Raw genomic sequence first — 230,686 nt, 5'->3', positions numbered from 1 at the left:
GGCGATGCCATGCGTGGCGAGTTGCCGCAGAATATTGTGTTAGATCTCTCTGCTAGCATTGCCGCCGCCATTGAGCTTGAGCCAGCGATAGTTGCGCCTAAGCATCATGCGTCTAAGGTTGCTGCACCTGTAACCCCGCAAATTGCCGCCAATGCGCAGCAAAACCGCGTCGTACCTTTGTTTAAGCAATTTGGCCAATATGCCATTGCTGCGACGGTTGCTATGTTTGCGATTGTTGGTGTGCAGAATTACAATCAGAGCGCCGATGATGCCGCGTCACCATCGCCCGTATTGATTACCAGACCGCTAATTGGTAGCGCATCACCTGTGAGCCTACAAACGGGTCCAGTTCAACAGAATCAAGGTTATACCAATGATCAGGTGAACGAGCAGCGTCGCCGAATTAATACTTATATTCAAGATCATATGTTGCAACAACGATTGAATACCGGTGCGGTTGTAGAGGACAATACCGAGGTCGTACCCGTTCCGGTCAATCAATAACGAGGAGTTAGCTTGCGTCTAATCCTGTTGGCTTTATTAGCCTTGGTCTTTCCTGCGATGGCGCAGGAAGATATGCCTGCCAAAGTCTGGCTCGAGAAAATGAGTCAGGCCTTACGAGAGAAAGAGTTTAAAGCATCGATTATTCAACTTCAGGCCGATCATATTCGGCCTTTGGTTTACCTGCACGGTAAGGTGAATAATCAAGAAGTTGCCTTTCTAGAATACCTTAACGGTCCACCTAAAAATGCTGTGCGTGTCGGCAATCGTGTCACCTTTATTGAGCACGACGAGCCTGCATACAGTATTGTTTCTAATCATATCCAAGGTGTTTGGCCTGCCGCTTTTTCTGCCAATATGGCGGATTTAGAAGTGGGTTATCAGTTTGTGCTTGGTGGTCGCACCCGTATTGCTGGGCGCCCGGGGCAAATGATCCGCCTGTTGCCCAATGATGAATTCCGTTATGGCTTTCAAATTTGGCTTGATATGGAAACTTATCTGCCGCTGCGATACGACATGCTGACTCAAGATAAGCAATTGCTTGAGCAGATCATGGTGATTGAACTCATCGAATTCAGCGAGCCGCCAGCCATTTTGCAAGAAGCCTATAAGCAAGAATGGCCTGCAGTTATCGATCAAGCCGAGCGCCAAGACGGTCAAAACTGGCAATTTGCTTGGTTACCCGCAGGTTTTACTGTGGTCGTGCGTGATCACCATAGATTGATTGGTAGCCATGAGGCGGTGGAATACATAGCACTAACTGATGGGCTAGCGAGTATCTCCGTTTATGTTGCGAGAGCAAGTACAAGTCCATTGCCTGAGGAGTTAATCACCCGTAATGGTTTGTCGTTAGTCTCAGAAAAAGTGGGTAATGCCGAAGTGGTTGCTGTGGGTAAAGTGCCGACAGAAACTCTAACGCGCATTGCTAAAAGTCTGACGCTAGAATAGGACGCCGATTATGATGGAAGAAATTGCCCGAGTCGTCGCCAGTGATAGCCAAGGCTGGTTGACGGTTGAAGTCGAACTTAAGAGTACCTGCAAGAGCTGCAGTAACAGTGAGTCTTGCGGGACTTCTGCTGTTGCTCAGGCTTTTTCCTCGAAAACCCAGCAATTTTCGATTCAGAGTGAGCGCCGCTGCGAGGCGGGTGAGTTACTCAAACTAGGACTTCCCGAGAGCGTAATCCTCAAAGCTGCGGCATTAATCTATTTAATGCCGCTGTTTGGTTTGTTTGTTGGCGCTGCGTTAGGCCAATTTTTAGGCCAGTTGCTTGAGTTTAATCCTAACCTAGGTGCCATGGGCTTTGCGGCCGTTGGTGCCTTGCTTGCGTGGTCTTTTGGTAAGCAACAGGCCAAACGCTTAGAAGTCGATGCTCAACCTGTGATTTTGGCCTATTTGGGCATGAGCATCAATTTACAAGAATTAGCTCAATAATTTCAATGTGTTATTTTTTATCAAATAACAGCTAACTGCGGTTTTGGGCGTTGTTTTATCGGTCTGTCCTAAGTAGGAGTGAATGTGATTGGTATTGAAACCGCAATCAGGTACAATTTCGCTCCTTTGAACCGTATCCATTTTCAGTATTAGTCATTGCAGCATAATGAAACAAATTAGAAACTTCTCAATTATTGCCCATATCGACCATGGTAAATCGACGCTATCAGATCGTCTTATTCAGGTTTGTGGCGGTTTAACCGACCGTGAAATGGATGCTCAAGTTTTAGATTCTATGGATCTAGAACGTGAGCGTGGTATTACGATTAAGGCACAAAGTGTCACTTTGGATTACAAAGCTAAAGATGGCCTTGTCTATCAACTCAACTTTATTGATACCCCAGGTCACGTTGACTTCTCCTATGAGGTCTCGCGATCATTAGCAGCCTGTGAAGGCGCTTTGCTGGTGGTTGATGCGGGTCAGGGCGTTGAAGCTCAGACACTGGCAAACTGTTACACCGCGCTGGATATGAATCTAGATGTGGTACCTATTTTAAACAAGATTGACTTACCACAAGCCGATCCAGAACGTGTTGCTGCCGAGATTGAAGATATCGTCGGTATCGATGCCATGGATGCTGTGCGTTGCTCGGCTAAAACCGGTGTCGGTGTCGACGAGGTTTTAGAAGTCATTGTTGCCAAAATTCCACCGCCAGAAGGCGATCCTAACGCACCATTGCAAGCCTTGATCATCGATTCTTGGTTTGATAACTACCTAGGCGTAGTGTCTTTAGTGCGAATTAAACACGGTAGCCTGAAAAAAGGTGACAAGTTTAAGGTGATGTCTACAGGACAAAACCACACTGCAGATCGCGTCGGTATTTTCACCCCAAAACAAACTGATAAAACCGAACTTAAAACCGGTGAAGTAGGCTTTGTGATTGCGGGTCTGAAAGAAATTCACGGCGCGCCTGTGGGCGATACATTAACTTTAGCCAAAAACGGTGCTGAAAAGCCGTTACCTGGTTTTAAGAAAGTGAAGCCACAGGTATACGCTGGCGTATTCCCGATTTCTACCGACGAATATGAAAACTTCCGTGATGCGCTGAATAAGCTCAGCCTGAACGATGCGTCATTATTCTTCGAACCAGAAAGTTCATCGGCACTCGGTTTTGGTTTCCGCATTGGCTATTTAGGCCTGCTGCACATGGAAATCGTCCAAGAGCGTTTAGAGCGTGAATACAACCTAGAGTTGATCACTACAGCGCCAACCGTAGTGTACGAAGTGGTGATGACCAGCGGTGAAACGATTTACGTTGATAACCCGTCTGATCTACCAGCGATTAACAACATCGAAGAAATGCGTGAGCCGATTGTTGAGGCCAACATTTTAGTGCCAAAAGAATACTTAGGTAACGTGATTACCTTGTGTATTGAAAAACGTGGCACGCAAGTGAACATGGTTTACCACGGTAACCAGGTGGCTGTGACGTATCATCTGCCAATGGCGGAAGTGGTCATGGACTTCTTCGACCGTTTGAAATCCACTAGCCGTGGTTATGCATCACTCGAATATAACTTTATTCGTTTCGATCCTGCAGACATGGTGCGTTTAGATATTCTCATCAACGGCGACAGAGTTGATGCCTTGGCTATGGTTATCCATAGATCCAACATTCGTCACCGTGGTTTAGCCTTAGTCGATAAGATGAAAGAGCTGATCCCGCGTCAGATGTTTGATATCGCGATTCAAGCGGCTGTGGGCAGTCAAATTATTGCTCGTTCAACCGTGAAAGCCCTGCGTAAAGACGTAACGGCTAAATGTTATGGCGGCGACGTTTCTCGTAAGAAAAAACTCTTAAATAAACAAAAAGAGGGTAAGAAACGGATGAAGCAAGTGGGTAACGTTGAGGTGCCACAGGAGGCATTCTTAGCGGTACTTAAGCTAAACGAGTAATCGTTAGCATAGAAATGACCATTTAGTTGACTATTGCGCCGCTGTTTGCGGCGCTTTAGTTAGGTTATCGTATTGGTTTATCACTTTGGTTTACCAAGGTCGAATACGGTAAGTTAACTAAAGTATGATATTCGCTGAGTTAGGCACCTTTAAATGATTTTAAAGCAGGAGTTCAATAAGCAATGGCAGCGTATTTTTCCATTATTCTAGTGCTAATCACCCTGATCTCGGGACTTATTTGGTTAGTCGACGTGCTCGCATTCGCCCCTAAGCGTCGTGAGAGTTTAGCGTTAGCCAAGGCCTCGCAAGCGACGTTAACCGAAGAAGCCGAGTACCAAATCATTCGTGAGTCGACCATAGTCGAAACCGCGCACTCTATTTTCCCTGTGATTGCCTTTGTGTTGATCCTGCGTTCATTCATTTATGAACCATTTCAAATCCCATCGGGTTCTATGATGCCAACCCTCTTAGTAGGTGACTTCATTCTGGTGGAAAAATTCAGTTATGGGCTTAAAGATCCCGTATGGCGCACTAAACTGGTTGAAACCGGCGAGCCCAAACGCGGTGATGTGATCGTGTTTAAATACCCTGAAAACCCGACAATTGACTACATCAAACGTGTTGTCGGTTTACCGGGTGATAGAATTATTTACCGTAATAAGCAGTTGATGATCCAGAAGGCCTGTGGCGTTGAGCAAACAGATTGCCCAGAACCACAAGTTATCGCCCGCACTGAAATCAGTCGTGGTGATTACAGCCAAGATGGCGTGCCATTACTGCGTTACACGGAGCAACTGGGCGAAGTCGCCCACGATATTTTGATCAACCCAAGTCGTCCCGACATGCTGGGATATTTTAAGCGCGAAGGTAATTTACCCGCGGGTGAGTTTTTAGTGCCTGAAGGCCATTACTTTGCCATGGGTGATAACCGCGATAACAGCACCGACAGTCGTTTCTGGGGCTTTGTGCCAGAAGAAAACCTAGTCGGTAAAGCGGTAGCGATTTGGATTAGTTTTGAATTTGACCGCTCAAAAGCCGACTTCCTCCCAACTTGGGTACCGAGCGGCGTGCGTTTTGAGCGTGTAGGTGGAATTAAATAGCATGGAACCGATTAAAAATTTGCCACGTTTGTGTCGTACTTTAGGTTATGAGTTCAAGAATATTGAGCTGTTGACTCAAGCGCTGACCCACAGAAGTGCGGCAAATAAACACAATGAACGCTTAGAGTTTTTAGGTGATTCAATTTTATCTATTGTGATTTCTGATGCCTTATATCATCAGTTTCCGAAGGCAACCGAAGGCGATTTAAGCCGGATGCGCGCTACCTTAGTGCGCGGTGATACCTTAACGATCATCGCCCAAGAATTTAAGCTCGGCGATTATTTATATCTTGGTCCTGGTGAATTAAAAAGTGGCGGATTTAGACGCGAGTCGATTCTTGCCGATGCGGTTGAAGCCATTATTGGCGCCGTTTATCTTGATTCCGATCTCGAAGTGTGCCGTGCATTACTGCTGAAATGGTATGCCGAGCGTTTGGCCGACATCCAACCCGGGATCAGCCAGAAAGACGCGAAAACCTTACTGCAAGAACATTTACAAGGGTTTAAAAAGCCGCTGCCTGATTACCAAGTAATCAACATAGAAGGCGATGCCCACGATCAGACATTTACCGTTGAATGTCGTATTGAAGACTTGAGCCAAAGCGTCATTGGTGTGGCGAGTTCACGCCGTAAAGCCGAGCAAATCGCGGCCGCTCAAGTATTGGAGTTACTAAAGAAATGACCAAAAAAACAGACTTGTCAGGTATCGATGCTGCAAAAGCGGCAACTGAGCCGAGTTTAGATGAATTACTGGCAAGGATGAATGCGGCCGCGCCAACGCCGTCGGCCCAATACGATGTCACTTATTGCGGCATGGTGGCGATCATTGGTCGCCCTAACGTCGGTAAATCGACGTTAATCAACCGTTTGCTTGGGCAGAAGGTGAGTATTACTTCTAAAAAGCCGCAAACGACGCGCCACCGTATTATGGGTATTCATACCGATGGTCCTAAGCAAATTGTGTTTATCGATACACCGGGTTTGCACATTGAAGAGCAGCGGGCGATTAACCGCCTGATGAACCGCGCTGCGGCCAGTTCACTTGCCGATGTCGCTATGGTCATTTTCGTGGTTGATGGCATGACGTGGACCGCTGATGATGAGATGGTGCTCAGCAAGTTACGCCGTGGCGGCGAAGAGCGTCAGACGATTCTGGCGATCAACAAAGTCGACAATATTAAAGACAAAGAATCACTATTCCCGTATTTGGAAGAAGTCGCCAAAAAATATCCTTTCGATGAAATTTTGCCGATTTCAGCCAGCAAGGGCACTAACGTCCAGCGAATTTTAGAGCTGGCAGCAGCGTCGATTCCTGAGGGACCTTTCTTCTTCCCTGAAGATTATGTTACTGACCGTTCGCAACGTTTTATGGCGTCGGAAATCGTGCGTGAAAAACTGATGCGCTTCCTAGGTGATGAATTACCCTATGATGCGACGGTTGAGATCGAACAGTTTAAGATGATGGAAAATGGCGTTTATCAAATCAATGCCCTGATCCTCGTTGAGCGTGAAGGCCAGAAACGTATGGTGATCGGTAGCAAGGGCGAACGTATTCGTACTATTGCGACTCAAGCCCGCTTAGACATGGAAACCTTGTTTGATAATAAAGTCTTCCTTGAAGTGTGGGTGAAAGTGAAATCTGGTTGGGCCGATGATGAACGCGCCCTGCGTAGCTTAGGTTACGGCGACGATTAAGCATTAATTCCAGCGAGCGCGCTTACCGATGAAACGTGGTTATGTTCTGCATCATCGTCCGTATCGAGAGTCCAGTGTCTTAGTTAACCTCTTAGTTGACTGCATTGGACGGGTCGATGTCGTTGCCCGAACCGGTAGCGGTAAGCGCTCTATCAAGAGTATTCTCCAGCCCTTTCAACCGCTGATCTTCGAATTTAGCGGTAAGTCTGAATTAAAAACCTTAACTCAAGTCGAAGCCGCTGCGCCTGCTGTGCCTCTATCTGGCCAAAGTTTGTTTGCTGGCATGTATATCAATGAGTTATTGGTTCGCACTTTGTCTGTGCAGCACAACGCCGAAGAGTTGTTCCTCATTTATCATCAAGCCTTAGTCGGCCTTGCCGCGAAGTTTTGCCAATCCCAACTGCGTTATATTGAGCTCGCCTTGCTGAGAGAATTAGGTTTTATGCCTTCGCTTAGCCGCGATACTCAGGGCGAACCACTCGTTGCTGAAGATTATTACCAGCTCGTGCCTGAGTTAGGCTTTCAATTTGTGCTCAACTCCCGTGCTCGCAACGCCTATCAAGGTGCCATGTTGACGGCGCTTAACGATAACCAACTCACCGATGTGCATTTTTTGAGCGCTAAGTTATTGATGCGCTCCCTGTTAAAGCCATTACTTGGGACTAAACCTTTGCTGAGTCGACAATTGTTCGTCAGCGCTGCCACGCCAACCAAGATTGATGGGAATAATTCGCCCTAGCTCCTGTTTTTTTATGTAAGCCTAAGTACAATAAGCCGCAATATCAGCGTTCAACATTAAGGAGTTCCCGATGAGCCGTATCTTATTGGGCGTGAATATCGACCATATTGCTACTCTGCGTCAGGCGCGTGGCACCAGTTATCCTGATCCCGTGCATGCTGCCGCCGTTGCTGAGCATGCTGGCGCCGATGGCATCACTATCCATTTGCGTGAAGACAGACGCCATATCATAGACCGCGATGTGTATTTGTTGGCAAAAACCTTGAAAACCCGCATGAATTTCGAATGTGCGGTGACCGAAGAAATGCTTAACATCGCCTGTGAAATTAAGCCGACCTATGTCTGTTTAGTGCCAGAAAAACGTCAAGAAGTCACTACTGAAGGCGGTTTAGATGTGGCGGGGCAGTTAGATAAAATCACTGCTGCGGTTACTCGTTTAGCCGCTGAGGGCATTCAAGTTTCCTTATTTATTGATGCCGATAAAACCCAAATCGATGCCGCTGTTGCCTCTGGCGCACCGCTTATCGAAATCCACACTGGCTGTTATGCCGATGCGAAAACGGAAGCACAAGAAGCCACTGAGTTAGCGCGTATTAGCGAAATGGCCAAATACGCCCATGGCAAAGGTTTAGTGGTTAATGCGGGTCATGGTTTGCATTATCACAATGTGAAACCGATTGCGGCGATTCCTGAGTTATATGAACTCAATATCGGCCATGCGATTGTCGCACGTGCCGCCATTGACGGTTTAGCGACAGCAGTGAAAGACATGAAAGTGTTAATGCTTGAAGGTCGTCGAGGCGAATAATGGCGATTGTCGGCCTAGGCACAGATATCGTCGAGATTGAGCGTATTCAGGCGCATGTGGCGCGCGCAGGCAACAAGCTGGCTAAACGTGTGCTGACCGAGGCTGAGTTGGCCATTTATACTGCCCATAGTCAGCCAAGCCGTTATCTTGCCAAGCGTTTTGCCGCCAAAGAAGCTGCAGCCAAAGCGCTCGGTACGGGCATTGGCCGCGGCGTGTCGTTTCAGCATATTCACATTGGCAACAATGAGGATGGTGCGCCAACGATTCACTTTACCGAGGGGGCGCTTACGCGCTTACAGCAGCTTAAAGCGACGGTTGGGCATATCTCTATTGCCGATGAAAAATCCTATGCGATTGCGACGGTAATCATAGAGTCTCAATAAACCCGAGTTGGTGTCTGTCGGCGGTAAAAAAGGAACCTTAGGGTTCCTTTTTTCATTTCTGGATGGGTATCAAAATAAGTACCAAACAATAAAGTGCAACAATTCGTTTACTTTTACTGTTCAGCTTAATTGTTTTGCGCTAGTTTATGGCTTGCGCGTCGCTCAATTTGGCGCAGTTAAAAGCAGGGGCAAATGAAGAGGAACCCAAAATGAAATCCGCCGCAGAGCAGTTATCGACCTACAAAAGTGTGCATTTAAATCATCGTAATATTCAGACCCATTTTATTGGTATCCCACTGATTATTTGGTCTGCTTTCTTGTTGCTGGCCACTGTACGTATTCCGCTGGGCAGTCTGGATGAGACCAGTTTAGCCGTGATTGTCGGCGTGTTAGTGTCGGCCTACTATGTCCGTTTACACTTAAGGCTCTCAATGGGGCTGATCTTATTTATGGTTCCTGTACTGCTCACAACTGAATGGGCGGCGCATATTGCCGGTGCCACTTGGCTTGCCCTAGGGGTATTTGTGGTGGGCTGGGTGTTCCAGTTAATTGGCCATAAATATGAAAAAGCCAAGCCTGCCTTTGTAGATGATTTGAATCAGTTATTAATTGGGCCATTCTTCTTGATGGCGGAAGTGTATTTTATGTTGGGCTTAGAAAAGACGCTCAATGATCAGATAACGCCGATGGCGATTGAAAAGCGCCGGGCACTTGAGGCTAAAAAGATTTAACTCGTTACATCACTTGGGAAAAGTATTGCTCGGGGGAGCAGTCGGCCGAACGACATATTAGTATGTGGTTCGGCCGATTTTTTATGGGGAAAATCGAAAGCTAAGCTCTAGGCGGGTGATAATGCAGCGGTATGATACGCACGGTTTTAATCATATTTTCCGCCACATCGATAATCTCTAAGGGATAACCGGCTAAACGTAAACTGGTGTTAGCTGAGGGGATTTCCTCTAGGTATTCTAGGATCAGACCGTTGAGGGTTTTAGGGCCGTCGGTCGGGAAGTTCCACTTCATTTCTTTATTCAAATCGCGAATGGTAATGCTGGCATCGACTAAGTAACTGCCATCTTGCTGCACTTTGATATCTTCACTCGGCGTGGTTAACATTGAAGTAGTAAAGTCGCCGACAATCTCTTCGAGAATATCTTCGAGCGTCACTAGACCTTGAATGTCACCATATTCATCAACCACTAAGCCGATACGCTCTTTGTTCTGTTGGAAGTTAGCCAGCTGTACATTGAGCGGCGTACCTTCTGGCACAAAGTAGAGTTCTTTCACTGCGCGCAGCAGAGATGACTTGCTGAATTGCTCTTTAGATTGTAATCGCAGGGCATCGCGCAAATGAATAAAGCCCACCGCATCGTCAACTGTGTCGCGATACACTAACACTCTGGTATGTGGACTTTGGATCACCTGACGATTGATGACTTTAAATTCGTCATTAACGTTAATCCCGTAGATATCCGAGCGCGGCACCATAATGTCTTCAACGGTGACTTTCTCTAAATCTAGGATGGATAACAGCATTTCTTGGTGACGTTGGGGGATAAGTGCCCCAGCTTCATGTACGACAGTGCGCAACTCTTCTTGGCTTAACGCATCGCTGCTATTGACGGTTTTAATTCCCATCAAACGTAAAAAGCCTGACGTGATGAGGTTAACGCCTTTCACGAAGGGCGCTAATAGGATCAACAACCAGCGCAGCAGTATGCTGGAGGGGAAGGCAATACGTTCGGGATTTAGTGCGGCGATGGTTTTGGGGGTGACTTCAGCAAATACCAATACAACGAGTGTCAGCACACCGGTAGCGATGGCGACACCTAAGTCCCCCCAGAGGCGCATACCAATAATAGTGGCGATAGCCGATGCTAAAATATTGACTAAGTTATTGCCGATTAAGATCAAACCAATCAAACGGTCAGGACGCTCAAGCAACTTCAAAGCTCTAATCGCTCCTTTATGGCCATTGCTGGCTAAGTGGCGTAGACGGTAACGGTTGAGTGTCATCATGGCGGTTTCTGAGCCTGAGAAATAGGCAGAGAATAGGATAAGCACTAGTAAAACGATCAGGAGTGCGCTTGTCGATATAGCGTCCAAAAAAGGCTCCAATATGGCCAGTAAACTTAAGTAAATACCGACATTTAAAAAAAGTGTCAAGTCGGCAGCGGCATTAACTGCCTTTGCCGACTTAAATGTTTAGTTGAGGATTAACTCTTTGACAATGCGCGCGCCAAAATAAGCGAGCGAAAGTAAGGTGGCGCCAGTCAAAGTGTAAATGACTGCGGTACGAATTTTACAGCCGACCCAATACTGTTGCCACAACATAGTAATGTATACAAACCAAGCCATTATCGACAGGATTGCCTTATGACCTTTGCCATCTGCAAACATGTCTTCAAGGAAGATAAAGCCGGTTGCGAGTGACAAACTGAGCAAGATAACGCCGATAATCACTAAATGATAAAGTTGTTTCTCAACTGTCATCAGTGGCGGAATGCCTGGGCTCAGCATAAATTGTTTTTTCTTCAGCTTATTTTGGATCATCGCCAGTTGTATCGCATACAGGGCGGCAATCATCAGGGCACTGTAGGCCATGAGTGACAATACGACGTGGGCTAATACTTCAGGATAAAGCTCAAAATGCGTGATGAACTTAGGCGGCAATAACCAGAGCAGGGCCACCGAGAGCACAGAGCAGGCGTAAACCACGGGCACTACGACGATCACCTTCAGCCTGAACATCAACACAGTAAAAGTAAAGGCGATAATCCAGTTCACTAAGGAAATCACGTTCGTCAGGCTAAAGTTTTGCCCATCTGTGGTGAAAATCACTTGGGATAATGCAGCAGCATGCAGAATGACCGCAATGGCCGCTATGCCTGCGACGGCGCGGCGATTCGGACCGTCGGGGTGGAACAATCGACTCGTCACTAGTACCAATGCAATGCAATAAAAAAACATGGCTGAGGCAGAAAAGATGACCATGGGTAATTAACCTATTTGTGTAGTTAAAGGTGCCTTATAAACGGGGCATACAGATCAATATTTTCCCTAGAATAACATGAGCTGTCGGCAAATGGGCAGTGACATGAGTTGCAAAATTTAGCAGATTCTTATTGTTAGGGTTAAATAGTGTGTTAACGACAATAAAACATGACTCAGCGCAAGTAAAACACTTAACCACAATCAAGATGGGTGCAGCAGTAGCATAATGCGCATGCATCGTTATAATACAGCCCATCAATCGAGATTCTTAAAGGTATAGAACAGGACGATGTTTGAGAACCTAACCGACAGACTGTCACGCACACTGAAAAATATCAGTGGCCGTGGTCGCTTAACTGAAGAAAACGTTAAGGAAACCCTGCGCGAAGTGCGTATGGCACTGCTGGAGGCCGATGTTGCCCTGCCTGTGGTGCGCGAATTCGTTAATAATGTAAAAGAACGTGCCGTTGGCCAAGAAGTATCTAAAAGCTTAAGCCCAGGTCAAGCCTTCATTAAGATAGTTCAAAGTGAACTTGAAAAATCCATGGGCGAGGCGAATGAAGCCTTAGATTTAGCCACTCAGCCGCCAGCCGTGATCATGATGGCGGGTCTGCAAGGTGCGGGTAAAACTACCAGTGTGGCCAAACTGGGTAAATTTTTACGCGAACGCCATAAAAAATCGGTATTGGTGGTCAGTGCCGACGTTTACCGCCCTGCGGCGATCAAACAGCTTGAGACGTTAGCGCAAGAAGTCGCGGTGGAGTTTTTCCCATCGGACGTCAGCCAAAAGCCAATCGACATTGCGAAAGCGGCGATTGCCCACGCTAAATTAAAGTTCATCGATGTGGTGATCCTCGATACCGCGGGTCGTCTGCACGTCGACGAAGCCATGATGGACGAGATCAAAGGCTTACACGCTGCGGTCAAGCCTATCGAGACCTTGTTCGTTGTGGATGCTATGACAGGTCAAGATGCGGCGAACACGGCTAAGGCGTTTAACGAAGCTTTGCCACTGACAGGGGTTATCTTAACCAAAGTCGATGGTGATGCACGTGGTGGTGCAGCGTTATCGATTCGCCATATTACTGGCAAGCCAATTAAATTCCTCGGTGTCGGTGAAAAAACCGATGCGTTAGAACCGTTCCATCCCGATCGTATTGCTTCGCGTATTTTGGGTATGGGCGATGTGTTATCGCTGATCGAAGAAGTTGAGCGCGGCGTCGATAAAGAAAAGGCCATGAAACTGGCTTCGAAAGTGAAGCAGGGTGGCAGTTTCGATTTAGAAGATTTCCGTGAGCAGTTACAGCAAATGAAAAACATGGGCGGCATGATGAATATGCTGGAAAAACTGCCCGGTGTGGGTCAATTGCCACCAGAAGCATTAGCGCAAATCCAAGATGGCAAGATGACAGGCCAAATGGAGGCCATCATTAATTCGATGACGTCCAAAGAGCGTAAGAACCCTGATTTAATCAAGGGCTCACGCAAGCGTCGTATTGCTGCGGGTTCTGGCACGCAAATCCAAGACGTAAACCGTTTATTGAAACAGTTTACGCAAATGCAAAAGATGATGAAAAAAATGTCTGCTAAGGGCGGCATGCAAAAAATGATGCGCGGAATGCGTGGCATGATGCCGCCTGGAATGAAATTTCCAGGCCGTTAATCGGACATTTTTAGTTAAACCTAGCACTTTATCAGTCGGTTGACTCTGGTAACAATGAACCGCTAACGAAGGACGCAGGCGTAATAATCGCCATCTTTGGTTGCATTAGTTGGAAACTCAGGTAAAATCTTCCGGCTTTCTATCTGGGACTCTTCGCGAACACGGGGTTCCAGTTTTTATTTTTGCTTCAAAGCAAATCATTAGAGGATTGAAAACGCATGGTTACCATTCGTTTAGCTCGTGGCGGCGCAAAAAAGCGTCCATTTTACAACATCGTTGTTGCTGATAGCCGTAACGCTCGTGACGGTCGTTTCATTGAGCGTGTAGGTTTCTTCAACCCATTGGCCCGTGGCCAAGAAGAAACATTACGTTTAGACCTAGCTCGCGTTGAGCACTGGGTTTCTAACGGTGCAGCTGCTACAGAACGCGTAGCAAAATTGATCAAAGACGCTCGTAAAGCAACTGCTTAATAGCGTTAAGGTATAGATTGATGAGCAGTAACCAACAGCCAGTCGTACTGGGGAAATTAGGCTCCTGTCATGGCATTAAAGGTTGGCTGAAAATCACCGCCTATACCGATTCTGTTGAAGGTATCTTTGACTACTCGCCTTGGCTTATTAAAGAAAATGGTGAGTGGCGCGAAATAAAGGTCACCCAGTGGCGTTATCAAGGCAAGGCCGTTGTTGCCTTACTTGATGGCGTAGAAACACGGGAGCAAGCGCAAATGCTCACAAATTGTGAGATTGCGATTTTGCCGGAACAGATGAACGATTTGCCAGCAGATGAATTCTACTGGCGTGATCTCATCGGTTGCGAAGTGGTCAATACAACTGGCTATAACATGGGAATTGTCGATCAGATCGTGGAAACAGGATCGAACGATGTATTACTCGTTAAAGCCAACGCTAAAGATAGTTTCGGCAAAGTGGAACGTATGATCCCCTTTGTCCCTGAGCAGTTCATCAAAACGGTGGACCTGCAAGGTAAACAGATTTTAGTGGATTGGGATCCTGACTTCTAAGTCGAGGTACAACAGATGTGGTTAGGGGTAATAACCCTGTTCCCAGAGATGTTCCGTGCCGTGACAGACTTTGGAGTTACGGGTCGAGCCGTGAAAAACGGCCTGCTTGAGTTGCACACGTGGAATCCCCGTGATTTCACCCATGATAGACATAATACGGTAGATGACAGGCCTTACGGCGGTGGTCCCGGAATGTTGATGATGGTGCAACCCTTGCGCGATGCCATTCATGCAGCGAAAGCCGCAGCGGGTGAAGGTGCGAAGGTGATTTACTTGTCACCTCAAGGACGCAAGCTGGATCAGCAAGGCGTCACTGAGTTGGCTCAATCATCACGTTTGATTTTGGTCTGTGGTCGATACGAAGGTATTGATGAACGCATCATTCAAACGGAAGTGGATGAAGAGTGGTCGATAGGAGATTACGTGCTTTCGGGCGGCGAATTACCGGCGATGACCCTGATAGATTCAGTATCGAGATTGGTTCCTGGCGTACTAGGAAAACAAGCTTCGGCGGAGCAAGATTCTTTCTCCGACGGTTTACTGGATTGTCCACATTACACTCGCCCTGAAAGCCTTGATGGTGTTGACGTACCGGCAGTGCTGCTAAGTGGCAACCACGAACAAATTAGACTCTGGCGTTTACAGCAAAGCCTTGGTAGGACTTTACTGAGACGGCCAGAATTATTGCAAAATCTAGCTCTGACTGACGAACAAACGACTCTATTAGCGCAGTTCGTTGAAGCAATGAACAAGCATGCTTAGTCGTAGCTCAGTTAATTCTAGAACGGAGTAAGTTATGAACAACATCATTAAAATGCTCAACGATGAGCAAATGAAACAAGACGTACCTGCGTTTGGTGCTGGTGATACAGTAGTAGTTCAGGTTCGTGTTAAAGAAGGCGATAAAGAGCGTTTACAGGCTTTTGAAGGCGTTGTAATTGCTAAGCGTAACCGTGGTCTGCACTCTGCATTCACAGTACGTAAAATCTCTAATGGCGAAGGTGTTGAGCGTGCTTTCCAAACGCACAGCCCACTGATCGCTAGCATTGAAGTTAAGCGTCGTGGTCGCGTTCGTCGCGCCAAACTGTACTATCTGCGTGATCGTTCAGGTAAATCTGCACGTATCCGTGAGAAGCTGGCAACTAAGTAATAGTTACCGCTACAGAAAACAAGACGTAGTGTTCGCACAGAAAACCGCCCTAGTGGCGGTTTTTTGTTGCTGTTTTTTGAGTATTTATACTTGATCTAAAGAGAATGAACAGGCATAGTGGTCGCCTAGTTGTAATGGTGTAGCATTACAAAAGTACATTACGATAGATTTACGCTATTTTTCTTCCGAAATGAATGCCCAAGCTGACTTGAAGTCCTGCTTCGACAACTGGGTTAAACACTAAGTCTTAGGTGGTAAGCATGCAACAAGATACGATTAACAACGTACACATCAGTTCAGAAAAAGTCTTAATCACACCGCAAGAGCTTAAAAATGCCTTGCCACTCTCTGAGCATGCTTATCGTTATATCCTCAATGCCCGCAAAACCGTGGCTGATATTGTCCATAAGCGCGACAATCGAGTATTGATCGTCACCGGGCCTTGCTCCATCCATGATATCGCCGCCGCTAAGGAATACGCTTTAAGGCTTAAAACCTTGCACGATGAACTCAGTGATGAGTTTTACATCTTAATGCGAGTGTACTTTGAAAAGCCGCGTACTACGGTCGGTTGGAAAGGCATGATCAACGATCCCGATATGGATGAATCCTTCGATGTCGAAAAAGGTCTGAAAATGGCCCGTGAGCTGATGATTTGGTTGGCCGAATTAGGGCTACCAGTCGCCACTGAAGCGCTTGATCCTATCAGCCCTCAGTACATTTCTGAGCTAGTGACTTGGTCGGCCATCGGTGCCCGCACCACTGAATCGCAAACCCATAGGGAAATGGCATCGGGTCTTTCTATGCCAGTTGGCTTTAAAAATGGCACCGATGGTAAGCTCGATGTGGCGATTAATGCGCTAAAGTCAGCGGCCAGCAGTCACAGATTTATGGGCATTAACCAACAGGGCCAAGTCGCCTTATTACAAACTGCGGGCAATCCCGATGGTCATGTGATTTTACGTGGCGGTGCATCACCAAACTACGATGCCGCAAGCGTGGCAGAATGTGAGGCACAGCTTCACAAAGCCAAACTCAATGCACGTTTGATCATCGATTGCAGCCATGGCAATTCATCCAAAGACTACAGCCGCCAAAAGCCTGTGTGTGAAGATGTGTTCGAGCAGATTTATAACGGCAATAAATCGATCATCGGCGTTATGCTTGAAAGCCACTTAAATGAAGGCAATCAAAGCTGCGATAAGCCATTAAGCGAGCTAGCTTACGGTGTATCTGTGACAGATTCCTGTATTAACTGGGAAAAAACAGAAACCATTTTACGTGACGGCGCGGTGAAGTTATCTTCAATACTCCCGGCACGCTTCGATATGCTTAAAGTTGCTAACGCTTAAATTGGCGACAGCTTAATGGACTCAGGTATGAATGAAAAAACAACGGCCGAATTAGAACATCTTCGCGGCCTGATTGATGGTGTCGATCAGCAATTATTGCATTTACTGCGTAAGCGCTTAGATCTCGTGGCGCAAGTGGGCACAGTGAAACACGGCGCCGGTTTACCGATTTATGCACCGCAGCGTGAAGCCGCCATGCTCGCTAAACGCCGCGAAGAAGCGAAAAGCATGGGGATTGCACCGCAATTAATTGAGGATATTTTACGCCGCTTGATGCGCGAGTCTTATCTCAATGAAAAAGATGTAGGCTTTAAGCAAGTTAAAAAAGATCTCGGCTCAGTGGTGATTGTCGGCGGTAAAGGGCAACTCGGTGGACTGTTTTCACAAATGCTGACCTTATCTGGCTACCAAGTGAATCTGCTCGATAAAGATGATTGGCAGCAAGCAGATAGCCTATTTGCCGATGCGGGCATGGTGTTAGTGACTGTGCCGATTGCGATTACTTGCGAGCTTATTCGCGAAAAGCTGACCCAATTACCAGCCGACTGTATTCTGGCGGATTTGACCTCCATCAAGACAGAGCCGGTTAAAGCCATGCTTGAGGCGCATTCTGGTCCTGTCGTCGGTTTCCATCCTATGTTTGGTCCCGATGTGGGCAGTCTGGCGAAACAAGTCGTGGTGGTGTGCCACGGTCGTGAGCCTGATAAATACCAATGGTTACTCGAGCAGATCGCAATATGGGGCGCGCGGATTGTCGAAGCAGAGCCTGAACGTCACGACAGTGCGATGCAGTTAGTGCAGGCAATGCGTCACTTTTCGACCTTTGTGTATGGTTTGAATCTGTGCAAGGAAGAGGCAGATATTGATACTTTACTGCAATTTAGCTCGCCGATTTACCGCTTAGAATTGGCTATGGTAGGGCGATTATTCGCTCAAAGCCCAGAGCTTTACGCCGATATTATTTTTGCCCAGCAAGATAGCCAACATGCAATCGGCGATTACTTAGATAACTACCGTGAAGCGTTGGAGCTGCTAAAACGCGGTGACAGGGACGAGTTTATTAAGCAGTTCCAAACCGTCGCTAAATGGTTTGGGGATTTTGCTCCCCAATTTCAGCGTGAAAGTCGTATTATGCTGCAATCGGTAAATGATATGAAAACCAATTAATAAATAACAAGTTATTCTTTAAAACGCCCATCATTGATGGGCGTTTTTTTATGAAATTTTGGCAGGTTTGATTGCTTATATTCGCGATCACTTAAAGTGATCTTTCTCTAATATTTAGCATCTCATTCTAAAAATGACTGTCGCTTATGGTGTGTTTAGGTAGACTAGTTTTAAACATGCAAAAATAAAGCATGAATTTAAATTAGGAGTCTATCCATGTTCTGTATTCAGTGTGAGCAAACCATTCGTACACCCGCTGGCAATGGTTGTAGTTATTCCCAAGGTATGTGCGGCAAGTTGGCGGCAACGTCTGATCTGCAAGATTTGTTGATTTATATGCTGCAAGGCGTGTCTGTGTATGCGGTTAAAGCCCGCGAGCTGGGCATTATCGATGCTGAAATTGATAGTTTTGTGCCTAAAGCCTTTTTCGCGACCCTCACCAACGTAAATTTCGATGACGAGCGCATTATTGCCTATACCCAGCAGGCGGCTCATTATCGTGCTCAGTTAAAAGCTTCTTACGAAGCGGCTTGTGAACAAGCGGGTATTGCCGTTGAGCAAGTGCCGCAAGTCGCTCAGTTAATGCTGGGGACCAGTAAGATTGAAATGCTAGCGCAGGCGCCGATTGCACTGCTGAATAAAGATAAGCATGACGTTCATGAAGACATCATGGGGCTAAGACTATTGTGTTTATATGGCCTTAAGGGCGCGGCTGCTTATATGGAACATGCTCGCGTGCTGGGACAGACTGATGCCGATGTTGCAGGGCGCTTCCATGAAATCATGTCTTTCTTAGGTGAGCCGAGTGTCGATGGCGATAAACTATTTACCACGGCGATGGATATTGGTCAGTTGAACTACCGCATAATGGCCATGTTGGATGCGGGTGAAACTCAGGCCTTTGGTCATCCAGAGCCAACGGTGGTGAATACTAAGCCCGTTAAGGGCAAGGCAATTTTAGTTTCTGGTCATGATATGAAGGATTTAGAGCTTATCCTTGAGCAGACAGTCGGTAAGGGCATCAATGTGTTTACCCACGGCGAAATGTTGCCCGCACTGGCGTATCCTGCCTTTAAAAAATACCCGCACCTTGTCGGTAATTACGGCAGTGCTTGGCAGAATCAACAGCAAGAATTTGCCAATTTCCCTGGCGCTGTGGTGATGACGTCCAATTGTATTATCGACCCCAATGTTGGCAGTTATAGCGATCGTATCTTTACTCGTAGCATAGTGGGTTGGCCTGGTGTGGTGCATATCGAAGGCGATGATTTCTCGGCTGTGATTGATAAAGCGTTAGCATTAGAGGGTTTTATCTACGATGAAATCCCCCACACTATCACCATTGGTTTTGCCCATAATGCCTTGATGGCGGCAGCGCCAGCTGTGGTTGAAAACGTAAAAAGTGGTGCGATTAAGCATTTCTTCCTCGTCGGCGGCTGCGATGGTGACAAGGCCGACAGAAGCTACTTTACTGAACTTGCTAAATCCACACCTAAGGATTCAATAATCCTGACGCTAGGCTGCGGTAAGTACAAATTCAATAAGCTCGAATTTGGTGATATTAACGGTATCCCACGCTTGCTCGATGTGGGCCAGTGTAACGATGCCTATTCTGCGATTCAGTTAGCGATTGCGTTAGCTGAAGTATTCGAATGTGATATCAATGAATTACCATTGAGTTTAGTGCTCTCTTGGTTCGAACAAAAAGCCATTGTGGTGTTACTGACACTGTTGTCACTCGGTGTGAAAAACATTCGCACGGGCCCGACACCACCTGCATTTTTAACCGCCAATCTCGCCAAAATTTTGGAAGAGAAGTTTGGCTTACGCAATACCACCACAGTTGAGGCCGATTTAAAGACCATGTTGAACGTGGCGTAAATCAGTCGGTGCTCATTGCTGAAGTCCGCTGAGTATTGTGGCTTAAATCAGCAATGAGTGGTTGCTTAACTGCGGTTTTAATTTCGGATTTTCCGAGGGTTAAAACCGCAGTGTGTTGCAGGTAAAAATGTAATGAATGCGATAAATTTGAGTGTGATGGCAGGGGCGAAAGCGCTCCATAAACCCAAAAGTGTTAACCCAGTAGACGGTGGGCCAGCGCAAATCGGAGCAGGGCTAAGTGAGCTGGTGTGCGTTGAACGCTGGAATGAAACTATCGATGTGGTGAGTTTTCGTTTTCAGGCGGGCGAGCCGATGAAGTTTGACTATAAGCCCGGCCAGTTTATGACCTTTGTGCTCGATATTAACGGCGAGCAAGTGTGCCGCAGTTATACCTTGTCGTCATCACCATCGAGACCCTATTCCTTGATGGTGACGATTAAGCGTGTGGCGGGTGGACTGGTGTCTAATTATCTTATTGACCACTTGCAGCCAGGCCAGCGTGTGCGAGTGCTGCCACCTATGGGTCAATTTAACTTAGTTGATATCCCCGCGACGAAATACTTGTTTTTGAGTGCCGGTTGCGGCATTACGCCCATGTATTCGATGTCGCGTTATTTAACTGATACTCAAATTGATGCCGATATTGCCTTTGTGCACAGTGCGCGTTCAGACGCTGATATTATTTTTAAATCGTCATTGGAGACGATGGCGAGCCGCTTTAATACGTTTAAGCTCAGTTATGCGCTGGAGTCGGCGGCAGCATCACTTTTATTCTCCCCAAAGATAAGTTTTGATATAGGGCGATTAACTGCACAGATGCTGCAAACTTTAGTGCCTGATGTTACTGAGCGAACGGTTTATCTCTGCGGGCCCGAGACTTATATGCAGGCGGTAAAAGCGTTATTGGCCGAACTCAACTTTGATATGAATCGGTTGCACCATGAGAGTTTTGCCACGGCCGAGAAAGCCGCACGTAATCAGCTCATGCAAGCAAAGTCGCCTACAGAAGCAGATGAAAATCCGCAAGAAGGGGCCTTTATCTTGCCTACTTTTAACTTAGCTATTGGCGATCGCAGCACAAGGCTAATGCAAGGGCAGAGTCTACTTGAGGGAATAGAGTCCGAAGGATTACCGATTATTGCTGCCTGTCGTTCAGGCGTGTGCGGCGCCTGTAAATGCCAAGTATTGGCGGGAGAAACGGTATCGACGAGTGTGATGACGCTCAGCGCCGCGGAAATTGACGCGGGTTTTGTACTGGCGTGCTCTACAACGTTAACATCCGATGTGACACTTAAACTCTAGCGCGCTGATTAAATTAATTAGTGACAGTTACACAGGGCTTATCAGGCTTATTCTTAAATGGATGGAAATATTTCTAATCCTTAGTTGCGCTTATCTCAGTGAGAACGTAAGGTTAATGACAAGGGCGTATGATGTTTGCGCCCAGTCCATTAGTCTGGCTGGAGTCTCTCAATGACAATGACAACCACTTATGCCGCAAAAATTGAAGACCGTTCTCTTGGGCATTTGTTGTACGCCTTGATGTCGGGTTTTCCCTTATTATTACTTCCCGTGCTGCTAAGTTTGTTCATTAATGTTTCCCAACGTCAATCCCATGGTAATCCATTATTGGCGTCGCATTTGCGTTGGCAACGGCATTCTAATGTCGCCTTTCTTGGCTTGTTAGTGCTCGGCTATTGCGTGCCGTTAACTTGGCTCAGTCTTTCGATTTATCTCTTTGGGATCATTTGGTTTTGCCACAGGATCATTAAAGGGTGGTTAAGTCTATTGGATGGTTTGGAAATCTAAACTTGTGCTAGAGTCTCTAAATTGATGATTTTTAGAGGCTCTTATGTCCAGTTACCAAATTCTGTGTATCCTCTGCGCCTTGGCGCTAGTCACTTCAGTTGTCTCTTCACGCGTCCATAAACTGCAGGAAACTGTGGCCATTACGGCTATCGCCCTAGGCATGAGTTTGTTATTACTCCTAGGGGGAAAGGCCTTAGGCGGGCATGTCTATTTGTATTTTGTCTCAGGCTTAGAGAAGCTCGATTTTCAAGCCTTGCTGCTCAATGGCATGTTAGGTTTTTTACTCTTTGCGGGCGCATTGCAGATCCGTTTAAAAATACTGAGGCATCAGAAGTGGGAGATTTTAATCCTCGCCTTTGTCAGCACTTTATTATCGACCTTTATCATAGGAGTACTGTTATTTTGGGTCGCGCCTATGTTGGGTCTACCGCTACAACTCAGCCACTGCTTGTTGTTTGGCGCCTTAATTTCGCCAACCGACCCCATTGCCGTTTTGGCTATTTTAAAGAAAATGGGCGCACCGGAAGATATTGCTATCCAAGTGGAAGGTGAATCTTTATTTAACGATGGCATAGGGTTAGTGATTTTTGTGGCAATATCGCAATTAGCCTTCTCTACTGAACCGCTGACGTTTATCCATATCTCTGAGTTATTTATTCGTGAGGCGGTAGGCGGGGTTATTTATGGTGGCGTTCTTGGTTTTCTGCTGCATCATTTTTTCCGCTATTGCGAGGAAGAAACGCAATTGATGTTGGTCACTTTGCTGATCCCAACCGCGGGATACGTGATGGCGGAAGTGTTTGGGGTTTCTGGGCCTTTAGCTATGGTGAGTGCAGGTATCATCATAGGTAATTTCAGTGTGCCTAAGTTTTTTGCCCGCCACGAGCGAGTGAAACTACTGACATTTTGGTCGCTGATTGAATCTTTCTTCAATGCATTACTTTTCCTACTACTCGGCTTACTGCTTTTGTTAGTCACTTTTAAAGCGCCATTGTGGTGGTTTATGTTTGTGGCTATTCCATTGGTGTTATTGGCGCGTGCCGTGAGTGTGTTATTGCCTTATTTGGGCTTTAGGTTGTTTAAGTCTTACAACCCCTATGCAGAGACGATTCTGATTTGGGGTGGTTTAAGGGGAGGATTAGCACTCGCGATGGCGATGAGTTTACCTGAGGGGATTGTCATAGATGCCATTGGTGGTGTGGAGCTGCGGGAGTTATTGTTAGTGATGACCTATGCCGTCGTCGTATTTTCGATTCTAGTGCAGGGCTCTACTATGACTGGGCTTATCCGCAGGAGTAATGCTGTTACCGAACCATCGAGGGCTGTCGGCGCTTCTGAAAAAGCATAAAGGATGATTGCGCTACGATAGTAAACAATATTAAGCCTGTTAGTCATCACGCTGACTAGCAGGCTTATTTCAGTCAATCAGGGATAAAATAAGTGCCTTTTATCCCTGAATATACTTCGAACTAACCCCATTTCACTTTAAATTAAATCACTCAAGATCAAAGTTTAGACCGCCCGATATAATTCCCGCACTACAGCGCTAATTAAGTTAAGCGACTCAGAGTCATTATTGCTGTCAAGTGGGCAATTGAGTATCAATCCATCCACTTTAAGCTGCTTAATACCTTGGGTTTGAACCAGCAGGGCATCATCCGAAACGGCATAGCTAGGGTTGATCAAAATGGGCAAATGACTCGTGGCTTTAATCTGGATCAGGCTTGCCAAATCGAGTGAGGGTAGATTGGCGTTATTTAAGGTTCTAATGCCAGAGTCACACAGAATAAGTTGCTGATTGCCTTGGCTTAAGATAATTTCTGTTGCCGTGAGTAATTCTTCAAAACTTGCCATATCGTTACGTTCAAGTATTAAAGGTACTGGTAAGGTGCCCGCTTGAGTGAGTAAGGTTTGATTAAACATCTGCTTACCCGCCAAGAACAGCATATCGGCGTGCTGAACGGCTAATGGCATATCGGCTTCTTGCTCTATGGCAATAATGCACACCAGACCATATTGATGCAGGATTTGGCGCAGTTTAGCTAGGGTCACTTCCGCCATAGCCACTTGATTAACGCTATTGAGCAGAACCGCTTGGAATCCCACTTCTTTAAGCTGTTTCACTTGCTGCTCGAAAGCCGATAACGCTAAGTGTGAAATGTCATTATTCAGCGTGATTTGCGCTATGGCACCGACATGCCCTGCACCGATTGTCATTGCACCGCAGTTGATCTCACTAGCTTGCTCTTTATAGGCTTTGCTATATCGAACAGGGCTGGTATTTGCTCCATTCTCACTGATGACTTGATCCTTAGAGGTGCTAGGTTCAATCAGTAACTGGCTGTTGCTCAGTTGCGTGGGCTTAACTGTTTCGCAAGGATAACAGCCTAATACTTTGATAAAACGGGTGATCCGCTCGAGTTGCTTTAAACCGGCCTGCATAGATTCACTGGAGATATTCGCGTCGATATCCAAATAGAACATCTCTTCCCAAGGTGTTCCTGGAATCGGGCGTGACTCTAATTTGCTCATGTTTAACTGATGCGCTTTCAGAACCAACAGGGCTTCTACTAATGCACCGGCTTTTTGGCCCGTCGCCATAATCAATGTGGTCTTAGCGGGTAACTGCTCTGGCACGGCAACGGCTTTGCGAGCAACAACGATAAAGCGACTTTGGTTGATCTTCTGATTAGCTAAACCTGCTTCTATCGACTCTAGCTGATAGAGTGCACCACCTTCGGCGCTGCCAATCGCTGCAGCACTGTTATCTGGACTTTGGTTTACCTTTTCCATTGCTTCTGCGCTGCTTGAGCAGTATTCCAGTCTCAAGTCTTTGTGTTGAGTTAAATATCTGCTGCATTGGCTAATAGGCTGAGGGTGGGCATAGACAGTTTTGATATCAGCTAATTTACTGCCAGCTTTTCCTAGAAGGCAATGGCTGACTTCAATCGTCGTTTCACCAACGATCGATAAACTGGTGTGCTGCAGTACATCGTAGACTTCATTGATTGAACCTGAAGAAGTGTTCTCAATCGGTAGGAAACCATAATCAGCATGCCCAGACTCAACGGCTTGCACTATTTCATCGAAACTTTGGCAACCTAAGTCTAGCATTTCAACTTGGCGGCGTTGGCAATAGCGGGTCGCTGCGAGATAAGAGTAAGAGCCTCGTGCACCGAGGTAGGCGATACAATACTGCTGTTTTTGTGTTTCTGGGTTGGCACGGCCGTGAAGGTAAGCTTGTTGATTCAATACAGAATCTTCAATGATGCTTTGGTAAAGGGAGATAACATAGTGGGCATCTAATCCCTTTTCTCTGCCTTCTTTCACTAGTCTAGCGAGCAGTTCTTTTTCCCTTTGAGTATCTCTGATGGGTCTGACATCCACTTCTTTACTACGGGCCACTTCTAGACTTAAGCGACGGCGCTCAGCGAGTAATGCCAGCAGTTCATTATCCAGATTGGTGATCTGCTCTCGGGTTTGATTTAAAGGCTGTGGTGTATGCATTCTGACCTCAATTGCCGCCATGTATTTTATCAATCGTTTAAGACAAAAAAGCCTCCCAGTTGGGAGGCTTTGGATTTTTACTTTCGTTTTTACACAGTAAATCCGCCTCCTAGAGTGGGGGTGTAAAAAAGAAAGTAAAAAAAGCTGCTGTTATCATTTTCATGGGCTTAAAACTAAAGGGCTAGGGCTTAGCTGTCAATCAAAACTTTCTCACAGACAGCCTAAAAAGAAAGCGCACCCGAGGGTGCGCTGGTTTGAGTATGAATATATGGTCAAGCGAGTTTATCCTCCTTATGGTCAGTGTGGGACAAGGTAAAACACTCGTTTATCTTACATTTACGTGTAACAGTAAAACGTTAACAACTCACTAGATAACGACTTGCATTTACAATGAACATTAACAAGTACTTTATGCGGCATAGCGTATAACATTGAAACTATGCTTTTTTGCAGTACCAGCGAACTTACGTTGACATGTCTTGCACTTATATTTTAACAATTAACACTTACATGGTTCTATAACATTAAAAACTAAAACTAACATTTAAAATAAACGATTTACGGCTCATTAGTTGTACTAGGTACATATTGCTGTAAAAACAGCTTAGCCTTGTCATGCGTTTATGTCTTGCTACTTACGTTATTACTTTTTACTTTAAAACCTAACGTGTTAATACTTGGAGCGTATAACAAACTCTCATTTACTGTTATTGCATTTTTCGTCAAGTCTAGATGCCCTCCTTTTTAGTTGATAATTAAACATTATTTAAGGTGTCTATAAAATATCAAAACTCAACTAACGGTAAAAGTTAACACATTACATAAAAATATTTATACGATTTACAGTTTTTACTATACAAATAACACTAAGTAAACTAATAACTTTTAATGAAACCAACGTATTGCACTTGCATTAAACACTTACATTAAATCTCACGCTAAAAACGCTAACTTACATATCAGTGTAAATATGACTCACTTCAAATCACTAATCTACATCTAACTAAATGTGACAGTTGTTACCTCATTTATCTCGATGTTTAGCACGAATTGGTGCCGACCCGTTTTACAATAAGCACTTTTGGTAATGTAGCTTATGTTAATGTGACTTTTGTTTATTTTTACCTGGGCCTCCATTGTGGATATAAAAAATTGGATAGTTAAAGGTTTCGCTAATGTACTCGTTGCGCTGTACTCGGCTCCTTATGTTTACTCTGGTATTGAGCAATGCCGCCTGTTTCTGGTGGTCATCCTGTTATTCGGTCAAAATTGAGCACTACTTTAGTGAATGCCAACATACTTGATTGTAACTAATATCAACAATATCAATATTATCAAATTGTTCGCTTTGCGTTGCCTCCTTTCCTAACTTACTATTGAAAGTGGAACCTAGTTGAAAGTATAACGTTGAGCTTTTGAACGTGGAAATTATAAGTAAAATTAATCATTAACAGTAAATCTTAGAACTTAAAACCCTTAGTACTTAAAACGATATAGCTTAGATTGGTCGTTCTCCTTAGTTATATCCAGTAACGTTATTTATAACTTAATATCTGTTAACCAATATATGTAAATCAAAATTTAAAGTAAATCAACATTTGAAACGATTTAAATTCGCACCACTTCGATTCTTGCTGTCACTTTGTAAAGTGTAGTAGGTATTTAGTCAAACGAACTGTTTTTTTCATCATTAAAATGATTGCACTAAGCTTTTGTAAAAACTGTGATCTGATTAAATATTTCTACTTTATTGCTCTCAAAGTGATGCGTTTCTCGCACTCACTAAACTTAAATTATGCCGCATCTTCCTCCTCGTACTCGTCGTCAACTTCAACAATATTATTAGTCGGTGTTAATGATGTGGAACGTTGTGCTTCCGGTTTGTGTATTATGCGATTGAGCTGCTTCTCTAATTTTTGGCCCATAGCGTTAATCGCAGTATATAAATTTTCATGTTTTGCTTGAGCGAAGAGTTCTCCATTTGGGATGCCAACCGATGCTTCAATTTTGAAACCAGGTTTCTCCTCCGTAATGATTACATGGGGATTTATCAGTTGCACATCATGCCTTGAAAGTTTTTCGAAACGGCTTTCAATACGTTCGCGAATAGGAGATGTGACTTCAAGTTGCTTGCTAGTAATCTTTAGCATATTTCGAACCTTCTGTTGTTTCCTTGGATTTCAGATTACCAAGGTCTGCACTATAAAACGAGATCTAGATCACATTTTTGTGCCAGTTAGTTACTGTTCGTTGGATATTTGATCACTTAGACAAATATCAATAATTCCTGGCCAAAAAGCCTTGTATTGCCTGCTAAATCGGGTCATATTCGATGGGATAACTCCGCAGTCTTTGCCCTTATTTACTTATATTTACTTTAAGTTTCATCCCAAATCCCGATAAAATACCTCAACTTATTTCATTCGTTCACTTTGAGTTTGCCCATTTTATGAATATTGAACACGTTAAGATTAAGGTCTGGGATTTACCCACGCGAATTTTCCATTGGGGCATGGTGTGTCTGTTGGCACTTTTATGGTGGAGTGCTGACGCTGGCGAAATGCAGTGGCATCAAATTTTTGCTTATAGTTTGCTGATCCTCATTGGATTTAGGATCCTTTGGGGGATCATTGGTAGCGATACGGCAAGGTTTAGCCATTTTGTTCATCACCCTAAGGTTGTGCTCGACTACTTGAAAGCAATCAAAACTAAGGGAATGTCCGTTGTGCTGGGGCATAATCCTATTGGTGGCTACATGGTTGTCGCACTGATTGGGATCATTAGCCTGCAATTAGTCACAGGCCTTTTTGCGACTGATGATATTTTTACCGAAGGTCCGCTCTATAGTTATGTCAGTTCAGATACCAGTGGATTTTTGACTTGGCTACATAAGATGAACTTTAACCTTATCCTAGCGCTGAGTGCCATTCATGTGCTGGCAGTGGTTATCCATGCCATCAAGGGCGATAAGTTAGTTGGTGCTATGCTCAGTGGCTACAAGAAGGTCTCTAAGGTGACACTGTCATCAAGCGTGAATCGTGATCTTACATTCAAGTCAGAGTGGCTTGCCTTAGTGCTGCTGGCTGTATTAGCGGCTGTGGTCTTTGTGTATTTAATGTGGCCGATAGTGCAAGTGCTATAGTTTTACGCAGAGTGTTTGAGTAACAAAAAGCCTGCTAATTAGCAGGCTTTTTGATGGACGAAAAACTAAATAGAACTAGGGTCTGTTGATCTTTGCTGTACAAATGGTGTTCAGCAATACATCGGCAGCCACATTAACATAAACGCCAGTGACACCATACTGGCGTAATTTCTTGCTAGCTTGTCATACCTTGTTGATATTGCTCGATAATGTTTAATTCTTCCAAAAGCATTCTCCACTAAATGTCGATACCGATATAAGCACCAATCGACTCTTTCTTGAGGTGTATTCTTATAGCGGCGCCTTGGAATAACAGATTTCCCGCCTTTATTTGCGATAAGTTCACGAAATGCATCGCTGTCATAACCTTTATCTGCAATGACGGTATCAACCTGCTTCAGGTGTTCAATTAAGCTGGGGGCGTGTGTAATATCGTGTTTTTGGCCTTCTGATAATTCGAAATAAATCGGTAATCCTCCGCTGTCGACGGCTAAGTGAATTTTGGTTGAATTACCGCCTCGACTTTTACCAATACTCTCATTATTTAGCGTCGCTGCACCTGCACTGTGCTGGTGAGCCCGCACTATCGAGCCATCAATAAAGACCCATTCTATATCAGCAAGGTTGGCTAAGGCCTTGAATAAATGTGCTAGAACGCCTTTCTTAGACCATAAATGAAACCGTCTAAAGACCGTGCTCCAATGACCGAACTCTTTAGGTAAATCTCGCCAAGGGATACCTGTTCTAAGCCGGTAAAGAATACCTTCGAATGTTTGTCTATGTTCAGGTTTGTCATAAACACGGCCTGTGCTTTTCATTAAATGAAATAGCTTTTCCCAGCGTGCATCGGTTAGCATAAGTCTTGGCATGGCTTGAGGTTATGGTTACTTTTGGCGAAGCAAATTATAACGTCTTGCCATGCTGTCTAAAAATCACTCTCGAAAGATCAACAGACCCTAGTCTTTCTTATAAACGTCGTGACAACCTTTACAGCTTTTTCCTGTGTTCATAAAGGCTTGCTTGATTTCAGCTTGATCACCTTTTTGAGCAACAGTAGCAAGAATGGCTGCATTCTCTTGGAAAGTTTTCATTTTTGCATCGAAATCAGCTCTGTCTTGCCAAACTTTGGCTAAGGCTTCAGTGTCGCCTTTGTCTGAGCCATCAATAAAACCTTCGAAAGGAATTTTTGATAATGCAGCAACATTCGTTGCGCGCATTGCGAAGGTTTCCGCTTCGAAAGGTTTTTTGCCTTTCATCATGGCAGCCATATCGCCGAAGTTATAAGCAATAAGACCAAATGCAGATTGGCGGTATTCAATCGCATCTTTAGAATCTTCGAAATTGTGTGCCTGTGCAGCTGAAGCCAATAGAGTACTGGCAACGAGAGTAAGTAGTAATTTTTTCATCGTATTCTCACAAATTAGCGTCGAAGTGTGACATTGCGCTTCTATTGTACACAAATTAACTTGATGTACTAGAAGCATTTTTGTCAGTTTTTGTTTGGATAAGATGACTAAACGTAACAAGTTATTTGTATGTAGAGTAAATCTGTTAGACTGCCAATGTAATGCTTGAACAGTACTTATGAGGGTTATTATGCGAGCGAACTGGGATCTAGTATTAGAAAAAATTTTGAGCCACAGCAATTATGAAGATCTTTCTGTGTTGTTTCATTTACTGTTAACCGAAGAAGAGCGTAGTGCGGTTGCCGGACGCTTAAAGGTATTTCAGTTGTTATTGGATGGGGATATGAGCCAAAGGCACATAGCTGCAGAATATGAAGTGAGTATTGCGACGATCACGCGTTGTTCTAATTACTTGAAAAATATGTCTCCTGAGCATAGAGCGAAAGTTCAAAAGTTGATTGGTTAATGCTCACATGGAAACAAGCCCTGTGGACATTATTTTGAGCTTGTTTTGGTGAATAGAACTCTGCCTTAAGGCGTGATGGGCAGCTTATGGCGACGATAGAGTGAACGACGCACCAGAATATATAAGCCGTAGCTGAGTAAGCAGATAGCCACAATAGGGTAAAGGTCCTTGGGAAGGAATTTAAAGATAGCCAATGCCGCTATGAGATAGATAAAAGGTAAGAAGTTATAAATAATTTCGGGAAGATAGCCTGACTTACGTCGCCTTGCCGAGTCAGTTCGACGGTTTTGAGAACGCATAACGTAGATCCTCGCACCTAAGACGAACACTACTGTTGCCGCGACTAGGGCATAGTTGATGTCGAGTGCAATAAAACTCGAACTACCGAGCGCCATGTAGCCAAAAGGCAAAATTTCGTAAAGGGGTTTGGTTAACATAAGCACTCCGTCGCTTAACTCAGGTTGATATCAATATCTAATTGAAAATATTCATATAAAACTTGAATGTTTTCAATTTACCAGTCAGTTATTTATCTATTACGAATAGTATAAACGCTTGTGTATAAAAAATGCACGACCTTAAATTAAGGGCGTGCATCTTAAAAGGTTAAACTATGGCAGTTCAACCGCTTAGGGATAAACTATTTCTAGCTCATCTTGAGCATCAATCTGTATCTAGCCGCGGCAACCACAGCCGCCATTGCCGTCACAACCTGTTTTAGGTGTGTCACAGGCTTCATGCTCTTCATGGTGATGTCCATGATCGTGGTCTGAACCACCACAACAGCCGCCAGCTTCTTCTTTACCTGAACCGCCACAGCATCCACCGCCATGGTCGTGATCATGTCCATGACTTCCACAACCGCCTTGGGCATGAACGTGGCCATGGGCAATTTCTTCGGCAGAGGCTTCGCGAACGTCAACGATTTCGACGCTGAAGTTGAGTGATTGACCCGCTAAAGGATGGTTGCCATCGACGATAACAACATCGTCTTTTACTTCCATAACTTGGACTGGGCGTTGACCCATTTCAGTTTCGGCGATGAAGCGCATGCCTGGGACGATATCTTCGATATCACCAAAGGCTTCTAATGGCACGGCTTGACGTAGGCCATCGTGGTAAGGGCCATAGGCTTCTTCGGCACTAATAGTGACATCGAGTTTTTCGCCTTTGGTTTTACCATCTAATGCGGCTTCTAAACCTGGGATCAGGTTTTCAGTGCCGTGTAGATATAGCATAGGTTCAGAGTCGAAAGAGTCTTCTAATAGTCTGCCTTCTTGATCTGATAAACGGTAATGAATGGTTACCGCGCTGTGTTGAGTGATCTTCATATCGCCTCCGGTTCGGAATGTGCGCGCATAATAACGTGCTTTTTTAGTGCTGGCGATAATTTGAAGTGGCTTATGTTAGATATCGCACAGCTTTTTTTTCGGCAGATTAAAGCCAGTTTTACGCGGTACAGCATGTGTAATGTGATTTTTGCTCATTAGCCTGTCAATTTGGCCTGAGTGATGAGGTAGAACAAATAACGCATTAGTTAAAAGTGAACTATAAATAATTATCTGAAAAATAAGTGATTATCTAATAGCTTTCTCGCTTTGTTACGTTAACGTCAACAGTTATCTATTGCATAAATCGCATTTTTACCCCTAGAAAACTTTATATTAACTAATCTTGATGCAGTATTTTATCGAGTGTGAAGATTTGCTGATAAATAATCCATTTTAGGGGTTGACAAGCGCGGGTAAAAAAAGCAATTCTGTTTATCAAGAAATTAACATGGATTAGCCCAAACACATGCATAGCCTAGGTTTCGTAGTAACTACCATTATTACAACCACCACTACAACAATAGTGGGGGCGGGCTGATACACCCTAAAGAATTTTAACAATGAGCCCGCTTCCCACAAAGAAGCGGGCTTTTTTGTTTCTAGCTCTTATTTCTAAGTCGGGCGCGGTACAGGAGAACAAGATGAAAGTAATGAAATTTGGTGGTACCTCGCTTGCAAATTGGCAGCGATTCTCGATGGCAGCGGATATCGTTGCTCAGTCATCTAAGCTTGAACCCATAGCCACTGTGCTATCGGCCCCTGCAACTGTGACGAATGCTTTATTAGAAATGGTCGACGTAGCCGTTAAAGGTGAAGATTATTTACCTGTGCTGCAGCACGTTGAGCGGGTATTTACTTCGCTGTACCAAGACGCCGTTAACTCAGTGTTGTCGAGTGAGCAAAGCGAACAGCTTTTTTCTGGACTCAATGCCCAGCTGGTGATCTGGCAGGATAGATTACGTGGTATCGGATTACTGCAAGAATGTCCCGATGGTATCCGCGCCGAAATCGTGGTTGCTGGTGAGCGTTTATCTGCAGCCTTGATGGAACAAGTGATGATTTCTAAGGGGATCACTTCGGCTCAGCTCGACCCACGCGCCTTATTTTTAGGTCGTGGTCGTCCGTTAGAATCTGTCGTTGATATCGCTGTGAGTAAGCCAAGGTTTCGCGCGTTGGCGCTAGGTGAAAAACGTGTATGGGTAATGCCGGGATTCACCGCCGCCGATGAACAGGGCAAAGTGGTGACGTTAGGCCGTAATGGTTCTGACTATTCTGCTGCCGTGCTCGCCGCCTGTTTGGATGCTTCAAGTTGTGAAATCTGGACCGATGTTGACGGTGTTTATAATACCGACCCACGGGTGGTTGTCGATGCTAAGTTGTTGTCACAACTGAGCTATCAAGAGGCAATGGAGCTTTCCTATTTTGGTGCTAAGGTATTGCATCCTAAGACGATTGCACCTATCGCCCAGTTCCATATTCCCTGTTACATCAAAAACAGTTTTAACCCTGATGCGCCCGGCACTCTGGTATCAAACCAAGCCGATGAAACCGGCTTACAGGTTAAAGCTATCTCCAATTTAGATAACCAGACCATGTTCGATATTTCAGGCCCAGGCATGAAAGGCATGGTTGGCATGGCGAGCCGCACTTTAGCGGCGATTTCCCGCAGCGGCGTATCTGTGTCTTTAATCACCCAAAGCTCCTCTGAATACAGCATTAGCTTCTGTGTGGCCACGTCTGATTCGGCCAAGGTGAAGTGGGCTTTAGAGCAAGAGTTTGAATTAGAAATAAAAAGTGATTTGCTTGAGCCTATCGCTATGCGCCATGAGCTGGCAATTGTGTCCTTGATTGGTGATGGAATGCGCACCCACAAAGGGGTTGCGGCGCGTTTCTTCCAAGCGTTAGCACAGGCAAGCGTGAACATTATCGCCATCGCCCAAGGATCGTCCGAGCGCTCGATTTCGACTGTGATCGAGCAGCGTAAGACTAAGCATGCGGTGGCGGCTTGTCATCAAGGCTTTTTCGATGTGCAGCAATATTTAGATGTGTTCTTAGTAGGATGCGGCAACGTGGGTGCTGGTCTGCTCGAGCAGATAAAACAACAATCCGCCATGCTCAAAGAGCAGCACATCAGTATCCGTGTTTGTGGCATAGTAAATTCCAACAAGATGTTACTCGACAGCGCAGGCATCGATTTAAGCAATTGGTCTAGTTTGCTTGCCGATAGTCAGCAAGCCTGTGATATCCCAGCGTTACTGTCATGGGCGAAAGAGCAACAATTACTAAACCCTGTGCTGGTGGATTGTACTTCGAGCGAGCAAGTGTCGGATCTGTATTTGGATGTGATGAACTCAGGTTTGCATGTGGTCACGCCGAACAAAAAGTCGAACACTCGCGATTATGCTTATTACCAAGCACTTCGCCAAACAGCCTTAAAACAGCGTCGCCAATTTTTATACGAAACCACAGTCGGCGCGGGTTTACCTGTTATCGATAACTTGAAAAAACTGTTATTTGCGGGTGATAAGCTGCATAAGTTTAATGGTATTTTATCGGGCTCTTTATCCTTTATCTTCGGCATGCTCGATGACGGCATGACACTGTCTGAAGCAACAGGTCTGGCGCGGGAAAAATGTTTTACTGAGCCAGATCCCCGTGATGATTTGAGCGGTATGGATGTGGCGCGTAAGGTGCTCATTCTTGCCCGTGAAGTGGGACTAAAGCTAGAACTCAGTGATGTGCAGGTTGAATCTGTATTGCCAGCCGAGTTTGATGATTCAGGTGATGTTGAGAGCTTTATGGCGCGTTTGCCGCAGGTTGATGCGGCGATTGCCGCTAAAGTGGCGCAGGCCAAAGCCCAAGGTAAAGTGCTGCGTTATGTGGGGCAAATTGAAGATGGCGTCTGCCGAGTGCGTATCGCCGAAGTCGATGCACAGGATCCCCTTTATAGTGTTAAAGGCGGCGAAAATGCCTTGGCATTCTACAGCCGTTATTATCAGCCCATTCCGTTTGTGCTGCGCGGTTATGGCGCGGGAACGGAAGTGACCGCCGCTGGCGCCTTTGCCGATGTATTAAGAACCTTGAATTGGACTCGTGAGGTGAGTGTATGAGTTTGACCGTTTACGCTCCAGCCTCTATGGGTAACGTGGGAGTCGGATTTGATTTACTGGGCGCCGCTTTGGCGCCTATCGATGGCAGTTTACTGGGCGACAGAGTGACTATCGCGGCGGCAGAATCGGGTGTGAGTCTGGCGCAAACCGGTGCTTGGGCCCATAAACTGCCTGAAAATCCGCAAGACAATATAGTGTACCAATGTGCCGAATTCTTCTTAACCGCCCTGAGTAAGGAGTATTTAGAAGCGATTGGTAAAGCAGATGAAGGCGTAGCGCTGACACTGGAAAAGAACCTGCCCGTTGGCAGTGGTTTAGGTTCGAGTGCAAGTTCAGTCGTAGCGGCGTTATATGCCTTGAATGAACATTTTGACAGACCTTACAACGAGCAAGCCCTGCTGGAACTGATGGGCGAATTTGAAGGCAAGATCAGCGGCAGTGTGCACTATGACAACGTCGCCCCCTGTTATTTGGGCGGCATGCAATTGATGCTCAATGTGCCGGGCACAGTTTGCGAAGCGATACCGAGTTTTAAAGAATGGTATTGGGTTGTGGCCTATCCTGGGATTTCACTTTCGACGGCGATGATGCGTAAACTCATGCCTGATCAATACGATAAAAGTGTCACTATCGATTTTGGGCGTTATTTAAGTACCTTTGTACATGCCTCTTATCAGCAGAATGCCAAGCTTGCGATCAGCGTATTAAAAGATGTGTTAGCCGAGCCTTATCGCGCAGCTGCGATTCCGGGTTACGACAATGCCAGAGTTGCTTTAGCCGATTTAGACATGTTGACTACGGGGATTTCCGGCAGTGGCCCAACGCTGTTTTCGATTACCGATGATTTAGCCACGGCAAATGCGGCTAAAACCTGGTTAGAACAGCATTATTTAACCGAGGTGGGTGGCTTTGCCCACGTGTGTCGCCTCGATGAGCAAGGCACGCGTAGAGTCGATTAATTCTTATTTTTAGTATCAAGACTAAGCATTAAGGCTAAATATCCATTTTATGCATAAAGAGCATGCATCAAGAATTAGCATTTAAGGCTTAGCATCAACAGGTCGAGTGAGCATGGAACTATATAATTTAAAACACCCTTCGCAGAAAGTGAGCTTTAAAGAGGCAGTGCAATTAGGTTTAGGTCAGGACAGAGGTTTGTTCTTTCCCACCCAAATTCCGGTCTTAGACGATATTGAAGGGCTGCTGGCGCTGCCATTTGTTGAGCGCAGTAAAAAAGTGCTCGGTGCATGGCTTGCCTCTGAATTAGGCCAAGATGCGGTTGATGATCTGGTTGAGCGTGCCTTTAACTTCGATTTACCTTTGGTTGCCGTCGATGAGCAGCGCGCTTGCCTCGAATTGTTCCACGGTCCTACTCTGGCATTTAAAGATTTTGGAGCGCGTTTTATGGCGCAATGCGTCAATACCTTTGTCGGCGACACACGCTTAACCATTCTGACTGCGACTTCGGGTGACACAGGCGCCGCGGTTGCCGATGCCTTTTATGGACTTGAGAAAGTCAATGTGGTGGTGCTCTATCCTAAGGGTAAGATCAGTGAGCTACAGGAAAAGATGTTCACGACTTTGGGCAAAAACATCCATACAGTTGCCGTATCGTCCGATTTCGATGCCTGCCAAGATCTGGTTAAACGCGCCTTTGATGATCCAGAAGTCCGCGAGGGTTTGAGCTTAAACTCGGCGAACTCTATTAATATCAGCCGCTTACTTGCGCAAATTTGTTATTACTTTGAAGCCGTTGCCCAGTCTAAACAACGCCACGACGCCGATCCTGTGATTTCAGTGCCAAGTGGGAATTTTGGTAACCTGACGGCGGGTTTATTCGCCAAAGCCATGGGGTTACCGGTTAAACGCTTTATCGCCGCAACCAATGCGAATGATACTGTGCCGCGCTATTTAGAAAACGGCCAATGGCAGCCCAATCAAACCCAAGCGACTATGTCTAATGCGATGGATGTGAGTGAGCCAAGTAACTGGCCGCGAGTGGAAGCCATTTGTGAGAAATTAGCTTGGCCGCTGAGTAACTTAGTGGGTATCCGTTTATCTGAAGAGCAAACTTCACTGGCATTAGCTGAGTTGCATGCACAAGGTTATGTGTCTGAGCCCCATGCGGCGATTGCAGCTAAAGCCTTGTCTTTAACCTTAGTGCCCGATGAAGTGGGTATATTCTTAGGTACAGCGCATCCCGCTAAATTTAAGGATGTGGTCGATAGAGAGCTAAATCTTAACTTACCACTGCCGGTTGAACTTGAGGCCGTTGCCCACAAACCTATCTTGTCGGCTGACTTACCCGCTGATTTTGCGGCACTGAAAGCGCACTTATTCAAGATCTTAACCTAAGCTGCTTGTACTTAAAGTATTGACCTAGCGGTGAGATAACATAGCTTTACAGAAGAGAAGGGAGCTTAGCTCCCTTTTTTATCAGCACAATTTTGGACAAGTACACTTTTTACAAATGCATTTTTTTATAAGCGCACTTTTTACAGATGTAAGCAAAATAACGATAAATTGATGAAACTGTGTTGCAGGTAAGCATAAAAGAACTTTTATTTAACTACATGATATTTAATTAATATTTGTAACTTATTGTATTGTCTTTGGTAATAAAAATGTGATCAAGTTCACAATTTTATTGGTTTTAATTGTTTATGTTCACCCGCGTGTTTACTCAGTGGGTTGATTGATTTGTCTAGATTTTTTCTATTAAGTGTCTGTTTTTGCGTCTTAGCCTCAGGGTGTGCAACCGATCAACGTGAGTTATATCGGCGCATAAATGTGGCCTACGATTTTGAAGTGACCCATTGCGACAGTTTTGCCATCGTCACTGGGGTGAGCCGCCGCGAGAATAATTTAGATGAAGCTAAAGAGTCTGCCATTGCTCAGGGAGAGCAATTGGGTGGCACGCACATCGTTTGGTTACAGACTGATATGGGCGATCCCACTAAGGTTGTTGCTGTTATTTATAAGTGTCAGATTTAGTGAGCTTAACCTTCAACTTGATTTCAGTTACTCAGGCGGAGTCTTTATGGCAAGTGCATTAAGTCGGCTACACTAAACGCGTTAAACTAGCTACTGTCCTTTTTTGTTGTTATTCTCCGCGCCCTATTTCGGTTAATTACTATGATCTGACTGGTGTTTATGGCGCACTGTCTAAGTGCCAACTACGCTTATTTAGGTATTAAAACACCGCGGAAGCCTGACGTTGAACCGTTTTGCTTCATCTTCATCAGGAGAGGATCGCCAACTTAAGGGGCAAGTAATTTAGCCTATGTCATTGTTTAAATACGTTCCTGTCTTATTGCTGCTTTTTTTAGCCTTGCCCGCCAAAAGTGCGTTGCAGGTTAATAGTCCTTTACCCTGTCATAAAACCATTAAAGTCGGTTATAACGACTGGCCTCCCTATGCTTGGCAAGATCCCCAAGGAGAAGCTCAAGGTTTAGATGTGGATCTGATGCGGGCATTTGCCGTGTATCTCGGCTGCGAAATCAATTTTATCAATGTGCCCGCGAAGCGATCGCATCAGATGCTGAAAGCTGGACAGTTAGATGTGTTGATGGGAGCGACAATGACGGATGAACGTCAGGCTTATGCGCATTTTTCCAGTTATTATCGAGACGAAGAGCTGCGCTTATTCGTGCTCGATGAGCAAAAAGATCAGATTAATGTCGATAAGTGGGAGGACATTTTTACCAAAAAGTTACGCCTGCTTGTGCCTTCAAGCGGTTGGTATGGCGCCGATTATCAAGAGTCTCAATATCGATTAGAGCAGGAGCATTTATTGGTGTTAAGCCCTGACTCAGATAAGTCGGTACAAATGCTCACCTATGGTCGCGGGGATATGATCGTCGGCGATACTATGGCCATGCCCTATATTGCCAGTCAGCATCAACACATCAAGCTAGTGCCACTCAAGTTAGTGTTAGATCAAAACCATATCCATTTAATGCTCAGTAAAGCGAGTATGACGCCAAACCAGTTAGAGCAGTTTAATCAGGCGATTAAGACCTTGATGGATAACGGTGAAATTGCACGCGTGATCAATAAATGGCAACAAATGTCACTGGCGAAACAATCCAACATGAGCCGCCTAAACAGTCCACTAAAGACGCTGTACGTCAGCCCGTAATCAGTCCTTAACGTTAGCCCTTAACATTAGTTCTTAATATTAGTCTTAAACACTAGCCCTCACGTTAGCCCTCACGTTAGCTAATTCTGTCTTACTCCTGATGATTTTTATCGTGATGCAACAGGGTAACGCTATGATCTTTGGTGTTTTCCGCTAAAGAAGATTGTTTTTTACTCAGTTGTTTTCCCGCGATTTAAGATGTGACACATTTGCTAAAACTTCTCTGGCTCGAAGTTACTGAACTCTCTATTAAATTCTGCTAGCTTGGTGGGCTAAATTGTCATGCTTTGGGCTTGATTGCGTTTTTTCGCAAAAGTCTATGGCAAGAATTTCTTCGCTAAATCTGCTAGCAAAATCTCGTAGTCAAAGAGTCCATTGCTAAAAATAACAATAGGATAGAGGTCATACATGAAACTTCGCCATTCTGTCGCCTGCTGCATGCTTGCCCTAGGCACGTTTACTGCGGCCCAAGCCATCGCTGCCGATGCGGTGAGCAATCAAGGATATTACCGCGCGCCAGCCCTGCACGATCAAACCTTAGTCTTTACCGCTGAAGGGGATTTATGGACTCAGACCTTAGGTCAAAAGGCGGCGACCCGCTTAACGAGTTTACCCGCAGAGGAGCTAGGTGCGACCATTTCAGCCGATGGCAAGTGGGTTGCTTATGTGGCCAATTATGAAGGCGCGAGCGAAGTGTATGTGATCCCGGTTGCCGGCGGTGTGGCCAAGCGGGTGAGTTTTGAGAATAGCCGTGTGCGGGTTCAAGGTTGGACCCCAAAAGGCGAGATTTTATATTCCACAGACAGTGGTTTTGGCCCCGCGAATAATTGGATGCTACGCAGCGTCGATCCTAAAACCCTCACGACCACAGATTTACCCTTAGCCGATGCGGTCGAAGGTGTGATTGATGATCGCAACGAATACGTGTACTTCACCCGCTTTGGCCTGCAAGTCACTGGCGATAACGCCAAAGTGTACCGTGGCGGCGCAAAGGGCGAATTATGGCGCTTTAAACTTGGTAGCAAAACCGAAGCCCAGTTGCTCAGCGGCCAGCACGACGGCTCAGTGCGTCAACCTATGCTATGGCAAGACAGACTCTATTTTATCAGCGACAGCGATGGTAACGACAACCTCTGGTCGATGGCGCTCGATGGTTCAGACGCAAAACAGTTGACCCAATTTAAAGATTGGCAAGTCCGCGGCGCGCAGATGGATCAAGGCAAAGTGGTCTTCCAGCAGGGCGCAGATATCCATGTATTTGATATCGCCGCCGCGAAAGACGCATTACTCAATATTGAACTCACGTCCGATTTTGCCCAGCGCCGTGAGCACTGGGTGAAAGATCCTATGGATTATGCCTCCTCCACCGATTTAGCCCTTGCTGGCGATAAAGTGGTGATCACCGCCCGCAGCCATGTAGCAATTGCGGGTGTTGATGGCTCACGCTTAATCCAAGTTGCGCTGCCAGGGACTTATCGCGTGAGAGAAGCGATATTGAGCCAAGATGGCAAGTCGGTTTATGCGATTAGCGACATGACGGGTCAGCAAGAAATTTGGCAATTCCCCGCCGATGGCAGCAGTGGTGCTAAGCAGCTGACAAAAGACGGTCATACCTTAAGAATGAGCCTGAATCTGTCCAATGACGGTCGATTTATCGCCCACGACGATAACGATGGCAACGTTTGGCTGCTCGACTTAAAGAAAAATACCAATCAAAAAATCATCACTAACGGTGAAGGACTTGGGCCTTACGCTGATATTCGCTGGTCCGGAGACAGCCGTTTCATTGCATTAACTAAGTCGGAAATCGGTAAACAAAGACCACAAATTGTCCTTTACTCTGTGGATGAAAATAAGGCCGAGACGCTCACCAGCGATAAGTACGAGTCCTATTCGCCAACCTTTAGCAGTGACGGCCAGTGGTTATATTTCCTGTCAAATCGCCAATTCAGCGCCACGCCAAGTTCACCTTGGGGCGATAGAAACATGGGCCCAGTGTTTGATAAACGCAGCCAAATTTTTGCCATCGCCTTAGTTAACAATGCCAAATTCCCCTTTAGTAAACCCAATGAACTCAGCGTTAACCAAGCTGACAAAACGGATGCCAAGGATAAACCGAATCCGGTGAAAATTGATTGGTCTGGTATTTCGCAGCGCCTATGGCAAGTGCCTATCGATTCAGGCAATTACAGTGAACTGCGCGCCGTCGATGGTAGGCTTTATGTGCTCGACCAAGCGATGGGTGATGACGCCGAACCGAGTCTGATGACCATCAAGTTTGATCCATTAAGTCCGAAAGCCGAGGTTTTTGCCGAGGATATTGGTCATTATGCGGTTTCTGCCGATGGCAAAAAGCTGATGCTGCGTAAGTTCAGCAATGACAAGGCGCTGATGATTGTTGACGGTGGCGATAAGCTAGGCGATACGGATAATGCCAAAGTGCAAACGGATCAATGGCAATTAGCGATTTATCCCCAGCTTGAATGGCAACAAATGTTTGAAGATGCTTGGTTGATGCACAGAGAATCTTTCTTCGATAAGAAGATGCGCGGCCTCGATTGGCAAGCGACCAAAGCTAAGTATCAACCTTTGCTTGACCGCCTGACTGACCGTAACGAACTGAACGATATCTTCATGCAAATGATGGGCGAATTGGATTCTTTGCACTCACAGGTTCGCGGCGGTGATTTACCCAAAGATCCCGATGCGGCTAAAGCAGCTAGCCTTGGTGCGCGTCTACAGCAAACCGCCGATGGCGTTAAAATTGCGCATATTTACAGTAACGATCCTGAGTTGCCAGCTAACGCTTCACCGTTAAATCGTATCGAAGTCGATGCCAAAGAAGGCGATGTGCTGCTGGCCATCAATGGCACGCCAGTGGCGAACGTGGCTGATGTCACACGGCTGTTGCGCAATCAACAGGACAAGCAAGTATTACTGCAACTTAAGCGTGGCAGCCAAACCCATAAAACCATCGTTATGCCCGTCAGCGCTATGGTGGACGGCCAATTACGTTATTTAGATTGGGTGAGCCATAACGCGACTGTGGTCGAGGATGCGAGTAAGGGCAAGATTGGTTATTTGCACTTATATGCCATGGGCGGCGGCGATATTGAAAGTTTCGCCCGTGAGTTTTATACCAATTACGATAAAGACGGTTTGATTATCGACGTTCGCCGTAATCGCGGCGGCAATATCGACAGTTGGATTATCGAGAAGTTATTGCGCCGCGCTTGGGCTTTCTGGCAACCGACCCACGGCACGCCAAACACCAATATGCAGCAAACCTTCCGTGGCCATTTAGTCGTGTTAACCGATGAACTAACCTATTCCGACGGTGAAACCTTCTCAGCGGGAATTAAAGCGCTGGGTATTGCGCCGCTAATTGGTAAACAAACGGCAGGCGCGGGCGTGTGGTTATCTGGGCGAAATTCGCTGACCGATAAAGGTATGGCGCGAGTGGCCGAGTATCCACAGTATGCAATGGATGGTCGCTGGGTGCTGGAAGGACATGGCGTAACGCCGGATATTGAAGTCGATAACTTACCTTTCGCCACCTTTAACGGTAAAGATGCACAGCTTGAGACTGCGATAAGCTATTTGAAAGATGAGTTGGTTAAGCAGCCCGTTCCAGCCTTAAAAGCGCAACCTCTGCCTGCAAAAGGAATGGCACAGGATATAAAAGCTAAGTAATTGATATTTAAATTCAGTATTTAACTAAAATTTAAGGTATCTCAGTTAGCATAGTCGCGTACAAAGTTAGGGTGTTGTCTCTTAGTTCCCGAGACAACACCCATTTTTATGCCCATTCATTAATATTCTTACTCGTTTCTGCGTAGATCTGCATAGTGTTCACTTGCTGTTGTTGGGCAAGGTGATTAACTGTTATCGCTCTCGCGTCTTCGTTATGGCTTAGGTAATAGGCCGTTGGCGCCGAAATCCCTTGGCTTGTTCCTGTCGCTATATTGGTCATGTCGGCGATTACTTGGTATTTCATCTTCGCGTGTTTCAATTCGACTAAGGTTTCTATGTTATCCCTCAGTGCTGGCATTTCTGCTGGTTTTTCAGCTGGTTTTTGCGCATTCGCCGCCAATTGTTTTGCATCGCGAGAAAGCGTTACTGTATCCGTTGATGTTGGTGCGCTGGTTTGAACGGCATTGTTAACCTGTGCAAATTCAGCGGTGGAGACATTTTTTTGTGGGCTGACAGACGGGGAATGTCGCAGTGGTTGAATGTGCATCGTTTAACTCCAGCAGTTGGCACTAAGTTAGCCATCCTACTGTTTAAAAGCTGGACATGAGCTGAACCATAGAAAAGGTTTCGGGGATGCGGATGGTAAGACTCTGTGTGGGGGCGGCGACGGTGATTCGGTGATGACAATGAGTCAGACTGGTAATAATCTGCGGTGCGGCAATAAAAAAGCCCGCTTAGGAAACCATTAGCGGGCCGTAGATATCAGCACAAATCTTAAAACTTGATGTGAATATCTGTCGCTAAACTATTGGCGATAAAGCAATTTACATGTGCTTTTTCGTGAATTTTCTCAAGGGTTTCTTGGCTGACTTCAATCCCTTCTGCAAACATGACCTTAGGATTCAGCACCATCTTAGTGACGGCCAACTTGCCCGTTTCGTTTTTACCCAGCTCTGCAGTGGCATTGTCCACATAGGACGTCACAGGTAAGCGCTTAAGATGTGCAATCGCGAGAAAGGTCAACATATGACATGAGGATAACGCCGCTAGGAGGCTTTCCTCAGGGTTTACATTCTGCCCATTGCCTTTGTATTCCGGTGCCGACGAGGCTTGAATCGTCTGGCCGCTGCCAAATGTAATACTGTGGTCTCGACAAAATTCGCCTTCTTCGGCGGGCGAGGTTTGCCAGTTAACCGTTAAGTTAAAGCCCATTATTTTCTCCTATCTGAAGGACATCAGGGCACTATAGCCTAGCGGTGCGCACTTAGCCATGACCTGTGGCTCAGTGCGGCAGGAAGTTATAGATTAGTGCGGAGAAGTTATAGCCCAGCACTCAGTAATAGACTGCTTGTGAGTACGCTACCAGCGACGATACCAATCGGTAAATGGCGTGGACTGTAGCTTAACGTCAGTATGACCAGCATGGCCGCGAGGGAAATGATCCCCATAAACAAAATGCTACCGTAGGCCCAGCCTTGATCGCTCGCGCAGGCACTTAAGCTAAATGCCAGTAATAACCAAGCAAACAAGGTGAGTAAATGGCTTTGCCATTGTGCTGGTGGACGGTTAAACACATCCTTAAAATGGCCAAACTTAGCTAAGGCGAACAGAGCAAGTGAGAGATAACTCAAGCCTAAGATCCCAAGTACGGGGATAAATTCTGGCATCATGATTTGGCTTCCTCCAATGAAGACGGCGAGGTAAGTTCGTTGGCTAGGGATGTTTGTGGCTCGCTGCGGCGTGCTTTATTCGCCTTGGTATTCGGCGCATTGAATGCGGGTCTTGCTGGGCGCTTGGCTGGGGCTTTAGCAATCAAAGTTAATCTTTTGCTGGCAAATAGCATAGCGCCGCCAAGTAGAATGGCGAGCATATCAAACCCGACTAAAGGCCATTGATGGGATTGAATATTGTCGATGAGATTGCTCGGCGATGTGAAGGCATTGAGCACGGGCAGTGCACAGCACAAACTGCCTGTGAGTATAAATGCTGCTTGCCACTGGCGACGTGAACGGCCAAAGAAAGCCCACACTCCCATTGCCGCTAACGCGATAAAGAAGCTGTGAACTTCCCATTCGGAGCGGCCTGCAAAACTTGTCGATAGCAGACGATTTGCGTAAAAGAAGCTCACAGCGCCTAAGGGTAATCCTAAGATAAACATGAAGTTTAACCCTTCGACGAGACGTAATCCCAAGCTTGGTTTCTCTCCTTTATCTATAGCTTTCTGTTGTTTTTGACGTAGACGAATGGCCCACATCAAAGTGCCTGTTGCGACCATAGCGCAACCCAATAAGCCGCAGAAAAAGAATAATATTCGTAATAGTGGGGCGGCAAAACGCGCCGTGTGTAGCGACATCATAGTGTCGTAGGTGACTGACGCCCCCGAGGCTTCATGCGGGCTGGCATACTTAAGCTCACCATTGACCCCGTTAAATATCAAGATGTTGGCCTCATCGGTCACATCTTTGCCTGTATTTTGGTAAAAGGTCACTTGGCTATTTTGATCGTTAGGGTATGACACTATCACTTGCTTAATTGGTGCATCGCCCCAAGCTGCTTGCACCTGCGGCAGTAATTGACTCAGTTGCACCTGTGGCGCGCTAATCCCCGTGGCTTTCTCGGTTTGTCTGGCGGGGTTCAGCTCTTTTAAAAAGGCTTGGTTGTCACCCGAATAGGCGGTATCCACCGTCCACGGAATATAGATCAACATCAGGGTGATAAGCCCAGTATAAGTGATCATCAGATGGTAGGGCAGGGCGATGACAGAGCTCACATTGTGCGCATCTAACCAAGAGCGGGCGCCCTTGTCGCGTCTAAAGCTGAACATATCCTTGAAGATCCGCTTGTGGATCACTATGCCGCTGATAAGGGCAATTAGCATAAACATAGTGCAAACACCGACGATATATCGGGCCGTAATCGCGGACATATAATGCAAGTCAAAGTGCAGACGATAGAAGAAATCGCCGCCGCGACTTGCGCGCACTTCTGAGATCATGCCGCTGCCATCGGCTAGGGCGACATGTTCTTCAGTCTTGCCGCGACGTTGACCTTTTTCTGGCGGTAGTTGCCAACTCACACTTTGAAAGGGTTTACGTTCGGTCGGAAAACCTATCATCCAGCGCTGCGCCGATTCGGGCGAATGCGCTGCGATATAATCTTGGCCTTTATCCAGCTGGTTTGCGAGCGTATCGGCTTGATAGTTTTGATAAACCCCTTGGTGTAATTCGGGTTCGTTCCAAAGGCTGATCTCATGGCGGAAATAGCTCAAGCTACCCGCAAAAAAGATCAACAATAACACCCAGCATACGAGCAAACCTGCCCAAGTATGTAGCCAAGATAAGGTTCTAAAAAATGTCTCTTTCATCTTACTGTCCACACACCTGAAGCAAACCAAAACATAACAAACTCACTAGGCCTAGATCTCGCCATGCATGCCAGGTTTTACGTACACAAAAGGCGTAAATAATGGCGATGGCATAAAACAGAAAAGCCAACATATTGGCCGTTATTGTGCTTTCGAAGCGGGGCATAGGTAGCACGACTGTCAGCAGGCAAGCCAAGGTGGCCGCCGCAATATAACCCGCCAGCAGTGCGGCGCTCGCGCGGGCAAAGACTTTGAAGGCAAACTGCGATTGCTCTTGCTTAAACCATCGCGCAATTTGCACAATCCCCCGTGAAATCAGTGAGAAAGAGCGCATTTGCACTGCAGATGATTGCGTTGACGTTTCAAACGCGGGTGTATTAGACATAAGTGCCACTTCTCATTTCGAGCTAATATGGGTCCGTTATGGCTATCCGTTACGGTTAATTCTGCAACATGTGCTTAAGCTTTCTGGTTTAACGGCAGAAGACTCGGCTTAACGGCGAATACATTTCTATTAACAGGGGATAGCTAACCGCGAGAAGTATAACTTAGTTAATTCAAATGATAAACAATATCATTTAGATTCGAATGTAAATATGTGATCTTGGGCTAACGGAGGTGCAGATTGTTACTAGGTTGTGTTTTTGTATTTTTTTAGCTTTGAATATAAATCTTTTAAATCAAAGGCTAAAAATTTATGGTTAATATATTGTGAACGATAAGTTATGAATACGTATGCATCCCATTGAGGCGAAAAACGCTACACCGTTAGTATGACACTTTGATTGCCCTATGTTTCTTGGATTGATGTGGTGAATAGAACATCGGGTTAAAACAAGTCGTTATGACATAGGGGAATGCCAAATGCGTCATTGTAAACTCAGCGTCTTGACCATGGCTCTCGCGACAGCAGGCTTTAGTGTGGTGTATACACCGCAGTTAGCCTTTGCAGCAGAGACTACGCCAACTCAACAGGAGGCCAAACAAGCTCAAGACGACAATATAAAAAACGATACCAACACGAATACCAAGAGTGTCGAAACCAACAAAAAAGCCAGCGATGAAGCGGCAAATATCGAACGTATTGAGGTTAAAGGTTACAGCAAAAGTCTGATTGATTCCCTCGATGCTAAGCGTTACGGCGACACAGTATCAGAGCAATTATCGGCAGATGATCTTGGCGCCTTACCCGATGTATCAATGGCGGATGCGCTGACCCGCTTACCCGGTATTTCAGCGGTACGTACCGGTGGACAAGCGGCGGAAATTAACATTCGCGGTATGTCTGGCGGTTTTGTTTTTTCAACCTTAAATGGCCGTGAACAGGTATCGACGAGTGGTACTCGCAGTATCGAGTTCGATCAATACCCGTCTGAACTGATTTCATCCGCCGCTGTGTACAAATCCCCTAAAGCCTCACTCATTGAAGGGGGCGTTGCAGGCACAGTTGAACTGCAAACAGTCAGCCCACTGCAATCCGATAAAGACCATAGTTTTCTGGTCAATGCCCGTGGTATGTACAACGACAGAGCCAGTGAAGTGTATGGTGCTGACGAGTATGGCCACAGATTGAGTATGTCTTATCAGGGGAAGTTCTTCGACGATACATTAGGCGTGGCGTTAGGTTATGCTCGTCTAAAACAACCCAGTGTTGCGACCCAATTTATCGGTTTGGCTTATAACGACAGCAAAGAAGTTGATGGACTGGCTAATGATACCAACGGTCCTATTGATGCCCCTGCGAATGAGTACATCAGCGAGGGTTTTGAGCTACAGCACCTTGGTGGCGTTGAAATTCGTAACGGTTATATGGGCGCGATTGAGTGGGCACCTAGGGATAATTTTAAGCTCAAGGCCGATGCATTTTTATCGCGTTTCGATAGCGAATCGTTTGCCCGAGGATTCAGGGTTAAGTTTGGTGGCTCAGGCGCTGCGATTGCCAATCCTGTACTCGATGGTAATTCTGTTATTGGCGGAACTTTTAATCGCACCTCAAAGAGCTACACCCGAGTTGAGACTGTAAACGACGATAACCAAGATTTTGATGAAGTGAATAGCTTTGGTTTAAATGCTGACTGGCAAGTGACAGACAGACTGAATGTCGCCGCCGATATTTCCTATTCCTCAGCCAAAAGTAACTTTAGGAATGGCCTGTTATGGGCGAACGTTGCTGTCGATGCTAATGCTGACACCCCAGTTTTCGATGATAATGTCTCGATTAGTTATCAACTTAACGGGCTTAATCTGCCCGATGTGGGCTTTAATCAAGCCGATGCTTTCACCGATCTGGATCGGGTGATGGTGAGTAAGTACGGCATCTATCCCTATGAGAATGAAGATGCGGTAAAGGCTTATCGCCTTGATTTTAAATATGACCTTGAGAATGATTACATCAGCTCAGTAGAGTTTGGTGTACGTTACTCTGATCGCAATTACTCCAATCGCCGCTCGGTATTTGAATATGGCAATGATGGCGCTTTCTCTAGCGCTGAGCCACCACTCAAGCTGACGTCTGATATGGCCTCGGTCGTCGATTGGCAGGGTGAGTTCAGTTATTTCCCCTCTTATCTCGCCATTGATCTCGACGCAGCGCTGGCGGCTTGGTTTCCTGAGGGTATCCCACAGCCAGTACAAACCTGGGGTAATGCCGATGGTGTACTCGATGCTAAGGGCTATACCACTAACTATTCTTGGACCGTATTGCAAAGTGGGGAGGTGTTCGAAAAGGTGTTTGCGGCTTATGCCATGGTTAATTTTGATACCGAGATTGGTGGTATTCCAGTCACAGGAAATCTCGGTTTACGCCGTGTTGAAACAGACCAATCTGCAACTGTCTTAGAGAATGTTGGTGCACATCCAGAGCTTGGCGCTCAGTACATTGTCGATGATTTAGGCATAGTAAATAACTACTATGCACCTAAAATCAAAGGGATAGATTATGTTGATTATCTACCGTCCCTTAACCTTAGTTTTAAGATCACTGAAGATTCTCAAATCCGTTTAGCAGCCGCTAAAGTGATGTCGCGTCCGCCAATTAACCGCTTGGCGGGAGATGCGAGCGCAACGGCTAATAGCGATGGGGTCATCAATGGTTCCAGTACTAATAACCCTTATTTAAAACCTTTCTATGCGGATCAATATGATATTTCCTACGAGAAATACTTTGATGAAGGCGCCTTTGTCGCAGCGCTATTCTACAAAAATATTGATTCTTTTATTGATACTGTGGCTATCACCAATTTCGATTTTAAGGGGAATGGCTTCAACGTGCCGGATTACATCGTCGATCCTGTTACTGGGGTGCAAACCTCAACAAGTAATGGCACTTACACTACTGCAATGAATAATGCTGAGGGTGGATACATTCGCGGTTTAGAGTTGGCTTATACCCAAGTGTTTGCTTCCTTGCCCGATTTATTTTCCGGTTTAGGTTTTAATGCCAGTTATTCTTATACCGAGAGTGAGGTGCAGTCCATTACCAGCCTAGGCGGTGATAGTGCGACTCAATCTTTACCTGGGTTATCGAATAATGTGTTCAGTGCCACCTTGTTTTATGGCTATGAGGGCTTTGAAACCCGTATCAGCGCTCGTTACCGTGATGCTTTTGTCTCTGAACAGGTGGCTATTAACGATCAAGTGGTGAACTTCGATTCCGAAACCGTGATGGACTATCAAGCCTCCTACCAAGTAACGGACGGTTTAAACGTACTGTTCCAAGTCAATAACCTCACAGATGAACCGACTAAGAGTTACTTTGGCACCGAGCAGAAAACCGGCACCTTACAGTACTTTGGCCGCGAATTTTTCTTGGGGTTCACCTATGCCATGTAATCCATTGCATCAGTTAGTGTGCTTAAACGCACAGAGCCTAAATCCATTACATGTTGCGCCATTTAGCTTCACGGCGTCTTATTCGCAAATTGGGAGAAACCACTCATGTTGAGTATCTCTAATCTTATTAAACTGTCGGCCTTAGCTCTGAGTATGAGCTTACTCTCGGCCTGTGGCGGCAGTGATTCATCTGAACCGGGTAAAGTGCTATTAACTTGCGATGTGCCTATGGTGCCCGATGCCACGGGCACAAACTGCGTTGCACCAACGCCTATCAGTTGTAAGGCGCCTAAATTCCCTGATCCTAAAAACGAGAGTTGTATAAACGGTTTAGATCCCTCGTTACCCGCGCCAAGCGTATTCCCGCAAGCCAATCAAGCAGTGCTTTACTACAATCGCATTAAAGATAAAAACAATACTGCGAGTAACGCTGAATATCCTAAGTACAAATTACATACTTGGAACGATGAAAAGTGTGATGCCTATGCCGCTCCTTTTGATACCAGCGACTGGAGCAACGGCCATCCCTTCGATGGTATTGACCCTAATTATGGCGCCTATTGGATCCTTAATCTGAAGGAAGGTTATGGTGCCTGCGGCAACTTTATTGTGCATGCCGGTACGGATGATGCGGGTAAAGCCTTAGGTAAAAACAACTTAACCATGTCCCTGGTACAGGACGATGCGACGTATGTTCGCGTGAATTTCACCATTCACGGTGAGTCGGATGTGTATGAGTATCCGATTCTAGAGACAGGTTTCTCTATTTCAGGTATGAGTGCCCACTGGTTAGATCGCAATACCTTTGTGTGGAATCAAGATCCACAGGGGGTGACAAGTGTGAAATTGCATTATTCAGCTAAGGCTGATATCGCCGCCGATGATAATAATGTGATCAGTGGCACTCAAGTGACCTTAACGCCCGCGACCTTAAGCGATGCACAAAAAGCGTTATCGCCAGTGCTGGCAGATTGGCCTGCTTATACTGCTAATTTTACTGCGGATGAAGCCAAAGCCATTGCAAAAGATCAATTAGTATTAGTCGCTTACGATGCCGATGACAAACCTGTTGGCGCAACCTATGTGCAAGCGGCCAAGGTGCTTGATGATCTTTACACACAGGGTGACCAAGATGCTGATGAGGCTACGCTCGGTGTGGTTTACGATGGGGCGAACATTATTGCTTCTGTGTGGGCACCGACTGCCCAAGACGTAAAACTGAAAGTCTATGATGCCAATAAAACACTTAAAAGCACAGAGAATATGACCTTAGATAGCCTCACTGGTATCTGGTCCTATCGCGGTGATGCTAGCCTTAATCGCCTCTATTATCGTTATGCGCTCAGTGTGTACCATCCAACGACTAAAAAACTTGAGTCGTTAGAAAGCACTGACCCTTATTCTTTGAATGTGTCGAGTAACGGCCGTTTTAGCCAGTTTATTAATTTGGACGATGCAGACCTTAAACCTGACGGCTGGGATAACCAAACCGTTGCTGCGATTGCTCACCCTGAAGATGCGGTGATCTATGAGGGGCATATTCGAGACTTTAGTATTCGAGATCAGAGCACCAGTGCCGCCCACCGTGGTAAATATTTGGCCTTTACCGAGCAAGGCTCTGCGCCAGTCGAACATCTTAAAAAGCTGGTTGATAATGGCTTAACTCACTTCCATGTGTTGCCCGCCACCGATATGGCAACAGTCAATGAAAATGCCAGTGAACGCATCGAAATGACCGACACATTGGCCAAGTTATGCAGCAAAATCAATGATGCGGCCGATGCCTGTAAAACCCAAAACAAGTCAGCAACTATAGAGAGTATTCTGGCAAATAGCTTACCCGGCTCAAGTGATGCGCAGGCATTAGTGGATGCTATGCGTGGTTTAGATGGCTTTAACTGGGGTTACGATCCGCAGCATTTTTTTGCACCTGAAGGCAGTTATGCCACAGTGGCTGAGGGTACGGCGCGAGTGCTTGAACTGCGCGAAATGAACCAAGCCTTGCATAATATTGGTCTCAGAGTCGTATTAGATGTTGTGTATAACCACACGAGCGCTTCTGGCGTGAATGCTAACGCTGTGCTTGATAAGGTCGTTCCTGGTTATTACCACAGATATGACCCTGTATCTGGCGCGATGGAACAGTCAACCTGTTGTGAAAATACCGCCACTGAACATCGAATGATGGGCAAACTCGTCACTGATTCTTTAGTTTTGCTTGCCAAAGAATATGGCTATGACGGCTTCCGTTTTGATGTGATGGGGCACATGCCTAAGCAAGGTATTCTCGATGCGAGAACCGCTGTTCAGGCCGTCGATCCAGACACTTACTTCTACGGTGAAGGATGGAACTTTGGTGAAGTTGCCGATAATCGTTTATTCGAACAGGCAACCCAAGCCAATATGGCAGGCTCCGAAGTGGGCACCTTTAATGACAGAATACGCGAGGCGGTGCGTGGTGGCGCATTGTTTGCGACTGAGTCAAAGGATGACTACCTGCGGGATCAAGATACCTTACGCTTATCATTGGCGGGTAACTTACAAAACTATGTACTAAAAGACTTTAATGGCAATTCGGCTAAGGGCAGTAGCTTTAGCTGGAACTCACAACCGAGTGCTTACGCTCTCGATCCTGCCGACAGTATTAACTATGTTTCTAAGCACGATAACGAAACCCTGTGGGATATCCTGCAATATAAACATGCCATTGGTTTGAGTATTGAAAATCGTGTGCGAGTCCAAAACATGGCCGCCAGTATTCCACTCTTGAGCCAAGGGGTGCCGTTCCTGCAAATGGGCGGTGATTTACTGCGCTCAAAATCGATGGACAGAAACAGCTATGACTCGGGTGACTGGTTTAACTATGTCGACTTTACCTACAACACCAATAACTGGAATGTAGGTTTACCACTCGCGCAGGATAACAGCAGCAAATGGACGCAGATTTCGGGTATTTCTGCTAACCCAAATGCGGCGGCTTCCATGTCGGATATCGAATTGGCTTCGGGGGTATTTAACGAGTTTTTACGTATACGCCATCAGAGTCCATTATTCCGCTTGACCGATGAGCAGACCATTATTGATCGTGTGGGATTCCATAACGTCGGTAAGCGTCAGCAACAGGGTGTCATCGTCATGAGTCTGGACGACGGCGTTGGTCTTAGCGATCTCGACCCGGCAGTCGATGCCATCGTCGTGATGATCAACGGCAGCGCAACGGAGCAGTCTCACACAGTGCCGACTGCTGCAGGCTTTAACTTACACGAAGTACAAGCAAACTCTGTTGATGCCAAAATCCGCGGTGCAAGTTTTAGTGAGGGTGCGAATGAAGGCACATTTACGGTTCCTGCCTACAGCACGGCTGTATTTGTAAAAAAACAAAGCGGTGCGCAGGGCTTGGGTCTCTCGGCAAACGCTACCGTTGGTGCGCCCGATGTTGTGCCCTATGGCAGTACCGATGTATTTGTCCGTGGCGGCATGAATGGCTGGGGTGAAGTCGATAAATTCGCCTACGTCGGCGCTGGCGAATACCGTATTGCCATCAAACTGAATGCCGGTGACTATGATTTCAAAATTGCCTCGGCAGACTGGAATACCGTTGATTTTGGTGCCATAAGTGCTGATGTCGCGCAAGTTGATGAAGGCGTGGCCGAAGCGCTAGCAGCGAAGGGCGGGAATCTGCATTTTTCCGCGGGGATAACGGCAACCTATGTGTTCTCCCTTGATGCATCGGATAAGGACCATCCCGTATTAAGCGTTTATAACGAAGAGCCATTTGTAGGAACGCCAGTGTATCTGCGTGGTGATATGAATGGTTGGGGGACTGATAACGAAGTCAAGTATATGGGCGGTGGGATATATCGCGTTGATCTCGCCATCACGGCTGGTACTAAGGGCTTTAAACTCGCGTCCAGTGATTGGTCTACCGTAGATTATGGTACCGGTGAGGCCGATGGTGTCGTCGTGCTCAATCAAGAGAAATTGCTGGCGGTCAAAGGCGGCAATATGAGCATCACCTTCGACAGCGATGATACCTACAGCTTTGTGTTTGATGCGTCAAATCGTAATGAACCTAAACTCAGCGTGTATAAAACGGCGATGTTTGGTGCGAACACGGTTTACATTCGTGGCGGCATGAATGGTTGGGGCACAGTGGACACGTTAGCCTATCAAGGCGCTTCGGTTTACAGTGTCGATATCGCGTTAATCGCAGGTGATAACGAGTTCAAAATTGCTTCATCAGATTGGTCTAGTGTCGATTTTGGTGCTGTGGTGGGGGATGAGGCTGTGACGCTTGATGGGTTAAAAGTCTTGGCTTCAAAGGGGGCAAATATGCATTTTAATGCGCCAGTGGATGCAACTTATCGCTTTACTGTGACAGGTCCCGATCCTAAATCGCCAACCTTAACTGTGACTCAAGTTAATTAGGCTAACGCAGCGAGCCGCGGTTAACTCACCATGGATTCGCTGTGAATTTAAAACCACTTTAAGTGCGAACTTAAGGTGGTTTTTTTATTCCCCTGAGCGAGAGAGGTACAGATATTTAACCGATACGGAGGCAAGGCTTAAAACTGTGAGCGAAACAAGATATGGATTTTCTGACTTGCTGGCTTTGTCACAATTGTTTGTTTTTATTTGCTTAGGTGTATCTAGTGGTTACTGCTTGTTTAGCGTTAGGTTAATTTTTATGCTGCCAATGTGAGCTTTATCAATTTTGATGTACTGAGGTTTTGGCAGAATGCTCGTTATCTTTTTTACCGAGACCTAGCCTGATAACCCTATGCATAAAAATTCTAAGAATGGTGAAACACACCTGTCAGATAATGCGATTCTACTATCCACGACGGATTTGAAGGGAAACATTAAATATGTGAATCAGACTTTTTCGCAGATCAGCGAGTTTAGCGCTGCTGAGTTACAAGGGAATCCCCATAACATAGTGCGTCATCAAGATATGCCAGCGGCTGCGTTTAAGATCCTTTGGGAGCGAATTAAGCTGGGTAAACCTTGGATGGGTATCGTTAAAAATCGCACTAAAAATGGCGGTTATTACTGGGTAAATGCCTATGTTGCCCCTGTGTATGAAGACGGTAAAATTCACGAATATCAATCTGTTCGCCGCCAAGCCACTCCAGAGCAGATCAAAGCCGCCGAGAGTATTTACAGCGATATTAATCAGGGTAAGCAACCTAAGGTATTGCGCAAAGACAGGTTAGGTTTCAGTGGCAAGATACTGCTGGCCATGCTGATGTCGATTATGACTACGGCAATGATTGCCAGTTATTCTCCCATTGTTGCCGCGATTGCGGGGATGACGGTAGCGTGCCTAGCATGGTATTACCTGATGCAGCCGCTGCAAAAGCTCGTGTCTATGGCAACAAACATTATTGACGATCCTGTGGCGACGGGCGTGTATACCGGCCGCCAAGATGAGATTGGAAAATTGGATCTTGCCTTGCGCTTTTTGATCACCGAAATCGGTGGCGTTGTTGGCCGTATGGCGGATTCGGCCAGTGAAATCCAATCTCAGAGTGTCAGCCTTAAACAAACCATTACCAACACTTGGGAACATGCCGATAGTCAGAGCGAGCAAACGACGCAGGCTGCAACTGCGATGGAGCAGATGAGCGCCAGTTTTGCCGAAGTGACGGGCAACATTCATCGCACGGCCTCTGAAATGGTGTCGAACCATGAGGCGGCGCAACGCGGTCATTCACGCTTAGAAACAGTGATAGAGGCGATACATCAGCTGAGTGTGCAAGTGAGCCACTTTTCCGATGTAGTTCAAACGATTGAAGAAGATAGCCGTGCTATTCATCAAGTGCTTGAAGTGATACGTGCCATCGCTGACCAAACCAACTTGTTAGCTTTAAATGCGGCAATCGAAGCGGCGCGGGCAGGGGATAGTGGTCGCGGTTTTGCAGTGGTGGCCGATGAGGTCAGACAATTATCGAGTCGTACTAGCCAATCCACCTCGCAAATCGAGTTAATCGTTAGCCGCTTTAGGGAAAGTACCCAAAGGGCGACTTCGACTATGGTGGCGGGACAAGAGCAGGTTAAACGTTCAGTAGGCTTAGCGCAGGAAGCCAGTGTCGCTTTTGGCGAGTTGCTTTCATCTATAACAAGAATTAACTCCTTAAGTGATGATAATGCCGCGGCGATGACCCAGCAGACTTCTGTGGCCGCTGAAATTAGCCGTGCCATCCATGTGATCAGCGATTTGGCTCAACAGAGTTTAGAGCAGACGCTCGATGCGGCGGCGCGGGGCGATCAAGTGTCGCGGTTATCGACCAAGACGCATCATCTGTCCCAGCAGTTTTGGCAGCAGAGCGTGCAACGTAAATATTAAGCGTATTTACCTTATGTCGTATTGGATTTTGTGATTGATTTATTATTAATGCCTGTTTATAAATCAATCACTTAATCGCATTTTTCTGGCGGTTTTATTTTCAACTTCTTGATGGCGGTCACATTTAGGAGATGCTAATACCTGAGTTGATCGAAATATTTGCCAATTCCCCTTGTGTTTTATCCTGCATGCCCCAAGCTCTATTAGTGAAGCGAAAATAAAAGTAATGACATTAAAAGGGACAACCTATGAAAATAAATATTTCTGGTCACCACGTCGATGTTACTGATTCTATTAGAGAACATGTTAACGAAAAGTTTGCAAAAATCGCCACCCATTTCCCCTCTCTGATCGCGCTGGACATCATTATTGCGAAAGAGCATGGCGAGTATCAGGTTGAACTTCGTACCAATTATGAAGGCAGCCGCATTTCCGCTTCGGGTACCGATGAGGTTATGTACCCAGCTATCAAGGCCGCATCGAAAAAATTAGATGCTGCACTTAAGCACCGTAAAGGTCAACTAAAAGCAGATTTACATGAAACTCCGAGCTGCACAACGCCAGCCATTGCCCATGAAATTATCCAAGAGATGGAGCTTCGTTAGGTTTTAGCCATTACTCATCGCCTTAGATGAGTACAAAAAGGGCCTTAACTGGCCCTTTTTGTTGGCTGCAATTTGAGTAAGTGTTAGCGCACTAGTGCGCCGAATAGCCGTTAATTTGAGCATGATGCGCGCCAGTGAGTATGCGAACTGCTCTTAGGATAAAGATGCCACTGAGCAGGCCATAGGTAGCGCTAGTGATGGCGATGAAAAGGTGGTTTTCTAAGATATTTGCCTGTGTCGCGAGTGTGTAAGCCACGGCATATTTAATGATAAAAATCCCTAAAATCAGCAGCAGCGGCAGCCAACTGCCTTTGATATGGTACAGACCCGCTTGGTAACTGACAGGCGTTTTAGGCAGCAGAGACCAAGCTAAACCCACCGTCAGTAGTAAACTGACTCCCCATAGCATAAGCGCTAATGGGCTGTGTAGACTCGAATTGAGTGATATCACAGACCATATCGTCATCACTGCTGGCATCAGTAATACGCGGCCTAAGCTGAGTTGACGATTCTTTGTCTGGCTCAGCCCCAAATAAATCAGTCCAGCGAGTAAAGCAAAGACCCACATTGGCGTGTGGCTAACTATCGTGCTTATGGCATTGATAAGATTTTGCATCAGTGTTCCTTTCCTATAAGTTCATGCTGTTAGAGCAAGGCTGATTTCATTTTTGAGCATGGCTTTGCTGCGCTCATGGCAATTGGCTTTTGCTGAATACTATTGGGTTAGATCAATGCCAGTTGTAAGCCCTTGAGTACAGCTTGGGTGCGGTCTCGGCAATCGAGTTTAGTGAGTATGTTAGAGACATGATTTTTCACTGTGCCCTCGGCTAAAAATACCGCATTGGCGATTTCCTTGTTGGAGAATCCGCCCGCCATAAAACTGAGGATTTCCCGCTCCCGTTCCGACAATAATTCATTTCTAGTTACCCCAACGCTAGGTGCAGGTTTAGGCTCACTCATCTGTTTGAGTACCGAAGGCTCTATCAAGTAGCCGCCTTTGGCGACGGTTTCGATGGCGTGCAGTAACTTGTCGAGTGACACGTCCTTGAGTAAAAAGCCGTTTGCTCCCGCCTGTAAACTATTGAGGAATAACTCACTGTCGTCGAAGGTGGTTAACATGATGACAGGTAAGCGATTGGCACTCTGACGTATCTGTTTGAGCATGGCGATGCCATCAAGATTTGGCATGCGAATATCACTGAGCAGCACATCGACAGGATTATTGGCGAGTTGGCTGAGTGCATCTTGGCCGTCTTCGGCCTGCCATAACACGCGAATGTTGTCGGAAATGGCGAGCAGGCTAGCGATACCTTGGCGAACCAATTGTTGATCTTCTACTAAGCCGACACAGATGATGTTGTTTTGCGTATCCATAGCGATTCCAAAGAGTTTTCAATAAAAAGTTAAGCGAGTGCTGGGAGGGTGAGGGTGAGTTGGCAGCCGGGCGCCGAGTCATTCGCCCTTAGCTGCACCTTGCCATTAAAGGGCTGTAGTCTTTCCTGCATGCCGCTAAGCCCTGTGCCATAAAGTCCTGTACCGCTTTTAGCTGATGCGTTTCGCGCGGCTACCCGTGTTAGCCCCACGCCGTTGTCGCTCAGTTGCAATACCAGTGCGCTGTGGGAGTCTTCCATGCTCAGTTGCAGTTGATTCGCCTTGCCGTGGCGCACGGCGTTGCTGATGCCTTCTTGCAGGACTAACAGCAGGGCTTGAGTCAGTTCGGCTGATTGCAGTGGTTTCATCGCCTTGCAGGTGAGAGTGACGCTGGGTAAGCGGGTCATCAGCGCCTCTAAAGGTGGGACTAAATCCAATCCCACTTGCACTCTTTGAGCCCTGACGACGGCGCGAATACTTTCAAGTAGCTCTTTGGCTAAGGATTTACTTTGGTTAACTTGAGGTTTGAGGCCTTCGGGCGCTTTATGGCTCAGTACTTCTAATTGCAGAGAGAGTGCTGTGAGCTGGTGGCCGAGAATATCGTGTAAATCGCGGGAGATCCTTAATCTTTCTTGCTGTTCGCTGGCTTGGCTAAGTAGGGCGCGAGTGGCGATAAGCTGTTGGTTTAGCTGTTCTTGTATCAAACGTGATTTACGCTCGGAAAGCCTTGCTTGGCTGCTGCTGTAGGCAAAGAATTGAAAGCCAAGATAGATCAAAATATTGAACACATTGCTTTGTTCATGCAAATGCCATTGCAGCAGCGCGTAATAAACAAGGTTGGCTAACAGTAACTGCGAAATGGCTTGGCGGCGATTAAAGAACTCAGGCAAAAGTGACGCCCAAATAACGAAGAGGATCGGCAGCAATGCATGGTTTGCCGTGAGCAATAAGCTCAACACGATCAACGGCATTGCTAGTGTGGCAAGGCGACGAAACAGAATATTGTTCTGCGCAACTTTATCGGTAGCTATCAGTATAAATTGCACTAAATACAGCCCATAAAGCGTGGCATTGAGCATGCCTTGCCATGTATGCAATGCGGCTTGGTTTATCCCAACCCAAGCCACTAATGCCCAAGTGAGCACTCCTGCGGCAATTAACATGCTCTCTTCTTTTGCTAATCGATTTTCTAGCACGAATGATGATTCCTTAATCCAATTATGCCGACCATTCTAAGGTATCAGCGTCAGATGTCACTATGCCAAAAGTCATCTTGTTAAATTCTTGTTTCATGACTTTTGGCACCTGTTTTTAGTCCTGTGATTTTTTAAGCTAACTCCATCGCAGTTACTTATCAGCGCAAATAACAGGAGTAAGACATGAAACACGTGAACTTAACGATGACAACAACTCAGATTCGCCGAGCTAATATGACCAAAAGGACGTTATCGGCGATTTGGGGCGCAGGCTTAGCTTGCTTGCTCTTGTCGGCAGGAACCATGTCCGCAGAGATCCAGGCACATACCCTGACTGTGGATATCGATAATATTCAAGTACAAACCGGCGCCTTGATGGTTGAGCTTTATGCCAATGCCGAGGATTACGCCGCAGGCCACAATCCCAGCGCATCTATGATAAAGCCCGTCACTAAGACTGAGCATAGGCTGGTATTTAGCGATCTAGCCGATGGTCAATATGCGGTCAAGGTCTTTCACGATGAAAACGGTAATCATAGCTTAGATACCAATATGTTAGGTGTGCCGAGTGAAGGCTATGGTTTTAGCAATAACGCCGGCAGTTTTGGACCTGCGAGCTTTAAAGACGCCAGCTTTAGTTTGCAGGCCGATGCGCAAATCACGATACATATTCGCTAAGGGAGGGCAGCACCATGGATAGACGTCAATTTCTAGCAGGCTCAGCCGCCCTAATGACGACTGCTGTTTGGGCAAGTTCAGTAGATAAATTACTGGCACTGGATAACGCACAAGCGGTCGCCCGTGAGCCATGGGCTATCGGTTTTAACGGGGCGGAAGGCGACTATCTGCCGCTCACTATGCAGGTTTCGGGCGAGTGGCCAGCGCAATTGAGCGGCAATCTATACCGAAATGGGCCTGCAAAAATGTCTCGGGCAGGTAAGGCATATCAACATTGGTTCGATGGCGATGGCATGGTGCAGCAGTTTAGTGTGGCAAATGGGCAAATTCAGCATCAAGCTAAGTTTATCCAAACAAAGAAGTTTAAAGTGGAGGAGGCCGTTGGCGCGTTTAAGTACACCACCGCAGGCACAGTGATCCCCAATGCTTTACCCATTCGCAATAACGATGACTTGAATGTGGCTAACACCAGTTTATTACCGCGCCACGGCGAGTTGCTTGCCTTGTGGGAAGCGGGTTCACCCTATCGACTCGATGCGCAGACCTTAACTACGCTCGGCGTTAAAAGCTTTGGCGACAAGTTTAAGGGTTTACCCTTTTCCGCCCATCCACTCGATGATGGACAAGGTGGATTGTGGAATTTTGGCGTCTGGTATGTCGGCGGCGAGAAGCTATTACTTGTGTATCAAGTGGCAGCCGATGACAGCATTGCCAGAATGGAAGTGATTGAATTACCACAGGCGAGTTATTTACATGCCTTTGCGCAGAGTGAGAATAAGCTAGTGTTTTATATTTCATCTTGCGTGTATGAAGAGGGCGAAACTTATATCGATGCCTTTAAATGGCGACCCGAATTGCCATCGCAATTACTGGTTATCGACAAAGCCGACTTTAAAGCGCGCCAGTTACACCCGCTGCCTGCTGGATTTGTGTTTCACTTTGGTCAAGCCATTGAGAAGAATGACGAACTGTCAGTCCAGCTTTGCCTCTATCCCAATTCGGCGATTTTAACTCAAGGGATGAAAGGGTTACTGACGGGCGCCCGTAAAGCAAAAACACCCCATGCCGAGTTAGTGACGATCACAGTACCGCTGACGGCACCACTTACAGCAGCTAGCAAAACGCAGTTTGCGGGGACGTTATCTCCCTCTGCACGTATTAACCGCAGCGGCGTGATGATGGAGTTTCCCCAGTTTGCGCAGCACACTATGAGTAACAAAGAGTCTGCACAGCAAACGAGCAATGCCGAAAAGCTTGCAGAGAGAACGGGTGGAGCTTCGGAGTTTGTCCCGTTATTTGGCGTTGGAGCAAGATCAGATTCTGCTGCTAACTCTGGCTCCAGCTCTAACTTTAAATATAAAGCAGAAGCCGAATCTGAATCAGGACTGAGTAATACTCTGTATTGTATTCATAACGCAAAAGACAGCAGCCAGCACGGTACGGATGAACTTGGCGACGCGAGCTATAGCGCGTTTTATCTTGGCGAAGGCAAGATTGCCGAAGAGCCGCTCTATATCCCCGCCACTGAGCAGCATGAAGCCTATTTGTTGATGACTTGGCTCGATTACCACAATGCACAATCTGGCTTATCTTTATTTCGTGCCAGTGACATCAGTGCGGGCCCCATAGCTTCGGCTCAGATGAACAGGGTATTGCCATTAGGGTTTCACGGTTGTTTCATTAACGCTTAATATATTGACCTATAAACAAAAAACGCAGCCAAGGGCTGCGTTTTATTTCAGGCGAAAGCAGTGTTTAGTCTTCAATTTCCGCATTGTGATAGACGTTTTGTACGTCGTCACAATCTTCTAAAGCGGCGATAAACTTTTCAAACATGGCCACATCTTCACCTTCAACCTTAGTCATGTCCTGCGGTACGAAGGTAATGTTATCGAATTCGAAGTTAACTTCTGGCATTGCTTCGGTCAGTGCAGTTTTAACTTTAAAGTATTCAGTGTGCGGCGCGTAAACTGTGATTAAGCCATCTTCCAGCTCAACATCGCTCACATCAACGTCAGCCATCATCAGTAGTTCTAAAATCGCATCTTCGTCATCACCGGCAAACACGAACACGGCTTGATGATCAAACATGTGGCCAACAGTACCTGGACCGCCGAGTTTGGCATCGTTTTTTACGAAGGCTTGACGCACTTCGGTGAAGGTACGTTTTACGTTATCGGTTAAGCAGTCAACAATGACCATGCAGTTGCCAGGACCAAAACCTTCGTAACGGGCGGTATCGTAATCTTCACCACCGCCGCCTTTGGCTTTTTCAATTGCGCGTTCAATAACATGCGCAGGCACTTGGTCTTTCTTAGCGCGTTCAATCAAGCGACGCAGTGATAAGTTTCCATCGGGCTCAACGCCGCCTTGTTTAGCGACAACGTAAATCTCTTTACCGTAGCGTGAATAAATGCGGGTTTTTTGACCGGCTGTTTTCGCCATGGATTCTTTCTTGTTTTGATATGCTCTGCCCATCTTGATCTCGTTAGCTCAAAAAAATTGCGCCGATATTAGCAGTTTTCTTGGCATAAGTGCAGTCGTCCATGTGGGATTTATTACCTAGAAGGCGACGGGGCACGCATTTCAGGGCAAAGTTGGCTTTTTCAGGTGGGGTTATCTTGAGAATGGACTAAGACTAAATCACGCGAGATTAATACTAATGTCTAATGCCATACACACGTGAGACTGTTGATGATAGTTAACTGCTACTTTGTTTATCTAGCTGGATAAATTATCTAGCTTATTCAGAGAAATAGACTAAAACTATAAATCTTGAGCGCTATCATAGTTAGCCCTTCTTAGTCAGCTGTAATTGATTGCAGCAGGACGAGGGCAAATGATTCGACTCTTAGCATTTCCCTTTCATTTTTACCTTGCTCAGTTACGGGAAGTATATGGAAATACAGCACAAAGTTTTAATTTTCATCAGTTTCACGCTGGTCACTCTAGGGAGTTTATTACTTGCGGGGCTTCATCTTCCGAGCATTGTGCAGGCGCTGATCTTGGGTGCAATCACCTCTGGCTTAGTGGTGTGGGTGTGTTTGCGCGCAACTAAGGCTAAGCTCGACACCGATGAGGCAAATACTAAGGCATTAAAAGATCACAGCCTTCCCGCCCATGATATCAGTGTGCAAACCAGTAAAATTGCTATCGGTTCGGCTGAAGTGTCGCATTTTATTGATTTACTGAATAAATCCATTGAATCAAATGGCGAGCATGCCAGCGCTATTGCCGTTGCCGCGGGGCAATTGAGTCATACCACGGCCCAACTTGGCGATAATGCCGCCGATATTTTAGGTCAGGCACAAGAGGCCGAGCGCGTTAGTGTGCAGGGGCGTAGCCAAGCCCAAAAAGGTGTGGCGGCTATTCGCTCCCTGAGTACGGATATTGATACCGCCGCCGAGCAAGTACAGGCGCTTAAGTCGCGAGCCGAAGAAATCCAAAAAATCACTGAAGTGATTAACTCCGTTGCCGAACAAACGAATCTGTTGGCGTTAAATGCGGCCATCGAAGCGGCTCGTGCGGGAGAGCAGGGCCGAGGTTTTGCGGTTGTCGCAGACGAAGTTCGCAGCCTTGCGGGTAAAACCGCAGGTGCGACCCAAGATATCGGCAAGATGCTATTAGAAATCCGCAGCGAAACCGATAAAACCTCTGGGCTGATGGAAAGGGTCGTAACGCAAACCGCCGATGTGGTCGCGGCTATGGGCGAGTTAGACGCGCATTTCACTGAGATTTCGGCCTCTGTGACTCAATCGGCTCATGCGTTAGGTGATATGGAAGATTCCCTCAAACAATATAACAACACCACTAATGACATTAGCCGCTCGGTGACTCAAATCCGTGATTCGTTAAATTCGACGGGTAAACAGAGTCATAGCGTATCTGAGCAGGCCTTTACTCTATCCTTGACCACCGAGGGCATTTTTAAAGCGCTGTCTAAATGGGATACACAAACCTTCGATCAGCAGGTTTTGCAATTGGCCAATGTGGCCGCTAAAGCGTGCGGTGACAAGTTGGCACAAGGTTTAGCTAGCGGCAGTTTTAGCGAGGCAGATTTGTTTAATCCTAAATATCAACCGATTGCTAATACTCAGCCGCAGAAATACAGCACAGCTTTCGATCGTTATACCGATCAGCATTTTCCAATGATTCAAGAACCCATTCTTGCAAAACATAGCGAAATCATTTATGCGGGAGCTGTTGATAAAAAAGGTTATTTTCCGACCCATAATAAACGTTTCAGCCAAGCGCTGACGGGCAAGGTCGAAGTCGATATGGTGCATAATCGAACCAAACGCTTGTTTAATGATCCGACAGGGATCCGCTGCGGCGCCCATACTGAGCCTGTATTACTGCAAACCTACAAAAGGGATACGGGCGAAGTGATGCACGACTTGTCAGTGCCCATTTTTGTGAATGGCAAACATTGGGGCGGATTTAGGGTGGGATTTAAGGCTAAGTGAATAATAGATAATCAAATTTAGGTTATTTACTCTAAAAAATGCATAAAAACGCATCTTGCTATGTGTTGTACTTGTGAATTGTAGTGGGTAATTGATTAACATAATAGAAATAGATTGGCATCTTTTTGCTGAAGTGCTTAAATAGCTCAAGGTGTACAGTTTGATGCAGTTCTGTACGCCATAATAAAAATATAAAAATTGAATAAGACCTTAATTAGTTGATTTAAAAATGGTTAAAATATCTTTGGGGATATTTTAAGATGTAGAGGACAGGGAGCTCTCTTGCGACGTAAATATAACGCAGCAGACGCTGCTTAATGTGAGTTAAATGTGATGCAAGCAAATCAAGCGACTGTTACTGTTTTATATTATGACGCGCCCGTAGGGTTAATTATGCACAATTCTGTGCTAGCTAATTTGCCTGTGAGTGAAGCTGGGCGTGTGATGATACCGGCAAGTTTTCGTAAGGGAAAATCGATCATTGCCGTACTTGAAGGTGAATGTAAGATACTGAACTCATTGGGCGAGCGGGTATTTGCTCAGGCTAACATAGGTTAAAATTAGCTTATAATTTCAAAAGGTTATAATTAAAAAATTAACATTCAATAGATTAACATGTCAAAAAATACTCACCTTTGGGACGCATAATCGCCTTGTTGAATTAGCGTCTCGACTTTCTCTGCAATACTTCTTTTAATCTTATTTAATAATGTACAGAACGTATTTACTGCGCTTTATCGGCTTGAATTCAAGGAGATAGTGACGCTTATATCGACTTGAATAACATCACCTTCCATAACGTCAAACTTAATTTCCGATCCTCAATAACTCAACACTCAACAACATCTGAGCGATTACCAGCCATACATCTGCATTCATTAGCCACTGTCGATTTTGTCGCCCAGAGATTCGTCACTGAACAGATTAAAATGCCTTTAATGGCATACCTCAGTCAGCAATCGATCGGCAAGATGCTGCAGGGTTTCGGCATTTGGATGGGTGTGGGCGAAGGTTCTTAAACCATAAATTCCCATCATAAAATATTGGGCTCTTTGCTCGTCGCTGCGATGACCTTCTAGCAGTCCTTGCTCGGCTGCGCTGGTAAACTGCTGCGTTAGCGCTTGCTGCCAAGATTGCAGATACTGATTGATGATATCTCTAATCTCAACATCTTGCTCAGCCACTTCATTTAATGCCTTCGTCAATAAACAAGCTTGGGCGCTATCACAACTTAGGCATTCTGCAACAATATGATCTAAATAAGTTTTTAAGTTAGTTAGTACATTTTCGCTATTAACGAACAGGCTGTTGAACTGCGTATTTCTGTCGAGTTGATATTGCTCAATGGCCGCGATTAGTAATCCGCGTTTATTGGTAAAAGCGCAGTAAATCGACCCCGGATGTAATCCCGTGGCTTGAGTTAGATCTTGCATGCTTGTTTTGGTGTAACCCTTGTGCATGAAGGCGGCCATCGCGCCGCGAAGTACCTGTTCTCGGTCGAACTCAGCATTACGCATCGAATTTAATTCACTTGTATAGAAACGCTTAGGCCGAATTCTACCTAATTTTGAACGAACATTCAAAAATTAACTTGAATGATCGTTCAAATAATAATATCTTGAATGCATATTCAAGAATGGGACTGAGAAAATGACCACACAAACCACGCCAAATTCCTTGGCAAATCTGTTCGAAACCTACTCGCTTAATGACACTATTACCTTAAACAATCGTTTCTTAATGGCGCCTTTGACCCGTTGTATGGCCGATGCCGACTTAGTGCCAACCGATGACATGGTTGCCTATTATGCACGCCGCGCCGAAGCGGGTTTGATCATCACAGAGGCGACGATTATTCGTCCCGATGCCCAAGGTTACCCAAATACCCCAGGTATTTTTACTCAAGCGCAAATTGCTGGCTGGCGTAAAGTGACCGATGCAGTACATGCCAAAGGCGGTAAGATTTTTGTGCAGTTATGGCATACGGGCCGTGTTGCTCATCCACACTTTTTCGGTGGTGGCGATGTGCTTGCAGCATCAGCCCAGAAGATTGAAGGCAGCGTGCCAAGAATGCGTGAGCTAACTTATGTTACGCCAAAACCCGCCACACTCGAGGATATTCAAGGCCTAGTGCGTGATTACGCCAAAGCGGCGGAAAATGCCATTGAAGCTGGCTTTGATGGTGTTGAAATCCACGGTGCAAATGGTTATTTAATTGATACTTTCTTACATCATGACAGCAATCGCCGCACCGATGAATATGGTGGCACTCCTGCCAATATGTCCCGTTTTGCGCTTGAAGTTGTCGACGCTGTTGTGGCTCGTATCGGCAAAGACAGAACCGGTCTGCGGATTTCACCTGGGGCTTATTTCAATATGGCGGCCGATAGCCGTGACCGCGAAGTGTTCGATTACTTCTTGCCGGAACTAGAGTCGCGCGATATCGCCTTTGTGCATATTGGGATTTTCGATGACAGTATGGAATTTGACTATCTTGGCGGCAGAGCTTCAAGCTATGTGCGCGCACACTATGGCAAAACCTTAGTGGGAGTGGGAAGCTACAGCGCTGAAACGGCCAGTGAAGCGATTGCAGCGAATAAGTTCGATTTGATTGCTATCGGTCGTCCATTCATTGCTAACCCTGACTATGTCGCTCGTGTGCGTGATGGCGTTGAACTTGTGCCTTACAGCGACGAAATGCTAGCAAGCTTAGTGTAATTTCACTTAATAGCTGAATAAAGAAAGGGTTAGCATTGGATAACCCTTTTTGTTTGTCTCTCTCGTCCTAGACTTAATCCGCTTTAATTAATGACCTGAGTGCGGTGAGCTTTTGCTGGGCGATGCCGAAAATGCTCTCGGGAGAATATTGCCCTTGGCTAGGTGCGGCCGTTTGCGACAAGCTACCTGCGGTTTTACCAAGCAGTAACTCCATGGCTTGCGTTACATGGGTAATGGCCCAAATATGGAACTCACCTTGCGCCACGGCATCGACAATGTCTTTACGTAGCATAAGGTTAGCCATGTTCGAAGCAGGAATAATCACCCCTTGATCTGACGTACGGCCTTTGATTTTGCAGACATCAAAGAAGCCTTCAATTTTCTCATTCACACCGCCAATGGGCTGAGCCTCACCAAACTGGTTCATCGAACCTGTAATGGCAATATCTTGCCTTAGTGCTTGCTCGCTAATGGCCGAGATAATGGCGCAACATTCGGCCATTGAGGCGCTATCGCCGTCCACGCCGCTGTAAGATTGCTCGAAGGTGAGGTAAGTGGTGAGCGGGATTTGCGCTGTTTTACCTAACACTGAGGCTAAATAAGCGGTTAAGATCAACACGCCCTTAGAGTGAATTCGCCCCCCTAGTTTGACTCTGTGTTCGATATCCATCACTTCACCTTTACCAAAGGCAGTGGTTGCTGTGATGCGATTGGGCATACCAAACTGATGATCAGAGGTCGAGATGACGGATAAGGCATTGATTTGCCCAACCACTTTGCCCTGAGTGCTAATCAAGGTGGTGCCGTTGGTAAAGCTCTGCATTATGTTGTCATGCAGACGCGAGACCCTTTGTTCTTGATTTCGCAGTGCTTGCTCAACGTGCGGCACTAAAATTTGCTGACTGCCTGCCGATTTAGCGCAGTAGTTTGATTCCCGCAGTAGATTGGCAATATTGGCCGAGTGTAGCGACAGTTTTTGCTGATCTTCGGCTTCCCGCGAGCTGTATTCGATGATGCGCGCTATGGCGGCGCGATCGCAGTGCAGCATGTTGTTGTCGTGGACTATGCTCGAAATAAAGCGGGCATAGTGCGCCTCAGAGGCGGCGGTTCTGTCCATCACATCTTCAAAATCGGCGGTAACGCGAAATAGCTCGCTAAAGTCAGGATCATAGTGCTGCAGCAGCTGATAGGTTTCATGATCGCCAAACAGGATGATTTTCACATCTAAGGGGATAGGCTCGGGCGCCAAGGAAATCGTACCCGATAGAGACACTTCCCGTTCGAGTGAGCTTAAATCCAGTTTTCGTGAACGCAGGGCGCGCTTTAGTCCGTCCCACACGTAAGGGCGCTCTAATACTTTAACGGCATCCATCAATAACACGCCGCCATTCGCCTTGTGCAGGCTGCCGGGCCGGATAAGCGAGAAGTCGGTGAACACTGTGCCTCTAAATGTGGCGTTCTCCACATAGCCAAATAGGCTGTGATAACTCGGGCTTTCTTCGACGACTATGGGGAATTTTTGAGTGCCTTGGCCGACCAAAACGTTAACTTGATAGCGACGGGGCATTTTCTTTTCTAGGGAAGCGTAGGCTAGGCCCAATTGCTCTTCGCTTTCTTCTAAGAAAATATCCAGATTATCTAAGATATCCGCCTGCATACCAGTTAAGAAAGTGCGCGCTTCTGGCTGATGCTTGAACTTATCTTTAAGTGGCTTAATAAAATGGATTAACACTTCTTTGGCGACTTGCTCGTCATGCTCTTGCTGCTTGTCGCTAAATTCTTCTTCCCATTCTGTGATTTGGCGAATAATCCCGCGCAGTTTGACTTCTAGGCCATTGATATTGCTTTCAAATTGGCTGCGTTCAGCATCGGTCAAGGCTTCGAATGAGGCTTCGTCGTGGGGCTCTTCACCATTGAGGGCTAACATTTGATAGTCGCCCTGCATAGTCAAGCTGAGGCTGATACCTTTTTGTTTTGCTTCTTCGGTTAATTCTGTGAGTGCGACTTCTTGTTTCTGTGATAGCTGGCTTTTGAGCTTTTCGGTGCGGGCATAATACATTTCATTATCAAAGGCTAAAGGCAAAGCTTTGACAAGTTTTAGCATTAATTTTTCGACGGCTTTTTTAAATTCAAGCCCAGTCCCCGCGCTCAGTTTGAGCACTTTAGGGCAACGGGTATCATCGAAATTAACCACGTAACACCAGTCGTACAGCGTATGATCGCTTGGCTCGTGACGGCTTAAATAGCGCAGCATCATAGTGCGTTTGCCAAGGCCGTTCTGGCCGATGGCGTAGATGTTATAACCCTTTTCTTTAATCCCCATCGCAAACTCTACCGCTTGCTGGGCACGTTCTTGGCCGACAATATCATCAAGTGGAGTGAGCTCGGCTGTGGACTGGCAATCTGTGCTTAATTGGTCGAGTTCGCAAATGCGATACAGTTGTTTACTGTCGAGTAGGGTGGCTTGGCTTGATACGACGTCAGTGGGCATAAATATCCTTGGTTTTTCAGCCTTATTATTTCCATTGTAGACAATAAGATAGCATTTTTGTCAATCAAAACTCTGTTATTGCTGATTTATGTCTTTAGGGAGAGTTATCTGCTGCTCACAAAGTGCTTTAGCACTGCGGTAAGGCTTAATCGGTTAAGTCTAACTAATTGTTACGCAATAAACTTATCCCAATACTGACTCGAAAATTTTGTGCTAAAGTAGCAAAGGCTATGTCAGCAGTGCTTAACTGTGTAAGGACACGTTGAGTCGGCGAGAAAGAGTCGGCTAGAAACATCCCTCTAACCTTGATGGTTTGACCTCTCCAGCCTTAAAAGGTGGTTATGATGAGGACGGTTTGCGATCTAAGATTAGCGCCAATTGATATGTAGTGGATTGATGTTAAAAGTAAAAATTTATGAAGTTTTACCCCTTGGTTAACGCTTTCCCTCTGGGGCTAATGTGAGCATGCGTTTGGGGTCTTACGGTATTCTCGCCGTGGGTCGATTGAGTAGTAACTAAGTATTAGTTGGCAAGATGATGATAGATTTACCTATTTCGCAGCAAGAGCTGGATAACTGGTTGAGGGACGTAAACTTAGTCGCCGAGATATCAAACAGTAAAGCAATATTAATAGCATGGAATGCTGCGGGAGAACTTAGCAGTATGTTAAGTTCAGACTCTGCGGCTGAAAGCGAAATACAGGCAATATTCTGTCAGTTAAGTGGCAATCATTCGGCGAAAACCCTACCTATCGCAACATTATCAGCTACTACGTCATCAACCGCTACACAGTCCAAAGCCACTCCATCAACAACCACTCCATCAAAAGCGACGACATCAGAACTCACTTCCAGTCCTTCAGATGCTGTTGAAACTTCCGTTGATGCCCAATTAGCCCAAGAACAGTTGGTCAGCCCAACCGAGCCGATTTCGCTATTGCCGCGATTAGGTCACCATCAAATCACCTCGTTATTATCTGTGTCAGAGTTAACTGAGCTGGTCAGTCAGTCTCAATTGATCATAGATACTCGGCAGCACTCAGATTGGCGCACTTGTAGCGCAATCGGCAGCGTGATTTGTTTATCCCTCGCTTGGCCATCTGGGGCAAATTTTGGCTTTTTATGTTTTTATCACAACGAGGCGCTCGGCGTAGATTCGAAAACGCTGCAGCTGGCAAAGCTTATCAGCGATAGCATTCAACGCCAGTTAGGCGAGATATTGAGCCAACACAGTGCGGCTGAAGCATTAAGCCGAGGTACGCCAAGGTGTGTCGATACGGTCGATTTACAAACATTTATTGATAGTTTTGAAGAACATATTTGGATGAAAAACGCCGCTGGCATTTACACACTCTGTAATCGCAGCGTCGAGAAAGCATGGGAAATGCCCCGAAGTGAGATTGTCGGTAAATCCGATGTCGAACTCTTTGGTGCTGAAATTGCGAATATTTTTCTAGAGGGTGATAGGCTCGCTATCGAGTCTGGTATGCCAATTATTGTCGCTGAGTGTTTAGACGGCAATGAAGCTAAAAATCATCTTTGGTTAGAAACGCTCAAACTCCCAACCTTAAATACCCAAGGTGAGTTTGTGGGCGTTATCGGTATGACTCGCAATATTTCCAAGCATAAAGCGGTTGAAGAACAACTGACACTGGCGACCAATGTATTTAAAAACTCGGTCGAAGGCGTGGTTGTGACCGACAGACACGGCAATATCACCGACGTAAATGGCGCATTTTTTGAGATCACAGGTTATGTGAGGGAAGAGCTGCTCGGTCAGAATCCACGGATTTTTAGCTCGGGTCGCCATGATAAAGCATTCTTCGACAAACTGTGGAATGCCCTGTTGGCTAACGGTAAGTGGAATGGTGAAATCTGGAATCGGCGTAAAAACGGTACTATTTTCCCGCAAAATATCACCATAAGTACGATTTATGATGAAGTCGGTGATGTGCGTTATTTTGTCGCTGTGTTTGCCGATATTTCTGCCCAAAAAGAGAATGAAGCGCAACTCACGCACTTAGCGTATTTCGACCCGCTAACGCATTTGCCTAATCGCATGAAGTTTATGATGCAGCTCAAACAAGAAGTACGGCAAGCTAAGCGGCTGAATTTGCAGTTAGCGACTGTGATGATAGATGTCGATTTGTTTAAGCATATCAACGACAGTTTTGGCCATAGCATAGGTGATGAAATGCTGGTCGAGCTTGCCAAGCGTTTACGCAGCCAAGTGGGCGATCAGGATGTGTTATCGCGGATTGGTGGCGATGAGTTTGTGGCGTTAATTTCGGGGATCGATAATAACGAAGATGCCACGGTTGCCATTAATCAATTACGCCAAGTGTTTGAACAACCGTTTATTGTGAGCACAGGCGATCACTTACGTTTGACCGCGAGCATGGGCGTGTCTTTGTATCCAAATGATGGAACCGATGCGGACACTTTACTGCGTAACGCCGATGCGGCCATGTATCGCGCTAAAAATGATGGCCGCAATAATTATGCTTTTTATACTGAGTCCTTAACGCAACAGTCTTTTGAACATCTTAAGCTGCAAAGTGCCCTCTATGGCGCGATTGAGCAAAATGCCTTGTACTTGATGTACCAGCCAAAACTCGACTTAGTGTCTCGAAAAACCGTAGGATTTGAAGCGCTGCTGCGATGGCACGATCCTCAACTGGGTTTAATTTCGCCCGCGGTATTTATACCCGTGGCTGAAAAAATTGGTCTTATCCATGAGATAGGTTTATGGGTGCTAGAAACCGCCTGTCGTCAGGGCATGCGTTGGCTTAGTGAAGGCAAACACTTTGGCCGCATTGCGGTGAACGTGGCCGGACAACAGTTACAGCGCAGCTCCTTTGTGGATGATGTAAAACGTGTCTTAGCTGAAACTGGCTTGCCCGCCAAACACTTAGAGCTTGAAGTGACCGAAAGTGTGATGATGCAAAATCCCGATCTTGCTATCCGTGACTTAAAGTTACTTGGCGATCTGGGCATCGAATTATCGGTCGATGACTTTGGAACCGGTTATTCATCGCTGAATTATTTGAAAAAACTACCTATTCATAAGCTGAAGATTGACCAATCCTTCGTGCGGGATATTCCCTTCGACACTAACAATACCGCGATTGCTAAAGCTGTGATTGCGCTTGGACATGCGTTGAAGCTCGACATTATCGCCGAAGGAGTGGAAACCAAAGAACAAGCCGATTTTCTGCAACAAAATCAGTGTGATCAAGCCCAAGGTTATCTCTTTAGTCGTCCGCAACTACCAGAAGATCTCGACGCATTTCTATCGTGATGCTGGCGTATTGCGAGACTGACTTATGGTAAGGCTGACTATCGTGAAATTGATTTAGTTTCATCCGATAGAACCACAGGGCTAGCGCTATGGCGCTAGTCGCTTGGAGTTGTGTCTGCTAAAATTCTGGCCATTATTTTCAGTGGTTAACCGCAATGTCCTTTAGTGCCTTATCCTTAAACTCCACCTTAGTGAATACCTTAGCGAGTCTTGGCTATGAGTCGCCAACGCCTATCCAGCTAGAAGCGATCCCTGCCATCTTGGCGAAACGGGATGTGATGGCTGGCGCCCAAACGGGCACAGGCAAAACCGCGGCGTTCGCCTTGCCAATCTTGCATCATTTGTTGGCACTCAGCCCTTTGCAAGAGTTAACGGCGGTGAGACCTGTACGTGCATTAGTCTTAGTGCCGACACGTGAACTGGCGGTGCAGGTACAGCAGAGTTTTGTTAAGTACGCTAAAGGGACAGATATCCGTGTCGGTATCGCCTACGGCGGCGTGAGTATCGATGCGCAGGTCGCTGTGTTTAATGCTGGGATAGATGTGTTAATCGCAACACCGGGTCGCTTACTCGATCACCTCAGGCAAGGCGCATTGAGTCTTAAGCAATTGAGCGTGCTTGTGTTTGATGAAGCCGACCGTATGCTCGACATGGGCTTTATGGATGAAATTCAAGCCGTGCTCAAGCAAGTGCCGAGTGACAGACAAACACTGTTATTTTCTGCCACCTTAGATGCCGCCATCTTCAGCTTAAGTAAAACTTTACTGCGCGATCCCAAGTTGATTGAAGTTGCCAAGCGCAATACGACCGCTGCCGAAATTGAGCAAGTGGTTTATGCCGTCGACGCCGACCGTAAAACCGAACTCGTCAGCCATCTAGTGCGCAGTAAAAACTGGCACCAAGTGCTGATTTTTAGCCGCACTAAGCAAGGCGTCGACAAACTGGTTCAGCAACTCAATAAAGCCGATATTATCACTCAGGCGTTTCACGGTGACTTGTCCCAAGGTGCGCGCGAGAAAGTCTTGCAGGAATTTAAACAAGGCAAAATTCAAGTGCTAGTGGCTACGGATGTTGCCGCCCGAGGCCTAGATATCGTCGAGCTCAAGTACGTGATTAATTTTGAGCTGCCTTTTATCGCCGAAGATTATATTCATCGTATTGGCCGCACAGGTCGAGCGGGCAGTGCAGGGCTTGCGATCACCCTTTTTAGCCAAGAGGACGCCCTATTACTGGAAGAAGTCGAAGTCGTATTAGACAAGCGTTTACCACAGCAATGGTTACCCGGCTTTGAACCCGACTTTAATAAAATGGACACCGAACCAAGACGTAACGGCAAAGCGGCCCAAAAACAACGTGCTAAAAAGCGCGCTCTGGGCGGTAAGAAACGTTAATTTGTTTTATAGGAGTTTGTGTCACGGTGTTAAGTTAATCATGTTTATCGTTTTATCGTCAGTTAGCGTTTTAGCATGTAGAAATAAGTCTTTTATATTTATATTAAGTCTTTATTTTAAAGGCACTTAATATGATCTGCTCTTTCTATTTTTAGTATGGTTTGACCTTTTTGAATTGTTTTTTGGGTGTTGTATGAAGAGATTGATGTTGTTTTTTGTTTTTATCTTGTCTATTCCTTCCGTGATCATCGCTGCATTTGTCTTTGAGGATATAGGAGGACATATTTTATTCTCTTGGTTCTCATTCACCCTTGGTCTCATCGGGATTGGTGGAATATTGAGATTTAAAGAAGATCAATTTTTAACATACGATATCGTTGAAGGGACTATTATTTCACTGGATGAAAATACCAGATACAGCCCAGATCATGAGCACTTCAGGTACCAACAAATTTTCATTAATCCGGTTGTAGAGTATTTTTGGAAAGGAAAGCGTTATACAAGAGGAACTCTGATTAATTATGACGAACAAGCTTACACTCGGTTTGGACCTCAAATCGGTGACAAGATCAGTTTATGTGTTCCAATCAATTGCCCTGAAGAAGCCATTGAAAACAAATTCCTATCTAGATATATACATTTAATCATTGGTTTAATTTCTATTGCGATTTCAATCGCACTCGCTGTATTACTCTTCTCGTACTGATTTTTGCCGTTTTTCATAGGTTTTAGTGGTTATGTTGTATTGGCGGAGCCAATCGCTAGCAGCAATGCGTATCTCTTAGATGCTCAAGTCCAAGACCAAGCTGCCGACCAGAGTTATATATCTCATTCTCAAACTACCCAAGCTAGAAAATCTCAAACCATCCGAGCTAGCAAAGCTTAATTGTGAAAATAAAATCTCAAACTGCGTTCTATGAGCAGAGCAAACAAAAAGGGCTTAACCTTGCGGTTAAGCCCTTCTGGTAAAATTGGTGGAGGCGGCGGGACTTGAACCCGCGTCCAGAACACCTACATCCAAGGCACTACATGCTTAGTCTCTCTTTTAATTAACCCGAATAAACTCCGAAAGACAGGATTTCATCGGGCGAGTCCGGTACTATTTCGCGGTTCACCCCCGGACGGAGTTCCCTCGCTATCAAATGTAGGATGACCATCTGTATACACTGCCCATTTGAGAGACCTGTGTCAGATGGCTAGCTAGCCTAAGCTGCTAGAGAGTAGTTAGAGTCGTTTGCAACTATAACGGTGCGGCTTTTTACGAGGCCAACCGCCCCTCGGCATGCTCCCAGGGTTTCGTGAATCCTGTCGAATCCAGAATCGCCCCCAAGAATTTGATTGTAACCCGTAGCACAATGATCACCTAGCATCATTTGCTTCAAGTTCAATCGTTTGTTCATTATCCGTGCGTTTTTTCTTTTTTCATCACGCGGGCTTTTTCAACTTCCCATTCACGCGCTTTAGTATCTTCGCGCTTATCGTGATCTTTCTTACCTTTACCTAGGCCAATCTCCACTTTCACCCATGCACCTTTACGCCAGTACATAGAAATAGGAATGATGGAGTAGCCTTGACGCTCGACTAAGCCTGCCAGCTTATCGAGCTCTTTACGGCTGAGTAGCAGCTTTTTCAAGCGCAGGGGATCGCAGACAACGTGTGTCGATGCCGTATTCAAGGGAATAATGGTGCAGCCATGCATAAAGGCTTCGCCATTTTTCAGGAATACGTAACAGTCGGACAAGTTGACCTTACCCATACGGATAGATTTAACTTCCCATCCCATTAGGGATAGGCCGGCTTCCATTTTCTCTTCGAAACGGTATTCGAAGGTTGCGCGCTTATTACGTGCGATAGTCGCAGGCGCGGCTTTGCTTGAATTTTTCTTTACCATAGTGGCGCCATTATACGCACGGTGATTCAATTTGGTATTGATATAAGGTTTTATTTAGTTAATTTCAAGCCTCTATCGTGTTGTTGCTGGTTTTTTGAACGCCATTAAGGGGTTGAGTATCAGCTTAAGTGCACAAGGGGTGCGTTTTTTACGTATCGTGATAAAATCCGTGCAAATTTTGATTGCTTGCCTAAGTTGTTCATCGCGTGTGCGTTCTTTTCGTGCGTTTGAGTTTGCTAAGGTCGCTGTGAAGTCGTTAGTTAAGAGTGCTAAGTCCTATGCCGCAAATTTCTCGAAGTGTGTTAGTCCGTTTTAGTGCGATGCAAATGTATGACTTAGTGAATGATGTCGAGTCGTATAAGGAATTTTTACCCGGTTGTGTGGGTGGCAAAGTCTTAGAATTTGATGGTAAGACTATGCTGGCATCTGTGGATGTGAGTAAAGCGGGGATCCGTAAGACATTTACGACTCGCAACCAAGTGGTTCCCGGGAAGAGTATTGATTTAACATTGGAAAATGGGCCCTTTAAGCATTTATTGGGGCAGTGGCGTTTTACTGAGCTGACTGAAGAAGCTTGCAAGGTAGAATTCGAACTGAGTTTTGAGTTTTCAAACTCGTTAGCCGATATGGCCTTTGGTAAAGTGTTTAATGATCTTATGGTATCAATGGTGACGGCGTTTACGAGTCGCGCTAAGGTGATTTACAGTGACAAATGAGACAGATAAGTTTGTAGTTGATGTGGTTTACGCCTTGCCTACTCAGCAAAAAGTAATTTCGGTGAATGTGAATCCCGGCACGTCGGCGATTGAGGTAGTGCGTTTAAGTAACATAGTGAGCTTTTTCCCTGAGATCGATTTAGACACGGTCAAGCTCGGTGTGTTTAGTAATGTGGTTAAACATGACCAAGTGATTTTACCGGGCCAAAGGGTCGAGATTTACCGTCCTTTGATTGCCGATCCTAAGGATGTTCGCCGCCGCCGCGCAGATAAAGCCAAAGATGAAGGCCGCGCGAATAAAGTCACTGGCGGACGGGCTTAATACGGTTGGTATAACTACTTGACGTCAGTTTGACATCATTACTCAATGAAAAAGCGCCCTTGGGCGCTTTTTTGTATTTCATCGACTGAGAAGAGCATAAGCAAAGTTTAGGATATTACTTAATTGGTTTTTGAACTTGCGCTTCTGTTTGGTTTTCTTTTACTAAAGGTTTGGCATCTGGACGCTGTGCAGGAATTTGTGGCACTAGCTCAGTTTTATTACCCGTAGGTAAACTGCTCTGCTCGAGCGGCGTATCAAATTCTTTGCTTAGCTCATAATCGCCATTCACTGCGGTGAGTTTATCACCCGTAAAGTGCAAAATGAGTTCTTTATGCGTAATGCTGGCATCGCGTCCACTCTTGTAGTGATAGACGTAGTACCAAGTATCGTCGGCGAAACTATCACGTAATACCGGACGGCCGAGAATGTATTCGGCTTGTTCTTTGGTCATGTCAATGCGCAACTTTTCAACTTGTTGCGGTTCCATGTAGTTACCCTGTGGGATGTCGGGCTTATAAATCAACCAATCGAACACACTACAAGCACTGAGCGAAACAGAGAGCGCCACAGCGCTCAGCAGGGTAAGACTTTGCTTTTTATTGATCATTGTATGCGCTACTTCTGAAAATCTGGCGGCCATAATACCCAAGCATTCACCCTCATGACAAGGGCAATCGGGTTTTGCTGCCGTCATAGATCGAATTGTGTGACTTTTCGACCCGCGATGTTGGCTTTAGTTCTCAATCTGTAAGGATATTTATTACTGTAAGTCTCGTGGCTGCTGTGGGTGTGATTTTTCAGCCTCTGAACCGTACTGGTTTACTGCTGACAGGATTTGACAAAAGGAAATGGGAGCCAGATTTCTTCTTTAAAGCCAAGCAATTAGTCAGTAAGTCGATAAACGGTTTATGTGGCGATAACCATAGTAATCTTGCTTAAATCAGATTAAAGTTACCGATATGTTTTTATTATGTTCTTGTGCTGTGGCTTTAGTTATGAGTTCGCAGTGTTTAAAATAAAATATTGGGATAGATGCTTTGGGTTCTTTAGTTTGCGTAGGCACGGGTTTACAGCTGGCCGGACAAATCAGTGTGATGAGTCGCAGTTATATTGAGCACGCCGATGTGGTGTTTTCACTCCTGCCAGATGGTTTTTCGCAGCGTTGGATCCAGAAAATTAATCCTAATGTCATCAATTTGCAGCCGTTTTATGCTCAAGATGGCGAAGTGAAAAATCGCCGTGAGACCTATGAGCAAATGGTGAGTGCAATTTTGGGCGCTGTGAGAGCCGGTAAAAAAACAGTTTGTGCGCTTTATGGTCACCCCGGTGTGTTTGCTTGCGTGTCCCACTTAGCGATTAAGCAGGCGAGGGCTGAAGGATTTGCTGCAAAGATGGAGCCTGGGATATCGGCCGAGGCGTGTTTATGGGCAGATTTAGGTATAGACCCAGGTAATTCAGGACACCAAAGTTTTGAAGCCAGCCAGTTTATGTTCTTTAATCATGTGCCCGATCCGACAACTCATTTGTTGTTATGGCAAATTGCTATTGCTGGCGAACATACCTTAACTCAGTTCAATACTACGAGTGATAGGCTGCAGATTTTGGTTGAACAACTGCATCAATGGTATCCACTGGATCATCAAGTGGTGATCTACGAGGCTGCTAATTTACCGATTCAAGCTCCTAGAATTGAGTATTTGCCGTTGAGTAAGCTGCCCGAGGCAAACTTGTCTCCCATCAGTACGTTACTGATCCCGCAAGCAAAAAAACTCGAATACAACTATGCTATTTTAACCAAATTAGGTATTAGGCCTGAAGATTTAGGCTAATTGCGAGAGTCGTACTTCTGAGTTGAATTCGGAAGTCATCATTAAAATAAGGAAAAAGTATGCCTGCATTATCCGATTTTTTTACTCAGTTAGGCCAAAATTCACAGTTGATGCAATCGTATCAACAGGACCCTGAGGCCGTAATGCGTGCCCATGGGTTAACTGATGAAGAAATTGCAGCCGTCATGTCGGGAGACATGGAAAAACTGAAAAGCTTGAGTGGGGATGATGATTGTAAAGCCTACTTAGTTATTTCCCATGGTAATGGTGAGTAATTGAAACTCCTGCGCGCTTTTTTGTGGTTATGTTCGGGCATATTTTGTATGCCCTTAATGGCTGCAACTATCAATTTTGATGAGGTATTAGCTGATCTGGAGCAGCTACAACATACCGATATGCAAAGTGCAATCACTAAGCTCCATGAACTTGAAGCTGATTTCGAGCATATGACGCGTTTTCAGCAAGGTCGTTTATTGGTATTTAAAGGGACTTCATTTATTTATTCAGGTCAATATCAAGAAGCCCTAGATAATTTAATTCAATCTGAAAATTTAGTTCAAAATAGCGATTATTTATTTTCTGCCTATAGCTATGAGGCAACTGCGTACATCGCCCTACGGAACTTTAAAGACGCTTTTGTTGTAATGAGCAAAAGCCTAGGGCTAATAGATCGAATAGATAATATAGATATCAAACGTGCTGCATATCTACGTTTAGCCAGTTTGTACTCTGCAATGGGCATAAAAGAAGAGGTGGGAACCTACGCGGCTAAGGCAGAATCGCTTGCTTCAGCAGATAATGTAAAAGATATCTGTACTGCAAAGTTGTATTTATCAGTTTATCAATTAGAGCTAGAGGCCTTTACTAAGGCGTTTGATGAATTCCAGTACACACACGATTTTTGTGAGTCTAATGGCTTCCCATTGATTTCGTTTATTGCATTGAAAGGGATGGGTGAGTCTAAGTTAAGGTTGCAAGAATACTCTGCTGCAGTTGCTTTACTTTTGAAAGCATTAAAGGGATATGAGTCTTTTAATTTTCAACTAGAAATTAATAGTGTCCATTCTTTGTTAACCGAAGCGTATTTTGCACTAAAGCAATCTGCTGAGGTGGTCGAGCATGCCAAGTTCGTTACGTCATTACCTAATGATCCTAGTTATACCGAGTTAAAACATACTGTCTTTAAAGTGTTAGCGGGCTTAAATGCTGAGAATAAACAGTTTGAACAAGCCTATGAATATTCGAAAAAAGAGCAGTATTACAATCAGCTGATGTTCGATGAAGCGAAAATGAAAACGTTAGCGTATCAGGCGGCAAAGTTTAATGCTGATGAACAGTCACGTGAGATTAATTTATTGAATAAGGAACGTGAACTGTATGTCGCTCAGCAAACGGTAAAAGAGCGCGAATACACCAATATGCTGATGTTTGTCACTATTCTAGTAGGCGGACTGTTCTTCCTCGGGATTTTGTTAGCTGTAGGCCAGATGCAGAAACGCAAGTTTATGCGTATGGCGAGAATGGATGCATTAACAGGCATCTTGAATCGCGGTGCAGGGCAAGAGTTAGGGGAAAACCTTTTTGTGCAAGCCACGGCCCGCGGTGGGGATTTCTGTGTCATTTTATTTGATTTGGATTTCTTCAAACGGATCAACGATTCTTTTGGCCATGGAACTGGCGATTGGGCGCTTAAAAAGGTGGTTGATTCCCTTAAATCCCATATCCGAAATGGTGATGTTTTTGCTCGTATCGGCGGTGAGGAGTTTGCGATTTTATTACCCTATGCCGATGAAGAGAAAGGCATGGAAGTGGCGGAGCAGTGCCGAGCCCGTATCGAGGCCATTGATACCCAACATTCAGGACATAAGTTCGTCATTACGGCGAGTTTTGGCGTGAGCGGTTTAATGGCTGATGATCTGAGTTTAGATCCATTATTTCACCGAGCCGACATGGCGCTTTATGCCGCTAAGGCCAATGGCCGCAATGCCGTAGTACGCTATTCTGACATCTTAAAATGTGACAAGCAGGCAACTGATTTACGGCGTCATATCGCATCACCCTCGGTGTAATGTAAGCCGAGTGAGCATTTAGTCTCATCCTGAGTTGGCAAAAGTCCTTACTGGTTTTTATCCTTCCTTCATTTATGTCTCGTTTTGGGTTTTGCCGCCACTAACAAAAATGCGATAACAGTCTAAGGCGTCTCTGAACGCTCTTTTACTCAGCTTTGTTGCTCCAGTTGATTTCCCCCACGCTTAAGTGTTTTTCGTACCAAAAATTTCTCATTTTTAATGAATTGCCTTGACCTTGTTAATAAATAAATGGGATATCATAGTTGCTAATTTGCCTAGCTGCGGCTGGGCCATTATATGGAACACTGCACATTCCTTTTTCCGTTGGAGCCTTCATGGAACAGTCGAGTTTACTCACGTCGGTGCTGCTATTTTTATTGGCGGCGGTTATTTTTGTTCCTTTGGGTAAACGTTTTGGCGCCGGCCCGATTCTTTCCTACCTAGGTGCTGGGATCATTTTAGGCCCAGGCGGCATGGCCTTAGTTTCTGATCCTGCTGCTGTGTTGCATTTTGCCGAGTTAGGTGTAGTGCTGATGTTGTTTGTGCTGGGACTCGAATTAAATCCAAGTAAATTATGGGAACTTCGCAGTGCTATCTTTGGTTTAGGCAGTGGTCAGTTGTTGTTATCATGGGCTGCGATTGGTGGTTTGGCTTGGGGCTTTGGCTTGTCTGTTGACGCAGCTTTAGTGGTTGGCGCCGCGCTATCTTTATCATCGACAGCCTTTGCTGTGCAGTTAATGAGTGAACATAGGTTGCTCACAACCCCACTCGGGCGTGATGCCTTTGGTGTCTTGTTGATGCAAGATCTTGCCGTTATCCCCATGTTGCTGCTGACGGCATATTTGGCGCCTAATTCGGCGCAGATTGAGCATCATGCCGTGCCTTGGTACTGGACGTGTCTAGCCCTAGTAGGGTTTGTGTTAGTGGGCAAATACTTACTGCCAAAACTCCTTAAGTTAGTCGCAAGTAGCGGGGTGCGTGAAGTACTCACCGCCTTTGCGTTACTGCTCGTGATGGGCAGCGCTGAGTTAATGGAGTGGCTTGGACTCTCTGCGGGTATGGGGGCATTTTTGGCGGGTATTATGCTCGCAAACTCAAGTTATCGACATCAACTCGAAACCGACATCGAACCCTTTAAAGGCTTATTGCTTGGGCTGTTTTTCATGGCGGTCGGTATGAGTATGGATTTGAAATTATTGATATCAGATCCGTTACTTATCTTAGGTATTTTAATGGCGATGTTGCTGATTAAAACGTTTGTGCTGATGGTGCTGGGCCGCATTCGGCACCACAAATGGCGACCGAGTATTGCATTGGGGTTGATCCTTGCCGAAGGCGGTGAATTTGCCTTTGTGCTGTTATCCCAGGCGCAGTTATCTGGCATTGTCGGCGATAAAATTGCGCAAGTGTTAGTGCTGGCGATTGGTTTGTCTATGGCGGTGACGCCGATATTGTTTACCCTGTTTCGCGCAACTAAGGCTAAGGTGGTGGACACTCGCCTGCCAGATACGATTAATGTCACTGAATCGGAAGTGGTGATTGCCGGTTTTGGCCGAGTAGGCCAGATAACCGGGCGTATTTTGGCCTCATCAGGGATCCCTTTTGTCGCGTTGGATAAGGATGCGAGCCATGTGGATGTTATTCGCAAATATGGCGGTGAGGTCTATTTTGGTGATGCCAGACGCTTAGACATGTTAATGTCGGCGGGGATCGCGCGCTCGCGTTTGTTATTGCTGGCCGTGGACAGTGTTGAGGATTCCATCGAAATCGCCCAGCAAGTGAAAACCCATTTTCCCCATATCCACATAGTCGCGCGGGCAAGGGATCGTAACCATGCTTATCGTTTAATGAGCCTTGGGGTGACGGATGTCTTTCGTGAGACCTTTGGTTCGGCGCTTTCGGCCAGCGAGAAGATCCTCCAAGGTTTAGGTCTATCTCAGGTACAAGCCAACGAGCGGGTAAAAATCTTTGCTGAGCATGATAAGAAACTGGTGATTGCGAGCGCAGCACATCAAAATGATTTAGCGACGTTAATCAATCTATCGAATAAGGGTAAGGCAGAGTTGGAATCCCTTATGCGCGGCGATAGGGAGAATGTCAGTTAATACGCTGGGTATCATTTGCCATTATCGATTAAGGATTTAGATGTCAAAAGAGAGCATAAATGCTCTCTTTTTTGTTGGAAACATATCCACTTTCGCGCTGCTGTTTAGCGCTTAAATCTATTTAGCGCTCAAAAACTATAGCTGTATTGCAGTTTGACGTTGCGTTCTTCACCCGGCATACCGCCTAAGAACATCGCTTTACTGTAATAGTCTTTATTGAATAGATTATTGATATTAAGCTGGATTTTCCAAGAATCAGTGCTGTAACTCACCGCCGAGTCGACGACAGTATAGCTAGGCACGTAACCGTCTGGAATACCAAATGAGCTAGAGTGCGTGCTGCGATCATCTACAAATTTAGCACCAAGGCTTAATTCGATTGGGCTTGATAAGCTAAACCAATCGGCGCCATAGGTCACCCAAGCGCTGGCAGTGACATAAGGCACGCCTTTTTGACGGCTATTGTAGGTTAAACTACTTGGATTTTGTTTATCCCTTGCATCTTGGTACATGCCGTTAAGGTTGATACGCCAGTTGTCGTTTAAGTGGGCATTGAGATCGAGTTCAACCCCTTGGGTATCTTCACTTCCGTCGTAAAAATACACGGGTACTTCTGGTCCTGATACGCCTATTTTATATTCTTCATTCGTATAGGACACATTGGTGCGCGAGCTCTTAAAGAGCACCAATGATGCGAGCATTTGATCATCAAAGGCTTTAAAGCGCATACCCAGATCATTGCTTACCGATTCTGAATCTTCACGGTCAGTATTTTTGCCGGTCACAGTGCCTAATATACTGTAAGCAGTCCGCCCCTTAGAGTGGTTCAAAAAGAAAGATAAGTCGTCCGTCGGCATATAGGTTAAACCTAGATTATAGGTGATGCCGTTATCCGTAGTGTCCTCTTCCTGCGTCGCAGCAGCTTGACTTGCACTATAGCGTTCATCGACACCTAAGTGTTCATAACTTTGTTTTATCTCGTTAAATGCGACACCTACACGTGTGGTGAAGCCATGTCCTAAATATCCCACGTGTTGTACGCCTAAACCCCAAGCGCTGACCTTTTTGTCATAGTTCGCGGTCTTGAGTGGGTCATAGTCTTCAAACTTACCTGTGCCCCAATTAGGATTACGGATGTCGTAAATATAAGGCAAGGAACCTTGATAAGTAATTTCTCCATCCTTTTTTTTATAAATTTGATCGGCATCGAAGATAGAATATTGCTGGAAACGAATATTACGGTCTTCATAGTTGGCATTGACCAATAATTCATTGTCTATATTGCCAATTTGGAAGTCATAACGTAGATCGGCAAAGTACTGCCACGACGTCTCGTCGGCATCGACTTTACGGTATTCCTGACGTCTTGCAGCAAAAGGATAAAGTACGCCATTTTCAACTAAAGGCGATCTAGGCTCTTCGTTAATCACGTCGGTAAGAACGTTTTTAATCTTGATGTTACGCTTCCAATAGACATAGTTATAGGCACCAGTTTGGCGGGCGAAACCTGACGTGTAGTCGCGATACTGCAATTGTTGATTGAGGAACAAATTGTCAGTGAAATAGATATTATGGGTCAGTTTAAATCTTAACTCTTCACCCTCATTGTCCTTCGCCATGGGCGAAATCAGCCCAGCATCACCAAACGAATAGGGTGTTAAGCCGTCAGCGCCCGACAACGAGGCCGCTAACTGCTGACGCTGTGCATCGGTGAGTTGTAGACCATTACCGTTGGGATCATTAACCAGATCTTGCCACGTGACCTCGCCAGCGCCCTTGCCGCCGACAGATTCTGCATTGTAAATCCGAATCGGGTGACCAATAGAATCAACGGCAATAGCATCTTTTATGTAAGCACCTGAAAGCATTAAATCTTGGCTATCACTTAATACCCATTTTAAGGCGCCATAGATTTCGTCTCTGTCTGTACCGATATCGCGATACCCATCACTGCGGCCAGATTTAGCCACTAAACGGTAGGCGACATCATCACTCAGGCCGCCCGTGCTATCCAGAGCAAGGGAGTAGGTGTCCCATTGGCCCATTTCGGCGCTGAACTTATGCTTTGACTCAAACTGCGGTTTCTTTTCAATCAGATTGATCACGCCGCCAGCACTTCCCATGCCATAGAGTCCAGTCGCTGGGCCTTTTAATACTTCGACGGATTCAACGTTGGTTAAAGAGCGCGTAGGGTTGAAGGTATTTCCTAGGCCTGCACCGCCATACATACCGTCATAGGTGTAATTTGCGCCTAAACCACGGATGACTATGTTGTCACCAATGCCATAGTTATTTCCCGCTTGAGTCACGCCACTGATGTTACGGATCAAGTCCTGCAGATTATCTGTACCTTGGGTTTCGATCAGCTCTTGGTCAACAATCACTACAGCTGCTGGGGTTTCCATAAGAGACATGTCGGATTTAGTCGCCAGCCCTGAATTCTTCACTACTGAGTTCTGTCTGCCATAAACCGTGATGCGCTCAACGTTGGCTTCAGCATTTGCTGATATCGAGTTGGCTTCGGCGTGTGCGGTTTGTGATAAAACAGAAAGGCAGGCGAGTGCAGTTAGCGACAAACGAAATGGTTTCATTAATGGTTCCCCCAAATAAATAGGCCGCGAATAGTAATGATTTGCATTTAAGTTGGCAACAAATGTTTCAGCATTTATTGTCGAAATGTGCAGTGCTGCCAATGAATGCTGCAAAAAACATCTTTATGAGCAAACCAGTAATGGGTTCTAGCAAGAGAGAAACGTTATAAAAGGGCGGTTTTACGCTCCATCCCGTTGTAATTTCAAATTTGTTTCATTTTTTTTATAAAAAAGTGATTTATTTTTTGAGTTAACCATCACATCCCACCTTGTTGATCGGGAAACGCAACCTAGTGCTTAGCTGGTATTACACTCGGTCGTTGTTGCGTTTACGTAAACGTCAAAATAAAACGGTCGTTTAAATCCATGTTGGTAGCAGTAGTGGTTATCGTTATGATTTATATGGATTTAGCTTGCTTCCCTCTAGGTTAGTTCAAAACATTGGGTATTTTCTACTTAGGTCTAATAGGGTAAAAATGCTGTATTTATATATTTACTTTTGGTAATTTAATTACGTAAATAATTACTTTGCGTGGGGGTTGGTAAAGTTGTCTGACAAGTTTCATTTAACTCAAATTACCAAATGTAATTAAAATGTTTAATGTATTTTATATCATGATGTTATGTTGTTTTTTGTTGCTTGGTCAGACCAATTTTAGCATGGTTTTTACTTAGGTTAATGCCCGTTTTTGTCAATCTTGGACTGTTGCAAATACAAACGTTTGTCGGTAAGTTTTAGTTCGAAACAAACATTTGATGGTTTTTTGGTGAGTTTATAAGCAGCTGTGATTGGGGATGCTACTGCTTTATATGTCAGCGTTAAGCCTGTGATAGTGGAGCCTCTTGGGAGGGCATCAAGATGACGGAACACACTTTGAGTGAACAGCAATTGAATTCGACACTGGGTAAAGCTACAGCAAACGCCACGCTTAATATTGTGGGTCGTGACATTCCAGGCCAAGAAGTCATCTTTACCGAAGGGGCTGTCGCCTTACTCGAATCCCTTTGTCGTGAGTTTGCCGACGAAGTACCTGCCTTACTCGCTAAACGTAAAGATAAGCAAGCGCGTATCGATAAAGGATCATTACCCGACTTTCTGCCTGAAACCCGCGCTATTCGTGATGGTGCATGGCAAATTCGCGGTATTCCGGATGACTTGCTTGACCGCCGCGTAGAAATCACAGGTCCCGTTGAACGTAAGATGGTGATTAACGCACTCAACGCCAATGCCAAAGTGTTTATGGCCGATTTCGAAGATTCTTTAGCACCAAGCTGGGAAAAAGTCGTCGAAGGTCAAATCAATCTACGTGATGCCGTGCGTGGTGATATTGAGTACACAGCACCGGACACAGGTAAGCACTACAAATTAGGACCAAATCCGGCAGTGCTTATTTGCCGCGTTCGTGGTCTGCACCTTAAAGAAAAACACGTGCAGTTTAACGGCAAAGCGATTCCTGGCTCACTGTTTGATTTCGCACTGTATTTCTACCACAACTATCGCCAACTTTTGGCCAAGGGCAGTGGACCATACTTTTATATTCCTAAGTTAGAAAGTCATGTTGAAGCGCGCTGGTGGGCAAAAGTATTTGCTTTTGTTGAGGAAAGGTTTTGTCTGCAAGCGGGCACGATTAAATGTACTTGCCTGATCGAGACGTTACCGGCTGTGTTCGAAATGGACGAAATCCTCTACGAGCTGCGTTCCAATATCGTCGCGCTGAACTGTGGTCGCTGGGATTACATCTTCAGCTATATCAAAACATTAAAGCGTCATAGCGACCGAGTCTTACCGGATCGCCAAGCCGTCACTATGGATACGCCTTTCTTAAGCGCTTATTCAAGACTCTTGATTAAGACCTGCCACAAACGCGGTGCGTTAGCGATGGGCGGCATGGCGGCCTTTATTCCAGCTAAAGATCCGGTTCAGAACGAAGCGGTATTGCAGCGAGTTCGTCGAGATAAAGAGCTCGAGGCGCGTAACGGCCACGATGGCACTTGGGTGGCACACCCTGGTCTTGCCGATACCGCTATGGGTATTTTCAACGAATACATAGGTCAAGATCACTGTAATCAATTGCATATTACCCGTGATGTCGATGCGCCAATCCTGGCTAGCGAACTGCTTAAAACCTGCGACGGTGAGCGCACCGAACAGGGGATGCGTCTGAACATTCGTATCGCACTGCAGTATTTAGAGGCTTGGATCAGCGGCAACGGTTGCGTACCTATTTACGGCTTAATGGAAGATGCAGCTACAGCTGAGATTTCTAGAGCCTCAATTTGGCAATGGATCCAACACGGTAAGTCGCTATCAAACGGCAAACTCGTGACCAAACAACTTTTTAAAGACATGTTGGTTGAAGAGCTGTCGAACGTGAAAAAAGAAGTGGGTAGCGACAGATTCACCCATGGCAAATTCACCCAAGCGGCGGTATTGCTCGAAGACATTACCACCTCCGACGAGCTGGTCGATTTCTTAACCTTACCCGGTTACGAAATGCTGACTGCCTAGGATGAACCCATTTGCTTAAACCGTTTTATATCAATCAGATTTAGCTGTGGCGGGGCTACCGCCAACCAAACAATTTAGCAGAGTGAAACTGGGGGGCAGTTTCATGATAGCTACAACATCAAAGAGAAAGGAGCGACACTATGACTAAGGCAACGACTCAGACTTCACGTCAAGAGCAGATTGATGCAATCAAGAGAGATTGGGCAGAAAACCCACGTTGGAAAAACGTGCGTCGTCCTTACACCGCGGAAGAAGTGGTTGCACTTCGCGGTTCAATCGTGCCTGAGAATACTATCGCTAAGCGTGGTGCGGCTAAGTTATGGAAACTGGTTAACGGCGGCGCTAAAAAAGGCTACGTGAATTCGCTCGGTGCGTTAACGGGCGGTCAAGCGGTACAACAGGCGAAAGCGGGTATCGAAGCGATTTACCTTTCAGGTTGGCAAGTGGCTGCCGATGCTAACTTAGCCGGCACTATGTACCCAGATCAATCTTTATACCCAGCCAACTCTGTGCCTGCTGTGGTGTCACGCATCAATAACTCTTTCCGCCGCGCAGACCAAATTCAGTGGGGCAATGGCGTTAATCCAGAAGATGAAAAATTTGTTGATTACTTCCTGCCAATCATTGCTGACGCAGAAGCGGGTTTTGGCGGCGTATTAAATGCCTTCGAACTGATGAAGTCGATGATCGACGCGGGCGCTGCCGGTGTTCACTTTGAAGATCAGTTAGCTTCTGTGAAGAAATGTGGTCACATGGGCGGCAAAGTATTAGTGCCAACCCAAGAAGCGGTACAAAAACTGGTTGCTGCACGTTTAGCGGCGGATGTGAGCGGTGTCGATACACTGGTTATCGCCCGTACCGATGCTAACGCGGCCGATTTGTTAACTTCAGATTGCGACCCATACGACCGTGATTTCGTGACCGGCGAGCGTACCAATGAGGGTTTCTACCGTGTGAAAGCCGGTCTTGACCAAGCTATTTCTCGCGGTCTGGCCTATGCCCCGTATGCGGATTTGATTTGGTGTGAAACCGCCAAGCCAGATTTAGAAGAAGCGCGTATTTTTGCTGAAGCGATCCATGCTCAGTACCCAGATCAACTGTTGGCGTATAACTGTTCGCCTTCGTTCAACTGGAAGAAAAATCTGGACGACGCCACTATCGCGCGCTTCCAACAAGCGTTGTCAGACATGGGCTACAAGTACCAGTTCATCACTTTAGCCGGCATTCACAACATGTGGTACAACATGTTCGACCTCGCTTACGACTATGCTCGTGGCGAAGGCATGAAGCATTATGTTGAGAAAGTTCAAGAAGTTGAGTTTGCTGCAGCGAAGAAAGGTTACACCTTCGTCGCGCATCAACAGGAAGTGGGCACAGGTTATTTTGACCAAGTGACTACGGTTATTCAAGGTGGCCATTCATCAGTGACCGCACTGACAGGTTCTACCGAAGAAGAGCAGTTTTAAGCAGTAAGCAGCGCTTAGGATGATCCATTGTGATTGTGGATCACTCCTTAGCACGCCTTATGCCGATGTGTGGTGAGGCGTGGTTAAAAACTCGAAATAGAGGGCAAGGGCGGACTGTGATGAGTTACCGAGCTTGCAGCTTAAATATCGAGTCGAGTATGAAAGAGTGTTACCCGTAAGCCTGTGTTTAGCTGCTCTGCAGCTGTTATCCCCGTGCAGTTCGCCTACATGTGCTGTGCGGGTTTTTAAGTCAAATTTTGTGACTTAACTTCCTACCCAGTAAGTTTTTGCTTGCCTTAGCTTGGCGACTCTATGAGTCGCTATTTTTTTGCTTATTGGTTCACTATTGCGCTGATTAATATGGTGCAACTCTGATACGACTTGGTGCAATAATCGGATTATTTTACAGCAGCTTATTGCTATCTCATTGTTATTTAATGGCTATCAATTGTGGCCTGAAAAATGCTCTGAATACAGTGGGAAGTTATAGCGTATTAAAGCTGATTGTTGGCATTCACATTGAGGTCACCGCCATGAAATATTACAGTCGCCGTTTAGTTAAACCTGAACATTTAAATCCAGCAAATACGCTGTTTGGCGGTCAGTTGCTCAGTTGGATAGACGAGGAGGCCGCTATTTTTGCTGCCTGCCAGATGAAGAGCACCAGCCATGTGACTAAGCTGATTTCTGAAATCAACTTTATGACGCCAGCGCACCAAGGTGATGTGATTGAGTTTGGTCTGGAGCTGGTGAGCCTCGGCCACAGTTCGATTACCGTAAGCTGCCAAGTGCGCAATAAGATGACGCAGGCGCCAGTGGTGAGCATAGATAAGATGGTGTTTGTGCATGTGAATGCCCAAGGATTGCCTGTGCCCCACGGTATTCGGGCGAATGCGGCTTAGCGGGCGCGGAGCTTGAAATGCGTGACGTTTGAATAGATAAGATACTTAAAACAGACAGTGACGCCTAGGCGTCACTGTGATTAGTCTTTGGTTAAATCTTCTTTTACCGATTTGACGGCATCCCGCGAGGCATGTCCTATGGCTTTGGTGGTGTCTCGGGTCGCGTGACCTATCTCAGTGGTGACATCTTTAGTGGTTGTGCCAATGGCACGGCCTGCGTCCTTTAAATCCGCACAGGCGGATGTAGCGAGTAATAAAGGAATAATAATGAGCGTCGCTTTATTCATTGTGATGCTAATCCTCAATTTAAGTTCGTAACTCAATTTACTGGGCCTGCCATTTTTACAGTGCCAAATAACATTCGGGACAATATAACAGATCTTGAGCTGAATCACGCTATGGCACCATTATCTGCCGAGTCGCTGTTGTAATGTCTTTAGGCAAGTTTGAGCAAGAGGTGTGGAGCGGATAGGGCGAAATGACGTCGGAGTTTAAGTTTTATGAATTCAGCAAATAAAAACGCCAGTGGCGTTTTGCGCACTGGCGTCTAAGGTCGCTAAATAATACTGCAAAGATTATTCGAGTTTGGCTAAGCGTTGTTGATAGTCTTCAATCAGGTGCTGCATGATTTCTTCCGGTGCAGCATCGTCACAGCAATCATCTAAAAAGATTTTAAAGGTGACTAGGGCATGGCCGTCATTTTTGAGTCTGTCACTCTGCATTGAGAAGTAAGCATCTTCATTTTCGGCTTTACGAACCACAAACTTATTTGTTTCGAAGGACTTATCCCCAGAAAGCTCGTGCCACTTAGTGATGCGATTTAACGCGATTTCACAGGACTGGTTCATTTCAATATGATTTAACCAAGTAACGGGATGTTCAGGATCCTTGTAATGTGGACATCTAACTGTGTAGTTATATACATGGGTGATTGCAGTCATAGCGTACCTACCTGTTCGAGGATATTGTTGCCATCATAGGCATCGTTTTTGAATTCGGTCAATCATTAATTAAGTCTATTTAGCCTTGATGTTTTTTGACGGAGAAGGATAGTTACTGCATGAAAATTAACCATTTACTTAATCTGTCATGTCTCTATTTAGCATGAGTTTTATGCCAATAACTTTGTGCTAGATCTCAGTTTTGGGTGAAGTTTCGCTTTTGCTGAATTACTGATTAATAAAGCAACAACTTGGTCGTCAGTAAGTCTTATTGAGTGTAAGTGATAAAAAGAGTGAACAGCGGAGTAAATAGGTTAATTAAGCTTTGGTGGGCGTAATACGATTAAGTGGCAGCATAAGTTGTCGCAGAGGAAACGCAGAAGGCAGAATGGACAGAGGCCCATTCGTTAGAACGGGCCTCTCAGCTGGCTTCATCTTTTGCAGGGAAAAAGCGAACTGGGGCCATCTTATCGGATCTGTAACAGTCTGTAACCCACAGAGATCACGTTTTTTATATCATTTCGCTATGAATATTTGAGGTTCAGATCCTTTCTACTTGAATATGCAGATTTGTGAGTGTTTTGTCAGTGCAAAGGTGCATAGACACTGAGTTTTATGTTGGTTTTTGTTACTCAATTTTTAAGATAGCAACCTTGTCGATACCAGTATAAAAAAGGCCCCAATAGTGCAGCGATATTTTGTGCACTATTGGAGCCCAAAACGCATTCATTGGAGGATGAAGTCGTGTTTACGCACTAGCAGGACAATCAGTCGTTATCCAGCAAGTTAGCGCACGATTACAGTGCGATAACTTGCGATTGATAAAGTATGGCGATTACAGCGCACAATTACAGCGCATTAGTAAAGATCTGACAGATCTCCGCATGGGTTGCTTGTTTTGGATTGGTGAATCCACAGGCATCTTTTAACGCGTTATCCGCAAGTGTTGGAATATCTTCCGCTTTTACGCCTAACAAGGTCAGGTTTTCTGGGATCTTAACCGCAACAGACAGTTTTTTGATTGCCGCTATCGCCGCACTGGCACCTTGCTCATCGGTCATGCCAGACACATCCACACCCATAGCCTTGGCAATGTCTTTCAAGCGAGCAGGGACGACCTGGGCATTGTATTCCTGTACATGGGGCAGCAGCAGGGCGTTACATACACCGTGGGGCAGATCGTAGAAACCGCCTAACTGGTGCGCCATCGCATGCACATAACCTAAGCTGGCATTGTTAAAGGCCATACCCGCTAAGAACTGGGCGTAGGCCATTTGTTCACGGGCGTTGATGTCTTGACCGTTTTCAACCGCGTTGGCTAAGTTAGCCTGAATCAATTCCATGGCCTTGATCGCGCAGGCGTCGGTGATCGGGTTGGCAGCAATAGACACATAGGCTTCAACCGCGTGAGTCAGTGCATCCATACCGGTTGCGGCCGTGAGGCTCGCAGGCTTTTTCAGCATGAGCTCAGGGTCATTGACCGACAGCAAAGGCGTAGTGTGCTTATCGACAATCGCCATTTTAATGTGGCGGGCTTCGTCGGTAATGATACAGAAGCGCGTCATTTCACTGGCAGTACCTGCCGTTGTATTAATAGCCACTAATGGCAACTGTGGTTTTGCGGATTGATCTAACCCTTCGTAATCCTTAATGCTGCCGCCATTGGTGGCAACAAGGGCGATACCTTTGGCGCAATCATGGGGTGAGCCGCCACCGAGTGAAATCACAAAGTCACACTTGTTGGCTTTTAACAGGGCTAAACCCGCTTCGACGTTCGTCACGGTTGGGTTAGGTTGTACGCCATCATAGATGGTGGAGGTAATGCCATTTTGACCGAGTTTTTCGGCCACTTCACCGACTAAGCCAATTTTGACTAAGGGTTTGTCTGTCACTATGAGTGCGTGTTTAAAGCCTAAGGTTTTGATGTCACCGATAGCGTCATCCACTGCGCCTTGGCCTAATACGTTGACAGAAGGAATAAAAAATTTAGCAGCCATAAAATCCACCTATTTGCTTGTAAAGATTAAGTTGTGTTCTTTTCTGGTGATCAAGCTACCAATTTGGAGGTAGTGAAAGTGTGAGCTCGATCGAGTTCGGCGCTTATCTGGGGGCAATTTCCCACTAAAGTTGGAACTCGGTAACTAAACTTCGGACTTTTATGACGGGTATTAGTGTTGGCGTACGATATGGTTTTTCTGGGGGAGCGCCCGTGGCGAGGCATTATTTTTGTGTTTTTTTTACTGGTCTTTTTATCTCACTTTTCATCCCACTTTTTAGCTAACATTTGACGGCTCAATTGTTAAATCTAACAGAGGTTAAACCTCATTAATACTCTCATTCGTAGCATTAATTCCAGTTAATTAGTTTGATATCTAATATTAATTTATGCGTACTGCTGTGGTTGCGGTAGGGCCGCAAGTCAAAGAAATCTATACATTTATCTTGTTTTTACACATTAATTCTTTTTTGCATAACTAACTTGTGAGCTTTGTCACTGTGCTATTTTAGGTTGATAGTTACATCACTAATCATTATCATGATTGTTAATTGAACGTTCAATTAACGTCGTTCAGAGTATTGAGAGAGTGGTTATTCCTTGAGTATTTATGCCTAAAGCCGCAATGAAATTGATACGCAGACAGCAGCTTATCGATGCGACATTAGCATCGGTTGCCTTGCATGGATTGCAGCACACGACCATCAACAGCATTAGTCAGTTGGCGGGGATGTCGTCGGGGATCATCAGTCATTATTTCAGTGGTAAGCAGGGCTTGATCCAAGCGACGCTACGCCACTTGCTCGAGCAGTTAAAGCAGGCGTTGCTCAATCGAATCCAAGGACAAGTGTTGGCGCCAACAGAGCGCTTAATGATGATAGTTGAAGCGAATTTTACCGAGTTACAGCGCTCACGAAATGTCACTCACACTTGGCTGAGTTTTTGGGCACAAGCCGTCCACGATCCCCAGTTAGCCCGTTTGCAGAATATTAATAGTCGCCGCTTATACAGCAACTTACATTTTTCCTTTCGGCAAGTGTTGCCCAAAGAGTTTGCCCTGATGGCTGCTGAGCAAACGGCGGCGATGATCGATGGATTTTGGTTACGCAGCGCTTTAAGTGAAACCCCTGAGCAGGATTTTGTTCAGGCCGAAAAATTATGCAAAACCTTTATCCACAATGTGATAAAGCAGCATGGAGTCAAAACATGTCAGTAGAAGTACAGTACAACTTTATTGCGGGTCAGTTGCTCGCTAACGATAGCGGCGAAACCTTCGACGTCGTCAATCCTGCCACTGGGCAATTGGCGTATCGAGTGCAAGTGGCCGATGAAAAAATTCAGCAAGCGGCCATCGAGAGCGCCAAAAAAGGCTTTGCGATTTGGTCTGCCATGAGTGCCACCGAACGCAGTCGTATTCTATTAAACGCGGTTGCGCTATTGCGCGCCCGTAATGATGAGCTCGCGGCAATCGAAGTGTGCGACACAGGTAAACCTTGGCAAGAAGCCTCCGTGGTTGATGTGGTCACAGGCGCAGATGCCATCGAGTTTTTCGCCCATATTGCCCCTGGGCTTGAAGGCGCGCAGCAGCAAGTCGGTGGGGATTTTTATTACACCCGCCGTGAGCCCTTAGGCATTTGTGCTGGGATTGGCGCGTGGAATTACCCATTACAAATCGCCTGTTGGAAGGCCGCTCCTGCCTTAGCCAGCGGCAATGTAATGATTTTTAAACCTTCGGAAGAAACGCCGCTTGGCGCACTGAAATTAGCGCAACTCTTAAGTGAGGCGGGTTTGCCCGATGGCGTATTTAACGTCGTGATGGGCGATGGCAAGGTTGGCGCTTGGTTAACGGGACATCCGGATATTGCCAAAGTGTCTTTCACTGGTGAAGTCGGTACTGGCAAAAAAGTCATGGCCGCGGCGGCAAGTTCATTAAAAGACGTCACTATGGAACTCGGCGGTAAATCACCGCTTATCGTGTTTGACGATGCTGATATCGACAATGCGGTTTCCGGTGCCATGCTCGGTAACTTCTACACCCAAGGTGAAGTCTGCACTAATGGGACGCGAGTGTTTGTCCATGAGTCAGTTTATCCATGCTTTATTGAGAAGCTGCTCGCCCGTACCCAAGCCAATATTGTGGTGGGCGATCCTATGGCGCCAGAGACTAACTTTGGCGCGTTGATCTCCAAAGACCACCAGCAAAAAGTGCTCGATTATATTCAGCAAGGTATCGACGACGGCGCAACTTTGCTCACTGGTGGCACAGCGTTAACGCCAGATAATGCACCCAATGGTTACTTTGTCGCCCCAACCATTTTTACCGATTGCACCGACGAGATGCGCATCTGCCAAGAGGAAATCTTTGGCCCTGTGATGTCGGTACTCACCTTTAAAGATGAAGCCGAAGTGATTGCTCGGGCAAATAATACCGCCATGGGCTTAGCCGCTGGGGTGTTCACTCAAGATATCAGCCGTGCCCATCGAGTTATTCATCAGTTACAAGCAGGTATTTGTTGGATCAATGCCTATGGTGCATCGCCAGCCGAAATGCCAGTAGGTGGGTATAAGCTGTCGGGTATTGGCCGTGAAAACGGTAGCGAGACACTCAAGCATTACACCCAAGTTAAAGCCGTTTACGTGGGTCTACAGCCCTTAGAAAGCCCATTTTAAGGAGGCATTTTGGCCCATTCACTCCAGCAAAAATATTATAACTACATCATAGTCGGCGCCGGTTCTGCAGGGTGTGTGCTCGCTAATCGTCTGTCTAAGGATCCTAAAAACGAAGTGCTGTTATTAGAAACCGGTGGCAGCGATAAGAGCATCTTTATTCAGATGCCGACGGCGTTATCTATTCCGATGAACAGCCCTAAATATGCTTGGCAGTTTGAGACGCAGCCTGAGCCGCATTTAGATAATCGCAAGATGCATTGTCCTCGGGGCAAGGTGCTTGGCGGTTCATCGTCGATTAACGGCATGGTGTATGTCCGTGGTCATGCCAGAGACTTTGATGAGTGGCAGGCGCAAGGGGCGACCAACTGGGATTACAGCCATTGCTTGCCGTATTTTAAAAAGGCAGAAACCTGGGCCTTTGGTGGCGATGAGTATCGCGGCGAGTCTGGGCCGTTAGGCGTGAATAACGGCAACCAGATGCAAAATCCCTTATACCAAGCCTTTGTGGATGCGGGCATCGCGGCGGGGTATTTATCGACCGCCGATTATAATGCAGCGCAGCAAGAAGGTTTTGGCCCTATGCACATGACGGTCAAAAAAGGCGTGCGTTGGTCTACCGCTAATGCCTATTTACGCCCGGCGATGGCCAGACGTAACCTTACCGTGTTGACCCACACTTTAGTGCATAAAGTGTTATTGGAAGGGCAAGCGGCCGTTGGCGTTCGCATTGAGCACAAAGGCAAAGTTGAAGATATTCGTTGTAATAAAGAAGTGATTTTAGCTGCTGGCTCAATAGGTTCGCCGCATTTGCTGCAATTATCAGGCATTGGCGATCCCCAAGTATTGGCCGATGCTGGGGTCGAGTTACAACATGAGTTGCCCGGTGTTGGTCAGAATTTACAGGATCATTTAGAGTTTTATTTCCAATTCAAATGCCTTAAACCGATTTCACTCAATGGCAAGTTAGATCCATTCAGCAAGTTCTTAATCGGTGCCCGTTGGATTTTAGATAAGTCAGGCCTAGGGGCCACGAATCACTTTGAATCCTGTGGTTTTATTCGCTCAAAAGCGGGCCTCGAGTGGCCAGATTTGCAGTACCACTTTTTACCTGCGGCTATGCGCTACGATGGTAAAGAAGCCTTTGCGGGGCATGGTTTTCAGGTGCATGTAGGGCATAACAAGCCTAAAAGCCGTGGTGCCGTGACCTTAGTATCGGCAGATCCTAAAGCGCCGCCTAAGATCCAGTTCAATTATTTACAGCATCCCGATGATATTGAAGGCTTTAGAGCCTGCGTGCGTTTAACCCGTGAGATCATCAATCAAGCGCCATTCGATGAGTATCGCGGTGAGGAAATTCAACCCGGCACGCAAGTGCAAACCGATGAGCAAATCGATGCCTTTGTGCGTCAATCGGTTGAGAGTGCTTATCATCCTTCTTGTTCATGCAAGATGGGCACAGATGCGATGGCCGTAGTGGATCCTGAAACCCGCGTGCACGGCTTGCAGAATTTACGGGTAGTGGATTCTTCTATTTTCCCGACTATCCCGAACGGCAATTTGAACGCGCCGACCATCATGTTGGCTGAGCGCGCCGCGGATATGATTTTAGAGGCTGAGATGTTAGCGCCGGCGGATTGCGCCGTTGTGGTTGCCGACGCTTGGCAAACCACACAAAGAAGCACAGCTACAAGTTAACGGCACAAGTTAACGCCATAAGTGCACAACATGCCTGCTCGGTCCGTCTTATCGATGGACTGGCGGCTTCAATGTTAAGTGACGCATTAATTGATGACTCAAAACTCATTAATTGATTACTGAAAATAAGGGTCATGATTCATTTTATCTAAAGGGTCGGTCAGCCCGCAGTGAGTGTGCAAATGACCGCTTTCACGACTGAACATCTATCAGGGTTTAACTATCGCAGAGCGCTTTTTAAGTAGCGATATTTAAGGCTTGAGGGCAGAGTGCTGCCTTTAAAAATGATTCAGTTTTTATTATTAAATAAAAACATGGAGTTAAATTTTATGGATTCATATCCTCATGCCTACTTATATCCAGTATCGACTGGGGCGGAGTGCACCCTATGACCTGGTTATTATCCGCAGGAATACTGTTCACTTTTGCCGCGATTGCGTTTGTGATTTATCGCTGGGGTAATATTCGCTGTATCGGGGTGACGCCTGTGCGTACGTTTACCTTTATCGCGATTCTGTTCACCTCTGGCCTTGATGTCGGCTTGATCATGTTTCCGCTGACCGAGTTTGCCGGTTACGCCAATGTGGCGGCGAGTCCCGAGTACGGCTTTACCAATCCGCTGGCGATTGAGTTTGGCTTTTGGGCATTTTTGATTTGGGGTTTCTACTTTTTAACCTGTTTCTATTTTTGTGTGATTGAACCTAGGGTGAAGTTTTTCGACATTCCTTGGGTCAAGTTCATCAATAACATTGTGATAATTGGCACCTGTGCTTTTACCGCCTATTTGTTACTCAGCAATTTACCTTGGTATTTACCCGAATTAGGTGATGGTGAAACCATAATCGGTAGCTTCTATTTGATTGTATTTATGGTCATCGCTGCGGCGGTATATTCCAGTACTAGCATACGTTATGTGCGTATTTTGAGCTTATCGAGCACTTGGTTATTTTTGGGTTTAATTGCCATGATGTGGGCCAATGCATTTTTATCGGCTGACTCGAGTGTGGGCGAGTTCTTTACGACCTTTGCCATGCTGGGTGACTACTTCGGCAATATTCAACATTTTGTTTTACCCATCAACGACTACCATGAGTTTTATCTGTTCTGGTGGTTTGCGTGGAGCATTATGATTGGTCAATTTACCTCGCGCTTTGTCGGCGGGATGAGAACCTACCAAGTGTTGCTGGCCATGATGGTGTTTCCGTCTATCCCTATCGCTATCTGGTTCACCGTGCTTTATTACTACAGCGCCAATGGGTTAGATACCTCGGGCTTCTATAATCTGGCGATGGTGATTGTAGGGGTGACCTTTGTGATTAACTCACTCGACTCACTGGTACGCCTGTATACCGACAATCTTAATCTGACGATTGAGCGTTTAGGCAAGCTTAAATATGTCAGCTTTAACTTAGTGTTGCTCTGCAGTCTGACATTACTCTTTCAATTAGACTTTCTTCAAATTCAATGGGTTGGTGCAATCGCACTGGGCCTGATCTTTAGCTGTTTTGGTTACATCATGATGACGCAATTTCAAACAGTTCGTGCCATTGAGCGCTCGCCAAAAGAGAACAAAATCGACTTTACTAAAATTGAGCTAGCTAACTAATGGAAAAATTAATAATGAAATCAAAATGTTTTTATCTTGTCGCCGGCGGATTGTTATTGATGTCGACTGCGGCGAATGCCGGATTATCGGCCACTGTGACGGCGACGTCGGATTACACTTTTAACGGTGTCAGCCAAACGGACAACGGCCCAGCACTGCAAGGCAGTCTGGATTACGGGTTTGATTCGGGCTGGTACGTGGGCGGCTTTACCTCGAACGTCGACTTTGGTGGTAGCGATGATACTTGGTTAGAGCTCGATGCCTATGCGGGTAAGTACTATCAGCTGAATAAACAATTGAGTCTCGATGTTGGGCTGGCCTATTACACCTACCACGGCGATTCCTTCTCCGATGAGTACAACTATCCTGAGCTGTATAGCAAGCTGGGTTATGACACTTCACTTGGCCACTCTGAAGCTAAGTTAACCTACACATGGGACTACTTTGGTTTGGGCGGCGGACATTACACTATGTTGCTCGGCCATACGATTAGCGTTGCCGAAGGCCATGATATTCGCTTCAGTGTTGACCGCTCGACGTCACTCGATGAAGACAAATGGCCATGGGATGGCGGTAAATCCTTTAATCACTTCCGCGTTGCCTATATGACCAGCTGGAGCGGCTTTGATTTCAGCCTTGCTGCTGAAGATACCAGCATGAACTTAGATACCAGTGACGAGCGCCTAGTGTTGTCGGTATCGCGTCAATTCATGTTGTAATCTAAGGGACTTTTACCATAAAAGTGCTTCCTCTTGGTGAGTTCAGTCGCGCTTTCTGGTAAGGTGCACTGGACAACTGGGACGGGACATTATGGAAAAGTACGAACAACTGCTCATTTCGCTGCGTCGAGTGATACGCGCTATCGACATTCATTCTCGCCAGCTGAACAAACATTCAGGTTTAACTGGGCCGCAATTGATGGTGATGCAAAAAATCGCCCAATTGGATGCGCCATTGGCGAAAACTGTGGCGAAAGAGATCACGTTGAGCCCTGCGACTGTGACGACCATTATCGATCGTCTCGAGGGCCGTGGTTTAGTGATCCGTTTGCGCAGTGAGACTGATAAACGTAAGGTGCATTTATACCTTAGCGATGCGGGACGAGCGCTGTTACAGGACTCGCCTAAACCGTTACAGGATCATTTTATTAAGCGTTATCAGAATCTTGAAGAATGGGAGCAGAGTCAATTGCTCTCTGCCGTTGAGCGTATCGCGACTATGATGGACGCCGATAAAATTGATGCGGCGCCTATGCTCTTGGTCGGGAAGATCCAAGGCGACGAGTAATCGTTTAGATCATGTTTTAAATGATTAGACGTTAAAATCGATTAGTTTATAAAATGAAAAAGCACTGAAAATTCAGTGCTTTTTTGCTTTTAACTCGATGTCGTTTAGCTGTGCGTCTTTTACATACTTAAGCTGCAGGGCAGCTTGTTGTAGCCACGGAGTTAATCAGGATTTCTTGTACTGGCGTGTTGGCAAAACCACCGCTACTTTTTGTTGGAACTATGCTTATCTGATCCGCCACATCCATGCCGTCAACCACTTTGCCAAACACGGCATAACCATAATTGCTCGCAGACGAATCCAAATGTGGATTATCTAACACATTGATAAAGAACTGTGATGTTGCAGAATTAGGGTCATCCGTGCGAGCCATGGAGATAGTGCCACGTTTGTTGCTAATACCGACTGCGGCTTCATTCTTGATTGGGGCATCGCCTGGTTTGCTTTTGAGCCCTGTGGTAAAACCGCCGCCTTGGATCATAAAGTTATTAACGGTTCTATGGAATAAGGTGCCGTTATAGAAAGACTTATCAACATACTGCTTAAAGTTTTTACCTGTGATTGGCATGTTCGTTAAGTCAATGGCGAGTGTGATATCGCCTTTTGTGGTTTTCATTAAATAACATACATCCGCAGCTAAGGCTGGCGGAGTGGGATCGGGCGTCGGTGGCGTCGGCGTTAGATCACCATCTGTACTTCCTTCACAACCGGTTAAGGCTATGCAGCCGACAAACAGTAATCCTGATAACTTCTTCATTTCATATCCTTATTCTCAATCATCATTGGGGAGTTTCTGCTTTAGCGTTCCATCGAGCGAGCCTTTGGCGGATAAGCGAGGGCATAGCAGGCTCCATGAATTTAATGTTGTTATTATGTTTCTACGCTGTAGCGAGATGAGATGTTGACAGAGGAGAGATAGGCTGTTCAAGTTATAAAGTGTAATTGATACAAAGTGTTGCACCGAACTCCTTAGTCGATATGTTTTGGGTCTTATTCATTGGGTTTTAGTTCGAATGCTATGACATATAAATGTCTTACGCCTGTCATGTTATTTCTATGCCTTAGTTCCCTGCTTAGTGCTTGTCTTTTGTAACTGCCTCTCGTTACTGCTTTTCGTCAAGGCCTTGAGAAGCATGCTTGCCCTCTTGCTGAACGCATGCCCCAAGTTGGTGCGTTCCATGTTTATTATTTCGATTGTCACTGCGCGCGAACTTAACTGAGTGCTTCTAGTAAGTTACTGATTTTTTGAAAAAGTTTTTTGTTATTTCTCTGAAATATTTATGTCATCTTCTTGTTACTTTTGGTTGGCATGGTTACTGTATATCTAAAGCTATGGATGAGCGGTCGCGGGGGCGACAAAATATGGGGCTGGAAAAGTTGCTGTATTTGCGGGGGGTTGGAGCAGAATTTACTGATTGTTTTGGCCAAGAGATCCATATTTCCGAGGTAGACAGGCAAGGTATCTTGACCTGTATGTTACAGGGAAAAAACACTGTGGCAGGGACTGCCATTGATGCTTCTGCTACAGAGGCGTTATCGAGTGATGCTGGGCTGACTAACGTCGATGCGGTATTGACCGAAGCGCTGATCGCCTCACAAATTGACTTGCTGGATGCCCGTCCTTGGACTCAGGTGTTGCCCGAATTCCATTGGTGTTTTGTGGATGAACCTTGGATAAGCCTTTGTTTACCTGAAACCTATACTTCAGATCTGAGTGTGGCGATTGAATGCGAACAGGGTGAGTCTATCGTATTTGATGTGCCGTTCTCGGCGCTTAAGTCGATTGGCGATTACCGCATTGAACAAACGCTTTATCTCCACTATCGCCTTGATCTTACGCAACTGGGATTAGCACGCCTCGATTTAGCTGAGGCTAAGACCCAAGCTTCCCCTGAACATTCAATGCCCGCTGAGACTGAGGCGGTGAATTTAGCGTCTTATTTCCTGAGCAGCCAAGAGTTCACTAACAACCCTGCCTTAATCAAAAACCAAGACTCATTTGCGCATGCAGCTGACAAAAATGCGAGTGATTTCTCTGTGTTAGGTTTGGGCTTTCATCGTATAGCTTTAAGCTTAAAACATGCCCTAGAGATAAGTGCACCAGCGCCAAGCTCAGCGCTACAGAGCAGTGTGACGGCAGAGGCTGATACCAGCACTTTGTTTTCTGGCACCTTAATGGTCGCACCGCGGGCCGCTTATCAAGGCGTACTCACGGCTGTCGCCCAAGGTAAACGCCATAAACCTTGGGGGATCAGCGTTCAACTCTACAGTTTACGAAGCGAGAGCCAATGGGGCATTGGTGACTTTGGCGATTTAGAACAACTGATCGCGCTGGTGGCGGCGCAGGGCGCGGATTTCATTCAACTCAATCCCTTGCATGCCCTCGACATTGCGGCGCCAGAGCATCCGAGTCCCTATAGTCCGTGCGATCGCCGCAGACTTAATCCTCTTTATATTCAATTACAAAGCGTTCCTGAATACCAAGCACTTACCACTGAATTTTCAAGCGCGACTTGGATAGAGGCCATCGCCTTACTGAATCGTGACAATTGGCTCGATTATCCTAAGGTGAGTGAGCTCAAATACCGTGCCTTTGAGCAGTTATATCGCGTTTTTTGTGAAACCCATTTAGCAAACGACACGCCCAGAGCGCAAAGATTCCATGAGTTTGTGCGTGAGCAGGGCACTGCGCTGCAAGAGTTTGCTCAAGCGGAATACTTACGTAGCCCAAAAGCGTTTGTACAAGAGGAAGGTTTCTATCTTTACCTGCAATTTGTGGCCGAAAACCAGTTACACCTTTGCCAGCTAAAAGCGAAAGAAGTGGGCATGGGGCTGGGATTGATCCGTGATTTGGCCGTTGGCGCAGCGCTGCAGGGCAGTGAAGTACAGGCCAATGCCGAGCAGTTTTGTTTGAATGCCAGTATCGGCGCACCGCCCGATCCCTTTGCACCCCAAGGGCAAAATTGGGGCTTAACGCCCCTCGATCCGGTGAAGTTAAAACAACATAATTTCAGTCATTTTATCGCCTTGATCCGCGCCAATATGGAAAGCTGTGGCGCCTTGCGTATCGATCACGTGATGGGCTTACTGCGCCTCTGGTGGTGGCCACTGGATAAACAACTCGGCCACGGTGCCTATGTGTATTATCCCGTTGAAACCATGCTCGCTATCGTTTGCCTTGAGAGTCAACGCGCCCGCTGTGTGGTGATTGGTGAAGACTTAGGTCTAGTGCCACCGGACATTATTCATCGTCTCTACACTTCTGGCATTTACTCCAACGAATTGTTCTATTTCTGCAAAGACCATCAAGGCTTTAAATCACCGGATCAATACAAGTCCCAGAGCCTGATGATGCTGGCGAACCATGATGTACCGACCTTAGTGGCTTGGTGGTGTGGCAGCGATTTGCACCTGCGTCGACAGTTATCCCTGTTTGAAACTGACGACCAATTGGGTGAGGCGCTGGCTGGGCGTGAACATGAAAAGCAGCAGCTTATTTCACTGTTAGTCGCTCAAGGTCTGTTAGCCGAGGTGACGATAGCCGAACTCGATATTCAAACCTTGCTCACGGCTTGGATGACCCTAGGGGCTCGCGGAAATAGTGCGCTGTACAGCGTGCAACTGTGTGATTTATTAGCCGATCGCCATGCGGTGAACATTCCCGGCACTTGGCTCGAATATCCTAACTGGCAGCGGCGCTTGCCGCTGAGTTTAACGCAAGTGTCGGCTTCGCCGGAGATACTGCAGCGATTACAAAATATCGCTGCGGCGAGACAGCTGCCGAGCTAATGCTGCTGATCCAGTGCCACATTAAGCCATCCCTAAAGGTTCGATGTTTAGGGTGTGCTATGCGGATAAAGAGTGCCAATTTGCAAGTTTAATTGACTGATAAACGGAAGAAAAATGATGACTCAAGCCAATGCCTATTTTTACGATGGCGCCGACGTCGCCCTACTTAATGGTCAATACACTGATGTTTTTTCGCTCTTGGGTATGCACAGTGCCAACGAGGGTAAGGCATTAATTGTTCGTTGTTTTTTACGTAATGCAATCAGTGTGGATGTGATCAGCATTAAAGATGGCCGCAAAGTAGCGAGTCTGGACAAAGTTAACGAGCAGGGATTGTTCGCCGGTACGCTGGGGCGACGCGTCAAACCGTTTCTCTATTTGCTGCGGGTAGAATACCCCCTGTGTCAGCTAGATATAGTCGACCCTTATCAGTTTGATTCACTGCTCAATAGTGACGATATTTACCTGTTTGGTGAAGGCAGCGCCGAGCGCGCCTATGAGTTTTTAGGCGCCAACTGGCGTCAGACCCAAGGCGTTGAAGGTGTGCATTTTTGTGTGTGGGCACCCAATGCCAAACGGGTCTCTGTGGTGGGGGATTTCAACCATTGGGACGATACTTGCCATGTAATGCGCCAACATCTTGCCAATGGTTTGTGGGAGCTATTTCTGCCTAATGTGGTTGAAGGCGCCCACTATAAGTTTGATTTGGTTTATCAAAATGGTGAGCGTCATACCAAGTCCGACCCCATGGCGACTCAAATGGAATGCGCGCCCCATAATGCTTCTATCGTGCCCCCAAAAGCCCATCACAGTTGGAATGATACCGCTTGGATGAGTAAGCGAGCGGCGACTGCTTGGCATAAAGCGCCCATGTCGGCCTACGAAGTGCACTTAGGTTCGTGGCGTCGTAAGGGGGATCAAGGCGAGCAATATCTTGATTATCAAGACTTGATTGAACAGCTTATTCCCTATGTGAAGGAGCAAGGTTTTACCCACATTGAACTGATGCCGATCAGCGAGTTTCCCTTCGATGGTTCGTGGGGATATCAGCCTGTGGGTCTCTATGCACCGACCCACAGATTTGGTGATGCCAATGGATTAAAGGCCTTTGTGGATGCCTGCCATCAGGCGGGAATTGGAATCATCCTCGATTGGGTGTCGGCGCATTTTCCTAAGGATCCCCACGGCTTAGTGCGTTTCGATGGCACTTGTTTGTATGAGCATGAAGATCCTCGCAAGGGCACACATCCCGATTGGGATACCTTGATTTATAACTATGATCGCGGTGAAGTGCGCAGCTTCTTGTTGAGTAATGCCTGTTACTGGCTGCGGGAGTTTCATTTTGATGGTCTGCGTCTCGATGCCGTGTCTTCTATGTTGTATCTCGATTACAGCCGCGAGCCGGGCCAATGGCTGCCCAATGCTTATGGTGGTCGGGAGAATCTCGAAGCCATCAGTTTCTTACAGATTTTGAATCAACGCCTGTACCAAGCTTTCCCCGGCATTTGCATGATCGCCGAAGAGTCTACCGCTTTTGCGGGGGTGACTAAGCCGACGGATCAGCAAGGTCTCGGCTTTGGCTTTAAATGGAATATGGGCTGGATGAACGACAGCTTAAGCTACTTAGGCCGAGATCCGCTTTACCGCCAATTCCACCATCATCAATTGACCTTCAGTTTGATGTACGCCTATACCGAGCAATTTATGTTGTCCGTGAGTCACGATGAAGTGGTTCATGGCAAGGGCTCGTTGCTACATAAAATTCCCGGTGATGATTGGCAGAAATTTGCGACCCTGCGTGCATATTACGGTTTTATGTGGGGGCATCCCGGTAAGAAATTACTCTTTATGGGCTGCGAGTTTGGTCAGCGAAATGAGTGGAACCATAACCAGAGTTTAGATTGGCACTTATTGGCCTATGAACCGCACCAAGGTGTGCAACGTTGGCTTAAAGATCTCAATCACTTATATCAAGCCATGCCTGCCTTATCGGTTCAGGATTACGAGGGAGCAGGATTCAGTTGGCTAGATTGTGAAAATAGCCGGGATAGCATCTTTACCTTTGTGCGTTACGGTTTAGCGGGTGATGCGCCGTTAGTGTTTGTCATCAATATGACGCCCCAATTGCACACTGGGTTCCGTATTGGTTTGCCCTTGGCGGGGGATTACCGCGAATACCTGAATAGCGATAGCCAGATTTATGGTGGCAGTAACCAAGGTAATGCGGGCACTGTCGTTGCTGAGTCGCTGCCGTGGCAGGGCATGGCGCAGAGCGCGCTGATCACTGTGCCGCCCTTGGGTTGCCTAGTGATAGGGCCTGCAACTGGATTGGCTGAGGCGAACTAGTATGCAAAAGCCCACGGCTGATGATATCAAGCTCAACCCTGACGCTAAACATAACCCTTCTCAAAATGAGAAATGGGCCTTGGGCGCAGGTGAGCCTTTTCCGCTCGGTGCGAGTGTCGAGAGGGATGGCGTCAACTTTGCGTTATTTTCAGCTAACGCGACAGCGGTCGAGTTATGCCTATTTGATGACAATGGCGAGCAAGAAGTCGCGCGGATTGCGTTAACTGAACAAACCCAGCAAATCTGGCATGTGTTTGTGCAGGGGCTTAAAGCGGGGCAACTCTACGGCTATCGCGTTTATGGCTCCTATGAGCCTCAGCTTGGCCACAGATTTAACCCCAATAAGTTATTGCTCGACCCCTATGCGCGCCAGCTGGTCGGTGAATATATCGACCATGAGTCTAACTATGGTTACGAGCTGAATCACAAGGATGAAGACTTATCTTTCAGTAAGTTAGATAACGCTGCCTATGTCCCAAAATGTAAAGTCGTGGACATTCGTCCATTAATCGACATCGCCGCTAAGCAGTCGATTCAGCCCGTTGCGACGAGGTTTCAGCCTAAACCCCTAGAGCGCAGCATCATTTATGAGATGCACGTTAAAGGCTTTACGGCGGCGCATCCTGAGATTGAGCCTAATAAACGCGCCACCTTTGCGGGCTTGGCGACTCAGCCTGCTATCGATTATTTGGCCGAACTTGGGGTGACGTGCGTCGAGTTACTCCCAGTACAGGCCTTTTTTACTGAACCATTTTTGCTCGAGAAAAAGCTTACCAATTATTGGGGTTACAACAGTATTGGCTTTTTTGCCCCTGAGCCGAGTTATCTGTCATCCGACGATATTGGTGAGTTTCGCGCTATGGTGGATGCACTCCACGGTGCGGGTATCGAAGTGATCCTCGATGTGGTCTATAACCACAGCGCCGAGGGCAGTCGACTTGGGCCAACCTTTAGTTTTCGTGGCATAGATAATCTCAGTTATTACCGCCTGCATCCGAATGATAAGCGTTTTTACATTAACGATACGGGATGCGGAAACACCTTAAATATCAACCATCCACGTATGTTGCAGCTCGTGCTTGATTCGCTGCGTTACTGGGTAGAAATCATGGGCGTCGATGGATTTCGATTCGACTTAGCGGCCTGCCTAGGTCGCGAGGCCTATGGTTTTGATCCCGGCTCAGGTTTCTTCGATGCGCTGTTGCAAGACCCTGTGTTGTGCCGAGTAAAATTGATTGCTGAGCCTTGGGATATTGGCCCTGGCGGTTATCAATTAGGTAATTTTCCCGTGGCTTTTAGCGAGTGGAATGACAGATACAGAGACACTATGCGCCGCTTCTGGCGCGGCGATCACAGCATGTTGCCCGAATTTGCCAGGCGGTTTCACGGCTCAGGGGATTTCTTCGAGCATGGCGGCCGTCCACCCGCGACCAGTCTTAATTTTCTAACCAGTCACGACGGTTTTACCCTCAAAGATTTAGTGAGTTATACCCAGCGCCACAACTTAGCGAATGGGGAAGATAATCGCGACGGCCACCAAGAAAACTTCAGCCATCATTATGGGATTGAAGGGGAAACCGAAGATAGCGCAATTCTGGCACTTCGCAGTCGTCAACAACGTAACTTATTGACTACGCTATTTTTATCCCAAGGTGTGCCTATGTTGTTGAGCGGCGATGAAACGGGCCGCACCCAGCAAGGTAACAATAATGCCTATTGCCAAGACAATGAACTGAACTGGTTTGATTGGTCGGCAAAGGGCATGGACACTGAGCTGTTAGCCTTTACTCAGCAGCTTATCGCCCTGCGCAAACGTTTCCCGTTGTTATGCGCTAAACGCTTCATTCATGAACAGTTATTGGCCGAATCTTTAGCCGATACCGGTGCTCGCTTAGATTGGTTTAGTCGTCAAGGTGAGCAAATGACCAAGAGCCTGTGGACTGAGTCTATGTGCCGCAGTTTATCTGTAGTGCTTTCTGGTGACTTAGAAGGCCAAGGTAAGCAGCAAGCTCTATTGTTGATGGTCAATGCCGACGATAATCCTTTGGCATTTACGCCGCCGACTTTTGAGCACTTGAGTCCGTGGCAATGCCTGATCCATACCCAAACTGAGCCGCTGGATGCTCAGATCTCTACGACGCGATACTTGCTGCAAGATCGCAGTCTCATGCTTTTTCATGCTGATTTGATTTTCAAGAAATGAAGGAATTAACTATGACTGACGAAAGCGAACTGAGTCCAAATACCAGCGAAAAAACCGTATCATCCGCGCCAAAAGCGGCAAGTAAGAAGGCGCCAGCTAAGCGTCAGGCCAAACCTAAAGTCGTTGAACCCTGCGAGCCCTGCGATGCCTTGCCCGCTTCTTTTGAGCGCCATTTACGTTATGGACTCAGCCGTGGCGAAGGCGTGAGCTGCGAATTATTTCAAGCGCTGGCCTATAGCGTCAAAGAACAGATGCTAGACAATTGGCGTCAGACCCGTGTGGATGACAGCCATTTTCAGCGCAAGCAAGTGGCGTATTTATCCCTTGAGTTTTTGATGGGCAGGGCGCTGGGCAATGCACTGCTGAGTTTAGATTTACAACAAGATAGCCGTGATGCCTTGAGCAACTATGCAGTATCGCTGGAAGAGTTAGAAGAAGCCGAACATGATGCCGGTTTAGGTAATGGCGGCCTAGGTCGATTGGCGGCGTGTTTCCTTGATAGCTGCGCCAGCATGGACTTATCCGTGACGGGTTATGGCATACGTTATGAATATGGCATGTTCGCCCAGAAGATAGTCGACGGTTATCAGGTTGAGCGTCCCGACCGTTGGCTGCGCGAAGGCAATCCGTGGGAAGTGCGCGTGCCGACCCACAACGTGACAGTGCCGTTTTTTGGCCACACGGAATCCTATGTCGATAAACAGGGTCGCAGGCACATTATTTGGGTTGAAACCCAAGATGTGCTCGCCGTCGCCTATGACATGCCAGTTCCCGGTTATCGCAATGGACGGGTGAATACCCTGAGATTGTGGAAGGCCGAAGCGACCGATGATTTTGATTTAGCTGAGTTTAATCAAGGCGACTACACAGAAGCCGTGGCCCGTAAAAACTTGGCCGAGCAGATCACTATGGTGCTCTATCCCAATGATGCGAGCGAGAACGGCAAAGAGCTGCGATTACGTCAGCAATACTTTTTATCCTCCGCCAGTTTGCAAGATTTGCTCAAACGTTGGGTGAGTCGTCATGGTCATGATTTCACCCAGTTTGCCGCTAAAAATGTGATGCAGCTGAACGACACTCACCCCAGCATTGCCGTGCCTGAGTTGATGCGGTTATTGATCGACGAATACGGTTTGGAATGGGACAGTGCGTGGGCGATTACCAGCCAGACCATGGCGTACACTAACCATACCCTATTGCCAGAAGCACTAGAGCGTTGGCCCGTGCGTATGATGGCGCAGATGCTGCCGCGTATTTTAGAAATCATTTATGAAATCAACGCCCGCTACTTAGATTTAGTCGCCCACCATTGGCCGGGGGACGCTAGCAAACTGGCGAGTATGTCGATTATTCAAGATGGCCCCCATCCCCACGTGCGCATGGCATATCTGGCGATTGTGGCGAGTTTTTCGGTCAACGGCGTCGCGGGTTTACACACGCAACTGCTTAAATCTGGGTTGTTTAAGGATTTCTATGAGTTGTGGCCGCACAAGTTTAATAACCGCACCAATGGCGTGACCCCAAGGCGTTGGCTTGCCCATTGTAACCCTGCTTTAGCTAAGTTATTGACCGCCCATTTAGGTAAAGAATGGGTGACAGATTTGAGTCAGTTAACGGCGCTCAATGCCCTCACGCAGGACACGGCGTTTATCCAAAAATGGCGTGATGTGAAGCAAGCCAACAAAGCTTTGCTGGCGAAGATGATTGCTAAGGAATGTGGCGTCGAGTTCGATCCATCTATGCTGTTTGATGTGCAAGTGAAGCGTATTCACGAATATAAACGTCAACTGCTCAATATCTTACATGTGGTCCATCTCTATCATCAGATCCAACAAGGCCACACCGAAAACATGGTGCCACGTTGCGTGTTGATCGGCGGTAAAGCGGCGCCCGGTTACTTTATGGCTAAGTTGATCATCAAGCTCGCCAGCAATGTCGCCCACATGGTCAATTCCGATCCTTTGGTGACGCCTTACCTACGTTTTGCTTTCTTACCCAATTACAACGTCAGCGCCATGGAAAAAATCTGCCCGGGAACGGATTTGTCCGAGCAAATTTCGACCGCGGGTAAAGAAGCATCGGGCACGGGCAATATGAAGTTCATGATGAACGGCGCACTGACGATTGGCACTATGGATGGCGCCAATATCGAGATGTTAGAGGAAGTGGGTTCAGAGAACTTCTTCCTGTTTGGACTCAATGCAGAGCAGGTCTCAGAGGTACGCAACCACTATCATCCGCGCAGCATTATTGACGATTCACCGGCGTTATCTGAGGTGATGAAGTTACTCAAAAGTGGTCATTTCAATCTGCTGGAGCCGGGGATTTTCGATCCTATTATTGCCGCCATCGAAAGCAGCGACGATCAATGGATGACGGCCGCCGATTTCGACAGTTATCGAGTCGTGCAAGAAGCCGTGGCGCGGGCCTATAAAGATCCGCAGGTTTGGACGCAGATGAGTATTCGCAATACCGCCGCCAGCGGGCGTTTTTCGAGTGATGTGACGATCGCGGGTTATCGCGATGAAATTTGGAAACTGTAAGGGCTGGGCTCTGGGTTATAAGTCCTCTTGTTATAGCGGACGAGTATAAGGTTAAGTGTTTGAAAGGAATGCAGCAATCAATGGAAGGAATGGGGAATGCAAGTGAGAAATACTCAGGGGAATACGGCAGTTTCTGCCGTATCGAGAAGCCATTTATGGGCAATCAGTTTGCCGATTTCGGAGTAAGAGCCTATGTCTAATGTTCGTTATATCAGTAATTTAACTCGTGAAACCTATGCGTTGATTTTAGCTGGTGGGCGCGGGTCTCGCTTGCATGAACTCACGGATTGGCGTGCTAAACCGGCGCTGTATTTCGGTGGTAAGTTTCGTATTATCGATTTTCCGTTGTCTAACTGCATCAACTCGGGTATTCGCCGCGTGGGTGTGGTCACACAGTACAAGTCGCATTCCTTGATCCGCCATGTAATGCGCGGTTGGGGCCATTTTAAGAAAGAGTTAGGCGAGTCGGTGGAGATTTTACCCGCCTCACAACGCTATTCGGAAAACTGGTATCAAGGCACCGCCGATGCGGTATTCCAAAACATCGACATCATTCGCCATGAGCTGCCTAAATACGTAATGGTATTGTCGGGCGATCACGTGTATCGCATGGATTATGCGGGGTTATTAGCCGCCCATGCCGAGTCGGGCGCAGATATGACAGTCTCATGCCTTGAAGTGCCGATTGCCGAAGCGGCGGGTTCGTTTGGGGTGATGGAAGTCGACGAAGAGATGCGCATTTTAGGCTTTGAAGAAAAGCCGCAGCAGCCTAAACATTCTCCGGGTAATCCTGAAATGTGTTTAGCATCTATGGGCAACTATGTGTTTAACACTGAGTTTTTGTTTGACCAGCTCAAGAAAGATGCCCTAAACGAAAGCTCAGATCGGGATTTTGGTAAGGATATTATTCCTGCGATCATCGAAAAACATAATGTGTTCGCCTATCCCTTTAAGAGCGCTTTCCCGAACGAGCAAGCCTATTGGCGCGATGTGGGGACGCTAGACTCTTTCTGGCAAGCGAATATGGAACTGTTATCGCCCACGCCAGCACTGAATTTGTACGATGCGAAATGGCCAATTTGGACTTTCCAAGAACAATTGCCTCCCGCTAAATTTGTGTTTGATGACGATGACAGACGCGGTATGGCGTTGGACTCGATTGTCTCGGGCGGTTGTATTATTTCGGGTGCGACTGTGCGCCGTAGCGTATTGTTTAACGAAGTACGTGTCTGTTCCTATTCATTGGTTGAAGATTCAGTGGTGCTACCCGATGTGGTCGTGCTGCGGCATTGCAAAATCAAGAATGCGATACTCGACCGTGGCTGCATTATTCCCGAAGGCATGGTGATAGGTTATAACCATGATCACGACCGAGCCAAAGGCTTTAGAGTGTCGGAAAAAGGCGTCACCTTAGTGACCCGTGACATGCTAGGTTTACCAGTGGGTTATGAATAGCATTGCAATTCATTCTTTGAGTCGAGAAGCATAATGAGCACAAACGGCTTAGGAACGGGCTTAAGTTCGAGCTTTAAGTACACAGCTAAGTGCTTAGATTAAGTACTTAGATTAAGCTCTCAGATTAAGCCCTTAGATTTAGCGCTTAGGTACAGTCAGCTTATTAATAAGCCGCTGAAATGAAGTAGCGGGAGTATCCAATTAATTGAAACAACGCATTTTAATGGTCGCGGCTGAAAACGGTGCCCTTGCGGGCGCCAAGGTTGGCGGTATGGCGGATGTGATCCGTGACTTACCCGACGCTTTGGCGGGTGTGGATTTGTGCGCCGATGTGATTATGCCAAGCTATGGCTTTTTGACTGCGGTCGCGAATCAACCCCAAGATTTGGGTGAGTTAACCGTGGCCTTTGGCGGCCGATTGGAGCGGGTGCATGTGTTTGCCATGCCCCATCCTCAAGTGCCAGAGGCGATGATTTATTTGCTCGAACATGCATTATGGCAATCCGTTCCTGGGCAAATTTATAGCCAAGGCAGCGCCGAGCGTCCTTTTGCCGACGATGCAACTAAGTTTGCTTTCCTTTGCGCGAGTGTCGCCACGGCATTAGCTACGGGTCGAGTGCCAATGCCAGCTGTGCTGCATTTACATGATTGGCATGCGGGCTGCTTAGCCATGCTTAGGGCGTTTGTGCCTGAGTTCAGCGCTCTCAAAGAAATTGAGTGTGTGTTCTCCATCCACAATTTGGCGCTGCAGGGGATACGTCCCCTAAGCCAAGACTCGTCCTCGTTTGCGGCTTGGTTTCCCGAGCTATTTGCGTCTTTAACACTGGGGCAAAAACAGCTGATCACCGATCCCCGTTATCCCCACTGCGTTAACCCAATGCGCATGGGGATAGTGCTGAGCGATAAAGTGCATTTAGTCTCACCCAGTTACGCCAAAGAAGTGTTGCAGCCGTCCAAGTCTGAGGCGGGATTCTTTGGGGGCGAAGGGCTAGAACATGACTTACAGCTCAAGGCTAATGATGGCAAAGTGGTGGGGATTTTAAATGGCTGTGTATATTCGTCAGTATCGGATTTACCCGCTAAGCCACCTGCGCGTATTCAAGTACCCGAGTTCAAGCAATTGCTCAGTGCGATTGAGACTGCGTTAGTGCAATGGCAGGGACGTCAAACCCAAGTGAGCGGCGTAGATATGATTGCCTTTGCGCGCACGCAAGCCCATTGGCGTCAAGCGATGGCAGAGCAAGTACCGAGTCTGTTACTCACTTCGGTAGGCCGTTTGACCGATCAAAAAGTCTTACTGCTGCGCCATCAATTGCCCTCGGGCTCATTTGTGCTTGAGACCTTGCTTAACGCGTTGAAGCTAACAAAACCGACGGCGCTGCTGATTTTACTCGGCAGCGGCGATGCATCGATTGCTAAGTCCTTTCAAGCGTTAGGGGCTAAATACGATAACCTATTATTTTTGCAGGGATATAACGAGGCGTTATCCGAAGCGCTGTATCAGCATGGCGATCTCTTCTTGATGCCAAGCTCCTTTGAGCCCTGTGGTATCAGTCAAATGCTCGCGATGCGCGCCGGACAGCCTTGTTTAGTGCATGGTGTGGGCGGATTGAAGGATACCGTTAAGGATGGCGTAACTGGCTTTGCTTTTAACGGCAATAGCTTAGACGAGCAAGCCGAAGCATTTTTGCAAAGGTTGATGCAAGCCATTGCTTGTTTCGAGGGGAAAACATGGCCAAAGGTGCGTGCGGCGGCCATGGCACAGCGTTTTGACTGGCATTCCATTGCTGAACAATATCGTCAACAACTCTATTGCAAAGTGTGATGCAGCATATACAAAGTGTGATGTGGTAAAAGGAATTAGCGCATGATTTCTAAGTGATTCTGCTACACTAGTGAGGGGAATGTTAAAATTGTATCAAGCCCCCTCATTTATTGGAGTCGCTCTCTGAGTCATGGATAAAGGTATTCTCTTTCCGTTAGTGCAAAATGCGGCTTTGCTGCTGGCGTTGGTATTTTTGTACGACGTGATCCCTAAAAAGCATCAGCGGCAGTATTTCTTACTGTGGCGTATCATTATTGGGATGCTCATCGGTGGTATTGGTATCACCATCATGAGCACGCCTTGGATATATCAACCGGGCGTTTTTTTCGATACTCGCTCGGTTATCCTCTGTATTTCAGGCCTCTTTTTCGGTGGTTTGCCAACCTTTATTGCTGTAGTGATGACGGCGCTATATCGCATCAGTATTGGTGGCGCTGGGATGTGGATTGGCGTCGGCGTGATAGTGTCATCCGGGTTAATCGGGGTGATTTGGCGTCAATATCGTAAATCCTATCTCGCGAACATTTCAGGTGGAGAAATCTTTCTCTTCGCCTATGCTGTCCATATCGTGATGTTGTTGTGGTTCGTATTTTTACCTAATGGCATAGGAATGCCCTTACTCGAACAAGTCACCCTACCTGTGCTCACCATTTTCCCTATTGCGACTTGGCTGCTGAGCCGCCTGTTGTCACGGCGTTTTGAGTTAGAACGTGATGAACAAATTCGTCTACAGGACGATTTTCTATTTCGCAGCCAATTCAACGCGGGCAACATTGGTATTGCGATAACGGGGATTGACCAAAAGTGGATAAAGGTGAATCCACGTTTATGCCAAATGCTCAAATATTCAGAGGCTGAATTGCTGCGGATGACGTGGGTGCAAATCACCCATCCCGATGATTTAGAAACCGATGCGCTGAAATTTGAGCTTATGCTGCAAGGCGATATCGATAATTACGAGATGGATAAGCGTTTTATTGTGAAAGACGGCAGCGTGGTTTACACCCATATGACAGTCGCCTGCAAACGGGGGGGCAATAACGCCGTGTTGCTTGTTATTGCTGGATATTTAGATATTACTGCCCAAGCCTTTGCCGACCAAGAGGTACTTGCTAGTCGTGAGCAACTCGAACTGGTGCTGAGCAGTAGCGATCTTGGGGTATGGGATTGGGATATTCGTCATGATCGTATCGAACGTAACGCCCGCAGCGCCGATATTCTTGGCTGCGATGTGGATATGCTCAACGCCAACAGTCGCCAATGGATGGACGCGATTGTCGCCGAAGATAGGCCTAAAGTGTTGCACTCGATTGAGGCCCATATTCGCGGCGAAACGGCGCAACATAAGATGGAATATCGCCTAAATACACTCAATCGCAAAGTGCGCTGGATTTTAGACACAGGTAAAGTGGTGAGCCGCGACGCCAACGATAATGCCCTACGGATGTGCGGAACCTATACCGATATTACCGACGCAAAACTTATCGAAGAATCGTTGAAATTGTCGGCGCTGGTATACGACAACAGCTCAGAAGCCATGAGTGTACTCGATGAAAAGGGCGTGATCATTACCGTTAATGCCGCCTTTAGTGTGATGACCGGCTATCGTGAATTTGAAGTACGGGATCAACATATTCGGCTGCTTTATTGTGACCTCAATGGCCGTGATTTTTACACTCAAATGAACAATGAGATCCGTGAAAAGGGCCAATGGCAAGGGGAAATGTGGCAGCGGCGCAAGAACGGCGAGGAATATGTCATCTGGTTAACCATCAATACCATCAATGACAAAGAAGGCCATCCCTATCGGCGGGTGGCGCTGTTTTCTGACATTACCGACAAGAAGCAAAATGAGCATCTGATCTGGAAGCAAGCCAACTACGATACGCTGACAGGCTTGCCCAATCGGCGCATGTTATTGGAGTATTTAAGCAGCGAAGTGAAAAACGCTGACCGCAATCGCAATCACTTTGCCTTATTGTTCTTGGACTTAGATTTCTTTAAAGAAGTGAATGACACCTTAGGCCATGCCATGGGCGATTTACTGCTGATAGAAACCGCGAGCCGCTTAAAATCCTGCGTGCGTGATGCCGATGTTGTCGCGCGTCTTGGCGGCGATGAATTTACTGTAGTGTTAAGTTCGATGGAAGATCATAAGGGCATTGAGCGTGTTGCCGAGAATATTCTGCGGCGAATTGCCGAGCCCTATGTGCTGGGGGAAGAAACAGCTTACATCAGCGCCAGTATTGGGATCACTTTGTATCCCGATGATTCGACCAGTATTGAAGGACTGCTTAAGCATGCGGATCAGGCTATGTATGCGGCGAAAGATCAAGGCCGCAATCGTTTCAACTATTTCACCCCGTCGATGCAGGAATACGCCAAATACCGCATGCGCTTGATCCAAGATTTGCGTCAAGCGGTCGCCAATAAAGAATTTGAACTGCATTATCAGCCAATTGTTGCCTTAGCGACGGGGGAAGTGACTAAGGCCGAGGCCTTGATCCGCTGGCACCATGCTGAGCGTGGCGCTGTGTCACCCGCCGAGTTTATTCCGGTGGCGGAAGACACTGGGCTGATTGTTGAAATTGGTAATTGGGTGTTTGAGCAAGCCGCGCGTCAAAGTGCGGCATGGCGCCATGAGTTAGGGGTTGAAATCCAAATCAGCGTTAACAAATCCCCAATCCAATTTCGCGATGAAGGCACACTGCTCAATGATTGGTTGAAGTTGTTGCAAGATCTCAATATCACGGGCGCGGGCGTGTGCGTTGAAATTACCGAAGGCTTGTTATTGGACGCCAGTATGGGCGTGACCGAAAAACTACTGGCCTACCGTGATGCGGGCGTGCAAGTGTCGTTGGACGATTTTGGTACTGGTTACTCGTCACTCGCCTATCTGAAAAAGTTTGATATCGATTATCTTAAAATTGATCAATCTTTTACCCGCCATATTGATACCGATTCAAACGATCAAATTCTCTGTGAGGCGATTATTGTGATGGCCCACAAGTTGGGGATGAAAGTGATTGCTGAAGGTGTCGAAACCGAGGTGCAGCGCCAAGTGTTGTTGGCAGCAGGTTGTGACTACGGCCAAGGTTACTTGTTTTCAAGACCTGTGCCTGCTGCTGAATTTACCCAAAAATACCTGCAGGATCCGCCGTTAGTCTCCCGTGTCTGAGGGGATATTAACTGAGACATGATAATTGCCTATAAAAACGCCGCGGATTTTGCTAGACTCCGCGGCCCCGCGTTGGGGCATTGAGTATCACCTCGCATCAAAGTTTTACTACTTAGCTAAAGAGTCCCTATGAAATTTGAAACACTCGGTTTATCTTCTCCTATTTTGAATGCGATAACTGAGTGTGGCTATCAGCAACTCACTCAAGTGCAAGAGAAAGTGATCCCGCTTGCCTTTGAAGGCAAAGACATTATGGCCTGCGCCCAAACGGGTACAGGTAAGACGGCTTCCTTTGCTCTGCCTGTACTTGAAAAGTTGGCGGCTGAGTCTTTAACAAGCGACAGCAATGATAAACCGATTTTACGCGCGTTGGTGATGACGCCCACCCGCGAACTTGCGATTCAAGTCTGCGAAAACATCCAGAAATACAGCCAGTTCCTGCCACTGAAAACCTTAGCGGTTTACGGCGGCGCCAACATGAATCCCCAGCGTAAAGGGGTAGAGCAGGGCGTTGATATTTTGGTGGCAACTCCTGGTCGCTTATTCGATATTATCGGCCAATTCCAGTTAGATTTGTCGAGCGTCACGACCTTAGTGATCGACGAAGCCGACCGCATGTTAGACATGGGCTTTGTGCGCGACATTGAAAAAGTGAAACGCTTAATTGCGCCGCAGCATCAAACCATGTTGTTTTCAGCCACATATAGCGATGCAGTCAAACAACTCGCCGAGAAAATGCTGAATGAACCTCAGTGGGTGAATGTTGCTGACACGACAACGGCTTCTACAGTAGTGCAGGAAGTGTATCGCGTTGATAAACGTCGCAAAGCCGAGCTGCTGTCAGAACTCGTTGGCCGCAACAATTGGCGCCAAGTACTGGTTTTTGCTAGCACAAAAGAAAGCGCCGAGCATTTATTGCAAGAATTAAAGCTGGATGGTATAGCCGCAGGCGTGTTCCACGGCGATAAAACACAAGGCGCCCGTAATCGGGTGTTAGAAGAGTTTAAAGCCAGTAAATTACGGGTGCTGGTAGCAACCGATGTGGCTGCACGTGGGTTAGACATTCATGCCTTGCCTATGGTGATCAACCTTGAATTACCTTTCCTCGCCGAAGATTATATCCATCGTATTGGTCGTACAGGCCGTGCTGGATTAACTGGTCGCGCGATTTCGTTCGTGTCACCTTCTGACGATGAAATGCTCGCTGAAATTGAAGCCTTGATTGAGCAAAAACTGCCCGTGTCGGTACAACCGGGTTATGAAGAAGGCTCGCCTTTACCTGCCCGCTACCGTGATGCGCCTGCGGCACCGATTAAGCCGATTGGAAAGTGGAGCCATAAGGCGCCGCAGGATCGCACTATTGGTCAGTCCCGTCAGGGCAAGTACGCTAAAGGTAAAGCGCAGGACAGCAAAACTGCTGGCGATAAATCCTCTAGCCGTGCCAAACCTGCTTCTGGCTCAGGTAAGCCGTTTAACGCGACTAAACCTAAGTCTAATTTGGTGAGCAATAAGTCAGGTTTTGGTTCTCGCACCAATAAGTCAAAATAAGTTAAGTCTAAATAAGCTAAGTCAAAATAAGCTAAGTCTAACAATCAAGGCTAATAAGCGCCAAGCGCCTGTTAGCCTCGCAGTTTGACGGTTGCCTAGTTGGTTAAAGAGCTCGTCGCCATTCTAAAAGCGCATCCTCATCGATGCGCTTTTTGTTGAGCTTCAAAGCCAATACTTCTACACTCGAGCGCCAAGCTTTCTATTCGAGCGAGTTTCCTTATGATTATCAAAGCGATTCCCACCAATATCATCACAGGTTTTTTAGGCGTAGGTAAAACCTCTCTGATTAAACAATTGCTGGCGACTAAACCCGCGGATGAGACTTGGGCTGTGCTGGTCAATGAGTTTGGTGAGGTTGGCATTGATGCGGGATTACTGAACTCCTCCGATAACGGCATACAAATTCGTGAGGTAGCGGGTGGCTGTATGTGCTGCGCCGCGGGCGTGCCGACGCAAGTGGCGATCAATCAGTTGATTGCGAAAGCAAAACCTGATCGCTTATTGATTGAACCGACTGGGCTTGGGCATCCTAATGAAATCATTAAAGTATTGAGTGCACCCCATTATCAGAATGTGATTTCACTGCGCAGTACTTTATGTTTGGTGGACGCGCGTAAAATCCACGATCCCCGCTATCGCGAACATGCAAACTTCATCCAACAGCTGCAAGTGGCCGATGTGATTATCGCGACTAAGTCGGATTTATATGACGCTGAAAATACTAAGTTACTCTATGAGTTACAGACCTATTTAAGTCATATCGAGCGCACTGATATTCCTGTTGTGAGCCACACTAACCAGCAACCTTTACCTAGCGCGCTGCTGTATTATTTAAACCAACCAAGGCGCGTGTCACTCAATATGAGCAGTAATGGTGGCATAGTCCCTAAGCTAGGTAATCTTACAACGACTGCTCCTAGCTTGTTCCGCACGGGTGGTTCGCGTTTGAGTGAGCTAAGCCTCTTTGCCGAAGGTGCAATCGAAGTCGCACTCGAATTTGATGCACGCGGCATAGTGCGCAAGCAGAATCAAGGCGAAGGCTGTTTTAGCTGTGGCTGGGTGTTTGATCCAAGGCAAGAGTTTGATTTCGATAAATTAATGGCGTTTATTCAACGCCACACTCAGTTATCAGACGTCGGGCAAGTATTGCTGAGATTAAAGGCCGTGATGATCACCTCTGAGGGCATCGCCGGATTTAACTGGATTGATCATGAGTTTACTGTGGTTGAACTCGATGACACCTTAGATTCCAGACTAGAAATGATTACCGTGGACGAAGTCAATTGGGACGAGATAGAGCAGCAGTTGCTCGCCTGTCTTTGCTAACGATTAGCTGCTCACTGGCTTCCCATCGCCCTTTATTACACATGTGAGCATAGGTCAGGCGGGGGCGAATACGGTTGCAGCGGTCGTACATGAAGGAACAGTCGTGCATGATCAATCGCGCAGGCTCAGTAAGGCAAGGTTACGTGATATTTTTGGCCGAGTGTCGTAAAGGTGCCATTTTGGATCATCTCATCGAAAAAACTGTCAAACCTATGTCTTAAGGGATCAAATTTCGCCTGTTTCGGAAACGCCATAAAACCGTCTTGAACATCGATTATCGGCGTGATCGGGGTAATTGCCTTAGGGATTTTGATTTGGGCGAGCACAGCATCGGTATTACGGCTGTTTGTGGCGAGTAAATCTAAATCACCCCGAGAGAGGCGTTCTATCCCGCTTTTAATATCGACAAATTCATTGATGTTCAATGATTTAGTTTGTTCATTAAACGTCGGGCCATAACTCCAACCCTGCATCTTACCAATCCGTTGACCTTTAATGCTGGCATAGTCGCCATTCCATACTATTTCATTGCCTACACGTGCATAGAACACCATGTTATCGCGGTAAAAGGCTTTCGTCGCAAAAGCCAAGTTCGCTTCACGCTCTGGGGTATCGTAGGGACCAATAAGAATATCCGCTTGGCCACGTTCGACCATAGAAATGGCGCGGCGCCAAGGGGTAATTTGATAGTGAATGTTCACACTTTGCTGCTGGGCGAAGCGATTTAAAATATCGACACCTAAGCCGGTATATTCGCCATTGGGCTGTAGTTCGAAAATTTGGCTGAAGCTCGCACCCACCGCGAGCAGGTCTTTGGCCTGCGCAGTCAAGCAAAGGCTGCTGAACGCCAAAAGGACGACTTGTGCAAAGGCTTTGCTGAGTATCATGGCATTCCTTGTGTGGTTTGAATGCGGGGGCTTAAGGCTAGGTATCTCGTAAAAGGTGGCGATACCATGATGAAATTCACTGAGATTAAGGTTAGCAAATTTTACCTTGATTGGGGCGCACGTTAACATTTTTATGTTTTGAGATAAACGTGAGATTAGTGAGAATCGTAAGGGTATTAAGCCGTTGATCTTCAATTGATACATCATCCTATCCCTCAGATCGTTTAATGATACCTAAAGGTGTCAATTTGTATCGCTTGCGGGTGAGGATGAGAAATGTATTTTAGTTATGCGTTTAAATCAGTTAAGGCCGAATAAAGGGGATTGGGGTATGCTCTGCCACTAATTGATTGATACGCCAACGCTAGGCGGCCTATTTGAGCGGGATGTTATGAAGCTGCAGGAAATAGATAAAACCTTGTATCGTAAAAACATGAATTTATTCATCGTAATTTTAGTTGTTAGCTTAGTAGTGCTGTCATTGCTTTTGGGTGCAGGGCTGATTGCGCTGTTTGGGGCAACGCCTGTGCCGGGCGAGCCTACAGGTAATTTCCATTTGAATCTCTTAGGGGTGATTTTCAGTCTGGGTCTGTGTAGCGCAGTGATTTATAACTTGAAGGACAAACCCTTCTTCAGCGAAATTTATTATGTGTGGCAATTAAAGCAGCTCCATAATCGTATCTATCGCAAGTTGATAAAGATTAAAGCCGCTGCGGCGCAAAATGATGTGAATGCTTTGATTATACTGCTGTTTTATTACACGAGTTTAAGGCAAGTGTATGAGCTCGATGACAATACCCTGACCTTGCCTGCGCTGACTCAAGATCTCAATCGTTTGAATGCACAAATCGAGAGCTTAGGTTTATTGCTGTCGCCTGAACAATTTACGCCTGAGCTGCTGACGCGTCCTTTTTGATACTGATAAGGCAAGATGAAGATCGCTCCTCACCTTGCCCTTTATTTAGCCCTTATATTGTCTTTATCGCCCTTACCTCGAATGAGGTTAGCGAGTCCCGCTTAGGCGGCTTGTTGGGCTCTTTGCAGTGTGAGTAACCACTTACCATAGATAAAAATCCCCACCGCTGAGATAGTCCCTATGGCGGCGATGATATACCACGCCATGCCAATGTTATGGCTGTGGTACAGCAACTGGGTGAGATCCTGGGCGCTTTCACCTGTGTAGCTCACCAAGGTAGTAAAGGCTTCACCTTGGGGAATGGCGCTAACCTCAGTACTGTTCATGCCGCGCTCTAACAATAAATCCCGCGAAAACAATTCCTTCGATGCATAAATTTCATAGAGTTTAGGGCCAAAGTAGCCTTCTAATCCCCAGCCGATCCCTTGGGGTAACATCACAAAGCCCAAGTACATGGCTTTTTTACCTTCGGGCGCTATGTTGCCCATAAACTCATTTTTCTTCGGGCTAATCATCATTTCGCCAATGGAGAACATAGCGATCGCGAGCACGATAAACCAAGCCGCATGGAAGGCGCCGATAAACACAAAAGCCAAAATACTCAGCAAACAACCAATAAACATGGCGGTAGTGATGCGGTATTTAGCCGTCAGCGCGGCGACGATAAAGCAGCAAGTCATGATAAGGCCTGCATTAAGGTTGAGCATGCCTTCGGGCATCACCTTAGTGCCTTCGTTATTGAGGCCAAGCCAGAATTGTAGAATGCCGTTACTGGTGCCTTCGCTGCCAAAGAGGGATGTGACGATTACGCTGGTATCGACCCATTCGGAAATATGGATAGGCAACACATCGAATAGGGCATTGTACAAGAACCAAAAGCCTGCAAATACCAGCATGTAGTAGATCACAATCGGCTTTTTCAGTTCACGCCAAGCATCGCGCCACAGGGCTTCTTGTTTGACTTCACCCGACTTGATTTGTTTGTTACGTGCGAGTCGCTCGGCTTTGCCTGGTTCTGTATAGGTCAATAAAAATAAGAAGTTGAGTGAGATAATTGCGGCGCAGGCGAAAAACACATTGTCCCACGACAATTGGCGCATATGTACGGCCACTAACGGCCCGAGGAAGCCGCCAATGTTGACGACTTGGTAAAAAATGCCCCAAGCCATCGAGGTATTATTACGATTGGTGGACAGCACTAAGGTGCCTTGAATGCCCGGTTTAAATATCCCTGTACCGATGGCGAGGAGTAATGCGCCAGCAAGGAAGCCCCAAAAACTGGGGAAGAATGCCATCACCAGATAGCCAAAGATTTTAATAATGGTGGAGCCAAAGATGGTTTCTTTGTAGCCGACGCGGTCAGACATGCCACCGGTGAACACGGGCACAAAGGTTTGCATGATCGCCCAGAGGGAAATAATAATGCCGTAGTCGCTTAGGCTGATCCCTAGGCCGCCAGCAGACTCAGGCGCTTTAGCGTACAGCCCCGCACTGGCTTTTACGCCGTAGTAAGCGATACGCTCGACTAACTCCATACCGCCGACCAGCCAAAATATATAACCTAAGCTAGTAATGGAGGCCCACATTCCGAGCTGTTTGACTTCCCGCAGGTCGTTACCTGCATTTGGACGATTCTGACTCATGTCCTTCCCTTATTGTTTTTATTCAGTGTTTTTTACATTAATCCATTAATTATTAGTATCTTAAGTTTTAATCTTTATTGATTTTACTTCGTTAAAATACGCGTAATGGTCTTGTTCAAGCTGATACTTTACCTAATTCGGCCTAAAATACCAAAAAAGTAGTAAAAATTGATCAGTAAGTGAGAGGGAGTGAGTAGACTTTATTTATTTTTCGATTTGACTAGTCTTTTTTATTCACCATATCAAATTGTTATTATTGATATTTGTTCCGATTTCAAGCTTATATCACACTTTGTGTTCTGACTTGTTTTAGGTACAATACACCGCCGTATTTTTGTTCACACACATATTTTTTCTATATTTATATGGCCTTGCTCCTTTCTATGAGATACGCGAATGACTGCAACAACATCTAATCACATTTCTGCGGATATGAGCCTGCTCGAGGAGCCGATTGCGAAGCTTTTTTGGCGCTATACCATACCCACCATCGCCTCTATGTTGGTGACGGGCGTCTATGTGACGATTGATGGCATCTTCGTTGGCCACTATTTGGGTGAAACTGGGCTGGCGGGGATGATGTTAGCCTATCCAGTCGGCGCTATTTTGTATGCGATTGGCGCCATGATAGGCATGGGCAGCGCGGCATTAGTGTCGATCAACCTTGGTCAAGGCAATGTGGCTAAGGCCCGTAAATTACTTGGTAATGCCTTTAGTTTGTGTTTATTGGCGGGGGCCATTTTTGCCCTCATTGGTGGGATATTCTCGCGGGATATTTTGATCGCCCTCGGGGCGCAGGGGGACATTCTCGAAAATGCCAACGAATACCTGTTCTGGTATTTTGCCCTGTGTCATTTCCCCATTATTTCAATGACCTTCACCACATTGCTGCGTAATGACGGTCGGCCATCTATGGTGACTTGGGTGTTGATCTTGGGCGGCGTATTAAACACTTTCTTAGATTGGCTATTTATTGTGGTCTTCCCCTTTGGTTTAGCGGGCGCTGCGATTGCGACCATGATGTCGCAGGCGGTGACGGGGCTTTTGTGTTTGCAGCACTTTTTCAGTCCTCGGACTCAGTTGAGGATCGACCTTGAGCAGATGAAGCTTAAGCTCGACAATTGCTTGAACATAGCCCGCGTGGGTTTACCCAGCTTTTTGATGAACCTTTATTTATCGATAGTGTTAACCCTGCATAACACAGCTTTTTTGTGGGTGGGCGGCCCCTTACACGTGGCAGCCTATGGCGTAGTCAGTTACACAGAAGCATTCTTCTATTTGATTTTTGAAGGTATTGCCCTCGGCACGCAGCCAATTTATAGCTTTAATGCGGGCGCTGGGCGTTTCGATAGGGTTAAGCAGGCACGTAATATTGCCTTTGGCATGACGCTGCTCACCGCAGCCTTGGGCTTAGCGCTGATTTATTCTCGCCCTGAATGGCTAGTGTATTTGTTTGCTGGCGATAATCAGAACCTAACGCCCGTGGCGATTGAAGGGATGCGCTGGTATTTCTGGGGCTTACCGATGGAAGGCTTAATCTTAGTCGGTGCGAGTTTCTTCCAAGCGATTAATTGCTCGAAACAAGCCTCTATGCTGACTGGCGCGAAACTTATCCTGATCGCGGCGATTATCTACTGCTTCGCTTGGATGTTTGGCGTGATTGGTGTGTGGGTATCGCTCGCAACCTGTAGCACTATTCTGACGATATGGATGTTCTACGCCATGAAGCGAGTCGAGGCGCGGCTGCAATAATCCTGTTTTGCTTGGATCTTGGTTTTGGCTGTTTTTTTGCGTGCGCTGATGATGAGGGAAGAGGGCAAAATAAGCGGCCAGACAAGCGGGAAGAACAGAACCAGAATAGCGGACATAAGTGGTTAGTTTTCGCTGAGTTTCATAACCGATTTCACCATTAAGTTCACTATTGTTTTCAGTATCGGGGCGATTCATGGCCCCGATTGCTATTCAACTGCTATCTTTCTGCGCCAAACATGACTTAGGGCTAGCGTGGGATGATGGCCTCTGATACATTTCGCTGGTTTAATCTGCTATCAAAAATGACGCCTTCAAGCGGGTGGTTTTTTCGAGGTCATAACCCTCAGAAAACCAGCTAGATTCGCTTTGAAATTTGGGTCAGTTGATCGTCGATATAACTGGGTATTGAGCCGAATGACTCGCTCGTTGATTTTAGTAATTTATGTTTTATGAGGCCCTTATGCGCACCACTGCAGTCATTTCTATGCTGTTGCTTGGCGTGTTAACCACAGTTAATGCCAGTGCCAAAGAGAATGAGTTAGTGTTTGCCAGCGACTTTGAAGGCAATCGTTTATCTCAACCTTGGTCGTGGATCATGGGTTGTCAATTTGAAGGCGCAGAACCCCACAGTGGTGAAAGTGCGCTGTTATGTGCCGAAGGCAATAGCAGCATAGTCAGCAAGTACCCCATTTCTGAAGCGGGTCTGTTGGAGTTTTGGGTTAAAACCCAAAATACTCAAACCCAGTATCGAATCAATGTATTAACCTCACCAGTATTAAAGCTCGATGCCCAGTGGCAGCATGTTGCCTTAATCGATATCACTCCGGGTGCGAACGAGTATTTGGCGCACAGAGTCTCTATCGACGATCCGAGCCGCCAGTATATTCGCCTCGACATTGAGTCCATTAATGGCCCCATCAGTCTGGATGATTTGAGTTTAGATAAAATTCGCCTCGATATGGCCCTGCAAAAAAATGAGCAGAAAATTATCGGCGGGATTTTAGATAAGCTTAAAGCTGACAAGAACTACGAAGTGCAGTCTGAGTCGTTCCGCACCTTAGGTAAAAATTACGCCGCCCAGCTTGAGAGCCAAAGACAATACCTCGAATACTCGAATGCCATCTATTCCAGTATCACCTTTGTGTTGGCAACCTCTGAGCGCAACAAGATGTCTAACCCTATGGGATATAACACCTTTAGGTCGGTGCTATCCGACACTAAACGTGTGGCATCACCTATCCAGCAGGCACGCTTGGGTTCTATGGTGAAACCCTTTGGCGATTTAGCCACCGCGACCTTAAATGTGGTCAGTGCCGGTGCTTATTCCGCCTTTGCCGAACCCTTTAAATCATTCTTGGCCGCGACCTTCGATCGCTCTAATTATGACAACAGCGACTTGAGTCGTAGCGATAAAAAGTTTGCCGAAGAAAATGGCCTGAAAATTTATCAGCAGGCCGAACGCTTTATGTCTGAAATCGAAAAAGAGCTGCAACAAGTCACAGCACTAGATAATGATTTAGTCAGCATGCAGAAGAACTTAGACACTTTCCGTAAGGATCTCGATAAGCATCTGCGTGGTTATTTGCAGCATGCCGGCATTGTCCGCACGCCTGAAAACTACAGCCGAGTGATGAGTAAAGACGAGCAGACCCGAGCACTTGTGATTACTGAGGCCAGTGCCAATATCAGTGCGAAAGCCGAAGCTTTATTGGCTTCGAATAGCAATGCTGAACTGGTGCAGTACATGATTAAAACCACTGAGAAGATTGATGAATTTCAAGAGTTTAAGGAGCGTTTTAACCAGATCACTTCTGCCATGCTGACCTTCTACGATAAGTTTGAACGTTCGATTGCTACTGAACAAAACCCCTTCACTGACCCAAGCGATCGCGCCGTATGGGAGCAACACGCCCAAAGCGCCCGTAACTATATTCGCCAGTCGAAGGAAGCCTTCACCAAAGCCTTTATGTAGTTTATCTCGCAAGAGATTGGTGGTGTTTGAGAGTGGATCTATTACTGCGTACTTAGTCTGATGCTGAAATAGGTAAAGCCTCGAATAAAGCATCACACTAAAATGGCAGCGTAGGTATCTCAACGCTGCCATTTTAAATGGAAAGTACCCAAAGCAAGATAACTGAGTTACGCGGCATTCATTGTCATTGTTTCCCCAGTGACTCGCCGTCTCTTTATTTCATAAGAAGTATCCCTATAGGCTCGACGGCGACATCCATGTCGCCAACGGTCACTGTTACAACAATGCCAATCCTCACTGACCCTCTACCTGTTCGTTCAGCTTTGCCTCAAAGCTTGTTACAACACATTTAAACCATCGCAAACTGACGAATGAGTTGCCCTACAAAATATCATATATAAACCCTGCTCTTAGCGCTTTATTTGATTATTTGAATGTTCAAAACTCGATAGGCATACAGTCGTATTAAAAACGAATGGGTTTTGAGTGTTTCCAGGCTTATTCGTTTGCGTGTTTTTCCAGCCTTAAATTAACAAAGTCTATTAAAATCATTGAGATATGTTTTTGCCAAATTAGTTAATAGGTTTGGAAAACGCGCATGCGCGTTTTCAGGGCTTTTTTATTTGATAGAAAGCTGATAAGTTCTTTGCAATACAACTAGTTAACAATGCGCGTTTTTACTGGTCTAATGAGGTAAACAGCGCAGCGCATAAATACTAAGACGTTATGTGTCATAAGGGGGCAGCATTTTACTCTTCATGTTCGGTTTAAGTATTTATTTTCTTTCGTGCATTTATATAGCGAAAGCGAATGTTGCAGTCCGAGGCAAAATAAAAGGGAAAGTCGTTTTAGAATATATCGCGTGGTTAGTGTTTATCATTCTATATATTCCATACTCAATTTTATTCCCTGCATGGTTAAGTGAATACCTTGTGGTATGGGAGCGAACTCCAGATTTAACGGCAGCTATGATTATTTTAGGTTGCGTAGCTTCCGCAATTGCAATCTTTAAGGCTGGGCCTGTAAATGTCACATAACAAATAAGGATAGGCCGCGCGTAGCCGCGACCTTATCCCAAGTGTTGAACAAGCCCGATGCTGGTTGTTGACACTTTATTATGCAAATAGCTGATTGAGAATTTGAGGGTGCTAAGGTCGTACTTTGAAAGAGACTTTTTTGCAGACATGACCCGCCCTTAGCGAACGAGCTAATATTTTTATCACTTGTTCATCAAGCTGTTATCGAGTCCTCATTCTGTTTGGTTAACCCGTTATCCTTATACTTCTCGCCTTAAGCGGTGATATTAGCGCCTGTCGGTCGATGACGCATATGAACACCCATAAAATGCATAGCTTGATGGCAGCAAGGGCAATAGCGCACGGCTAAGGTACGTTTGACCTCAGGTAACATGGGGAACACTGCACCTGCGACAGCCAACATTAGTTGGATTTGTTGCCGTAGCTTTTTGGCATTGCCTCGCAGTAAGCCATAGTCTCGTACTCGCCGTAATCCTTTGGGTAACACATGTTGTAATATCAACCACAGAAATTCGACCGCGGGCAAGCTGCGTACTTGTTGGCAGCGAGTCTGACTGTCTTGATAGGTAAAGCTCACCTGATTATCGACATGACGACAAATACTGCTGTCGGGTAAAACGCCCCGATAAAGGTAGCGCGACAGATATTGCAGTGCAGGAGCACCTTTACCGACGAACTGACAATCGACCACCCATTTCGACTGGGATTGATGTGGCAGTTTAAGCTGAAGCGTGTCACTCAGATAAGCCAGTAAACGTGCTCGCCACACCTTGGCAAGATTAAAGGCGTTAAATAAGTAATGGGTTTGACACTTGCGCCATTGCCGCTTGCCTGAGTGGTAGCTCCCTGCTGGGATAATGAAGTGCAGATGTGGATGGTAGTCTCTGCGCCGACTGTGAGTATGCAGTACGCCGGTGAAGCCGATGTCACCACTGAGCTTAGGGGAGCGTGCGGCAAAGTCTTTGAGTACACTCGCTGCCACGGTAAACATGGCGTGATAGAACGGCTCGGGTTGCGACTTCGCTATGGCTCTTAATTCAAACGGCAAGGTAAAGGTCACCATAAAATAATTCACCGGTAATAACTTGGCTTGTTGTTTACTCAGCCAGTCACATGTGGTGCCGTGTTGGCACTGTGGGCAACTACGATGACCACAAGAGAGCGGAAACTCAAGCTGTTGCTCGCAGGTTTGACAATCCCAGCAACTCACCCTCGCCGTGTTGCAACGACAGCTGAGCATGGCATGGATAGCAGCATGTATTTCTGGGGTGATTTGATGGGCATAACGCCGCCGAAAATCCGCCAGATGTTGGCGTAAAATATCGATAAACTGGCTCATAACCCACACTCCCACCTCAAAGCTAAGTCGTTGGTCAGTTGGTTAATTGCCTCACAGGTATTTTTACGGGTGATATCAGTGAGCCGCGTGTAACGGGCGGTGGTATTCAGGCTGTGATGGCCAAGCAGTGTTTGCACTGAGCGCAAATCGAGTCCTTGCTCCAGTAAATGGGTGGCATAACTGTGGCGTAGACTGTGCGGGCTGATGGCTTTATGAATGTTGCACTCGGAAATGACTTGCTTCATGGCTTTTTGGAGCCCGCCTCTGTCCATGAGTGAATCAGGTTGATTATCTTTACCCGGAAACAACAAACGAGGATGACGGTGGGTGCGCCAATAATAGCGTAAAGCTAACAAGGTGCGTTGAGGTAACGGCACCAGTCTATCCTTGCCACCTTTAGCATCACGGATATGCACCTGCATGAGTCCTGCATCAATATCCCCGACCTGCAATGAAATCGCTTCACCAAGGCGCAATCCCATGCTGTACAGGGTTAAGAAACAAACCTGATAACGCAGTTGACGCGTGAGGCTGATAACCATCGCGACCTCGCAGGGCGTCAGGATATCGGGCAGGTGTTTCACCTGTGGTGGCTTAACAATATTAAGCCACTGCCAAGATTTATTGAGGACGTGAAAGTAGAAAAACTGCAAACCGTTGCGATCGAGTTTGACGGTGCTCCATGAATGTGAGGCAATCAAATCAGCAAAATAGCGTTTTAAATCATCGGTGGTCAGGGTATCGGGGCAGCAGTCAAAATATGCCGCAATACGGCGTATAGCTCGGCTATAGGCATCAATGGTTGCAGGCCGCTTGCCTTGCAAGGTTAAGTTGGTAAGATGTTGTTCATAAAGTAAATCAAAGCGTTGTTGTTCGTGAATGTCCATGATGATACTCCTAGGTTTGCGACCGAAGCAGGTCGCGTCTAGCAAGTATTTAGGATGAGGGGCAAAAGGATGGCTTTATCTTGTTCCTGCCGCAAAGCGGCTTCGTTCAACAAGTTGCTTAATTTCGTTCCGGCCACAAACAGCGTGGCCTCCACTGGACTGCCTACGCTACGCTGCGGCAGCCAATTAGCAAAGCGTTATATTTTATTGAGGTAATATGGGTACTACGAAGTTAAAAAGTTCTGCGATGGCAAAAAAGGGGGTTAATTATGTAAGAGACATAATTGAATCGTCTAATAGTATTTTTCACGAAGTTCATCAAGAGAATGATTATGGTAATGATGCTTTTATAGAGCTTGTCGAAGGTGAAGACGTTAGAGGAATTACTCTAGCTGTTCAGGTGAAATCTGGAGCATCTTTCTGTACTAAAAGTTCTTGTAGTATCCCTGCATCGAAACAACATTTTGAATATTGGAAATCTCACTCACTACCTATTATTGGCATTGTTTACGATCCGAATGAAAAAATAGCATATTGGACAAACATTAAAGATCATATAGAAAGCAAGCCTGATGCTATTGTGAATGGACCATACTCAATAACATTTAACAAAGCGGATTTTTCACGTTTCACTGCGGATAATTTTGAAACAATTTTCAAACCCATTCACTTAAAAAAACAAATTCAACTTTCACTAAATAAATCAATTAGTTATTTGTCATCTAAAAACAATGCTGAGCATAGCTTGGGTTTACATGTTTTATTGGATTTGTATTGTAATAATTCAATAGCTTGGCAAGCGGTCTTTGATTCTTTTATAAGTCGAGATATAAATGATTTAGATCCTACAATTGTTTACGTTTTGGCGCATATCCCTGGGCATCCTGATATTTATTGGTTCAATGGTAAAGGCATACCACCTATTTTGCGAAGTGAATTACGGAACCAGATCTCTAATTTTTCTGAATCCAATGTAGTTAAATTATTCTCCTTAATTGATGAAGATGAACTTTCTTTCGAACGAGGAACACTAGGGCAAAATATTGAGGCAATAATTTCATTAATTGATAATAAAGAAATAAAACTTTTATCTATAATCAATAACTTGGGATATCCTGATTATATGAGGGAAGCTGCTGTTATTTTGTTTGCATATTACCAACAAGAATCTGGTATTGGTATGTTAAAATCCATTGCATCGAAATATCCAGAACTTACTTGGTCTTCTGAACTTGCAATGCAATTAGAGCAAGAAGGCTGCCTGTATCTGTACTAAAAAATAAAAATTTAATCAACTGGACGTATTACGGTTGTCATCATTTTTGCAAAATAAAAAGCCGAAAAAATAACACCAACCTACATGCCAGTTATTAAGGCGTAAGTACCAAAAAAGGAATCCTGAAATTGAAGTACTCGCAAGGTAGAATACAAAGCATTATATATCGATCAATAAATACGCTAGCGTCGGTAATTTCTCTGTTGTTATTTTTTTTGCTTACTTCTTATTTTGGTTACTCTCCGGGAGAGTATTTTATTGAGGTCTACTTGCTTGGCTTAATAGTAATTTCACTACTACTTACATTATGGCTTGCAATATTTAACTCCGGTAAATCTAAAGTTGACGAATACGCTATTTAATTTACTGATAAAGAAGTGCGCTATATAAATATGACAACACTTGAATCTATTTCATGGAGTGATTTTAAGCGTTTTAAAATACTGGGTATATTTTTAAAAAAATTAATAATATACGGTAAAAATAAAAATATATCTTTTGATCTTCATGTTTTCAATAAAGAACAACAAAAAGAAATTATTTCAGAGCTAGAATACAGAGACACCCAGCTTTAATAGCGCAGTTGTTAACTTCCGATTATGCTTGGGATAAGTACAATACAATCCTTTTAAATTAGTTAGTTAACTCCCGCAACCAAGCTGTCATCTACGTCACAGGCAAGGGAAATGAGCTTTACTGTAAATGTTTAGTTCATGAAGCTTAACAAATGTCTCATAAGGGACTGTTAACGCGTGGCGTTTCCAGACCCATTGAACCGCGGTGGTTAAGGCTATTGTGATTGAGTTGGGTAGTAGCGTTGTATACCGCTTAGGCGGGCGTTATACCTAATTGCTGGCAAATATGTTGGATACAAAGTTCCCGCTGCTGACACCAAAGCCCATAGCTCACGGGGATGAGTTTAATCCCGGCACGCTGTAAGAGTTTATACATATCAATATCGAAAAAGTCCGCCCAAGGTCCTGGGTAGCCGATTAAGTCTATCGCTAAATATTGGTTACCATAACGGCATAATATGTCTAGTTCGAGCCCCGCCATATGGTAGGCGCGCCATACTGTAATCCCTTTTTTTTCAATCTCTTGTGCCACCGACTGCCCAAAGGTATCGAGTGTATCGACATAATTATGTGCTGCTTGAAATTGACCTGCCGACTCTAAGTACTTTGCCAGTAAACTGTGCTTTGCCAGTTCATGCTCTTGCACGGATAAGAATAGCCATTGCGCCTGTTTGGCTCGGGTAATCGCGACATTGAACATATCGGCGCGATTTAAATACACGGCGGCGCGGCCGTCGTTGGCCGTAATGCTAAAAGAGATCAGCATAATATCGCGCTCTTCCCCTTGAAAACCAAAGGGCGTAGCAATCCTCAATTGGTGACGTTCTATTTGCTGTGCACTAAAACGCACCATGATTTGCTGGGATAAATACTCTGTTTGATTGCGGAAACAAGAAAGAATGCCGATGCTGGAAGGCACTAATGTATTCATTTGGTCATCAATCAGTTGTGATAACTTTTGAATTAAAGCCTCCGCTTCTAGTCTGTTAACTCCCTTGCTATCGCGCGCGCCTGTTACTTGTATTCTATGTAAGTGCCCTGAACTCGTGCAGGGTCTGTGCTGCATAATCTTAAGCATGCCTTGGTAAAATTGCTGATTACTAAATTGGATCAGCTCAGGTTTGCTACGGAAATGCTCATTTAAAAATACCACTTGAGACTGGCTCGTGAGGGATTGCGATACTAAGTCGAGCATGCTCGCATCACGATAGCTCATTAACCCGCGACAATCCTGTGCGAGTCCTAACTGAGTGTGGATTTGGGTTTGCTTCGCGCGGGATAAAAACGAGAAATGTCGTAATTGTTTGTTATCACCAACAACCAGTGCCGCCTTTGCCCGCTGCAATGCAGGTAAACATTCGGCAATATTGGCTTGAGTTGCTTCATCAATAATCACCAAATCAAACATTTGCAGCTCCATAGGAAGCACTTTATGTAAGCTGGTAAGGCTAGATAGCCAAATAGGAAATGTTTGTTTTAAGGCATCAAAATCTGTTTTGTAGAAACCTTCAAGTTGCTTAGCGGACTGCCGTGCGCGTAACGCGGTGGCGAAGCTCACGAGGGTATTGCGTTTATTTTTGAGTAATTGGTTTAATCGATAGCTGGTTGCCAATTGTAGATATTTGAGGCTTAAGCTTTCTTTTTGCGCGATCAGTGTCGTTAATTTATCGAGCACATTCCATTGTTGTGCAAACTGTTTGATCCCCGCACGGTATGCCCAATTGTAAAATCCTAAGCGCCAACGCGATTGCCCTTGTTGTAAGGTCGCCAGTTTTTGGCCGCGACGTATAGCATGTCGGCAATGGCGTATAAAGCCTGTTTCCATATTGGCTTGCTCACGGATCACAGTATTAAGTTGCTGTTTTGCATGGCGTAGTAAAATTTCAGTCACAGCTTGGTCAACCGAAGGGTGCTGACCATGGAGCATTTCATCAATTTGAGTTTTCAGTATTTTAATAAACTGCGGAGAACCCGCTCGGATAAGACTGCTACCTAGCTGGAATTGTTGTTGTAACTTATCGGCAATCACATCAACAGCAACATCTGTGTGGGCGACGATGAGGACAGATTTTCCCCTTAGTACCTGCTCCGCTGCAACGGTGGCGATTGTGTAACTCTTACCTGTCCCAGGCGGACCTGAAATCTGCCCTAATGTGCTACTGGCCGCTATCTTTAACGCCTGAATTTGGGCGCGGCTTAACAGCCCAGGAAGATAATCTTCTTGCGTGTCTACATTGTCGCTTGTTGATCTTGTTTGTTGAGTTTCTGCGAATAGCGCTTTAAGCGGCGCAGATAGTTCAGGCGCTGTTATTAGCTTGTCGAGTTCGTGCAAAATGCCACGACTAGCGAGTGAACGCTCTGCAAGTATGATTTGGCTTCGACTGACAAAAAAGTGCCCACGTTTACGGCATAAGCCAGTGAATTCAGCTTCATCGATCAGTTGTGGAAAATGCAGTAAATGACTCGGGTCTACATCGGCTTGGCCTGCACGCAGCCAAGATATCCAAGCGCTCACGTCTGTTGGATTGTCGCGTAACTCTTGACTTAGCTGTGACCTTCAACGACTAATTTTTCTAATAGTGCTTCATTGATGGTGAATGGCCCTTGGCCAGGAAATGTGTCATTGCCTTGCAGGTAAATGTTATCGCCATCAGTGTGTAATTGGCATTCGCGGTAAAGGAGTGGTGTCACGACTTTACGTTTTTCGCCATTAAGTTCGACTGTGCCGCAGAAAAATAAACAACAGTGCAATAATACCTTTTCACGTAAATACAAAGCGCTACGGGTCAATAATACGGAGGCGGGAGCAAATGGTACTGGTAAGCGGGGTAGGAAGCCACTGCTTAACTCGTCTTCATGTTGGAGTAATAGCTGATCTTGCTCGGCAAGCTTGTGGCAAGACCAGAGGTTGATTTCGGCACTATCATGTTGAAAACATTGTTTGTAGTAGTTGAGAATCCCTTGCAAATCCTATCCATCCCAAAGGTTTAATTGGCGATGCGAGAGTAACCTAATCGCATAAGTCGAACAAGGTTTGTACCGTCTGTGGATGGTTTATCCATAATCGCAATAAGCCTAAAAGAGGGTGAATATAAGGGGAATATAAACAGGAATATAAAGACACCCAGCCTTAATAGCGCAGTTGTTAACCTCCGACTATGCTTGGGTTAAGCATTAAACAAGGAGGTTTGTATGCCGCGTCCTCGCAGAACTGACCGATTACTGCGAACATTTAGAAAAGCGACGACGGCACTTTGCGGCAAGCTGTCAGCACTTTCACAGCAACTAACTGCAATCCTGCTTAACCAAACTAATCACTGCCCATTTGTTTTATTGGGTGGGTTAGCATGTCTTAAATACACTATATTTTAATGAGTTAGCTCATTTTTATGCCTCAACTTTAGCCCTTCAACTTTTTATGACTCTACTTTAAGCAATGTTAGCTCGTACACGTTGTAGACAAACCAAAAGTGCATTATGTTGTTGATCTAAAATGGATGGCCTGATTTTTTTGCTAATCGTGTAATATGTCGATATCACGCATGATGTTGGATCTAGTAGGTTTTTGGCGAAATTGATTAGATCAAACAGCATCATGCGTGTCTACTTATTTGAATCCCATCGAATTTATCTGGGGATTCGCTAGATTAATGCGTTATGCATAATGGAACAGAATCCGATGAGTCTTCAAGAACACTTCGAATTACTCGCAAACTACAATGAATGGATGAACCTCAAGATATACGATGCATCCGCAGCTCTGTCAGCGCCAGAACTAATCTGCGACCGAGGCGCCTTCTTCAAGTCAATCTTAGGAACTCTTAACCACATTGCAGTAGCCGATACTATTTGGCTTCAACGGTTTGCTGAACACCCGTCTTGTAAACTCACTCTAAAGCCAATTATTGAAACCCCCAAACCAACGAATTTAGATAGCTTATTATTCTCCGACCTCACACAGCTTTATGACTTTCGTCAATGGCTTGATAAATTAGTTGTCACATGGGTTTCTAGCTTAAAAGAGCAGGATCTTTCCTACACACTAAGCTACAAAAACATGAAAGGCATACCAGCTTGCCGCCAATATTCTAGTTTAATGCTACATTTTTTTAATCATCAAACACATCACCGAGGCCAAGTGACTACGCTATTGGCCCAAGCAGGCCAAGACGTAGGCGTTACAGATCTATTAGCACTTATCCCTGACAACCATCATGCATAACAAATGGTTCAAACCGTTCGCTTCGCTCACTGGGATGGGCTAAAGCCCGCCCCTTAACAAAACGTTACCCTATAGAAATTTTTATGAGAAATTCACCTGTTATAGCTGATGACCTAACACGCTTTTGTCCAAAAGTATGTTGCGTAATTTTTTCAATCCACAGGTTCCGCTAATGCTAAAAAGGTGAGCCATGGTGATTCGCGAGACGACCGTCCACCCCATGGACGGGGCGGTCGAGCATCCACGGATGGACTGGCTGCGAGTCGTCGAGTGAATGCCATGGCAAGCCTGTGTGAGTGGACAACCCCTATAGAAACCGTAAAGTCTCGATAAGAAAGCCGCCAATGAAGGCGGCTTTTGTGTTTCGATTGTCCTGTAACCTCTGTATTTTCTTGGTTACATTAAATCTCGAGGCATTAGAGCAAATACACGTTCAAGCTGCAGGCGCCGTGGGCACCGACGACGAGGGCTTGTTCGATATCGGCGGTTTTTGATGGACCCGCGATAAACACCCCGAACTCACCGACATCTAAGGTGATTTCTTTTGCCGCTTGATGCATGTTCGGCACAATTTTATTGGTGGGTAGGGCTAAGATCAGGTTTTCACAGATAAACGGCGTGACTCTGTGGCCTAAATTTTTATTGTTTACCCAAATTGCGCCGTTTTCGGCAACGCCAATGTCCCCTGGGATCACCGCATAATCTATGTCTTTTAGCTCATGGGCGGTGGGGGGCACTTCGCGGTTGGCCTGTACTCCATCAACTAACGAGATCACCTGTAACCCTTGGACGATAAGTTCATCGACTTTGGCTTGCAAGGCAACGATGCCACCTTCTTTGTGTAGTGTACCTGCGACAGTATTGAGGTTGGTCTCGAACTGGCCGACAAGGTTTTCGACTCTTGGCGTCACATCTATGCTCGGCATAGGATGATTTGTTAAGGCCGACAGTTTGAGCGCATTGAGAATTTCAAGTTTACTAGACATCTTATAGGCTCCTGTGTTTCTTAAACCAAGCTTCAAAGCTGGAGTTCGGGGCGACGGGCAGTTCACGGTATTTGCCCCATGCACCGCTAAAGGGTTTCAATAGGCTACCCGGTAGAATGCGCAGTGCGGTTCTCGCCACACTCATCGAGCAGTTCAGCATGGTTTCGCTTGCCATAAATTTACCCACTAATGGCATGTAACTGTTTTTGCCGTATGGGAGTTTTCCTGCTTCTGCCTTAAGGCGTCTGTGGTGGAAAATAATCTTATCGAGCGGCACCTTAGTCGGGCAGATATAGGTACAGCTGCCACACAAGGTACAGGCCCAAGCAATCGAGTTTGTGTCATCAATCTTAGCGCCCACTGCGATACCAATTGGGCCCGGAATGGTGTAGTTGTAGCTGTAACCGCCAGAGCGACGATACACAGGGCAGGTATTGAGGCAGCCACCACAACGAATACACTTCAATGATTCTGCTAGGATTTTATCCTTGAGCATCTCAGTGCGGCCATTGTCGACGATAATAATGTGCATCTCACCTTCGGGCTGTGGGCCACGGTAAAAGGCGCTGTAAGTTGTAACAGGTTGACCTGTGGCGTTACGTGCCAGTGTGCGTAGCAAGACGGCGGCGCTGTCTACATCGGGCACCACTTTATCGATCCCCATTGAATGCAACTGTAACTTAGGCAAGTTAGTGCCCATGTCGGCGTTGCCTTCGTTGGTACAGACCACTACGGCGCCTTTATCGGCAATCGCCATGTTCACGCCTGTCATTGCCGCATCTGCGGTGAGGAACTTTTCACGCAAATGCGCGCGGGCGGCGCGGGTCAAATACAAGGGATCGGATTCGCCCGCTTTAGTGCCGAGTTGTTCATGGAAGAGGTCGCCGACTTCTTCTTTTTTCATGTGAATTGCGGGCACCACTATGTGTGATGGCGGCATTTTGGCGAGCTGAATAATCCGCTCACCTAAGTCGGTATCGATGACTTCAATACCATGTTGTTCTAAGTACGGATTGAGGTGACATTCCTCGGTCAGCATTGACTTCGACTTCACTAATTTTTTGACGTTATGGCGAGATAAAATGTCATGCACGATGCGATTGTGCTCGGCGCCGTCTTTGGCCCAATGGACTTGTATGCCGTTGGCGATACAGTTTTGTTCAAAGGTTTCAAGATATTGAGCAAGATGGGTTAGCGTGTGCAGCTTAATTTCTGAGCCTAACTGACGCAGTTGTTCCCACTCTGGGATGCTACCCGCGGCGCGGTCGCGTTTTTCTCTGAGCATCCACAGGGCTTTTGAATGCCAGTCGACACGCGTTTCGTCGCGGCAAAAAATATCGGCTTTATGGGCATGGACCTGTGAGCCTTGACTAGCCTCGTGATTATGATTGTAAGCCATGGTGAGTCTCCTAGATCGCGGCGTTCAGCACTTGCGCTATGTGGCGAATTTCAATCGGCAATTGCTGTCTGCGGATCATGCCATCAAGGTGCAATAGGCATGAGGGATCAAAACCCACCACATACTCAGCACCCGTTGCAGCGTGGGCTTGGGCCTTGTCTTTTCCCATTTTAGCCGATACTGCGCCTTCATCGACGGCGAAGGTGCCACCAAAGCCGCAGCATTCGTCACGGCGGTCGGGATACACTATGTCTAAACCCGCTATATTAGCGAGTACGGCTTCGACTTTGTTGAATCTTGGCCCCATTTGCTCACTCGGGGTGGCGAGGTTTAGCATGCGGATGCCATGGCAACTCAGTTGCAGGCTTACCTTGTGCGCGAAGGGCTTGGTAAAGGCGGGGATCGGCGCGATATCGTGTAAAAACTCAGTCAGTTCATAGAGTTTGTTGATCACAGCTTGTGCTTCTGGGCTGCTATCAAACTCGTGGAAGTTTTCTTTGGCGGCTACTAAGCAAGAGGCGGCAGGGCAAACAATCGCATCGCATTCCACTCCCTTAAAGGCGTTGAGCAATTTAAGGGTGGTACTGCGCGCTGCATCGAAACAACCTGAGTTTGTCATCGGCTGGCCACAGCATGTTTGACCCGCGGGTAGAATCACTTGGTGCCCGAGTTTCTCTAATAATTCCAAGGTGGCAATGGCCACCTCTGGCATCATTTGATTGACTAGACACGGGATGAAAAGGGCGATTTTCATTGTGTTTTCTCTTTCTTGTTAGTGAACGACATTGCCTTGCGGTGTGACCCCAAAGTCCACACAAATGCTAAGGTATTTTAACTAATATAGGCCCATCCTTGCGGAATAAGTAGCCCTAATTTAGTAAATGAACTTGCGGATTTTTGCAAAAATGAGAATATTTTAACTTGCTGATTATGTTGCTTTAAAAATGTATTTATTCAGCTTTAGATTTATCAATAATATTAAAAAATGAATAAGTGAGAATAGTTCGCTTATATAAATAAACGGGGCTAAAAATCGCCCCGTTTTCTACTATGATTTTCCTCGTCTAATTATCCCAGTTTAGCGACTGCACTCTTCGAGTAGATAAGCCAAGTGGCGATAGGAAATGCCACTGTGCTGAGTGAGTCCAACCTCACACATGCGGTTGGCGTAATAGCCTTCCTTAATCTCGACAGGAATGAGCTTTTTGATATTACGCAGTGCGCTGGCGTTGATTTCAGGCTTGTACAAGCCTTTTTCACCCGCGTAACCACAGCAGTCAATTCCCGCAGGTTTGAGCACTTGCGTAGAGCAGGCATCGGCAATCGCTTGCATCTTAGGCTCAAGTTTCATCTTGCGTGCGCTACAACCTAAGTGCAGTGCTACATTGACTTTTTTACTGATGTTCAGCTTAGTCAGCAGGTTGTCGTGCATAAATTCAACTAAGTCGATAATCTGCACTTTTGGATTACCCGACAAAGTCCGGTAGGTACAAGACAGCGCATCGACGACCACAGGCAGCTTGCCACCATTGGTCATTTTGCTCACTGCATCGATAAGTTCTTGGCGTTTGGCATCGGCGTTTTTAAAGTCGCCCTTCGATTCCCACATCTGGCCGCAACATAAGTCGCGGGTTTTCTCAGGGGTAATCACGTTATAGCCCGCGCGTTCCAGTAGCGTCACGACCACTTCTGGCAAGGTGCGGTTGTCGGGATCTTTTGGTGTCGGACCAAAAGTTCTGCCGCCACAGGCAGGGAAGTAGACCACCGTTTCTTGGCCCATTTTTGCAGGTGATGGTTTTGGCAGTTTGCCGCCTTTCGGGAAATCAGGATTCCAATACGGCACTTCTTTAGAAATCAGGCGGCCGGTTTTCATCAGCGCACTGGTGATGCTATCGCCGGTGATTTTGTGGATCACGCCGAGCATGTCAAAACCTGAGCTGATCACTTGGTTAACTGCGCCAAAATGTTTGGCTTGGAAATCTAATACTTTTTGTTCAGTCGTGCTGATGTACGGTGTACGCAGTTTACGCACCAGTTGGCCCATGCTGTTATCCACTGGACACGCAATGGTACAAAGCTGACACGCGGCGCAAGTATCAACCACATCGTATTTAGCGGCGGCGCGCATTTCGGCTGCGGCGGCTTTATCACCGGACTGCTCTAAGCGCTCGATTTCACGCAAAGTGGCAATACGTTGGCGCGGCGAGAAGTTAAGTGCCGATGTTGGACAGGTTTTTTCGCAGAATCCGCATTCGATACACTTATCGACAAAATCATCGACCACAGGGCAGGGCTTAATGTTTTTCACATGCACTGTGCTGTCATCGTTCAAGATAACGCCGGGGTTAAGCATGCCTTCGGGATCGAAAATATGCTTGATGCGTTTCATCAAGGTGTAGGCATCGGCGCCCCATTCCATTTCAACAAAAGGCGCTACCGCGCGGCCCGTGCCGTGTTCGGCTTTCATCGAACCGTCGTACTTGTGGATTACCATTTCGGCGACATCTTGCATAAAGCCTTGGAAACGCTCGATATCGGCTTGCGATGCAAAGGTCGGCGTGATGATAAAGTGGAAGTTACCCGCTAATGCATGGCCGTAGATCACCCCTTCTGGGTAACCATGTTTGTTAAATAATGCGGTTAAATCCGCCGCTGCTTCGGCTAAATGTTCAACGTTAAAGGCCACGTCTTCGATAATAACTGAGCTGCCCTTTGGACGTTCGCCACCAATAATAGGGAACAGGCCTGAGCGCATTGCCCAGTATTGGCTGTAAACGCTGGCATCGCTACTGAAGGTAATGGGACGTTCCGTTTTAAGGTGTGACAGTTTAGCAATCACATCTTGGGTGTAGGTTTCTAAGGTTTGAGCATCATTAGCGCGGGATTCAATCAGTAGAATCGCAGAGCCGTCAGGCAGTGTGCTTAACCAATCTGGCATGCCTTTTTTGCCAGTAACGGCTTTGATGGATGCCCAGTCGAGCAATTCGGCCGCGGCAACGCTGTCACCCGTAATGGGCGGAATCGCGCTGGCTGCATCCACCATATTGAAGAATACCGCCATGGCTGAGGCTTTAAATTTGGCCTCATCGACTGTGTGGTAAGTCACTTCTTCAACAAAAGCTAGCGTGCCTTCTGCGCCGACAATCAAGTGGTTAATCAGCTCGAAGGGATCTTCAAAATCCACAAGGGAGTTGATGCTGTAACCTGTCGTATTTTTGATGGAATACTTTTTACGAATGCGTTGGGCGAGGACTTCATTACCTCGGGTGAGTTTGGCTAACGCCGTCAATGAATCTAACAGTTCGCCATGGGATTGGGTAAAGGCGGCTTTGGATTTGTCACAGCCGGTATCTAATTCAGTGCCATCGGCAAACAAGAGTTTGACTGATGCGATGGTTTGATAGCTGTTTTGAGCCGTGCCGCAGCACATGCCTGAAGCGTTGTTGGACACAATACCGCCCACCATGGCCGAGGTCAGAGTGGCGGGATCCGGGCCTATCTTCTTATTCAGAGGCTTGAGTACTACGTTGGCATCGGAGCCAATAACGGCTGCACCTAAGGTGATCTTATTACTGTCTGGACTGACTTCTATGGTTCTAAAACCATCATGGCCCAAAATCAGTAAAATGCCTTCGCCAATGGCTTGGCCCGATAAACTGGTGCCTGCGGCGCGAAAGGTTACTGGTACTTTGTGAGTGCGAGCAATGGCCAGTGTGTGTTTTGCTTGTTCGAGATTATCGGCATGCACAACAATTTCTGGCACTATGCGAAAATAACTCGCGTCGGTAGACCAAGCGAAGCGGCGGACAGGATCATTGGATACTGCAGATTCGCCGAGCAGTTTAATTAAGTCTTTATATACAACGTCATAGTTAATTGACATAAGGCTACTCTCTTAACGCTAAAAATGACCAAGGCCGCCGCAGCGACCTTAGTTTTCAATGGGCTTAGAAGCCACCCCACAGGGTTGCAATAGTGCCCGCAAGTAATGCATAACCAATGGCGACGGGCATGGTTTTACGGATGATTTCTGACTCTCTACCCGCCATACCTACCACAGTCGCAGCCGCAACCACGTTCATTACACACATCATGTTACCTGCGTTCGCACCTATGCCTTGAAGGGCAAGGACGAGAGCGTGGTTCATGCCGATATTGTCAGCCACACTGTACTGTAGGCCTGAGAACATCATGTTGGAGAAGGTTGCTGAACCCGATAGGAAAGCACCAAATATACCGACGATAGGCGCCATCCAAGCCCACACAGCGCCCATGGAACCTGCCAGCATATCTGCTAATGCGACAGGCATAGAGGCTAAGCCTGCACCATTCACACCTGAGTTTAAGAAGATTTTCACCATAGGCACGGAAGCCCCTAATGAAATAATGGTAGGTAACATGGATTTACATGACACACCGACCGTTTGCTTAATCGCAGGGCTTTTCATTTTGAATAGGAAGAAACCTAAGATACACACGGCAACGAAGAAGGCGCCAGGCGCATATAGTGTCGCAAAGCTCGCCTTAAGTTCAGTGCCCATCAAGCCAGTCCAGCTGATGTTAAAGCCAGATAACCAGGCTTTTAACGGTGCAACGGTACGTGACAGCACTAACAGCGCAGCCATGATGATGTAAGGTGTCCAAGCGGCGATTTGGGAAAATTTAGCTGTGGTTTCCACTTTGGCGGTTTCTTGGTTGTCATTCTCGGCAAAATCATTCCAAGCGGCTTTAGGCAGCAAGTAGCCTTTGCGAGCGACTGGGATAACCATCGCCATACCGATTAAAGAACCGATAACCGATGGGAATTCTGGGCCAGCAACATAGTTGATGATCCACGCTGGAACTGTAAACGAAAGACCTGCAAAAATCGCAAATTTCCAAATCGCTAAGCCTTCTTTGAAGGATTTATTGCGACCAAAGAAGCCTGTCAGAATCGACACCATCACTAATGGAATTAACGAACCTGTGATTAAATCGATAGTGATCATGTGCATTGCAATAAACTGCGCAAAGTCAGCATAGGTGCCGCCATGTTCAGCAATTTGCGCCGCAGCCATGCTTACGCCGCCTTGGGTCAAGCCTTGCTCCATACCAAAGAGTACAGGTAGACCAATCGCGCCGAAGGACACACAGGCAGAGTCGGCAATCAAAGCAACAACTGCTGCGGCAACCGGTGGCACGCCAAGCAGTACGAGCAGTGGTGCGCCAATCGCGGCGGGCGTACCAAAGCCAGCACTGCCTTCGATAAAGGCACCAAATAACCAACAGATGATGATCACTTGCACACGGGCATCGGCGCTGATGTTAGTGAAACCTGCGCGGATAGTGTCCATCGCACCTGAATATTTCAGGGTATTCAGTAGGAACACAGCACCAAAAATGATGGTTAAAGGTGTAATGGCTGAGAGCAGTCCTTCGAGGACCGATGCCGCCAGTAATGTGGTATCCATTTGCCAAATAAACACAGCGGCGAGCGCAGTGACTAGCATGGAAATGGGCATAGCCTTTGATGCGGGCATTCTGAGTAATACTAGGAATAGCATTACACTGAGCACAGGCGTCAAGCTGGCGAGGAGTTGAAGTATTGTCATGCTTGCCTCTTCATAAAGTGGTCTGTCTTATTATTGATATTAGAATTTTTCATCTGCCTTCATGTCGACTTCCCAGACCGATAAATCAGCAGTTAATACTGCAACGAGTTATGGTCTCGACATTCTGTGTTGTGTACTAGACGCTATTGTGGGCTTGACTAATATGATCTAGATCATCTTGGCTGCTATATGAAATGCTAATTTACAGTGCTGCGGGACACTTCTCTCAGGGGATTTATCTATCTGTGACAGTGATCACTTAGACGGCTAGGCGTATATCTATTTCGATTATATTAAATTTAAGTTATCGGTATTTTAGTTATTAAAACTAGAGTTATCACTCAAGTTGATGGTCATTATTGCAATTAACTGATCCATTTATTTCATTAATAGGTTGTTATTGGTTTTTTCAGACATTTTTAAGGTGTGATTAAGGTCGCATAGGGTGATGCCGCTGAATTGGCAATGTTACGCTGGCATATTTCAAGATATTGTTATAGTTGACTAATGTTGCAGTTGGTAGGTGTTTTTTTATAGTGTTCCAGATCACTTTTTTAAATGGTGGAGTTTTCTTGTGATGCATGTCACTTAATTAATTTTACTTTAATATGAAATTAAATAACCGTTATTTAAGTTACTTTCAGTTTATTTGAGCCAATAGCGCGCCATAAATGTCGATGATATTGAGCGGCTAACGCAAATGTTGAAATTAAAAGTCACCGCTTCTAATAGTTTAAGCTGAATTATTGAGAGTACAGGGCTAAATTGAGGCGAAAAGTTTACGTAATAAAGCGAAAGAATGCTGTGCGAACTTTTATCAGACTGGTTAGTGATATTAATTCGCAAATGCGATGGATGAGAATGTCAGCTCGTTTATTTAATCGAGTGGGTAGTTCACTCACTATTATCTTAATGAGATCTTCTCGTATTTAGCCGCCGTTTTTTCTGGGGATATAGAAGGAATAAAAAAGAGACGGGATACGTCTCTTTTATGGGAACTTGGGTAAATTATGGTAATAGGACAAATATGCGCTGGCTTAAAACAACTTGCTGCCCCAGCCTAATTTAGTCCGTAGCACGTGGAAATAATTGTGCCCTTTAGGATGAATTAAGCGTAATCGTTCTGAGCTGCGGCGCACTATGATTTCATCGCCCGGTAACACGGCTAAATGCACGTGGCCATCACAGCTGACTTCGAGGTTCTCGCCATTGTCCGGTGACACCACCATTTTAATGGTGCTGCAGGCATCGACGACAATCGGGCGGCACGACAAAGTGTGCGGGAACATAGGCACTAAGATCAAAGCCTGCAGATTAGGCGTCAGGATAGCGCCGCCAGCGGAGAGGGCATAAGCCGTTGAACCCGTTGGCGTTGACACTATCATGCCGTCGGCACGCTGGCTGTACATGAACTGATCGTCAATATAGACCTCAAACTCAATCATGTGGGCAATTTTACCCGGATGGAGTACGGCTTCGTTGACGGCGGTATTGCTCGCCTTGAGCATACCGTGGCGATAGACTTCGGCTTCAAGTAAGAATCTGTGCTCGGTATCAAACTCACCGTCGAGGACTTTGGCGAGCGCTTCTTCAAAGGCATCGGGCGGCAGGTCGGTTAAGAAGCCCAAATTACCGCGGTTAACGCCAATCACGCCTAAATCGAAGCGGGCTAATACCCTAGCAGCACCAAGCATGTTACCGTCACCACCGACGACTATGGCTAAGTCGCAGCGCGCGCCAATTTCTAGTAAATCGACCGCCTCGATATTGGGCCCTAGTTCGGCAGCAACACGCTCTTCCACTAAGACTTCAAAGCCTTGCATTGTCAGCCAATGATGCAGACGTTTTAAGGTTTGGTTGGTCCCTTGGTGATGAGGTTTGCCGATAAGGCCGATAGTATGAAACTTTGTGGTCATATTTATGCTAGATCTGGCCTTAGGCCTTGAAACGTCAAAATTGATCCCCATAATATGCCCAGAGTATTTCAGAAACAAAGCATTTTTAGCTGGAGTGAAAATGAGCAACGAATCGATTAAAGCAGAACAGGATCTGATCCAAGAGGGTGTAGAGTCTGAAGTATCTACCGCAGAAGCAAGTCTGATCGATGAGCTTACCCAGGCCAATTTCCGTATTGAAGAGCTGGAACAGTTACTCGCTGAAGCTTTGGCGAAAGTTGAAGAGCAGAAGGATTCAGTCATCCGCGCTGCAGCCGAAGTCGATAATATTCGTCGTCGTGCCGCAATGGATGTGGAAAAGGCGAACAAGTTTGCCTTGGAAAAGTTTGCCAATGAACTGTTGCCAGTACTTGATAACATGGAGCGCGCATTGATGGGGACTAACCCAGAAGATGAAGCGACTAAATCGATTTATCAAGGTGTTGAGTTAACTCAAAAAAGCTTACTCACTGCGGTGGCTAAATTTGGTGTTAAGCAAATTGATCCACAAGGTCAGTCATTTAACCCAGATCAACATCAAGCGATTGGCATGCAGCCAAGTGCTGAGTTCCCTGCGAACACTGTGATGTTGGTGATGCAAAAGGGTTATGAGCTGAACAGTCGCTTGCTGCGCCCTGCTATGGTAATGGTGTCACAGGGTGGCCCTAACCAAGAAAGCGCAACGATAGATATCGAAGCTTAAGCTTTATTGGATCAGCCGCTGTTATAACAGACAGCAACAAAAAAGGACTGCAATTGCAGTCCTTTTTTTATGGGCGGTGATATGTGCAGAATTTGTATTGGTAGGACTGAGCACCTTACCGAGATAAGTAAGTTCTAACTATTACGCCAACTATTGAGCTATTTATTGTGCTAGATAAGCATTGATTTGCGCCAGTATACCTTCGGCATCCAGTTGCAAATCATGGGTAACTTCCTCTGGCGAGCCATGTTTGATGAATTCATCTGGCAAACCAATTTGAAGCACGGCTTTAGGCATTCGCAGCTTTTGAAGCTGCTCAAGCACGCCAGCACCTGCGCCGCCCATAATGGCGTTTTCTTCCACTGTGACGAGTACTTCGTGGGTTTGCGCCATCTCTTTGACCAAATCAACATCAAGTGGTTTCACAAAGCGCATATCGACAACCGTTGCATCTAAGCTTTCGGCAGCGGTTAACGCCGACGCTAACAAGGTGCCAAAGTTGAGTATGGCAATGCGCTTACCCACACGTTTGATCACGCCTTTACCAATCGGTAATGCCGTCATCGCTTCGACTTGCGTCGCTCCCGTGGCACAGCCCCTTGGATAACGCACTGCACTTGGGCCTGCATCATAGCAATAGCCAGTGTAGAGCATTTGACGACATTCATTTTCGTCCGACGGCGCCATGATCACCATGTTGGGGATGCAGCGCATAAAGCTTAAATCGAATGCACCTTGGTGAGTTGGACCATCGGCACCGACAATACCGCCACGGTCAATAGCAAACAATACCGGTAATTGTTGCAGCGCTACATCATGAATAAGCTGATCGTAGGCGCGTTGCAGGAAGGTCGAGTAAATTGCCACCACAGGCTTAAAGCCTTCACAGGCAAAACCTGCTGATAGGGTGACAGCATGCTGCTCGGCAATCGCCGCATCGAAATATTGTTTAGGAAAACGCTGGGAAAACTCTACCATGCCAGAGCCTTCGCGCATCGCAGGCGTAATCGCTAACACTTTCTCATCTTGCTCGGCTATGTCGCATAACCATTTACCAAAGACTTGAGAAAAGGTCGGCAAACCGGGTTTGGTGGCCGGCTTTTTAAACAGCGACGGGTCAAACTTAGGCACCGCATGCCAACCGATAGGATCTTTTTCAGCAGGTTCATAACCACGACCTTTCTTCGTCATGATGTGCAGCACCTGTGGACCTTTAAGATTGCGCATATTACGCATGGTCTCGACCAGAGCATCAACATCGTGGCCGTCGATAGGACCGATATAGTTGAAACCTAACTCTTCAAACAGGGTGCCAGGAACGACCATGCCTTTGAGGTGTTCCTCAGTGCGCTTGGCCATTTCTTTGATGACGGGCATGCCTTTCAACACTTTCTTGCCGCCTTCGCGCAGCGTAGTGTAAAAACGGCCTGACATCAGTTGTGCTAAATGGTTATTGAGGGCGCCGACATTTTCAGAGATCGACATTTCGTTGTCGTTCAACACCACGAGCATGTCATTGTGCAAGTCGCCAGCGTGGTTCATGGCTTCAAACACCATGCCGCCTGTCATAGCGCCATCGCCGATCACGGCAACGACTTTACGACCCGCTTGCTCTTTTTCTGCGGCAATAGCCATCGCCAGTGCGGCGCTGATAGACGTGCCTGAATGCCCAACGCTGAAAGTGTCGTATTCACTTTCTTCACGCCATGGGAAAGGATGCAAGCCATCTTTTTGGCGAATGGTGTGCATCTTGTCGCGACGACCCGTGAGAATTTTGTGGGGATAAGCCTGATGGCCCACATCCCAAATTAGCCGATCAAAAGGGGTGTTGTAGACATAGTGCAACGCAACAGTGAGTTCCACTGTGCCGAGCCCAGAGGCAAAATGTCCGCTGGATATGCCAACAGACTTAAGAAGGAACTCGCGCAGTTCGTCGGCTACTTGTGGTAAAAGTGCCTGAGGAAGCTGGCGGAGTTCATTAGGGGTGTTGGCCTGCGCCAACACGGGAAACTGAGAAATGTCCAAACTCATAGCGAGATACTTCGACTCTTATTATATTCTTCGCTCAATGATATAGCGGGCGAAGTCTGCAATTAACTGGCTATTGTATGGCAATTTAGCCAGCGCTGATAGTGCCTCTTGGATCAGTTGTTTGGCGGTGTCTTGTGCACCTTGTAGTCCAAGTAGTTGTGGAAACGTACTCTTATTCGATTCAGTATCAGAGCCTTGCGGCTTACCGAGTTCTTCGGTGGTGGCTACGATGTCAAGGATATCGTCTTGTACTTGAAAGGCGAGTCCGACCGCATGGGCAAAATCCATCATAGCAGCATACTGATTTTTTGGCGCGTTTGCGGCGATTAACGCTAACTCAACGGCGCAGCTGATAAGGGCGCCCGTTTTCATATTATGTAACTGAGTTAATGCTTTAAGATCAATATGTTTATCTGTTGAGGCTAAGTCTATCGCTTGGCCGCCACACATGCCACGATAACCTGAGGCTTTTGCCAATACTCTGACCATAGCGATATGTTGCTCGCTGCTGATCCCAGGGACCGCTTCGGTGACAATTTCAAAGGCTAAGGTCTGCAGTGCATCCCCCGCTAAAATGGCGGTCGCTTCATCAAAAGCGATATGCACTGTGGGCTGACCACGGCGCAGTTCATCATCATCCATGGCGGGTAAATCGTCGTGGATCAATGAATAAGCATGGATACATTCAATGGCTGCGGCGCAAGCATCTAATTTTTCGAGCTCGACCCCAAACATGCGTCCGACACTGTAGACAAGGAAAGGTCGAATGCGTTTGCCACCCAATAAGGCGCCGTAAGTCATGGCGGCTTTTAATTGGGGAGCAGTATCTTCAAGCGTACTAAAACGCTGTTTTAATTGATTATCAACCCGTTGTTGATATTCTTGAATGGCACTGACTAACACGCTTATTCGCCCTCAACGGCATAGGGGGATAGGGGCGCATTTTCATCTTGTTTCAGTAAAATGGCCACTTTTTGTTGGGCTTGTTCGAGTTTTGCTTGGCTATTTCGAACCAGATTGATGCCACGTTCAAATTGTTTTAACGCGTCATCGATGGAGATATCGCCTTGTTCTAGATCGGCAACAATGCGCTCGAGTTCGCCAAGGGATTCTTCAAAACTGAGATTTTCGGGTTTCTTCGCCACGTTTATGCTTCCTTTGATTTAGCGGACACAAGGTATATCAGGGCGGCTTTAGGGTCAAATTCAGACTAAAGATATTTGCTCAATAGCACGCTTTGTTACTGAAATTTTTTCAGAAAATATAAATTGTCGCTAAACTTGCTTAGTGTGTGTCCGATAACTGACAATAGTATCATCATTTGTATGGTAATTTTTAACTGGATAGACAAGGCTCGCATGTATGTCGGTGGGATTATCTTACTCAGTGGAACAACTGAGTGTTATTGCTTACTTAGGGTAAGTATTATGTCGTTTATTACGAAAATTGAGGAGCCGTTGTGGATTTAGCAACAGTAATTGGAATTGTGGGTGCCTTTGGTTTTATCCTCGGGGCAATGGCCACCAGCGGCGGTTTAATGATTTTCGTTGATGTACCCTCGATTCTTATTGTTTTCGGTGGGTCCTTCTTCGTGGTGATGATGAAGTTCAATCTTAAACAGTTTTTTAGTGCGGTAAAAATCGCCGCCAAAGCGTTTATTTTTAAGATTGATAAGCCAGAAGATTTGATTGAACAGTCCGTGACTATGGCTGATGCCGCCCGTAAAGGCGGTTTTTTAGCTTTAGAAGAAGCGCAAATTACCAACAGCTTTATGCAAAAAGCCGTCGACATGCTTGTTGATGGTCACGATGGTGAAGTGGTGCGCGCTGCCTTAGAGAAGGATATCGCCCTGACCGAAGAGCGCCATCGTACAGGGATCGGCATTTTTAGAGCGTTTGGTGACGTAGGTCCGGCAATGGGCATGATTGGTACGCTGGTGGGTCTTGTGGCCATGCTGTCAAACATGTCAGATCCTAAATCCATCGGCCCCTCGATGGCGGTGGCCTTGTTAACCACCTTATACGGCGCTATGGTTGCTAACATGGTTTGTCTTCCTATCGCGGATAAGTTAACGCTTAGGATGGGTGAAGAAATGCTGAACCGTAACTTGATTATGGATGCGGTATTGGCGATTCAAGACGGACAAAACCCACGGGTGATTGAAGGCTTCTTGAAAAATTATCTGGCTGAGAAAAATCGCAAAATAGATACAACGGACGGAGAGTAGCCCATGGCTAAGGCTAAGTGCAACTGTCCACCGGCCGGAGCACCGATGTGGTTGGCGACCTTTGCTGACTTGATGTCGCTGTTGATGTGTTTCTTCGTGTTGTTATTGTCATTTTCCGAAATGGACGTAATGAAGTTTAAGCAGATCGCGGGCTCAATGAAGTATGCCTTTGGTGTGCAAAATAAGGTGGAAGTCAAAGATATCCCGAAAGGGACGTCTGTTATTGCCTTAGAATTTAGACCAGGACGTCCCGATCCCACGCCGATTGAAATTATCAACCAGCAAACCAATGAAATGACGGAACCTGTATTGGATTACCAAGCGGGTGAAGACGACAGTGCTGGCGGCGTTCAGCAGCAAAGTGGTTCTCAGCGTGGTGGTGAAGCCACTGCAACGGCGCAGGAAGTGGCCGATGCGGTTAAAGCCGAAGCGGCAGCGGCGCAGGATAAGATCAATCAAGAAGTGAAGAAGATGGCGCAGGAGCTCAATAAAGAGATCACCGATGGTGCGATTGAAATTGAGTCCTTAGGTCAGCAGATTATTATCCGTATCCGTGAGAAGGGCGCATTTGCCTCTGGTTCGGGCTTCCTTCAACCACGATTTAAGCCTGTGGTGCGCTCTGTTGGCGAACTGCTAAAAGATGTGCCGGGGATTATTACGGTATCGGGTTACACGGATGACATGCAAATCAGCGATGAGCTTTATAGCTCTAACTGGGATTTATCCAGTAAACGCGCTGTGGCTGTGGCTCACGAGTTGGTGCAAGTCAAAGGCTTTGATTCTAAACGGATGAAAGTGGTTGGCATGGCGTCTAACAATCCGATAGTGCCAAATGATTCACCGGAGAATCGTGCCCGTAACCGCAGGGTGGAAATTGCCATTGAGCAAGGTAAAGCGAAGGAATCTGATGAGATTCAGGTCGGTAATTCGCCTTAGGTAGCTTGGTACTCACTGCATCTAAAGCCGCAATCCTGTTGCGGCTTTTTTATTGGGCGAATGTGGACTTTCCCTTTTTTTGCTAACGCTTTGTGCATCAAAGCGCTGTGGTTGATTTGAATCTATTTGGGCCTTACGCCAATCGCAGAGAGTGTGTTATCCCTAAGCTTCCTTCAACCTTACCTCAACGACTTATCTCACATAATTCATTTCAAACCACTCATTTTAATCAGGGCAATTCAAACTAAGTGGATAGGTTTAGTGACATTATTCCAACCGAATTCGCTTAAAAATCCCGCCGTGACTTAATCACTAATACGCCATTAATCCGCCATGAATGTGGCTTGTGTGGCTGTTTGCGATGCGCGCTGAAACTCGCATTTTTAGGTCGCTTGGGTATATAATCCCCCGATTATTCTTTTAACCAATTTTGCTGTTTTAAAATTGCCCGCGGAAATCCCATGAAGTTTATTGTAAAGCTGTACCCAGAAATCATGATGAAGAGCAAACCCGTAAGGATGCGCTTCACCAAAATGCTCGAAACCAACATACGTAATGTACTCAAAAAAGTCGACGAAGACGCTAAAGTTCAACGTCAGTGGGACCGCATTATGGTAATGGTGCCAAAGGATAAGCCTGAATTGGCCCAAGCCTTCGGTGAGCGTCTGGCGTGTATTCCTGGCATTGCACACGTAGTGCAAGTGGATGAGTACAGCTTTGAATCTGTGGACGATATTTATCAGCAAGTCTTGCCTGTTTACCGTGACCAACTCGCGGGTAAAACCTTCTGCGTGCGAGTGAAGCGCACTGGCGATCACGATTTTAATTCTATCGAAGTGGAGCGTTACGTCGGCGGCGGCTTAAATCAGTTTACCGATGCTTTAGGTGTGCGTTTAAAGAATCCAGATATTACCGTTAACCTTGAAATTGAACGCGATAATCTTTACATGGTCACTAAGCGTATTGAAGGCTTAGGTGGCTTCCCGATGGCGACGCAGGAAGATGTGTTGTCTTTGATTTCAGGTGGTTTTGACTCAGGTGTGTCAAGCTATCAGTTTATCAAAAAGGGCGCGCGTACCCATTATTGCTTCTTTAATCTGGGCGGCGCGCAGCACGAAATTGGCGTTAAACAAGTGGCCTACCATTTGTGGAAAACCTACGGCGAATCCCACAAGGTGAAGTTTATCTCTGTGCCTTTTGAGCCTGTGGTTGCTGAGATTTTAGAGCGTATTGATAATGGCCAAATGGGCGTAGTGCTGAAGCGTATGATGATGCGCACTGCGGCGCGCATTGCAGAACGTATGGGTATTCAAGCCTTGGTAACCGGTGAAAGTTTAGGTCAAGTATCTAGCCAAACGCTGACCAATTTAAACGTGATTGACCGCTGTACTGAGCTGCTGATTTTACGTCCGCTGATCGCCATGGATAAACAAGACATTATCAACGAGAGTCGTAAAATCGGCACCGAAGATTTTGCCAAGTCTATGCCAGAATATTGCGGCGTGATTTCGCAAAAGCCAACGGTTAAAGCGGTATTAGCGAAAGTTGAAGCGGAAGAGAAGAAGTTCTCTGAAGATTTGATTGATAAAATCATCGCTCAGTCTGTCACTATTGATATCAGGGAGATCGCAGAACAAATGGATACTCGGATTACTGAGACTGAAACGGTCGCCAGTATTGATACCAACCAAGTGGTCATTGATATTCGCGCCCCAGAAGAAGAGGAAAGCAAACCGTTGCAAATTGAAGGCATTGAGATCAAACGTATCCCATTCTTCAAGTTAGCGACTCAATTTGCCGATCTCGATAAGCAAAAGACTTATTTGCTGTATTGTGAGCGTGGGGTGATGAGTAAATTGCAGGCATTGTACTTAATCGAGCAAGGCTACACGAACGTCAAAGTGTATCGCCCATAAATCCAGGCAAACTTGCCCACTGACACGTCTTGTCAGTGGGAAGTGCCATAGGTCTAGGATACAAAAAAGCCGCATATTAATGCGGCTTTTTGTTAGGTCTTGGGTTGAAAACCTGAATTAGTGTTGTCTTATAAGCTATTAGGCTTAACGATCTGCTGATTTGATGCGACATCATCTGTGGCAATCAATAGCGTGGCTTCTTGCAGCACTTCTTGGTGCATTTTATTCATTGCAGCGGTTAAATCTGCAGTGATACTGGCTTGTAAGTCGCTAGTATCGATGACGATTTCGTCAACGAGTACATTAGCACTGGCATTTAAGCTGAGTGCTGAAATTATCGCTAACGCAAACGCTGATTTTAAATTAAACATAGTCGCCTCCGGGCTGACAAAGTAACGCTGTCAGACATTCCCATCACCAACTTTGAGATTGTCCAACTAGGGTGTTTCATAGATATAAGTGTTTCGTGGATACCGCTGTTTCAATGGCGCAAAATTTAACCAAAATCACTGGCCTTTACAAACGATTAAATGTAACAATACGGATTAGAAAAACTAATTAAAAAACGAGACTGAGATCACTATGTCCAGACGATTACCACCGCTTAATGCGGTTAAAGCATTTGAGGCAGCCGCGCGGCATTTGAGCTTTACGCGCGCAGCAGAAGAATTGTTTGTTACACAAGCTGCGGTGAGCCATCAAATAAAGGCATTAGAAGATTTCCTCGGATTAAAATTATTTCGCCGAAAGAACCGTTCTTTGCTTTTAACCGAAGAAGGGCAGAGCTACTTCCTCGACATCAAAGACATCTTTATTCAACTCGCCGATGCTACCGACCGATTACTCGCCCGCAGTGCGATTGGTTCTCTGACGGTCAGTATGTCGCCCAGTTTTGCAATTCAATGGTTAGTGCCGCGTTTGGCAAAGTTCAGTGAGAAAAATCCCGATATCGACGTGCGTATTAAAGCCGTCGATACCGAAGCGAGCTCATTAACCGATGATGTGGATGTCGCCATTTATTATGGTCTAGGCAATTGGCCTGGTCTGCGCGCCGATAAGCTCAGAAACGAAGTGCTCATTCCTGTGTGTTCGCCCATGTTGCTCAACGGTCCTAAGCCGTTGTCAAAACCGAGCGATTTAAAATATCACACGCTATTACATGATATGAATCGTCACGATTGGCAGGCGTGGTTTAGACAATGTGGGATTAACGATATTAATGTGAACCAAGGCCCCATCTTCAGTCATTCGTCCTTGGTATTGCAGGCGGCGGCCCATGGTCAAGGCGTGGCTTTAGGTTACAGCGTACTGGCGCGTCCCGATATAAAAGCGGGGCGTCTTGTGTGCCCATTCCAAGAAGTCTTGGTCAGTAAAGATGCTTACTACTTGGTTTGCCAGCAGAATCACGCTGAACTTGGTAAGGTCGTCGCATTTCGCGAATGGATGTTAGATATGTTTGCTGAGGAGTCGCGTAGTGAGTTGTTGCCCGGATAAGCCAAGTTATGTATTAGAGGGTGAGCCTGCGAGCACAATGATTTTATTAGCCCACGGCGCGGGCGCTAACATGGACTCAGAGTTTATGCAGGCCATGTCGGCGGGGCTTGTGGCTAAGGGCTACCAAGTGATGCGCTTTAATTTTCCCTATATGCAGGCTAATGCCGTCGATGGCAAACGGCGTCCACCGGACCGCGCGCCTAAATTGCTCGCGTGTTTTACACAGATGCTCGATATCGCTCATTCACAACCTAAGGTCGAGCGTGTCGTACTGATGGGCAAATCTATGGGCGGACGTATGGCAGCGTTATTAGCCTGCGATCCTGCATTAGCGGCGCACATCGATAGAGTCATTTGTTTAGGTTACCCCTTTGTGCCACTTAAAGGCGGCGAGCCTAGATTGGAACCTTTGAATGAATGCCAAGTCCCAGTATTAGTCGTACAGGGCGAGCGTGATAAGTTTGGTGGCAAAGAGCAGATCCCAAATTGGCCCTTGAAGGCAGAGATAGGATTGGCTTGGATAACCGACGGTGATCATAGTTTTGTCCCAAGAAAGTCGTCAGGCACCACTGAAGCGGCTAACCTTGCACGTGCCATTGATTTATCTAGCGATTTTATTGGTTAGCTTAATGTTGAGCGAATGAATGTTGAATGAGTTAAGCCCATTCCAGCAGGAGAGTTAAATGCGTAAAGGTCTATTGTTACTCGCCGCCGTGAGCGGATTTTTAGCCGTCGCCTTAGGGGCTTTTGGTGCCCATGGTTTAAAAGCAGTCGCACCACCGGATTTGATTGACGTGTTTAATCTTGGGGTGCAATACCATTTCTACCATACCTTCGCCTTAATCATGGTTGCCTTTTCGGGCCAATGGTTAACCTCACGTTTATTGGACTGGTCGGCGTATTTGTTTATTGCAGGCATAGTGCTATTTTCTGGCTCATTATACGGACTGGCATTGTTCGGCACTAAGTGGCTTGGCCCTGTCACGCCAATGGGCGGTGGGTGTTTCTTACTCGGCTGGTTATTATTTGCTGCCGCGGTATGGCGCCATAAAGTGATTGACGGTCACGAGTCTTAATCTCGAACGTTAAGTGTGAGTTAACAGGCTTAGGGCGCACCTAAGCCTTTTTTATTTCTCCAATCGCAATTCAAGGTTCCGCAGTAGGCAAATAGGGCATTTGTGGATTGAAATTGGTATACTGACGCCCAAATCGATAGTCAGCCAATGCTTTGGCTTGGATTTCTCAGGGATCCCCATGAAAAACCTATTTTTATTTTGCCGCGCAGGCTTTGAAAAAGAATGCGCTGCAGAAATCCAACAGCGAGCCGGTGAGCTCAATGTGGGTGGCTTTGTTAAGGCCAATAATAACGACGCCTATGTCGTGTACCAATGTTTTGAGGATGACGCCGCAGATACGTTAGTGAAACAACTGCCTTTAGATTCGCTCATTTTCGCTCGCCAGATGTTTGCTGCCAGCGACTTATTAGTCGACTTGCCTGAAAACGACAGAATTAGCCCAATCGTGGCGGCACTCAGTGACGTCAGCAAAGCGGGCGAAGTGCGGGTTGAAACGCCAGACACTAACGAAGCGAAAGAGCTCTCGGCTTTTTGCCGTAAGTTCACTGTGCCTTTACGCCAGCATTTGAAAAAATCCGGCAGTTTGCTCGCGCAGGAAAATCCAAAACGTCCGATTATCCACGTGTGTTTTATCGGACCCGGGCGTGCCTATGTGGGTTATTCCTACAGTAATAACAGCTCGCCACACTTTATGGGGATTCCACGTCTGAAAATGGCGGCGGATGCTCCGAGTCGTTCTAGCCTAAAACTCGATGAGGCCTTTGGCCAGTTCGTGCCGAAGGAAGAGCAAGAAGAGCGTATTCGCAGTGGCATGAACTCAGTGGATTTGGGCGCTTGCCCTGGTGGCTGGACTTATCAACTGGTGCGTCGTGGCATGTTTGTCTCGGCTGTCGACAATGGCCCCATGGATGAGAAACTCATGGAAACGGGCCAAGTGAAACATTACCGTGAAGACGGTTTCCGTTTCGAGCCACAGCGCAAAAATATCTATTGGCTAGTGTGCGACATGGTTGAGAAACCAGCGCGTGTTGCTGAACTGATTGAAGCTTGGGCGATTAACGGTTGGTTTAAGGAAGCGATTTTCAACCTTAAATTACCGATGAAGAGCCGCTATAAAGAAGTCACTGCCATTCTTGAGACCATGCAGACCATTCTTAAAGAGAACGGCGTGACCGATTTTAAAGTGCAGTGTAAGCATCTTTATCACGATCGTGATGAAGTGACAGTGCATTTATGGCTGCGTCCTAATACCGCGTGGAATTAATTCCTGCGATAACTCTGCAGTGATATTGACGTCGTTACTCGCGTACGTTACTTAGGTACGCTAATACGCTAATACGCTAATACGCTAATACGCTAATACGCTAATACGCTAATACGGTAATCGTCAGGCGGGTTTAAAAGCCACGCAGTTTTAAAGCCATGCAGGTTTAAAAGCCAGATAACAAAAAGCCCCAAAGGAGACTTCGGGGCTTTTTCATGTTTACTCATTTGAGTTTCAAGCGCTTACTTCTTATGAAGCTTAAGCTTGAACAAGCGCGTTATAGACTCGTCTTAAACGCGCTCAGCATTGCGATCACAGACGCTCAAGAACCGCTTGAGTGAAGTCAGTCGTGCCGTGAGTGCCGCCTAAATCGCGAGTGGTACGGTCGCCTTCTTCGATCACTGCAGATACCGCTTTACGGATTTGCTCAGCTTTGTCAGCCATACCTAAATATTCGAGCATCTGGATAGAGGCTAAAATTACTGAGGTTGGGTTTGCAAGGTTTTTACCAGCGATATCCGGTGCACTACCGTGAACGGCTTCGAAAATCGCTGCATCACGGCCAATGTTTGCCCCTGGTGCCATACCTAAACCACCGACTAAACCAGCACACAGATCCGATAAAATATCACCGAACAGGTTGGTCGTTACGATCACATCGAAGTTTTCTGGGTTCATCACTAACTTCATGCACGTTGCATCGACGATCATTTCTTCAGTCTTGATGTCTGGGTAACGTAGGCTCACTTCACGGGCCACTTTCAGGAACAGGCCTGATGTTGACTTCATGATGTTGGCTTTGTGCACGATAGTGACTTTCTTACGGTTTTCTTTGCGAGCTAGTTCGTAGGCAAAAGTGGCGATTTGCTCGGCACCTTGGCGAGTCACGATACTGGTCGCTTCTGCCGTTAAACCATCTTCAGACACTTTTTGGCCATAGCCAGAATACATGCCTTCAGTGTTTTCGCGCACAGTGATGATATCGATATTTTCGTAACGAGCTTGAGTGCCTTTGAACGAAATCACTGGGCGTACGTTAGCGTACAGGCCGAATTTTTTACGTAAAGTCACGTTGATAGAGGTAAAGCCTTCACCTACTGGCGTCGTCAGTGGACCTTTCAGTGTGATACGGTTTTTTTCGATTAATTCTAAGGTGCGCGGTGGGAGTAACTCGCCTTGCTTTTCGAGTGCAGTCAGGCCGGCATCGGCAAATTCATATTCAAAATCACAGCCCGCTTTATCGAGAATTTTTAAGGCTGAATCAATAATACTTGGGCCAATTCCATCACCTGGAATTACGGTTATCGTTCTTTTTGACATGGAGAAGTCCTTCCACGGTTCGTCGTTACTGCAATTGTCTGCCCCAGCGTTAACTGGATAGCAGGACTATGAATTTGGTATTTTTTCTGCCTATTATTTTAACCATCTTTGGTCAAACTTCACAGGAAATAGTGAGCAATATCACGATTTTTTATGTGGTATAACTTGTAAAAATACTGGGTTCTCACCATGATGGAGAGTCAATGGTTAAAAAAGTCTACTTTAGTCTAACAAATATATAAAAGAGGAAGACATTGAAGTTAATCCCTATCACATCTCTGGTGCTGTTATCCCTTGGAATATTGCCAGCAGTGCAGGCTGAAACCAGCACTAAACCGCTCACCCTCACAGACATCATGCACTTTGAATCCCTTGAAAAGCCGGTTATCGCAGATAAGGGCCAAGTCATCGCGGTCGAGTCTGCGCCCGATCGCGGGGATAGTCACGTCATTGTGAAAAATGTGCTGTCGCAGCAAAGTTATCAAATCGCGGGTGGGTCAGATCCTTTAGTGAGTCACGATGGCCGCTTTGTGGCTGTGGTGGTCAAACCGAGTTTGCTTACGCGTGAAACGAGTGATGCCAAGGCGAAGAAAAAACTCAAATCTGACATGGTATTACTTGATACCCAAACGGGCACTCAAACCCGCTTTGAGCGCGTGAAGGAATTCGTGTTCAGTGATGACGGTAAGCATTTGGCAATGTGGTTTGAGGCCGATGAAGAGTCTAAAAAAGATGCTGAGCCTAAAGCCAGCGAAAAACTCGCTGAAGCAGGCACACAAACCCCAGCGAAAGCCGATAAGCCAAAGGTTGATAAGTTTGACCAAGGCCGCCGTTTTACTTTGCTTAGTTTAGACTATCAAACCCAGCGCATCGATGTTGAGCAAGTGACTGGTTATGTGTTTGATAAGGCGAGCCGCCGACTTGCATTGGCGGTGAATGATATCGCCAATAAACAGCATCAATTGCAGTTAGTGGATTTACGTACCCACCAAAAAACCGTCGCTTTTGACTCGCCTAGCCAACAGGTTGGTGCGTTAGCGCTGGCTAAAAATGGTCGTTGGCTGGCGTTTACGCAGGGCAAAGATAGCGAGTTGCCCTATGGTCGAAGCTATCAGTTATCGCTGGTCGATTTGCAATCGGGTAAAATCAGCAAAACTCCTGAGTCACCCGAGTGGAAACTTAATCGCTACACAAGTTTAAGCTTCTCATTGGACAGCGAACGGCTGTTCTTCGGCCGCGTGCCAGAGGTGAGCCAGCAGCTTAGTTTGCAGAAAATCTCCGAAGAAAAAGACCTGTTCGATGCCGATATTGTTACCGGACAGCGCGGTCTTAAGGTGTGGCATGGTGACGACCCACGGATTAAACCCCACGAAATCAAGCAATATGATGATGAGCAAAAACGCACTTACCTTGCGGTATTGCATTTAGGCTCAAATAACGTGGTGCAGCTTGGCGATAAAACCGTGCCAGATGTGACCATTTCACAACATAAGCGCTTTATGTTGGCGAGTTCAGATTTGCCCTATCGCAAGATGGCGACGTGGGCTGGCTTCTATCAAGACTATTATCTGGTCGACATTAACACTGGCAGTAAGGTGCCTTTTTTGACTCAGCAGCCGAGCGATGCCGAGCCAAGTTTGTCGGGTAACGGTAAGTATGTGGCTTATTATCAGCAAGGTAATGTGTATCTTTATGATATTGCTGAGGCCCATCGCACTAACCTGACAAGATCATTAAAGGTCAGCTTTGCCGATGAAGACCATGACTATCCATCGAGCGCGCCGGGATACGGTTTTGGCCCTTGGCTGAAAGATGACGCTGGGTTCTTGGTTTACGATAAATACGATGTCTGGCAGTTTAATACTGAATCTAAGGCAGGTTTTGCCTTAACCGCAGGTAAAGGGCGCACCCAGAAAATTCAATATCGTCTTGAGGGCTTAGTCGATAATCCCGATGAACCGACTGAGCTTGCCTATAACGCCACTGTGTTACTCCACGGTTATAGCGATAAAACTAAGGCCGATGGCTTCTACCAAGCGACGCTCGGCGCAGCGGGCGTGAAAACGCTGATGCAAGGCGAGTATAAGTTGACTGTGTTAGGACGCAGTAAAGACGCAGACACTATCGTGTTTTCTAAGGAGCGTTTCGACTTATTCCCCGACTTGTATACCGCTAACTATAGCGCCCCGCAAAATGCGCTTAAGCAAACGGATTTAGATAAGCAACGCCAAGCGTTTAACTGGAGCAAAGCCGAGTTAGTTCACTGGACGAATGGCGATGGTAAGCCGTTAGATGGCGTGCTGATCAAGCCGACCAATTATCAAGCGGGTCAGCGTGTTCCTGTGTTGGTTTATTACTATCGTTTTATGACGGATAGACTGCATGCCTTCCCGCAGATGAACATTAACCACAGACCTAATTTTGCTTGGTATATCAATAATGGCTATGCGGTGTTCCTGCCTGATATTCGCTTTGAAATTGGTTACCCTGGTACGAGTTCGGTGCAAGCGCTCACCTCAGGCGTGCAAAAGCTGATTGAGATGGGCATTGCCGATCCCGATGCTATTGGTCTGCAAGGTCATTCTTGGAGTGGTTATCAAACGGCGTTTGCCATCACTCAGACTAAGATGTTTAAGGCGGCGGTCGCGGGTGCGCCTGTATCGAACATGACCAGCGCCTACAGTGGCATTCGCCATGGTACGGGTATTGCGCGTCAGTTCCAGTATGAAACTGGACAGAGCCGTATTGGCGCGAGTTTGTTTGCCGCGCCACAAAAATACATTGAAAACTCACCAGTATTTTACGCTGACCGTATTCAAACGCCTTTGATGATCATGTTTGGTGATAAGGACGATGCGGTGCCTTGGGAACAAGGTGTTGAAATGTACTTGGCCATGCGCCGTGCGGGTAAAGATGTGGTGTTCTTACAATATGAGGATGAGCCGCATCACTTGAAAAAGTACCCGAATAAGCTCGATTACAGCATTCGCATGATGCAGTATTTCGACCATTATCTGAAAGGTAAACCCGCGCCAGAATGGCTCAGCAAAGGCGAAGCCTATGTCGAGTACAAGGCTGATGATGAATAAGCGACTGGTTTAGCTTATTGCTATCGCACTGAGTGACCTAGGTATGCTATCACTAAGACGTTCAGTTGGTTAATTATGAAAACAAAAACGCCACCGATTAGGTGGCGTTTTTATTTAGATGTCAGTCGTATTTATTTACTGCTCAATGTCTCGTGGGCGGAAGTGAGCACAGTGTCTGTGCCCGCATCGAGGTATTGCTTATAGGTATCTTGGCCCCAAGCAATCAACTTATCATTTTCAAAAATAAGCGGGGTACATTCCTCTTTGGTCGTCACACCGTCTGATTTCTCATGGTGAGTGCGATAAAAAAGCACCTGTAACTTGGCTTCCTTGACGGCTTTTGCCTCTGAAAAGTCGGCCTTACCGAGCAATTCTTTTACTGAACCGATATTTTGCCCTAAGGTTAAATCGTTCATCTTCTGGCTGTTATAGGCCTGTCGGTCCTCCCAATTCATGTCTTCTGGCGTTGGTTCATAAACCAGTACAACCACAGCGACAAAGGCGACGTAGGCGGCAAAAATACTACCAATAATTACTGAAACTTTTGATTTCATTTATAGTTATTCCTTTACCTCATTAAATGAGTCACTTGAGCACGTCCATAAAATACGCTTTTGTTGCGCTAAGGTAAATGCGTTAATTGCAACTTTGTGTTAACAGAAGTTTAGTCTTGATTGATGGTTTTTTCAGGTGGGGAGTCAATCACGCGAAAGTCTTTCAAGTTGATATTGAGTGGTAGGTCCGTTTGTAACTGCGCCAGCTTATAACTCAGCCTCGCCATCTCTTTGCCCTCGGCGAGCTTCTTCGCTTGTTTAGCGCCTAGGTTAGATAATGAGGAGAACAAGGTCGGTAAGCTTCTAAAGGTTTTCAATAACTCGGCTGCCGACTTAGGGCCTATGCCCGCAATACCAGGAATTTTATTACCGCTGTCGCCCGCTAATGCCATCAAGTCGAGAAATTGGCTGCGCTCAACACCAAGCTTTTGTTCCAATGCCGCAATATCGAGGTACTGCTGATTAAAGTGATCCCATTGACTAATTTGGCGATGATTAAGCTGACTAAAACCTTTGTCGGTGGACACAATTATGGCTTCACCTTGCGCTTTGGCGGTTTTTATCGCCAGTGTCGCAATCACATCATCGGCCTCGGCGGCGGCATAAATAGAGCCAATGTGCATTGCGGTTAAGTGGTCTTGCAGCGCAACTAAACCCTGCGCCAGTGGTTCTGGCATAGGTTTACGACCTTTTTTGTAATCGGGATAAAGCTGTTTACGCCATGAGATCTCATCACCGTCCCACACAATAGCCACATGGGTAGGGCGATGCACCCGCAGCAGTTTAGTGCACGCCGAACTGACGCGCTCTGTGAGGCTTTGCATATCTGTTTCATCGGGGATCGCCGCGTAAATGCGGCGAACCAAGTTGAGACCATCGATGATTAAAAACTTGTTCATGGGGTGTCTTTGTTTCGCTCTCTATTTCACTATTTGGTAGCAAGGAATATAAGCGCTTCCGGGAAGCTTCATTCTCTGCTGTTGCACAAATGCACTCAAGAGCTTATCCATCATATCCATGAGTTTAGGATCGCCCTTCAATTGGAAGGGACCATCGCGCTCTATGTGCTTGATTGTTTCCGACTTGACGTTACCCGCCACTATACCCGAAAACGCTTTGCGCAGGTTGGCGGCAAGCTCGGCTTTATTGGTTTGGAAGTGCAAGTCCAAGTTTGCCATCACCTCGTGGCTCGGGACAAAAGGTAACTGGAATTCAGATTCAATCTTCAGTGCCCACTGATATTGGTAAGCATCACCCGTTGAGCGGCGATAGGCTTTCACCTGCTCCATGCTTTTCTTCATGATACGCGCTACTTCAGTGGGATTATCTATGATGATTTGATACTTTTTCTGAGCTTCAGGGCCTAAGGTTGAGGCGATAAACTCATCAATCTTAATGAAGTAATCGGCGCTTTCAGTGGGGCCTGTGAGGATCAGTGGGAAAGGGGTTTCTTGGTTTTCTTCGTTGAGTAAGATACCTAAGATATAGAGCAACTCTTCCGCCGTGCCAGCACCACCTGGGAAGATAATAATGCCGTGACCTAAACGCACGAAGGCTTCGAGGCGTTTTTCAATATCGGGCAAGATCACCAGTTCATTGACGATTTGATTCGGTGGCTCGGCGGCAATAATACTTGGCTCAGTCAAACCAATATAACGGGCATTTTTCATCCTTTGTTTGGCATGACCTATGGCCGCACCTTTCATCGGGCCTTCCATCGCGCCAGGACCACAGCCAGTACAAATGTCCAATTCCCTCAGGCCAAGTTGATAACCTACCTCGCGGGTATATTGGTATTCGATGGCATTAATACTGTGCCCGCCCCAACAGACGACGACGTTAGGGTCTTTCATGGGGGCAATCGCCCGCGCGTTACGTAAAATATCAAACACCACATTGGTGATATGGTGGGCGTTGGTCAGATTAATGTGTTTGAGCGAGTCGTATCTGTCGCTGATATAGAGGATGTCGCGTAAGACTGAGAACAGATGTTCTTGAATGCCGGTGATTATTTGGCCATCGACAAAAGCTTGTTCAGGGGGATTGACCAGTTCTAATTTAACACCGCGTTCCCGTTGTAGGACGTGGATGTCGAAATCATGGTATTGCTCGAATAGGGCTTTAGAGTTGTCGGTTTTTAAACCCGCGGCAAGTACTGCTAAGGAGCAGTTGCGGTACAGTTGATATAGCGTGCTTTTGGCACTTTTTTTGAGACGATCAACTTCAAGTTGCGAAAGCTGATCCATGCTGCCTTTAGGGCTGACTTTTACTATCATTTACCACTCCTTCGTCATGACAGGAGTGATTAGAGGAGGCGTATAGTGGGGCTCAATTATACGTCAATCACAACCCTGTCTCTGCTTTCGTGTTTCGCTTTGTAGAGTGCTGCATCGGCGCGTTCGAAGGTCTCATGTATGAGCTCACTTCCCATAACTTGCGCAGCCCCTATAGATACTGTAACTGTAATTCTCTGATTTTTAAATTTAAATGGAATATTTTTTACTTTCTCGCGCACTCTGTTTAAAAGTTGAGCGATATCGGCAGGTGCTACATCGGGTAATAACAGGACAAATTCTTCGCCACCATAACGGGCAACAAACTCTGTATCGCGTAGCGAGTTTTTCAATGCCATCGCAATCACCTGCAGGGTTTTGTCGCCCGTGCTGTGACCAAAGCTGTCGTTGATAGTTTTGAAATGGTCGATATCGGCAACCGCCACCCACAGGGGAGATTTATGCCGTTGATAGTTACGGTATTCAAGCTCCATGCGCTCTTCTAACGCGGCACGGTTAGGCAATTGAGTTAAGCTGTCGAGCAAGTTAAGTTTTTGCTGTTCAAACAAACGCTCTTTGTAGGTGTTTGCCTCGTTACTTAATTCATTAAGCTCTTTGCGCATCGTCTCCATCGATTTACGCAGTAAGGCTTGTTCTCTTTGCTCTAAGGCTTCTTTTCGGGCCAATGCCGAACGAATGGAGTTAAGTTGCTCAGTCAATTGGGCTTTAAGATCGACGACATCTTCCACATCGATAATGATTTCACCGGCGTTATCGACGCGGGTGTTGATCTCACGATTCAACTGGGTCTTGAGTTGAAAGCTGCGTTGATTGTGGTTGTAAGATTCACTGACCACTTCACGCACTGCGGCTAAGGCATCGTTTAGAGCAAACAAAAACTCTTGCGATGCCGATTTCTCGCGGGCGATGTTATCAAGTAATAACGCTAAAATGGTTTGGTAGGCTTCGAGCAAGCTATCAACTTCAATCTCAGAAGAGAGCACTTCTTTGATCACTAAGACTTGGTCACGCTGATCTTTACGAAACTCGATTTCCGAAATCATCTGCGCCAGCTCATGGGCTAGCTGCCTGTGTTTTGGCAAGACATCGAGTTTTTCAGATTCGTTAAATTGTAGCTGTAATATGGTTTCGTAGAAGCCGATGATTTGCTTAACTTTAGGAATATATTCCCAAACTGTGTGAAAAGGTTTAGCCAGATCTTGTTTGAAGTAATTGACTTCTTTTTTGAGTTTTTCAGGTGCAGAGTTAACGCGTTGGATCTGACGGATCACCTGTGACAAACCCGTACGACTCTCTTCGAGTTGTACCATCACATGGTGATATTGGCCTTTTAGTAGGCGCTCGACATCGACTAATTCTGGCAATGCCTCATCGACTCGCTCAAACGTATTTAAGTTATGGCGAAGTTTGGCGAGTTTATTATCTAGCTCAAGATTTTGCCCTTTACAGGCGAGGCTTAAGTGACCAATAAATTGCAGTAATGTCTGTAACTTTGCGTTTCTGTCTTCATTTACTTCATCGAGGGCAAGTTTGGCCGAATGAAGTTTCTGTTGCAGCAATGCAAGTTGTGAAACGGTAGCGCTCGAATCCTTCATTCTGAGTGTTGTCCTAACTCTGCAAGGCTAAAAAACATGACGATCCTATGTCCAGATTAGCTGTTAACTCATATGATACTAATGTTATAACACTGGGCGTAGAGTGCAAATGCGATTTACCTATGACTCTGTGATTAATTGCTGATATTGATCAAATATTTTCCAGTAATTGCCTATCTTGGTTATTTTCCCAGCAAGGCCAGCGAACATCCTCTTTATTTCCGTTGGTATCTAATCTGATTAACCCGCGCTCAATGCCTTTTTCAAGGTGTAAAAATAACGGATTGGCAAATAAGCTTAGAGGGACAAAGTCGAGTGCTCTGAGGGCGACAAAATAATCGTTATTGCCCTCTAAACTGCGGGCACAGGCGAGCGCCATCTGCACGGTTTCGAACTTTAATTTCGCGGCCATTTTGATTTCTGATTTTGCTAACAGTGGCAAGTTGGCAAAACCAAGACGGAAATGATGGACGATGTGCTGTTGGTCGAGTTTTTGGCGTATCTGGCTGAGCACGTGCGTTGGTTCAACGGCTTGGGTGAAACGCACTGCAAATACCCCTTGGCGTATCACATACACAGGTGCTGTGAGCGCATCGGTTAGATGAGTGGCCAGTTGCGCCGTGACTGCATCACTAAAATATTGGCCATAGTCGAGATCGGTCGTGAGCTGGGCGGGGAAGGCGATAATCCCTAGGGCAGTCGTCGCCGCTTGAGTTTGATTATAACTTAAGTGCGCTAATAGCGCCGCATAGCCTAAGTTATGGGTGAAGGGCTCCTGTAGGCTCAGTTGGGTTAATGCGGCGTTTTTTGCCATGGTTTTGCGGCGATGATGCAACATATACGCAATCACCAGCAGCAAGAGTCCGGCAATCAGGCAGCAGATAAGCAGTAGCGTGTGGGTGCTGTTACTTTCCTTCACTGTCTCGGCAAGTTTTCCCTGAACCATGTTGAGCTCAAGTTTGAGCTGTTGCTCCGCAAGGGCTGAGGTCGGCACTGGTGAGTCTTTCTCTTTCTCTGCAAGGGTGTTACCTAGCTCTATGATACGGGTTTGGGCATCGATGGTTTTGGTTAATTCCCCTAATTTTTGCGACGCCGAGGCAATCAGTGTGAGGGCTGCTTTTTGTTCATTGACGAGTTTTAAGTCGATAGCCAATGCCAATGCGATATCGGCATGGGTCATCATCAACGGCCAATCTTGGTTAGTTTGCGCGATTTCGCCAATTAAGAGTTCGTTATAAACCTGATAATGATGGCTTTGTTTTTCTTTGAATATTTGATTGGCCATCAGTAAATATTTTAGGGCGTTAACATTGTCATTAATATTTGAGTAGGCTTGCCCAAGATTGTGGAAATTAAGGCCTTGGGCAATATAGTTACCGCGTTTGGCATCTAATTGCTGGGCATTAAGGTAGTAATCAATCGCTTTATTCCAATCCCCTTGTTCGCCATAGACCATAGCGATCACAGTCATACAGCTTGAAAGATAGGTGTCATTGCCCATTTTTTTAAAACCGGCAGCGGCTTCGTGGGCATTTTTAAGGGCTTCATCCCACTGCTTTAAATCGCGATATACCTTAGAAAGTTGCAATTGCAGATTGGTTTTCATCGCCGGGTAATTAGAGCGATTGGAGATCCTGATCGCTTCACTGTAATGCTGCAATGATTTGGTGAGCTGCTGATTAAAATTGTAATAGAACCCCAGTCTTGCTTCAGCCGCCGCGATTAAGTAATCGTTTCTGAGCTTATAGGCAATGTCGCGGTATGTATGGAAGTGCATCAGCGCCGGTACTTCTTGGCGGATCAATAAATGTAAGCCGCCTAAGTGCTCATGAATATTGTGCTTAAGAATCAATGCTTCGATGTCATAACTGTCGTTGATGCGAGTGAGCGCTTCGTTATATAGGCCAATCGCTTCTTGATATTTCTGTTCGGTACGGCCAAGGTAACGACCATTCAACATGGCGACCATAGCAAGTTCGTAGGGCGATTGCGCTGCAGTAGATAAGAGTTCAATCAAGCTTTTTGCGTCTTGAAAACCGACCTTAGTTTTCACGTTCGGCTCCATATTCAGCCGAGTCAGCAGATACAAAATCTGTTCAAATTCGATTGGGCTGTAGCCTTGTTCTTGGGCTGCACGCTCAAATTGGTCACGGTTTTGGAACGCAAGGGGGAAGGAAATGGATTTGTTGAGTACATCATACATTTGCTGTGGCGATTCTCTTAACTCCACCTCATCAGCTTCGAGATCTCGGCTTTGAACGCTAAAAGGCAGTGACAGCAACAAAGTAAATAAAATAACCGTGAGTTTTTGCATTTGAACTGTGATTCCTCATTCCTTAAGTCAAGGAACTTATTTTGTTAGCTTTTGTTAGCGCCTAATGAGGATGCTACATCGACTTGTTATACTTGGAAAAATCATAAGAAGCATAATAACAGAAGGAAGCAAGAGTGAAACCCAACAGATTATCAATCTTGATATTAAGTGTATTATTTTCGGGCCAAGTATTGGCCGATGTGAAATATCAAATCGACCTCGTTAAACCCGAGCATCATATCGCCCAAGTGAGTGTAACTTTTCCTGAAGTGAAGACCACAGATTTTACGGTCAATCTGCCAGTGTGGCGCACGGGTAAATATCAAGTATTGCCTTTGGCCGACGGTGTGCGTTTATTTAGCGCTAAAGACAATCAAGGTCATGAACTCCCATGGAAACGTACGGCGAGCGGTGAATGGCAAGTCGCGCTCACGCAGCCAACCAGCGTGACGGTTAGTTATCAGTTGTATGCTAATGAATTAGGCCAAAGGGTTCGCCATATTGATGCGAGCCACGCGTATTTAGATGCCAGCGGCGTGTTCATGTATAGCCCGCAATTTCGCTCTGAGCCTGTATCGGTTCAATTGAACGTTCCTGAAACGTGGCAAAGTTACTCGGGTATGGCTTCAGGCACGCCAGCGCATTCTTTTATCGCGCAAAATTACGATGTGTTAATTGATTCCCCTATCGAAACCGGTGTGAGCACCCATAAGCCATTCAGTGCTAATGGCAAAAACTATGAGTTGGTATTTTGGGGTGAGGGTAACTATGACGCCGATAAAGTCGTTAAGGATTTAACGGCATTAAGTGGTCAAGCAAAGGCGATTTGGGATGATTATCCCTTTGATCGTTATGTGTATATGGTGCATGCCACCAGCGGCGCCAGTGGCGCGACAGAACATTTAAATTCTACGGTTATCCAACTGCCGCGTTTTAGTTTCCGTGAACGCAAGGATTACCTACGCTTTATTAGCACAGCATCCCATGAGTTTATCCATACCTGGAACGTAAAGGCCTATCGTCCTGCGGGACTTGTGCCCTATGATTATCAGCATGAAAACATGACGGAATTACTGTGGATGGCCGAAGGCTCTACCAGTTATTTTCAAGGCCAGTTACTGCTGCGTGCTGGGGTGATGACGCCTAAAGAATTCCTCGAAGACTTAGCTAAACGCGTTGAGAAAAACCAACTCAACCCTGGGCGTGAAACTCAATCTGTTGCCGAGGCGAGTGCAGGAGAGTGGAGCAGTACGGGCGGTGATTATGCGATTAATCACAGTGTGAATATCTATTCTGAGGGTTACTTAACCTCCTTAGCGTTAGATTTCTCGCTGCTCCAAGATACTAAGCTAAAGCATTCATACCGCGATGTGCATCGCCGTTTATATCAAGATCACCGTGTGCCAAAGGGCTATGGGGTTAGTGATGTGCAGCATATCCTTAAGGATTTATCCGGCAAAGATTATGCGCCTTGGTGGCAGGCAAATGTGAATAGCCCGATGAGCTTAGATTTCCCTGAGTTGTTATCGCAGGCTGGGTTAGCAATGTCCTATGGCAAAGATTCAAAAGTCGAGGCATTTGCCGGCATGACGTTAAGCAGCGCCCATGGCTCTTTAGTGTTGGATCAAGTACTGCGTAATGGCCCAGCGTGGCGAGCGGGTATCGTCGCGGGGGATGAAGTATTAGCGATTAATGGTCTTAAGGTGACTGTTGCGGGTTTTGATAAGCGCATTAAAGACTTTAAGACTGGCGATAGCATCGAAGTAACATTATTCAGCAACGATAAAATCAAACAAGTTAAGCTCATCCTTGGGGAGCAGCAAAGCGGTAAGTTAGTGCTTAAGGGCGATGCGAAAGCGACTAAACAGCAAAAAGCCTTCTTCAAGGCTTGGTTAGGCATTGATTGGCCGTTTAATAATAAAGGCGAGCTAGTGTCTAAAGCTAATGATTAAATTAAGTGGCACTCGGCTTGATGCGATTAAGCCGAATATCTTAACTTTAGGCGTTTAACTGTCATAAAAAAGGCGCCCACTCATTTAGAGGGGGCGCCTTTTGTTATTCTGTATTTCAACTCATTCATACGAGAATACGAGTGAGTCGCAGATTTAGTTTAACTAACTCGCTGAGGCTTAAACTTGTGCTTCTTCGAGTCCACCTAGTGCTGCAACGAGTGCATGCATCAAGGCGACTAACTCGCTGCCCATTAAGGCAAAGTCTGCATCTAAACGTGCCATAGGGTCGTCTGTGCCCACTTCATCGTTACCCGCTCTAAATTCTTCTGAGAATTTAAGGCGTTTAACGCTGGCATCCGATTGCAATAATAGTGCAATCGATTGGCCGAAATGCAGTGCTAACTTGTGGACTTGCTTACCTGTTGCGAGGTGAGCTAAGACTTCATCTTCTTTTAAATCCTGTTGCTTGAAACGCACAATGCCGCCTTCATCCGCTTCGGATTTAAGTTCTGCTTCATCTTGCATTTCAAAAGGTAATGGCGCGCTGCCAAGTTTTAACCATTCGGTTAAATTGGATTCGACTGGCGCTTTAAAGCTCAATGGGATCACCGGCAAACTACCGAGCGCTTTACGTAATAACGCTAACAGCTCTTCGGCTTTAGTGGCACTTGAACTGTCGACAAGGATCATTTCCAGCTCTGGCAAAATCAAAGCATGGGTTTGGCTGCGGCGTGAAAAAGCGCGTGGCAGTAGGCTAGTAATGATTTCATCTTTTAGCGCATCTTTTTCTTTTTTCGCCATCTTACGATTTTCTTCATCTTCAATGAGGGCGACTTTTTCTTCTAAGGCTTCTTTGATGACTTGGCCTGGGAGAATTTTCTCTTCTTTAGTTACACAGATCAGATGGCGATTGTCGGCACTGTGTACCAAGGAGCTGCCTTTCTTGCCTAAAGCATTAGAGAAACCAAATTTACTGACATCTTGGCTTGAGCACGGAGAGAAAGTGAAATCGGCCAACGCAGTTTCTAGCGCTTCGGTTTCGACGGCAAAAGGTTTATTGAAACGATAAAGAGTAAGATTTTTAAACCACATAAGAGGCGCTCATTGAAAATTAAAGTGGCAGTTTACGGCATAGTTTGTGCGGGGTAAACCTGTGTTCGATAGCTAATTTCTAGCGGCGGATCAGAATTCATTAAACTGTAACATAAGAATTAGCTCAGCTGCAGGCCGCATTTTTACTGGGTTTATTGCCAAGCTTAGCGTCAGTTTTTTTACCTCGCGCACTAAACGGTCACAATTGAAATAAAACTGAAACACATTCATTGCACACTTTCGGTCGTTCCAAACCAATAACCAAGACGAACATAACGTCGAAAGGATTAAATGATGAACGTTTTTTGTAAAACTCTACTTGCTTCTGCGCTAGCTTCTGCAACTCTGGCTTCAGCTTATGCCGCTGAGCCACTGACTGTTTATGGTAAGTTGAATGTCACTGCTCAATCAAATGATGAGAAAGGTGATGCTACAACAACTATTCAAAGTAATGCTTCTCGTTTTGGTGTGAAGGGTAATTTCGAACTGTCTAGCTCGCTGGAAGCGTTCTACACAGTTGAATACGAAGTTGATACAGGTGCTGCGACTAGCGACAACTTTAAAGCACGTAACCAATTTGTTGGCCTAAAAGGCGCATTCGGTTCGTTCTCAGTTGGTCGTAACGACACGCTGTTAAAAATCTCTCAAGGTAACGTTGATCAATTTAACGATTTATCTGGCGACTTAAAAAGCCTGTTCAAAGGCGACAACCGTTTAGGTCAAACTGCGACTTACTTATCTCCATCAATCAGCGGTTTCGTATTCGGTGCGACTTATGCTGCTGAAGGTGATGCTGACCAACAAGGTCAAGACGGTTTCAGCTTAGCCGCTATGTACGGTGACGCTAAACTGAAAAAATCACCTATCTATGCTGCTATTGCTTATGACTCAGATGTAAAAGGTTATGAAATCCTACGTGCATCGGTTCAAGGTAAAATCGCTGATTTAACCTTAGGTGGTATGTACCAACAACAGGAAGAGACGTATAAAAACGCGCTACCTGTAACGACTGATAGTGTTAACGGTTACCTGTTCAGCGCTGCCTATGATATCGATGCTGTTACTTTGAAAGCACAATATCAAGACATGGAAGACAAAGGTGATTCATGGTCAGTAGGTGCTGATTATGCACTGGCTAAACCCACTAAAGTCTTCGCTTTCTACACCAATCGTTCGTTAGAAGCGTCTACTGATGATGACAAATATATCGGTGTTGGCTTAGAACACAAATTCTAAATCCAGTATTAAGATTCAATTAAGGAGGCATATTGCCTCCTTTTTTATTGCTATAAACAAACAGTTATATAAACTTATTATGACAAATATTACTACTATATGGCTCAAACGGCGTGCTAATTCATAAATCTGTAATAAAAATGACTAATAATAGCCGTGTTGACATTCACTGACAGAAAATCACTTATGACTGCAAGGATATTGATAGTAGAAGACGAGTTAGCTATCCGCGAGATGCTGACTTTTGTAATGGAACAGCATGGGTTTACGACCTCTGCGGCGGAAGATTTTGATTCGGCCATTGCGCTGCTAAAGGAGCCTTACCCCGATCTGATTTTATTGGATTGGATGTTTCCTGGCGGAAGTGGTATTCAATTGGCGAAACGCTTGAAGCAAGATGAGTTCACGCGCCAAATTCCGATCATCATGTTAACTGCCCGCGGTGAAGAGGAAGATAAAGTCAAAGGTCTCGAAGTCGGCGCCGATGATTACATCACTAAACCTTTCTCCCCTAAAGAACTTGTCGCACGTATTAAGGCCGTATTGCGTCGCAGTGCACCGACTCGTTTAGAAGAAACCATTGATGTGCAGGGCTTAATGCTCGATCCTGTGAGCCACAGGGTGAGCGTAGGCGATACTGTATTAGATATGGGCCCAACCGAATTTCGTTTATTACACTTTTTCATGACCCACCCAGAACGTGTCTACAGCCGCGAACAGCTGCTCGACAATGTGTGGGGAACCAATGTGTATGTTGAAGACAGAACCGTTGACGTGCATATCAGACGCCTTCGTAAAGCCGTTGAAGAGTCTGGTCACGACCGCTTGATCCAAACGGTTCGTGGCGCAGGTTATCGTTTCTCTACACGCATTTAGTGCCGAATAAGTGTTAGGCACAAGTTAGCTTTTAGGCTATCTTGTGCTCCTCTTATTTAGCCTGATGTTTGGGTTTATCTATGTCTGACTCTTATTCAGGGTACCGGTTGTTTACGCGCTTAGCCTTATATCTACTGCTTTGCGCGCTAATAGGTTTATTGGTAGGGAAACTTCTCTGGATACTCTTTTTCGGCATGCTAGGCCTGGTTTGCTGGCATTACCGACAATTATCACGGCTTAACTTTTGGTTATGGCGCGATAGAAAACTCACGCCGCCGCAGGGCAGTGGGAGTTGGGAAGGGGTGTTTAACGGTATTTATCGCCTCCAAGGTAAGAATCGTCGACGTGTCGGTCAATTGGCCGCATTGCTGGCGCGATTTCGCCAAGGTGCAGAAGCGTTACCCGATGCCGCTGTGGTGCTCGATTCAGAGCATAATATTTTATGGTGCAACAAGTTAGCGCAGCTTATTCTCGGCTTTGTTTGGCCGCAGGATAATGGCCAGCGTATTGATAACTTGATCCGCCATCCTGATTTTTCCGCTTATATTAAATCTGCACAATACAAAGAGCCGCTGGAGTTACCTTCGCCGGTATCGGATAGGCGTTTGCTTGAGATCCGTATCATGGCCTACGGTGACAGGCAGCTACTGTTAATTGCGCGGGATATCACCCGTATACGTCAGCTCGAGGGCATGCGTAAAGAGTTTGTCGCGAATGTGTCACATGAGCTGAAAACGCCGCTCACTGTGTTGCAGGGTTATCTCGAAATGATGCAAAGCATGGCCGAGCCCGATTCGATGAACGTCAAACCGCTGGCTTTAATGCAGCAGCAGACGCGGCGAATGCAATCTATGGTCGAACAGCTATTGATGTTATCGCGGATTGAAGATGCGGCCGATATCAACCTCGAACATACAGTGAACATGACGCAGCTGATGGAAGTGCTCAAGGAGGAAGCTAAAGCGCTGGCACAAGACAGATACGAGCTGAGCTTCTATTGCGAACCTGGGCTTGATTCCCACGGTAATGAATTGCAGCTAAGAAGTGCTTGTTCTAACTTGATTTCTAACGCGATTCGTTACACTGAACCCGGCGGTAAAATCACAGTGCAGTGGCGCAGTATGGCAACGGGAGCCATCTTTAGCGTAACGGATACGGGCGAAGGCATTGCACCTCAGCACATAGGTCGATTAACCGAACGTTTTTATCGGGTAGACAGTGCGCGCTCAAGGCAAACCGGTGGCAGTGGTCTAGGTCTTGCGATAGTAAAGCATGCGCTTAACCATCATCACAGTGAGCTTAAAATCAGCAGTGAAGTGGGTAAAGGCAGTACGTTTAGCTTTGTTATTCCTTTACATCTTATCGAGCGTAAGAAATAAATTGCTTAAGTGAAATATTCGCAATTAATAATAAAAACAGGCCATTATGGCCTGTTTTTGTTTCTAGGTTCAGAGAGTTGTTTATTAGTGACAGAAAAAAGCGATAAATAACGCATTGTCATCTAAGTGTCACATCACAGACATAGAATTGTCATTGTAGCGATTGATACTGGCTGCGTCTGAAGAAACTTAAGTTACAAATTAGTTAGCTTACTACTGGAGCACATAATGAAACTGAAAAAGCTTGTCGGCGCGATTACCCTAACAGCCGCTGGTGTATTCTCTGCAACTGCGATGGCATCGATTGATCAATCTCTGCCAACTTATGAAAAAGCGAGTGGCGTGTCAGGCAACTTATCATCTGTAGGTTCAGATACGTTAGCCAACATGATGACACTTTGGGCCGAAGAATTTAAACAAATGTACCCTAACGTCAACATCCAGATCCAAGCGGCGGGTTCTTCTACTGCGCCACCAGCGTTGACTGAAGGCACTTCACAGTTCGGCCCTATGAGCCGCAAGATGAAGCCTAACGAAATTGAAGCGTTCGAAAAACATTATGGTTATAAGCCAACTGCGGTTCGCGTAGCTATCGATGCTTTAGCTGTATTCGTACATAAAGACAACCCAATCAAAGGTTTAAGCGTTGAACAAGTTGATGGTATTTTCTCTTCTACTCACAAATGTGGTAGCAGCGACATCCAACGTTGGGGCGAGCTGGGCTTAGACGGTAACTGGTCTGCTAAAGACGTTCAACTTTACGGTCGTAACTCTGTATCTGGTACTTACGGTTACTTTAAAGAGCACGCACTGTGTAAAGGCGACTTCAAAGCGAACGTGAACGAGCAACCAGGTTCTGCATCTGTAGTGCAATCTGTTTCTCAATCTCTAAACGCGATTGGTTACTCAGGTATCGGTTACAAAACTGCTGGTGTTAAAGCAGTTGCGATTGCTAAGAAAGGCGAAGAGTTTATCGAAGCAACTGCAGAAAACGCAGCTAACGGTACTTACCCACTATCACGTTACCTATATGTTTACGTGAACAAGCAACCAAACAAAGACTTAGCACCAATGGAAAAAGAATTCCTACGTTATGTGCTGTCTAAGCAAGGTCAGCAAGTAGTTGAGAAAGATGGCTATGTGACTCTGCCTAAGAGCGTAGTTGCTAAAGATTTAGAACAAGTGGGTATCCGCTTGTAAGCCAAACGGCTTGTTAATCAAGGACCTCCTCGGAGGTCCTTTTTTGTTTCTGGGGTTTTATCTGGGCGATGATGTTTGGTCATTCTGTCTGGTAGATGCCAAATAAAAGGCATAAAAAAAGCAACCTAAATAGGTTGCTGTAAATTCCAATTCGGAATCTTGGGACGGTCGCGCTAGAAACCATCTAAAGGAGAATGATGATGAACGAAGAAACTCATTACAAAGATTCGGTTCATAATATCTGACTCAGCATCCTTAAATTAGTTCAGAGAAAGTGCGAAATATTTTAAATAATTTTGCACTTTGTTTTTATTAGAAGCGCGAGCCTCTATTTTTCTCAGTTTCTTCAGTTTGCTCATCGCTATTGGCCGTCGCAACGGGCAAATCTTGCATCACGAAAGAAAACCGATTGCAGTTCTGTGATCGCCGCCAAAGATGAACTGTTACAAAAAACTCGCCTATAACGTGCCGATAAGCTGACTTAAAGCTCAGTTACGATTTGCCTCTGAGCAAATGTGCAGTCGATAATAACGCCTAACAATCCGTGATAAGTTATAACCGTGACAAGTCATGAAGCGTTGCACCACAGCTGCGCGGCATACAACTCACGATTAAGTATTCAAACTTACCCTAACAATTAAGAGCCAGAGCTTAGAGGGCTAGCGCCCAGAGCCCTGAACCCAGAGCCCAGAACTTGAATATCGAGGCGACAGTGTTACAACCAACTAAGAGTACGCTAGCGGATGCAACGACTTGGGATTTAACCCGAGATTACCATTCTTTTGCTAATACCGAACAAGTGCAAGTGAGACATGTCTCTTTGGATTTAGTGGTGGATTTTGACGCGCAGCGTCTTTTCGGTAAAGCGACGCTGTCCTTGGAATACCTTGAGCCCGATGTAACAGAGCTTTGGCTCGATAGCCGCGATCTAACCATACTCGCGGTTACTTTTGTGAATGATGCAGATAGCGTCAATGCCACTGATACAGTGAGTGTTTTAACAACAGAAAATGAGGAGCCGCTCGATTTTGTGCTGAGTGAAGCCAATTCCATTCTCGGGCAAAAATTATGCATCAGTTTACCAACGTCACCTTGCAAACAGGTTTGCATTCACTATCAAACCTCTCCCGCCGCCCAAGGATTACAGTGGCTAGCACCTGAGCAAACTGCAGGTAAACAGTTACCTTATCTCTTCAGTCAATCGCAACCGATCAATGCCCGCAGCTGGATCCCATTGCAGGATACGCCTAAGGCGAGAGTGATCTTTGATGCTAAAGTGCAAGTGCCCAAAGGCATGCGCGCAGTGATGAGTGCGATGAATCATCCCGACACACCGCTTAATGGTGTGTTTCACTTCGAGATGGAACGACCTATCCCGACCCATTTAATGGCGCTGGCCGTCGGTGATATTGCCTTTCAAGCGATAGGCCCAAGATGCGGGGTTTATACTGAGCCAAGTATGTTGGCGGCCGCCGCAAAAGAGTTTGAAGATACCGAACATATGCTCGAGGTTGCCGAGTCATTGTTAGGTCCTTATGTGTGGGGCCGTTATGACATGATTATCTTGCCGCCGAGTTTCCCTTTTGGCGGGATGGAAAATCCGCGGTTAGCCTTTTTAACGCCCACACTCATCGCCGGCGATAAAAGCTTAGTGTCAACCGTTGCCCATGAGTTAGCGCATTCGTGGACTGGCAATTTAGTCAGTAATGCAACCTGGCGAGATCTTTGGTTAAACGAGGGTTTCACTACTTACTTTACTAACCGTATCGTGGAAGCGGTTTACGGCAAAGAGCAGGCAGAGTTGGAGTGGGTGATAGAGTTTGGTCGCTTAACAGAAGAAATGGCGTCTTTGCCTAAGGATAAACAAACCTTGCCCGCCAATGTGCAGCAGGGCGATCCCAACCTTGCCTTTAATCGTTTTACTTATGATAAAGCCTCGATGTTTGTCCATGATCTCGAGCGCAGGCTAGGGCGAGTGGCGTTCGATAAATTTTTACGCAACTATGTGGATCATTTTGCCTTTAAGGCGATTACCACCGAAGTGTTTGTCGAATACGCGCAGCAAACCTTACTGCTATTACACTCAGATAAGATTACCGAAGCCGAGCTGCTAACGTGGATTTATGGCGAAGGTTTGCCCGAGGGATATTGCGGACCAACATCCATGAGTTTAGATAAAGTCGATGATGCGTTGGCGTGTTTTTTACAGGGAACGACCGCGAGCCAATTAAGCGTGAAAGATTGGCGAGTACATCATTGGCAGTATTTTCTGACCCAATTGCCTGAAGTCGTCAGCCAAGTGCAACTGATGGATCTGGATGAAATGTTCCAATTCACCCAATCGACCAATGCGGAAATTGCCTGTGATTGGTTCAGGGTGGCGATTCGCAATCATTACGACCCTGTGTTGCCGGCATTAAGTGTTTATCTAGTACGTATTGGCCGCGGTAAATTTGTGCGGCCACTTTATGCTGAGCTGCAAATCGCGGGATATCACGCTGAATTAAAAGATATCTATACAAAGGCTCGCGCAGGTTATCATCCTTCGATTCAAGTTCAATTGGACAAGTCACTAATATTATAGATATTTAGGCGATTATAGAGATTTAGGTGCGTATAGAAATTTAGGCAAAAAAATGGCAACCTAAGGTTGCCACAAGGAAATCAGTGCGGGATACAAATAGAACTCAGTGCGCTAGCGTGTTTTCTATTGTGTCCCAAAAGGGAGATGATGATGAACGACCAACTAATTAGACTCAATGCGATAAAACAGAAACTGTGTCATTTGAGTAGATGAAACTGCGACTTCACATATTTCATTCTCAAGGTGCATTTAATCTTATCCGTTAATCCTTACCTATACTCAGAGTCGCCATTTTTAATTAAGTTCACCGATATCAGAAAAAAATCCCAAAAAGTTTAAAAATATTTTCTGGGGTATTTTTCTGGTAAATATTGAGTGCTCACACTTAAGTGCTACATTTGTTTTACATTAAAATCATAGCGATAAAAATTAAAAGCGTGTCAGTTTATTAATCTATGAGCTAGCGTTAGCGCTTGTTGAAATTTGAGCAAAAAAAATGGCAACCTAAGGTTGCCACAAGGAAATCAGTGCGGGATACAAGTAGAATTCAGTGCGCTAGCGTGTTTTCTATTGTGTCCCAAAAGGGAGATGATGATGAACGACCAACTAATTAGACTCAATGCGATAAAACAGAAACTGTGTCATTTGAGTAGATGAAACTGCGTCTTCACATATTTCATTCTCAAGGTGCATTTAATCTTATCCGTTAATCCTTACCTATACTCAGAGTCGCCATTTTTAATTAAGTTCATCGATATCGCAAAAAAACACCAAAAAGTTTAAAAAAGAATTTCTGAGAGATAAAAAGCAGTTGAAATGAGACATTACATTTATTTTACATATAAATCATTGTGATAAAAAAAGGCAACCCAATGGTTGCCTAGTGACCTATTCCTAGGTCAAGGGGGCCGCGCTAGAAGCCCCAGGGAGATGATGAACATGAAAAAGACATTCACTGTTCAATACATTTGAGGGGGCTTGTACGGTTAAAGTTCCATAAAAAAGTTAAAATAAATCTAAATTTTTATAAAACGCAAAATTTCAAATAGATAGCGAGTAAATTATTTTAGTAAAGCGGCAATTTTACTTTCTAATGCTTCGGGTTTCGTGGTCGATGCAAATCGTTCAATCGCTTCGCCTTGGCGATTAACTAAAAATTTGGTGAAATTCCATTTGATACCTTGAGTACCTAATACACCGGGAGCAGCTTTCTTAAGGTATTGATAAAGTGGATGGGTATGTTCGCCATTCACTTCTATTTTAGAAAATAGCGGAAACGTCACGCCAAAATTCAATTCACAAAAGGCTTGAATACCTTGCTCATCGGCTTTTTCTTGGGCGCCAAATTGATTGCAAGGAAAGCCCAAAATTACTAATCCTTGATCTTTGTATTCTTGATATAACGCTTCTAATCCCTTGTATTGCGGTGTAAATCCACATTCACTGGCGGTGTTGACGATCAAGAGTACTTTGCCTCGATACTGCTCTAAACTTACTGTGTTGCCTTGAATGTCTGTCGCTGATTGGCTGTATATATTCGTAGTCATGTTCACCTCCATAGGATCTTAGTCAAACAGCATAAACCTAAAAATAATTTTCAGCAATATAGTTGTGCGCAATTCATTTTGTGGGTTTGCTAATTTACTTAATTATCAATATAGTTACAGCAATTTTGTAGCTAAAGAAAAGGGCATCTGTGTGACAGAAAATGACGCAGAATACGAAACAAACATGCAAGCTGACGTGGGGCAGGTTGTTCAACAACTCACTGAAGTTGAAGGCGAAGAACAGGCTGAAGTGTTTAGCGAAATTTTGAATGACTCAGAACCTGGAACCATAGCCTTAGCGCTTGAATCCTTGCCCTTGGATGAGCGTTACGAGCGTTGGCAGCAAGTTGAATTTGCTGACCGAGTGACAGTGTTGAGCTTAATGCGTGCCGATCCGCGCATGGGGATCCTCAAACGGATGCCCGACAATGAAGTGGACTTGCTATTTGCCCAGTTAAGCCCAGAAGATTTAATTGAGTGGAGTGATTATCTCCCTGAAAGTTTTACCGATCGCGCCTTGGCTCAGATGGGCGAGCGTCAGCGACAACGATTCGAACTCTACGATCAGTACTCTGAGAATGAAATCGGCCGTTATACCGATCATCAAATGTTGGTGCTCAGTGATAAGGCGAGCGTTGCGCAGGCACAGCGCTTTTTCCGCCGTATCGAACTCGATTGTAACGACAATTTGTTTATCGTTGATGATCAGGATAAGTATCAAGGCACAGTGCGTCGGTATGACATTTTTAAACATAATCCCGATGAGTTATTGATTTCACTCTTGTCCGAGGATAGCCGTGCGTTATCCGCTGACACGAGTTTATTGGAAGCGGCCGAAGCGATAGAGCACAGCCGCGAAATCGAATTGCCTGTGATCGATGAGTCTGGAGAGTTAATTGGTCGCGTGACGCTGCGAACCGCGACCGCTTTAGTACGTGAGCATTATGAAGCGCAGTTGATGGCAACTGCGGGTATGGATGAGTCCGACGACTTGTTCGCGCCGATTATGAAAGGCGCCCAGCGCCGCGCTGTGTGGCTCGGGATCAATTTACTGACGGCTTTCCTCGCTTCGGCGACGATTGGCTTATTTGAAAATGTGCTATCCCAAGTGGTCGCGTTAGCGGTATTGATGCCGATTGTGGCTTCTATGGGCGGCATTGCGGGTAGTCAGTCGTTGACGCTGATGATCCGCGGCATGGCTATGGGACAGATTTCAGCGGGTAACTTGTTTTCGTTAATGAAGAACGAACTCGGTATTGGCATAGTTAACGGATTTTTGTGGGCGATAGTCATAGGTTTAGTCTCTGGCTGGTGGTTCGGTGAAGCGACCATAGGCATAGTGATTGGCTGTGCAATTTTGATCAACATGGCCGTGGCGGCAATTGCTGGCGTGGTCGTGCCTATGGTGCTGCAGAAGTTTAATCAAGATGCGGCGCTGTCGGGTTCAGTGATCTTAACCACAGTGACGGATGTGGTGGGCTTCTTTACTTTCTTAGGTATGGCGACCCTCCTGTATCTGTAGTGCATTGGTATATAAACAGTTATATCAGCAGTGCTCTGTTAGATTTGTAGTATGAGAGTGAAAGCGAAGTGGGATATGAGTGCACAGCTAAGTGGCGTGCATTTCCCGTATGTTGGCAACATTAACGGTTTAATCTGGATATGAGTGACATTCAGTTTGTAATAAGTGAACAACCAGAGGAATTAGCGCTGGCGGCACAATTGATTGATGGGCGTGATGATAATGCCCATCCGCTTGACCATCAGGTATTTTTCGATTCTCGTGCGGTGATCTTAGCGAAAACTATCGAGGGTGAGATAGTCGGTTGCGCTGCGATAAAAGCCGGTAAAGGCACTGTTGGTAAAGGCACTGTCGGTGAACTGGGTTATCTGGTGGTGTCGTCCCATTATCGACGTCAAGGCATTGCCAAAGGTTTAACGCAAAAACGTATCGAAGTGGCGAAGGCTTTAGGGATCTCGATTTTATACGCCACTATTCGCGCCGAGAATACGTCGAGCCAAGCAAATTTGTTGAAGGCGGGCTTTCAATTTTGGCGTGATTATTTGAGTGTCCGCGGCACGGGCAACACTGTGGGTTGGTATTACTTAGCCTTAAGTGCCAATGTCGACGCTGAAGCGATAATGCTGTCTTTAGTGGGTGATCGCATTCAAGTGGTGTAATTGTACGGTAAGTGAAAAGACTTAGATCTTCAGCTGTTTCGAGTTTGTTTTACATTTGTATATCCATCGCGAAAAATCCCCATTTATACGCAAATAGGCTGATTTTCTTTATTTATTCGGTATGATCCGCGGCTATTACCCACAGTCATTTATTGAGGTGTTTTTATGGCTAAGTTCAGAGTAGCAAGTGTTTTATTATTGAGTGCGGCAGCGCTGCAAGTGAATGCGTCAGAATTTAATCTTGGGTTGAACAACGATGTGGTTTCTACTGAGTTAGAACTGCAATTGAGCAAAGATACTAATGCAGTGTTAGGTTATATCTATGCCGACGAGGGCGGCCATATTGCCCAAGGTGCAATGCACATGACCCATGATGTGGGCGTGCATCACTTTGAAGTTGGCGCTAAGTTAAGTCAGCTTTGGTCTGACTATTCTCCAAATGGTAGCGCCATTTCTGTTGGTGGCCGTTATGCGCTATCTATGGGACCTAATATTTCATTACACGCCGCCGCTTACTACGCACCGTCAGTCTTATCGTTTGGTAATGTTGATGGTCAATATGAGCTCGATTCAAAAGTGCAATACCGCGTAACGCCAAACATGGCGTTTTATGTTGGTTATCGCAAGATTGCCTATGAGTACGATAATGCGCGCGATTTCACTTTCGAAGATGGCGTGTATATTGGCGGCAAATTCCGCTTCTAAAACAAATCGTTTTGATCTCGCTGCGTTAACTTAGCAGTCGATGTAAAGAGCCGGCCGAGGTCAACTTCGCCGGCTTTTCCATTTTGCTTTTAGCTCGCTGTAGCTGGGCAATATGGATGAAAAAATGACTAATCCGATGCCGATTAACATCACTAGGCTGAGTTCTTCATCGAGTATCAACCAGCCGAACAAGGCCGCAAAAATCAATCCGGTATATTCTACAGGCGCCATTTGGCTCGCATCGGCACGTCGATAGGCGTGAATGATGAGATAGGTCATGCCAATATAAAATAGTCCCAACGTTAATCCCACCTGTGCCACTGGCAAACTAAAGTCCGCGCCTTCGTATAAGGTCGCCGGTATCAGAAATATCATCGCAAAGGCATTAGACCAAAAGAGCATAGAGAAAGGATGTTCATGGGTCGAATAGGCCTTTAAAATCAAACTATTCAACGCCGACGTCATAGCGCCGAAAAAGGCTAAACCTATATACAGGTTAAATTCGGTTGGTTGGCTGATAAGTAGAATGCCAGTAAAGCCAATGATCCCCGCAACTGAGCGTCGATAGCCTATGCGTTCATGCAAAAATAACGCAGAAAGCACGAGGAGTAACAAAGGTGAGGTATAAATCACGGCGGTTACCGTTGCGAGGGGAAGATGCAAAATGGCGAGCATAAAAATGGCGTTGCCGAGCCCAATCAATAGGGCGCGGGCAAGATGCACTTTGTAATAAGGGCTCAGTTTGAGATTACCCTGCAAGCGCCACACAAAAGGCAGCACTAGCAAGGTGGCAAAGAGTTGTCTGTAGAGCACCAGTTGGAACACCGGGGCATCATTTTCAAGCAACTTGACCAAGAGGTTGCCACTGGCAATCAGGAGTTGTGCGGCTAAAATCATCAATAGAGGCTGCATAGGATCCCAGCAAAAAATAAGTCAGTATTAAGTTGTATTTTGGATTTCAGGCCACGGTTTGGACTTTGAGACTAAAATAGCTCCATACGGCATGGGATATTCGACTAATTTAGCCTAACTGATTGTAAAAAACTAAATGTGGCCATAAAGTTAACCTACAATTCCAACTATCAACTAAGATTGACAGCATTAGCATTTACTTCATAGCTGTATAAATGATCTATGGCCCCTTAACTTAATAAGCCGATGAACAAACTTAAACAAACCCTATTTTGGTGTTTTTTACTTTTTATATGGACATTAAGTCCCTCTGTATTAAGCGCTGAAATTGCGTTGGACTCGCCGTATTTGTTCCATGCTCAAGCGGATCAACAGCCCCCAAAACAGTTTGATGCTGTGCCCAATTGGATGGGCCAACTCGATGAAGCTAACTCTGTGAGTTTAACCGGCGGTGACTATTGGATGATCACGCCTGTGATGGTCAATCAACGTCAGTCGAATTGGGTAGTTGATGCGAGTAATTCGATTATCGAATCCGTAGATTATTGGATACTCGGCAGTGATGGCAGTTCACAGCATGCCCACAGCGGCTACAGTGCCCCCTACGAATTTTTATTCGATTATGGCCGTAAGGTCACCTTGAATATGGGCACGGATTATTGGCTGTTGGTTAAGCTCAGTAGCCGTTATTACTCATCTCCTCCCGAGATAGCTCTGCAAAGCTTGACGGATCATCAGTTGATGTCTGATCGCCTCGCCATGGCAGTGCTGCTGTGCTTAGGCGGCTTATTATTTATCGCCTTATATAATCTTCTGATTTATATATCTATTCTCGATAAAGCTTTTCTTTATTATGGTCTTTATGTCTTCGCGTATTTTGGTGGCTGGGCACTGACCTTCCATTTGCCGGCGCACTTGTTTAATTTCCATTACCTTGAGTTGCACCATCTGTTTTTTATCAGTTTGCCGATTTTTAATATCATGTTTTACAAGCACTTCTTGCAGCTGCCTAGCTACTCACCACGATTGTGGCGCCTTAGTCAGTATTTGATGTTTGCTTGTATTGTTGCTTTGCCGACCAGTATTTGGTTGTTGCCCTATACGGCGATTATTGCCTCAGTGCTGATCATGCTGTGGATTGCCTTAGCGATTACCTGCGGTAATGTGTGCTTGATGAAAGGCTTTGCCCCAGCGCGTTATTTTATTCTCGCCTTTACTTGTTTACTCTTGCCTGCGGTGATTATTTTGCCCGGGAATATGGGGCTAACCCCTGATTTTATCGAACATGCGGAGCTGGCGACGCTGATGGGCGGCACGGCTGATGCGCTGCTATTGTCCTTAGCGTTAGCGAATAAGCTTAAGTTACTCGCAGAGGAACGTAAGGCGCATATTGAAGAGCTTGCGATTGCGTGGGAAAAGGCCCGCTTAGATGGCTTGACCCGAGTCGGTAATCGTTATGCCTTTGATGAATATATGAACTCTCAATTAGGCTTCGCCGATAAAGTAGTGCAGCCTATGGCGTTAGCGCTATTGAATATCGATAGCCTGAAAAGTGTTAACGAAACGCTCGGCCATCAAGAGGGCGATAGATTACTGCAAGTGGTAGTGCAGTTATTGCAAGCAACGGACTTAGCGCATTTAAAGCTTTATCGTATTAGTGGTGATGAGTTTGTGGTTGTGACGTCTTCGGCTGGGATCCCGCTATTGCTGAGTTCGTTAAATGGTTTAGGCGAACAATTAGCCAGCCAAGGCTTTAAGGATTGTCAGTGTAGTTTTGGGATCTCGTTAAACTCTGAGGTGGCCGATCCCCATGAATGGCTGCGTTCTGCTGACACTAACTTGTACCAATCGCGAATGGATAAGCGCCGCCAAGAGTATGTCGATACGCGCGGGGTCGATGTGAGACTGCATTTAAGCTAGCGACTGCGTTCAATCAAATGGTTTGCAATGGATGCGAGATAAAAGCTAGATAAAAGTTAGGTAAAACAAAACGGCGCAGATAAATTCTGCGCCGTTTTATTTTTACCTTAAGCTGAGTGTTGTCCTCGGTCTATAAGTACGAGTTTAGAAGTCTTTCTCGCCCTTTATCAAGACGGGATGACCCGATATTGCTTTTGAGGTGTGCATACCCGCCATCGTCGCCGCTTCGACGCAGCCCACATTGAGACCTGTCTTTATCCAATCGCCCGTCATATACAAGTTATCTATCCCTGTTCCATCTGTTGTGATGCGATACTGCGAACTGTCCTTAACCGACAACACATAACGTTCGGATGGGTCCACATTTGCGCGCCAATATTGGCTATCGAAACGGGCAACGCCTTGACGGTCTTGTTCATCGTGAAGCCATTCCCAAGGGAAGCTATCACCGACATTTTGCCAAAGTTTATGGATTTCGGTATTGAGCTGGTGGATAGCACCGGCTTTAGCTTCTAAGGTTTTCCGTTGTTGAAAATCCACATCCGAGCTTGGTGGATAGGCTTCGACAGGCAATGCCGAGCAAAAGTAGCTGGCATTTTTAGGTTCTAAGCCGCGCCAATCTTCTTTGTCTAGCAGTTGGTTCATCGATGCCCAAGTATCGTAGGGTTCGGTGAAGCCCGATAATACTGGCTCCTCGCCATCTTCAGAGTAATTCGGCCAGCCTATTCCATTAAGATCTTGGTTCATCCACAGTTGATAGGCTTGAGTGGCAACGGTTTGCACCTTATCAACGCAAAGTGTGAGGGCTGGGCTTTGTGCCATCACTTCACTCGCCACATGGGGCACTGAACCGATGGAAAGACCGAAGATGACTTTGTCGAAATCCACACCTTTGACTAAGCGCTTTTTCGGCAGGGCTTTGCCAAAGTGCGTTTCATATACGCTGTCCCAATCGCTCCAGAAGTGTTCCAGATTGATATTATGGGCTTTAAGCAGCGCAGCTTGTTCAGGCTCAAGTTGCTCATAATTGGGCGTGCTCGGCCAGCAGGCGAGACCTTTAACATCGACCAAGGGATCGTAGCTTGTGACTGTCGGTGCCAAGGCAACTTGCTCGGTGATTTCAATCGCTTGAACGCTTTGATTGCGGCATTCGAGGTTATCGACGCGATTGAAGTAGTGGAAGTTGACACCTCGGCGTTTGAGCACTTCGTAGAAAGGCGTAAAGACCACATCGCCCATGCCGGCCTGCATTTTCCACATTACACCACCTTGATAGCACAGGGCGATACGAAGCATAGAGCGGATAATTGTCCCCGCCTCGACATTGGGTTTGTCGAAGTTGCCTTTTTCATAGGCGAAGACTAAGTCGTAAAAACCACGCACGGGTGCGCTGTCGACTGTGTACTTAAGACTGGCACCGTGTTTGGTTAGCCATTCGCGGTAATCATAACCATTAATGGCATCGAAGCCTTTTTCAAACACATCATCGGCAAACATGCCCTTGAGTATCGTAAGCCCCAGATCGGCGGCGATGTACAAGTGGCGCAGTTCGTCATTGTTATCTAAATGGCCGCTAAAGCGTTTGACGAGTCGTTTATGCAGGGCATCGACGGCCGATTCGACAAAGCCATCGTCACTTTCACTGTGGACATGCTCATCGCACTCGCGGCCAATCATTTGATTGAAATGGCATTCGAGCTTATCGCCGAGCGCGTCGAGTGATTCTTTGGCATCTTCGACTGAATCTTCTAACTTATCTTTTAAGCGTTCAAACCAGCTGCTATCGAGCCAGTTTTTAGGTGTTCCCATGGCTTTTTCATCGGCATCAAGCAAGTCATCCATGTCCTTGAGCCATTCCTTTATCCACGCAAAGGCGACTTTAACGACTTTCCAGAAGGTGAGGGTTTCGGTGCCATCACCAGGGATGCCCGGTAGTGTAGGGAAAGTGATTGGCCAGCTTACCGAGCGGCCTTCGACTTCTTCCTGTAATACGATGAAGTTATGGGGTTTAAAGGCATCAAAAAAGGTCGCGAGCGGCGCTCCTTCTGGCCTATCTAATTCTTCATAAGCTTTACGCATTAAGGCAAACGCGTTTTGATAAAAACCAAACCAAATATGTAAGCCATGTTCTTCAATGCGTTGTCCCATTGCAGCATTGCGGCCGCTTGCCCCTTTGCCACCGATACGCCAGCCGAGTTGATAGACATCAATCTCATATTGATTCTGCCAGCCGGGTTTGTCGGTCAGATAACAGGCAGCGGTCATCGCCGCGACACCGCCACCGAGAATGGCGATTTTCTGTTTTTTGATTTCGGAGTTATCGACTAATACTTCACCGGGTGGCACTTCAAAATCAAAGTTCACATGGTAAGGCAGTAAGACATGCTGCTCGCCAATCTCGACGCCTAAGGTTTCCTTTAGCGGGAAGCTGGCATTATCAAAAATGGTCGCGACAAAATCATTTTTGAGCAGGGCAACACTGTGCACTTTATTCACTTGGGCAGGTGCGGCGACGATGGCTTGATAAACGGCTTTTTGCCCAGATGAGTCGGGGAACTGCTTTAGAAATACTTGATCGATTGCGGGTTTAAATAGCAGATGAAACAGCTGCTCTTCGCCGAGCTGGTCGAGCTCTGGTATGAAATCGGTTTGTTCTTTAAAGAGTTGCCAGGTTTGGGTTATCGCTTCAAGGGTGGAAAGCTGCGCCTCGGGTTTGGCATCGCAATTCACTTCAATCAATGGATGCAGGGCGAGTTCAGTTTCTGGTGAGAAATGTAAAAAACTTTTGGCAGCAAGGGATAATCGCGTCAGAGGCTCACCCACAGCTGGCATAGTGTATTCACATAGATATTTAGGATAACCAAAGAGTTCACGGCCATTAATTAAGGCCATGGCATCGTTCACCCAAATGTGTAGCGGCTGAAAGTAGACTTGGCTGATTTGTGTGCTGTCGCTGCTATCTTGGCGCCCGACCATGACCCAAGTGATGATGTCCGTTTCTTGGATCCAACCTTTGGCTCTGTCTTCTGGATACGCGGAGTAAGCTTTTTCAATCTGAGTGAAGGTTGTCAGTACGTAGGGCGATAACACTTTAAAATACATTGCACTACCGGCAACTTGATTCAAGGTCTTATCGATAGAGCGTTGGAGATTTACCTGTTTCCCCTTCAGAAAAAAACCGTACATATCGGCTTTATTTAACACTAAGGGGGAGTGCATCAACATACTGCCTTGGGGATAAATAAAGTCGGGGCGCTGTTTTTCCATGGCGTTCATCCTTAAATTTCAGTGTAAGTCCAATGATTTGAAAGCTATAACCCAAAAAGCATAGGGCAAATAAGCTATTAAGCCCATTGATTTTACAATTGATTTATTAAGAATTTGAGAGGGGGTAACAGGATTGAGTAGCAAGTTGGATGTTATCCAACTTGCTCAGATTTGGCAGGTTCAGCACAGAACGAATTCGTTAAACAAACCCGTGGGGCTAGGGGACTTAGGTTCAGTTACTTCGATTTATTTTGGTAGAAATCCACCTCTGTATTATCGTCCGAGTAACGTCGCTTAGTATCCCTGCGGCGCTGTTTCACGCGTTTATTCTTTTGCTTACCTTTGACGTTATCGCCCCATGGCGCATCATCGTCGTCAAATTCATAGGAGTGTGACATGGTCAAAATTCCAAAAATACCTGTGCCATTCGCAGCACCCGATCTTTTTACCCAAAGGTGAGATGAAGCTAAAGCGAAATATTTCATCATTGATGGTGAAAAGTTTTGCCCAAGAGCCATATCTTGCCACTGAAATAAACGTATCTGTGATTTTAACTGGGAGGATGTGGCTTATCTTTATGATAATAAAAGAGTAAATCTGATTTTAATCGTAAGTCACATTATTCGATTGAACTTGGCGCCCAGAAAGGAGGACGCCAAGTTTTGATACAAAATAATGAGTTAGTGTTACTTACTGCGGAGCATACGTGCGACAAACATGCCATCGCTGTTGGCCTCAAAGGGCCACACGGTCAACATTTCTGTTTGTTCACCGCTAAAAGGATGGCGTATCGGCGTGAGCGTGAACTCTGGATGTTGCTGTAAAAACGCCGTTACCAGGTCTTGGTTCTCAATGGTCGACAAGGAGCAAGTGGCGTAAACGAGGATGCCGCCGGCCTTAACTGCGCGGCTACTGCGGCTTAAAATATCGAGCTGTAACGCGGCTTTATCGGCCACGGCTTCAACACCATCCAACCAACGCATATCAGGATTACGTCGCCAAGTGCCAGTACAACTGCACGGGGCATCGACTAACACACCGTCGAAATGATCCGCAGGCACGGGGAGGGCATCACTCTTCCAACGGGCCACACTAATGCCCTTAAAGTGGGCTCTTTGGGCGCGCTTAGTGAGTTCTTCTAGGGCATTGGAGCGAATATCGGACGATATGATGCTGCCCGCAGATGACGTTTGGTTATCAGCAGCTTTAGCTAACATCAAAGAGCGCAGTTGTAGGGTTTTTCCGCCAGCACCGCTACAGGCATCCCACCAATGGGCATCGGGTTCAGGCGCGCAAATTTGCCCTATGACCTGTGAAGCCAAATCTTGGATCTCGATGTTACCGTCTTTATACAGGGCGATTTCATTAAGATTCATACTCTTACTGCCAAGATTGATGGCATCGCTAAAGTAATGACCATAACTCGCTTCTATGCCGAGCGCTTGCAGTTGTGTCGCTGCATCTTGACTCGTGATCCCTTGCGCGCGTCCCCAAATCGGCGGGCGACTAGACATAGCTGCAATTAATTGCGTTTGCTGCGCTGTATCAACAGGGCATACTTGCCAGAACCAGTCGGGTAATAAATCCTGTGCCTTAAACTCAGTCGCAGGGAATAAATACTGTATCAGTGCCAGTTTGTCGTCGAGACTTTCAACAGTAAGTGCTTGAGCTTGCTGATAATCGATGGGCGATTGTGATAACTCATGCCAAGCGCTGGCAATATCTTGCCATGCGTGAGCTTCCAATAGGGCACTGGCGCTTAGGCTGGCAAAATAAACGGCTGATTCTTGCTGATCGCCTAATCGCTGAAACCATCCCCACCAGCGGAACAGACTAAATAAGGATTCACGAATGACTTTACGATCCTTCGAGCCGTGTTTTTTATGTTCTCTAAAGTAGTTTGCCAGAATACGGTCGGCGGGCATTTTACTGCTTTGAATTTCATCGAATAATTGCTTAATTGTACTGGCGTAACTGAGTGCGCGTTTTTGCGCTGGAGTGCTTGCCTGAACATTTAACGCCGATGATGTGACTGAGTTAGATGCTATACCGGAAGAGAAGCTGCTTGGATTACCCATAAATTTAGCCTAGATCATGCTTCTGTGACTGCGCCTTTATGTAAGAGGCATAGCTGAACAGAGGGGAAAAATAAGTGGCGCAGAGTGTAGCAGTTTTGCCCGATAACAGGCAGTAAAAAAGCCCCGAATTAGCATCAGCTAACGGGGCTTTTTGTGGTTGAGTCACTGAGACTCATGGTGCATTCAGTACCTAACGGTTATTTGCGGGCTATTCGCGCAATGACCGTTTAGCAGATGACTATTTCGTCACCATCTTTTGGATTTGCTTAGCCCGTTCTTCATCGCTCATTTCCACCGGTGGCGGCGTGATTATGCCTTTTTGGCACGCAGGTCTGAGCGCTAACTCATCTAACCAACGTTGCAAATGGGTCAAACCTTCCATATTGATGCCGCTCCACTCGTGGATACGTACCCAAGGCCAAGTGGCAATGTCGGCAATCGTGTATTCGTCACCAGCAAGATATTGATTTGTCGCGAGTTGAGTATTCATGACTTCGAATAAACGTCGACCTTCTTTTTGATAACGGTCAATGGCTGCGGGGATTTTTTCTGGGAAGTATCGGAAGAATACGTTTGCCTGGCCCATCATGGGTCCGACGCCGCTCATTTGGAACATCAACCATTGAATAACCTGAGAGCGCTTTTTAGGATCGACTGGCAGGAATTTACCTGTTTTTTCGGCGAGATACAGCAGAATTGCACCGGATTCGAATACCACAAAATCTTCGTTGTCGCGGTCGATAATGGCGGGAATTCGGCCATTTGGATTAATGGCAATAAACTCAGGCTGTTTTTGTTCATTGGTGCTGAAATCTAGCTTATGGACGCGATATTCTAGCCCCATTTCTTCCAGTGCGATGGAGATTTTAAAACCGTTAGGGGTCGCGGCTGTGTATAAATCTATCATTATGATTCCTTTAGGTTATAACGCTTATAGCTACTCACTTTAGTGCCCATTCAAGCATTCGTGCCGCTATTTTTTAGGGGTTAACGATACTATGGCAGGACGCTGCGCCATAGTGATGAACCAAGCCTTAAGATGCGGCAAGCTGTCAGTGACTTCAATATCTAAATTCTTAATAAAGCTGATAAAAACGTAAGCCGAAATATCGGCAATGCTGAATTCATCGCCTGCCACAAAGGGCGACTTGCTTAATTGTTGGTCTAAGCTTGGTAGGAAGTCAATGACCCTTTGGCGTGATTCTGCGCCCCAAGACTCGACACAATTTTCCCTGTCTTTATAGACACCGCTTAAATTACGAAAGGCTTGAAACCCAACCATTAAGCCTTGTAACTCTATGATACGTTGCCACATTTCTACTTTGGCGCGATCAAGTGGCGTATTACCAAACAGCGAGTGAACACTTGGGTGGATTTCTTCTAAATAGCGGCAAATGGCAACGGATTCACATAGGTAGCTGCCATCATCGAGTTCGAGCAATGGAATGCGGCCATTTACACTTTTGGCTTTAAATTCGGTACTTAAATTTTCTCCTCCGCGGATATCGACGTTCACTCTTGGCACTTCTATGCCTTTTTCCGCAAGAAAAATACTGACGCGACGCGCGCTGGGAGTCGGAGCTAATTCGTAGAGTTTCATCTAAAGTCCTGTAGTTTTTATCTGTGCTTTATGCTCGATTTGAGCATATAAGGCTTTAACGGAACGATCGGTTAGGATAGAATTTACGTCATATCTAAACGATCAGTCAAGAATGATTTGCCCCTCAACTTTCTGTAGTAAAGAAGAGTGTGGTAAAGAGGAGTGGTAAAGCTGATTGTGAGCGCGTATTCAAGAGATTAGGTCGCAGGCTTATGGCACGAAGTTGTAATTTTGATCGGCAGGAAAAACTCATATTAGCGATGGAGCTTTTTTGGCAAAAGGGCTTTGCCGAAACCTCAATTTCCGATCTCGTCGGCCATTTAGGCATTAATCGATTTAGCCTTTATAACAGTTTCGGTGACAAGCAGAATCTTTACCGCGAGTGCCTCAGCTTCTACCTTGATAACTACTCTTTTGGTGCCTCAGATACTCTGCTGCATGAAAAAGCAGGCTTGGCCGAAATAGCAGCTTATCTAGCGCGCTTTGTTGCCCTGCAGCGGGAACAGAAATACGGCTGTTTTATGCAAAATGCCGTATTAGAAAAGAGCCTCGACGATGAGAGTGTGCTGCAGGAATGTCAGCGGTTATTTTGCCGATTACATACCTCATTCACCCAAGTGTTGCAGGACTGCCAAGCGCGAGGTGAGTTATTGGCCAATGTACAGCCGCATCAGGTCGCTGCATTTTTAGTACTGCAATTACAAGGGATTAGAGTGTTAGGTAAAGCGGGTGAATATGAACTGCTAGACAATGCATTCGCGGTATTGCAGGGCTACATAGGCAGTTTAAATACAAAAGTTTAAGTGCAGTTTAACTATGCAGTTTAACTACAAATGCTTAAGTGCAAATCAAGCCGTTTAACGGCACAAGTTGCTGTTTTAATGGCCTAGATTTTTGTCTAGGCCATTTTGCTTTTTAAAAGTCTATTTTTAAAATCCTATTGTCTAGAAATCCAAGTCCAGCGCGAAACACAGATAGGCCATCAATTGAGTACAGTGCGCAAATTGCTCGGCACAGAAACTGGCGGTATCTGGGCGACAGAGTTCTTCAAAAGCGATATTTTTTATGGCGATAAAATCTTTGCGTTTTAGCTCGGCCAGCATAGGGTGGTTTTTATCAAATCCCTTTGGTGGTCGAGTTAAGCTATCGCCATCCATGTTAAATCCATTACTTTGTATGGTTTGTAGCGCTTTTTTATAGCCGTTGGGGTTCTCATCGATGCAAGTGCGAATGGCATTTAAGGCTTTCGATTCTGGGTGCCAAATCCCTGCGGCAATAAAACAGCCATCTTCGGCAATGTGTAAGTACAGTCCCGGCGCATGCACGTCTTTGCCCTGAAAATGGCGGAATTGAATACCGACATTGGTTTTATAGGGCGTTTTATCTTTGCTGAAACGGCTGTCTCGTTGGGGACGCATAAGACTGCCACCGACTTTTTTCGGCACGGCAGTGAGCCGAGGCGAGAGGGCGAGAATACTGGGCTGCATTTGCTCAATAAACTGCAGCGCAGGGGTTCGCACTGTCTCTTCGTATTCTGCTTGATGGGCTTTAAACCAGTCGCGGGAGTTGTTTTGCGCCAGTTGATTTAAAAATTGCAAACTCGCTGGGCTGAACGTTGCACCTGTCGCAATAGGGATTTTAGTCGTGAGCGTGGCCATTATCGGTGAACCTTATTAATGCATTTGAAACGAGTGCCAACAGCCTAGATGCGCCTAGATACAAGCAGGGCGAACGTCAGGCGAGTCGCCCGTATATTCACTCGTATTGCGAAGTCGTACACTCTTAAGAGGATGAAAGGCTGTCAAATATGGCACTAATACTGCCATCCTTCGACAAGATCTTCACTTAAATTTTTTGGAGTGCGCCGCTTCTCTCTGTTTTCAACCAGTCCGTTATTTACACGTAAAGCCAAGTGAGAACTATTCTTATCTTCTTCATTAGTGCCTATAATGCCGCCCTATTTTTAGATTAGTTTGTTAATAGGAAGACGTTGAATGGGTTGCCTGCCTAAATTTGGGAAATGGAAAGCGAATAGAAATCTGTCGCTGATGGGATTATGTTTGTTGCCCTCAATGCCGTTGTACGCAAATGAGGTATTGGGCGAGCCTAAGGTTGAGCCGATTGAAATCCTGCAGGTTCATGGGCAGCAATATCGTAGGGCCATCACAGTCGCTAAACCTGGTGAAGCGATTATTTCCATGGAACAAATCGAGGAGATGCAGGCGACGACCTTCGCCGAAGTGATTGATGATATGGCGGGGGCCCATATCGATGGTGGCACCCGCAGCGGCGGTGAGCGGATTAATATCTGGGGCTTTGGCGAGACCGAAGATTTTAACGTTTATGTGGATAATGCTCCGGTGGGATTTGAGCAGTATCGCTATGGCTCATTTTTCCTCGATCCTGATCTCATCAAACGAGTGGAAGTGATCAAAGGTGCCCATGACGTGCGCTCGGGCAATGGCGGTTTTGGTGGGGCCATGTATGTGGTCACTAAATCGGCCGATGATTTTCTTAAATACGATCAAGCGATTGGCGCGCGAGTTAAAACCAGCTACGCCAGTAATAATGACGCTGTGGGTTATACGGGAACTGTCTATGGCAGGGTGAATCCACACTTATCGGGTTTGTTGCACCTTACACGCCGTGATGCGGGGGATGTGACTTTAGCCAATGGCGATGAGTTTGAATATTCGGGCTATGAGCAAGATAACTACCTAGGCAAGATTGATTATGAGCAGGGCGATCACCAACTGGCCTTGAGCGTGACCCATTATCTCGATGAGGGCCGCAAACCTTGGGCCAATCGCCGTGGCCCCATGCCTGCCATCTCAGACTACAACATCAAAAAGTACGGCTCCTACGAGCAGGCGCTGTATGCCACAACCGCCTATAACACCTATGAAGACAACACTTGGTCTGCCAATTATCGTTATTCGCCGAGCAATCCGCTGATTGATACCCAAGTGGTGATCTCCCATTCGGCGAATGCGCGCCACTGGGTAAGACCCGATATTGCGTGGGAGAAAATGACGGTTTCCGTAGGCAACTTCGGCCACGAATCTTGGCTAGATTACAAACGTGATTATATTGATATCAACAACTTGAGTTTGATTGGCGATCACGAGATCACCACAGGATTGCAGTACCGCAGTCTCGACCGTACTTCGCTTGTGTTTAACAAGAGTTATGAGAAGAATCCTGAGAAAAACTTTGGCTGGTACACACCTTATTATCAACCTGAAGGTCGCCAAGACACTTATGCCGTGTATGTTCGCGACGCGATTCATCTCACCAACGACTTAACCGTCACTCCCTCGCTGCGATATGACTTTATCTACAGCATAGGTCGGCCAAATATTGCGCCAGATTATAACGACATCAGCGCGGGTCACGATTATAGCTCGACTCACCACTCGGGGTTTTCACCAAGATTAGGCATAGATTATCAACTGACAAACTACTCTCGGTTAAACTTTGATTACGCCTATAGCTTGCAAGCCCCTGTGGTGGATGAGATTTATGCCGTGCAATACGCCAAAGCCAGCATTACCGGCACGAGTCGCGACATCGATGTCGAACGCTTACACGCTTTCAAGCTAGGCTTGATGACACAGCACCAGCATCTGCTTGCCAACGATGATGCGCTGTCGACGCAGCTCACTCTGTTTGCCAACCTAGGCCGCGATGATATCGCCCAGCGCCGTGGGGCTAAGTCTGATAAAACCCAGTTAATTCAAAGTGGGTATACCAATCTTGATGGCTACCATATTTACGGTGCTGATTTTGAGGCCCAATATCGCTATCAAGACGTGTTCAGTGATCTGGCGGTTTCATGGCTGCAAGGACAACACAATGGGTCACTCAGAGACAGCCAAGATGACGACGAGTATTTAGCCAACATGGCGCCGCTCGATATTCGTCTGCGTTTAGGCATGTATATTACCGATGATATTTCAGTGGCTTGGCAGGGCGCTTGGTATGATGCGCAAACCAGTGTTCCCCATGGCGATATCTTTAATGCCGAGTCGCCGAGCGAAAATTACTTCTTGCAGAACCTGTACCTCGCCTATGAGCCCCAAGCTGGTTTAAAGGGATTAAGCGTGCGTTTGATGGTGAAAAACCTCACCAATCTGCAAGTGGTGCCGTTTCTCTCCGATGGGATCCCTGCAGCAGGGCGCGATGTTCGCTTGAGTTTAGCTTATGAATTTTAAAGATTAATCACCAAGGCAGTGTGGGCGCGGTTTATAAAACTTATAAAAGATAGGGTTATATTGCCTCAGCCCCCTGCCGAAAAAAGCCGGTTTATGGCATAATCCGCGTTTTACTAGGCATATAGAACAGAAAAATGACTGAAAATGAATTGCTAAGTCGCTGTGGCGGCAAGTGTGAACTGTGTGGCAGCGAGATCGAACTCTCTATTTATGATCTGCCAGCCTCCGATGGCCGTGACAATGAGATCATGATTTGTGAAACCTGCAGTGGCCAAATTGCGGCACCGGATACCATGGACATGAACCACTGGCGTTGTCTGAACGACAGCATGTGGAGCCCTGTACAGGCAGTTCAAGTGATGTCATATCGTATGCTTAAGCGCTTAAATGGCGAAAGCTGGGCGCAAGATTTACTGGATATGCTTTACCTTGAAGACGATGTAAAAGCGTGGGGCGATGCTGAAGTTGCCGCCGCAGGTGACGACACTACCCCAACGTTAGACAGTAATGGTGCCGTGATTAACGCTGGTGATACGGTCGTGATCATCAAAGATTTAAACGTGAAAGGCACTAGCTTTGTGGCTAAGCGCGGCACAGCTGTGCGTAACATTGCTTTGACTAACAACCCAGAGCACATTGAAGGCCGTGTTAACGGTACTCGCATTGTGATCCTGACGTGCTTCGTTAAAAAGTCTTAAGTTGTTTAAGTTGTACCTAGTGTGGGCTCGATTTATCGAGCCGCACACCATAAAAACCGCCATGCTCGTTAATCGACATGGCGGTTTTTTTATTTTGAATTAGAGAGTTAAGATACGCAGCGGGTGACTTGATATTGGCGTGCATAACCCTGCGGATTAAATTGCCAAGATAGTATCCACGCCATCAGACTTAAGCCCCCGAGCAACAACCATGCACTGTTAAAGCTATTGAAATTATCGCGGATCAATCCAGCAATCCAAGGCGAAATGGCGGCAATCGTATAACCCACACCTTGTACAAAGGCGGTTAATTTACCCGCTAACATCGGATTTTGTTGATGATCCATAGTCACAATTAATCCGAGTGGAAAAATTCCGCCTATGCCTAATCCCGCAAGTCCCGCCCATAAAAATAGCGACACTTGAGGGGCGAGTGCGAGTCCCATAAAGCCGATGAGTTGCAGTAAGCACAGTAGGGCAATAATAGCGCGTCTGTCCGTTGACTTGCTGGCAAGCCAAGGAAACACTAAGCCCGCGATCACTTCCATGCTGGTTAAGAAACCTAACACTAATCCCGATTGCGTTTGGCTATAACCTAACTCGACCGCGTAGGGGGCTAACCATGCAAGCACGCAGACATAACAGCTTGTGCCTAAAGCAAAAAATATCGCTAATAGCCAACTGCGACGAAAACGCCAAAAGCTAAGCTGCACAGTTTGCTCCGCAGTTTGATTCGGCAATGCGGCGTTATGTTTAACCATCATCCATAGCGCCAGTGCCACTACGCCTAACCAAGTCCAATGGCCTAAGCCCGCACGCCAACCTAAGTTCATCCCGATAAAAGGCGCACTGCTGGCGGCCAAAGCAGCGCCGCCCATAATGGCGGTGACGTAAAGCCCCATCATTAAGGGCACCCGTTCACCGAAATTGAGTTTGATCATGGCGGGCATGATGGTTTGAATAAGAGCGATACCGATTCCCGCCAGTAATGCCGAGCAGATAAGCCAGCTTGCATCCATCGCCCAAAAACGCATTGCCGTGGCGACGATCAGCAGGAGCAACGATCCCGTCATCACGGTATTAAAACCTAACCGTTTAGCGATACTAAAACCCGCAAAGCAGCCCAGTCCCATGGCGAGCACGGGCAGCAATGTCAGCATAGACGCTAAGGTAAAACTTAAGCTGATATCCTCTTGTATGCTGGGCAGTAAAGGCCCGACGGAAGCGAGAATGGGGCGCAGATTTAGACCGATAAGAATGAACGCGATTCCGAGAAGCAATAAATTCGCTTTCTCTGACTGGGGTGACCGCATGGATTGTCTCCAAAATAAGCTGAGTTTGATTTGCTGAAAGAGTGACCTGTAGCGGCATTTAGCACATTTACGATAATTTCCTTTCAATAACAGCAATTTGAAACAGCATCGCTACAGTTCAAAAAGAATCTCTTTCAGATGTATCTTGATATAAAGATATTTTAATTCTGCGAGAAAATGACTAAGATGTAAAGAATGATATAAAGAATCTTTATGTTGAGATAAAGCTATGACAGCGAAAACGACACTCACGCACGCAAGCCCTGCGGATAAAGACCAAGCGGCTTCGAACACCAAAGTAGATGGCCTTGAAAGCGAAGATGGTTTAGATAGCATTGTCGGCCAGTGGCAGCAACAAGGGGTGACTGATGATTTGATCCCTATGGCTGTGCTTGGGCGAATCGCGCGTTTAACGAAATATATTGAAGTGGTACTGCTGCAATGCCACGCCGAATTTGGCTTAGGTCAGGGCGAGTTCGATGTGCTTGCCACCTTAAGGCGTTCGGGTGAGCCGTTTACACTCTCACCTTCACAGCTTTATCAGAGCATGATGCTAAGCTCTGGCGCTATGACGAGCCGTTTAGACAGACTCGAAAATAAGGGGCTGATTGAGCGGGCGCACAGTAAGGAAGATCGCCGCGCCGTACATGTCTCGTTAACTGCTGAGGGTAAGGCGCTCATTGATAAGGCCTTGCCGCAGCATATTCAATGTCAGAGTGCATTGTTAGCGGGCGTGAGCGTTGAAGATAGACCTATGTTGCTGCAGATTTTAAAATCTTGGCTGAACCAATTTGAGCCGCAATAAATCGTTTAAACTTCACGTGATTATTTAGTTTCTAGTTTTAAGCTTCTATTTTTTAGTTTCTAGTGTTAGACATCTGGCGATAAGCGATAGCCGAGCGCTATTAGCTAATATGGGTCAGCCGCGCGGGACAACATTCGATAGTACAAGGGAGTTGCCATGGTAAAAAGACGTGAAGCATTTGAATTAGCAGGTAAACGAGTCACAGCAGGGACTCAACTGGGGATCAAGCTGGCCGCCGCTAAGTTGTATACCGATACGCAACTCGATATTCATGTGGAAGTGTTTCACGGGGCCAAACCCGGTCCAACTTTGCTGGTTTGCGCCGCCATTCATGGGGATGAACTCAATGGTATCGAGATTTGTCGGCGGTTATTAGCCAGAGTGAATCCCAAGAATCTGACGGGCACGTTAATTGTGGTGCCGATTGTAAATGTGTTTGGTTTTATTCAGCAATCCCGTTATTTACCCGATAGACGCGATCTTAACCGCTGCTTCCCTGGCTCCAGTAAAGGGGCGTTGGCAAGCCGGTTAGCCAACCTCTTTGCCACTCAGTTATTAGTCCATGCAACCCATGTTATTGATTTGCACACGGGCGCGATTCACAGAGACAACTTGCCGCAAATTCGCTGTGATACCAGCGACGAGACTATGCTGGCCATGGCGAATGCCTTTGGTGCGCCGCTTATTATGCATTCTAAAGCGCGCAGTGTTTCCATGCGGGGCTACGCTAACCAGCAGGGCATTCCGTGTATTTTGTACGAGGCGGGCGAGGCATTACGTTTCAGTGAATTGTCGATAAAATCTGGCCTTAAGGGCGTGCTCAATGTAATGCGCAGTTTAGGCATGTTGAAGGGACGGGTAAGCAATAAGGGGTCGAGTGTTAGCGCCATTCGAAGTTATTGGGTGCGCAGCGAATCCGACGGCTTAGTGAATATGAAACTCAAGCTCGGCCAGCGGGTGACTAAGGGTTATATCATCGCCCATATCGTCAGCCCCCACGGCGGTGACAGTGTGGCCATTCGTGCACCAACCGACGGCATCATCATAGGGATCAGCAATATTCCTGTTACCAACGAAGGCGAGGGTATGTTCCATATCGCCCAGTTTGAAGGTGACGAAATTGAAATGGCTAACGAACAGCTCGATGAATTTTTGATGGAATATGCTTAACTGCAGATGTGTTGAAATTGGATAGACAGCCACAGAAGTCGCTAAGATAGTTTTGCGACTTCTGTGATCATTTTTAAGTGCTTATTTTTACCTCGCTAACTCTTGTCTCTAGTCATCCCACGAATACCATTTTCGACATTACTAAAAACCTAAACTCACTAGAGTTTAAAGCGTTCCACTGAGCTGGTGAGTGAATGCGCAAGCGTGGTGACTTCGTTGCTGCGTTTGGCCATGTCCATGGCTTCATTGGCATTTTGATCTGCTGCTTGCGCTGCCTCGCTCATGCTCGACTCAATACGTTGACTGTAATCTAACTGCTCATGGGCGGCGTGGGTGATCTCTAGACTCATGTCATTGAGCGTGTGTAAGGTACTTTCTATGTGGGCGATAGCATCCTGCAGGGTTTGGCTTTGTCCGACACATTCGTTTGCCTGATTTTGCCCTGTGGTAATAGCACTCGCTGCCGTGGAGGTCTCTTTTTGCAGGGCCGTAATCATGGTTTGAATTTCGGCGGTGGCAGCTTGGGTGCGTGAGGCAAGGGATCGCACCTCATCGGCCACGACGGCAAAACCCCGTCCATGTTCCCCCGCTCTGGCGGCTTCAATGGCGGCGTTCAGTGCCAGCAAATTGGTTTGTTCGGCAATGCTGCTAATGGTGGTTAAAATGCTGCCAATATTATCGCTTTGAATGCTCAAGCGAGACATGACCTCAACCGAACTACTTAAACGGGCGCTCAGTTCGGCAATTTTATTGCGATTATCATCGGCAATTTGCTTCACTTGATTGCCGTATTTCGAGGCTTGGCTAATTTGTTTCGCCGACTCACTGGCCTGTTCTGTCACCAAATTAGAACTGGTAAACATCAGTTCTGCTAAGGCTTTAGTTTCATCTACGCGGCTGATTTGCGCGGTTGCGGCATTGGCGATGCGCTGACCTTGCTCATTGGTTTGGGTGGCTGAGCTGTCCAGCGAATGGGCATTTTGGCTGATATTGGTTAATAGCTTGGCAAGATCATCACTCAAGGTATTCATGTTATCAATTAGGGCGCCAAATTCATCATCATGGCGTTTGTGAATGCGTTTAGATAAATCCCCACGGGCGATGCTTGCGAGTGCGCCATTCACTAAGGCTAATGGATTGAGCATGGCCTTGGAGGTGAAGAAGGAAATAAAACTCACCATAACGATAAACACCAATGCGAGCACTATCGCTAAGGTTTGCCCTTGCTCAATGGCATTGCTGGCAATGGTTTGCAGGCTGCTAAATCGGCGATCGGCTAAGGTGATTAACTTGTCTAAGGCGAGATTGTTGGCGTTAAATTCTTTATCGGCATCGAGGTAATGTTGCTCGGCTTGTAGCTGCGCCTCAACCACGGCTTGTTGTGTTTTATAAAGCTCGGCAGGCGCTGCGAGTAAGGTATTGATAATCGCATATTGCTGTTCGAAGGTTTGCAGCAAGCCTAAGGTATCAAGCCCATCAGTTTGTTGTTTTAAAAAGGTAAAGTTAGTGGTGAGGTTACCCAGTAAGATGCTGACATCTTGCTGGTGCGATTGGATCACCTCCAAACTTTGAGTGTGGATCAGCTCTCCCATAGTGTTGGTTAGCGTATACAACATGTCGTCGATACGCGTGCCAGTACCGACAATCTCTTCGAGCAGAGTAGGATTATCGGGGATGGACAGGGTTTCGAGATCGATCATCGCATTACTGGCGTTGGTCTTGGCATCGTTAAAGCGTTGGAAAAGTTGTTGGTATTGCTGCTTTGCTTGTTCATTGGCGAGTTTCGCACTAAACATGGCTTGGCTTTGTTGCAAATAGGCTTGGTATCTTGCCTGCGCCTCGTGCAGGGAAGTCTGCATCTTAGGTTGATCTGCCACTCGCTCCGTTAACTCATTTTCGATACTTTGATATTTCTTCTGCAGCGCTGTAAATGCTTGCTGACTTTTGGTTAAGGCGGCTGTGTCTTGCTGGCTATGGGCCAAGGTGGCAAGGCGTGACATTTTCAACAGTACCAGTTGCAAGCTATTACTCTGCTTTTGCACCGGTACGGCTAAGGTTTCGATATTTTGATAGGCGGTTTGTACTTGTGAGAGTGAATAATAGAAGAAGCTGCTGCCAGCGATGAGCAGGGCGCCGATGGCACTAAAGCTAAAAATGATTTTTTGTTTTATGGTAAGCGTCAACATAGTGCGAAAACCTCTTCTATGACTGTCCCTGTAAAATGGGTTTATTAATGATTAGATCGCTGTTTTTATTGAAATATTAATTCAAGTGTAGCAGAGTTCGTCACAAGTAAAGTGAATTATTCTATTGAGAGTTTAGCGCTAGTTAAGGTTAACTTCTTGGTTTGATTATTTAAAAATAATCTCAACCGTATCGTAAAAAGGATTAAAAATGAAATCAGTCGTGTTGGGTGAAAAGCGTATCGTACCGACAAAAATTGTCTGCATTGGACGTAATTATGTCGATCATATCCATGAGTTGGGCAATGACATACCCGACGACATGGTGGTGTTTTTAAAGCCCAATTCGGCGATGTCGACAGTATTGCTTGCTGAGCATCAAGGTGAAGCCTTGCACTATGAAACCGAGCTGTGTTTTATGTTTCAAGATGGCCGCTTTAGCAGCGTTGCTGTTGGGTTAGATCTCACTAAGCGTGATTTACAAAGCAAGTTAAAAGCCAAGGGATTGCCTTGGGAGCGAGCAAAGGCCTTCGATGGGGCCGCATTATTCAGCCCCTTTGTGGCGATTGATGATGCCGAGGCGCCGCTGCATTTTTCTTTGAGTATCAACGACAACTTGGTGCAAGAGGGGCATATCGATTTAATGATCTACAAACCTCAGACCATTTTGTCCGAGTTGCAAGCGTTTATCAGTCTCGATGAAGGCGATATTGTGATGACAGGCACGCCCAAGGGCGTGGGAGCGATTCCCGCTAAAAGTGTATTTAACGTCACGCTGAGCCGGGGTCTGCAAGCGAGTGCTGAGCCTTTACTCGAATGGCAATGGCAAGTGTCTTGAGTCTTGAGTCTTGAAAAGGTTGAAGTTCGCACGAACAATATCAATAAATAGCGAAGTAATTAATGCTGCTACGGCGTGTTATCCGTAATACCGCCGTAGTGTTAATTCGAAAGTGTTACGGCAAAAGTTTTGATTCTAATTTGCTAGAGTCCCGCGACGGCTTCCATATCGAGTTCGATATCAGTACAGCCTTTGGCACAGTAAATTCCTGCCGCTTGTTCTGCCTTTGCCTGCTCAGGCAATATCACTTTTAATGTCTGTTTACAGCTAGGACATTGCACTGGCTTACCTTTAAATACCCGTTTAATCAGATTTTTCTGCTCATTGAACGAGGTCGCAGTGGTTTGATTTAACACGGCAAAGGGGCTAGTAGAAGCAGTTGTCATCGGCAGTGAAATCCTTAAAAATTGAGTGAATGATATGGCTTAAAAATGAGCAACTCACGACGCTGTCAATCGGCATTTGCCTTAGTTGTGGCGATTATAGCCTGAGTTTAGGTGATATTGAAAAGCTCAAATGCAAATAGCGAACGGTGCTTTCATGGCTTAGGCCGCTTTTAGCATTTTCCTCGTCTACTGATATAGGTTGCATATGAGAACTAAACCGAATATAAATGGCATATGCTATAAACGAGGTGTAACATGGTCAGACCAAAAATCCCCAGAACTATTTGTGGCCAAAGAGCCAATATCTGTTTTAAGCCTAATGGCATTCCTATGACACAGTTAGAGCAGGTGCCGCTGGCCGAGGACGAAATCGAGGCTATGCGCTTAGTTGATTTACTCGGTATGCAGCAACAGGAAGCGGCTAAATCAATGGGTGTATCACGTCAAACCTTGGCGAATTTAGTTAAAGGGGCAAGGTATAAGGTGGTTGATAGCTTAATCAACGGTAAAGCGCTGATGACAAACAATATCAACTGAGTATTGAACACTGGTAACGCGTATCGACGTGTCTAGGTAAGTGTAATGCAAGCAGTATTGAAAGACTCGGGCCTCAAAGTCACCACTCAAAGATGCAAGTTGCTTAAGTTTTTAACTCAAGTCGATAAGCAACATTTAACCATCGAAAATATCTATCAGGGGTTAAATGCGCAGGGCGAGACCATGGGCCTGAATACTGTGTACCGAATCATGGCGCATTTCGAACAAGCCGGCTTAGTGGTAAGGCGGCTTTTTGAGTCTGAAAATGCGATGTATGAGCTCAATGGGAAACCGCGTCATGAGCATTTAATCTGCTTAACTTGCGGCAAGTTAGTTGAGTTTGCCGATCCTTTGATTGACTTACGTTTATGGTTAGCAGCTGAACGTCACGGTATGAGTATCGATCATCACAGCCTTAATATTTATGGTCACTGTTTTGATTATAAGCAAAAGCTTGAGAGCAAATCGGGTAGATAGACGAAATATTATTCGTTAATTTTATTGGAGAAGAACATGACTAAAATAGTGATTGTAGGCGGTGTTGCTGGTGGCGCATCTGCAGCAGCAAGAGCAAGACGTGTATCAGAAACTGCTGAAATTATCATGTTAGAGCGAGGCGAGTTTATTTCATTTGCGAACTGTGGCTTGCCTTATCATATTGGCGGTGAGATAGAGTCTAGAGAGGCCTTGTTGCTGCAAACGCCTGAAAGCTTTAAATCACGTTTTAATATTGAAGTGCGCGTGTTTAATGATGTGATTGCAATTAATCGACAAACCAAGCAGTTAAGCATACGTAATCTGCTCACAGATGAAGTCTATCAAGAGTCATATGATAAGTTGTTGCTAAGTCCAGGTGCCTCGCCAATCAAACCTCCAATTAGCGGCATTAATAGTCATTTTGTGCATAGCCTGCGAAATATTCCCGATATGGATAAGGTGTTAGCTAACCTTCTGCTGCATAAACCTAAGCATGCCACTGTCGTCGGTGGTGGCTTTATTGGTTTAGAGATGGCAGAAGCACTACGACATCGAGGATTAGAGGTGAGTTTACTAGAGCTTGCCGACCAAGTGATGGGGCCGGTCGATGTTGAAATGGCCAATATACTGCATCAAAAATTAGTCGATAATGGCGTGGATTTACGTTTAAAAACAGGATTGACCGCAGTTCATGAGCGTCCTATTCAACCGGCTGAATCCGACATTACCGATGACTACGATACGCCAGTGTTTCCTCATTACCATCTACATTTAGATTTGAGTGATAACAGCAGCTTAGCTACAGATTTAGTGATCCTTGCCATAGGTGTTAAGCCTGAAACCCGCTTAGCATCTGAATGCGGTTTAACCTTAGGCAAGCTCGGTGGAATTTACGTTGACGCCAGTATGCGCACTTCTGACCCGGACATCTATGCCGTAGGCGATGCGATTGAAACTGATGATTTTGTTACAGGTAATCCAATACTTATTCCACTCGCAGGTCCCGCCAATCGTCAAGGTCGATTAGCCGCAGATAATATGCTTGGCGGCAATAAGCTGTATCGTGCCACCCAAGGTACTGCAATTTGTAAATTGTTTGATATGGCAATCGCCTCAACGGGGTTAAACGAGAAGAGTTTGCTAAGGCAAGTTATTCCGTTTGAAAAGATTTATGTGCACACCGCTAGCCATGCCAGCTATTACCCTAGAGCACATCCCATTACCCTAAAGCTGTTGTTTTGCCCTGATAACGGCCGTATTTTAGGGGCTCAAGCCGCTGGGATTGATGGCGTCGACAAACGCATTGATGTGTTAGCAGTAGCACAACGGGCAGGAATGACAGTTTATGATTTAGCCGATCTTGAACTCACTTATGCACCACCCTTTGGCTCGGCGCGTGATGTAGTGAATCAAGCCGGCATGGTGGCTGCAAACGTCTTATTAGGTGATGAATCCATTTGCCATTCTCAGGAACTAGATCATCTGACGGCTGAACAAGTCATTATCGATGTGCGCAACCCGAGCGAGCTAACGGCAGTGGGTGCCATTGTTGGTGCGATTAATATTCCGTTGCCAGTACTGAGAGACAGGCTCAATGAACTTCCTAAAGACAAAGAACTGCTCGTATTTTGCCAAGTGGGTCTGCGCGGGCATGTCGCTTATCGGATGTTAGTGCAACATGGTTTTAAGGTACGCAACCTCAGTGGTGGCTATAAAACTTATCAAATGGTTAATGCACGTTTTTAGTGAAGAACAGCATTAAAGATGGATTTTAAAACCATTTACATCCATCAATAAATAGGTGCAGCGTGAACAATTATCAAGATTGTAAACAAAGCCACAGCCAATGCCTTGTCTGTGGCGACGCGACTCAAAACCCTTTGTCTTTGCAGTGTAAGTTTTTTGCTGACGGTAAGGATCAGGTTGTGGGTTATCATAAGGTCAATCGCCAGCTTCAGGGCTATAACAACCTACTACATGGAGGCGTTGCCAGTTCCTTAGTGGATGCCGCTATGACCCATTGTTTGTTTATGCAGGGCATAAAAGCATTAACTGCTGAAATGACTGTGCGTTTTGTTGCGCCAATAAAGGTGGGAGATGCCATTAAAATTGTCGGCCGAATCGTGAGCCAGCGTATGGGAATGTACCAATTGGAAGCCTCACTTTATGTGGCTGATATCGCGTGTGTGACTGCTAAGGCAAAATTTATTCAACCTAAGAGAGGTGTAATAAATTAACCCTGTTAGGTAGCTGTGTATCAATTTGATTTTAAATAATTAATTAACTTTTTAGAGAGCTTCAAGCATAAAGTCGCAATCTCAGATTGATAACGTGAGCGTTTCCAAAAAAAACAAATATCAGCGGCATCAGTTGGGCGTTAACGCGTCGGCCATCACATGTGATGGCCGACATTGTGCGATGAACGATTAGAGTGAGCTTTGCCAAGTCGATGGGCGAGAGTAACGTGCGCCATCTTTGACTCTAGCGCGGATGTGTTTGACATCATTAAGCTTGAATGATTGGCGGTAGCTTAGCCAAGGTCCTGAGTCGAGTTGGTATTCCAGCTCGGCATTGGGATATAAGCTATTGAGCACTAACAGCTGATTTTCAATACGTATTCCAGGTGGCGCTATGCGGTAGAAAACTCCCGCTTTTGCTAACTTAGGCTGCACTTTATTGGCGTAAACCGCGGCGAAGGTTTGCCAATCCTGTTTGAGGACTTGCTCGGCTTGGCCATTGAGTTGGCTGGCAAAATGTTGAGTCTGTTGGCTATAGATTTTACCTTGATAATCATAGGCTAATTCCCACGGCGCCTTGTGCCATGCCCGTTCTGCAAGGGCTATCATGCGCGGGAATAGCATGTATTCTGCTTGCTCATCCGATTGCACCATTTCGCTCCAAAGATGCCCCTGCAAGCCGTAAAATCTGTGTCCCGGCTTGAGCTGGCTGTGGCTGTCGTCCGCAATAAATGGCTGATTTAAACTATTACGCCAGCGCTCAGCATGGGCGGGCAGGTTGTCGGGCATAAAGCTAAACACCTTAAAACTGTCAATTGCCCTTGCAGCCCAATGATTACCGCGCTCATCTGGATGGCTAGCATAGGGAAAATCAAAATAGGTGACTTCCGGCGTTGAGAGCACGACCTTCCAGCCAAGATTGACTTGCTTATGGGCGATTTGATGGCCGTTGTCTGAAATCAGTGACCAAGCGTTAGATTGTACTTGGGCGGGCATGTTTTTGGGGCGCACTTCACCCATGCCATCATTCCAACCTGCGGCAATAATCCCTTTATCTGCCAGCATGTTAGCAACGCGTTCGATAAAGTAACCATTGAGTGAATGCAGTCCGGTTAACTCATCGGCTTTTTGTTTTTTCATTGCGATACACGTGGGAGAGTCGACCCAAGCGCCCGCGGTTTCATCGGCGCCTATGTGGTAATGCACTAAGGGAATGCCTACGGCTTGATGCATTTTTTTGACTTCATCAATCACAGTATTGATAAAGTGATAGGTGCTCGCCAAGCACACATTGAGTGTGTTGTCGTGATAATACTGAAGCGATGAATATTGGGTTTTATCTGCAAATTCAGTCAGTAAAAACTCCTCCGCCTTAGCTTTGTCTCCCTTGGATAGATAATGGTGATAACGCGCCTCCATGGATTTTATCGCGGCGCGGGAATGCCCTGGCATGTCCAATGAAGGGATCACTTCGATATGGTGAGCATCAGCCAGTTGTAATATTTCTTGGTATTGCGCCACGGTTAAGTAGCCATCGACGGGATTAACGTCCGCAATTCCGCTGCCCAGTTGTGGCAATAAACAGGTTTGCTCGGTTAAATCGAAACAGCGTTTTGCGCCCACATCGGTCAGTTCGGGTAAGCCGGGTATGGCTAAACGCCAGCCTTCGTCGTCGGCTAAGTGCAAATGCAGTTTATTGATTTTATAGGCGGCGAGCTGTGGAATGATGCGTTTAATAAAATCTAGCGAGTGGAAGTTACGGGCTAAATCGATGTGCAGGCCGCGAAAGGCGTAGCGAGGCTGGTCTTGGATCTCGATGGCGACCAGTTGATCGTCACTTAAACTGATCAACCCTGCGAGGCTTTGTAGACCGTAGAAGAGTCCCGCTTCACTGCCCGCTCGAATACTGATTTGCTCGGCCGTTATGGTTAACCGATAGGCTTCGCTACTTTTAATTTCACTATCATGGGCTTCAGTGCTGGCGACTTTAGGAGCTTGAGTATCGAGTTGCAATAACAGCGGCGTGCCTTTGTCCTTGGCCGAAAAGCCTAAAGAATCGAGGTAATCCAACGCCGCCTGCCGGCCCTTAAAATCGACAGTTGCAGCCGCGAGTCGATAACCTTCAGCAAGGGATAAAGGCGCCGAGTTTAGGCTTTGGCTATGAAGTGGTGTGGGGATAAGTTTGCCGCTAATGTCAGGTGCTTTGTCTGCGGCTAAGGCTTGATATTGCTCGGCTAAATACTGGCCATCGGCAAAGGGGGTTGCATCGTTTTTTGCCAGTAAGAATTGTTTTTCAGCATTAAAAGGCGCCAGGTAGTCTTGCTGGGTTAAGCCTGTTTCTGGATCGCGCCTTGTTTGAGTGCTCTTAATGACCTGCGCCTTATCGCTCATAGCGACAAAGAAATTTGGCATAAACTCGGAGCGGGTGATTTGGCTGCCTTTGCTATAAAACTCAATACGATAAACTTGATTGGCGACGAAGCCCTTAAAGCTGGCTTTAGGAGTGATTTTGTGTAAATCGCCATTGATATGCTCAATGTTAAAGTCACCCGCATCGACAAAATAAACGGGCGATAGCTGGCTGAAATAAATTTGCCAATCGCCATGATTTAACTCTTCGCTGGATAGCTTGTCACTAGATAGCTTGTCGTTGGATAACTGTGTGGGCAGGGTTAGCTCAATGGCAGAGCGATAGCATTGGGTTTCTTTTGCGGGACAGGTTTCAAGGTAACTGGCGGTTAACTGATAACTTAGCTGAAGTTTATCGGCCAATAGATTAAGTGCGACATGATTTGCCTCCTGCACAGCATTGGCGGCCTGTACTGATGGCATCGCAAGTATTGAAAGCACAGGCATCGCGGGAAGCACGGCCATTACGCCGCTGATTAAGGCCGTCTTAATCCCCTGCCACTTAATCATCCCTCTTTGTTTTATTAGTCCTTTCACTTAGCTAAGTCCTTTTATTGTAAAAACCATTGCGCCGCGCCAATCAATTGCTGGAGCATTGTGATGTTAGTTGAAATCGCTTGATTTCTGTTGTTGTAAAAACCATTGTGCCGCGCCAATGAGTGCCGCATTGTGATGTTGGCTGGCTGAAATCGTCAAGTCCGCCAGTTGCGGGCCATAGACTAAGCTTTGCAATTTCTGTTTAAGCGCTTCAATAAAGAAGGGAAAGCTTTGGCTGACTGAGCCGCCAAGGACGATATCTTTAGGATCGTATACCAGTAAGGTTTGGGCGATCATGTGCGCCAAGTGTTCACCAAAATGGGCGAAGGCTTGCAGCGCTTGGCTGTCACCTTCACAGGCTTTTTGATACAAATGCTCGCCACTCATGTGATGATGAACGGTGAAGTATTGCCCCGAGCAGTAGTGCTCAATAATGCCATCGCGATAGCTCAAACTGCCGATTTCTCCTGCGGCGCAATGTTTACCCGAATACAGCTGACCATTAAAAATCACCCCAGCGCCCACGCCTGTGCCTAAGGTAATCCCGAGCATGTCTTGATTGCTGTTGAGCACTGCTTCGCCAAGGGCAAAGAGGTTAGCGTCGTTATTCACAACAACATCCATTTCAAAGGTATTTTTAAGTTGCTGGGCTAACTGCGTTGCCGTCAACGCAGGGATATTGAGCACTTCGAGTAAAGTGCCGCTTTGCATATCCACCATGCCGGGTATCCCGATGGAAATACCATAGGTTTCAGGCGTGAGATGGCTGTGGATACAGGTCACGAGGAAATCGAATAACTGTTCGAAATTGCCATCGGCGGGAACGGGATACCGCCAAGTGTCGAGTAAGGTTTTACCTTCCACCTGTGCCAACATCAGTTTAGTTCCCCCAAGATCTAAACATAGGACGCTCATAATAGCTTGTTGCCTCTCGTGTTGGTTGTTGCCATCTGCTTAGAACCGTCATCCTTTGATGCCGCTTTTGTTGAAAATAGGGTGGTGTTTTTAATCAAGGGGCGAGCCGTTAGCGCGACATAACCTATGTAAGCCATAGGGATTAACAGCACTAACATCCCGAACCGTAACTCGCCGGATAGCTCGCTGATAACACCAATGATCGGCGAGATAAACGCGCCGCCGATAATGCCAGTGCAGAGAATGCCAGCGAATGATCCATGATCTTGGGCGCGAGAATTGAGCGCCAACGAGAAGATCACCGACCACATGATAGAAATGAAAAAGCCAACCAATGGGAAACAAATTAATGCTAGTTGGCTCGGTCCCCAAATCGCCACCAGAAAACAAACCAGTGAACTAAGGGAAAAACTGAGCAGCAAGATCTGACTGTCGATAAGCTTAAGTAGCAGCAAACCGAGTAGGCAGCCGAGCGTCATGTAAAACCAAAAATCGCTAACCACATTGGCGCCGACACTTAAGGTATCAAGACCATGATATTGCGACAAAAAGACTGAGATACTGTTAGCAAGCCCTTGCTCAAGTGCAACGTAGGCGGCGATAGCGAAGAAGAATTTCAAAACGGTTTTATCTTTGAAAAGGCGTAAATGGGTCTCCAGTGCACCCGCCGACTCATCTGCCAATTTATCCACTTTGGGCATCTTCACTAGGCTGGCAAAGAGCACCATGGCGAGTGCGACCACTGCAAATAACCAGTACATGGCGAGCCAACTCATGTTCTCTGGCAATAGCTGTTGCACATAGTTGGCTGATGCTGCACTGGCTTGATCTAAGGCGACAAAATGCTGGTACACCAGCGGCGCTAAGGTTGCGGCGCCGCCAAAGGCGAGTTGGGCCAGTACGGAGAAAAAGGCAAAGTGCTCAGGCCCCGCGGCTTGGCGCAGTAAGGGATTCACTGCTACCTGCAATAAGCTCATGCCAGTGCCGATACAAAACAGGCTAAACATGGCGATGCTAAAAGAAGGGAGACACACAAAAGTAACGGCGCCGATAAACGCTAGGCTAAAGGCTAAGATGATCACCCGCTTTTCACCGTATTTGTCCACCAAAATCCCCGCAGGAATCGATGTCACTCCGTAGGCGATAAAAAACGCAAAGGGAAATAACCCCGCCAACGTCAGGCCGATAGCATAACTGTCAATTAACGCAGGGAAAATCGGCCCCATACTGTTGGTCATCAAGGAAATCACAAAGAAAGTGCAGAGGACAAACAGAATGATGAGTTTGTGTTTCATGTGCTTAGCCAATTGAATTAAGTGAAATTCATTGTGGACTGACGCTCGCTATGGCGGTGATACGAATGGTGCCTCTGTCGATACTTTTCTCACATATGCAAATCCTGTTCGCGCTGATTTAGCTGATTTACATCAGGTGCAGTTAATACGGGCTGTAGATACTTGTAAATACTGGCGATAGATACTGGTGATAGATACGAGTTGCAGTTAGCTGCTGCGGATAGGCATAGGTAAAACCGTGTTTTAGTATCTGCTGATAAAGTGTTTACTTGTAAAATAATTACCTTTAATTAACATTGGATAGAATAGTATCGGAGTGGCGGAGTTGAGTATCACTGTAGGGCTGACTTGCTATAGACAATAGTGCGCGAGGCACAGCGATTTCGCCGAGCTGATAGGTTAAGGCTGGCATTAAAAATAAGGTCTAAGTAATTGAATAATTTAACAGGATGCAATAACGGCTAGCTTGAGTGAATGGCGTTGATCTGTAAGAGTTGATTGAAGCTAAGGTAAAGGAATGAGTAACTGGAGTTTAATGGATGAAACCTCTGTGTGAAAAAGTGATCCCCGATGAAAACAGCTCTTGGCGTTACTTTCGCTATGAATGGGACCACATGGATCTCAACTGGCATTATCACCCCGAGTACGAAATCTGCTTAACCCTCAACAGTTATGGCATGCGTTATGTGGGCGATCATATTGCCCGCTATGGCGATTATGATTTAGTGATCATCGGCCCAGACATGCCCCACGGCTGGCAATCCGAGGCTAACCTTGATGTTTTAACTGACGAGGTTTCAAAGGATGACGGTTTGAAAGGCGGCACTTCAACTGCGGTCGGTTTGAAAGAGCCCGTTTTGATGGGCTCCGCTTCGAAAAGTCGAGTGAAGGAAGTCGTGTATGTGGCGCAAATTCCCGCAGCCTGGCTGCACCAAATTGTGAATGAGCAGCGCGAGTTAGCATCCTTGCATTCGCTGTTGACCCATGCCAAACGGGGCGTGTTGTTTAGTGAGGAAACGGCGCGCAAGGCGCATAGCGTGTTTATCGCGATGGAGACGGCCAATCCCTTTAAACGCTATATTTTGTTATTGGAATTATTAACGTTATTACAACAGGATAGTCAGCAAGAACTCTTGTCCAGTACCTTGTTCACCCACGGCAGTAAGCTCGACTTTACCGTGAAAAAGCTCGATAAAGTGATTGAGCATATTTATGACAATTACACTCAGGCCTTGTCGGCACAGGACTTGGCAAAGTTGGCGCACATGAGCACCAATCATTTCCATCGCTTCTTTAAAAAACGCACCGAGAAAACCTTAACTGAGTTTATCAATCAACTCAGGATCGCTAAGGCGTGCAAGTTATTACTCTCGAACCAGAGCCCGATTTCAACCATCAGCGATCAGTGTGGTTTCAATAATTTATCTAATTTCAATCGACGCTTTATTCAATTTAAAGGCGTCACGCCGAGTCGCTTTCGTCAGCGCTTTAGCAGTAAACAAAGGGCGATTTAACCCTTACTATCACGAATGCTTAGGCTGAAAATACTGCTCCACTAAGGTTTGGCAATAGCTTATTGCCTGCGCCGTAATGTCCGCTGAAATCGGCTCAAATGGGCGCTTCAGTTTGGGGTCGTGGTAATCCATTCCCGCTAACAGCGCATACCAAGAGGGGCGAAAGTAGGCGAGTTGCTGATCGTATTGGTAAAGCAGCAGATCAAAGTCTTCCCCTTGATACCAAGCTTTTAATAGTTGCGTCAGCCTTTGGGAAATAGCGACTTTTCTCGCTGCCACCCAATAGGGTTCGCTGCGCTGGCTGGTGACATAATGTGCCTGAATGTAATCCTTTATGCCGAGCACTAACTGCATGACCGCCTGATTGAGTGTTTGTCGACTTAAGGTCTCTGCTTGCTTATTCAATTGATAGCGCTCGAATAACGACATAAATTTTTCAAGGGTGAATTGGGTCATCATGATGGACGTGGCTTCGAGTGGCTCGATAAAACTTTGCGCGAGTCCTATTGCTAGCACATTGTTGTGCCAAGCCTTGTCACTGACGCCGACCCGCATTTTAAGAAACCGCACTTGGGTCGACTCGGGTAAATTTACATTGTGCAATAATTCCTTAGCCGCGGCATTGGCACTGAGGTGGCGACTGCTATAAACATAGCCATTGCCAAGCCTGTGGGTGAGGGGGATTTGCCATAGCCAGCCCGCACTGAGCGCCGTGGCGCGGGTATGGTACTTTGCCTGCTGCGTTTGAGTGGAGTCCAATAATGCAGGTACAGGTACAGTGACGGCGCTGTCGTTGAGCAACTCCTCGGCGAAGGATTGAAAGGGCACGCCTAGGGCTTTATGAATTAACTTAGCGCTAAAGCCGCTGGCATCGATGAAAAAGTCGGCGCTCAGTCGTTCGCCATTTGCTAGGATCAGTGTCTCAATCTGCTGGTGTTGGGTGGTTGAAACCTCGACCACATCAGCAATGATCTGCCGTACGCCGCGCTGGCAGGCATAATCTTTTAAGTAGTTGGCCAGCTCAGTCGCATCGAAGTGATAGCCGTATTCGTTAGCGCAGGGTAGTGTTTTCTTCGGCCTTGGGCTGAGATTGTGTTTGGCCAGTACGCCGCTAGAGAAAAACGCATCGGGTTTAACGGCATTGCCATGCCCTCGGCGTCTTGCATTGGCGTTGATAAAGAAAACTTCAGCGGGTTTCACATCCATTTGAAAATAGAAAGGGTGGAAGTATTGCTGCCCGTCACCATTCCAATTGATAAAGTCGATGCCGGTTTTATAGCTGGCGTGGCATTGCTCCATCCAATCTTTTTCGCTAATGCCTAAGTTGTCCATAAAGCGTTTTAGGTGTGGCGTCGAGCCTTCGCCAACGCCGATAGTGCCTATGTTGTCCGATTCCACTAAACAGAGTTCAATGGCGGCAAATACGGGGTTATTCGCGAGGGCGGCCGCTGCCATCCAGCCTGCGGTGCCGCCACCTAAGATAATGATTTTTCTGATTGCTTGCTTCACTTTCATGGCTTATCCCCACTGCATTATCAACGCAAAAAGCCGACCCTAAGGTCGGCTATGGTGTGACTCAAGTTTAAAATTTGTAGCTGGCACCGACGAAATAACGTGAACCAAATTCGATGGTATTTTGGGTCAATCCGTATTTAACATCATAGGATTGCACCACTTCATTGGTTAAGTTAACCCCTTCGAGTGAAACATCTAAGTTCTCCATCGCATGCCAAATAATCGAGGCATCGACTTGTTGATAGCTGTCGTTTAACACGTTTTGAATGTTACCCACGCCTAAGTATTCTGAACGCCAGTTATAGGCGATACGGGCGCTGAATAGATCATCTTCGTAGAAGAGTGAGCCGTTGAAGGAGTTTTCTGACACGCCTTCAATCATTTGTTCAGTGCCATCGGGGCGAGTGCTCTTACTGTCAACATAGGTGTAGTTGGTCAAGAAGCCAAAACCGCTTTCAAAGTTATGTTGAAGCTGGATTTCAAGCCCAGTCACTGAGCCGCTACCGCCGTTGGCAGGGGCTGTGACGCGGCATTTATCCCACTCGGATTCTGACGCGCCGCAACCTTCAATGTACTGCGTCGACTCAGTGACAAACACTACGTTATCAATATCTTTGTAGAACAAGGCCGCCGACAGCATAGAAGATTCAGTGAAGTACCATTCGATGCCAAGGTCGGCTTGATTCGCCTTATAGGGTTTCAAATTTGGATTGCCGCCGGTTGCAGTACCAAAGTTTTTCGCTATGGCTAAACCAGGTTTAAGATCGCTATAGTTGTTACGTGCCATCACGGAAGAGGCCGAAGCACGTAGGATTAAATCTTCTTGCAGATCAAAGGCGACGTTGATACTCGGTAGCCAATTATCGTAATTGACGGATTCATTGTAGGGCTTGCCATCGGCAAAACCAGTTGAGGTTTGGTCTGTGTTAACGTAACGCACGCCAAAGTTACCACGGTAGAATTCGCCGCTGAAATCCGCTTGGGCGTACAGGGCCAACATATCCTCTTCGACAGTGAAGGTGTTACCGAGATCGGCGACTTCCACTAACTCGCCATTGGCGTATTTCTCGCTGATAAAGGCCCACCATTTGTCTTCATCTAACTTGGCATAGGAGTCGAGTACATTGCCGCCGCTCTGGGAATGTAGCCCAGACAGCACGCCATCGCTCCAGTTAGCGAGGTTGCCATTAGGCACGAAACCTAGAATTTCTGCGGGGTTACGGTTGAAGGCATTACGCTCGAAATCACTGGTGTTGTATTTAATCCCGACCGCAATTTTGTTAATAAAATCATGGTCGAGTTGATATTCGAAATCGGTCTGTGCGTAGGTCACTTTATGATCTTGCACTGTGGTTTCGTAGTTCGCCTCTTGAGCGTGCTTGAACTGGCTGGCATCGTTAGCATCTAAACTCGTCAGCACCACTTGGTAGGGACCCGTGGCGTCGTAACTAAAGCCACCATCGACACTGCCTTGACCGTTAGGGAAGGCGGGATCGCCAATTTTACCGCCTTGATCTGTCGCTGGGATCCACCAAGAAGATGAACCGCCTTGGGTGCCGCCATCTGAGGTCGATTGGCCAATGACGCCGCTAATCGTAAAACTGTCCCCGACGTATTTTCCGGTCAAGTTGAGTACGTCAGACTTCATATTGACCGCGTGGCGCACCACAGGGTTATAAATAATCGACGCATACGCCGGCAGAATCGTTGCCGATGATGTGCCGCCTTGGGCGTTATTCACTACGTTGGTGGAGCCTGAACCGCGAGCGCCAACGGTTAAGAAGTTGTGGTTTACGTGGGGGATATCGAGTTCAAAATTAAAGTAATCTAAGGTGAACTCGGTATTGTCAGTTGGTGCAAATTGCAGTGTGACTTGGGCGCTGGTCCGTTCACGTTCCGCTCTAAATGCCTGCGAGCCAATGCCCCAAGCGCCAACGGTAGATTCTTGATTTTGCGCGGGATCGGCGGCGAAGTATTCATAATAACCACTGAGAGATTCCAGCACTTGGCGGCCGCTGGTAATTTTTTCTACTGAATAGGCGCCTAAAATGCCGAACTTTTCGTCGTCATTTTTCCAGCTCCCGAGGAAAGAGCCACTCGGGTCTGTTTCATCGTACAGGCTGCTTTGGCTCAGCTCGCCAGCGACTTGATAGGTGTGGGCATCGAGATCTAAGGGCTTGCGGGTTTTGAGATCGACAGTGCCGCCCAGCGCACCTTCTTCAAGTCTGGCGGTCGGGGTTTTGTGCACTTCAACGGCGTTCACTTGCTCGGCCGACAACAATTCCATATTGAAGGTACGAGTGGCAGGACCCAAGTCATACCAAGAAGTGCTGGCAACGGTTTGACCGTTAAGCAAAATACGGCTCTGCTCTGGCGCTGTACCGCGAATAGTGACGCCGCTTACTTCGCCGTATTGCCTATCGACCGTCACCCCAGAAATTCGCTGCAGCGCATCACCGATGTTTTTATCGGGAAACTTACCTATGTCTTCCGAGGTGATGGCATCGACCGTGGAGTCGGCGAAGCGTTTGGTATTCAATGAGGCTTCAATCGAACGACGTATGCCGCGTACTTGGATCACCTCCATATTTTCTGCCGTTGCCTCTTGTTGCTCCGCCGCGACTGCGGTTGAGCTCATCCCGAATAAGGCGTTAGCGATACACAATGCGAGCAAAGAGCTCTTAAATAATTGACCTTCTGACATGTTATAGCGTTCCTGTAGTGCTTTAGTGTTGTTTTTTTCTTCAGTTAACTTACCTGTTATCGAATTGTTGATGCGGTACTTTTCACACTAGGATTGGTATTTTTCTATTGTGTTTAACGCGAGGGCGGCGGTGATTTCAACTTGAGTGGTGATGGGAGATTTATCAACTTAGCGTAGAAAAGTATGGCTTGTTGCTAGGATGGTATAACTAACGCTGGCTGGATTACTCACTATAGAGATGCCGAGCGAATGAGTGCCGCCACTGTGTGTGAGTTTGGACATAGTTGGCATTAACTCATTAATTTTAAACATTAGCTTTAAGCATTATCTACAGGATGAGATCATGAAACTGAAATCGATAGCCGCCGCAGTTGGACTTTGTTTAGCGAGCTTAAGTGTTGCCCACGCCAGCGATAAAACCATTTACCTCACCTTTGATGATGGTCCAATTGATGCGACCTTAGGACTGTTAGACGCCTTAAAAGACGCCAATATCAAGGCGACGTTCTTTATCAATGCTTTTCATATGTATGGCGAAGGGGATGAAAACGAAGCGTTGGCGGCTGTCGCCCTACAACGTTTGCTAGACGATGGTCATATTCTGGCAAACCACAGTTACGATCATATGCTGCATAACTGCACCGATGGTGTGCAATCGGGGGCGGTTTATTGCAATCAAGTGGGCCTCTGGCCAGTTAAATCCTATCAAGATGCGGCTACCGACTTTACCTATTTTGTGACGAACACCGCCAAAGTGGTTGAACTTATCCCTAATGCCGCCAGTTATCCAAACAACAAGATGACTAAGTTGGCGCGTTTGCCCTATACCAATGGCTGGCGAGTGAGCAGTAAACTCAAAGGCGACGGCTTGTGTGCCACCTCTGATACTGTGCCGCCTTGGGACCCCGCTTTTGCTTGTACCGCTGAAACCTCTACCAACAGTTCGCAAGTTGCGGTGCAAATTCAAAACATGCTCGCCGAGAGTGACTATAAAATATTTGGTTGGGACTTTGATTGGGGGCCAGAGGATTGGGGCGTGGCTTTTCCCGCCGAATCTATGGCCGATGGGGCTGAGCTGGTGGATAAAATCAATCAAGTGATCAACACCTGTGCGGGCACCACAATGAACCCTCTTAACAGTCGCACGCAGAACTTAGACTGTAGCGATGGTTTGCACGACGGTAAAGTGGTGATCTTGACCCACGACTTCCTGTTTGAGAATGCTCACCGTGGTCAAGGTGCGACCATCAACTTGCCTAAAATTAAACGCTTTGTGGAAGAGGCGCAGCGCCAAGGATACCGTTTCGACACGCTAGATAACTATGCCCCCGCTTGGCAGGATCAGCATGATTATCAGCAGCCTGATTTTGTCTCGTATCAAGATAAAATCTATTCCTTAGTGCAAGCCCATTTCTCCCAAAGTAATTGGCAACCGAGTCAAACCCCAGCCTTGTGGAAAAACGAGAAGTAGCTAAGTCTTGGGCTGAGTATTTACTCGGCCCATTATATTTGCCGAGTAAAGGGTATGTTGCTGAACTTAGCCTGACAAAACTCAAAATAGTGTCACTTTTTTACACTTTACCCACTCCGCTTTAACTCAGTATCTGTAATACTGCTCCGACATTGATTTGAAGTTGATCAGTGTTAGAAAAGCAGCGCACAAAGCGCGCTATTGGGGAGAGAAAATGAGTACGTTTGTAAAGTTAACCTTAGCGGGCACCTTAGTGATATTAGCCATACTCGCCGCAGGTATTTACCGTTTCAACATGACCAATGATGATATTTATATGGTGATGGAAGATGGTAAGGTCATGCAATACGACGAGGCTATGGCGCAGGAAAAAACGCAGGCACAGGCCAATGAGGTCGAAGTGGTGACACCGCTGGAGGTTAAGCCGGTGGCGAATGCGTCGGAAGTGATGCTTAAACTCTTTAGCTTAAATACCGCTAACCCGTTTGAAATTACCCTACCAGAGGGCGGTAAATCGGTTGCCTTGACCCATTTTATTAAGATCAAGCAAACGGAATTTGCGATGGGCGATTATCAAGATGGCGAGGTAAAAGGCCGAGTATTACTGGATTATTTGCGCATTACGCCGTTAAATTTCGATCCCGCTTTAGAGCCCGACACCCAGAGTAACGCGCCCATTCAAGATGATCCTAAAATGCAGACTATGCCCTTTGTGGCACCGTTTATTGTGACGACTCAAGGTTCGGGGGCATTTTGGTATCTTGGCTTATTTAGCCTCGATTTCGAACACAATAACTTGAAGCATTTAGGCAGCGTTATGCTGGGTGATCGCATTGAGGTGGACAATATTGAACCTGTTTATCCCTTCGAAGCTCCATTCAAAATTGCCGTGACTTATCGCGATAGAGCGCCTGACCAACCTATGTCTGAAAGCCCTGAAATCGTCAAAACCTTAGAGGTGACAGTGAGCGAAACTGGCATTACTCACATAACTCAGTAGTGAGTAGTCGTGCGCAAAGGGTCGGGAGTAAATGCATTATGGATCTGCGCAGGCTTGTGCTAAGTTATTTTTCGTTCCGTGTGTGATGCTTGCCGCAGCGGCAAGTATTCTCGGGTAGATAGACTTGGCATAATGTTTTGACAAGGAGAGTGTCATGCAAGTTAGTAAAATCACTGGGAAATTTGATGTTAAGCTCACCCCAGATAGCACCTATGCTACAGGTGTGGGCGGCGTAACGTTAGGTCGTATGGGTTTAGATAAAACCTTTTATGGCGAGCTTGAGGGCCGTAGCCAAGGGGAAATGCTCAGTGCAATGACGTCAGTCAAAGGCTCGGCTGGCTATGTGGCGATTGAGCAAGTGGTTGGCAAGGTGTGTGGTAAGCAGGGCAGTTTCGTGCTGCAACATTTTGGCATTATGACCGATGGACAAAACCGTTTGATCTTAGAAGTGGTTCCCCATTCCGGTGCGGGCGAGTTGCAGGGCTTAACGGGCACTATGGCCATCAGTATCGAAAATGGTCAGCATTTTTATGAGTTCCAGTTTGGCTTTGAAGCCAGCGCTGAGCCAGCATTTTAACGCGACTTCAGGCATGATTTTTTAGGCATGATTGTTTCTGAAAATATAGTTTCAGGCACTATTGCTTAAGGTGTTATCGCTTAAGGTACTATCGCTTCCAGCATTAGCCTGATGTCGTTCAATTTTCCTACCTTGATTTCGTTTTCTCAAACCTAGTCTTATCTACGTGGCCTAGAAAACCTTGTTTGATTAAATCTAATAATGGACATAAAAAAACCAGCCTAGGCTTAATGCCGTTCACTTAAGAGTGAACGGCATTTTTCTTTGGTCTAACCGGAAACTTGTTTTTGCTCATTTTAAGGACTCTTGGATAAGCTCTTTCCCGTTTACCATCCAACTTAAATTGCCGTGCATTGCGTTCTATATCCAATACGTCTCTCGGGACATTCCCCGGCGTTTGTGATGGCAGTTGCGTCAACTTGAAGATGATATAACTCGCCGCATCCCTAAAACTCAGTTGATTAGGATGGACCGATGGTAAGCTTTTAGCCAACAGCAACATCTTATATCTAATGAGATTATAGGCCAGTAGCACGCCCCACAGCTCTTGAATCACCAGCTCCGGTAGTTGACTGCGTAGCGTAAAACGACTCTCCAACAGATGTTGTTTCATCTCTCTGTAGCCCAGTTTGATTTCCCATCGATGGGCATATAAGTCGACGATGTCTTCGCTGGGGTAACGCATCGGGTCAGTCAACGAGGTCAAAATGGCGACTGACTTACCTTTCACTGTCTTAGTGAGTAAACGCGCTTCAAGGGTATCAGGGAGCTGCGGCCATTTCTTTCTGGCTTGAGGCGTGGTGGTGAGTTTCACCCACTGGTCATGTTTTCCCAATGTTCGAACCACCTCATATTGAGTGCCTTTCTTCAATGGCAACAACCAGTGGCTATCAGGTTGTGCTTGCTGCCAAGCATGTAACAGGCCGAGCGAGTAAAATCCTCGGTCAAATAGGGTTAGACTGTGATTGGGAATGCTAGGAATGAGCTGAGATGCTAAGTTCATTTCATTTTCGGCAACCGAATCAAAGGCGCTGTTGACCAACAAATGGCTACTTAATTCCATCAAGCAAACCATGCGAATTTGCGGATAAGCCGCTTCGCCTGAAGCGTTTGCGGTACGCGCAAAGGCGGCTTGATTTTGGACACTATCGGGTGTCCGCCACACTACACCGTCAACACCATACAAGTTAAGACCGCACCAATGTGGGTGTTCAGCTCTCGCGTGCCAGGTATTGGCGCTGCGACTAAACACTTCTCGAATAACCTCACTGCCTAATCGTTTACGCGCCTGAGTCACGGCGCTGCGTGCAACATAATCAATCTCTTGCGGCAAAACAATGTCGAGTTTGTTGATGAGTGACCGCACAGACTCCCCTCGGAACAAAGCCATGCCGATAACGGCCCAAATCATCGCGTCCATCGGCAATTTACGCCGTCTTAATGTCGCCACACCCTGAGAGTCCAAACAAGATTGAATTAACTCAGGTTCTAACACATCAGCTAAGCAGGTGAATTCGGTTAGGCGGATAATATGAGTGCGGGCGAGTGCTTCTGAGAGTTGCATAAAAAAATCCGATGACATGAGGTCATCGGATTTTGATCTTTTCAGCGAGATCGTCAAGCGATCTGTCTTAACTGATCGGCATTAAGCCTAGGCTGGTTTTTTGTTATTACTCTTTCTTATCAATCGAGTTCAAAAGTTGAGGCAAGATTAACGCCTTTTACTTAACTCTGACTGTTAAAGCGCTACTTTTGAAAGCTAGTTTCAGAAAGTGCAGTTACAGAAAGTGCAGTTACAGAAAGTGCAGCTTTAGCTAGCGTTAAGAGGCTTTTTTTACGACTTTGATTTTATCGACAACCTTTTTCACATCGTCGGTATTCTCGGCAATTTTCAGCGCTAACTGACGTTCGGCATCGCTAGCAACTTCACCTTTTAAGGTGACGATACCATTAGCGACATCCACATTAATCTGGGTGCCGGAAACATCGGTTGAAAACAGTAAACGGGTTTTGACGACTGTGGCAACCTTAGAATCGGTCAAAGTCGCGACAACTTCACTGGTGCCTTCTTTCTCATTCATTACAGTGAGTTGGTTATCGACATCTTTTACGCCGTCTAAACTTTTGATCAGTTCAGTGGCAAGAGCTTTATCGACACTGCTTTCCACTTTACCCGTTAACGTCACGTTTCCGTCTTTAACATCCGTTATAATGTCAAAGGAATTGAGGTTAGTGTTGAGCAGTAAAGTGGTTTCAGCTTTACCATCGATCCACGCATCCTTAGCCCCGTCCTTCCAATCTTGAGCCGCTGCGACATTTAAACTGATTGAACCGACAAGTAAGGTCGCTAGTACTGATGCTGTTGTGGTTTTCATAATCATATCCTCCGTTGTTTTCTCGATGTTAGATAATGCGTGAATCGTGCCAATATAGTTAAGGTGTTGATTTTAAGGTTTTTATGTGCTGTTTTTGATATTTTGACAGAAGGAGTCTTTTGTTTAAGTCGGTCTTTTTTACCGACAAAATGTAATTTTTTCTGGCAAGCAGAGTCATCTTTAAAGCATAAAAAACCGCACGACTGTGTGCGGTAAAGTGTGTGCGAAATAGTGTGTGGAGTTGCGCGGTGCGTTAAAGCTGGATATTGCCAGGTAAAGAGGCTCATACTGATGCGCACTGATACAAACTGATGTAACAAGTGCAAAGGATTAACCAGAATTGAGCGAACTCATACCATCGCAACTGATTTGCAACCAAGCGGCACCTTCTGCGAGCTGATTGGCAAGCTGTGGCTGATGTGCTTGCCTTACCGCTTGTTTCATCTGGATTAACACTTGTTGTTCAATGGCGACAAGTGCGGCCATCGCCTGCGATATATGGCACTGATGCAGCAACTCTGTCGCTTGAGTGTAAGTGACTGGTATCGTATGACTCAGGCCATGAAGCGGCTCGCTAGCCAAAGGGCGCAGCTGTTCAAATCGCCTCAACATTCGCTGGTGGATATTCGCTTTAGTCGAAAAAATTCGCTTAAGGTTATAGTCTTCGACGTACGTCATCGCTTGGTTGTAAAATGTTAGCCCCTCTTGATTGAGCTTTATTATTTCATCAATCAAACTGATATCGGCACGGATATCAGTCTGATGTTGCACAACATTAGACTTCATTATGGGCCTCCTAATGCCAGTGTTCGGCACTGTCCTGTTTAACGGTTTGGATTAACTAATTGCGTTTCGTTCAGCTACCATGCATATTTTGTTCTCATTTTTAATGGTATGTTAACAGACTGATTTTTAGACTGATATTCTCGGTTCATTGCGCCATCTTCTTAGAATATCGGCAACTATTACCGCTGCTGTTGTTAAAATTTCACGACTGACATACAGTAGCCCTTTATACACAGGGAGTGGGATAGCATGGCTCGATTGACACTTTTTTATCACCTGCAGGATGTAAACGCCGAACAAGCCATCTTAGAACTCGCCGGCGCTGCCGACTTTAATAAACTACGCAGTGTCGATGATTTGCCTTGGATAGAACAGCTTGAGGCGAATCACGTCGATGTTGCCATTATTGAGCTGTCCAGCCTTAGCCGTGAGGATTATCTCGGGCTGCTGGACAATGCGGCCTTGTCCAATATCGAGTTTATTTTTCTCTCCGATGGTCAGCCGAACCCCAATCTTGATCAGTTAATGTCGCATTTTGCCGGTTATCATTTTCGCAAACCCTACGACATGACGTTAATCAGCGATATCTTCGCCGATTTTGCCCAGTATCTAGTCTCATCACCAATCCGGCCTCGGCCTTTTTCCAGCGAGCTAGACCAATATGGTTTACTTGTCGGTTCCTCTGCAGCTATGCATAAGCTGTATCGCACGATTCGCCGCGTCTCCGCGACCGACAGTAATGTGCTGATCATTGGTGAGAGCGGGGCGGGTAAAGAGCTGGTCGCCAATACCATACATCTTGCCAGCCCTAGGCTGAACGAGCCTTTTATCGCGATTAACTGCGGCGCCTTAAGCCCTGAATTGGTCGATAGCGAGTTGTTTGGCCACGTAAAAGGCGCATTCACTGGCGCTCATCGCGATCACAAAGGCGTATTTGAGCAGGCAGAAGGCGGAACCTTATTTCTCGATGAAGTCACCGAAATGCCAATTGAGCATCAAGTGAAGTTACTCAGAGTGCTTGAAAATAGTGAATATCGCCCCGTTGGCGGTGCCAAAGTGCAACTCGCCAATGTGCGGATTGTGGCGGCAACCAATCGCGATCCCATAGCGGCAATCGAGGCTGGGCAATTTCGCGAGGATTTATATTTCCGTTTGGCCCAGTTCCCTATCCGCGTTCCACCCTTAAGGGAGCGTGGCGATGATATTCTTGGGCTGGCGCAGCATTTTCTTGCCTATCGTAACGTGGCCGAAAAGCAGAATAAAAGCCTCGCTGATGACAGTGCGCAGATGATCGCTGCGTACCCTTGGTCGGGTAATGTGCGTGAATTAAAGCATGCCATTGAGCGAGCCTATATTCTGGCAGACCAAGAGATTTTACCCAGCCATTTACAGTTGCCACAGGCAAGTGAAATGGGGACATCTTGCGATGACCAAGTCGTTATCCCGCAGGGCATGCGTTTAGATGACTTAGAAAAAATCGCCATTTATCAAGCATTAGAAACGACTCAAGGTAATAAAACCGATACCGCTGAGCAACTGGGGATCAGCGTGAAAACCCTTTACAACAAGCTCAGCAAGTACGAGCAGCAAGTCGAAGCGGGTGAATCGGCGGTAGAATAGTTTTTTGCGCTCAAAAGCCGCAGATGTGAGTGAGTTTAACATCTCATTGAGCTTTATCCTGCGGCTTTAGCCATCTTAAGCGTACCGTTGATGTGGTTGCTAGCAAGGAGGTTTAAGCCAAGTGACATCGGCTCTTTGGGATTGGATTTCACTATGCTTGGCCACTGTTTGCAGCGTTAGGAGCGAGATTTGACGATAGTAAAGTTGATTACTTGTCAGGTTGGAAATGAACAAGAGCAAGATTTTTCTCAAAGCCAACAGATATGGAAAGCGTTGAGCAACTGCGTAGGTTTTAGAGGCCAGTTCGGTGGTTGGAGTCAACCCGAAAGGCAGGCGATTATTGTGGGTGTATGGCAATCACTCGAGGATGTTACGGCTTTCATGGGGTCAGTTCACGACGAGCTGTTCTCCAAAAGTGGTCAGCAAACAACTTATAAACAGTGTGATGTCCATTATTTTGAAAATATACTGAGTATCCCTTCGCTAACTCATCATCCTGCAGATCAAAATCACAATGTCATTCGGTTGGCTTATTGCCGAGGAGTGCAAGATGTCGAACGTTTTTTAAGTGACCAACGAACGATTTGGAACGCTCATCTTGGACAAGCAGAGGGCATGCTTGGCGGTTGTGTCGCCCGCAGTCTAAAACAGAGTGACTACTTCATCGTTATGACGCGCTGGGCGTCGAACCCAGCTCATGACAATTACGTAAAAACCGTTCTGCCAACCCTTAAAAAGCAAGTGTTACCTGAAAGCTATATTGAAAATATGTCGGGTTGTTTAGTGCAGGAAGAATGCTTATGGGAAGTCGTTCCTAGTAATGACTCAAGCGTGCCAGCAAGATGTATCACCCATCCTCTTCAGTTATTTCCTGATAAGGCACAAACACCTTAAGGGATGCGGGTTGGACTTCAATGGTGAGATCTGCGGGTTCAAAGATTTCGCCATCAATCACATATTTACACTTGGGCTGACTACTAATATTCACTTTTTTCGCATGGGCGTGGTGGACTTTGGTCGCGGTAGAAGGCGCGCTAGGTCGCTTTGAATGTGTGTCTTTATTACCTTCTTTTACCCATCCAGCAATGGCTAATTCGGCCAGACTAAGGAGCTTGTCTGTCGGCTCACTGCCGGCATCTAGCCAGGTAATATCGAGCAGGCCATCTGTCATATTTGGCTCGCCATCGCCTTGCGCTAATACGCTGGTAAACGGGGCAGCATTGGCAACAATGAGGCTATGGGTGGTCAATGTTGTGGGCTCGGCATCATCTAAGCTGAGCTGTATGGTTAAAGTGATATCGGCATTGACGGCGCGCCATAAACCATCGAGGTAGGCAAACTGGCCGAGGGCATTTTTACGTTCACGGTTGGCCGATTCAATCATCTGCTGTTCAAAGCCTATCCCCACAAGTAACAAGACTAATTGTTCATTACAACGAGCTGTATCAATGGCTTGGTAATGCCCTTGGATAATATTGTCCAGCGCCTGAGAGACAGGAATGAGCTTACTGCCTAAACCAAATAGCGCGTGGCTGAGGGCGTTAGTCGTGCCTAACGGAATGATCCCTAAGGCGATATCAGTGTTCACTATTTCCGATGCTACCTCTGTCACTGTGCCATCGCCACCACAGGCAATAATGATATCTGCGCCGCTACTACGGGCTTTTTTGGCGAAGGTGTTTGCGCTGATATTTTCGGTAGTGAGTTTTAACGTTAGGTCAAAATAGGCTTTTAGTTCATCTTGGATTTGCTCGCCATATTGTTGCCATTTGCCGCCGCCAGAGACTGGGTTGGCGATAATCCACGCCACTTTATGGATGTTGATTTTGCCTTGCTTGAGCATGTGTTCAAGGGCGCGTAATTGCCATTTGTTTAAGCCCGCGGTTTTGCGGACCTGCTTAATTTGTTGTAATACTTCGGCGAAGTTGCGCTGTTTATCTTTACAGACTAAATAGGCGGCGAGCACCAGTACTGAGCGGCCACGCCCCATAGCACAGTGGATCAGCACCTGTTTATTGGCGCGCACTTGGCGATGCAACCAGTTAACGGCTTGATTGAGCTGAGCGCTGGTCGGCACGCTATGGTCGAGGATGGGAATGTTTAAATACTCGATATGATCTTCAAACTGCGACCAATCTAAGCCATCAAATTCGGCGGTCACATCAAGAATTGCGGTGATCTTATTGGCTTTGATTTTCTCCAGATCCGCAGAAAATAATCGGCAGCCGAGATACAACTGCTCATCTATCTTTTGCATCGACGGCACTGAGTCGCGTTTTCTCGCCCAATGGTTATACAGCCGGCAGCCCAATAGAAACGGAATAAAGCCCCAGCGA

The 230,686-nt window shown here is 46.3% G+C and carries 174 protein-coding genes, 1 other RNA gene, 1 pseudogene and 1 other annotated feature (2 of these 177 cut by a window edge); of the genes and pseudogenes, 107 read left to right on the top strand and 69 right to left on the bottom strand.

The annotated features are described in order from the left end of the window. The 11 genes from DYH48_RS15015 to DYH48_RS14965 form a co-directional block, all read left to right on the top strand. Positions 1-504: the 3' portion of a sigma-E factor negative regulatory protein gene (locus tag DYH48_RS15015; protein ID WP_006080774.1), read on the top strand. It extends 123 nt beyond the left edge of the window; only the last 504 of its 627 coding nucleotides appear in the window; its start codon lies off the left edge, out of view; it ends in the stop codon at positions 502-504. Positions 505-516: 12 nt separating this feature from the next. Then, on the top strand, positions 517-1,449 hold the full coding sequence (locus tag DYH48_RS15010) for a MucB/RseB C-terminal domain-containing protein (RefSeq protein ID WP_006080775.1): 933 nt from the start codon (positions 517-519) through the stop codon (positions 1,447-1,449). A gap of 10 nt (positions 1,450-1,459) precedes the next feature. Next, positions 1,460-1,933 (top strand): SoxR reducing system RseC family protein, encoded by a 474-nt coding sequence (locus DYH48_RS15005; RefSeq protein ID WP_006080776.1) that lies wholly within the window; start codon positions 1,460-1,462, stop codon positions 1,931-1,933. A gap of 166 nt (positions 1,934-2,099) precedes the next feature. Further along, positions 2,100-3,890 carry a translation elongation factor 4 gene (gene lepA, locus DYH48_RS15000; protein WP_006080777.1) on the top strand — a complete coding sequence of 597 codons (1,791 nt, stop codon included), beginning with the start codon at positions 2,100-2,102 and terminating at the stop codon, positions 3,888-3,890. A gap of 182 nt (positions 3,891-4,072) precedes the next feature. Then, a complete protein-coding gene (gene lepB / locus DYH48_RS14995) occupies positions 4,073-4,990 on the top strand; it encodes a signal peptidase I (RefSeq protein WP_006085066.1) in 918 nt (305 codons plus the stop codon). 1 nt (position 4,991) lies between these two features. Continuing rightward, positions 4,992-5,672, top strand: coding sequence for a ribonuclease III (rnc, locus tag DYH48_RS14990; RefSeq protein WP_115335240.1), 681 nt, complete (start codon positions 4,992-4,994; stop codon positions 5,670-5,672). After that, positions 5,669-6,685, top strand: coding sequence for a GTPase Era (gene era, locus DYH48_RS14985; RefSeq protein ID WP_006080780.1), 1,017 nt, complete (start codon positions 5,669-5,671; stop codon positions 6,683-6,685). The genes rnc and era overlap by 4 nt, the downstream gene beginning before the upstream one ends. 28 nt (positions 6,686-6,713) lie before the next feature. Next, on the top strand, positions 6,714-7,424 hold the full coding sequence (gene recO, locus DYH48_RS14980) for a DNA repair protein RecO (protein ID WP_115335239.1): 711 nt from the start codon (positions 6,714-6,716) through the stop codon (positions 7,422-7,424). 70 nt (positions 7,425-7,494) lie between these two features. After that, positions 7,495-8,232 (top strand): pyridoxine 5'-phosphate synthase, encoded by a 738-nt coding sequence (pdxJ, locus tag DYH48_RS14975; protein WP_011846170.1) that lies wholly within the window; start codon positions 7,495-7,497, stop codon positions 8,230-8,232. Then, positions 8,232-8,615 (top strand): holo-ACP synthase, encoded by a 384-nt coding sequence (acpS, locus tag DYH48_RS14970; RefSeq protein ID WP_115335238.1) that lies wholly within the window; start codon positions 8,232-8,234, stop codon positions 8,613-8,615. Before pdxJ ends, acpS begins: the two co-directional genes overlap by 1 nt. A 209-nt stretch (positions 8,616-8,824) precedes the next feature. After that, complete coding sequence (locus DYH48_RS14965; RefSeq protein WP_115336148.1) at positions 8,825-9,346, top strand: Mpo1 family 2-hydroxy fatty acid dioxygenase; 522 nt, start codon at positions 8,825-8,827, stop codon at positions 9,344-9,346. A gap of 100 nt (positions 9,347-9,446) precedes the next feature. Here DYH48_RS14965 and DYH48_RS14960 read toward each other — a convergent pair whose 3' ends face one another. Then, complete coding sequence (locus DYH48_RS14960) at positions 9,447-10,721, bottom strand: HlyC/CorC family transporter (protein ID WP_006080785.1); 1,275 nt, start codon at positions 10,719-10,721, stop codon at positions 9,447-9,449. Positions 10,722-10,820: 99 nt separating this feature from the next. Then, positions 10,821-11,609, bottom strand: coding sequence for a cytochrome C assembly family protein (locus tag DYH48_RS14955; protein WP_006080786.1), 789 nt, complete (start codon positions 11,607-11,609; stop codon positions 10,821-10,823). 289 nt (positions 11,610-11,898) lie between these two features. Here DYH48_RS14955 and ffh point away from each other — a divergent pair, with 289 nt between their 5' ends. From ffh to DYH48_RS14900, 11 genes are all read left to right on the top strand, one after another. Then, entirely contained in the window at positions 11,899-13,272 is a 1,374-nt protein-coding gene (gene ffh, locus DYH48_RS14950; protein WP_006080787.1) for a signal recognition particle protein, read from the top strand. A 218-nt stretch (positions 13,273-13,490) separates the two neighbouring features. Next, positions 13,491-13,742, top strand: a complete 252-nt coding sequence (rpsP, locus tag DYH48_RS14945; RefSeq protein WP_006080788.1) for a 30S ribosomal protein S16 — start codon at positions 13,491-13,493, stop codon at positions 13,740-13,742. Positions 13,743-13,762: 20 nt separating this feature from the next. Then, on the top strand, positions 13,763-14,293 hold the full coding sequence (gene rimM, locus DYH48_RS14940; RefSeq protein ID WP_006080789.1) for a ribosome maturation factor RimM: 531 nt from the start codon (positions 13,763-13,765) through the stop codon (positions 14,291-14,293). 15 nt (positions 14,294-14,308) lie between these two features. After that, on the top strand, positions 14,309-15,055 hold the full coding sequence (gene trmD / locus DYH48_RS14935; protein WP_006080790.1) for a tRNA (guanosine(37)-N1)-methyltransferase TrmD: 747 nt from the start codon (positions 14,309-14,311) through the stop codon (positions 15,053-15,055). Between the two features lie 34 nt (positions 15,056-15,089). Further along, on the top strand, positions 15,090-15,443 hold the full coding sequence (gene rplS, locus DYH48_RS14930) for a 50S ribosomal protein L19 (RefSeq protein ID WP_006080791.1): 354 nt from the start codon (positions 15,090-15,092) through the stop codon (positions 15,441-15,443). A 260-nt stretch (positions 15,444-15,703) separates the two neighbouring features. After that, positions 15,704-16,795: a 3-deoxy-7-phosphoheptulonate synthase gene (locus DYH48_RS14925; RefSeq protein ID WP_115335237.1), complete on the top strand. Its 1,092-nt coding sequence runs from the start codon at positions 15,704-15,706 to the stop codon at positions 16,793-16,795. Positions 16,796-16,822: 27 nt separating this feature from the next. Beyond that, positions 16,823-17,962 (top strand): bifunctional chorismate mutase/prephenate dehydrogenase, encoded by a 1,140-nt coding sequence (gene tyrA, locus DYH48_RS14920; RefSeq protein ID WP_115336147.1) that lies wholly within the window; start codon positions 16,823-16,825, stop codon positions 17,960-17,962. Positions 17,963-18,178: 216 nt separating this feature from the next. After that, entirely contained in the window at positions 18,179-19,843 is a 1,665-nt protein-coding gene (gene hcp, locus DYH48_RS14915; RefSeq protein WP_115335236.1) for a hydroxylamine reductase, read from the top strand. Between the two features lie 132 nt (positions 19,844-19,975). Continuing rightward, entirely contained in the window at positions 19,976-21,145 is a 1,170-nt protein-coding gene (locus DYH48_RS14910; RefSeq protein ID WP_115335235.1) for an FAD-binding oxidoreductase, read from the top strand. A gap of 171 nt (positions 21,146-21,316) precedes the next feature. Beyond that, positions 21,317-21,652, top strand: a complete 336-nt coding sequence (locus tag DYH48_RS14905; protein WP_006080796.1) for a hypothetical protein — start codon at positions 21,317-21,319, stop codon at positions 21,650-21,652. A 43-nt stretch (positions 21,653-21,695) separates the two neighbouring features. Further along, positions 21,696-23,000: a cation:proton antiporter gene (locus DYH48_RS14900; protein ID WP_115335234.1), complete on the top strand. Its 1,305-nt coding sequence runs from the start codon at positions 21,696-21,698 to the stop codon at positions 22,998-23,000. 164 nt (positions 23,001-23,164) lie between these two features. Here DYH48_RS14900 and DYH48_RS14895 read toward each other — a convergent pair whose 3' ends face one another. Together DYH48_RS14895 and hpf (DYH48_RS14890) are read right to left on the bottom strand one after the other, a co-directional pair. Then, positions 23,165-25,159: a chorismate mutase gene (locus DYH48_RS14895; RefSeq protein WP_115336146.1), complete on the bottom strand. Its 1,995-nt coding sequence runs from the start codon at positions 25,157-25,159 to the stop codon at positions 23,165-23,167. Between the two features lie 41 nt (positions 25,160-25,200). Next, positions 25,201-25,317 (bottom strand) — a sequence feature (Phe leader region). Positions 25,318-26,952: 1,635 nt separating this feature from the next. Then, the gene (hpf, locus tag DYH48_RS14890) at positions 26,953-27,309 is read right to left on the bottom strand and encodes a ribosome hibernation-promoting factor, HPF/YfiA family (RefSeq protein WP_115335233.1); all 357 of its coding nucleotides are present in this window, start codon (positions 27,307-27,309) and stop codon (positions 26,953-26,955) included. Between the two features lie 299 nt (positions 27,310-27,608). Here hpf (DYH48_RS14890) and DYH48_RS14885 point away from each other — a divergent pair, with 299 nt between their 5' ends. Beyond that, positions 27,609-28,301 (top strand): cytochrome b/b6 domain-containing protein, encoded by a 693-nt coding sequence (locus tag DYH48_RS14885; RefSeq protein ID WP_011846177.1) that lies wholly within the window; start codon positions 27,609-27,611, stop codon positions 28,299-28,301. 110 nt (positions 28,302-28,411) lie between these two features. Here DYH48_RS14885 and DYH48_RS14880 read toward each other — a convergent pair whose 3' ends face one another. Beyond that, complete coding sequence (locus tag DYH48_RS14880) at positions 28,412-29,170, bottom strand: IS5-like element ISSod6 family transposase (RefSeq protein ID WP_087486575.1); 759 nt, start codon at positions 29,168-29,170, stop codon at positions 28,412-28,414. 87 nt (positions 29,171-29,257) lie between these two features. Continuing rightward, on the bottom strand, positions 29,258-29,707 hold the full coding sequence (locus tag DYH48_RS14875) for a c-type cytochrome (RefSeq protein WP_006080801.1): 450 nt from the start codon (positions 29,705-29,707) through the stop codon (positions 29,258-29,260). A gap of 190 nt (positions 29,708-29,897) precedes the next feature. On the opposite strand from DYH48_RS14875, the gene trpR reads away from it, so the two are divergent. Then, the gene (gene trpR, locus DYH48_RS14870; protein WP_006080802.1) at positions 29,898-30,173 is read left to right on the top strand and encodes a trp operon repressor; all 276 of its coding nucleotides are present in this window, start codon (positions 29,898-29,900) and stop codon (positions 30,171-30,173) included. Between the two features lie 65 nt (positions 30,174-30,238). Here trpR and DYH48_RS14865 read toward each other — a convergent pair whose 3' ends face one another. Together DYH48_RS14865 and slyD are read right to left on the bottom strand one after the other, a co-directional pair. Then, the gene (locus DYH48_RS14865) at positions 30,239-30,610 is read right to left on the bottom strand and encodes a hypothetical protein (RefSeq protein ID WP_115335232.1); all 372 of its coding nucleotides are present in this window, start codon (positions 30,608-30,610) and stop codon (positions 30,239-30,241) included. 237 nt (positions 30,611-30,847) lie between these two features. Beyond that, positions 30,848-31,504 (bottom strand): peptidylprolyl isomerase, encoded by a 657-nt coding sequence (gene slyD, locus DYH48_RS14860; protein WP_115335231.1) that lies wholly within the window; start codon positions 31,502-31,504, stop codon positions 30,848-30,850. A gap of 641 nt (positions 31,505-32,145) precedes the next feature. Here slyD and thrA point away from each other — a divergent pair. From thrA to DYH48_RS14825, 6 genes are all read left to right on the top strand, one after another. Beyond that, the gene (thrA, locus tag DYH48_RS14850) at positions 32,146-34,614 is read left to right on the top strand and encodes a bifunctional aspartate kinase/homoserine dehydrogenase I (RefSeq protein ID WP_115335230.1); all 2,469 of its coding nucleotides are present in this window, start codon (positions 32,146-32,148) and stop codon (positions 34,612-34,614) included. Next, complete coding sequence (gene thrB / locus DYH48_RS14845; protein ID WP_115335229.1) at positions 34,611-35,573, top strand: homoserine kinase; 963 nt, start codon at positions 34,611-34,613, stop codon at positions 35,571-35,573. Before thrA ends, thrB begins: the two co-directional genes overlap by 4 nt. A gap of 112 nt (positions 35,574-35,685) precedes the next feature. After that, complete coding sequence (gene thrC / locus DYH48_RS14840; RefSeq protein ID WP_115335228.1) at positions 35,686-36,969, top strand: threonine synthase; 1,284 nt, start codon at positions 35,686-35,688, stop codon at positions 36,967-36,969. Between the two features lie 336 nt (positions 36,970-37,305). After that, entirely contained in the window at positions 37,306-37,608 is a 303-nt protein-coding gene (locus tag DYH48_RS14835) for a hypothetical protein (protein ID WP_014620644.1), read from the top strand. Between the two features lie 289 nt (positions 37,609-37,897). After that, the gene (locus DYH48_RS14830; RefSeq protein ID WP_071939184.1) at positions 37,898-38,755 is read left to right on the top strand and encodes a substrate-binding periplasmic protein; all 858 of its coding nucleotides are present in this window, start codon (positions 37,898-37,900) and stop codon (positions 38,753-38,755) included. Between the two features lie 408 nt (positions 38,756-39,163). After that, a complete protein-coding gene (locus DYH48_RS14825; RefSeq protein ID WP_115335227.1) occupies positions 39,164-42,448 on the top strand; it encodes a S41 family peptidase in 3,285 nt (1,094 codons plus the stop codon). Between the two features lie 106 nt (positions 42,449-42,554). On the opposite strand, the gene DYH48_RS14820 is transcribed toward DYH48_RS14825, so the two are convergent. From DYH48_RS14820 to DYH48_RS14800, 5 genes are all read right to left on the bottom strand, one after another. After that, positions 42,555-42,995, bottom strand: coding sequence for a flagellar biosynthesis anti-sigma factor FlgM (locus tag DYH48_RS14820; protein ID WP_012588248.1), 441 nt, complete (start codon positions 42,993-42,995; stop codon positions 42,555-42,557). 227 nt (positions 42,996-43,222) lie between these two features. Further along, the gene (locus DYH48_RS14815) at positions 43,223-43,660 is read right to left on the bottom strand and encodes an OsmC family protein (protein ID WP_012588247.1); all 438 of its coding nucleotides are present in this window, start codon (positions 43,658-43,660) and stop codon (positions 43,223-43,225) included. A 107-nt stretch (positions 43,661-43,767) separates the two neighbouring features. Further along, entirely contained in the window at positions 43,768-44,118 is a 351-nt protein-coding gene (locus tag DYH48_RS14810) for a DUF3325 domain-containing protein (protein ID WP_006080813.1), read from the bottom strand. After that, positions 44,115-45,812, bottom strand: a complete 1,698-nt coding sequence (locus tag DYH48_RS14805) for a PepSY-associated TM helix domain-containing protein (protein ID WP_115335226.1) — start codon at positions 45,810-45,812, stop codon at positions 44,115-44,117. The genes DYH48_RS14810 and DYH48_RS14805 overlap by 4 nt, the downstream gene beginning before the upstream one ends. 1 nt (position 45,813) lies before the next feature. Further along, complete coding sequence (locus tag DYH48_RS14800) at positions 45,814-46,197, bottom strand: DUF3649 domain-containing protein (RefSeq protein WP_172481197.1); 384 nt, start codon at positions 46,195-46,197, stop codon at positions 45,814-45,816. A gap of 479 nt (positions 46,198-46,676) precedes the next feature. Here DYH48_RS14800 and DYH48_RS14795 point away from each other — a divergent pair, with 479 nt between their 5' ends. The 4 genes from DYH48_RS14795 to hpf (DYH48_RS14780) all read left to right on the top strand — a co-directional run bounded on the left by DYH48_RS14795 (position 46,677) and on the right by hpf (DYH48_RS14780) (position 56,597). Beyond that, positions 46,677-49,643, top strand: coding sequence for a TonB-dependent receptor (locus DYH48_RS14795; protein ID WP_115335225.1), 2,967 nt, complete (start codon positions 46,677-46,679; stop codon positions 49,641-49,643). A 105-nt stretch (positions 49,644-49,748) separates the two neighbouring features. Further along, on the top strand, positions 49,749-54,071 hold the full coding sequence (locus DYH48_RS14790) for an alpha-1,6-glucosidase domain-containing protein (RefSeq protein ID WP_115335224.1): 4,323 nt from the start codon (positions 49,749-49,751) through the stop codon (positions 54,069-54,071). Positions 54,072-54,423: 352 nt separating this feature from the next. Next, a complete protein-coding gene (locus DYH48_RS14785) occupies positions 54,424-55,992 on the top strand; it encodes a methyl-accepting chemotaxis protein (RefSeq protein ID WP_006085097.1) in 1,569 nt (522 codons plus the stop codon). Between the two features lie 248 nt (positions 55,993-56,240). Further along, positions 56,241-56,597 (top strand): ribosome hibernation-promoting factor, HPF/YfiA family, encoded by a 357-nt coding sequence (gene hpf, locus DYH48_RS14780; RefSeq protein WP_006085098.1) that lies wholly within the window; start codon positions 56,241-56,243, stop codon positions 56,595-56,597. A gap of 91 nt (positions 56,598-56,688) precedes the next feature. Here hpf (DYH48_RS14780) and DYH48_RS14775 read toward each other — a convergent pair whose 3' ends face one another. From DYH48_RS14775 to DYH48_RS14765, 3 genes are all read right to left on the bottom strand, one after another. Beyond that, positions 56,689-57,213 (bottom strand): DUF6622 family protein, encoded by a 525-nt coding sequence (locus DYH48_RS14775; protein WP_115335223.1) that lies wholly within the window; start codon positions 57,211-57,213, stop codon positions 56,689-56,691. Positions 57,214-57,320: 107 nt separating this feature from the next. Next, positions 57,321-57,971 carry a response regulator transcription factor gene (locus tag DYH48_RS14770; protein ID WP_115335222.1) on the bottom strand — a complete coding sequence of 217 codons (651 nt, stop codon included), beginning with the start codon at positions 57,969-57,971 and terminating at the stop codon, positions 57,321-57,323. Positions 57,972-58,000: 29 nt separating this feature from the next. Beyond that, on the bottom strand, positions 58,001-59,164 hold the full coding sequence (locus tag DYH48_RS14765; protein WP_115335221.1) for a sensor histidine kinase: 1,164 nt from the start codon (positions 59,162-59,164) through the stop codon (positions 58,001-58,003). 183 nt (positions 59,165-59,347) lie between these two features. Here DYH48_RS14765 and DYH48_RS14760 point away from each other — a divergent pair, with 183 nt between their 5' ends. Then, entirely contained in the window at positions 59,348-59,842 is a 495-nt protein-coding gene (locus DYH48_RS14760; protein WP_115335220.1) for a DUF2141 domain-containing protein, read from the top strand. Positions 59,843-59,856: 14 nt separating this feature from the next. After that, positions 59,857-61,533, top strand: coding sequence for a carotenoid oxygenase family protein (locus tag DYH48_RS14755; protein ID WP_115335219.1), 1,677 nt, complete (start codon positions 59,857-59,859; stop codon positions 61,531-61,533). A 64-nt stretch (positions 61,534-61,597) separates the two neighbouring features. Here the strand turns inward: DYH48_RS14755 and DYH48_RS14750 are convergent, their stop codons facing one another. Next, on the bottom strand, positions 61,598-62,320 hold the full coding sequence (locus DYH48_RS14750) for a YebC/PmpR family DNA-binding transcriptional regulator (protein ID WP_006085103.1): 723 nt from the start codon (positions 62,318-62,320) through the stop codon (positions 61,598-61,600). Between the two features lie 419 nt (positions 62,321-62,739). On the opposite strand from DYH48_RS14750, the gene DYH48_RS14745 reads away from it, so the two are divergent. Both DYH48_RS14745 and DYH48_RS14740 read left to right on the top strand, forming a co-directional pair. After that, positions 62,740-64,308, top strand: coding sequence for a methyl-accepting chemotaxis protein (locus DYH48_RS14745; RefSeq protein ID WP_115335218.1), 1,569 nt, complete (start codon positions 62,740-62,742; stop codon positions 64,306-64,308). A gap of 333 nt (positions 64,309-64,641) precedes the next feature. Further along, a complete protein-coding gene (locus DYH48_RS14740; RefSeq protein ID WP_006080825.1) occupies positions 64,642-64,866 on the top strand; it encodes a TIGR02922 family protein in 225 nt (74 codons plus the stop codon). A 377-nt stretch (positions 64,867-65,243) separates the two neighbouring features. On the opposite strand, the gene DYH48_RS14735 is transcribed toward DYH48_RS14740, so the two are convergent. Then, complete coding sequence (locus tag DYH48_RS14735) at positions 65,244-65,825, bottom strand: TetR/AcrR family transcriptional regulator (protein ID WP_115335217.1); 582 nt, start codon at positions 65,823-65,825, stop codon at positions 65,244-65,246. 133 nt (positions 65,826-65,958) lie between these two features. On the opposite strand from DYH48_RS14735, the gene DYH48_RS14730 reads away from it, so the two are divergent. Next, positions 65,959-67,026, top strand: coding sequence for an alkene reductase (locus DYH48_RS14730; RefSeq protein WP_012588232.1), 1,068 nt, complete (start codon positions 65,959-65,961; stop codon positions 67,024-67,026). Between the two features lie 73 nt (positions 67,027-67,099). Here the strand turns inward: DYH48_RS14730 and DYH48_RS14725 are convergent, their stop codons facing one another. Further along, positions 67,100-69,517: a Lon protease family protein gene (locus DYH48_RS14725; protein ID WP_115335216.1), complete on the bottom strand. Its 2,418-nt coding sequence runs from the start codon at positions 69,515-69,517 to the stop codon at positions 67,100-67,102. Positions 69,518-70,051: 534 nt separating this feature from the next. On the opposite strand from DYH48_RS14725, the gene DYH48_RS14720 reads away from it, so the two are divergent. The 3 genes from DYH48_RS14720 to DYH48_RS14710 all read left to right on the top strand — a co-directional run bounded on the left by DYH48_RS14720 (position 70,052) and on the right by DYH48_RS14710 (position 74,914). Then, positions 70,052-72,817, top strand: coding sequence for an EAL domain-containing protein (locus DYH48_RS14720; protein ID WP_115335215.1), 2,766 nt, complete (start codon positions 70,052-70,054; stop codon positions 72,815-72,817). 155 nt (positions 72,818-72,972) lie between these two features. Then, positions 72,973-74,208, top strand: a complete 1,236-nt coding sequence (locus tag DYH48_RS14715; RefSeq protein WP_115335214.1) for a DEAD/DEAH box helicase — start codon at positions 72,973-72,975, stop codon at positions 74,206-74,208. A 193-nt stretch (positions 74,209-74,401) separates the two neighbouring features. Next, positions 74,402-74,914, top strand: coding sequence for a hypothetical protein (locus tag DYH48_RS14710; RefSeq protein ID WP_172481196.1), 513 nt, complete (start codon positions 74,402-74,404; stop codon positions 74,912-74,914). 266 nt (positions 74,915-75,180) lie between these two features. Here DYH48_RS14710 and ssrA read toward each other — a convergent pair. Then, positions 75,181-75,536, bottom strand: a transfer-messenger RNA (tmRNA) gene (gene ssrA, locus DYH48_RS14705). Between the two features lie 71 nt (positions 75,537-75,607). Further along, positions 75,608-76,099, bottom strand: coding sequence for an SsrA-binding protein SmpB (gene smpB, locus DYH48_RS14700; protein ID WP_006080832.1), 492 nt, complete (start codon positions 76,097-76,099; stop codon positions 75,608-75,610). A 278-nt stretch (positions 76,100-76,377) separates the two neighbouring features. On the opposite strand from smpB, the gene DYH48_RS14695 reads away from it, so the two are divergent. Continuing rightward, on the top strand, positions 76,378-76,815 hold the full coding sequence (locus DYH48_RS14695; RefSeq protein ID WP_006080833.1) for an SRPBCC family protein: 438 nt from the start codon (positions 76,378-76,380) through the stop codon (positions 76,813-76,815). Next, complete coding sequence (locus DYH48_RS14690; RefSeq protein ID WP_006080834.1) at positions 76,805-77,137, top strand: RnfH family protein; 333 nt, start codon at positions 76,805-76,807, stop codon at positions 77,135-77,137. Before DYH48_RS14695 ends, DYH48_RS14690 begins: the two co-directional genes overlap by 11 nt. Positions 77,138-77,252: 115 nt before the next feature. On the opposite strand, the gene DYH48_RS14685 is transcribed toward DYH48_RS14690, so the two are convergent. Further along, positions 77,253-77,744, bottom strand: a complete 492-nt coding sequence (locus DYH48_RS14685; protein ID WP_006080835.1) for an outer membrane protein assembly factor BamE — start codon at positions 77,742-77,744, stop codon at positions 77,253-77,255. Positions 77,745-78,174: 430 nt separating this feature from the next. Here DYH48_RS14685 and DYH48_RS14680 point away from each other — a divergent pair, with 430 nt between their 5' ends. From DYH48_RS14680 to DYH48_RS14665, 4 genes are all read left to right on the top strand, one after another. Next, positions 78,175-78,966, top strand: coding sequence for an SAM-dependent methyltransferase (locus DYH48_RS14680; protein ID WP_006085112.1), 792 nt, complete (start codon positions 78,175-78,177; stop codon positions 78,964-78,966). A 59-nt stretch (positions 78,967-79,025) separates the two neighbouring features. Then, complete coding sequence (locus DYH48_RS14675) at positions 79,026-79,241, top strand: hypothetical protein (protein WP_115335213.1); 216 nt, start codon at positions 79,026-79,028, stop codon at positions 79,239-79,241. A 48-nt stretch (positions 79,242-79,289) separates the two neighbouring features. Further along, positions 79,290-81,035: a GGDEF domain-containing protein gene (locus DYH48_RS14670; protein ID WP_115336143.1), complete on the top strand. Its 1,746-nt coding sequence runs from the start codon at positions 79,290-79,292 to the stop codon at positions 81,033-81,035. Positions 81,036-81,370: 335 nt separating this feature from the next. Continuing rightward, positions 81,371-83,140 carry a monovalent cation:proton antiporter-2 (CPA2) family protein gene (locus DYH48_RS14665; RefSeq protein ID WP_006080839.1) on the top strand — a complete coding sequence of 590 codons (1,770 nt, stop codon included), beginning with the start codon at positions 81,371-81,373 and terminating at the stop codon, positions 83,138-83,140. A gap of 128 nt (positions 83,141-83,268) precedes the next feature. On the opposite strand, the gene DYH48_RS14660 is transcribed toward DYH48_RS14665, so the two are convergent. After that, on the bottom strand, positions 83,269-85,731 hold the full coding sequence (locus DYH48_RS14660; protein WP_115335212.1) for a TonB-dependent receptor: 2,463 nt from the start codon (positions 85,729-85,731) through the stop codon (positions 83,269-83,271). Positions 85,732-86,590: 859 nt separating this feature from the next. Between DYH48_RS14660 and aceB the strand changes: the two genes are divergently transcribed. The 3 genes from aceB to DYH48_RS14645 all read left to right on the top strand — a co-directional run bounded on the left by aceB (position 86,591) and on the right by DYH48_RS14645 (position 90,608). After that, on the top strand, positions 86,591-88,240 hold the full coding sequence (aceB, locus tag DYH48_RS14655; RefSeq protein WP_012588216.1) for a malate synthase A: 1,650 nt from the start codon (positions 86,591-86,593) through the stop codon (positions 88,238-88,240). Between the two features lie 140 nt (positions 88,241-88,380). Beyond that, positions 88,381-89,706 carry an isocitrate lyase gene (aceA, locus tag DYH48_RS14650; RefSeq protein WP_115335211.1) on the top strand — a complete coding sequence of 442 codons (1,326 nt, stop codon included), beginning with the start codon at positions 88,381-88,383 and terminating at the stop codon, positions 89,704-89,706. 533 nt (positions 89,707-90,239) lie between these two features. After that, positions 90,240-90,608, top strand: a complete 369-nt coding sequence (locus DYH48_RS14645) for an acyl-CoA thioesterase (RefSeq protein ID WP_006080843.1) — start codon at positions 90,240-90,242, stop codon at positions 90,606-90,608. Positions 90,609-90,688: 80 nt separating this feature from the next. Here the strand turns inward: DYH48_RS14645 and DYH48_RS14640 are convergent, their stop codons facing one another. From DYH48_RS14640 to yiaY, 3 genes are all read right to left on the bottom strand, one after another. Then, on the bottom strand, positions 90,689-90,895 hold the full coding sequence (locus tag DYH48_RS14640; protein ID WP_006080844.1) for a hypothetical protein: 207 nt from the start codon (positions 90,893-90,895) through the stop codon (positions 90,689-90,691). Positions 90,896-91,183: 288 nt separating this feature from the next. Then, positions 91,184-91,549: a hypothetical protein gene (locus tag DYH48_RS14635; protein WP_006080845.1), complete on the bottom strand. Its 366-nt coding sequence runs from the start codon at positions 91,547-91,549 to the stop codon at positions 91,184-91,186. Between the two features lie 848 nt (positions 91,550-92,397). Beyond that, positions 92,398-93,546: an L-threonine dehydrogenase gene (yiaY, locus tag DYH48_RS14630; protein ID WP_115335210.1), complete on the bottom strand. Its 1,149-nt coding sequence runs from the start codon at positions 93,544-93,546 to the stop codon at positions 92,398-92,400. Between the two features lie 609 nt (positions 93,547-94,155). Here yiaY and betI point away from each other — a divergent pair. From betI to DYH48_RS14600, 6 genes are all read left to right on the top strand, one after another. Then, the gene (betI, locus tag DYH48_RS14625; protein ID WP_012588214.1) at positions 94,156-94,761 is read left to right on the top strand and encodes a transcriptional regulator BetI; all 606 of its coding nucleotides are present in this window, start codon (positions 94,156-94,158) and stop codon (positions 94,759-94,761) included. Further along, on the top strand, positions 94,752-96,215 hold the full coding sequence (gene betB, locus DYH48_RS14620; RefSeq protein WP_115335209.1) for a betaine-aldehyde dehydrogenase: 1,464 nt from the start codon (positions 94,752-94,754) through the stop codon (positions 96,213-96,215). Before betI ends, betB begins: the two co-directional genes overlap by 10 nt. Positions 96,216-96,224: 9 nt before the next feature. Further along, the gene (betA, locus tag DYH48_RS14615) at positions 96,225-97,910 is read left to right on the top strand and encodes a choline dehydrogenase (RefSeq protein WP_115335208.1); all 1,686 of its coding nucleotides are present in this window, start codon (positions 96,225-96,227) and stop codon (positions 97,908-97,910) included. A 388-nt stretch (positions 97,911-98,298) separates the two neighbouring features. Further along, positions 98,299-99,516 (top strand): BCCT family transporter, encoded by a 1,218-nt coding sequence (locus tag DYH48_RS14610; RefSeq protein WP_115335207.1) that lies wholly within the window; start codon positions 98,299-98,301, stop codon positions 99,514-99,516. A 14-nt stretch (positions 99,517-99,530) separates the two neighbouring features. After that, positions 99,531-100,235, top strand: a complete 705-nt coding sequence (locus DYH48_RS14605) for a TorF family putative porin (RefSeq protein WP_115335206.1) — start codon at positions 99,531-99,533, stop codon at positions 100,233-100,235. Between the two features lie 91 nt (positions 100,236-100,326). Further along, complete coding sequence (locus tag DYH48_RS14600) at positions 100,327-100,803, top strand: MarR family winged helix-turn-helix transcriptional regulator (RefSeq protein ID WP_011846259.1); 477 nt, start codon at positions 100,327-100,329, stop codon at positions 100,801-100,803. A gap of 127 nt (positions 100,804-100,930) precedes the next feature. Here DYH48_RS14600 and DYH48_RS14595 read toward each other — a convergent pair whose 3' ends face one another. Then, positions 100,931-101,560 carry a peptidylprolyl isomerase gene (locus DYH48_RS14595; RefSeq protein ID WP_115335205.1) on the bottom strand — a complete coding sequence of 210 codons (630 nt, stop codon included), beginning with the start codon at positions 101,558-101,560 and terminating at the stop codon, positions 100,931-100,933. Positions 101,561-102,165: 605 nt separating this feature from the next. Here DYH48_RS14595 and malQ point away from each other — a divergent pair. The 9 genes from malQ to DYH48_RS14550 all read left to right on the top strand — a co-directional run bounded on the left by malQ (position 102,166) and on the right by DYH48_RS14550 (position 121,016). Next, positions 102,166-104,592: a 4-alpha-glucanotransferase gene (gene malQ / locus DYH48_RS14590; protein WP_115335204.1), complete on the top strand. Its 2,427-nt coding sequence runs from the start codon at positions 102,166-102,168 to the stop codon at positions 104,590-104,592. Positions 104,593-104,706: 114 nt separating this feature from the next. After that, positions 104,707-106,938, top strand: a complete 2,232-nt coding sequence (gene glgB, locus DYH48_RS14585) for a 1,4-alpha-glucan branching protein GlgB (RefSeq protein ID WP_172481195.1) — start codon at positions 104,707-104,709, stop codon at positions 106,936-106,938. 1 nt (position 106,939) lies between these two features. Continuing rightward, entirely contained in the window at positions 106,940-109,141 is a 2,202-nt protein-coding gene (glgX, locus tag DYH48_RS14580; protein WP_172481194.1) for a glycogen debranching protein GlgX, read from the top strand. 11 nt (positions 109,142-109,152) lie between these two features. Further along, positions 109,153-111,684 carry a glycogen/starch/alpha-glucan phosphorylase gene (locus tag DYH48_RS14575; protein ID WP_115335203.1) on the top strand — a complete coding sequence of 844 codons (2,532 nt, stop codon included), beginning with the start codon at positions 109,153-109,155 and terminating at the stop codon, positions 111,682-111,684. A 192-nt stretch (positions 111,685-111,876) separates the two neighbouring features. Next, positions 111,877-113,139, top strand: a complete 1,263-nt coding sequence (gene glgC, locus DYH48_RS14570) for a glucose-1-phosphate adenylyltransferase (RefSeq protein WP_012088651.1) — start codon at positions 111,877-111,879, stop codon at positions 113,137-113,139. Between the two features lie 205 nt (positions 113,140-113,344). Beyond that, on the top strand, positions 113,345-114,964 hold the full coding sequence (locus DYH48_RS14565) for a glycogen synthase (protein WP_115335202.1): 1,620 nt from the start codon (positions 113,345-113,347) through the stop codon (positions 114,962-114,964). A gap of 130 nt (positions 114,965-115,094) precedes the next feature. After that, the gene (locus DYH48_RS14560) at positions 115,095-118,142 is read left to right on the top strand and encodes an EAL domain-containing protein (protein ID WP_115335201.1); all 3,048 of its coding nucleotides are present in this window, start codon (positions 115,095-115,097) and stop codon (positions 118,140-118,142) included. Between the two features lie 129 nt (positions 118,143-118,271). Beyond that, a complete protein-coding gene (locus DYH48_RS14555) occupies positions 118,272-119,690 on the top strand; it encodes a DEAD/DEAH box helicase (RefSeq protein WP_115335200.1) in 1,419 nt (472 codons plus the stop codon). Between the two features lie 219 nt (positions 119,691-119,909). Further along, positions 119,910-121,016 carry a CobW family GTP-binding protein gene (locus tag DYH48_RS14550; RefSeq protein WP_115335199.1) on the top strand — a complete coding sequence of 369 codons (1,107 nt, stop codon included), beginning with the start codon at positions 119,910-119,912 and terminating at the stop codon, positions 121,014-121,016. Between the two features lie 125 nt (positions 121,017-121,141). Here the strand turns inward: DYH48_RS14550 and DYH48_RS14545 are convergent, their stop codons facing one another. Beyond that, on the bottom strand, positions 121,142-121,903 hold the full coding sequence (locus tag DYH48_RS14545) for a substrate-binding periplasmic protein (protein ID WP_115335198.1): 762 nt from the start codon (positions 121,901-121,903) through the stop codon (positions 121,142-121,144). A 391-nt stretch (positions 121,904-122,294) separates the two neighbouring features. Between DYH48_RS14545 and DYH48_RS14540 the strand changes: the two genes are divergently transcribed. Continuing rightward, positions 122,295-122,819: a DUF3087 family protein gene (locus tag DYH48_RS14540; RefSeq protein ID WP_011846271.1), complete on the top strand. Its 525-nt coding sequence runs from the start codon at positions 122,295-122,297 to the stop codon at positions 122,817-122,819. A gap of 101 nt (positions 122,820-122,920) precedes the next feature. Here DYH48_RS14540 and DYH48_RS14535 read toward each other — a convergent pair whose 3' ends face one another. Next, positions 122,921-124,462 carry an MFS transporter gene (locus tag DYH48_RS14535; protein ID WP_115335197.1) on the bottom strand — a complete coding sequence of 514 codons (1,542 nt, stop codon included), beginning with the start codon at positions 124,460-124,462 and terminating at the stop codon, positions 122,921-122,923. 396 nt (positions 124,463-124,858) lie between these two features. Between DYH48_RS14535 and DYH48_RS14530 the strand changes: the two genes are divergently transcribed. Both DYH48_RS14530 and bdpA read left to right on the top strand, forming a co-directional pair. Then, a complete protein-coding gene (locus DYH48_RS14530; protein WP_115335196.1) occupies positions 124,859-126,214 on the top strand; it encodes an MATE family efflux transporter in 1,356 nt (451 codons plus the stop codon). Positions 126,215-126,674: 460 nt separating this feature from the next. After that, on the top strand, positions 126,675-128,186 hold the full coding sequence (gene bdpA, locus DYH48_RS14520) for a BAR domain-like protein A BdpA (RefSeq protein ID WP_115335195.1): 1,512 nt from the start codon (positions 126,675-126,677) through the stop codon (positions 128,184-128,186). Between the two features lie 1,290 nt (positions 128,187-129,476). Here the strand turns inward: bdpA and DYH48_RS14510 are convergent. After that, complete coding sequence (locus DYH48_RS14510) at positions 129,477-130,562, bottom strand: IS91 family transposase (RefSeq protein WP_115334421.1); 1,086 nt, start codon at positions 130,560-130,562, stop codon at positions 129,477-129,479. After that, entirely contained in the window at positions 130,559-131,449 is an 891-nt protein-coding gene (locus DYH48_RS14505) for a tyrosine-type recombinase/integrase (protein ID WP_115334422.1), read from the bottom strand. Before DYH48_RS14505 ends, DYH48_RS14510 begins: the two co-directional genes overlap by 4 nt. 217 nt (positions 131,450-131,666) lie before the next feature. Between DYH48_RS14505 and DYH48_RS14500 the strand changes: the two genes are divergently transcribed. Together DYH48_RS14500 and DYH48_RS14495 are read left to right on the top strand one after the other, a co-directional pair. Beyond that, the gene (locus DYH48_RS14500) at positions 131,667-132,725 is read left to right on the top strand and encodes a DUF4365 domain-containing protein (RefSeq protein WP_115335193.1); all 1,059 of its coding nucleotides are present in this window, start codon (positions 131,667-131,669) and stop codon (positions 132,723-132,725) included. Between the two features lie 392 nt (positions 132,726-133,117). Further along, positions 133,118-133,300, top strand: a complete 183-nt coding sequence (locus tag DYH48_RS14495; RefSeq protein ID WP_115335192.1) for a hypothetical protein — start codon at positions 133,118-133,120, stop codon at positions 133,298-133,300. Between the two features lie 253 nt (positions 133,301-133,553). Here the strand turns inward: DYH48_RS14495 and DYH48_RS14490 are convergent. Then, a pseudogene (locus tag DYH48_RS14490) lies at positions 133,554-136,267 on the bottom strand (DEAD/DEAH box helicase). A 712-nt stretch (positions 136,268-136,979) separates the two neighbouring features. Between DYH48_RS14490 and DYH48_RS14485 the strand changes: the two are divergent. Continuing rightward, the gene (locus tag DYH48_RS14485; RefSeq protein WP_115335191.1) at positions 136,980-137,522 is read left to right on the top strand and encodes a DinB family protein; all 543 of its coding nucleotides are present in this window, start codon (positions 136,980-136,982) and stop codon (positions 137,520-137,522) included. A 416-nt stretch (positions 137,523-137,938) separates the two neighbouring features. On the opposite strand, the gene DYH48_RS14480 is transcribed toward DYH48_RS14485, so the two are convergent. The 6 genes from DYH48_RS14480 to nadK all read right to left on the bottom strand — a co-directional run bounded on the left by DYH48_RS14480 (position 137,939) and on the right by nadK (position 147,414). After that, positions 137,939-138,508, bottom strand: a complete 570-nt coding sequence (locus DYH48_RS14480; protein WP_115335190.1) for a LutC/YkgG family protein — start codon at positions 138,506-138,508, stop codon at positions 137,939-137,941. A gap of 1 nt (position 138,509) precedes the next feature. Beyond that, positions 138,510-139,907, bottom strand: a complete 1,398-nt coding sequence (locus DYH48_RS14475; RefSeq protein WP_115335189.1) for a lactate utilization protein B — start codon at positions 139,905-139,907, stop codon at positions 138,510-138,512. A gap of 10 nt (positions 139,908-139,917) precedes the next feature. Beyond that, positions 139,918-140,661, bottom strand: a complete 744-nt coding sequence (locus DYH48_RS14470; protein ID WP_115335188.1) for a (Fe-S)-binding protein — start codon at positions 140,659-140,661, stop codon at positions 139,918-139,920. A gap of 324 nt (positions 140,662-140,985) precedes the next feature. Continuing rightward, positions 140,986-143,790 carry an FAD-binding and (Fe-S)-binding domain-containing protein gene (locus DYH48_RS14465; protein ID WP_115335187.1) on the bottom strand — a complete coding sequence of 935 codons (2,805 nt, stop codon included), beginning with the start codon at positions 143,788-143,790 and terminating at the stop codon, positions 140,986-140,988. A 64-nt stretch (positions 143,791-143,854) separates the two neighbouring features. Next, positions 143,855-145,498: an L-lactate permease gene (locus tag DYH48_RS14460; RefSeq protein ID WP_006085150.1), complete on the bottom strand. Its 1,644-nt coding sequence runs from the start codon at positions 145,496-145,498 to the stop codon at positions 143,855-143,857. A gap of 1,037 nt (positions 145,499-146,535) precedes the next feature. Next, positions 146,536-147,414 (bottom strand): NAD(+) kinase, encoded by an 879-nt coding sequence (nadK, locus tag DYH48_RS14455; RefSeq protein WP_012588194.1) that lies wholly within the window; start codon positions 147,412-147,414, stop codon positions 146,536-146,538. A 100-nt stretch (positions 147,415-147,514) separates the two neighbouring features. Here nadK and grpE point away from each other — a divergent pair, with 100 nt between their 5' ends. Then, complete coding sequence (gene grpE, locus DYH48_RS14450; RefSeq protein WP_006080881.1) at positions 147,515-148,135, top strand: nucleotide exchange factor GrpE; 621 nt, start codon at positions 147,515-147,517, stop codon at positions 148,133-148,135. A gap of 162 nt (positions 148,136-148,297) precedes the next feature. Here the strand turns inward: grpE and dxs are convergent, their stop codons facing one another. The 3 genes from dxs to xseB are packed head-to-tail and all read right to left on the bottom strand — an operon-like array spanning position 148,298 to position 151,311. Then, positions 148,298-150,166 carry a 1-deoxy-D-xylulose-5-phosphate synthase gene (dxs, locus tag DYH48_RS14445; protein WP_006080882.1) on the bottom strand — a complete coding sequence of 623 codons (1,869 nt, stop codon included), beginning with the start codon at positions 150,164-150,166 and terminating at the stop codon, positions 148,298-148,300. 21 nt (positions 150,167-150,187) lie between these two features. Continuing rightward, the gene (gene ispA, locus DYH48_RS14440; protein WP_115335186.1) at positions 150,188-151,069 is read right to left on the bottom strand and encodes a (2E,6E)-farnesyl diphosphate synthase; all 882 of its coding nucleotides are present in this window, start codon (positions 151,067-151,069) and stop codon (positions 150,188-150,190) included. A gap of 2 nt (positions 151,070-151,071) precedes the next feature. Next, entirely contained in the window at positions 151,072-151,311 is a 240-nt protein-coding gene (gene xseB, locus DYH48_RS14435; protein WP_006085154.1) for an exodeoxyribonuclease VII small subunit, read from the bottom strand. Positions 151,312-151,625: 314 nt separating this feature from the next. Between xseB and pomA the strand changes: the two genes are divergently transcribed. The 3 genes from pomA to thiI all read left to right on the top strand — a co-directional run bounded on the left by pomA (position 151,626) and on the right by thiI (position 155,245). Then, positions 151,626-152,393, top strand: a complete 768-nt coding sequence (gene pomA, locus DYH48_RS14430; RefSeq protein WP_006085155.1) for a flagellar motor protein PomA — start codon at positions 151,626-151,628, stop codon at positions 152,391-152,393. Between the two features lie 3 nt (positions 152,394-152,396). Continuing rightward, positions 152,397-153,329, top strand: a complete 933-nt coding sequence (locus DYH48_RS14425) for a flagellar motor protein MotB (protein ID WP_006080886.1) — start codon at positions 152,397-152,399, stop codon at positions 153,327-153,329. Between the two features lie 461 nt (positions 153,330-153,790). Then, on the top strand, positions 153,791-155,245 hold the full coding sequence (thiI, locus tag DYH48_RS14420) for a tRNA uracil 4-sulfurtransferase ThiI (RefSeq protein WP_115335185.1): 1,455 nt from the start codon (positions 153,791-153,793) through the stop codon (positions 155,243-155,245). Positions 155,246-155,373: 128 nt separating this feature from the next. On the opposite strand, the gene DYH48_RS14415 is transcribed toward thiI, so the two are convergent. Then, complete coding sequence (locus DYH48_RS14415) at positions 155,374-155,616, bottom strand: hypothetical protein (RefSeq protein WP_115335184.1); 243 nt, start codon at positions 155,614-155,616, stop codon at positions 155,374-155,376. A gap of 211 nt (positions 155,617-155,827) precedes the next feature. Here DYH48_RS14415 and DYH48_RS14410 point away from each other — a divergent pair, with 211 nt between their 5' ends. The 4 genes from DYH48_RS14410 to rlmM all read left to right on the top strand — a co-directional run bounded on the left by DYH48_RS14410 (position 155,828) and on the right by rlmM (position 159,079). Continuing rightward, entirely contained in the window at positions 155,828-156,739 is a 912-nt protein-coding gene (locus tag DYH48_RS14410; protein ID WP_006080889.1) for a transcriptional regulator GcvA, read from the top strand. Continuing rightward, complete coding sequence (locus DYH48_RS14405) at positions 156,720-157,364, top strand: alpha/beta family hydrolase (protein ID WP_115335183.1); 645 nt, start codon at positions 156,720-156,722, stop codon at positions 157,362-157,364. Before DYH48_RS14410 ends, DYH48_RS14405 begins: the two co-directional genes overlap by 20 nt. Before the next feature lie 58 nt (positions 157,365-157,422). After that, positions 157,423-157,815 (top strand): DUF423 domain-containing protein, encoded by a 393-nt coding sequence (locus tag DYH48_RS14400; RefSeq protein ID WP_006080891.1) that lies wholly within the window; start codon positions 157,423-157,425, stop codon positions 157,813-157,815. Positions 157,816-157,993: 178 nt separating this feature from the next. Then, complete coding sequence (gene rlmM / locus DYH48_RS14395) at positions 157,994-159,079, top strand: 23S rRNA (cytidine(2498)-2'-O)-methyltransferase RlmM (protein WP_011846285.1); 1,086 nt, start codon at positions 157,994-157,996, stop codon at positions 159,077-159,079. Between the two features lie 312 nt (positions 159,080-159,391). Here the strand turns inward: rlmM and DYH48_RS14390 are convergent, their stop codons facing one another. Then, positions 159,392-160,399: an isocitrate dehydrogenase gene (locus DYH48_RS14390; RefSeq protein ID WP_006080893.1), complete on the bottom strand. Its 1,008-nt coding sequence runs from the start codon at positions 160,397-160,399 to the stop codon at positions 159,392-159,394. A 254-nt stretch (positions 160,400-160,653) separates the two neighbouring features. Between DYH48_RS14390 and DYH48_RS14385 the strand changes: the two genes are divergently transcribed. Further along, entirely contained in the window at positions 160,654-163,488 is a 2,835-nt protein-coding gene (locus DYH48_RS14385; RefSeq protein WP_115335182.1) for a S9 family peptidase, read from the top strand. A gap of 131 nt (positions 163,489-163,619) precedes the next feature. On the opposite strand, the gene DYH48_RS14380 is transcribed toward DYH48_RS14385, so the two are convergent. The 5 genes from DYH48_RS14380 to DYH48_RS14360 all read right to left on the bottom strand — a co-directional run bounded on the left by DYH48_RS14380 (position 163,620) and on the right by DYH48_RS14360 (position 170,245). After that, on the bottom strand, positions 163,620-164,042 hold the full coding sequence (locus DYH48_RS14380; protein ID WP_006080896.1) for a DUF3192 domain-containing protein: 423 nt from the start codon (positions 164,040-164,042) through the stop codon (positions 163,620-163,622). Positions 164,043-164,152: 110 nt separating this feature from the next. Further along, complete coding sequence (xni, locus tag DYH48_RS14375) at positions 164,153-164,941, bottom strand: flap endonuclease Xni (RefSeq protein WP_071939126.1); 789 nt, start codon at positions 164,939-164,941, stop codon at positions 164,153-164,155. A 21-nt stretch (positions 164,942-164,962) separates the two neighbouring features. Next, positions 164,963-166,318, bottom strand: a complete 1,356-nt coding sequence (gene ppnN, locus DYH48_RS14370; RefSeq protein WP_115335181.1) for a nucleotide 5'-monophosphate nucleosidase PpnN — start codon at positions 166,316-166,318, stop codon at positions 164,963-164,965. 56 nt (positions 166,319-166,374) lie between these two features. Then, positions 166,375-167,931, bottom strand: a complete 1,557-nt coding sequence (locus DYH48_RS14365) for a GGDEF domain-containing protein (protein ID WP_011846289.1) — start codon at positions 167,929-167,931, stop codon at positions 166,375-166,377. A 151-nt stretch (positions 167,932-168,082) separates the two neighbouring features. After that, positions 168,083-170,245, bottom strand: coding sequence for a tetratricopeptide repeat protein (locus DYH48_RS14360; protein ID WP_115335180.1), 2,163 nt, complete (start codon positions 170,243-170,245; stop codon positions 168,083-168,085). Positions 170,246-170,379: 134 nt separating this feature from the next. Between DYH48_RS14360 and DYH48_RS14355 the strand changes: the two genes are divergently transcribed. Further along, positions 170,380-172,197: a M61 family metallopeptidase gene (locus DYH48_RS14355; protein ID WP_115335179.1), complete on the top strand. Its 1,818-nt coding sequence runs from the start codon at positions 170,380-170,382 to the stop codon at positions 172,195-172,197. A 177-nt stretch (positions 172,198-172,374) separates the two neighbouring features. Here the strand turns inward: DYH48_RS14355 and rdgC are convergent, their stop codons facing one another. Continuing rightward, positions 172,375-173,289, bottom strand: coding sequence for a recombination-associated protein RdgC (gene rdgC, locus DYH48_RS14350; RefSeq protein WP_006080902.1), 915 nt, complete (start codon positions 173,287-173,289; stop codon positions 172,375-172,377). A gap of 291 nt (positions 173,290-173,580) precedes the next feature. Between rdgC and DYH48_RS14345 the strand changes: the two genes are divergently transcribed. From DYH48_RS14345 to DYH48_RS14325, 5 genes are all read left to right on the top strand, one after another. Further along, on the top strand, positions 173,581-174,525 hold the full coding sequence (locus tag DYH48_RS14345) for a porin (protein ID WP_011846292.1): 945 nt from the start codon (positions 173,581-173,583) through the stop codon (positions 174,523-174,525). A gap of 186 nt (positions 174,526-174,711) precedes the next feature. Next, positions 174,712-175,401 (top strand): phosphate regulon transcriptional regulator PhoB, encoded by a 690-nt coding sequence (gene phoB / locus DYH48_RS14340; protein WP_006080904.1) that lies wholly within the window; start codon positions 174,712-174,714, stop codon positions 175,399-175,401. An 80-nt stretch (positions 175,402-175,481) separates the two neighbouring features. Next, a complete protein-coding gene (gene phoR, locus DYH48_RS14335; protein WP_006080905.1) occupies positions 175,482-176,780 on the top strand; it encodes a phosphate regulon sensor histidine kinase PhoR in 1,299 nt (432 codons plus the stop codon). Between the two features lie 228 nt (positions 176,781-177,008). Then, complete coding sequence (locus tag DYH48_RS14330) at positions 177,009-177,980, top strand: PstS family phosphate ABC transporter substrate-binding protein (protein ID WP_006080906.1); 972 nt, start codon at positions 177,009-177,011, stop codon at positions 177,978-177,980. Positions 177,981-178,692: 712 nt separating this feature from the next. Next, positions 178,693-180,564 (top strand): M1 family metallopeptidase, encoded by a 1,872-nt coding sequence (locus DYH48_RS14325; protein ID WP_115336140.1) that lies wholly within the window; start codon positions 178,693-178,695, stop codon positions 180,562-180,564. A gap of 1,061 nt (positions 180,565-181,625) precedes the next feature. Here DYH48_RS14325 and DYH48_RS14320 read toward each other — a convergent pair. Continuing rightward, positions 181,626-182,111, bottom strand: coding sequence for a glutathione peroxidase (locus DYH48_RS14320; RefSeq protein WP_006080908.1), 486 nt, complete (start codon positions 182,109-182,111; stop codon positions 181,626-181,628). Between the two features lie 151 nt (positions 182,112-182,262). Here DYH48_RS14320 and DYH48_RS14315 point away from each other — a divergent pair, with 151 nt between their 5' ends. The 3 genes from DYH48_RS14315 to DYH48_RS14305 all read left to right on the top strand — a co-directional run bounded on the left by DYH48_RS14315 (position 182,263) and on the right by DYH48_RS14305 (position 184,997). After that, positions 182,263-183,633 carry a magnesium transporter gene (locus DYH48_RS14315; RefSeq protein ID WP_115335178.1) on the top strand — a complete coding sequence of 457 codons (1,371 nt, stop codon included), beginning with the start codon at positions 182,263-182,265 and terminating at the stop codon, positions 183,631-183,633. 140 nt (positions 183,634-183,773) lie between these two features. Next, positions 183,774-184,292 carry a GNAT family N-acetyltransferase gene (locus tag DYH48_RS14310; protein ID WP_115335177.1) on the top strand — a complete coding sequence of 173 codons (519 nt, stop codon included), beginning with the start codon at positions 183,774-183,776 and terminating at the stop codon, positions 184,290-184,292. A gap of 165 nt (positions 184,293-184,457) precedes the next feature. After that, positions 184,458-184,997 (top strand): YfaZ family outer membrane protein, encoded by a 540-nt coding sequence (locus DYH48_RS14305; RefSeq protein WP_006085173.1) that lies wholly within the window; start codon positions 184,458-184,460, stop codon positions 184,995-184,997. Between the two features lie 60 nt (positions 184,998-185,057). Here the strand turns inward: DYH48_RS14305 and DYH48_RS14300 are convergent, their stop codons facing one another. After that, on the bottom strand, positions 185,058-185,909 hold the full coding sequence (locus tag DYH48_RS14300; RefSeq protein WP_115335176.1) for a DMT family transporter: 852 nt from the start codon (positions 185,907-185,909) through the stop codon (positions 185,058-185,060). Positions 185,910-186,155: 246 nt separating this feature from the next. Between DYH48_RS14300 and DYH48_RS14295 the strand changes: the two genes are divergently transcribed. Next, the gene (locus DYH48_RS14295; RefSeq protein ID WP_115335175.1) at positions 186,156-187,829 is read left to right on the top strand and encodes a diguanylate cyclase; all 1,674 of its coding nucleotides are present in this window, start codon (positions 186,156-186,158) and stop codon (positions 187,827-187,829) included. A 144-nt stretch (positions 187,830-187,973) separates the two neighbouring features. Here DYH48_RS14295 and DYH48_RS14290 read toward each other — a convergent pair whose 3' ends face one another. The 5 genes from DYH48_RS14290 to DYH48_RS14270 form a co-directional block, all read right to left on the bottom strand. Then, positions 187,974-191,096 carry an NAD(P)-binding protein gene (locus DYH48_RS14290; protein WP_115335174.1) on the bottom strand — a complete coding sequence of 1,041 codons (3,123 nt, stop codon included), beginning with the start codon at positions 191,094-191,096 and terminating at the stop codon, positions 187,974-187,976. Positions 191,097-191,332: 236 nt separating this feature from the next. After that, entirely contained in the window at positions 191,333-191,494 is a 162-nt protein-coding gene (locus DYH48_RS14285) for a hypothetical protein (protein ID WP_006080915.1), read from the bottom strand. A gap of 288 nt (positions 191,495-191,782) precedes the next feature. Beyond that, on the bottom strand, positions 191,783-193,174 hold the full coding sequence (locus tag DYH48_RS14280) for an RsmB/NOP family class I SAM-dependent RNA methyltransferase (protein ID WP_115335173.1): 1,392 nt from the start codon (positions 193,172-193,174) through the stop codon (positions 191,783-191,785). A 238-nt stretch (positions 193,175-193,412) separates the two neighbouring features. Continuing rightward, on the bottom strand, positions 193,413-194,081 hold the full coding sequence (locus DYH48_RS14275) for a glutathione S-transferase family protein (RefSeq protein ID WP_115335172.1): 669 nt from the start codon (positions 194,079-194,081) through the stop codon (positions 193,413-193,415). 66 nt (positions 194,082-194,147) lie between these two features. Next, positions 194,148-194,774: a glutathione S-transferase gene (locus tag DYH48_RS14270; RefSeq protein WP_115335171.1), complete on the bottom strand. Its 627-nt coding sequence runs from the start codon at positions 194,772-194,774 to the stop codon at positions 194,148-194,150. Between the two features lie 212 nt (positions 194,775-194,986). Between DYH48_RS14270 and DYH48_RS14265 the strand changes: the two genes are divergently transcribed. Next, positions 194,987-195,577: a TetR/AcrR family transcriptional regulator gene (locus DYH48_RS14265; RefSeq protein ID WP_115335170.1), complete on the top strand. Its 591-nt coding sequence runs from the start codon at positions 194,987-194,989 to the stop codon at positions 195,575-195,577. 141 nt (positions 195,578-195,718) lie between these two features. Here DYH48_RS14265 and DYH48_RS14260 read toward each other — a convergent pair whose 3' ends face one another. Next, positions 195,719-196,432, bottom strand: coding sequence for a DUF2461 domain-containing protein (locus DYH48_RS14260; RefSeq protein ID WP_107946921.1), 714 nt, complete (start codon positions 196,430-196,432; stop codon positions 195,719-195,721). 336 nt (positions 196,433-196,768) lie between these two features. Here DYH48_RS14260 and DYH48_RS14255 point away from each other — a divergent pair, with 336 nt between their 5' ends. Together DYH48_RS14255 and DYH48_RS14250 are read left to right on the top strand one after the other, a co-directional pair. Then, positions 196,769-198,988: a TonB-dependent receptor domain-containing protein gene (locus DYH48_RS14255; protein WP_107946922.1), complete on the top strand. Its 2,220-nt coding sequence runs from the start codon at positions 196,769-196,771 to the stop codon at positions 198,986-198,988. 134 nt (positions 198,989-199,122) lie between these two features. Next, positions 199,123-199,686, top strand: coding sequence for a PhnA domain-containing protein (locus DYH48_RS14250; RefSeq protein WP_107946923.1), 564 nt, complete (start codon positions 199,123-199,125; stop codon positions 199,684-199,686). A 107-nt stretch (positions 199,687-199,793) separates the two neighbouring features. Here the strand turns inward: DYH48_RS14250 and DYH48_RS14245 are convergent, their stop codons facing one another. Further along, positions 199,794-200,999: an MFS transporter gene (locus tag DYH48_RS14245; RefSeq protein ID WP_107946924.1), complete on the bottom strand. Its 1,206-nt coding sequence runs from the start codon at positions 200,997-200,999 to the stop codon at positions 199,794-199,796. A 229-nt stretch (positions 201,000-201,228) separates the two neighbouring features. Between DYH48_RS14245 and DYH48_RS14240 the strand changes: the two genes are divergently transcribed. Next, positions 201,229-201,804, top strand: coding sequence for a MarR family winged helix-turn-helix transcriptional regulator (locus DYH48_RS14240; RefSeq protein WP_115335169.1), 576 nt, complete (start codon positions 201,229-201,231; stop codon positions 201,802-201,804). 156 nt (positions 201,805-201,960) lie between these two features. Beyond that, complete coding sequence (locus tag DYH48_RS14235; protein ID WP_006080925.1) at positions 201,961-202,974, top strand: succinylglutamate desuccinylase/aspartoacylase family protein; 1,014 nt, start codon at positions 201,961-201,963, stop codon at positions 202,972-202,974. Positions 202,975-203,132: 158 nt separating this feature from the next. Here DYH48_RS14235 and DYH48_RS14230 read toward each other — a convergent pair whose 3' ends face one another. Continuing rightward, positions 203,133-205,160 (bottom strand): methyl-accepting chemotaxis protein, encoded by a 2,028-nt coding sequence (locus tag DYH48_RS14230; protein WP_115335168.1) that lies wholly within the window; start codon positions 205,158-205,160, stop codon positions 203,133-203,135. A gap of 208 nt (positions 205,161-205,368) precedes the next feature. On the opposite strand from DYH48_RS14230, the gene DYH48_RS14225 reads away from it, so the two are divergent. Further along, complete coding sequence (locus tag DYH48_RS14225) at positions 205,369-205,995, top strand: fumarylacetoacetate hydrolase family protein (RefSeq protein ID WP_115335167.1); 627 nt, start codon at positions 205,369-205,371, stop codon at positions 205,993-205,995. A 143-nt stretch (positions 205,996-206,138) separates the two neighbouring features. Here the strand turns inward: DYH48_RS14225 and DYH48_RS14220 are convergent, their stop codons facing one another. Further along, a complete protein-coding gene (locus tag DYH48_RS14220; protein ID WP_006080930.1) occupies positions 206,139-206,381 on the bottom strand; it encodes a hypothetical protein in 243 nt (80 codons plus the stop codon). Between the two features lie 255 nt (positions 206,382-206,636). Between DYH48_RS14220 and DYH48_RS14215 the strand changes: the two genes are divergently transcribed. The 4 genes from DYH48_RS14215 (at position 206,637) to DYH48_RS14200 (ending at position 209,632) form a co-directional block, all read left to right on the top strand. After that, positions 206,637-206,918, top strand: coding sequence for a DUF134 domain-containing protein (locus DYH48_RS14215; protein ID WP_006085187.1), 282 nt, complete (start codon positions 206,637-206,639; stop codon positions 206,916-206,918). Between the two features lie 45 nt (positions 206,919-206,963). After that, on the top strand, positions 206,964-207,395 hold the full coding sequence (locus tag DYH48_RS14210; protein ID WP_115335166.1) for a transcriptional repressor: 432 nt from the start codon (positions 206,964-206,966) through the stop codon (positions 207,393-207,395). A gap of 36 nt (positions 207,396-207,431) precedes the next feature. After that, positions 207,432-209,141, top strand: a complete 1,710-nt coding sequence (locus tag DYH48_RS14205; RefSeq protein WP_006085189.1) for an FAD-dependent oxidoreductase — start codon at positions 207,432-207,434, stop codon at positions 209,139-209,141. 62 nt (positions 209,142-209,203) lie between these two features. Beyond that, on the top strand, positions 209,204-209,632 hold the full coding sequence (locus DYH48_RS14200; RefSeq protein WP_006085190.1) for a PaaI family thioesterase: 429 nt from the start codon (positions 209,204-209,206) through the stop codon (positions 209,630-209,632). A 189-nt stretch (positions 209,633-209,821) separates the two neighbouring features. Here the strand turns inward: DYH48_RS14200 and DYH48_RS14195 are convergent, their stop codons facing one another. The 3 genes from DYH48_RS14195 to DYH48_RS14185 all read right to left on the bottom strand — a co-directional run bounded on the left by DYH48_RS14195 (position 209,822) and on the right by DYH48_RS14185 (position 214,788). Continuing rightward, positions 209,822-212,578, bottom strand: a complete 2,757-nt coding sequence (locus DYH48_RS14195) for a family 20 glycosylhydrolase (protein ID WP_115335165.1) — start codon at positions 212,576-212,578, stop codon at positions 209,822-209,824. 66 nt (positions 212,579-212,644) lie between these two features. Next, complete coding sequence (locus tag DYH48_RS14190; protein ID WP_115335164.1) at positions 212,645-213,493, bottom strand: ROK family protein; 849 nt, start codon at positions 213,491-213,493, stop codon at positions 212,645-212,647. Next, complete coding sequence (locus DYH48_RS14185) at positions 213,490-214,788, bottom strand: MFS transporter (RefSeq protein WP_115335163.1); 1,299 nt, start codon at positions 214,786-214,788, stop codon at positions 213,490-213,492. The genes DYH48_RS14190 and DYH48_RS14185 overlap by 4 nt, the downstream gene beginning before the upstream one ends. 539 nt (positions 214,789-215,327) lie before the next feature. Here DYH48_RS14185 and DYH48_RS14180 point away from each other — a divergent pair. Next, positions 215,328-216,302: an AraC family transcriptional regulator gene (locus DYH48_RS14180; RefSeq protein WP_115335162.1), complete on the top strand. Its 975-nt coding sequence runs from the start codon at positions 215,328-215,330 to the stop codon at positions 216,300-216,302. A 9-nt stretch (positions 216,303-216,311) separates the two neighbouring features. Here the strand turns inward: DYH48_RS14180 and DYH48_RS14175 are convergent, their stop codons facing one another. Together DYH48_RS14175 and DYH48_RS14170 are read right to left on the bottom strand one after the other, a co-directional pair. Further along, on the bottom strand, positions 216,312-217,817 hold the full coding sequence (locus tag DYH48_RS14175) for a tryptophan halogenase family protein (RefSeq protein WP_115335161.1): 1,506 nt from the start codon (positions 217,815-217,817) through the stop codon (positions 216,312-216,314). Positions 217,818-217,884: 67 nt separating this feature from the next. Further along, the gene (locus DYH48_RS14170; RefSeq protein WP_115335160.1) at positions 217,885-220,521 is read right to left on the bottom strand and encodes a TonB-dependent receptor; all 2,637 of its coding nucleotides are present in this window, start codon (positions 220,519-220,521) and stop codon (positions 217,885-217,887) included. A 343-nt stretch (positions 220,522-220,864) separates the two neighbouring features. Here DYH48_RS14170 and DYH48_RS14165 point away from each other — a divergent pair, with 343 nt between their 5' ends. From DYH48_RS14165 to DYH48_RS14155, 3 genes are all read left to right on the top strand, one after another. Next, complete coding sequence (locus tag DYH48_RS14165; protein ID WP_115335159.1) at positions 220,865-221,992, top strand: polysaccharide deacetylase family protein; 1,128 nt, start codon at positions 220,865-220,867, stop codon at positions 221,990-221,992. 214 nt (positions 221,993-222,206) lie between these two features. Beyond that, on the top strand, positions 222,207-222,992 hold the full coding sequence (locus DYH48_RS14160; protein ID WP_115335158.1) for a hypothetical protein: 786 nt from the start codon (positions 222,207-222,209) through the stop codon (positions 222,990-222,992). 154 nt (positions 222,993-223,146) lie between these two features. Continuing rightward, positions 223,147-223,569: a DUF3224 domain-containing protein gene (locus DYH48_RS14155; RefSeq protein WP_006080939.1), complete on the top strand. Its 423-nt coding sequence runs from the start codon at positions 223,147-223,149 to the stop codon at positions 223,567-223,569. A gap of 241 nt (positions 223,570-223,810) precedes the next feature. Here the strand turns inward: DYH48_RS14155 and DYH48_RS14150 are convergent, their stop codons facing one another. The 3 genes from DYH48_RS14150 to DYH48_RS14140 all read right to left on the bottom strand — a co-directional run bounded on the left by DYH48_RS14150 (position 223,811) and on the right by DYH48_RS14140 (position 226,730). After that, entirely contained in the window at positions 223,811-225,133 is a 1,323-nt protein-coding gene (locus DYH48_RS14150) for an IS4-like element ISSba6 family transposase (protein WP_115335157.1), read from the bottom strand. A gap of 256 nt (positions 225,134-225,389) precedes the next feature. Further along, entirely contained in the window at positions 225,390-225,944 is a 555-nt protein-coding gene (locus DYH48_RS14145; protein WP_006085200.1) for a BON domain-containing protein, read from the bottom strand. Positions 225,945-226,274: 330 nt separating this feature from the next. Beyond that, positions 226,275-226,730 carry a glutamyl-tRNA reductase gene (locus tag DYH48_RS14140; protein WP_115335156.1) on the bottom strand — a complete coding sequence of 152 codons (456 nt, stop codon included), beginning with the start codon at positions 226,728-226,730 and terminating at the stop codon, positions 226,275-226,277. Positions 226,731-226,979: 249 nt separating this feature from the next. Here DYH48_RS14140 and DYH48_RS14135 point away from each other — a divergent pair, with 249 nt between their 5' ends. Further along, a complete protein-coding gene (locus DYH48_RS14135; RefSeq protein ID WP_115335155.1) occupies positions 226,980-228,350 on the top strand; it encodes a sigma-54 interaction domain-containing protein in 1,371 nt (456 codons plus the stop codon). 189 nt (positions 228,351-228,539) lie between these two features. After that, a complete protein-coding gene (locus tag DYH48_RS14130) occupies positions 228,540-229,244 on the top strand; it encodes a DUF4937 domain-containing protein (RefSeq protein WP_115335154.1) in 705 nt (234 codons plus the stop codon). Here the strand turns inward: DYH48_RS14130 and DYH48_RS14125 are convergent. After that, positions 229,198-230,686: the 3' portion of a diacylglycerol kinase family protein gene (locus tag DYH48_RS14125; RefSeq protein ID WP_115335153.1), read on the bottom strand. It continues 203 nt past the right edge of the window; only the last 1,489 of its 1,692 coding nucleotides appear in the window; its start codon lies off the right edge, out of view; it ends in the stop codon at positions 229,198-229,200. The two genes, DYH48_RS14130 and DYH48_RS14125, sit on opposite strands and share 47 nt — an antisense overlap.

This window comes from Shewanella baltica, from assembly GCF_900456975.1.
Lineage (GTDB): Bacteria > Pseudomonadota > Gammaproteobacteria > Enterobacterales > Shewanellaceae > Shewanella > Shewanella baltica.
Note: the sequence above shows the minus strand (reverse complement) of the source record. Positions and strands in the feature narration are given on the sequence as shown.

Excerpts from the sequence above, each read along its gene's own strand:
- DYH48_RS15005 (WP_006080776.1), top strand. The coding sequence starts at position 1,460 with ATGATGGAAGAAATTGCCCGAGTCGTCGCCAGTGATAGCCAAGGCTGG.
- lepA (WP_006080777.1), top strand. The coding sequence starts at position 2,100 with ATGAAACAAATTAGAAACTTCTCAATTATTGCCCATATCGACCATGGT.
- lepB (WP_006085066.1), top strand. The coding sequence starts at position 4,073 with ATGGCAGCGTATTTTTCCATTATTCTAGTGCTAATCACCCTGATCTCG.
- rnc (WP_115335240.1), top strand. The coding sequence starts at position 4,992 with ATGGAACCGATTAAAAATTTGCCACGTTTGTGTCGTACTTTAGGTTAT.
- era (WP_006080780.1), top strand. The coding sequence starts at position 5,669 with ATGACCAAAAAAACAGACTTGTCAGGTATCGATGCTGCAAAAGCGGCA.
- recO (WP_115335239.1), top strand. The coding sequence starts at position 6,714 with ATGAAACGTGGTTATGTTCTGCATCATCGTCCGTATCGAGAGTCCAGT.
- pdxJ (WP_011846170.1), top strand. The coding sequence starts at position 7,495 with ATGAGCCGTATCTTATTGGGCGTGAATATCGACCATATTGCTACTCTG.
- acpS (WP_115335238.1), top strand. The coding sequence starts at position 8,232 with ATGGCGATTGTCGGCCTAGGCACAGATATCGTCGAGATTGAGCGTATT.
- DYH48_RS14965 (WP_115336148.1), top strand. The coding sequence starts at position 8,825 with ATGAAATCCGCCGCAGAGCAGTTATCGACCTACAAAAGTGTGCATTTA.
- DYH48_RS14955 (WP_006080786.1), bottom strand. The coding sequence starts at position 11,609 with ATGGTCATCTTTTCTGCCTCAGCCATGTTTTTTTATTGCATTGCATTG.
- ffh (WP_006080787.1), top strand. The coding sequence starts at position 11,899 with ATGTTTGAGAACCTAACCGACAGACTGTCACGCACACTGAAAAATATC.
- rpsP (WP_006080788.1), top strand. The coding sequence starts at position 13,491 with ATGGTTACCATTCGTTTAGCTCGTGGCGGCGCAAAAAAGCGTCCATTT.
- rimM (WP_006080789.1), top strand. The coding sequence starts at position 13,763 with ATGAGCAGTAACCAACAGCCAGTCGTACTGGGGAAATTAGGCTCCTGT.
- trmD (WP_006080790.1), top strand. The coding sequence starts at position 14,309 with ATGTGGTTAGGGGTAATAACCCTGTTCCCAGAGATGTTCCGTGCCGTG.
- rplS (WP_006080791.1), top strand. The coding sequence starts at position 15,090 with ATGAACAACATCATTAAAATGCTCAACGATGAGCAAATGAAACAAGAC.
- DYH48_RS14925 (WP_115335237.1), top strand. The coding sequence starts at position 15,704 with ATGCAACAAGATACGATTAACAACGTACACATCAGTTCAGAAAAAGTC.
- tyrA (WP_115336147.1), top strand. The coding sequence starts at position 16,823 with ATGAATGAAAAAACAACGGCCGAATTAGAACATCTTCGCGGCCTGATT.
- hcp (WP_115335236.1), top strand. The coding sequence starts at position 18,179 with ATGTTCTGTATTCAGTGTGAGCAAACCATTCGTACACCCGCTGGCAAT.
- DYH48_RS14910 (WP_115335235.1), top strand. The coding sequence starts at position 19,976 with ATGAATGCGATAAATTTGAGTGTGATGGCAGGGGCGAAAGCGCTCCAT.
- DYH48_RS14905 (WP_006080796.1), top strand. The coding sequence starts at position 21,317 with ATGACAATGACAACCACTTATGCCGCAAAAATTGAAGACCGTTCTCTT.
- DYH48_RS14900 (WP_115335234.1), top strand. The coding sequence starts at position 21,696 with ATGTCCAGTTACCAAATTCTGTGTATCCTCTGCGCCTTGGCGCTAGTC.
- DYH48_RS14895 (WP_115336146.1), bottom strand. The coding sequence starts at position 25,159 with ATGCATACACCACAGCCTTTAAATCAAACCCGAGAGCAGATCACCAAT.
- hpf (WP_115335233.1), bottom strand. The coding sequence starts at position 27,309 with ATGCTAAAGATTACTAGCAAGCAACTTGAAGTCACATCTCCTATTCGC.
- DYH48_RS14885 (WP_011846177.1), top strand. The coding sequence starts at position 27,609 with ATGAATATTGAACACGTTAAGATTAAGGTCTGGGATTTACCCACGCGA.
- DYH48_RS14880 (WP_087486575.1), bottom strand. The coding sequence starts at position 29,170 with ATGCCAAGACTTATGCTAACCGATGCACGCTGGGAAAAGCTATTTCAT.
- DYH48_RS14875 (WP_006080801.1), bottom strand. The coding sequence starts at position 29,707 with ATGAAAAAATTACTACTTACTCTCGTTGCCAGTACTCTATTGGCTTCA.
- trpR (WP_006080802.1), top strand. The coding sequence starts at position 29,898 with ATGCGAGCGAACTGGGATCTAGTATTAGAAAAAATTTTGAGCCACAGC.
- DYH48_RS14865 (WP_115335232.1), bottom strand. The coding sequence starts at position 30,610 with ATGTTAACCAAACCCCTTTACGAAATTTTGCCTTTTGGCTACATGGCG.
- slyD (WP_115335231.1), bottom strand. The coding sequence starts at position 31,504 with ATGAAGATCACTCAACACAGCGCGGTAACCATTCATTACCGTTTATCA.
- thrA (WP_115335230.1), top strand. The coding sequence starts at position 32,146 with ATGAAAGTAATGAAATTTGGTGGTACCTCGCTTGCAAATTGGCAGCGA.
- thrB (WP_115335229.1), top strand. The coding sequence starts at position 34,611 with ATGAGTTTGACCGTTTACGCTCCAGCCTCTATGGGTAACGTGGGAGTC.
- thrC (WP_115335228.1), top strand. The coding sequence starts at position 35,686 with ATGGAACTATATAATTTAAAACACCCTTCGCAGAAAGTGAGCTTTAAA.
- DYH48_RS14830 (WP_071939184.1), top strand. The coding sequence starts at position 37,898 with ATGTCATTGTTTAAATACGTTCCTGTCTTATTGCTGCTTTTTTTAGCC.
- DYH48_RS14825 (WP_115335227.1), top strand. The coding sequence starts at position 39,164 with ATGAAACTTCGCCATTCTGTCGCCTGCTGCATGCTTGCCCTAGGCACG.
- DYH48_RS14820 (WP_012588248.1), bottom strand. The coding sequence starts at position 42,995 with ATGCACATTCAACCACTGCGACATTCCCCGTCTGTCAGCCCACAAAAA.
- DYH48_RS14815 (WP_012588247.1), bottom strand. The coding sequence starts at position 43,660 with ATGGGCTTTAACTTAACGGTTAACTGGCAAACCTCGCCCGCCGAAGAA.
- DYH48_RS14810 (WP_006080813.1), bottom strand. The coding sequence starts at position 44,118 with ATGATGCCAGAATTTATCCCCGTACTTGGGATCTTAGGCTTGAGTTAT.
- DYH48_RS14805 (WP_115335226.1), bottom strand. The coding sequence starts at position 45,812 with ATGAAAGAGACATTTTTTAGAACCTTATCTTGGCTACATACTTGGGCA.
- DYH48_RS14800 (WP_172481197.1), bottom strand. The coding sequence starts at position 46,197 with ATGTCTAATACACCCGCGTTTGAAACGTCAACGCAATCATCTGCAGTG.
- DYH48_RS14795 (WP_115335225.1), top strand. The coding sequence starts at position 46,677 with ATGCGTCATTGTAAACTCAGCGTCTTGACCATGGCTCTCGCGACAGCA.
- DYH48_RS14790 (WP_115335224.1), top strand. The coding sequence starts at position 49,749 with ATGTTGAGTATCTCTAATCTTATTAAACTGTCGGCCTTAGCTCTGAGT.
- DYH48_RS14785 (WP_006085097.1), top strand. The coding sequence starts at position 54,424 with ATGCATAAAAATTCTAAGAATGGTGAAACACACCTGTCAGATAATGCG.
- hpf (WP_006085098.1), top strand. The coding sequence starts at position 56,241 with ATGAAAATAAATATTTCTGGTCACCACGTCGATGTTACTGATTCTATT.
- DYH48_RS14775 (WP_115335223.1), bottom strand. The coding sequence starts at position 57,213 with ATGCAAAATCTTATCAATGCCATAAGCACGATAGTTAGCCACACGCCA.
- DYH48_RS14770 (WP_115335222.1), bottom strand. The coding sequence starts at position 57,971 with ATGGATACGCAAAACAACATCATCTGTGTCGGCTTAGTAGAAGATCAA.
- DYH48_RS14760 (WP_115335220.1), top strand. The coding sequence starts at position 59,348 with ATGAAACACGTGAACTTAACGATGACAACAACTCAGATTCGCCGAGCT.
- DYH48_RS14755 (WP_115335219.1), top strand. The coding sequence starts at position 59,857 with ATGGATAGACGTCAATTTCTAGCAGGCTCAGCCGCCCTAATGACGACT.
- DYH48_RS14750 (WP_006085103.1), bottom strand. The coding sequence starts at position 62,320 with ATGGGCAGAGCATATCAAAACAAGAAAGAATCCATGGCGAAAACAGCC.
- DYH48_RS14745 (WP_115335218.1), top strand. The coding sequence starts at position 62,740 with ATGGAAATACAGCACAAAGTTTTAATTTTCATCAGTTTCACGCTGGTC.
- DYH48_RS14740 (WP_006080825.1), top strand. The coding sequence starts at position 64,642 with ATGCAAGCAAATCAAGCGACTGTTACTGTTTTATATTATGACGCGCCC.
- DYH48_RS14735 (WP_115335217.1), bottom strand. The coding sequence starts at position 65,825 with ATGCGTAATGCTGAGTTCGACCGAGAACAGGTACTTCGCGGCGCGATG.
- DYH48_RS14730 (WP_012588232.1), top strand. The coding sequence starts at position 65,959 with ATGACCACACAAACCACGCCAAATTCCTTGGCAAATCTGTTCGAAACC.
- DYH48_RS14725 (WP_115335216.1), bottom strand. The coding sequence starts at position 69,517 with ATGCCCACTGACGTCGTATCAAGCCAAGCCACCCTACTCGACAGTAAA.
- DYH48_RS14720 (WP_115335215.1), top strand. The coding sequence starts at position 70,052 with ATGATGATAGATTTACCTATTTCGCAGCAAGAGCTGGATAACTGGTTG.
- DYH48_RS14715 (WP_115335214.1), top strand. The coding sequence starts at position 72,973 with ATGTCCTTTAGTGCCTTATCCTTAAACTCCACCTTAGTGAATACCTTA.
- DYH48_RS14710 (WP_172481196.1), top strand. The coding sequence starts at position 74,402 with ATGAAGAGATTGATGTTGTTTTTTGTTTTTATCTTGTCTATTCCTTCC.
- smpB (WP_006080832.1), bottom strand. The coding sequence starts at position 76,099 with ATGGTAAAGAAAAATTCAAGCAAAGCCGCGCCTGCGACTATCGCACGT.
- DYH48_RS14695 (WP_006080833.1), top strand. The coding sequence starts at position 76,378 with ATGCCGCAAATTTCTCGAAGTGTGTTAGTCCGTTTTAGTGCGATGCAA.
- DYH48_RS14685 (WP_006080835.1), bottom strand. The coding sequence starts at position 77,744 with ATGATCAATAAAAAGCAAAGTCTTACCCTGCTGAGCGCTGTGGCGCTC.
- DYH48_RS14675 (WP_115335213.1), top strand. The coding sequence starts at position 79,026 with ATGCCTGCATTATCCGATTTTTTTACTCAGTTAGGCCAAAATTCACAG.
- DYH48_RS14670 (WP_115336143.1), top strand. The coding sequence starts at position 79,290 with ATGCCCTTAATGGCTGCAACTATCAATTTTGATGAGGTATTAGCTGAT.
- DYH48_RS14665 (WP_006080839.1), top strand. The coding sequence starts at position 81,371 with ATGGAACAGTCGAGTTTACTCACGTCGGTGCTGCTATTTTTATTGGCG.
- DYH48_RS14660 (WP_115335212.1), bottom strand. The coding sequence starts at position 85,731 with ATGAAACCATTTCGTTTGTCGCTAACTGCACTCGCCTGCCTTTCTGTT.
- aceB (WP_012588216.1), top strand. The coding sequence starts at position 86,591 with ATGACGGAACACACTTTGAGTGAACAGCAATTGAATTCGACACTGGGT.
- aceA (WP_115335211.1), top strand. The coding sequence starts at position 88,381 with ATGACTAAGGCAACGACTCAGACTTCACGTCAAGAGCAGATTGATGCA.
- DYH48_RS14645 (WP_006080843.1), top strand. The coding sequence starts at position 90,240 with ATGAAATATTACAGTCGCCGTTTAGTTAAACCTGAACATTTAAATCCA.
- DYH48_RS14640 (WP_006080844.1), bottom strand. The coding sequence starts at position 90,895 with ATGAATAAAGCGACGCTCATTATTATTCCTTTATTACTCGCTACATCC.
- DYH48_RS14635 (WP_006080845.1), bottom strand. The coding sequence starts at position 91,549 with ATGACTGCAATCACCCATGTATATAACTACACAGTTAGATGTCCACAT.
- yiaY (WP_115335210.1), bottom strand. The coding sequence starts at position 93,546 with ATGGCTGCTAAATTTTTTATTCCTTCTGTCAACGTATTAGGCCAAGGC.
- betI (WP_012588214.1), top strand. The coding sequence starts at position 94,156 with ATGCCTAAAGCCGCAATGAAATTGATACGCAGACAGCAGCTTATCGAT.
- betB (WP_115335209.1), top strand. The coding sequence starts at position 94,752 with ATGTCAGTAGAAGTACAGTACAACTTTATTGCGGGTCAGTTGCTCGCT.
- DYH48_RS14610 (WP_115335207.1), top strand. The coding sequence starts at position 98,299 with ATGACCTGGTTATTATCCGCAGGAATACTGTTCACTTTTGCCGCGATT.
- DYH48_RS14605 (WP_115335206.1), top strand. The coding sequence starts at position 99,531 with ATGAAATCAAAATGTTTTTATCTTGTCGCCGGCGGATTGTTATTGATG.
- DYH48_RS14600 (WP_011846259.1), top strand. The coding sequence starts at position 100,327 with ATGGAAAAGTACGAACAACTGCTCATTTCGCTGCGTCGAGTGATACGC.
- DYH48_RS14595 (WP_115335205.1), bottom strand. The coding sequence starts at position 101,560 with ATGAAGAAGTTATCAGGATTACTGTTTGTCGGCTGCATAGCCTTAACC.
- malQ (WP_115335204.1), top strand. The coding sequence starts at position 102,166 with ATGGGGCTGGAAAAGTTGCTGTATTTGCGGGGGGTTGGAGCAGAATTT.
- glgB (WP_172481195.1), top strand. The coding sequence starts at position 104,707 with ATGATGACTCAAGCCAATGCCTATTTTTACGATGGCGCCGACGTCGCC.
- glgX (WP_172481194.1), top strand. The coding sequence starts at position 106,940 with ATGCAAAAGCCCACGGCTGATGATATCAAGCTCAACCCTGACGCTAAA.
- DYH48_RS14575 (WP_115335203.1), top strand. The coding sequence starts at position 109,153 with ATGACTGACGAAAGCGAACTGAGTCCAAATACCAGCGAAAAAACCGTA.
- glgC (WP_012088651.1), top strand. The coding sequence starts at position 111,877 with ATGTCTAATGTTCGTTATATCAGTAATTTAACTCGTGAAACCTATGCG.
- DYH48_RS14560 (WP_115335201.1), top strand. The coding sequence starts at position 115,095 with ATGGATAAAGGTATTCTCTTTCCGTTAGTGCAAAATGCGGCTTTGCTG.
- DYH48_RS14555 (WP_115335200.1), top strand. The coding sequence starts at position 118,272 with ATGAAATTTGAAACACTCGGTTTATCTTCTCCTATTTTGAATGCGATA.
- DYH48_RS14550 (WP_115335199.1), top strand. The coding sequence starts at position 119,910 with ATGATTATCAAAGCGATTCCCACCAATATCATCACAGGTTTTTTAGGC.
- DYH48_RS14545 (WP_115335198.1), bottom strand. The coding sequence starts at position 121,903 with ATGATACTCAGCAAAGCCTTTGCACAAGTCGTCCTTTTGGCGTTCAGC.
- DYH48_RS14540 (WP_011846271.1), top strand. The coding sequence starts at position 122,295 with ATGAAGCTGCAGGAAATAGATAAAACCTTGTATCGTAAAAACATGAAT.
- DYH48_RS14535 (WP_115335197.1), bottom strand. The coding sequence starts at position 124,462 with ATGAGTCAGAATCGTCCAAATGCAGGTAACGACCTGCGGGAAGTCAAA.
- DYH48_RS14530 (WP_115335196.1), top strand. The coding sequence starts at position 124,859 with ATGACTGCAACAACATCTAATCACATTTCTGCGGATATGAGCCTGCTC.
- bdpA (WP_115335195.1), top strand. The coding sequence starts at position 126,675 with ATGCGCACCACTGCAGTCATTTCTATGCTGTTGCTTGGCGTGTTAACC.
- DYH48_RS14510 (WP_115334421.1), bottom strand. The coding sequence starts at position 130,562 with ATGAGCCAGTTTATCGATATTTTACGCCAACATCTGGCGGATTTTCGG.
- DYH48_RS14505 (WP_115334422.1), bottom strand. The coding sequence starts at position 131,449 with ATGGACATTCACGAACAACAACGCTTTGATTTACTTTATGAACAACAT.
- DYH48_RS14500 (WP_115335193.1), top strand. The coding sequence starts at position 131,667 with ATGGGTACTACGAAGTTAAAAAGTTCTGCGATGGCAAAAAAGGGGGTT.
- DYH48_RS14495 (WP_115335192.1), top strand. The coding sequence starts at position 133,118 with ATGACAACACTTGAATCTATTTCATGGAGTGATTTTAAGCGTTTTAAA.
- DYH48_RS14485 (WP_115335191.1), top strand. The coding sequence starts at position 136,980 with ATGAGTCTTCAAGAACACTTCGAATTACTCGCAAACTACAATGAATGG.
- DYH48_RS14480 (WP_115335190.1), bottom strand. The coding sequence starts at position 138,508 with ATGTCTAGTAAACTTGAAATTCTCAATGCGCTCAAACTGTCGGCCTTA.
- DYH48_RS14475 (WP_115335189.1), bottom strand. The coding sequence starts at position 139,907 with ATGGCTTACAATCATAATCACGAGGCTAGTCAAGGCTCACAGGTCCAT.
- DYH48_RS14470 (WP_115335188.1), bottom strand. The coding sequence starts at position 140,661 with ATGAAAATCGCCCTTTTCATCCCGTGTCTAGTCAATCAAATGATGCCA.
- DYH48_RS14465 (WP_115335187.1), bottom strand. The coding sequence starts at position 143,790 with ATGTCAATTAACTATGACGTTGTATATAAAGACTTAATTAAACTGCTC.
- DYH48_RS14460 (WP_006085150.1), bottom strand. The coding sequence starts at position 145,498 with ATGACAATACTTCAACTCCTCGCCAGCTTGACGCCTGTGCTCAGTGTA.
- nadK (WP_012588194.1), bottom strand. The coding sequence starts at position 147,414 with ATGACCACAAAGTTTCATACTATCGGCCTTATCGGCAAACCTCATCAC.
- grpE (WP_006080881.1), top strand. The coding sequence starts at position 147,515 with ATGAGCAACGAATCGATTAAAGCAGAACAGGATCTGATCCAAGAGGGT.
- dxs (WP_006080882.1), bottom strand. The coding sequence starts at position 150,166 with ATGAGTTTGGACATTTCTCAGTTTCCCGTGTTGGCGCAGGCCAACACC.
- DYH48_RS14425 (WP_006080886.1), top strand. The coding sequence starts at position 152,397 with ATGGCTAAGGCTAAGTGCAACTGTCCACCGGCCGGAGCACCGATGTGG.
- thiI (WP_115335185.1), top strand. The coding sequence starts at position 153,791 with ATGAAGTTTATTGTAAAGCTGTACCCAGAAATCATGATGAAGAGCAAA.
- DYH48_RS14415 (WP_115335184.1), bottom strand. The coding sequence starts at position 155,616 with ATGTTTAATTTAAAATCAGCGTTTGCGTTAGCGATAATTTCAGCACTC.
- DYH48_RS14410 (WP_006080889.1), top strand. The coding sequence starts at position 155,828 with ATGTCCAGACGATTACCACCGCTTAATGCGGTTAAAGCATTTGAGGCA.
- DYH48_RS14400 (WP_006080891.1), top strand. The coding sequence starts at position 157,423 with ATGCGTAAAGGTCTATTGTTACTCGCCGCCGTGAGCGGATTTTTAGCC.
- rlmM (WP_011846285.1), top strand. The coding sequence starts at position 157,994 with ATGAAAAACCTATTTTTATTTTGCCGCGCAGGCTTTGAAAAAGAATGC.
- DYH48_RS14390 (WP_006080893.1), bottom strand. The coding sequence starts at position 160,399 with ATGTCAAAAAGAACGATAACCGTAATTCCAGGTGATGGAATTGGCCCA.
- DYH48_RS14380 (WP_006080896.1), bottom strand. The coding sequence starts at position 164,042 with ATGAAATCAAAAGTTTCAGTAATTATTGGTAGTATTTTTGCCGCCTAC.
- xni (WP_071939126.1), bottom strand. The coding sequence starts at position 164,941 with ATGAACAAGTTTTTAATCATCGATGGTCTCAACTTGGTTCGCCGCATT.
- ppnN (WP_115335181.1), bottom strand. The coding sequence starts at position 166,318 with ATGATAGTAAAAGTCAGCCCTAAAGGCAGCATGGATCAGCTTTCGCAA.
- DYH48_RS14365 (WP_011846289.1), bottom strand. The coding sequence starts at position 167,931 with ATGAAGGATTCGAGCGCTACCGTTTCACAACTTGCATTGCTGCAACAG.
- DYH48_RS14360 (WP_115335180.1), bottom strand. The coding sequence starts at position 170,245 with ATGCAAAAACTCACGGTTATTTTATTTACTTTGTTGCTGTCACTGCCT.
- rdgC (WP_006080902.1), bottom strand. The coding sequence starts at position 173,289 with ATGTGGTTTAAAAATCTTACTCTTTATCGTTTCAATAAACCTTTTGCC.
- DYH48_RS14345 (WP_011846292.1), top strand. The coding sequence starts at position 173,581 with ATGATGAACGTTTTTTGTAAAACTCTACTTGCTTCTGCGCTAGCTTCT.
- phoB (WP_006080904.1), top strand. The coding sequence starts at position 174,712 with ATGACTGCAAGGATATTGATAGTAGAAGACGAGTTAGCTATCCGCGAG.
- phoR (WP_006080905.1), top strand. The coding sequence starts at position 175,482 with ATGTCTGACTCTTATTCAGGGTACCGGTTGTTTACGCGCTTAGCCTTA.
- DYH48_RS14330 (WP_006080906.1), top strand. The coding sequence starts at position 177,009 with ATGAAACTGAAAAAGCTTGTCGGCGCGATTACCCTAACAGCCGCTGGT.
- DYH48_RS14320 (WP_006080908.1), bottom strand. The coding sequence starts at position 182,111 with ATGACTACGAATATATACAGCCAATCAGCGACAGACATTCAAGGCAAC.
- DYH48_RS14310 (WP_115335177.1), top strand. The coding sequence starts at position 183,774 with ATGAGTGACATTCAGTTTGTAATAAGTGAACAACCAGAGGAATTAGCG.
- DYH48_RS14305 (WP_006085173.1), top strand. The coding sequence starts at position 184,458 with ATGGCTAAGTTCAGAGTAGCAAGTGTTTTATTATTGAGTGCGGCAGCG.
- DYH48_RS14300 (WP_115335176.1), bottom strand. The coding sequence starts at position 185,909 with ATGCAGCCTCTATTGATGATTTTAGCCGCACAACTCCTGATTGCCAGT.
- DYH48_RS14295 (WP_115335175.1), top strand. The coding sequence starts at position 186,156 with ATGAACAAACTTAAACAAACCCTATTTTGGTGTTTTTTACTTTTTATA.
- DYH48_RS14290 (WP_115335174.1), bottom strand. The coding sequence starts at position 191,096 with ATGGAAAAACAGCGCCCCGACTTTATTTATCCCCAAGGCAGTATGTTG.
- DYH48_RS14285 (WP_006080915.1), bottom strand. The coding sequence starts at position 191,494 with ATGTCACACTCCTATGAATTTGACGACGATGATGCGCCATGGGGCGAT.
- DYH48_RS14280 (WP_115335173.1), bottom strand. The coding sequence starts at position 193,174 with ATGGGTAATCCAAGCAGCTTCTCTTCCGGTATAGCATCTAACTCAGTC.
- DYH48_RS14275 (WP_115335172.1), bottom strand. The coding sequence starts at position 194,081 with ATGATAGATTTATACACAGCCGCGACCCCTAACGGTTTTAAAATCTCC.
- DYH48_RS14270 (WP_115335171.1), bottom strand. The coding sequence starts at position 194,774 with ATGAAACTCTACGAATTAGCTCCGACTCCCAGCGCGCGTCGCGTCAGT.
- DYH48_RS14265 (WP_115335170.1), top strand. The coding sequence starts at position 194,987 with ATGGCACGAAGTTGTAATTTTGATCGGCAGGAAAAACTCATATTAGCG.
- DYH48_RS14260 (WP_107946921.1), bottom strand. The coding sequence starts at position 196,432 with ATGGCCACGCTCACGACTAAAATCCCTATTGCGACAGGTGCAACGTTC.
- DYH48_RS14255 (WP_107946922.1), top strand. The coding sequence starts at position 196,769 with ATGGGTTGCCTGCCTAAATTTGGGAAATGGAAAGCGAATAGAAATCTG.
- DYH48_RS14250 (WP_107946923.1), top strand. The coding sequence starts at position 199,123 with ATGACTGAAAATGAATTGCTAAGTCGCTGTGGCGGCAAGTGTGAACTG.
- DYH48_RS14245 (WP_107946924.1), bottom strand. The coding sequence starts at position 200,999 with ATGCGGTCACCCCAGTCAGAGAAAGCGAATTTATTGCTTCTCGGAATC.
- DYH48_RS14240 (WP_115335169.1), top strand. The coding sequence starts at position 201,229 with ATGACAGCGAAAACGACACTCACGCACGCAAGCCCTGCGGATAAAGAC.
- DYH48_RS14235 (WP_006080925.1), top strand. The coding sequence starts at position 201,961 with ATGGTAAAAAGACGTGAAGCATTTGAATTAGCAGGTAAACGAGTCACA.
- DYH48_RS14230 (WP_115335168.1), bottom strand. The coding sequence starts at position 205,160 with ATGTTGACGCTTACCATAAAACAAAAAATCATTTTTAGCTTTAGTGCC.
- DYH48_RS14225 (WP_115335167.1), top strand. The coding sequence starts at position 205,369 with ATGAAATCAGTCGTGTTGGGTGAAAAGCGTATCGTACCGACAAAAATT.
- DYH48_RS14220 (WP_006080930.1), bottom strand. The coding sequence starts at position 206,381 with ATGACAACTGCTTCTACTAGCCCCTTTGCCGTGTTAAATCAAACCACT.
- DYH48_RS14215 (WP_006085187.1), top strand. The coding sequence starts at position 206,637 with ATGGTCAGACCAAAAATCCCCAGAACTATTTGTGGCCAAAGAGCCAAT.
- DYH48_RS14210 (WP_115335166.1), top strand. The coding sequence starts at position 206,964 with ATGCAAGCAGTATTGAAAGACTCGGGCCTCAAAGTCACCACTCAAAGA.
- DYH48_RS14205 (WP_006085189.1), top strand. The coding sequence starts at position 207,432 with ATGACTAAAATAGTGATTGTAGGCGGTGTTGCTGGTGGCGCATCTGCA.
- DYH48_RS14190 (WP_115335164.1), bottom strand. The coding sequence starts at position 213,493 with ATGAGCGTCCTATGTTTAGATCTTGGGGGAACTAAACTGATGTTGGCA.
- DYH48_RS14185 (WP_115335163.1), bottom strand. The coding sequence starts at position 214,788 with ATGAAACACAAACTCATCATTCTGTTTGTCCTCTGCACTTTCTTTGTG.
- DYH48_RS14180 (WP_115335162.1), top strand. The coding sequence starts at position 215,328 with ATGAAACCTCTGTGTGAAAAAGTGATCCCCGATGAAAACAGCTCTTGG.
- DYH48_RS14175 (WP_115335161.1), bottom strand. The coding sequence starts at position 217,817 with ATGAAAGTGAAGCAAGCAATCAGAAAAATCATTATCTTAGGTGGCGGC.
- DYH48_RS14170 (WP_115335160.1), bottom strand. The coding sequence starts at position 220,521 with ATGTCAGAAGGTCAATTATTTAAGAGCTCTTTGCTCGCATTGTGTATC.
- DYH48_RS14165 (WP_115335159.1), top strand. The coding sequence starts at position 220,865 with ATGAAACTGAAATCGATAGCCGCCGCAGTTGGACTTTGTTTAGCGAGC.
- DYH48_RS14160 (WP_115335158.1), top strand. The coding sequence starts at position 222,207 with ATGAGTACGTTTGTAAAGTTAACCTTAGCGGGCACCTTAGTGATATTA.
- DYH48_RS14155 (WP_006080939.1), top strand. The coding sequence starts at position 223,147 with ATGCAAGTTAGTAAAATCACTGGGAAATTTGATGTTAAGCTCACCCCA.
- DYH48_RS14150 (WP_115335157.1), bottom strand. The coding sequence starts at position 225,133 with ATGCAACTCTCAGAAGCACTCGCCCGCACTCATATTATCCGCCTAACC.
- DYH48_RS14145 (WP_006085200.1), bottom strand. The coding sequence starts at position 225,944 with ATGAAAACCACAACAGCATCAGTACTAGCGACCTTACTTGTCGGTTCA.
- DYH48_RS14140 (WP_115335156.1), bottom strand. The coding sequence starts at position 226,730 with ATGAAGTCTAATGTTGTGCAACATCAGACTGATATCCGTGCCGATATC.
- DYH48_RS14135 (WP_115335155.1), top strand. The coding sequence starts at position 226,980 with ATGGCTCGATTGACACTTTTTTATCACCTGCAGGATGTAAACGCCGAA.